Raw genomic sequence first — 204,202 nt, 5'->3', positions numbered from 1 at the left:
TCAGGCTGTCGAGAAAATCTCGACAGCTTTATTTTTTCCCTTAAATTTTCCACTACCTCATTTTATAATAGAGAAAAGCATACTAAAGGAAGGTGTTTTTCTCATGTTCCACACTAGAAATTCTTCTCAGCACGAAGCTGAATTTGTATTGCTAGATCAACTGGTCGAAGAGGATCACCTGCTTCGTAAAATTGATCAGTACATTGATTTTTCATTTATCGTAGATAAAGTAAGACCGTATTATAGCGAGAATAAAGGTCGTCCTTCTCTTGATCCACTTATTTTGTTCAAAATGATGTTTATCGGATACCTGTACGGTATCCGTTCTGAAAGACAACTTGAAAAAGAAATTTACTATAACATGGCGTATAGATGGTTTTTAGGTTTGAACATCAATGACCCCGTTCCTCATCACTCGACCATTAGCTGGAATCGTCGTACTCGATTCAAAGATACAACGATTTTTCAAGACATTTTCGACGAGATTGTGCTTCAAGCTATCAATCATGATATGGTAGGAGGCCGCGTTCTTTTTACTGATTCAACTCATCTTAAAGCCAATGCCAATAAACATAAATATATGAGAAAAACGATTGAACAAGATACCCAGAACTATATAAATGAWTTAGAAGAAGCGATCCAAGAAGATCGGGTGGCACACGGAAAAAAGCCCTTAAAGGTAAAAGAGGAGGTGAAAACGGAAAAAGACATTCGTCAAAGTACGACTGATCCTGAAAGNGATCCAAGAAGATCGGGTGGCACACGGAAAAAAGCCCTTAAAGGTAAAAGAGGAGGTGAAAACGGAAAAAGACATTCGTCAAAGTACGACTGATCCTGAAAGTGGCTATCTTTAYCGTGAAAACAAACCRGAAGGCTTTTTCTACCTAGACCACCGTACAACGGATATGAAGTACAATATCATCACGGATGCCCACATCACGCCCGGTAATGTCCATGATTCTGTTCCGTATCTTGATCGGTTGGATCACCAAATCGCACGATTTGGTTTTCAAGTAGAAGCTGTTGCCCTTGATTCTGGTTATTTGACGACCCCAATCTGTAAAGGTTTATCAGATCGCCGTATTTTTGGTGTCATCGCACATAGACGCTTTCATCCAACAAGAGGTTTATTTGAGAAGTGGAAATTCAAGTATGACTCTGAACATGATCATTACATATGCCCAAATGGTGAGAAGCTATTATATACAACAACTGATCGAAAAGGTTATAGGTTCTACAAATCAGATCCTAAAAAATGTACATCGTGTCCTTTCCTTGAAAGATGCACAAGGTCGAAAAATCATCAAAAAGTCATCTCAAGACACATATGGGAAGAACATAAAGAAAAGATCAGACAAAATCGTCTATCTGTCTCTGGAAAAGAGCTATATAAAAAAAGAAAAGAAAAAATAGAGCGAAGCTTTGCAGATTCAAAACAACTGCACGGGCTTCGCTACTGCCGGTTGAGGGGAAAACAAAATGTGAGTGAGCAAGTTCTTCTCACAGCTGCCTGTCAGAACATGAAGAAGATTGCCACACATCTAGCGAAGCTAGGTTAGGTGTGTGGGAGGCCTTTTTCATTCAATCTCATCCACCATCATTACGATGAAAATAAAAAAGATTGTAGAAAAACATGAGTTTCTCTACAATCTGANTTAGGTGTGTGGGAGGCCTTTTTCATTCAATCTCATCCACCATCATTACGATGAAAATAAAAAAGATTGTAGAAAAACATGAGTTTCTCTACAATCTGAAAACCCTATTATAAGGGTTTTTCTTTTTTGGAATCGTAGTCTTTAATAATATCAATTGGATCAATCGCATCATCATCTTGTGTATATTCCTCTACATAAGGAGTAATTAATTTCTCAAACTGCTTTTCATCATCCACTAGAGCAATACAAGTTTCATACCCTTCAAAATCAGATGGGTATAAATTTGCAACAGCACTACCAGTTTTTAAAGCCTGATCTATCGCATTTTTTAATTCCAATAGACCCTTCCTGTTTCCTAAAATCAATGCTTCTCTGTGATGAGTTTCTTGAGCATATATATTACACATCTCTAAAACATCATCATCATCCACTTGAATAGACATTCAAAAGCACCTCTGAAGTTAAATTTTAGTTCATTATATAATTCTTAATGTCAACATGCCAAAGAGCCATGACCTCAAACGTCTGATCCCAATAGTGATTGCGGACACCGCAAACAAAAATAGCTCAAACTACTTAACGGTACTTTGCTCCTTTTTATATTTCATTACTTTTATAATTCTATAAACTATCACTGCAACATAGCATGTAACTAATGTAATCAGATATTCAAAAGGAAAATCTCTTTGTACACCTTGATAAAGAAAAATTGCCAAAAGGCCTGTAAACAAAACTATTTGAAAAACTTCTTTTTTTATCATCCAAATCCCCCGATATACATTCACTTACGTTTTATACTTTTAATTACAATCCAGAGAAAGTTATGTTACCGTGAAATTATAAAACAATCAGTCTTAACATTCTACAGTCAGTGCCATATTTAAGATTTAAGTAACAAAATTGAAAGTATGTTCTATATTTATTTTTATCTCAAATTGTTTTCTTCTCTTTCTTCATAAAAACATCCTGAAATTCTTCATAAATTTTTTTTCGTTTTTTCAGAATCCCATGCTTTATACACCTCTCGCATAAATATATACAGTGAGATTGGGTAATACCCAGAGTTCCTCTAACTGACACTGAAAGTTTCCTCTTCAAAAAGCTTAATACATTCATTTGTTTTTTTAGTATCTCTATACGCTGCCATCAAAGCAAATGGAGCACCTAATATTTTCATATAAAAAAGACTCCTTTATGGCATATTCTTTTATACCATAAGGAGACTGACACTTTAATCCACTTTATCGTTTTTTAACCAATTATCCTCCACAGTGATGGATTAAAACCCTATCCCTTTTATGATCCTGCACCTCTTGAGGAAAGTAACACTATCTCATTTTTAGCATCTGCCTGAGTTTGTTGTACAACAGGCATTCCAAGAATTGTACCTAATAGCAAAGCAGTAGTAATCATCATCATTATTTTTTTCATGATCATATGACCTCCTTTCCTATAAGCGTACAAGATTTTAAAGCCAATTCCAAGAAATAGTTACTTTCTTCATAAAGATTTAACTTCTTATAAATGGAGGCAACATCAGGAGCTAAAGACTCTATATCAACATATGCTTTTCTTCCTTCCAAAAGACCTAGTTCTTTCTTAATGTCCTCATAGCTTTCCTGTGGTGTTGTATAACATTTCTCAAGGATATTGAATTTTAAAATAAAGTTTGTGTTCTGCTGTTCTTTAGAAAAGGTTTTCCCCTCAGCAACCCAACTTATTGCCTGATCCAACTGATTTGATTTATAGCTTGATCTTGCAAATTCATACGCACATTGTAAGTATGAAACGGGAGCTGACTGTTTTAGATCATCTGCGGAAATTGCTTTGTTGAAATATTCAATTGCTTCTATATGGTGGTCATCCTGAATTTTTAGAAAGCCTAGATCATAATAAGCTAACGCTAACAATCTCTTATCGTTCTTTTCAATCAGTCTCTCAACACAATCCAAAAGCATTTTTTCAGCTTTGTCTAGTCTACCATCATCAATCAAATTCAGTGCCAACAACATATTACAGTTTATGGTCTGTATGCTGTAGCCTTCATGACCCTTGTAGATGTCCTTTGCTGTTTGTAGATGATGGTGAGAAAGGAGCGTGACCTTATTGAAATAGTAGAGTGTACCAATTTTATAATGGAACTCAGCCTTTTCAATTTCATCATGTACCTTGTCCAGTTGTCTCTCAGCTACTCTGAATAGGACTAGAGCTTCTGAATAGTTATTCTTTGCACTCTCATACATACCTTTAAAAAGATAAAAGTAAAACCTTAGCATGTCATCTGTTTTGACTCTTTCACTTTCTGTTATGGTTGGTTGCCCAACTAAATCTTCCATAAGCACCTTAAACCTGTAATCAAGAATATTGAAATAGAGTAAAACATCTTGATTTTCTTCCATTTCGCCTAACATATCTTGAATCTCATCCCTCAACTCTACTGCTTGTGAAACTTCCCTCTTTTTAATATGTAAATACCATTTGTTGAGAGTGTTTGCTACATCGACAGAAGAAATCAAATTCGACATTCCATTACCCCCTTGCTATCATTTCCTTTGTATAATTTTAACATGATATTTACAACATATGTAAAGACAAGATGTTTATTATAAAAGTTTTCGGTATCCCGCAAAATACAATAGTGTGTATTTATAAAAGGTATGTTTTGTGTAGAACGCATTAAAATAGGAATGACATGGCAGTATAGGTATACTGTAACACAAGAAGTAACAAGTGTTTTCTAAGGTAGATTTATTACATAGAAGAAGCGTTTCCTCTACAAAACATGATTGCTTAGAAGTGATATTGAATTTAGTGGTGTAGAAACAACTATAAAACATTTTCTATAGGAACACTTATTCTCTTTTTTAAAACACTGAAGCAAATGGCTTCAAGGGCTTTTTTTATTAATACTGAGACATATACTGATCGCGTTCCCATGGGTGTATGGGTGCGGATTATAACCTATTCTATTATAAACCTTGATTTATAGAGATTTTCCTCTTAAAAAAATAATACAAATCATAAAATGAAATTACGGGTGATTCGTAGGTGTTTTGTGGGTATTAAAGGAGCATGAAATGAACATACTCTCAAAGCTATGCTTTAAGCACGAGTCAGCAACCTCTACTCTGTCAAGGTGAATGACATCTACCGAAGAGAACAAAATTACTTTGGAAAAGACTCATTTAATAAGGTTCTATGATGAGCCTTTCTGATAAAAAAGGTGAATTTCTGAAGAAAAAACTGAAAGAGTTCGTCCCCAATCCGTCCCCATAAAGAACAGACCATGTAGGGTCTGTTTTAATTTTGCGCTTTGAGATATTGTTTAAGGAAAAAGCTTTGCTATAGAGGTAATGTCCAAAGCTTTTCGATTAATTTCCGCTCAACTATTGGCTTTTCAGCTCACACTTTGATAGCCTTTTGTTTAGTTCCCACAAAGCTGTTTTGTTACTATCCCATTTTAAAAGAGTTACCGCTTCCTCAAAACACACCCATTTATAATCAACGTGTTCTTTAGATAATTTAATATTTTTTGTAGAAACTTTAACGCCAAAAGAAAATTCTTTTATCACATAAACATCTTTTCCCCAAAGAAATTCACCAACTACATCCTCTACGGGTAGTGAAGACACAGAATCGAGTTTTATATATGGACATTCTCTTATAATACCAGCCTCTTCAAACGCTTCCCGTTTTGCTGCTTCAATAGGAGTCTCACTATCTTCTCCACCACCAGCAATTCCTTGCCAATAACCATAATCTCTTCGATGAAAAATAGCATATTGAATGGAATTTTCAGTTTCTATATAAGGAAATATCAATACTTGATACGGTGCTCTCATTGCTTAACCTCTTTTTTAAAAAATTCACCTTAAATAATACTCTCAACCTCAATAAGAATAAGTTCGCCTACATTTACTACAAGTGGATCTTCATTACTTTGTAAGAAATTAGATATTTGTTGCATCAGTTCTTTAATATTATTATTGATTGGCATATTTGGATTCAATAAGAGAATGTTAATAATCGTATCAGCTACTTCATAAAGATCATCTTCATCTTTTGTTTTTTCAATGTGATATTGCATCTTTTTAAAAAACCATTCAATTTCGTTTAAATCAACCATCGGATAATATTGAATTTTATACAGATTATCTTCATCAAGGACGTCCAATTCAAATATGGCTTTAAGTTCTTCTTTACTTAAATGCTCTTCAGGAAGCTCATATTCACCCTCTGCTGCTTCCTCATCAACACTGTACTTAGCTGTATAAAGCCCCTCAATGAATTCATCAAAGGAATCTGCTAACTTAAAGTCTTCTTCCATCTCAACATCAAAATAATGAATTGCAGGATTCTCTTTCGTTTTTCGATAATCCATCGCTACCCAAGTATGGCCATCCCCGTTGATCAAAACAAGCCCTTCTGGCAGCTCCCACTCTTTTATCAAATAGGCACTATCCATAATTCCTTCATCTTCAGCAATTCCCAGCAGGTGATTAAATTGAATATGATCCTCAGCCCATGAATTAGAGTGAGTGGTTGGAAAAGCATTATGAATGGTATAACCACCATTCTGTTCTAATATGAGCTTTTTATATGTATCTGGCAAAGTGATTCCAAGTTTCTTTTCAGCTTTAGCTATTTCTGCTTCGTTGATCTTTTTTAACGTATAGTAACCTTCCTCGTCTATTTCCCAAAATAATTTCAAGGTGATGCCTCCTAGTAAAATATGCACATAAGTATACCATCTTGATGAGTATATTTGACAATTTAGTCAAAATAAAAGAAGAATATTTGTTACTTAGTCATTCGCAATGTCTATTTTTGTCGAAACGATAGTAAAAAGAAGGTACTTCATGTAAAATTTCCTTTGCACCTAAAAATCAGGAGGATCCAATATGAAGAAATTATCTATATTCATTTTTATTTGTTTAATGATGCTAACAGCTTGCAGTAGCGCAGCATCAAATGAAAAACAGCTCACGACAGCCAATATTATTGAAGCTTTTAAAAGTGCTGGGCTTGAAGCAGAAAAACCATCTGATCTTAAACAAAAAGAGTTTGGAAATATAAGAGAAGAAGGAAAAAGAATTCTTATTCCTTCCTTAGGTGAAAATGCTGGTGGAAGGATTTTTAAATTCGGAAATGAAACTGATTTACAGCAGGCGAAATCTTATTATGATGAGTTAGGCAATGCTGGATCTATGTTCTTCTCTCACACCTATTCAAAAGGAAACTTTTTATTACAAATGAACGGTGAAATGAAAGATTCTGAATTTGAAAAGTATAAGAAAGTAATGGATGAGGAAATAAAATAATTTCATATATTTTTAAAAGAAGGAAGGTCAATAAATGTCATCATTTTGGCTGCTAACAGTTATCCTTACGATTGTTATATTGGGTGTTTCTTTGATCTTTAAAAGAAAGAATGCACCTTTACAGTATGGAATACCATCGATTCTCATCATCATAAGTATTATCTTATTATTAATAAGTTTTTTCGTAGGAAGTTGGGAAGGTTTAGGACTAGGTGCAATCAGTATATCTTTACTGATTGCATCTGTGATCACCTTAATTATTCATAGTACCTTGAGTTATTTTAGTCATAAATAACATATAGCCACTTCTGCATAAGAAGTGGCTCTTTCGATTATAAAAATATACTAATTAAAATAAAAACCCCCTGAAGCCAATGGCTCCAAGGGGTTTTCTTTATTAATACTGAGACATATACTGATCGCGTTCCCATGGGTGTACTTGGGTTCTAAACATATCCCATTCGATTTCTTTTGATTCGATGAAGTGCTCGAATAAGTGATCGCCTAATGCGTTGATCATGACTTCGTTTGACTTTAGCAGCTCAAGTGCTTCTGCAAGTGTTGCAGGTAAGTCAGCGATGCCGTTTTCAAGGCGCTCTTCTTTGTCCATGACATAGATGTTTCTGTCGATTGGCGCTGGTGCGTCTAGTTTGTTTTTGATTCCGTCTAGACCTGCTGCAAGTAATACACTTAGTGCAAGGTATGGGTTTGCAGATGGGTCTACACTGCGTACTTCTACACGTGTGCTAATGCCGCGTGATGCTGGAATACGAATCAATGGGCTGCGGTTTTGTGCACTCCATGCTACGTAGCAAGGTGCTTCATAGCCAGGAACAAGACGTTTGTAAGAGTTCACTGTTGGGTTTGTGACCGCTGTGAAGCTTGTTGCGTGCTTCACAATACCCGCGATAAAGTGTCTAGCCGTCTCGCTTAATTGTAAATCTGCTTTCTCATCAAAGAATGCGTTTTTACCATTTTTAAATAATGATAGGTTACAGTGCATACCAGATCCGTTTACACCGAACAATGGTTTTGGCATGAATGTCGCATGAAGTCCGTGCTTTCTAGCGATTGTTTTCACAACAAGCTTGAACGTTTGAATGTCATCACAAGAACGGATGGCGCCTGCATATTTGAAATCAATTTCATGCTGACCAGGTGCTACTTCGTGGTGAGAAGCTTCAATTTCAAAGCCCATTTCTTCAAGCTCAAGCACGATGTCACGGCGGCAGTTTTCACCTAAATCTGTTGGTGCAAGGTCAAAGTATCCACCTTTATCGTTTAGTTCGAGCGTTGGCTCGCCTTTTTCGTCTAATTTAAATAAGAAGAATTCTGGCTCAGGTCCAAGGTTGAAATCACTAAATCCTAGTTCTTCCATTTCCTTCAAGATACGCTTTAAGTTGTTACGAGGGTCTCCATCAAATGGTGTTCCGTCTGGCTTATAAATGTCACAAATAAAGCGTGCAACTTTACCTTTTTCTGCTGTCCAAGGGAAAATAACAAACGTGTTTAGATCTGGATATAGGTACATATCTGATTCTTCAATACGTACAAACCCTTCAATAGATGAACCATCAAACATACATTTGTTATCGAGAGCTTTTTCTAACTGGCTCACAGGAATCTCAACATTTTTAATTGTTCCGAGAATGTCTGTAAATTGCAGACGGATGTACTTTACGTTTTCCTCATTTACTAATTTTACGATATCTTCTCTTGTGTACTTTGCCATTTCGTAAAACTCCTCCCCTACAAAAGGTAAAATGTGTATAGCAATGCTTTTGCTAATTGGTTAACGGAAGAACCTTGACATATCCCCCTGCCTAAAGGTCGTTCCTTGTTGGAAACGTCCAGCCTGAATGAGTTCCTTCTTCAGTAGCTTCCTGAGTTCATCATCTGTCAAGTTGTGCTTCGCTGTGGTTTTCTCCTCTGTCTTTGTTTCAGACGATGGATTTTCTGCCTCAGCTTTGGCAAAAAGTTTTTTGATTCCTGCCATGTTTACACCTTGTTCGATGAGGTTTTTGATTTCTAGTAATTTATCAACATCATGGAAAGAAAATAATCGGCGATTCCCATCACTTCTCGCTGGAAATACTAAACCATTTTCCTCATAATAGCGAATTTGTCTTGCAGATAATTCTGTTAGCTGCATGACAATCCCAATTGGGAATAAAGGCATTGAGCGGCGAATGTTATCACTCATCTCAACTGTCTCCTCCTCTTTGCTTAAATTTATTATATGTCATGTTATATTATGTGTCAACGAAATGTTAGGAATATTAACATGGATTTTTTTATCGAGCAGGCACTTCAATAAAACCTTGCTCTAGTAAGGCATCTACAGCACTGCAAATGGCATTTTTCACATGGGCATACGTGAGACCGCCCTGAACATAGGCTGTGTAAGGCGGTCTAATCGGACCATCAGCTGATAATTCAATGCTGGCTCCTTGGACAAATGTGCCCGCTGCCATAATCACATCGTCCTCGTATCCCGGCATATAGCTTGCATGCGGTGTGACATGACTGTTAATCGGTGATGCATATTGAATCGCCTGACAAAATGCAATCATTTTTTTAGGGTCTCCAAATTCTACAGATTGAATCAAGTCGGTTCTTTTCGCATTCCACGACGGGTTTGTTTGGAACCCGAGTTTTTCAAGAAAACGCGCTGTAAACACGGCACCTTTTAAACTTTGTGCAACAACATGCGGTGCTAAGAAAAATCCTTGATACATTTCCTGGAGCGCATACAGCGATGCACCCGCTTCACTGCCGATGCCCGGAGATGTCATTCGATAAGAGCAAGCTTCTACCCATTTTTCTTTTCCAACGATGTAACCGCCTGTTTTGGCAAGCCCGCCGCCTGGGTTTTTAATAAGGGAACCCGCCATAAGATCCGCTCCCACATGACATGGCTCTTGTAATTCAGTAAATTCACCATAACAGTTGTCCACAAACACAATAATTTCTTCATTGATCTCTTTTACAAATGAAATCATTTGCTCAATTTCTTCTATTGTAAAAGAAGGTCTTGACGCATAACCTTTAGAACGCTGAATTCCGATGACTTTTGTTTTTGGGGAAATAGATTCTTTGACTTTGTCGAAATCGACAGATCCATCTTGACGCAAATCAATGGCTTTGTAATCGATCTGAAAATCTTTTAATGAGCCTGTCCCTTCTTTGCCGCGAATCCCGACAATCTCTTCTAGGGTATCGTAAGGTTTCCCCGTCATGTAGATCAATTCATCACCAGGTCTTAGCACACCAAATAAGGCGATGGAAATGGCATGTGTTCCAGAAATGATCTGCGGGCGTACAAGACCGCTTTCCCCTCCAAATACATCCGCATAGATCTTTTCTAACGTGTCTCTTCCCATATCATCGTAGCCATAACCAGTTGTCGGGTTAAAATGAGAGTCGCTGACTTTATGTTTCCGGTAGCTTTCAAGAACCCGCCACTCATTTTGTTCGCTCTTTCGATCAATTTGCTGATGTATTTGTGAAATGTCTTGTTCTGCTTCTGCTGCTATTTTTTCTAAAATGGTGCCATGTTTTAAAGTGTGAAACATCGTGATTTAATTCCTTTCCTACGACATATACTTCTTGATTTGTCCTAATATGGTTTGCTCCTCACCACTAAATCCAGTGATGTCATAAAGCTCTGCTTCCTTTTGAAATTCCAGTGATTCCACCAAGGTTTCTGACTTTAAGGCAGATATGAGTTTCCCTTCATATGCCGGAATCCTTACATGATATGGCTTTAAAAAATCTTTTTTCAGTTCAGCCATGATATCCGCTTTTAACCGCTTCACATCTTCCTCGCGCCTAGCACTGATTAAAATGTGGCGCTGCTTTGAGGAAGGGATAAAATCCGGCCGGATTTGGTCTTTTTTGTTATAGACAGTCAGCATCGGAATACGGTCAGCTTCTAATTCTTCTAAAAGCTTATGAACCGTTCGTTCATGCCCTTCATAATCCTCATTCGAAGAATCGATCACATGAAGCAAATAGTCTGCTTCTTTTACTTCTTCAAGAGTGGAACGAAATGCTGCAATCAGTGTGGTTGGAAGGTCTTGAATAAAACCAACTGTATCGGAAATCAGTACACTGTAGCCAGATTCAAGTGTCATTTTACGCGTCATTGGGTCAAGTGTGGCAAACAGCAAATCTTCTTCATGGCTATCCGCTTCTGTTAACTGGTTAAACAATGTAGATTTCCCGGCATTTGTGTACCCGACAATAGCGATTTGGAATACGCCATTTTTCTTCCGTCGTTCCCGGTATCTCGAGCGGTGTTCTTTGACTGCAGACAGTTGTCCGTGAATTTCGTGTATGCGGTTTCGAATATGACGTCTGTCTGTTTCAAGTTTTGTTTCACCTGGACCTCTTGCGCCAATTCCGCCGCCTTGTCTTGAAAGGCTGATCCCTTGTCCACTCAGTCTCGGCAAGGCATACTGAAGCTGGGCAAGCTCTATTTGCAGCTTCCCCTCTCTTGTACGGGCTCTTTTGGCAAAGATGTCTAGAATCAATTGCGTACGGTCAATAATTTTCACATCTAAGGCAGTCGCCAAAGCTTTTAACTGGCTAGGCGAAAGCTCGTCGTTAAAAATAATAACGTCACAGTCTAACTCGTCGCAAAGCACTTCAAGCTCTTCCACTTTCCCTTTCCCGATGTAAGTCGCGCTGTCTTGTCTATTTCTTTTTTGCGTCATGATGCTGACAGCTTCACCGCCAGCTGTTTTGGTTAAGGAAGCTAATTCTTCCATAGAATATTGAAAGCGTTCATCCGTTATATGCGGCAGTTGACAGCCGACAAGGATCGCTTTTTCGATCATTTCATGTTCATTCAACGTCAGTTGTTTCCTTTCTGTACTTAAGTTTCAGTAGTACCATCATACCAAACACACCACACGTATACCACCATTCGGAAGGTTTAATTTCTTGTCTCTTTACAAAAAGGATACGCCATTTTAAGAAGGCGTATCCTCTTTCATTTGCAGATCATGGCTTTTAATCGTAAGTAAATCTTTTTTATCATAATGATCCACAAGAAGCAGCCTCATCGCCTGAGTTCGAATCGCTTTTTCAATGGTGTTTCGCACAAAACGGCCGTTGCTGAATTTAGCAGGACTCGTTGTGCTCTTGATGTGCATTAAATAGTCTCGCAGTTTCCATTCTGCCTCTTGGGTAAAGACATATTCCCGATCGGCCATCATTCGTTTTGCAATATCCATCAGCTGATCGACCGTATAATCAGGGAAGTTGATATTGATCGGAAATCTCGATTGCAGACCAGGATTTAGAGAAAGAAAATGATCCATTTCCTTGGAGTATCCAGCTAAGATGAGGATGAATTCATGCTGCTTATCCTCCATATGTTTTACAAGGGTATCAATCGCTTCTTTCCCGAAATCCTTCTCTCCTCCGCGGGCAAGAGAATAGGCTTCATCGATGAACAAAATGCCGCCTAGTGATTTTTTAATCAAATCTCTTGTTTTTTGAGCTGTATGTCCAATGTACTCTCCAACCAGATCTCCTCGTTCTGCTTCAATTAAGTGCCCCTTTGAAAGAACATTCATTTCAAAGAAAAGCTTCCCGACAAGCCGTGCAACCGTTGTCTTCCCTGTGCCAGGATTTCCTTTAAACATCATATGAAGCGCTTGTTTTCCTACTTTTAATCCTTGTTCTTGTCTTTTTTGATTGACAAAAATCCAAGCATAAATTTCTTTTATGTTTCGTTTCATTTCATCCATCCCGACAAGGCTGTTCATTTCTCGTTCTATTTCTCGTAAGATGCTGTGTTTGGCCTCATTTTTTTGCAAGGCCTCTAGGTATTCTGCCTCTGAATCTGCATCAACCAATACTTGCTTCTGTCCATTAAGTATAATGTTGATTTGGCCGTTATTTTTATATGTGACAGCTCGCTCCAACGTATTCACCTCTCGCTCTTCTCTCTTTAATCTATTCGGGTGGAGCTGTAATCGTGACAATCGCCCGCACTAGCATCGGTTTACTGTCAAAATGACCCGAGATACCGGTTATTGTAGGGGATTGTGCGGTTTCCCAGGAAATGATGTGCTATTTCCATTGTATTCATCCATTTCGGGCGGACAAACCAACAATTTGTTTTTTCTTAGAAAAATGGCGCTTTTTCATCACAAATTGTGCAGAAAAGAGTCTCGATGATTTCCGCATTTTGTACAGGCAATTTTTCTATTTCCTCATAAAATAAAGACGAGGTGATGAATAGATGGTGAAAATTTTTATTGATCCTGGCCACGGAGGAACAGATTCTGGAGCTGCTGCTAATGGACTTTTGGAGAAAAATATCACACTGCAAATTGCGCTTTTTCTGAGAGATATGTTGATTAGTGAATATGATGGGGTTTCCGTCCGCTTAAGTCGTTCAATTGACCAATCCGTCACGTTATCCCAGCGTACGAATGCGGCAAACAGCTGGGGAGCTGACTATTTCGTGTCTATTCATATTAATGCTGGCGGAGGCACAGGTTTTGAAAGTTATGTGTACCCTGGCGTTTCAGCACCAACCACCACGTATCGCAATGCCCTTCATGATGAGATTGTCCGCTCCGTTGATTTTGCCGACCGCGGCAAGAAAACGGCGAACTTCCACGTTCTGCGGGAAACTTCTATGTCTGCCATTTTAACTGAAAACGGTTTTATTGATACGGTAGCTGATGCAAATAAGCTCCGTAACGCTACTTTCCTTCAAGGGATCGCTCGTGCTCATGCCACTGGATTAGAAAAAGCCCTTCAATTGAAAAAAAAAGCAAGTAACCTATATAAAGTGCAGGCCGGGGCTTTCAAGGTCAAAGCCAATGCGGATGAACTAGCAGCTACACTCAGATCCAAAGGATTTGAAGCGCTGGTCGTACTGGATAGCGGCATGTACCGAGTCCAAGCTGGCGCTTTCCGTTCAAAGCAAAATGCAGATGACCTCGTCTCTCGATTAAAGCAGGCCGGTCACGACGCATTCGTTTTTCAATAATCTAAAAAACAAACCGGCTCAAGTCATCTTTAGAGCCGGTTTGTTGTCTATCCAATTATGCTAAAATGTTCACGACAAATTGAGACCATGTTTCAAGACGATCGAAGTACTCAGGATTTTTCAAATCTGTTACTTTCATCCATTTGCCTGAGATTTGATCTGTTTCTTTTACTTCTACATGAGCACCCGGCGATAATTCAAGGGCTGATAACAGTCCGATGTGCACACGGCCGACACTGTTGTCATCATCATTAATGAGTCCAAGGGTTTTCATCTCAAGTTTGTCTTCTTCTTGAATCGAAAGTTCCTCGTCCAGTTCACGATCGGTATTTTCTTTTAGAATCTCAGCAAAATTTTTTCCTTCAATGAAATTCATATGACCCCCAAAGCCAAGAGATAACTTATGATGTAAGCGCGTCTCTCCCCCGCCTTGAAGTCTTTCATATACATACACTTCGTCCTCACGCTTAATCACGACATAAGGTATCGGCTGTTTGAAGCCAGGATTTTCTTCTGCATCGCCTCTTCGCATCTGCTCGAAGTGCTCTTCGATTTCTTTCATAATGGTGCTGATTGTTTTCTCTTCACTATTCACACCATTAAACGCAAGTGTTTCGTTTTGGAACACGCGTGCGCGCGGTGCAACTAAAATCATTTCGTCCATTTTTCCCATGTTCGGTAACCTCCAGTATGTAACACATTGTTAGAAATGGCAAAAAGCCAAAACGAGTGATGCGTTTTGACTTTTGCGTTTTAATTATGATTCATCCCCAAAGAAGAAATCGTCATCTTTTAACGGCTCAACTGTTGCCTTTTTGTAGCCGTTCCCTTTCATTGAGAAGAAGTCATGTGACTTTGTTTTTGTATTGAGTCCGTTCAATACAATTGGGTTGATCTCTTCTTCTTCAAAGTAAGGGGCAAATCCAAGGTTCATTAACGCTTTATTGGCATTGTAACGAATGAACTTTTTCACATCATGCGATAAATTGACTTGGTCATAAATATCCTCAGTGTAATGAAGTTCATTTTCATAAAGCTCATTAAGCAGATCGATAGAGAAATCATAAAGCTCTTTTTGCACGTCAGGTGTTTGTTTGTTGTAAATTTCTTGTGCTAATAATCCAACATACACACCGTGAATCGCTTCATCGCGCAAAATCAAGTTAATGATTTCACCACTTTGCATGAGCTTTCCTTGACCGTAGAAATATAGCGGGTAGTAAAAGCCGCTATAGAATAGGAAGCTTTCTAAATACACTGAAGCAACCATTGCTTTAAATAAGGAAATCGGGTCATCCTTTTGAATGGAACGGTACAGACCTACAATCATATCTGCTTTCTTTTGCAAGAATTTATTTTTCTTGACCCATTCAAATACTTCACTAATCGTTTCAGTCGGTGCTAGCGTCATGAAGATATTTGAGTATGATTTTGCATGCACTGCATTTTCCATCATGGCCATAAAGTTTAACACGGCTTTACGCTGATGACCGTCCACATGTTCAGCCACTATCGGCATTCCTGTATTTCCTTGTTCTGTATCAAGTAACGTCAGTCCAGCCAGTACCTTCATGTACGTATCTTGCTCTTTTTCACCTAAATATTTCCACGTTAAGAGATCCCCGTTTAAGGAAATCTCCTCTGGAAGCCAGAATTGCTTGACGTTTTGGTTGTAAAACATTTGTGTAAAATCGTCTTCGTGTTTTGACCAGTTGGCTGCATCATAAATTTTTGTCACGTTAAACTCTCCTTTAATCAAACAACACAAGAAAGACAGCCTTCCTGCCCTGTATCCTTCGTTCTTGCATAATAAAGTGTCTTAATGCCTTTATGGTGTGCATAAAGATCGATGCGATTTAAGTCACGCGTTGTCATCGTATCTTTTAGGAATAATGTAAAGCTGATTCCTTGATCGACGTGCTGCTGAATGGTTGCGATCATATCGACCACTTTAAACATGTCCATATCGTATGCTTCTTTATAGAAGAACCAGTTTTGTGCTGAAAGTCCTGGCATTGGATAATACGTTTTGCTGTTTCCGTATGTTCTTTCTTCGATACGTTCCATAATTGGCATCACAGACGCTGTTGCCGATTGAACATACGAAATAGAACCTGTTGGCGCAATACATAATCGATAGCTATGATACATGCCATTTTCCGCTACAAAATCTTTAAGTGCTGCCCAATCTTCTTTTGTTGGAATGTGCATCCCTTCAAATAGCGCAGCTGCTTTTTCTGTTTTTGGAGTGAAATCATTTTCTACGTATTTATTGAAGTACTCTCCTGTTGCATAACCAGAGCCCTCATAACGGTGGAATGTTTCCCCTTTTTCTTTTGCAAGCTCACTTGAACGCTTAATGGAGTAATAGTTCACCATCATAAAGAACGTATTAGCGAAATCTCTTGCTTCTTCACTTTCATAAGCGATTTGGTTTTGAGCTAAATACCCGTGAAGGTTCATCGCACCAAGTCCAATCGACTTCATCGCTTTGTTCGCTTTTCTAACAGCTGGTGCATTGCGGATATCTGTTGTTTCAGACACAAGTGTAAGTGAGTCCGTTGCAAGCTTGACTGTTTTTTCAATGGATTTGTTTTTCATCACGTTCATGATATTTAAAGAACCAAGGTTACAAGAAATATCAAGTCCGATCTCATCATCTTGATCATAGTCCGTGTAAGAAGAGACTTCTGAAGCTTGAAGTACTTCTGAGCAAAGGTTTGAGAATTTCACACGTGAAATATGGTTCAGAGCGTGCTCTCTATTCACATTATCTTGGAACATGATATATGGATAGCCTGATTCTGAGCGCAGAACAGCTAATTTTTCAAGAAGTTTTCTCGGATTGACTTTTTCTTTTTTGACTTTCGGGTTTTCTACAAGCTCGTCATACATTTCTTCCATATCCATCTCATCAAGATGCTGTCCATAAGCTTTATAAACTGTATGAGGATAGAATGTGTAAGCTGTTTTATCTTCTCTAGCAAGCTCGATAAATTTATCTGGGATGACGACACCGATCGAAAGTGTTTTCACACGAACATCTTCATCCGCAGAGATTTTTTTCGTATCTAAGAAATCATTAATATCTCTGTGGAAAATATTCAGGTAGGCACTGCCTGAACCTTGTCTTTGTCCCATTTGATCTGCATATCGGAATGCATTATCAAGAAGTTTCATGACGCCTACGACACCTTTGGTCGCATTTTCAACATCTTTGATCGCTTCACCTTTCGCACGAAGCTTTGAAAGGTTCAAGCTGACGCCGCCGCCTAATTTAGACAGCTGCATGGAAATATCAATGGCTCTTGAGATATCGTTTAATGAGTCATTCACTTCAAGCAAGAAGCAGCTCACCAGCTCACCACGTCTTTTACGGCCTGCGTTTAAGAATGTTGGTGTACTTGGCTGATACTCTTGGTTGATCATCAGTTCCACAAACTCAAGTGCTTTCTTTTTGTCTCCGCCCGCAAAGAAAAGAGCCACAACTGAAATGCGGTCTTCATAGCGTTCAAGGATTTTCTTTTTGTCATTTGTTTTCAGTGCATAGTCATTGTAAAACTTAAACGCACTCATAAATGATGGGAATCTAAATTTCTTGGCATATGCAGCTTCAAATACTTCTTTAATATCTGACATGCTGTATTGTCTTAAAAATTCTTCCTCATAGTAGTCGTTTTCTATTAAGTAATCAATCTTCTCTTCTAGATTATGAAAGAAGACCGTGTTTTGATTAATATAATCTACGAAATAACTATGTACAGCTTCTTTGTCCTTGTCGAACTGAAACTTTCCTTCTTTTTGAATCATAATCTCGTTATTTAATTGTATCCACTTTGGAACCTGATTTTGTGACAATTCTTTCTACCTCCTGTGTAAACAATTCAACATCCCTTTTTGTTCCGCTTAGTTCAAAGGTGTGCAAAATAGGAACTTGATATTGTTTAGAAATCGTATCGGCGCTTTTGGCAAAGTTATCTCCCCACACTTTGTTCCCACTCACCGCTACACCTAGTAAAAGGTGCGCATTTTTCTCTAAAAATGACTGAGTGGTACCAGGGACTTGTCCAAATCCTGTCGTAAAGGTGACGAGAATAAACGGCGTATCCAAAAACTCTTCTCCAGTCAATTTTCGTTTGTCTGTAAAAGGGGTCTTGTCCAAAAAGCGTTGAACATTTCCTGTTTTTGAATCAAATACGATTTGAATCAATTCCATCACGACCTAGTTTTTAGTATTGTTGATCATTCCGTTATTCACTATATATAGTATACTATGTTTTTTCAAAACACAACATATAGATACTCGAAACGAAAAAAATCAACCAACCCGGCCGAACATTCATAGCCGAACTCGTACGTTCAAATAAATAGAGCAGAGCAGGTTCTAAAAATAGACTGCCCTACTCCCTATTCAACTGAAACCGAAATCTATCATAACACGAAAAAAAATCGCTTAGTAGACTAGACTTTTTGTTTTATTTTTTGTAGGCATCGCACTGTAAATCTTCTGACACTTCTGTTATTTCCACTTCAACACCTAATTCTTTGAGCACCGCTTCAAGCGCAGAGACGATCGAGGCTTCTCTTACTAACTCTTTCCCGTTTACAGAAACGCTTGTTCCATATTCGAAACAGGAGTCATCTTCACAAGTTTGTTCCCAATGATTAATTTTAATTTTGTGTGTCATGAACTCATCCTTTTCTGTCTAGATGTCTGATGCATGTTTATAGTGTAGCGACTTCACATTCATTTGTAAATTTACGTGCTTACTCTTCATCAAAGTCTTCACTATCACCATCATCTTCATCCCATTCATCTATGTACTTTGTCGTAATGAGCGTCAGCTCTCCTTCTTTTTCATCAAACCGGTATACATGTACTTCATCATCTTTTACAACAGCAATGTGATTATTTTTTAGCGCAACAGATGATGGTAAAAGACCATCAACATGGCTCCCATCATGCTCACCAGAATGGTTATGCCAACTTTCTTGTCTCGTTTCGATGTTCGAGATGGCGCATGATCCAAATAAGACAACAATTCCAATCAAAAGAAGGATCACTCGAATCCTTCTCAATTCAAGCTCTGCATTTTCCATATAAATCCCCTCACCTTTTAAATGTCCAATAAGGATTTATACGCAACTTGGACAGAAAAGTTTCATGGCATACAAAATAGCCCCTCTGCACTGACAAAAAACGTAGCGGGTTTCGGCCGGTTTATTCGCAGCTGCATGGGGCTATTGGTGAAAACGGGTGTTTATTCTAATTCAAGATTTACATTTTTTTGAGGTGCAAATGTTGAAATCGCATGTTTATAAATAAGCTGCTGCTTCCCTTCTGTCTCAAGCAGCACCGTGAAATTGTCAAATCCCTTTACTTGACCGCGAAGCTGAAAGCCATTCAGTAAAAATACTGTGACAAATGTATTGTCTTTGCGGATCTGATTCAAAAATTGGTCCTGAATATTAATCGGTTTCATGTTTCGTCCTCCTTGATTCTGATAACTACAGTTTCGCTTTAAGTCCAAGCTTTCCTGCTATATATGCGAAAATTTCCTCTTTTTTGTCCGAAAAGTGGCAAGGTGGTGTCATATCAAACCAGGTGACATCCATTTTATTACGGAACCACGTAAACTGACGCTTCGCATATCTGCGGGAATTTTGTTTTAATTGCTGGATGGCTTCATCAAGTGAGCAATCGCCTTGAAAATAGGCATACAACTCTTTATAACCAATCGCTTGAACAGACTGACAATCTTTCAAACCAGATTGATAAAGTGCGCTCACTTCTTCAATTAAGCCTTCATCTAACATCATATCAATTCTTTGATGAATGCGCTCGTACAAAAGCTCTCGGTCCATTTTCAGCCCAATGAAGGCAGTGTCATAAAGAGGAACTTCTTGATGCCCGTTTTGCATATCAGACATTTTCTGACCTGTTGTATGGATGATTTCAAGCGCCCTTATCACGCGGCGGACGTTATTCGGATGAATCGCTTTTGCAGCGTCAGGATCGGCTTCTTTTAGCTTTTCATACAGCTTGATCGGTCCATGCTGCTGCTTAAACAGCGTCATCTCTTCTCTAAAAGCAGGATCACTTTTCTCATCAGTAAACGTGTAATCATATAAAACAGACTGAATATATAGCCCAGTTCCACCAACAATCATGGGCGTTTTCCCTCTCGCAGCAATCTCTTTGATTTTTAAGCGGACAAGCTGCTGAAATTCAGCTGTAGAAAACGATTCATCCGGTTGTTTAATATCGATTAAATGGTGCGGTACGCCATTCATTTCTTCAGGGGTGATTTTCGCTGTGCCAATATTCATCCCTTTATAGATCTGCATGGAATCCCCGCTGATAATTTCTCCATTAAATGCTTTCGCTATATCAATGCTCAGCTTTGTTTTTCCGACAGCCGTCGGACCTACTAATACAATCACTGGTTGTTTTTTCATAACATCACTCTCTTTTACAAACTGCCTACAGTATAGCATAACTTCTCTTTCTCTCCTATATCCTCCCGTCACCAGCCAAGTGGTTCATTCCCGACCACTTCATATGTCTTTCCTTTTAAACGGTGCTTATGCGTTGGCCTTTCTTCATCTGGACTGTAAACGACTCCCCCATATGGAATCGGGACAGAGTCGGTATAGGCAGAAAACGTGACTTCCTCAATTTCATGGTAGTGCGTCCCGTCCACTCTTGGGATAGCAGGTCCAGTGACGCCATAATATCTATGGAAATGCCCTCTTTCAAATGATGTGATCCCCCGGTAATAATGAGTATGACTGTCGGTACTGCTTCCATTCACAGGCTGAGAAATACCTTCTATTAAATGATAATGTTCTTCTGTTACATCCGTTCGCGCTTTATAAGCATGTGCATGAGGTGGGCATTTAGCCCAATCAGACGGATACAGGCCCATTTTTTACATTCCTCCTTATTTTAGGCATTCACCCAAACACAAGTGGGCCACTCGAATACACTGATGTCAGTTACAGTGATTTTATGTGAAAGGAGTCTTTTTTTATGAATTATTTTGACGCACCGTTTGTTCAAGATGAGATGAGAAGACCTTTTGGATTTGGACGCCCTGGATTTGGTTTTGGAAGACCTGGGTTTGGGTTTGGGCGCCCTGGTTTTGGCTATGGGAGACCTGGATTTTTTGGACCGCCATTTTTAGGTGGTTTTGCTGGAGGGCTTTTAGCTGGGTCGCTTCTTGCTCCAGGATATGGCTATGGTTATCCTTATCCACCGCCATACCCGCCATATGGACCATACCCTTATTATTAAATATGACGATTTAGTGAAAACATCCTCTTATAAAATGAATCGATTGACACATTTGTTTTTCATAGGTTAACATTTACTTTACCGACCGTTCAGTAAAGTAGGTGTTTTTTTTATGTCTAAAACGAAAAAAGAACAAATTTTTGAGGCAGCAGCTCACACCATTCTAAAAGAAGGATTGAGTCAGCTCACCCTTCAGCAGGTGGCAGAACATGCAAATATGACCAAAGCCGGGCTACTGTATCATTTTTCGAGCAAGGAAGACCTGATCCAGCAAATGAATGAGCATGCGGTTGCCTCTTTTCGTCAGCAGCTTGACACGTATCAGGAAACATACAAAAACGAAAAGGCACCTTATGTACGTGCCTATATATTGGCCACATTAAATGACCTTGATAGACAAAACACCACACAGCTATGTACAAGCATGCTGGCTACCATGTCATTTGATGAAGCATTATTAAATCCTTGGCGTCATTTTTATGCGGAATTTAAAGAAAAAGCAACCGAGGAAATCAATGACCCTGCACTTAGCCAACTGATCCGTCTTGCCTGTGATGGTATATGGTTTTCAGAAATGTTTCAGCTTGAACCATTGAATCGAGAGGAAAAAACCCTTTTACTTCATCGGATTTTACACATTTTAGAGGAGGGATGATGATGATCCTCGGATATCTTTTTTTGGCTATCGCCATTTTTTCAGAAGCAATCGGGGCAGCGATGCTGAAACTATCAAATGGTTTCACACGCTTTAAACCTAGCGCTGTCGTTGTCGCTGGCTACACACTTGCTTTTTACATGTTGTCATTGACCCTTAATATCATTCCACTTAGCATGTCTTACGCCACTTGGTCTGGTGTCGGTACCGTCCTCACGGCTTTTTTTGGCGTGCTCTTTTTCAAAGAAACCTTGAACCGTCAAGCACTTATTGGAATGGCGATGCTTGTTTCAGGGGTCGTACTATTAAATATGTCTTAAAGGATGTGAAGTGATATGAAAGGAATGCTTTATTTAACAGGAGCCATTTTGACAGAGGTTTTTGGCAGTACGATGCTGAAGCTTTCGCAAGGTTTTACACAGGCGCTGCCGAGTATGGGGGTGCTGATCGGATTTGGGTGTGCCTTTACCTTTCTCAGTTTGGCACTCAAAACAATTGAGCTGTCATCTGCATATGCCACTTGGTCTGGTGTCGGTACAGCACTTACTGCTCTTGTGGGCCTCGTGCTATTTAACGAAACCATTCATATGAAAGGATTTATTGGTCTTGCACTTGTCATATGCGGCGTCATTGTCTTAAATCAATCCAAAAAACAAAAGGAAGAAAAGAAAGAACCATTCGATCAAACCGAATGGACGTCATAAAAAAAGTCATTTTCTCCATTAATCAAGAGAAAATGACTTTTTTGTCTTAATGACCAGCTTTGATGGTTTCTTCTAAGGAAATATGGACATTCCCTTGCACAGCTCTAGAGATCATACATGAGCTTTCAGCTTTATGTGCAAGCTTACGAGCTCGTTCTATGTCCTGTGCTGTAGCCGACTCTTTGAGAATGATGACAGGACGATGAATGATTTTCTCATATGTAAACACACCGTTTGTCACATCGACAACTGCCTCAGAGCTCATCGATAAATCCTCTTTCTCTAATTGACTCCGCTCCATCATGGCTGCAAGTGTAATGATATAACATGTGGCCGCTGCACCTAGGAGCATCTCATCTGGATTTGTTCCAATACCCGGTCCATCCATTTCTTTTGGAATGGAAATCTCCGTCTTTAACTGTTCACATTCGATTGTCCCCACATCGTTACGCAGACCAGGCCAGCTTGCCTGAAGATGAAAATGATGACGCGCCATATCTGTCTCTCCTTTTGTTATCACTTTTTATAGTGTAACAAGAATTCATCTTGCTGTCTTAAGATGTGCACCATCCTTACGTATATTCTTCATCCAGCACCGTTCGAATCGCCCTGACATACCGGTAAAACGTCTCGTTTTTTGTACTCGACCGCTGCCGAAAATCGAAACTGTCAAATAACGCTTCCCGTTGACTTCTACTAATCTCAAGCTGTACACTTTGCCCTGTTTTTGTAAGATTATTAATATTATGATTGCTCGTTCCGCTTAGGGTTGCGTGTGCAACTGCAAGTTCAGCAGAAAAACCGTTGCGCTCTAATGAGTTCACAATTTTCTCAGCACGATCATAGTCTGTTCCGCCAACAAGGGTGTGGTCAATTCCCGGCTCCCCTTTATAACCATGAACAGCTAAGACATAATCATGTGCTTTTGCCTGTGCGACTCCGATTGGTTCATCGAAGTTTGTACTTGTAATATGAAGTTCTGATGCATTTTCTCTCAAACCTTCAAATAAGTACGTAGAAAAATCGTTATCAAAAAAATGGACAATCTCACTAACGCCGCCTTCGATTCTCCCGCCATGAGGCGACATCACTAGAAGACGGCTGCCGGGCACTGGATTGGATGTAATTTGATAATGATCTGTTGATTCATTCTCTTCCAGTTCTTTAAAATTGCGATACATATCATTTGAACCGCTTTCGTCTTCTCCACCTGATGACACTGGCTCATCATGTTCCTGTGCTTGCATGGTATAATAGACGCCCCATCCGATGACAAGCAGGAGAAGCAAAGCAAAAAACTTCTTCATTCCCGTTCTCCTTTAACAGATTTCTAAGCCGTTTCTATGATTAATATTGAATCATCATTTCTTTTCATTTTTTCCACATTTTCTCTTCAAATTTGATCATAACACTCTAGATCATGAGATTCCTCAAAAATAAGATAATTGCATTTATATACACAGAAACGCCTCTCCTGATTGAAAACAGAGTTAGAATAGTATGACAAACAAATGAAGTTATGTTTAAAATGACCTAGTCCTACCCAGTCTGTTTTCTTTAATTCGTCTTTTTTTTATGCGAATTTGATTTTTTTCATCTGGAATGAATCACATTTGTATGAGCATTGACCCTGTCTAGAACCCCCTTTTTTCTGCAGAATCCTCTGTTTTACTGGTTCTCTAAGAAGAACTCTCCCACCTATCATCGGCAGTTTTGATATGATTTCCACCTTTTTCTATTATTTTACAAAATGTAAGCGCTTTTCTTTTTAAGGGGAATGAGTCAGCCGCCAATATGAACAAAAGAAGGGACAAGAATCCGAACAAAGATGCTGTCATGTTCATAACGTAAGAGTGTACGAGAATGGATAGCTAGAATGGAGGGCATCACATGTTTGGATTTTCCATGGTACAAATGGTCAGAACACATGCTAGTAAATTGGATCAGCCTTTAAGAGAAACCGTCCTTCACCTCTATAAGCCTTTTAAGTGGACGCCTTGTTTTCTTCATCGTTTTTTTGAAGGAAGGTTAAAGAAGAGCAAGAAGCTTCGGGTCATCATTGAATTTAAAGAAGATGCAGTTGAAGCAGGTATTCAAAGCACAAAGCAGCTAATGAAAAAAAGCAGAAAAACAAACATCAAAAAACATTTTTCACATATTAACTGCTGCGCTGCTGATCTTACCCCTGCTGCTTTAGAGGAACTCTTAGCAAATGGGGAGCATATTCGCAAAATATATTTAGACAGACAGGTACATGCACTGCTGGATGTGGCGACACAATCAAGTCATGCGGATGAAGTCGTCCGAAATGGCACGACCTTAACCGGTGAAGGCATTACGGTTGCGGTCGTTGACACAGGCGTATACCCACATGAGGACTTAGATGGAAGAATTCGCGACTTTGTAGATTTAGTCAAACAAAAAACGAAACCTTATGATGATAACGGTCATGGAACGCATTGCGCTGGGGATGTGGCTGGAGACGGAGCTGCCTCAGACGGCTTATACAAAGGACCCGCTCCAAAAGCCAATATCATTGGGGTAAAAGTGTTAAATAAACAAGGCGCTGGATCACTTTCTACTATTATAGAAGGTGTTGAGTGGTGCATACAGTTCAACGAAGACCATCCTGATGACCCAATTCACATCATCAGTATGTCACTAGGCGGCGATGCACAGCGTTATGATGACGAACAAGACGATCCGATGGTGCGCGCTGTTAATGCAGCTTGGGATCAAGGGATTGTCGTATGCGTTGCTGCCGGGAACTCCGGTCCTAACAGTCAAACGATCGCAAGCCCTGCCGTGAGTCAAAAAGTCATTACAGTCGGAGCCTATGACGATCGAAATACGCCAGAATCAAGTGACGATGTCGTGGCACCATTTTCGAGCAGAGGTCCAACGGTCTACGGTGAAACAAAGCCCGACCTCCTCGCACCAGGAGTCAATATCGTCTCTCTTAGATCACCAAGATCATTCCTAGATAAACTAGATAAATCAAGTAGAGTCGATGATGATTATACGACGTTATCTGGCACTTCGATGGCGACACCCATTTGTGCCGGTATCTGCGCACTATTATTAGAGCATTCACCAGATTTAACACCTGATGAAGTCAAAGCCTTATTAAAAGAAAATACAAGCAAGTGGTCTGGAGAGGACCCAATGATTTACGGAGCAGGTGCCATCGACGCAGAAAAAGCAATCCAAGAATAAATAAAAAAGCCCTTTACGTTTTTCGTAAAGGGTGTTGTTTTGTCTGTTTTTATGTGTGAAGTCTTTCTTCTACTTGAGCAGCTGACATGTTATGCTTCGTTCTCATACATCTCATCTCCTTTTTGAATGTGCGTACGCGCTTCGATCACAATTTCAAAAAAAGTGGAAGATTCCTTGTACATGTCGCGTTCCTTATAATAATTAGCCGCATCAAGTGCCAATTCCTCTAAATCAGCAAACATTTTTTTGTTTCGTAGTCCCAAAAGGGCTGATCTCAATTGTTCAGAGCTGTCTGTTTCTATATAGAGTGCCTGTAAAAATTGGAATTTCAATTGATAAATTTCATCTCCCAATATAGAGGCCTGATTCATGCCTTCCTTTATAGCCTCACTCGCTCGCTCCATATCTTCGAGTTTAAAACAAGTAAGAGCCAGTGAAAACAATGATTTGATCATCGTTGCAGCTTGATCTTTTTGATAAAGTGAAATGGCTTGTTCAAAGAAGACAGTGGCTGTATGATAGGTTCCCATACTATAATGACAAGTTCCTAAGTTATTGAGGGCCATCGCCTTAAAATAAGATGTGCATTCTTTTCTTTCCATTGCTTCACACACTTTTAAAGCTTTTTCTAAATACGGGAGCGCTTTTTGATGCTGATTTACATCAATCCAATTACCTGCCATCACAAAATCGCATTGAATGCTTCTTTTTCCATAAAGCTGATGTTTCTTATAGATGTCTCTCGCTTTTTTCGCATAATGCATAGAAAAATAGGTTTGTTTCATATGATAGTATACTTCAGCAATTTTATAATAAAATTCCGCTTTTTCGATCTCATCTGTCACTAAGATCAGCTGATGTTCCGCATGCTTATAATAAGAAATGGCTTCGATATACCGGTGCTGGGTAAATGCATACATTCCATGGAAAAAATGAAAGTAATAGCCCAATAAACCCGTCATCTCATCTTCTGCCTCTTCAATTTCTTTTGGAAAAGAGACCGCTTGAAGCGATTCATTCCCTGCATGGACTGGCGTTAAGTGCTGAAGCATCATTTGATGGCGAAAATCCATGAGAGAATAATAGAGTAATAAATCTTGATCTTCTTCCATCTCATGAATGTCTTCTTCAACAAGGCGCTTCATATCGTTTGCCTGATCAACTTCAAATTTGCAAATATGTGTGTACCATTGATTGATTTTTACACCTACTTCGGAAGATGGTATTTTGTGTGCCATCCACTTCAGCCCCATTCTATCATATCAAACTGATAACTATTATTTTACATAATTTATGATTTTAAGGCAAATTGTCATTTATTTCATATTTTATGTTGATTTTGCACATTTCTATCTTTTTTACCAAGTTTAAAGAGAGTACTTTTGCCCATCAAAACCTTTTTTCTACGAAGAAGGGTCGAATTCTCTAAGCACTTCTTTTAAACCACTGACATAGCGACTAAATGCTTTTTTCTTTCCTTTTCTCGTATCAAAGTTGTCAAAAAAGGCTTTTCTCTGCGCCGTACTAATTTCTAACTGGACACTTTCTCCACTTGCATTTTGATTATTAATGTTGTTTGGATCCGTTCCAGAGAGGCGCTCGCCTTTTTGCACGAGCTCTGCGGAGAAGCCCCGGTCTTTTAGTTCTCGCACAACCGCTTCTTGCATTTTTTCGTTTGTCCCGCCCACAAGTGTATGTCTTCTATCACTTTTATAGCCGTGAATGGATATAGAAAAGGGATATGTTTTAATCATTTGAACCAAAATCGGTTCATCGAATTTTGTACTAGTGATATGCAAGTCACGATTGTTGTCTTGTTTTGTCCCTTCAAATAAATACGTAGAGTACTTCTTTTCAAATGCTTCTACAATTTCACTTGTTCCTGGTTCAATTTCGCCGCCATGAGGAGAAAAGACAAGTAAGTCACTTCCCCCTTTTTCATGAAACTCTATCTCATATCCGTCTCTTTCATGCCGTATAAGCTGTTTAAAACTTTCATATTGATCCCCTTTTTTTCGCTCTTTCTTATACTTTTCTACTTCTTCATGATGTTGTTTTTGCTCTTTATTTTCTTGGATAGAATGGCTGCATTTCACCATTAAAAGAGCACACAGGATGAGAAAGATGAATCCACATATGAGTAGTCTTTTCATTTCACCGCTCCTTTTCATTCTCTTCGATGTCATCTTATCGCATTATTTTACTATCAATCGCTAAAAGAATTCAAAGAATGTCCGGCTCCTTTTCATGAATCAGGAGAACTTACCTGTTTTTTTATGTTGCCCTAGGTATTTTCGGCTTCTTTAAAACGGTTCATGTGCAAGTAAAAACTAAATCCTATGACCTCATTTTAGTTTTAGTCAAAAACACCTACAAAATTGGGAATTTTCATCTTTTTTCAAATAAAAAAGCTGTAAACAAAAGGAATATCTCCTTCTGTTTACAGCCAGTCTCTGTATATCCAGCATTAAACTCTTAATTCATTCTCTAATGCTGTCAGCACTTCATCTTGCGACATGCCTTGTGCCAGTGAAATTTCGCTCACTAACATGCCCCGTGCATCTTCAAGCATCTTCTTTTCACTAGAATTTAAGGCTTTTTTCTGATTACGTCTCATCAGATCTTTGACAACGTCTGCGCCATCTTCAATCGAACCTGTTTTTAGCTTTTTCAGATTTTCATCATATCTTTGCTTCCAAGTAAGCGTGTCGTCGTTTGTTTCTTCTGCAAAATTGTTCATCACAACTTTCAGCGTAGCTTGATCAGCTACCGGACGTATACCTAGTTGATTGATTCTGCCTTTTGGGACCATCATCTGCATATTCGGCATTTGAATCAGAAAATATTCCTGCGTCTTACCTAAAATCTCTTTTTCTTCCATTCCTTCAATCACACCGGCTCCATGCATTGGATAAACAATTTTATCACCTATTTGAAACAAATCCGCCACCTCCGAAAGTATTCACAATATCATTATAACACATTTCAGCAGAGGATAAAAATTTATATTTTATCATGTTAATTTAGCACTAGTCAATTCTTTTTATTTGAGTTTTTAAAGAATTAGCCTTTTTTTACAAAAGGAGCGCCACCATCCAGTCCTCGTACACCTTTCTTGCATATACTAGCATTGAGTCACATTTAGGAGGGATGACAATGTGCAAATGCAAGAGCAAACATTCCCACTCAAAATGCTATAAAAAGCATGACGATCATCACCATATGGATCCGTGTGAAAAAAAGAAGTTTTATCATAAAAAAGATGATTGGTTTGAGAGCGATTTTTGGGATACTTCAAGAAGCTACGATCCCCATTATTTTCCTAAAAGTGTCTGCAGCAGATGTAAGAAGCGTCGCAGAAAAAGACATAGCTTCTCATTTTAGTGTTTGACGCTACACCTGCTTTTTGTTTTCCCGGCTGAAAAGCCGGTTTTTTTGTTACATGTCGTTCTTTTCTTTCATATGGATAGGCTCATGAAACAGGTGCAGCTCATAAGATATGGCAACCTGAAAAAAAGGATGAGATACAAAATGAATAATATGAATAACCAAACCAACCATTACCATCAAGGAAATCCCTATCACACGTTTGAAAATGTGTATACAGCCAATCATGAGCATATGATTGCACCAAACATGCATGACCATATGAATATGCCAAATCATTATCATACCGGTAAAAAAGATGCTTATAGCGGACACCACCCGCATCATCATTCAGCCTATTCTCCTTTTACGAAGCAGTATGATCCCTATTCAAATGTACAGATGAACGATCACCATCACTTCGGTCACTACGGCGGTTATGGTATGGCTCCCCACCAGCCATACGGCTATCATGATATGCAAATAATGATACCGGCAAATCATCATTTGACAGGAAATGCTTACGGAATGAACCAACCAAATGCATTCCTACCCCGTTATTACTAAAAAACAAGCAAAATAAGGGTATAAAATACCATTTAATGACATATAGGAATATGGTAACCTTATAGGTAAATAATGGATGTAATCATCTATTATTTACCTATAATCAACCAAGGGGGAAGGAAGAAATGAAGAAAACATGGACAATGATTATGATGGGGATGCTGACATTGGTCATGGCACTCTCAGTACCGCTAGCCGCATCAGCTGAAGGGGCTAAAACAGAGGAAGGCAAAGCTTCAACAAATGCACGACCAGCTGCACTTTATGCAAAAATCACAGGAGCAAGTAAACAGGAATGGTCTTTTTCTGACATTGACCTGACTTACCGTCCAAATTCTGTTCTTAGTATTGGTGCAGTTGAATTTACTTTACCAGCAGGTTTTCAAGCCACAACAAAGGATATTATCAACGGAAAAGCTTTAAAAGACAGTTACATTTTGAACAATGGAAAAACTGTTCGCATTCCAGCTCGTTTCGATTTATTCGGAAGTTCCCAATATACATTACAACTTTCTCATAAAGTACTTCCTGCTGCAGGTACATATACGTTCCGCGCAGAAAATCGTGCGATCAGCATTGGTTCCACATTTTATGCAGAGGATACGATTGATATTAATAAACGGCCAGTTGTCGTCACACCGCCAAATCCTTGCGGATGCTAAACAAAAAGCGCTCTTAGAGCGCTTTTTCTCATTTATCACAACTATTGCCGCTGTGCTTACTGCACTTTATATAATTGTTACACCATATCTCATGATGGACTGTCATCATTTAGTTGGCCAACCCATATATGGCGTTTTTTATTGTTATTTTTGCTCTTTTAGTTTTTTAAAAATCACAAATTGATATACGCCAAATAGTAAGGTTAGGATCATCATTGCGGTAAATAGTTGATCGACTGGAAGCAAAAAATATACGACAAAAAAAGATAAAAGCAAAACAAAGTAACCTATATTGAACGCTTTTTTGAATGTCATCATATTCCCTCCTTTTTACAATCATATCACGCTTCACCTAATCGTATAACCAAATAACAAAAACCCCTATCCATTTGAGGAAAGGGGTTATCCTTACAACATGACAGCGGATGTTTATCTTCACATCACAACAACACGAAACAGACTATCGGATTGAAAAATTAATTGGTGGGCAAACCGATTCACCCACCAGCTAAAATCCTGCTACATCACCCGTTTAAACATTTTTTCCATTTCGTATGTAGAATGATGAATCATAATCGGCCGGCCATGCGGACATGTAAATGGGTCTTGTGTTTGCCGGAGTTCATCTAATAAGGCTTTGATTTCATCGTGACGCAAATGACGATTTGCTTTAATTGAGCCTTTACAGCTCATCATAATCGCCGCTTCTTCTCTCAGTTTCTTGATATCCACACGCTTTTCATCAAGTACTTGCTGAATGATTTCTTCGATGAGTTCAGCCTCTTCCCCTTTAGGAAACCACTGCGGATGTGATCGAACGATATAGCTACCTGATCCAAATGGCTCTAAGAAGACCCCTACTTTTGCTAAAATATCGATATGCTCTTCAATAATCAACATATCATTTTTTGAGTAGTGAAAGGTTAATGGAACAAGCATTTCTTGCACTTCCTGTTCAATGTCTCCTACCTTTTCACGAAAGTACTCATACTTGATTCGCTCTTGGGCAGCGTGCTGATCGATGATATAAAGACCGCGTTCATTTTGGGCCAAAATATATGTTCCATGCATTTGTCCAATCGGATACATCACAGGGACACGTTCACTTTCAGCCTGATGCTGGGCTGCACTCTCTTCCAGTATCACTTCGTCATGTTGTTCATGCGAAGCTGCAGATTCCTCTACATATACATGGTCAAACGTTTCTTCAGACGATGCTGGTAAAGGCGCTTCCGTACTTTCCGGTTCACGCACCCCGTATGTGTCGTTCTGACTAGTCTCGTATACAGCCGATGCGAGTGAGTCCGGCTCATAGGAAACAGGTGTTTCCATTCGGCTTTTCATTGTTTGTTTAGAATCAAAAGATAAGGACTGTTGCTCATTTTTCACTGCTGGCATTGGTGCTTTTTTTGACACTGAAGCACTTGGAATGAGCTGTTGCTTTTGAAAGACGTCCTTAATCCCTTGTTTGATCAACTCATGAAGTTCTTGCTCTTTACTTAGTCTGACTTCAAGTTTAGAAGGATGTACGTTCACATCGACTAAAATGGGGTCCATCTTCATCTCAATAAATGTAATCGGATGGCGTCCGATCGGGAGCAGTGTATGGTATCCTTCGTGAATGGCTTTCACCAGCGGGAAATGCTTGACATATCTGCCGTTGACAACAGAAGACATATAATTACGTGATGCCCTTGTCACTTCTGGTAAGGAAATATAGCCTTTCACTTCAAAATCAAGTGATTGTACATGTAGTGGCAGCATTTTTTTGGCCACTGCCGTTCCATAAATGGCCGCAAGCACATGCCGCACATCCCCGTTTCCATTTGTTTGAAGCAGCACTTTTCCTTGATGTCGCAAACGAATCGACACTTCTGGATGAGCAAGTGCAATTCGGTTCACAACATCAGAAATGTTGCCAAGCTCCGTATGAACAGTTTTCATGTATTTTAGACGGGCTGGCGTATTATAAAATAAATTGGTGACCACAATTTCGGTGCCGCGACGGCCAGAGGTTTTTTTCTCCGAAATGATCTTCCCGCCTTGGAGAGCTAAGTGTGTTCCAGCACCTTCACCGGTACTTGTCTTCATTTCTAAGTGAGAGACTGAGGCAATACTTGGCAGCGCCTCCCCCCTGAAACCGAGCGTCCTGACACGAAACAGATCATTTTCATCTTTGATTTTACTCGTCGCATGACGCTGAAAGGCGAGCTTACAATCTTCAGCATCGATTCCCATCCCATTATCAATAATTCTAATAGAAGAAAGTCCTGCTTCTTCTACATCGATTTCAATGACAGTACTACTAGCATCGATCGCATTTTCCACGAGCTCCTTCACGACTGAAGCCGGGCGTTCGACCACTTCACCAGCTGCAATTTTATTTGATAGGTCATCGGATAACTGAATAATCTTTGCCATTTCTTGCTCACCTCACCTTACATTATAATTTCTTTTGCAATTCATATAGCTTTGTCATCGCTTCAAGCGGTGTCATATCCATTAAATTAAATGACTTCAATTCTTCGATCACTGCTTGATCTTTGTTTTTCAGCACAGGTTTTGTTTGCGGTTTTTCTTCCACTTCAAAGAAAGAAAGCTGCTGTTTTTCCTCAGCCATTTCTTTTTTCGGGGCTTTAGAGACGCGCGGAATCACTTCATGTGATCCGCTCTCAAGCTCCGTTAAGATGGTCTGGGCTCGATCAATGATCGCATCAGGCAGTTCAGCAAGCTGCGCTACATGGATGCCATAGCTTTTATCCGCTGCTCCTTCTTTGATTTGATGTAAAAAAACAACTGTCCCTTCATGTTCTTCAGCTCGTACGTGGACATTTTTCAGTTCGCTTAATTGGGATTCAAGTACCGTCAGTTCATGATAATGAGTGGAGAAAAGGGTTTTGGCACCAATATGATCATGCACAAATTCAATGATTGCCTGTGCAAGAGCCATTCCATCATAAGTGCTTGTCCCGCGTCCAATTTCATCAAATAAAATCAAGCTATTCTTTGTCGCATGTACCATCGCATTTTTTGCTTCGAGCATCTCTACCATAAAAGTACTTTGACCAGAAATCAAATCATCTGCCGCCCCAATACGTGTAAAGATTTGATCAAAAATCGGAAGGGTTGCCTTTGATGCTGGCACAAAACAGCCAATTTGCGCAAGAATCGAGATCAATGCCATTTGTCTCATATATGTGCTTTTCCCTGACATATTCGGACCAGTAATGAGCAAGGTTTGTCTCCCTTTGCCCATTTGGCAGTCATTCGGCACATACTCTTGATGATCCATCACTTTTTCAACAACAGGATGACGACCATCAATGACTTCCACTTCATCTGATGAAAATTCAGGGCGGACATAACGCCGCTTTTCACTCACAGTCGCAAAGCATTGCAGCGCATCAAGCTCACTCATTTGTTTTGCGAGCAACTGTAATCTAGGAATATAGGCTTTTACTTGTTCCCGAAGCGCAGAAAATAGTTCATATTCCAATTCACTAATATTTGATTCCGCCTCAAGAATAAGGGCTTCTTTTTCTTTCAATTCAGGTGTAATATACCGCTCTGCATTGGCAAGGGTTTGTTTTCTTTCGTAACGGCCTTCTTCTAATAAATGCGTATTTGCACGGGTCACTTCGATATAGTAGCCAAACACTTTATTAAAGCCGACTTTCAACGATCGAATGCCTGTATATTCTCTTTCTTGCTGTTCAAGACGAGCGATCCAATCTTTCCCGTTTCGGCTCGCATCACGATATTCATCTAATTTTGCATTGTAGCCGTCTTTAATCAAATTGCCTTCTTTTAACGTCATCGGCGGATTCTCATAAAGAGCATCTTCTAATAAATCAAGTAAATCAACGCATGGATCAATGTCATTTGCTCTAGATTTCGCCATACCCTCCGGGAGAGAATGGACAAGCTCTTTAATAGCCGGCACTTGTTTGAGAGATTCTTTCAATTGAATAAGATCACGGGCATTCACATTTCCAAATGCCACACGGCCTGCTAGACGTTCAAGATCATACACTTGCTTTAAACGTTCTCGCAGATCCTCTCGCTCAAAGAAATGTTCCATCAGAATTTGCACCATTTCCTGGCGTTCTTTGATTTGTGAAAGGCGGATGAGCGGACGATCGATCCATTGCTTCAGCAATCTTCCGCCCATTGCCGTTTTTGTTTCATCTAAGAGCCATAATAAAGAACCCTTCTTGCTTTTTGAACGGATGGTTTCTGTTAATTCAAGGTTTCTTTTTGAGTAAAGATCAATTTTCATCGTTTGTTCAAGCTCAAATACTTGAACTTGCTGAAGATGATCAAGACTCCTTTTTTGCGTTCTTCTTAAGTATGCATAGAGTGTGAAAAATGCTATTTTCAGATGCTCGTCAAGATGAGAAACGAGTCGTTCAGCTTCATCTATTAATTCATCGCTATCTTCGTATGAGATGGTCGCTTGGCAGCGTTCCTTCAGGGTTTTCACCGTTTCTTCATCGAGCTGCTTTGATACCACAATCTCTTTTGCACCAACAGAATAAATTTCAGACACAACTTCATCTAACCGTTCAATGAAAGCCGCCATGTTTTCACCTGTTGATAAATCGGAAAGCGCAAGACCGTAGCCATTTTGAAAGCTGGAAACAGACGCGATAAAGTTATTTTCGTTTTCATTCAGTCCTTTGCCATCCATGACCGTACCTGGTGTAATCAGTTGAACGACCTCTCTTTTGACCACACCTTTTGCCGTTTTAGGGTCTTCCACCTGCTCACAAATGGCGACTTTATAGCCTTTTTCTATCAGTTGTTCTATGTATGCAGACGCAGAATGATATGGAACTCCACACATTGGAATCGTGCCGCCATCCCTGCTTGTTAACGTAATTTCTAATTCTTGTGCTGCTTCTTTTGCATCATCAAAAAACATTTCATAAAAATCGCCTAAGCGAAAAAATAAAAAGGCATCTTGGTAATCTGCCTTGATCTTTAAATATTGCTGTATCATGGGCGTATAACTTGCCATATTTCTAATCCCTCACTATATTACTTTCGAATTCATACCATCTTTCATTATAGCATAAAAATTCACCTTTTTTCCCTAGATCAAGGCACAAAAAAACTAGGGGGATATGCGCCCTAGTCATCAATTACTCTTCTGGATCACCCGCGAGGAATTCTGGATGAATATCTTCTAATTCCTCATCCACTTCTTCTTCCCATTCGTGATCATCTTTTTCTTTCCAGCTTGAATTGACTTCTACAACAATTTTGGTTTCCCCTACTACTTCAGCAATGAATTCACGCTCTGCTTGAACGACAATTTTATTGCCATTTGGAGAAATGGTGACTTCTAAGCAATTGGGTTGCTGTAAGACTTTCGCAATCACTTCGTGCTCATCATCAAGGAAGTTTTTATCTTTATATCTCAGTTTGATGATATCTACATATTTTACACGTTCTGTGACCACTTCGGTTTTCGTGTTGTCTGCGTAAGAATACCACACGTTAATATCAAATGTACCTTCAATCTCAACTGTTTTACCGACCTTTTCAGCATCATACTTATGATTAATGATCCAACCGCCTAGGATGCTGGTTGGTTTTTGCGATGGAGAAATGGTGTGTGTGCTTTGGGTAAATTTCCTCCCTTTTGCAACCACCGCTTTTGTAATAATTTCTCTGTATTCAGACATTCCGGCATGCCTCCTTGTTCTTGATCGTTTTATCTTATGCTGGGCATTCGTCTAGTGTGTCACGATTTTGAGTCTCATGTTCAATTAAATTCATTTCTGTTTCAGTGTATGCATGGTCGCCCATAAACTTGCCTTGAAAATTGGAAAAGTTGGAGAGTGAGAGATTGGGGTTGATGGAAGCTGAAGGAGAAAGAAGGTATGCAATTCTTACATCAGAAAACAAAAAACCCCGCATCTGCGGGGTTTTCTCATTTAATGGAGCAACTTGGGGATGAGTTTTTCACTTTTGAACCGGTTTCTCCTAATAAGAGGTCACCGCCGGTTGAAAGAATGATTTCATCCGTTACTTGATTAGAAATTGTGTGCGCTACAAGCTGAAGCAGGGAATTAACCTCTGTTTGTGATTCTTTGAATTCTTGAATCACTGGGATCTCATCCAGTTCTTCTTGCAGGGCATCAATTTTTTCTTCCACTTGTTTTAAGGCTTCATGTTTGCCATAATGCTTTAAATTCACAGCTTGCTTTTGAAGCGCCTTAATTTGATTAATGATCGCTGCAATTTTTGTATTTTCATTGATTTGCGCTTCTGCTTTTTTGAAGAAATCAACTTCTTCTGTTTCAGAAATCATTTTCGCGAGCTCTCTTGCGCGCTCGACAATCTCTTTCTTTGAATAAAGCGTCATTTTAATTCACCTCGATAGCTTCTCCAACCATTTCTCCGTCAAGAGACCAAGTTTTGGCTTGTGTGATTTTCACTTTGACGATGTTGCCAATCGCTTCTTTTGGTGCTTTAAAATTCACAAGCTTGCTTTTACTTGTATATCCGGCTAGGATCTCAGGGTTGTTTTTACTTTCACCCTCTACTAATACTTCGACAGTCTGCCCTTCATATTCCTTCATTTTTTTCGCAGAAATTTCATTTACGAGTGCATTCAGGCGCTGCAGACGTTCTTTTTTTACACGCATTGGCACGTTGTCTTTCATATTGGCTGCTGGTGTTCCTTCTCTTGGAGAGTAAATGAACGTATAAGCCGCATCAAACTCAACCTCACGATAGAGGGAAAGCGTCTCTTCAAACTGCTCATCTGTTTCATTTGGGAACCCAACGATAATGTCCGTTGTTAATGAAGCATTTGGCATTGCCTCTTTGATTTTGCGCACTAGGTCAAGGTAACGTTCACGGTCGTATTTTCTTGCCATGAGTTTCAGCACAGAAGAACTTCCTGATTGAACCGGCAAATGAATATGGTCGAGAAGGTTACCGCCTTTGGCAAGCACTTCAATTAAGTGATCATCAAAGTCACGCGGGTGGCTTGTTGTAAAACGGATACGTGGAATATCGATTTTACGCAGCTCATCCATTAGGTGACCAAGACCATATTCCATGTCTTCAAAATCTTTTCCATACGCATTCACGTTTTGACCAAGAAGGGTAATTTCTTTATATCCTTCTGCTGCTAAGCGTCTGACCTCTTGAATAATTTCATCCGGACGGCGGCTTCTTTCCTTACCGCGCGTGTAAGGGACGATACAGTATGTACAGAATTTATCACAGCCGTACATAATATTCACCCACCCCTTAATTTTTCCTTGGCGGGCTCTCGGAAGATTTTCAATCACATCGCCTTCTTTAGACCAAACCTCAATGACCATTTCTTTTGAAAGGTAGCATTCAGATAATAGCTCTGGCAGGCGGTGAATGTTGTGGGTACCGAAAATCAAGTCAACAAATGGGTGTTTCTTTAAAATACGGTTAACGACAGATTCTTCTTGTGACATGCATCCGCAGACGCCTAAGATTAAATCTGGCTTTTCACGCTTTAATGCTTTTAAATGACCAAGCTCTCCAAACACTTTGTTTTCTGCATTCTCACGAATGGCACAAGTGTTTAATAAGATGACATTCGCATCTTCAGTCGAATTTGTTGGTTCATAACCAAGCGCCATAAAAATACCAGCCATCACTTCTGTGTCATGCTCATTCATTTGACAGCCATATGTGCGAATATAAAACTTGCGGCCGTTCCCTAACCCTTGAAACCGCTCGTCAATTTGAAATTGATTGTATTCGACTTCTTCTTTACCCCGTTTTTTTGCATCTTTTAAGGAAGGCGGAATGTACACAGCTTCAAAATATTGGCTGTAGTCCTTCTCGGATTTTTTGTCCGATGAACTTACTTGTCCGCTCGCTTTTCTCTGCTCTTCATTCATGAATTTGTACTCCTTTCAAACCAAGCTCCACCCTACAGTATAGACTATTTTGTCGTGAATTGAAAATAAATTCATATGTGTCCACACTTTTCAATCAACACGAATTTTACATGAATATTGAGTAGGCTTCAGATGGAGATCGTCTTTTCCTAAAGGATTTTGTATTTCTTTGACAATCTTCATCTGCTGTGTACCGACACTCTCAACTAAAGTAATTACATATGATTCTTTTTCTTCTTCTGCTACCATTCTTTCTTGTTCAGATAAGAAGAATGGAAAGTCATGGTGAGTCAGTTTAGATCCTTTTACTTCTATAAGCTTCTCTTTTCCATCGGGGTAATAAGATTTGATATCAAATCCGTGACCATCTTCTGTTTCAGCTACCCAAACGACAGCTTCCGCTAATTGTTCACTTCCCACTGCTTTTAATTGCTCTACTTCCTTATGATAAACAAATTGCTCTGCTATTCTACCCGTCTCTTCGTTTTGCTTTGATCTTTCTTCTCTTAATTGTTTATAAACATCTCTATGAATGATTCTTTTTCTTTTAAATTTATTCTGATGTTCCACTTTTGGAATAAGGTCCTGATCCAAATATACTTCGTAAACAAAATCATAAAAAAACTCATTTAAAGAATTGATATCTTGTATTAATTGGTGATGGTCAAAATGATCAATATTATACTTTTTAAAAACCAATGAGCTTGCTACATATTTTTTAGGTCTTAATGATTTACCTAAATGAAAATCACCTATATGAAAGCCATCTAGTCTTTTATGATGCTTTAATTCAGGCTGTAGCCTTTCCCTCCAAATGGCTGTCTCTTCCTTAATTTCAGATAGAGATAAATTTTCAGTTCCAGTTTCAATTGTTAAATAAAAATCTTCCCCGTTCTCAGCGAATAAAATAACAATAAATATTCCTTTTTGTGTCGTTGTTTTTTGGTAATTAGGATTTGTGGTTAATCTCTTGTCTAAAAGTGCAATCCAAAAACATTCTGCAACTTTTCCATTTCCTGTAGATGCTTTAATATCGATCCTATCCAAATTCCTCATATGGCGTTTTTCTAATTCATAACGAATGTTGTTTGGGATATCTTTATTAAACATGTTGTGAAAAGGGTGATTTTTATCTGTTCTCCCTTTGTTCTTATAATCTAAAAATTGTTCATGAAAATCTTCTTTATTAAATAACATTTGTCTCACCACTTACCTCAATAGATCTTTTTACATACATTATACATAACAAACGGTAGATTTGATGAAATATGGAAAGATTAGCGCAAAAGAAAAGAGAGCCTCAGCTCTCTCAATCAAGTATATTCAGTTTTTTTGCTTCTTCTTCGATGATTGTCAGTGCACGGTCAAGCTCTTCTTTTGTGTGCTCTGCTGTGATGATGGCTCTAATTCTCGCTTTTCCTTTCGCTACAGTTGGAAAAGCAATGCCTTGAGCGAAAACGCCACGCTCGATTAATGCTTTTGAAAAACGGAAAGTAAGTGCCTCGTCTCCAATCATCATTGGAATAATAGGCGTTTCTGTTGGTGCCACCTCAAATCCAAGACCGATGACTTTTTCTTTAAAATAGGCCGCGTTCTCCCAAAGTGTTTCAATGCGTTCCGGTTCGTCTAACAGCACTTCAATGGCTTCTTCACAGGCTCTTGTGACAGCCGGCGGATGTGAGGTGCTGAATAAAAACGGTCTTGCTTTATGCTTTAAGTAATCGATTAAAACGGCAGAACCAGCGACGTAACCGCCTAACACACCAACTGCCTTACTAAGTGTGCCAACCTGAATATGCACTCTGCCGTCAAGTTGAAAATGATTCACTGTTCCGCGCCCATTTTCACCAAGTACTCCAGACGCATGGGCATCGTCTACCATCACAAAGGCATCATATGTTTCTGCAAGTCTTACAATCTCAGGAAGCGGTGCAATATCTCCATCCATTGAGAACACACCATCTGTCACGATAAGACGGACGCGGTAATTCATCGATTTCTTTAAAATTTTCTCAAGCTCTTCCATATTAGAATGAGCATATACTTTTTTATCTGCCTTTGTTAAGCGAATCCCATCGATGATTGAGGCATGGTTCAGCTCATCTGAAATGACAATATCATCTTTTGTGAGAATACTGGATAAGACCCCTTGGTTGGTCGTAAAGCCTGATTGGAATACAAGGGCTGCCTCTGTCTTTTTAAAAGCTGCGAGCTTTTTTTCAAGCCGTTCATGCATTGTCATCGTTCCAGCAATGGTTCGTACAGATCCTGTTCCAGCACCGAATTCATCAATCGCCTCTTTTGCCGCTTTCATCAGCCTTGGATGTGAGGTGAGCCCTAAGTAGTTATTTGAAGAGAGTTGTATGACGGATTGTTCATTTAATGTCACCGTGGAAGATTGTTTGGAATCGATTTCTTTCAGTGTTTGATGGGTGCCTTGTTGCTTCATTGTGTCTAATTCATCTTGTAAATACGTAAATTCTTTCATCATTTCGTCCCCCTTTGATATGATGGCATGATCAGTACGACCTTCCCGCACGTACCATTTCTCATGAGTTCAAATCCCTTTTCAAAATCTTCAAATGGCAGCGTATGGGTGATAACCGGCTTTACATCAATGGTATTCGTTCTTAAAAGTTCAGATACTTGACGCCACGTCTCAAACATTTTTCTCCCCGTGATCCCTTGCACGGTTAATCCCCTAAAAACAATTTGATTCGTAATGTCAATGGTTACCGGCCGCTCTGGCAAACTTAGTATATTCACTTTCCCTCCATTTGCACAAGCTTCGAGTGCTTGATTAATCGCAACGGGATGTCCTGACATCTCACACATCACGTCTGCCCCTTCCATCCGCGTGAGCTGCTTGATCATGGCAACAGGATCATCTTTTCCGATATCCACGATATGATCTGCACCCATTTTACGGGCAAGATCCAGTCTGTATTCATTTTTATCAACAGCGAACACTTGGACAGCCCCGGAGGCTTTTGCAACCGCAATCGCCATTAAACCAATGGGCCCGCAGCCAAAAATCGACACTGACTTTCCTGAAACAGGTGTATGCAGAACTGTATGAACAGCATTTCCAAGCGGTTCTTGAATAGATGCAAGTTCCACTGGCATTTGAGCTGGATTATGCCACACATTTTGTTCTGGTACTTTGACATATTCAGCAAAACAGCCATCAATGTCGACCCCTAAAATTTTCGTTTCGCTGCACAAATGCTGCTGACCCGTTAAACACATATAACACTGATTACAGACAATATGCGTCTCAGCCGATACAAAGTCCCCTACTTTTGCTCGTGAGACTTGGTTCCCCGTTTTGACAACTTCCCCTGTGAATTCATGACCAAAAATGTACGGTGCTTTGACTCTCCCCTTCGCCCAATCATCCCAATTATAAATATGCACATCCGTTCCACATATTGATGTAGCCTTTACTTGGATAAGCACTTCATGATTCCTTATTTCTGGAATCGGCATTTCCATCATCGCCGCTCCGTAAGCGCTTTCTTTTTTAACAATCGCTTTCATCGTTCCACACATGACGTACAACCCCTTTGTTAAAAAACTTCTCCCAATCCGATCTTATCATGTCTTATTTTAGACGTAAATACCGATGTCTTTCAGGAGAAGACAAATGAACACTCCACATATTTTTTTAGATATTTTTCTAAAAAAAAAAAGCAAATCTCCTTTTATTCGGAGATTTGCTTTTAAGTTGTCAGTGTTTTTTTGAAACGGCCACATACAAAGCCGGCACAATCAGTAGTGTCAGAATCGTTGAGAAAAAGACACCTGATACGATGCAGATCGCCAGCGGTTTAAAGAGCGGATCATTACTTAAAGCAACGGGCATAAGAGCGACAAGTGCTGTAAATGCTGTCAGCAAAATAGGTCTAATCCTTGCTCTCCCCGCTTCAATCACAGCTGCCTGTTGATCGAGACCTTGCTTGCGCCTCTGTTCAATAAATTCAAACAAAACGACCGCATTTCGGACAACAATACCTGCCAATGAGACAATCCCCATTGTGGCCATAAAGCTAAACGGCGTTTGAGTGACAAATAGTCCAATAATGGCGCCGGATATCGCTAAGTAAACCGTTCCAAGAACTAAAAGCGGAAGCATGAGTGAATTGAACTGGAAAGCGATGGTCACATAAATGAGCAGCAAAACTACCCCAAATAAGAGACTAATTTCAATAAAGAATTGGGTTTGATCTTCATTTTCTCCGCCCTGAGAAATGGTCAAATTCTTCGCTACATCGCTTTTCCCAACTTCATTTATGACTTCTGTCATATCGTCTTTAAACGTATCTGATGTACCAGGATATGCCTTTAACGTGATCGTCGGCATCCCGTTTTCATGAGGAATGCTTTCATACTGCTCTGTTTCTTTTTCCTTTACATATCGGCTAAGCGGCTCCAATTGAGGAATACCACCTTCATTTGCACTCACAGGCACCTTGATGTCTTTTAGCTTCAGTCCGTTTTGATGTGTGCTCATGTCTTGTTTCACTACGAGGTCGATGTCATCTGTTCCTTGTTTAAAGGTGCCTAATGGAATTCCTTCTGTGACAAGACCAAGCTGTCTGCTGACAAACTGAGCAGTGAGCCCATCCTCTGCCATTCGGTCACGATTCAATTCAAATGAGATGGTTTTCACCGGTTGATTGACATCGTCTGTGATCAGACTTGCTCCGCTTTCTTTCATTTCTTTTGTGAGCTTCTCTTTCACATCCACGAGCTTTGAAAATTGTTCTCCTGCAATGGTTACGGTCACAGGCGCCCCCGTTGGCGGTCCTTGAACAATGGTTTTCATAAAGATATCAGCATCTTTAAATTTCTTTCGCAATGGCTCTGTCATACGATTGATCAATGCTTTGCTTGTCATCTGCTCATTGTCTACTCTGACAACAACCTGACCCGTATGATCACTTGCGTTTGAGATACTTTCATTAAACAAGTTCGGCACACCGCCGCCTGCAAAAATGGCCGTCTCTTCAATGCCTTTTTGCTGTTTGATCTCTTGTTCTATTTTCTCTAATGTGTCATTCGTTTTATCTAAGGTTGTTTCACTTGGCAGTGTCACAGTGACAACAACCTCTTTCTTATTCGCCGCAGGGAAAAACTCAAATGGTGTGGCGAAAATAAGCAAAAAGGCAAGTGTGGCAACGAGCAAACCACTTAATCCAATGAGAAGTGGCCGCTTCACGATGTTTGTCAGTACTCGATCTGCATAAAAATCGGCTAACCTTTTTAATGGTTTGCCTAAAAAGCCCGGTTCTTTTTGAATCTTCTTGTTCTTTCTTTTTCGGTTTGCTGTATATTGATACACTGGCACAAGTGTCAATGAAATGACCATTGACGCAAGTACAGTTGTGACTAGAACAGACGGTAACGCTCGAATAAATGAACCGTTCGCACCAGAAAGGAAAACAAGCGGCAAGAAAGCAAAGACAACAGCCAACGTTGACGTCAAAATGGATCCAGCCACTTCTTTTACACCTGCAATAGTTCCTTTAAGCGGACTTTCGTATTTTTTCATCTGCCTCAAAATATTATCGTTGACGACAATGGCGTCATCTACAAGTATCCCTAGCGCAATGATAAAGCCAATAATTGAAATTTGATTAAGGTCCACTTGTAAAAACGGCAGCGGGATGGTTCCGATCGTTATGGATAGCGGAATCGCAAGTGAGACGATAAACGCACCACCAATGGTTAGACCAAGTGTGGTGACGACAATGACGGCGATGACGGCCACGATCGCTTCTTTGATTAAATCGTTAAAAATGGCATCTACTTCACTTTTTTGTGAATAGTAGTCTATCCAATCCACACCATTTGGCAGCTCTTTCTCTTTTTCAATGACCGCACTGACTTTGTCATACATTTTAGGAATATCCAGTCCTGGCTTAATATTGACTGTAAATGAATAGGCTGGCTTTCCGTTATATGAAACGATATCACTTTTCTCTTTTTCTACTTCTTTTAAACGACCAAGCTCACCGATTGTAACAGGCTCTCGGCTCGTTTTTGAGAAAATCTCAATCTTTTTCATTTGATCTAAACGATCATAGGCATCAATGGACAGCTTGACCTTTTCTCCATCTGCCTGGACGTCACCTAGAGGGGATGTGTCAAATTCTTGATTGATGGCATTTGTGACATCGGTCACGTTTAACCCGTTATCCTCCAGTTTACTTGAATCCAAGTTCAATATGGCTTGTTTGTCATTGAACCCTTTGATGACGACACCATCAACACCTTTGATGTCCTCCACTTTTTCTTTTAATGCACGCAGCGATTCCTGACTTTTTGCTAAATCAGATGAGTTACTTGCTACAATCATATAAGAACCAACTGGCACATTGCCAAACTCATCCTTTACATCTGGCTCCATCACACCATCTGGAAAAGAAGAGGCGGCATTTGTGGTTTCACTCTTGATTTGACTTGCCACTTTTTGAAAATCGGCTTGATCATCAATTTCAAGCACAATATTTGAGAAACCAATAGCAGAAACAGAGCTTGTCTTCTCTACACCATTGATATCAGAAATGGCCGACTCGAGCTTATTGGTGACATCACTTTCTACCTGTTTTGCATCAGCACCAGGGAAAACAGTCGAAATGGTTACAATATTTGCTTGAAACTCTGGCAGTTCTCGTTTAGGAAGCTGTGTAAACAAATAACCTCCAGCAATGAGAACGATAAAAAATAAAATAAAAACAAGCTTTCCTCTTTTTAAAAAAGCTTCGATCATTATTTCACCTACTTAAATATTTATTTTTGATGAAGTATTTTCAACTTAATCTTAATTTATCATCATGGTGAAAAAATGCAAGCTCTAATATGTCATTTTCTATCTATTTTGTGAAAGAAATATGTTATATGAGAAATGTATAGCGGTAAACAAAAACAACCTGCTTACATGATGTAAGCAGGTTGAAAATAATAAAATTAGAATTATCGTGGTTCAACAATCAGTTTGATTGCTGTTCTTTCTTCTCCATCGATAAGAATGTCAGTAAAGGCTGGAATGCATATCAAATCCACTCCGCTAGGCGCAACAAATCCCCTTGCAATGGCGACAGCCTTGACCGCCTGATTCAGTGCTCCAGCGCCGATAGCCTGTATTTCCGCTGCACCGCGTTCACGTAAAACGCCGGCTAATGCTCCTGCTACTGAATTTGGATTTGACTTTGCTGAAACTTTTAAAATTTCCATTTTTGCTCCCCCTTAAATTTACAATGGATAAGTGAGTGTTCATTAGAACAATCTTTGTTAGATGTTGCTATTTTTTTGAAAATCCATCCCCAAAATGTTTTTCAAAAATAGCAGGCTACCTACCATTTTTACTATATTCACGATAGAGGGCGCATATTCCTTCTTTCTGATTAATATTTTTCTGAAATAAATATGTGAATATTTATTCAAAGAAAATATGGTCATCATTTATCAAAATTCGATCAATTTTGACAGCTTTTTTCGACGGTTCGTCAATTTCTACGATCACTGCACTTAATGTCGTGCGGCCTTCTGCAATTTCAAAACGGACAGGGAGGCTCGTTTTAAATCGTTTAATAATCGTTTCCCGATCAACACCTAAAATACCGTCATAAGGACCAGTCATGCCAACATCCGAAATATAAGCAGTTCCTTTTGGCAAGACACGGTTATCTGCTGTTTGAACATGTGTATGCGTTCCAACGACACATGATGCACGGCCATCTGTATACCAACCCATTGCTTGCTTTTCACTTGTGGCTTCACCATGAAAATCAATAAAAATAAACGGTGTACGTTTTGAAGCTTCTGCTATGAGCTCATCTACTTTTTGAAATGGGCAGTCAATCGGAGGTAAAAATGTGCGGCCTTGCAAGTTGATGACAGCTAGTTCTTTACCTTGTTTTTTAATAAAAGTGAGCCCTTTACCTGGTGTACCTTGCGGGAAGTTTGCCGGACGAACAATATGGGGTGCATCATCGATGAAATCGAAAATGTCTCTTTTATCCCATGTATGGTTCCCCATCGTGAGCACATCAGCCCCAGCTTGAAGCAGCTCGTGATAGATTTTTTCAGTAAGACCTTTCCCATGAGCCGCATTTTCTCCATTGACAATCGTAAAGTGTGGCTGGTATTTTTTCTTTAGCTTTGGCAAGTATTCTTTCAGTGTATCTCTGCCAGGTGAACCAACGATATCTCCAACAAATAATATTTTCATACGTTTTGAACCCTTTCTCTTATAAAATGATCTTCTTATCAGTGTTGCATATTTACACAAAAAAATAAAGCGGCGCTAAGCGCACCGCTCTATTTTGCATACTCTACTGCGCGAGTTTCTCGAATAACTGTCACTTTAATGTGACCAGGGTAATCGAGCTCGTCCTCAATCCGCTTACGAATATCCCTTGCTAGACGGTGAGCTTCAAGATCATTAATTGAATCTGGCTTCACCATAATACGCACTTCACGTCCAGCTTGTATCGCAAACGATTTTTCAACACCTTCATAAGATTCAGAGATGTCTTCTAATTTCTCAAGTCTCCGAATGTAATTTTCAAGCGTCTCACTTCTTGCACCAGGGCGTGCTGCAGATAATGCATCGGCTGCCGCAACAAGAACAGCGATAATAGATGTCGGTTCTTGGTCACCATGGTGAGATGCAATACTGTTGATGACAACAGGATGCTCTTTATATTTCGTCGCAAGCTCAACGCCAATTTCCACGTGGCTTCCTTCTACTTCATGATCAATGGCTTTTCCAATGTCATGCAGAAGACCTGCTCGTTTTGCAAGCTTTGCATCTTCTCCAAGCTCTGAAGCCATGAGACCTGCAAGATGTGCAACCTCAATTGAATGCTTCAGGACATTTTGTCCATAACTTGTACGGAATTTTAAGCGACCGAGAATTTTGATGAGATCCGGATGCAAACCGTGAACTCCGACTTCAAATGTCGTTTGCTCACCCATCTCGCGGATATAATCATCGACTTCACGGCGTGATTTTTCCACCATTTCTTCAATTCGTGCAGGATGAATACGTCCATCCTGGACTAGCTTGTCCAGAGCTATCCTCGCTGTTTCACGTCTTATCGGATCAAAGCCCGATAAGATAACAGCTTCAGGTGTATCATCAATGATCAGGTCAATACCTGTTAACGTTTCTAACGTACGGATATTTCGTCCCTCACGTCCGATAATACGACCTTTCATCTCATCATTTGGAAGATTGACTACAGATACTGTTGTTTCAGCTACATGATCAGCTGCACAACGCTGTAACGCAAGTGAAAGAATGTTTTTCGCTTTTTTATCAGCCTCTTCTTTCGCCCGGTTTTCAGATTCTTTCGTCATGACTGCAATGTCGTGGGAAAGCTCATTTTCAACTTGATCCAGAATGATTTGTTTCGCTTCATCTCGAGTTAGACTAGAAATACGCTCCAACTCAGCTTTCTGCAAACGAATCATATCATCCACTTTGCTTTCCATCTCTTCAATATGTTGTTGTCGTTCATTCAGAGAATGATCTCTCTTCTCCAACAGGGACTCCCGTTTATCTAAAGATTCGTCCTTGCGATCAAGGTTTTCCTCTTTTTGAAGTAAACGGTTTTCTTGTCTTTGAAGCTCATTACGTCTTTCACGAACTTCTTGCTCCGCCTCTACACGAAACGAATGAATTTCATCTTTCGCTTCTAAGAGCGCTTCTTTCTTCAATGCTTCCGCATCACGCTTTGCATCCTCAACAATTTGTTCGGCCATGTTTCTTGCGCCGGATATTTTTGCTTCTGCAATGGTTTTACGAACAAAGTAGCCAACAACTAAACAGATTAGGCTCAGCAAAATGGAGATGATCGTAAACATCGTAGGCGACATATTTTCACCTCCTCTTGCTATGAACTTGGTTTTACAAATAAAGTGTCGGCATGTACATTGTTTTGTGTCTCAACATACAGGGCCTTCACAGGGAATGAGATCCTCACTGCCCTTGTCAAGTTTAAATTAGTTATCAATCATGTTAAGAAAAACAAGTGATACATTCCCATTGTAATTGTGTCGGAAATACTTGTCAAGCTAGTCAGACTAAGGCGTAAGTCGTTATTTCAAGCAAAGACAGAACTTTTGACCCGCTAGCTGTTATGTAATTGTAAAAAAAAGACGCTTTTCAGCGTCTTTTTAGTCATTCAATTCCAATTCTTCTTGTCCTTCTTCGTCAGTTGATTTCACTCCGTTTGTATCCAAACCATAGTGCTCCCTGATCTGCTCCTGAATCATAAGAAGAATGTCTTTATTCTCTTTTAGGAATTGCTTCGCATTTTCACGTCCTTGTCCAAGACGTTCCTCTTGATAAGAATACCAAGCCCCGCTCTTTTGTACGATATCTAGTTCGCTTCCAAGGTCGATGATTTCTCCCTCTTTCGAGATACCTTCACCGTACATAATGTCTACTTCGGCAATACGGAATGGCGGTGCCACTTTGTTTTTCACAACTTTAATTCTCGTTTTGTTCCCCATGATGTCGTTCCCTTGTTTCAACTGTTCAGCACGGCGTACTTCTAAACGAACAGATGAATAGAACTTAAGTGCACGTCCACCAGGCGTTGTTTCAGGATTACCAAACATAACCCCTACTTTTTCACGAATTTGGTTAATAAAGATCGCAATTGTTTTTGATTTGTTGATAGCACCAGATAGTTTACGAAGTGCTTGAGACATCAAACGTGCTTGAAGACCAACGTGTGAATCTCCCATGTCTCCTTCGATCTCTGCTTTTGGTACAAGAGCAGCTACTGAGTCAATGACAACAATATCAACTGCACCACTACGAACAAGTGCTTCTGCAATTTCAAGTGCTTGTTCTCCTGTATCCGGCTGAGAAAGTAACAACTCATCAATATTGACACCTAATTTTTGAGCGTAAACTGGATCTAGCGCATGCTCCGCATCGATAAATGCAGCTTGTCCTCCCTGCTGCTGAACCTCAGCAATCGCATGAAGTGCTACTGTCGTTTTACCAGAACTCTCTGGACCATATACTTCAATAATACGGCCGCGAGGGTATCCACCTATTCCAAGCGCAGTATCAAGTGCTAACGAACCACTAGGTACTGTTGAAATACGTGTATCTGTTTGCTCTCCTAGTTTCATAATAGAGCCTTTACCAAACTGTTTTTCTATTTGTTTAAGAGCCATATCTAAGGCTGCTTGACGATCACTCATTCTATTGTTTCCTCCTTTATCAATTCCACTATCTATACTATACCTTGTTTTACGTCATTTGCCAAGAAAAAAACGAACACATATTCGATTTTTTCTTGGCAGATTATTTAAGAAAAGAGCTGTTTCTATTAGAAAAACGCTCTTTTATAAAGGAGCAAACCTCATAAAAAACAAAATTAACTTTCTTTTAATAATTTGAGAAGGTGGTGCAAACCATATTTCACAGCACGCTTGCGAATGCCTGATCGACTGCCAGTAAACATCCATTCAAACACGTCTGTCTGGTCTTTTGTCGATAGCCCGATAAATACTTTTCCAACCGGCTGTCCTTCGTGTGGTTCAGGACCTGCCACACCTGTAAAGCTAATACCGATATCGCTTCCCGTCAGTTTTCTAACGCCTTCGGCGATCTCTAACGCACACTCTTTGCTGACAGCACCATGAGAAGACAATGTTTCTTCACGGCAGCCCAGCACTTGCTGCTTGACTTGATTTGTGTAACAAACCACACTGCCGTTTAAAATGGATGATGCCCCTTCGAGATCTGTCAGCCACTCTGAAAACATACCACCAGTCAGGCTTTCAGCCGCTGCTACTGTTTTCCCGTGTTCATGCAAGGCCTTTGAAGCTTCAAAGGCAAGAGATGTATTACCATATCCGTAGAAGTACTCGCCGACCCGTTCTAAAATTTGTGCTTCTGTTTCTTTTAACAGACGCTCTGTTTCTTTTTCATCCTCATGCTTGGCTGTCAGCCTTAGCGTCACTTCCCCGTCAGCTGCAAGCGGTGCAATCGTTGGATTGGTCTGTGCATCAATTAAATCTTCAAGATCTGTTTCCAGCTGAGATTCACCGATGCCAAAGAAACGCAAGACAACAGACACGATTTTTTCCTTTAGGCCGAGTTTTTCAGAAATAAGCGGCTTCGCTTCGTTTTCAAACATCGGGTGCAATTCACTTGGCGGTCCAGGGAGCAGAATGTAAAACGTATCTCCCTCTTGTATAAACATACCAGGTGCCATTCCGAAACGGTTTACGAGCACATCAGATCCCTCTAGAACGAGCGCCTGTTTACGGTTGTTCGGCGACATATCGCGTCCGGTTTTACGGAAGTATTCTTGAATAGACTCAAATGCTTCTTCATTTAGCACAAGCTCTTTACCGAGCGTACTCGCAATGGTTTCTTTTGTTAAATCGTCTTTCGTTGGTCCAAGACCACCTGAGAAGATAATAAAATTCGATCTTTCCTGTGCCACTTGAATGGCCCTTTTTAAACGCTCTGGATTGTCACCAACTGCTGTGTGGTAATAAACATTCACACCAATTTCAGCTAGTTGTTTGCTGATGAATTGTGCATTCGTATTCGTAATTTGCCCTAGCAAAAGTTCGGAACCGACTGCAATAATTTCTGCTTTTCTCTCTGACTTCAAAGCGTACACGTCCTTTTTAGTTAGAATTCTTTAAGGCTTCCCAGTTTTTCGCAAAGTAATCCCATCCTGAGACAACAGTGAAGAACACCGCTACCCACATGGCAAGATCACCAAAAGGGAATGATACAAGTTCAAACGGCAGGTTATGCAAAAGAAGTGCCGAAATCGCAATGATTTGCGCCCACGTCTTCACTTTTCCAAGTATATTGGCTGCGACCACTTCACCGCCTCCAGCTAAGACAAGCCTTAGGCCCGTTACAGCAAATTCACGGCTAATGATCACAATTGCCATCCATGCCGGTGTGAGATTGTATTGAACAAGTATAATTAAAGCCGCTGAAACAAGCAATTTATCTGCAAGCGGATCTAAAAATTTACCAAAGTTTGTGACTAAATTGAGCTTACGTGCATAGTAACCATCAATCCAGTCGGTTGTCGAAGCGACAATAAACAAGATCGCTCCAACAAGGTGAGTGACTTCGATGCTGACGTCACCAAAGCGCGCGACACCCCAATCTAATGGAGCAAGCATAATCAACATAAACACAGGAATCAAGGCGATCCTAGAAAGAGTAATTTTATTCGGTAAGTTAAACATGAATTCCAATCCTCCAATAAAGCATTTTTTTATGTATATAATAGTAGGAACAAAAGAAAAGTCATCTACTTGCTTAAGATGACTTTTCCTTTCCTTTATTCACAATCACAATGTTTTGTGTCATGGTGTTTTTAGGGTCTAATTCGTACTTCAGCGTTTCGTCATTGACTTTGATATCGATTCCCGTTGCATTTCCTAAGCGGATATCGACTTGGGAAAGATCAGTTAAGTCTGTTTTAAACGATTCGCCATCTTTCAATTCACCCATCTTCAGCACTTTTCCAGATTCGTCTCTCACACGAAGCCATGAAGCTTGTGAGGCAGAAATGGTTAGCTCCATCTCTTCTGCACCTGATACTTCATACGTTGTCGTAGAACCCTCTGTATTCGTCGCCTTCAAAGAAACATCTTCATCGTCTTTAGATGAATCCTTTGAGGAATCGTCTTTTTCAGATGATTTTTCTTGATCATCTGACGAAGCTTTATCCTTTTTCTTTTGATCCTTTGCAAGCGATGAATCCTCAGACACTTCGTATTTTGATTCTGATTGCTGAGGAGCCGCCTGATTATTTTTTTGTCCGCTATCATGATTAACCGCTTGAACGATCACATAAATGATAGCGATCACCACAAGGATCCCTCCAATGATTAAAATCGTCGGAAGCAGCTCTAGTACCTTTGAGGCAGGCTTTGGCAGCTCTCGTTGCGGTTTAATATTTGATAATTTATCAGACACTTCATCGTTATACGTACTTGGTACATCTTTACGAAACTCTTCGAACAATTGTTCAGGATTCAGTCCAACGGCTTCGGCATATTGTTTAATAAACGCTCTGACGTAAAATTTACCTGGAATGATATCATAATTTCCTTGTTCTATTGCTAGCAAATAGCGCTTTTGGATTTTGGTAGCCGCCATCAGATCCTCCAGCGACATCCCTTTTTCCTCTCTGGCCTCAACGAGCCGTTTTCCCAATTCAGTCAAAACAAACACCTACCATTACCATATTAAAAATCGAAGCCAGAAAAACCAGAATGATCAAACACTTGTGGTTCTTCAGCGTGCTCGTATGTAATTTCTTCGTCTGCACTATTACGCAATTCAATGATGTAGTCGAAATCATCCATTGTATATTCTGAATTTTGAATAAAGATATCTGGATGCTCTACAACCTTTGTAGCAGGCAGTCTCATAATTTCTCTTAAAAGCTGCAAGTGCTTCTCAGAACCTCTTCTTGTCGACACAATCCCATCAATAATAAAGACGTTATCCGGGCTGTATTCATCTGCAATCAGCTGACTGCGAATGGTCTGTTTCAAAAGAGTCGACGATACAAACAGCCATCTCTTACTTGCACATACACTTGAAGCAACAATTGATTCTGTTTTTCCAACCCGCGGCATTCCGCGAATTCCAATCAATTTATGTCCTTCTTTTTTAAATAATTCAGCCATAAAATCAACAAGTAGACCAAGCTCGTCCCTTTCAAAACGGAACGTCTTTTTGTCATCCGCATCACGCTGAATGTATCTTCCATGACGAACAGCTAAACGGTCACGAAGTTTTGGCTGTCTTAGTTTCGTTACTTTTATCGTTTCCATTGTATTTAAAATTGATTCAAGGCGCTTAATTTGTTCTGTGTGGTCACAGCGAAGAAGCATGCCGCGTCTTGATACATCAACACCATTAATTGTCACAATATTAATTGAAAGCATCCCCATTAAAGAAGAAATGTCTCCTAAAAGTCCGGGACGGTTCACCTGTATCTCATATTCAAAATACCATTCGAGCTTTGCCAAATGATATTACCCCCTTCATTGTGGCAAATTTTTACCTTCCTTTATCATAAAGCATTTTCACATTTTTAGAAAGCACAATGTTGTGAAACAGTTAAAATAAAAAGAGAGGCACAAACGACCCCTCTTTTTGTTTAGTGCGAGCTATTATTTTCAACCAGTTTGACCATCATATTGGCAATTGCGCGCTGCTCATCTTCTGATGCGACGCTCCAAAGGTCAGCAAGTACTCTTTCTTGCTCATTCTTTGCTTCAACTTCATTAGCCAGGTATCCGCCAATTTCATACGCAAGGTTATTGATAGTATCATCTTTTAAGCCTTTATCCTGCGCATGATTTAAACGGTCTCCTAAAAAGTTTTTCCAATGGTCCCAGTTCTCAAGTACTGACATGTCGATTCCTCCATTCGAAAAGATGAATTACAGCCATAGCTTTTGTCATGGAGTGACGAATTATACACGTTTTTAACAGTACCAGCCACCATTAACGGATAAAATTTGACCTGTCATATAACTTGACTGCTTTGAGGCGAGAAACCAAATGACATCGGCTATCTCTTCAGGTGCGGCAAGACGGCCGAGTGGAATCTCCTCTTCCATCATCGCAAGGTCTTCTTGTGTGAAGCTTTTCATCATATCAGTTTGAACCGCACCTGGTGAGACTGCATTTGCTCTAATTCCACTTGGGGCAAGCTCTTTGGCAAGCCCTTTAATGAAAGCATTTTGAGCACCCTTGACCATACTATACAGTACTTCACACGAGGCACCCGTTTCCCCCCATATCGAGCTAACTGCAATAATATGACCTGACTTTTTTTGGATCATGGCAGGCAAAATAGATTGGGTAAGCTCATATGGACTTGTCACATGAAGCTGCACCATGCTGGCTAGATCTTCTTTTTCAGTATCTGTCACTAAACCAACATGACTCTTTCCGCTATTTAAAACAAGAATATCTGGATCAAGCGGCAGGCGGCTGACAAGCTCTGCTGCTCCGCCTGTTTTCGCTAAATCAGCTTGAACGACGTGCGTTTCTACTTGATATGTTTCTTTGAGATCAGCGGAAAGACGACTAGCCGCTTGTTCATTTTGATGATAATGGAGCATCAGATGGCAGCCTTCTTGGGCAAGCTTTTTGGCTGTCGCCTGCCCAATTCCGCCACTGGCACCAGTAATCAGTGCCCAACGACTCATACTTTGTTCCTACTTTCTTTATGGAATCCTTATTCTTTTCGTTTAAATGGGAACCAATTCGCTGATCCGAACAATTTGACCATCACAGGTACGAACAATGGTAGCACAACGAGTGCATACAATAAAAGCCCTGTGAGAACAAGTGTTGCAATCTGTAAGAGTGACAATACACCTGATGGCAGCATCGCTGCAAATGTTCCTGCCAAAATGACGGCAGCAGACATAATAACAGATCCCATATTTTTCATTGATTCAGTCATGGCAAACTGAATGTCTTTCGTTTTGTATTCATTGAACCGTTCCATTAAGAAAATCGAATAATCGACTCCAAGCGCCATTAAGATGACAAAGCCAAAGAATGGAACAGCCCAGTTGATACCCGGATATCCGAAGAAATGGGTGAAAATAAATTCTGTTACACCAATAGCGGTAAAGTACGTTAAAATCAGCGATCCAACTAAGTAAAGCGGCATCACGAGAGAACGGAAGAGAATCACTAGTATTAAGAAAATACCGATCATCATGTAAAAAACCGTCTTATTGAAGTCTTGGTCTGACAGCTGTTTTAAATCAGCGTTCATACTTGAAACACCAGATACGCCAAATGAAACATCTTTTAGGTTTGTTTCAGGAAGTGCACGTTTGACGGAAGCCTCTACTTGTTTAATTGTTTTCATGGCGTCGTTTCCATATGGATTGTCTTCTAAAATGACGTCAATCTTTGTCATTTTGCGGTCATCCGACATATAGGAATCGAACACTTGCTTGAAAGCTTTATTTTTTAGGACATCTTTTGGAATAAACCAACCGGCCATGTCTTGATCTGGTGCGTTTTTCAGTTCATCTAAGTAGTCTCCTGCACCCATTAAACCGTTTGAAATTTTCTCAAGTCCGTCGACACTTTTGTTTAGACCATCTGTCAGCTTGGTCAGATCGTCACCAAAGCCGCCAATTTTTTCTTTCATTTGTTTTTGACCATGAATGATGTCGCCGGCTCCATTTGCAAGTTTAGGCATACTATCAGCTAACTGCCCTTGGCCTTTAGACGTTTGATCTAGCCCGTTTTCAATGGCTTCTAAGCCAGCAATCAGCTCATCAATTTGATTTGTAAACACTTTTTGCTGCTCTGAAGCTTTTGCGATAAAAGCATCTGCTGCTTCAAGCTGTTTTTTTGCTTCTTTTGCTTGTTTTGCATAGCTGTCAGCCTGTTTGGCTCCTTCTTGCAAGGTAGTAGAAAGTTCCTTATATGAAGCTTTGATGGCTTGATATGATTGGTTTTCTTTTACTTGCGGAATTTGCTGCTCAAGTGTACTGAACTGTTTATTCGCTTGACTGATCAAAGCTTTCACATCCGCTGCGGCAGAGGATGACGTATCGACTTGTGCCAATGCTGCCTTTAATTCTTTGGAAATGCTTTTATACAGTGCCACTTGCTGATTCACTTGTGCGACTTGATCTGTTAATTCTTTTTTCGCACCCTTTATTCTTTCTTTAATTTCAGAAACACCTTTTTTGTTTTGATCGATATAGGTTTGCAGTTCTCTCATCGATTTTTCGACGTTTTGAATACCTGATTTTACGGATTCGGTTCCAGAAATCAATTTGTTAATGCCTTTTCCAGATGATTTAATTTGTGGTGTTTGATCCTCGATTGATTTACTCATGGTTGTAAGAGCATCTTGGATCTTTTTCAACCCTTCGTTACTTTTATCAAGCCCGTTATTTAGCTCTTTGGCTTGAGATTTCACGTACAGATCATTCAGTCCTTTTCCAACAGGGCGTGTCGCACTTCTTACTTTACTCACGCCATCTGTTTGTTCAATGGCGCGGCTTAGTTTTTCAACAGCAATCAGACCTTCGTTATTGTCTAAAAGATCGGATGATTTCACGACAACGGTTGCTGGAAGGGCTTCACCTGGTCCAAATTTGTCAGAGATCGTATTAAATGCATTGACGGATTCGTATTTATTGCCGATTTCGTCTAGGTTGTTATATGAAAGTGTTCCTTTATACATAAGAATCGCTGGAAGGGTAATAATTGCAACGATTAGCAAGCTGAAAAGTGGTTTCTTAAATGAGAAACGACCGGCTGTTTCCCACATTTTCGATTGCGGGTGGGCAATATCGCCTTTGATCGGCCAAAATAACACTTTTCCTAAAACCGCCATAAAGAATGGAACGACAGTGAGCAGTGCCACAATTAACACGGCGACACCAACCGCCACGGCGACAGCTGATTTATACAGTTGGAATTGGGCTAAACCGATACACGTAAAACCAATGAGGACAGCAATTCCGCTGAATAAAACGGTTTTACCTGCCGTCTTATATGTTGTAATAATCGCCTCAATCTTATCTTTTCCGTGAGATAGTTCTTCTTTAAACCGGCTTAGCAACAGGATGCAGTAGTCGGTTCCAATCCCAAACATGATGGCGACCATAAAAATTTGGGTAAAGGTCGAGAGCGGAAAATCAACATACTTTACTAGGTAAGCCACAATGGATTGGCTGACCAAATAGGAAAGCGCCACGGCCACTAAAGGAACGAACGGTGCCACTGCGGATCTAAAGACAAGCACAAGAACAATTAAAATAAACCCAATTGTAATGAATTCCGTTTTTTTCAGACCTTCTTGTGAGCTTGTGATGACATCATCGTCGATTAGCGGCTGCCCTGTCATTTCAAATTTCAGGTTCAGTCTCTTAAGCTTTTCATTGACTCTTTCTTTAAAATCGGATGCTTTGATTTTGTTCGAGTCGTATGTAACTGGAACAAGAAGTGTTGTTTGATCTTTAGAGAGCATCTGTTTTTTGATATCTTTGTTTGCATCAAAATAAGAAGTGATGTCTTCAACATGGAGATCTTGATCCTTTTCTAAAATCTCCATCGCTTTCTTTAAAGAGGCTTCTCTTTCTTTGACGATATCCTTTCCTTGAAAGACAATGACGATCGATTTTTCCGTATCCCCATTTTCAGACATGTTCTTTAATAATTGATCGGCGTAGGAAGAGGGATAACCATCTGGAACAGAAATCTGCCCTTTTTCTTTTGTTAATTGCGCCATATTAGGGGCGGTGATTAATAATACAGCCGCTAGTACGACCCAAAGGATCGTGATCAGCCATCTACCCTTTATGATTGCTCTCATTACTATGTTGTGCCTCCTCTTCGATGATAATTTGATAAATCTTTTCATATGTTTGAATAAATGATTCGATTTCTTTTTCATCAAATTTTTCTAAATATGACCGAACAAGATCCTGAAGCTGCTTTTCCATTCGGCTGACCACTTCTTTTCCTTCGGGTGTCACATAAAGATGAACGTTTCTTCGATCAGCTTGATCATGCTCTCGATAAATATAATCTTTATTAAAAAGACGATTGGTCATGGATGTCACAGCACTTTTGTTGACATTACATTCGATGGCAAGGTCTGTTGATGTACATCCTGGGTGTAAATTGATGTATCGAAGCGAGTAATATTGATCAAGTGTCAGTTCTTTATCGAGCTTTTCCGTGATCATACTCGATACTTTTTTTTCCATCATGAGATAGACGTCCGCATATCTCTGGATGAGCTGGGCAATTTTATTTTGTACCATATGCTGCTCCTTTAGTTTGATTGTTTAACTATTAAAGAGTTTAACTAATTACCGAAACAATTGTCAATCGATATCTTCGCATATAAAGCGCTTTCTTTAGCTGGACACAAAAAAGACAAACTCTTATAAGTTGAGTTTGTCTTTTTTTCATTTATTTTGTTTTCGGTACGACTTTAAAAACTGACATTCTTTCTTCATCAATTTCTTCGTCTAAGATTTGCTGAATATCTGTTAATTGGATTTGCTCCAGTACTGGCACGACATCAAATAAGCTCATTTCTAAGAATGCGTATCGAGTGAATTGATTGGCGATGTACTCTGGGGAGTTCATCGCTTTTAAAAAGCTGCCAATTTTTTTCTTGCGCGCAAGTTCAATCTTTTCTTCTGTGATCAGGCTTTTTGCTTGAAGAAGCGTTTCTTTTAATTCATCTGCGAGTTGATCAGGGTCATTTGTGTCTCCGCCAACTGAAGTGAAGCCAAAACCGCCTTCTTCCGTATAATCGTAGCTGAAGGTCTCATCAATTAAGCCTTTTTCATACATCTGTTCATATTGTAAGGAGCTTTTACCAAACAGCGTCTCTAAAATGAGATTCATTCCGAGCTCATGTTTTAACAGTTCATTGCCTTTTTTATGAGGATTCTTTGTTTTTAATCCAAACATACATTTTGAACCTTGTACGTTCATTGGAAGTTCGTATTCTTTTCGGTACACACCTTCAGGCTCATTGATGTCTTTTCGTTTGATCTCTGGCTGGTCTGTAAATGGCTTTTTCGCCTGATTCGCTCGAACTTGATCTAATATTTGCTTCGGATCAACGGGACCGACAACAAATAGAAGCATATTGCTTGGGTGATAGAACGTTTCATAGCATTCATACAAATGATCTTTTGTAATCGGAGCGATGCTTTCTACTGTTCCAGCTATATCAATTCTCACAGGATGCTCTTGATATAGATTTTCAATCAAACCGAAGAATAAACGCCAGTCGGGATTGTCATCATACATGTTAATCTCTTGACCAATGATGCCCTTTTCTTTTTCGACTGTTTTTTCAGTAAAATAAGGTTCTTGCACAAAATCAATGAGTGTCTCAAGGTTTTGTTCGACATTTGAGGTGCTTGAGAATAAGTAAGCTGTTCTCGTAAATGTCGTAAAAGCATTTGCGGATGCTCCTTGTTTACTAAATGTATGAAACACATCTCCATCTTCTTTTTCAAACAGCTTGTGCTCTAAGAAATGGGCAATTCCATCAGGCACTCGGATCATGTCTTCTTTGCCAAGCGGCACAAATTCATTGTCGACAGAACCGTATTTTGTTGTGAAGGTTGCATAGGTTTTGTTAAACCCTTGCTTTGGCAGTACATAGACGTCAAGTCCGCTATCCATTTTTTCGTGATAGACCGTTTCTTGCAGCTGGTCGAATTGAATTGTTTTCACTGTCATGAAGCACCCTCCGTTCCTTTAAGAAAATAGGTCGTATCCCATTCGATTTTTTGACCCACTTTGATGATGTCCTCTTTTGTCACTCTGTCTAACGCTTCTAAAAAGGAATCGAGGCTCTCCCCTGTTGGCACGACGGCATGCTGATATAAGTATTCCGCTGTTCCATAAGACGTATCAATGGTTTCGAGTAGCTGATTTTTGACGACAGCCTTTGTCTGTTCAATTGCTTCATCAGAAAAATCGCCTTTTTGCATGGCATCAAATTGTTCTTTGATGATGTCTACTGCCTGCTGATAGTTGCCGACTTCAATTCCTGACATGACCATCATCAAACCTTTAAAGCTCTCAAGTCTAGAGACTGCATAGTACGCAAGACTTGCTTTTTCCCGCACATTGATAAATAGCTTTGAATGAGAGAAGCCGCCGAATATGCCATTAAACAAATGCAGCGCCGGATAATCTTCATCTGCTATCGTTGTATGTGTGCGAAAGCCAATGTTCAGCTTTCCTTGTTTTACGTCCTCTTCATCAATGACTTCTTTTGGCTCTATTTGTGATCTTGATGATTCGGTATTTTGTTTGACTGGCTCTCTTTCACTTGTTTTAAAGTATTGCGAGACCATTCGATTGATGTCTTGTTCATCAACGTCTCCCACAACATAGAGATCCAGCTGGTTGGACTTAAGTGCATGTTCGTATGCTTTAAAGAGCGCTTCTGCCGTAATCGCTTCGACGTCTTCCATTTCACCATTGACGTGCAGTGCATATGGCTCACCTTTACACATTTCCTGTACAAGTCTTAAGTTTGAATAGCGCATTTTGTCATCATAAACGGCTTGAATGCGCTGTTTCAATGTTCGTTTTTCTTGCTCAACGTACAATTCATGAAATACCCCGTTTTCCACATACGGGTGGAATAATAGTTCAGAAAGTAAGGCAATCCCTTTTTCTAGTAAAGGGGTTTGATCCTTTAAATATTTTTCATTCGCCATTTCTAGACGGAAGGTAATGATGTGATTTTCACCTTTTTTCGCCATGTCTGCGGAAACGGTCGCCCCATAGAGCTCGTCGAAATATGCACGAAGCTCTCCCGTTTTCGGCATTTTTTCTGTTCCTCTTAAAAGCACATGCGGGAAAAGGGAACGCATGGTGACGTCATCTTTGGATAAAGGCGCAAGCATTTTAAAAAGGATCGTCACGGTTTTAAATTTTTCTGTTTTGACAATATGAGTATGAAGACCAGGTGTATCAAATGTCTTCTCTTGTAAGTACGTCATGAGAAACCTCCTTTGTTCATCCTATTTATTATGTATTAGAACATAGCTGATATATACGTGAAACAGCCATTTAATAGTCATTATATCAATCAGAGGAAAGGATAGGAAATAAAAACGCCTCTGCTAAAAGCAGAGACGCAGGTTGTTATTTCATTCTAAACGGCCACCAATTCCATTTTCCAAAGATGCGAACCATGACCGGGATAAAGAGTGGTAGAACAACAAAAGCATATAATAAAAGTCCAATGAGTACGACCGTTGCAATTTCAACTAATGACAATACACCCGAGGGCAGCATCGCAGCAAAAGTACCCGCTAAAATAGCAACTGCTGAAATAATGACGGACCCCATATTTCTCATCGCTGATATCATGGATGCTTGAACATGCTCTCCCTTCCATTCATTAAAGCGATCCATCAGGAAGATCGAATAATCAATGCCGAGGGTCACAAGGATCACAAAGCTGAAAAATGGAACAGCCCAGCTGACACCATCGTAGCCAAAGAATGTTTTGAAAATCCATTCTGTTAAGCCAATGGATGTAAAATACGTTAATATGAGTGAAAGTGTTAAGTATATCGGCATGACGATTGACCTTAGTAATAAAACTAAAATAATAAAGATACCAATTAACATGAAAATAACCGTTCTGATAAAGTCACCGTCTGACGTTTCTTTTAAGTCAACATTTAAACTGGAGATACCAGATACACCGTAATTGGCATTTTTCAAACCACTTACAGGTAAATATTGATCAAGGGTTTCTTCGATTTTTGCTACACCTTTCATTGCTTCATTGCTGTATGGATTTACGTTTAATATCACTTCAAAGGTTGTTAATTTACGATCTGGGGACATATACGTATTAAATATTTTCTTAAACTCATGGCGTTTCAGTACTTCTTCTGGTATAAACCAGCCCGTTACTTCTTCATCTGGTGCTTCCTGAAGCTGTTTTAAGTAGCTGTCCGCCTCGGTAAAGCCGCTTTTTACTTGCTCAAGTCCGGAAATACTTTCATCTAATCCATCTGTTAATAGTGATAGTTTAGATGATAGCTGGTTAAACCCTTTTTTCACGGCTTTTTGGCCATCTGTCAGCTGATCTGCGCCATCTTCAATTTTAGGCATTTCTTTGATGAGCTGTTTTTGGCCTTTGTTCGTTTCATCAAGACCATCATAAATTTGATCTAGACCTGTCATCAGCGCCTTTACTTGTTGTTTGATTTCTTTTTGCTTGCTTGCGAACGTTTGAATGACTTGATCTGCTTTCTTGATCTTTTGTTTAAAGGCAGATGCTTCCTCTTCATAGACGCTCATTTGCTCTCCAGCTTGATCGAGCATTCCTTTTGTGTCTTTGAATACTTTTTTGATTTCTTTATATTCATTCATATCTTTGATTTCTGGAAGCCGGTTTTCAAGCCCTTCAAATGATACGTTTTCATAGGATTGTTTCACTTTTTTAATCGTTGTCATCAGCTGCTCATTTGATGTTGCGTGACCTTCCAGTGTGCTTACGACTCGTTCAAGATCTTGAATCATGGTTTCACTTCTGCGGTATTCTTGCTCTAATTCTTTTTTCGCTTGTTTGATTTCAGTGCGAATGGTTCCTACGCCCTCTTTACTGCGCCTCACACCATCCTCTAAAGAAATGAGTGATTTCCTCACTTCTCCGATACCGCCTTTGATGGCTTTTGTCCCATCAATCAATTGATCAATCCCTTTAGCGGATTCTTCAATTTTTGGTTTTTGTTTGAGAAGTGCGAAGTTTGTTTCGGTCAAGCCATCTGTAATTTTCCCGATGCCCTCGTGACCTTTCCCAAGCTCTCCTCCTAGTTCTTTCGCTTGAGAGGTAACGTAGAGCTGACTTAACCCATCTCCAACTGGGCGAGTGACACTGCGAACCGCTTTCACTTCCTCAATGTCATTTAACTTACGGGTCAGTTTTTCAATCATGACAATCTTTTCTTGATTATCGAGCTCATTGTCACTTTCGACAAGCACATTCAGCGGCAGCGCTTCACCAAAGCCAAATTGCTCAGATATCGTATTAAATGCAGACACTGACTCATACTTTGTCCCAATCTCATTTAAACTATTATAAGAAAGAGTGCCGTCATACATCAGAATCGGAGGAACAGTGATGAGTGCAACTACACCTAAGCTGATGAGCGGTCTTTTAAATGAAAAGCGCCCAGCCCATTCCCAAATCTTACTTTGTGGATGACGAATGTTTTCTCTTTTAGACGGCCAAAAAAGGGATTTTCCGAAAACCGACATAAAAAAAGGAACGATTGTGACAAGTGCAATGAGCAGGATGCCAACGCCTACGGCAACGCTGACGGCTGATTGGTACAATTGGAATTTTGCGAAACCAATACTTGAGAAGCCGACTAACACAGCTAAGCCGCTGAAAAAGACTGTTTTCCCTGCACATTGATACGTGATGATAATCGATTCTTTGACATCACGCCCCTGACCAATCTCCTCTTTAAAACGGCTTAAAAGTAATATACAATAATCCGTTCCTATACCGAACATAATAGCTACCATAAAAATCTGAGTGAAATTAGACAGAGGAAATGGTGTATATTCTACGAGAAAAGCCACAATACACCGGCTGACAGCATAAGAAATGCCAATCGTAATAAGCGGAACAACAGGTGCCAGTATCGATCTGAATACAATTATTAAAATAAAGAAAATAAAAATCATCGTGATAAGTTCAGTTTTCTTCAGACCTTGTTGAGAGCTTTTAATGACATCTGAGTCCACAAATTTTTGACCTGTCATTTCATATGAGACGTTGTAGGGCTTTAAAACTTCCTCAATTCGTTCTTTAACCTTCACAGCTTTTGTTTCGTAGTGGTCGAATTTGAATGGAACAAGAAGTGTACTTTTATCCTTTGATAAAAGTTGTTTTTGAATGTCACGATCTACATGAAAATACGAAGTAATTCCGTCAATGTGGAGTTCTGGGGCATGTGTCATGAGTGCAGCTAAAGCCTTTTTTAATTCCTGCTCTTTGGCAGGGAACAAATGTTGTTCGGAGAATACAATCACACCAGTATCTTTTTTCCCATTATGATCTGAAAGCTTATCCAATAAGTGAAGTGCCTCAGCTGTTGGTGTCCCCTCTGGAACCTTTAACTGCCCTTTTTCTCTTGTTAATTCCTCTAAATTGGGCGCAGTAATAAACAGAATCACAGCTGTTATCATCCACACCATTAATACAATCCATCTTGCTTTAATTATTTGCAACATAGCTGCTTCAAGCTCCTTCTAGTTCATCAATCAATTTGCTGTTTTTGAGCGTGTCTGAAGTGCTGACTTCGTCTCCTTCAACGTGCTAATGGCAGGATGACCTATTCAATTGTCCTTTCGTGTTGAAGAAACGCATATCCATCATCAGCCACGAGCTCAATTTCTGCCTTAAAACAAAGGCAGAAAATGAATGTTTTTGAACACCTCCTATTTGGGATAATTTAAAAGATATTACTATACATTAGTTTAACTATCAAAATTTTACATGTCAATTTATAAAAAAGAAAAAAGATGGCAAAATACCGTCTTTTTTCTATGTTTAAACCGTTTTCAATTGTTCACTTTCATCCTTTTCATCTGGCTGGATGAAAAAGAGGACCAAAAATAATGATATGAGACTACATATGGTCGATAGAATAAAAACGATGGCGTCTCCTTTATCCATAAGAAATGCGTAAATTGGAGGTCCTAAAGCAACACCGATAAACCGCATACTGCTATAAAATGACGTAATGGTTCCGCACTGCTCTTTTTCAATACCTTCTGTTATCAATGCATCAAGTGCTGGAAGCACAATGCCAATCCCTACGCCGCCAATACTTAAGCAGACAAACAACACGTAAAAACTGTGATTCCACCATAAAAATATATACGAAAGTGATAAAAGAGCCATACCAACGATGAGAAATATCCTCATTTTCCCCTTTTCTTTTCCGATTGTTCTCCCCGCAATGTATGAGCTGATTGATAAGAAAAGGAGCGGGATGCTTAGCAGCAAGCCTTTTTTGACACCCGTTATTTGATACGCTGCCTCTAGGTTATCTGACAAATAAAAGAGCACGCCAAAAAGAAGAAACATAATAAAACCGCCAATAGCAAAAATGGCATAAAGCCAGCGTCCTTCATGCTTAAAAATTGTCTTTGTTGATTTTAAAAACTCTTTAAATGTAGGCGGATCTTCCTCTTTCTTTGCGGATTCAACCATAAACAGTACCATCACAAAGCTGATGATTGAAAAGAATGGAATGAACCAAAACGGTACAAACCAAAACCAAGAAGCGAGAAGTGCCCCAATAATAGGACTTAGTACCTTTCCAGCTGTATTAGAAGTTTCAATTGCTCCAAGTCCTGCACTTACCTCTTCATCATCGTGAAACAAATCGCCAATAAACGGCATAACGACAGGTGCTGCCCCGGCTGAGCCAACTCCTTGAAGGACTCTGCCAAATAAAATCCACATATAGGGTTCTTTCATGATGGTTGAGGCAACAGCTGCCACAGCTCCTCCAAGTCCTGCGATTAAAAGACACGGCAAAAGTACCTTTTTCCGCCCAATTCGGTCAGATAAATAACCAGCAATCGGAATACACAAAATCGCCACAACGGAGTATACCGTAATAATGAGTGACACTTGAAAGGAAGTGATTGAGAGTTTCTTTTCTATCTCTGGTAATACGGGTATTAGCATCGAGTTCCCAAGTGTCATGATTAGAGGCACTGATGATAATGCAATAATATTCTTTTTACTGACCGTTTTCTCGCCCAACATCATTCACCCAATTCTATATACTGTTACGTATTAGTGTGGCATGTTTCACGAGTTTTATGTATAGACAAACAAAAAGCAACCGCCTATGGAAGCGACTGCTTTGTTAAAATCGTTTACGTATGACATGGAAGCTGAATTTATCCGCTCGAAAATAATTGAGCGAGTATAAGACCGGCTGATCATCTTGATCATAGTGCATTTGTTTCAGTAAGAGTAACGCTGTTTCTGGGTCACATTCTAATATCGGTGAAACCTGATCGTGATAACCAATCGGTTCGATGTCTGCCACTGCATATTTAATTCCACTGTGCGGTTCTCTGCCAAACAGCTCAAAAAGCGATTCTTCCTCATGAGTAAAAGAAGCGGGGAGATGTTTGACCGGAATTTTATCTAAACAATAGACGACTGGCTGTCCATCTGCTGTTCGAACGCGTTCCATTGAAAAAACCTTCTCGGATTCGTCACACTGAAAACGAATGACATCATTCTCTGTCGGCTCCCCTTCTTGTGAGGACAAAAAGATGGTACCTGGCGTCATATTGACCTGTTCAATCATTTTTGTAACACTTGTCAGCTGTTCAATGCCAGTAGAAAAAAGCGGTCTTGAGTTGACGAAAGTCCCCACACCATGCCTTCTTATTAAATATTTCTCTTCTTCTAATATACGAAGGGCTTCACGAAGTGTCGCTCTGCTCACGCCTAAAAGCTTTGAGAGCTCAAATTCAGAAGGCAGCTTTTCTTTTTCGGCATATACGCCTGTTTGAATATCTTCTTTAATACGGTCAATCACTTTCAAATATAAATGGCGATTGTCTGTTTTGGTCGACATGTTTTCCCTCCGTCTAATCAATGCAAATGATAAGATGAGAAATCTCTATTCCGAGATAAGATGAACATAACTATATCATGTTTTTGCAAATAAATAAATAGTCTGACATCCAGTTAACATAATCTTTATATCGTTAACTTTATGATGGGAAAGCTCTCTTCGAATTATGAAGAGAGCTCGTCATGTTGTTCTTTTGAAAGGAGGACTTCTCTCGGTTTACTTCCTTCATATGGTCCGACAACCCCGCGCTCTTCCATTGCGTCAATAAGACGTGCAGCACGAGTATAACCAATGCGGAACCTCCTTTGCAGCATAGAAACAGAGGCCGTCTGCATGCCAATGATCAGTTCAACTGCTTCATCATATAAGTCGTCGTCCACAGCCCCAAGCTGATCTTGCGTTTCTTCACTTGGGATCATTTCTTCTTGATATTGTGCTTTTTGCTGTGTGATGACATGATCAACGACATGTTCCACTTCTTCATCTGATAAAAAGGCGCCTTGTACACGAACTGGTTTGTTCGCACCGACCGGTAAGAACAACATATCCCCTCTGCCCAGCAATTTTTCTGCGCCTCCCATATCAAGAATGGTCCTTGAATCGGTTTGTGACGATACGCTAAATGCAATACGGGATGGAATATTGGCTTTAATGACACCAGTAATGACATCAACCGAAGGTCTCTGTGTGGCGATAATTAAATGAATCCCTGCAGCACGTGCCATTTGAGAAAGCCTTGTAATGGAATCTTCCACATCAGAGGAAGCAACCATCATTAAATCAGCAAGCTCGTCTACAATGACGACAATATAAGGGAGTTCTGGCTGCTTCGCCTCTTCTGATTGATTCATTCGTTTAATGTAATCATTGTACCCTTCAATATTTCTTGTGCCCGTATGCGAAAACAATTCGTAACGGCGCTCCATTTCACTCACCACTTTTTTAAGTGCCTGTGAGGCTTTTTTAGGATCGGTTACAACTGGAGCCAACAGATGCGGGATGCCGTTATAAACATTTAATTCGACCATTTTCGGGTCAATCATCATCATCTTCACTTCATGAGGTTTTGCTCTCATGAGAATACTTGTGATAATGCCATTGATACATACGCTTTTTCCGCTTCCTGTCGAGCCAGCCACAAGTAAATGCGGCATTTTGTTCATTTCAGCCAGCACAGCTTCACCAGAAATATTTCGGCCCAGTCCGATGAGTAGCTTGGCATTTGGGCGGTCATTTTGTTTCGATTCTAAAACCTCTTTTAAAGAAACCATCGCAATTTCTGCATTGGGAACTTCAATTCCGATGGCGGATTTGCCAGGAATCGGCGCCTCAATTCGAATGTCTTTTGCTGCTAATGCAAGGGCTAGATCATCACTCAAGTTGACGATCTTACTTACCTTCACGCCGACATCAGGGTATACTTCATATTTTGTGACGGCCGGCCCTAAATGAACTTGTGTCACTTTTGCTTTTACACCGAAGCTTTGGAAGGTCTTTTCAAGCTTTCTTGCATTTTCATAAATATTCTTCTTATCTGTTTGCTGACCTGAATGCTGCGGCTCAGCTAAAATATCAAGCGATGGCAGCTCATAATCCTTATTTTCAAGCTCCGTAAACGTCATAGGCGGAGCTTCTTTCGGTTCGTCCCCTGTATCATGAGACGGAGTGCCTTGTACAGTTTCTTGAAGAGGATCTGGCTCATTGACCGGCTGATCTTTTTGAAGTTGCGGTGTGAGCATGTCATCTCGATCAGCAAAACTTGAGATAATCGGCTGACGATTGTCAGAAGCTTGCTCTTCTTCCTCGATCAAGATATGATCATGATCTTCTTCGGCCTCTTCTTGTATGCGTGAACGTTTTTTCTTTTCACTTGTTTTCTGCGCAGGTGCATTCTTTTTCGCCCGCCTTATGCCTTTCATATCTTCAATAAATGCCTTCCACTGCTTCACCAAAAATTGTGATACAGGCAGCGTCACTTTTTTGACCATTTCTTGCAGTGACCGGTTAGTGATCAGAACAATGCCGATCAGCATTAGCACAATGGCCATGATTTGCGATCCTGCTTGTGCAAACAAGAAATAGGAGGCCGCAAATAATACAGCACCGATCATACCGCCTCCTAAATCGGGCGAGCCTGTCTCACCTTTCATATCCATTAAGAATAACTCAAACGTATTTCTGATTACACTTTGAGAGCCTATCACGCCTGCAGCTGAAAGATGCTGAAAAAGCTTCACATGTGACAAAAGCAAGATACTCGCAATGATGCAGTATAAACCTGCTTTTCTTCTTGTCAGTAAATCAGGAATTTGTTTTTTCCAAAAGATCGTCACACCAAAAAGAAATAATCCGATAAGGCAGAGAATAAACCATTCACCTGCAAAGAATCGGAATAGATGTACAAAGGTTTGTCCAACTACACCTAGCTGTAAAATGGCAATGATCGCTATGGCAATACAGACTAACCCATTTAGTTCATATTTCAGTTTTAGCTGTTTATTTTGTTTTTTTCTTGTTTTACGTTTTCTCTTTTTCGCCATACTCATCACCTTACTACAAAAGAAAATATAACCTACGAAAAGATCAGAAAGAAAGCAGCCTGGTTTTGGCTGCATCTTGTTGTAAGTTTTCCCTTTATTATAGCATAGAATCATTCATATGAGTCGGTTTGATTGGTGCCTAAATGTAACTTCAATCGCTTACCTGGTGCAAGCTCCTGATTCAAAAAGTCCATTGGATTCGTACTCATTACTTGAACGATTTCCGCTTCATCTTCTTTCATTTCAACCATCACTGGCACGCCCTGAATGTTTACCTGTTGGAGTTTGCGTTCTCCTTGTTCCTCAGCGTAAATGGCTTCATAAGGCATAGGTGTATATAAAATCATTGGATCAGCCCCTCGTTTTGTGCAGCCCGTTCTCCAATAAGCTCGTTCAGCTTTTTAATCGCTTGTCCAACGCCGCCGACTTCATGCATCAGCCCGTATTCCGCCGCCTCATGGCCAACGACATTTGTCCCGATGTCTCTTGTTAGATTGCCTTTAGAGAACATAAGCTCTTTAAATTTCTCTTCTGTAATGTTTGAGTGACTCGTGACAAAGTTAATGACTCTTTCCTGCATTTTATCTAAGTATTCAAAGGTTTGCGGAACACCGATGACTAGACCGGTTAAGCGTACAGGGTGAATGGTCATCGTTGCTGTTTCGGCAATGTATGAATAATCACACGATACGGCGATTGGGACCCCAATAGAGTGGCCGCCGCCAAGCACAATGGATACAGTCGGTTTGGATAAAGAAGCGAGCATTTCCGCAATGGCTAGTCCTGCTTCTACATCGCCGCCCACTGTATTTAAAATGATTAGAAGCCCTTCAATTTTTGGGTTTTGTTCAACTGCTACGATTTGTGGAATGACATGTTCGTATTTGGTTGTTTTATTTTGTGGCGGCAGCTGCATGTGCCCTTCAATTTGTCCAATAATAGTCAGGCAATGTATGTTTGTATCTTGTGACAACTGCGGGACGGCTGTTTCACCAAGCTGTTGTATTTTGCTCATAATGCTATCTTTTTCTTCTGGTTTTCGCTCAGGCTGCTGTTCATTCTGTTCGTCCATTTGTCTCCATCCTTTCCTAAAAACTCTCCTCCTATTATGAACAAGATCGTCACATTCCATCCGCATTCATCATGTCACATCAAAAAAGCCCAAAGAGCTTGTGCTCTTTGGACTTTTCTCATCACACTTCCATAATAATTGGAATGATCATTGGCTTACGTTTTGTTTTTTCATATAGGAATTGATTTAGTACATCGCGCATGGATTGTTTCAGTGTTGACCATTCAACAATTGAGTTTTCCGTTTGCTCTTTCACAATCCCTTTGACCATTTCTGTTGCTTTCACAATCAGCTCTTCGGATTCTCTTACATAAACAAATCCTCTTGTGATGATCTCAGGTCCAGAAATTAATTGTTTCTTTTGTTTATCGAGCGTAATGACCACAATTAAGATGCCATCTTGAGACAATAGGCGTCTATCACGTAAGACAATATTCCCAATATCACCAACACCAAGACCGTCGATCAAAATGTTCCCTTGATGTACTTTTTCACCGATTTTGACGTTTTGACCTCTAAATTCCACAACATCCCCTTTATCAATTAAGAAAATGTCGCTTCGTTTCATGCCCACTTCTTCAGCAATACGAGAATGTGCTTTTTGCATGCGATATTCGCCGTTTACTGGAATTAAATACTTTGGCTTCAGTAAGTTCAGCATGAGCTTTAACTCTTCTTGACAGCCATGTCCAGATACATGCACACGTTTTTGAGCAAAAATCACTTGTGCTCCGCTTCTTGTAAGGAAATCCACCGTTTTTGAATAGGTGAGTTCTTGTCCTGGAAGAGGTGTAGACGCAATCACAACCGTGTCATCTTTTTCAATATGAAGCTGTTTGTGATTTTGTTTCGCCATTTTTGTTAAAGCAGCGAGAGGCTCACCGTGGCTTCCTGCTGTGAGAATGACCACACTGTTTTTCGCCATTTTTTTCACTTCTTGGACTGGAACAAATAATTCTTCGTCTGCTGTCACATAACCAAGTTTGATCGCAAGCTGAAGCGTTGTCATCATATTTTTCCCTGCTACTGCAAGCTTACGGCCATTTTGGTTTGTGGCATTAATGATTTGCTGTACACGATTAATATTTGATGAAGATACAGCGACAATCACACGATTTTCAGCATTGTACATCGCATTTGAGATTTCGTCTTGGACGAGCGCCTCAGAAGGTGTATAGCCTGGTTTTTCAGCATTTGCACTGTCTGAAAGAAGTGCTAAAACGCCATTGTTTCCAATTTTCGCAATCTCTCCGATGTCACAGGCTTGGTTAAGCGCTGGGGTTTGATCAAATTTAAAATCACCTGTGCATACGATTGAACCAAGAGATGTTTTGAAGCTGATTCCGACTGAATCAGGAATACTGTGATTCGTTCTAAAGAATGATACCTTTGTTGTTTCAAATGTAATGACTGACTTTGCATGAACCTCTCGCAAATCAGCTTTTTGATTGAAGCCGTATTGCTTTAACTTTTCTCGAAGTAACGCAAGGGTCAGCTTCGTGCCGTAAACTGGTACAGACAATTTGCTTAAGCAATGGAATACGCCTCCGATTGCTTCATCATGTCCGTGGGTAAGAAAAATTGCTTTCACCCGATCAGCTCGTTCTGTTAAATAAGAGATATCAGGAATGACCACGTCAATGCCTAGCATTTCGTTTTCTGGATGCATGAGTCCTGCATCTACAACATATATGTCGGAATCAATCTCAATGACATATAAGTTTTTCCCGATTTCTCCAACGCCTCCCAGTGCAATAATTCTTACGTTCTCTGTATTTTTCTTTTTCAAAATTCTTATCCTCCTAGTCTCAAGCCCGTCCATCATCGCTTAATGCTATTATAACTGAATCTAATTTTAGAAAACAAGATGAAGTCACATTTTAAGAAAGTGTTTATGTATAAAAAACGGTCATACTCAGGGACATCTGAGAATGACCGCTTACGAATTTTTTTGTTTTGATCAGCTGTTTAATACGCTGCTTAAATTCAGTCTCTCTTCTTCTGATAAAGGTAAAAGCGGGAGTCGAACAGATCCGACATCTAATCCTTTCAGCTGAAGAGCTGTTTTGACAGGCGTTGGATTTGGCGCTGAGAACAGCTGGTTCATGATCGGCACCAGCTTTTGATGAATCAATGCCGCATTCGCTGTTTGTCCTGAAGCGTAGCTTTTTAGCATTTGCTGCATATCAAGGCCTACGATATGAGAAGCCACAGAGACGACTCCTCTTGCACCAATCGCAACCGCAGGAAGCGTTAGGCTGTCGTCACCAGAGTAAACGTCAAAATCTTCTGGTGTCTCTGCAATGATTTTTGTCATGGCATCTAGATCACCGCTTGCTTCTTTGATTGCGACAATGTTCGGTATTTGCGCAAGCTTAATCGTTGTTTCTGGTGCTAATGAAGCAACCGTTCTTCCTGGTACATTGTAAAGCATGACAGGAAGAGATGTAGACTCGGCAATTGCTTTAAAGTGTGCATACATGCCTTCCTGTGATGGCTTGTTGTAGTAAGGTACGACAAGCATCACTGCATCAACGCCCGCTTCTTCTGCTTTTTTCGTTAGTTTAATAGACGCATTTGTGTTATTACTGCCTGTTCCTGCAATGATTTTACAACGACCATTTGCTAATTTCACCGATTGCTGAAAAAGAGCGACTTTTTCTTCAGTCGATAAAGTTGGCGATTCGCCTGTTGTCCCTGCAACGACTAAAGAGTCACTGCCGTTTTTTAACAAGTAATCAATGAGAATTGATAGCTTTTGGAAATCAATGTTGCCCTTTTTATCAAAAGGTGTAATCATAGCTGTTGCGATATTTCCGAAATTCATTTTTTTCACCTCATCATGATTCAATCACATTTATCTTGAAAGTTCAAACACTTCATGAAGGGCATTGACAGCCTCTCTCATGTTTTCTTCGTTCACTAACACCCAAATCGTCGTATGACTGTCAGCGGACTGTAAGATCGGAATATTTTGCTCAGATAGTGCAGATACAATTTTAGATGTGACACCTGGTACACCCATAATGCCTGCTCCAACAGCTGATACCTTTGCACAGTTTGTCGTGACAATCGGCGTATAGCCCAGATCTTTTAGGATCGCCGTTGCTTTTTCAGTCATTGCACCTGTCACCGTATAGACGATTTCGCTCGGTGTAATGTTGAAGAAATCGACACTGATTTGGGCATTTGCCATTGCTTTAAAGACTTCTGTTTGTACGCTGTACTGTCCCTCTTTAGCTGGGACTTTGATTTGTGTGACATCATTGACATGTGCAATACCCGTAATCAGGCGGTCGTACACATCATGACTCATTTTATCTGAGTAGTGTGATGTCACGAGTGTACCCTCATCATCAGAGTATGTTGAACGGACCCTCATTGGTACTTTTGCTTGCATGGCAATTTCAACAGCTCTAGGGTGAATGACTTTTGCCCCTTGGTATGCGAGGTTACAAATTTCTGTGTATGTCACGACTCTCAGTGGTTTTGCATTTTCTACGATACGGGGATCTGCTGTCATGACCCCTTCTACATCTGTAAAAATATCGATGAAATCTGCCTGCAATGCAGCGCCTAACGCAGCAGCTGAAGTATCACTGCCGCCTCGTCCGATTGTTGTCACGTCTCCATTTTTCGCAGCGCCTTGGAATCCAGCAACGACAACCACATCATGCTCTGAAAGTGCCGCCTCAAGACGTTCACACTTCATGTCAATAATTTTCGCATTTGTATGTTCTTTATCTGTCACAAAGCCTGCCTGTGATCCAGTCATCGCTACAGCCTTTAGCCCGTTTTCATTCAGCATACTTGAAAAAACAACAGCTGAAATATTTTCTCCGCAAGACACGAGTAAATCTTTTTCTCGGTTTGTCATATGCTGCGCACTGCCGTAAAGCAGACCAAGCAGTGTATCTGTCGCATAAGGATCGCCTTTTCGTCCCATCGCAGACACGACAACGACCGATTTATAGCCTTTCTCTTTTGCAGATAAGATATGTGCAAGTGCCCTTTTTCTCCCTTGATCATCTTTGACAGATGTACCGCCAAATTTTTGGACAATTATTTTCACTGTTTTCACTCCAAGTTCATTCTGACGTAACAGAAGAGAGCAGGCGAAAGATGCCTAACTCTCTTCTATTCGTCCTCATCATCCATTGAATGTTAAACTAATTTTAATGCTCGTAAGCTTTCTGCAATTTGAACGGAGTTCCATGCAGCGCCTTTTAGCAGGTTATCAGATACAATCCACATATGGAAGCCATTTGGACGATCCAAATCCTTCCGAATGCGGCCGACAAATACGTCGTTTTTACCAACAGCATCTGCAGGCATTGGATAAATTTGCTGAGACGGATCATCTTGTAATGTGATACCTGGTGCATCTTTTAGGATGGACTTGATGTCATCAACCGTTGCGTCATTTGATTCAAGTTCAACGTAAACTGATTCTGAATGACCCGTTTCAATTGGTAGTCTCACACATGTTGCTGCTACTTCCAGCTCTGGCAAATGCATGATTTTTTTCGTTTCATTGATCATTTTCATTTCTTCAAATGTATAGCCATTATCTTGGAATTTATCAATTTGCGGAATCGCATTAAAGGCAATTTGATAAGGCATGACTTCTGGTTTCACATCTTCTTTATTTAAAATGGCTTGCGACTGGCTGTACAGTTCGTCAATGGCTTCATGTCCTGCACCTGATACTGCTTGGTAAGTAGACACAATGACTTTTTTCATGCCATACGCTTGACGAAGCGGTTCTAGCGCCGCCACCATTTGAATCGTTGAACAGTTAGGGTTTGCAATGATCCCTTGATGGTCATGCAAATCTTTTTCGTTTACCTCTGGTACGACAAGAGGGGTATTTTCGTCCATACGAAAAGCACTTGTATTATCGACAACAATTGCACCTCGTTTGACCGCTTCAGGAGCTAGCGCTTTGGAAACATTTCCTCCCGCACTGAATAGTGCAATATTGACCCCTTCAAAGCTTTCAGGTGTTGCTTCTTGAACGGTATACTCTTGACCTCTGAATGTCACTTTTGTTCCAGCAGAACGTTTTGAGGATAGTAGAGTAAGTGTATCCATTTCAAAATCTCTGTCAGCTAGTGTTTTTAACATTTGTTGACCGACAGCTCCAGTCGCTCCAACTACAGCTACATGCAATCCTCTTCCCATCAGTAAAACTCCTTCCGACCCATCCATGATTCTTTTCTTTCGGATGGCCATCCTATGACTTTTTACATTTTATTTTACCATAGAAAAGCAAGGCTTGAAGTACCTTTTTTGAATCTTTCATGATTTTCTAGTGAATCTATTATTCGTTTGCTCCAATTAAAATGGGCTGAATTTGTCTATGCTCGAGCGCCTCTTCTACCGTTTTCGTCAGTAGATCCATATGCGCTACCATGGAAGTCGGTTTTTTGAATGGATCATCTTGGCCGAATGGAATAAAGAAAATGTTCTTTGTCGACATGAGTCTCATGAGATTTGTACCATTTAAACCTAATGCATCATTGGTGGAAATGCCTAAAACGACAGGGCGGTGATTACGAATGGTCGCCTTAGCAGCCATTAAGACTGGACTGTCTGTCAGTGCATTTGCAAATTTCGCCATTGAATTGCCTGTTAAAGGTGCAATGACCATACAATCAAGTGGAAGTTTTGGTCCGAGTGGCTCTGCTTTGACGATTGAGTCAATCGCTTGAAATCCTGTCAGCTTCTCAATCCGCTCAATCCAGTCCGCTCCTTCTCCGAATCTCGTATTTGTATTTTGCACCGTATACGACACGACAGGACGCACTTCTGCCCCTTCTTTCACGAGTGATTCGATTTGCGGAAAAACGGCTTCGTACGTGCAGTGAGAACCTGTTAAACCAAAGCCGATTCTTTTCCCTTTTAGTGTAGTCATGATTTCATCCCCCTTTTTTCCTCCGCAAGTTCACATAAGAGCCCAGAAAGCACTTTTGCAATGATCTGCCCGGCTGTCTTTGGTGCCACAATCCCTGGAAGTCCTGGTGCAAGAAGTGCCTTCACTCCATGCTTTTGTGCAAAGTCAAAGTCTGTTCCACCTGGGCGGGAGGCGATATCCAAAATGAGTGTCTTTGGTGTCATGCTGACGATGACAGATGAATCTAATACTAAGCTTGGAATCGTATTGATGATGATGTCGACATCCGTTACTTCATCTTTTAAACGGTCCATTGAAAATGGATCAAGTCCCATCTCAAAGGCTCGCGCTAAATGGGCTGTATCCGCAGCACCAACTTTCACTTCCGCACCTAGCGCCCGAAATGTGCGGGCAATGGTGAGCCCTGTTCGACCAAGTCCGAGAACAGCGACATGTGACCCATGAATCGTATAGTCCGTTTGCTGAATAGCCATCATGATAATCCCTTCAACTGTTGGAATAGAGTTATATATGGCAATATCATCTCGCTCAAACAGCTTCACAAGCTTCCGGTTCACCTGCTTTGCCATATTGTCTAAGTACATATTAGAAATACCTGAGTACAAGGTACAATGTGCAGGGGTTCTTTCTAAATATTTAGCTTCTAGCACGACCTTCTCATTTGAAAAAACGGTGGCAACGACCCCTTCGTCTGTAGCACCTGATACCGGAAGGATCATACTGTCTACCTGCTCAAATGGAAGCTCTGACATTTTCAGCTTTTCAGCACCAATAAATCCATGATCCAGCTGATCAAAACCGACCAAAAACACTTTGGCATGCTGCTGTGACAGCTTGCGAATGATTTCAAGCTGCCTAGCATCTCCCCCGATCACCGCAACCGTTAAACCGCTCAACATACTGACCGTTCACCTTCTTTATTTAAAAAAGTCTGTAATATTTTCCGAATCTCCCTTTCAGCATATGAGGAGAGGATTCAGCCTGTGAACAAATCGGGAAGAGAAAAGAAAAAGAGCACCCTTTTATGATGGGTGCTCTTTTTCTCCGTGCGGCTGAAGTTCTTCAGGCACATCGAGAATGATCATATCTGATCCTATTTTTTGAATGTGATTCCACGGAACGCGGATGTCATTTCCTTGTTTTCGAAAGCCAAACCATTTGACGGAAGGTATGATGAGTGCTGTAATTTGACCGTCCTGTTCATTTATTTCAAGGTCGGTTTGTCCAAGCACGCCAAGCCGCTCCGCTCTTTTAATATCGACGATCTCTTTTCCTGACAGCTCACTCAGCCTCAAAATCGCATCACTCCCCTTCCATATCATATATGCAGCACAGAGGGTGAATAGACCGTCCCGTTCTACACGCACGAATCAAGCCAATCTGTATACCAAACTGGCGTCAGTTGAGTAAAACGCTTATGGTCTGTCAGCATTCTCTCCACTCGATTCACCATGTCTTTTACATGCCCCGGGTCATAGGATAACGTCCAAACAATAGAAGAAAAACAGCTCATGGCTGTATAGATGGAAAAAAGAAGCCAAAAATCATGTGTTGTCTGCGTACTTATATAGGCATCCAATTGCCCGGCTGAAAATGGAATGCTTCTTTCTCGACTAAATAAAGACAGTTTATAAAAGTCATGAATCGGATCGCCCCAGTCGGATTGATCAAAGTCGATCGCCCCAGCATATTGATGACGCTGTATAATGATATTCCCTAAATGAAAATCATCATGCTGGAACTGGTTTGGCCTCCCTTTTACCGCATCAGCATGTGACTGAATAAAATCTAATACGAACTGATCATGGGAAAAGGTCACTCCGCTTGATTGATAGGCATGTACATACCGTTCATGTTTCGCTAATACCTTCTTATCCCAGGGGGCTGCATAAAAAGGGGCATCGCATGTATGCATGATACTCAAGTCTCTGCCTGCCCGCCTTCCGATTTCATACTGCTCTTCTTCTGTGAGCAGATGAATGGATGCTCTAGCAATCTCTCCTTCGATAAATGGAAAAATACGAAAGGTACAGTTTTGTTCAGCACTCACTCCGACCTCCATCACTTCAGAACAAATAACGCCTCGATTTTTTAACTTCTGCTGAATGGACGCTTTCTTTTTCAAACTGGAATATTTCTGAATGTCTGATAGCTTGAGTACTAGCTTTTCACTAGGCGTTATGACCAAAAAGGTGCGGTCTCCCGAAAATCCAGATGTCATCGGCTGGAAAGAGATGGCTTGTTTAAGAAGCGGAGATAGCTGTTTCAGTTTTTCGTGTTTCATGAACGCAGGGCCCCTTTCTTCTTGGTATACAATAAACGGCAGACCTCTTGAGAAGTCTGCCGTGTTGTTTACATTATGATGGCTGATCACCCGTTGGACTAATAAGCGAGAGGGCATAATCTTCTGTAAAGATTCTTTTCGATAAATTGTTCACGCCGTCTAATGAGACGCGATTGATTTCATCAATAATTTCATCAAGCGTACGATGTTTGCCAAGGAGTAATTCATTTTTACCATTTCGGCTCATCTTGCTGTTTGTGCTTTCAAGACTGAGCATGAGGTTGCCTTTCATTTGCTCCTTAGAGTTTTCAAGTTCTTTCTGCGTAATTCCCTCACGTTTTAAGACGTCTAATGTTTGTAAGATGGTTTCAGATAGCAGGTTCAGCTGCTTCGCTCCAGTTCCACCATAGATCGTCAGCATTCCGTTATCTGCAAATGAACTATGATAGCTGAATACAGAATACGCAAGTCCTTTATCTTCTCTTACGTCTTGGAACAACCGGCTGCTCATGCTACCGCCTAGAACATTATTTAAGACGATTAAGTCATAGATGCCCTGATCTCCAGCAGGAAGTCCGTTAAAGCCCATGCAAAGATGCGCCTGTTCTGTTTCCTTTTTGCGTGTCAGTTTGTCATAGTGGAATTGCGGTGCTTCGACAGGCTGCTTTTTCCCCTTTCCTTCGTACGAGCCAAATAATGTTTCGACCTCACGAATGAAGGTGTCATCGACGTTCCCTGCTACAGAGATGACGACGCGATCCGGCGTATAGAATTCGTCCATATATTTTCTAAGGGAATCACCGTTAAAAGTAGAGAGTGTTTCCTCTGTCCCTAAAATCGGATAACCTAATGAATGATCACCGTAAATGGCTTTGCTTAACAAATCATGAACGATGTCATCAGGAGTATCTTCATACATTTTAATTTCTTCATAGACCACATTTTTTTCTTTCTTCAGCTCTTCTTCGTCAAAAGCAGAGTTGAAAAACATGTCACTCAACACATCGAGGGCATACCCAGCATGTGAATCAAGTACCTTTGCATAATAGCAAGTATATTCTTTTGACGTAAAGGCATTCACTTGACCACCAATGCGGTCAAAGGATTCTGCGATATCACGTGCAGATCTCGTCTTTGTTCCTTTAAAGAACATATGCTCTAAAAAGTGTGAGATCCCATTTACTTCTGGTGTCTCATGTCTAGAACCTGTTCCAATCCAGACGCCAATTGCGACAGACCTTACAGTGGGATTGTTTTCAAGTACAATTCTTACTCCGTTTTGGCATGTATACGTTTTGACCAAGTTTTGCTCCTCCTATTCAACAAACAGATCGCATCACGGATGTCTTTTTTCACTTAGGAGGTCAGAAACCGTTCCTAATTCATATCCTCTTTCTTTGATTTGAGTGATAAGTGCGTCAAGACTTCTCGCTGTTGCGTCTGTTGGATGCATTAATATCATCGCCCCATTGTGAATTTTCCCAAGCACTCGTTTTTGTAATACAGCTGGTGATGGTTTTTGCCAGTCGATCGTGTCTACTGTCCACATAATGGTTTCCATTCCTTCTTGTTTCGCAAGCTTTACTGTTTCTTCTTTAAAGCTGCCACTTGGAGGCGCAAACCATATCGGTTTTTTCCCAAGGGATTCTTCAATTTGGCGATTTGTTTTAATCATCTGCTCTAATGCTCGTTCTCTTGTCAGTGTGCGCATATCCGGGTGATTGTATGAATGATTTCCAATTTCATGACCATCTGCCACGATTTTTTTAGCAAGATCTGAACTGTTTTTCACCCATTTGCCCTCTAAGAAAAAGGTTGCCTTCACTTGATGCTTTTCTAGTGTATTCAACATCTTTGTTAAATGCTCGTCGCCCCAAGCTACATTGATCAGGAATGCATTCATCTTTTTATCTGGATGTCCCTTATAGATAGGTTCAGCACCAAGTTCATGCAAATGGACAGATGGTTTTGTTTCTTTAAAAACAAGCAGCTTTTCATCGAAAGAGCCCTGTTTTTTCATTTTTTCGTAAGAAGCATCGATATCGACTGTCTGTCCATTTAAACCAGGCATCTTTTTCCACACTTTATCAATCTTAGCATTTTGCGGCTTCTCTTCATAGTCAGAAGACTTCGATTCGATCTCTTGATACAGAATATCTTTTGAAACAGATGCTACCTCGGCGTGCTCTTTCATTGAATTCATATATGTAACAGCAGCCGGCTGCTTCATCGTTTGATATGACACGAGCAGTAAAAATACAAACACAAAGAATGGTATCGTTTTTTTCAATGGTTGTCCCTCCCCTTTACCACAAATTATGATGGGGAGAAACAAGCTAGAACTATTGTTACGCGCAAGAAAAGAAAGAAGCCTGGCACGGATACCTGGCTTCTAACACATTTTATTTGTTCTCATTAAGACTGCTTTTCTTCTTTTTCTTTTTCTTCACGTAAAACAGCTTTACGAGAAAGGTTCACACGGCCTTGTTTATCGATCTCAGTGACTTTGACGAGTAGTTCGTCACCAATCTTCACGACATCTTCTACTTTGCCAACACGTTCAAGTGCAAGCTCAGAAATATGAACAAGTCCATCTTTGCCGCTGAAGATTTCGAGGAAGGCACCGAATTTTTCAATTCGTTTTACTTTACCTAGGTAAAGTTGACCAACTTCAACTTCTCTGACAAGATCTTCTATGATTTTCTTCGCTTTTTGGTTCATGTCTTCTTCAGTAGAAGAGATAAAGATTGTACCGTCTTGTTCAATATCAATTTTCACACCGGTATCTTCAATGATTTTATTGATTTGTTTACCGCTTGGTCCAATGACATCGCGAATTTTATCTGGATTGATTGTCATCGTTAAGATTTTTGGTGCATAACGCGACAATTCTCCTCTAGAAGCTGGAATCGTTGACAGCATGCTATCTAAAATTTCCATTCTTCCTTTTTTCGCTTGTTGAAGTGCTTCTTCTAAAATGTCTTTTGATAGACCATCGATTTTGATGTCCATTTGAAGCGCTGTTACACCTTTAGATGTACCTGCTACTTTAAAGTCCATATCTCCAAGTGCATCTTCCATTCCTTGAATGTCTGTCAGCACTGTGTAGTATTCACCAGATTTAACAAGTCCCATTGCAATCCCTGCAACTGGTGCTTTAATTGGAACACCTGCATCCATCATCGCAAGTGTGCTCGCACAAATACTTGCTTGTGAAGTAGAACCGTTTGATTCTAACACCTCAGATACAAGGCGAACCGTATAAGGGAAATCTTTTTCAGATGGAATGACTGGCTCTAATGCACGTTCGCCTAGCGCACCATGTCCAATCTCACGACGGCCTGGACCACGCATTGGGCCGGTCTCACCAACACTGAATTGCGGGAAGTTATAATGGTGCATGAATCGCTTAGACTCTTCAACACCAAGACCATCAAGAATCTGTACATCACCAAGTGCACCTAATGTACAAATACTGAGTGCCTGTGTTTGGCCTCTTGTAAACAATCCTGAACCGTGCGTTCTTGGTAGAAGTCCTACTTCTGAAGAAAGTGGACGGATTTGATCGACGCCGCGTCCATCTGGACGTACTTTCTCTTCAGTAATAAGGCGGCGAACTTCGTTTTTCACAAGCTTATTTAAGACATCCTTCGCTTGTTTAATCGTTGCTTCGTCACGCTCTTCTTCTTCAAATTTTTGAACGACAGCTTTTTTCACAGCACTGATGGCATCTTCACGAGCATGCTTCTCATGTACTTGAATCGCTTTCAGTAGATCCGCTTCAGCAAGTTGTTTTACTTCCTCTGCTAATGCTTGATCGACTTCATATAAAGGAATATCGATTTTTTCTTTACCGACAGCTTTCACAATTTCTTCTTGGAATTCGATTAAGCGTTTGATCTCTTGATGTCCGTACATGATGGCTTCAAGCATTGTTTCTTCTGGTACCTCATCAGCACCAGCCTCTACCATGTTGATTGCATCTTTTGTTCCAGCTACAACAAGGTTGATATCGCTTTGTTCAAGCTGCTCAACATTTGGGTTGATGATGAGTTTTCCATCTACTCGTCCTACTGTCACGCCAGCGATTGGTCCCTCAAATGGAATGTCAGACACACATAAAGCTAAAGATGAGCCAAACATTGCAGCCATTTCAGATGAACAATCTTGATCCACACTCATGACAATACTAATGACTTGTACTTCATTTCTAAATCCGTCTGCAAATAGTGGACGGATCGGTCTGTCAATTAAGCGGCTCGCAAGGATTGCTTTTTCACTTGGGCGGCCTTCTCTTTTAATGAAACCACCAGGAATTTTACCAACTGCATATAATCTTTCTTCGTAGTTTACAGTGAGCGGGAAAAAATCAAGTGGTTTTGGTTCTTTAGAAGCTGTTGCTGAGCTAAGCACAGCCGTATCTCCGTAGCGTACGAGAACCGCTCCGTTTGCTTGCTTTGCAAGCTGGCCAGTTTCAACTGTCAGTTGACGTCCAGCCCAGTCTATGGTGAAGACTTGTTTCTCTTGTCCCATTCTGAGATAAACTCCTCTCTCGTCGTAAAGTTTTTAGGTTATTTCTTATTATGAACAAAATGATTTTCACATATCAATGTGAAAGCTGTATGTAGAAGGGTTTTTGCCATTCTTTCAACATTTTAACCATAAAATATTAGTGATTATACGATAAAAAAGCGGGAATCCTCCCGCTTTTTACGATTATCGACGTAAGCCTAGTTTGTTAATTAACTCACGGTAACGAGTTACGTCTTTATTACGTAGATACGTAAGAAGATTACGACGTCTACCTACCATTTTCAAAAGACCGCGACGTGAGTGGTGATCTTTCTTATGAGTACGTAAATGCTCGTTCAAGTTGTTAATTGATTCTGTTAGGACAGCGATCTGAACTTCTGGAGATCCAGTATCAGATTCGTGTGTTTTGAACTCATTAATTAATTGAGTTTTACGCTCTTGAGTAATAGCCATCCTGTTTCACCTCCAAATCATGTTAGCCCCATCTACCTCGCAACCGTCGGTGAAGTCGGCCTGCCAAGTAAGTGGTTTTAAAGCTACAGGAATTATCATACTAAAAATATGCCGATTTTGCAAATGATAGAGCGGTTTTTCTGCGATTTTTTTGTTTAATGAAGATAATTTTGAAAAAACTGAATCGCTTCTTCTTTATCTTGACTAATTTGAGCCGTTAATTCTTGAATACCGTTAAATTTTTGTTCACTGCGAATCCGTTTGTACCACTGTAATTTAATCGGTTCACCATAAATTTCTTCGTTAAAATCAAAAAGGTTCACTTCAATCGCAGGCTGATCAGGACGTTTTTCATAAAATGTTGGTTTGTAGCCAACGTTACAAACACCGTCATACACCTTGCCTTTCACTTCCGCTCTCACTGCATATACGCCTGTTGGCGGGATGATGTATTCAGCAGATAAACCAACATTGGCGGTTGGGAAGCCAATCGTGCGTCCTCGTTTATCTCCATGAATCACAATGCCTCGCAGCTGATACGGTTTGCCTAAAAGCTCACTCACATATTCAACGTCTCCATTTTTCAATGCGGAACGTATCAGGGTCGAGCTGACTTTCCGGTCTTGGTTGGAAAGCTTAGGTACAATGGTCGCAGCAATCCGCCCTTTCCCATATTCATCAAACGTTTCCATTGTGCCTGCGCCAAACCGGCCGAATGTAAAATCGAAACCAGCGACTGCATGCTTCACATTCAGTTCGTCCAAATATTGATCGACAAAGTCTTGAGGAGACAGTGCTGCAAAGCTTTCGCTGAATTGCACAATGTATAAGTAGTCAGCACCTAATTGTTCGATAAAATCAATCTTATCCTCAAGCGGTGTGATTAAGTCTTTTGGTTCACGTGCTTTTTGCAGAACATGTGATGGATGCGGATGAAAAGTCATGACAGCTAGAGCTAAACCCTCTTTTTCCGCAATGTTTTTCGCTGCATCAATCACTTTTTGGTGTCCGAGGTGAACACCGTCAAAATACCCTAAAGCCATCACAGACGGGACTTGATCCTTTTGATTCAATGTATGTGGGTGTGAAATATGTATAGTCTTCACGAGATGGTCACCTTTTCTTTAAGATTGCTTGTCCTGTGATAAAATCTTCGCCGGCTTCATCAGGTTCTGTTTGGTCGGGTGCTTCATATAAATCGCCATACAATGGCCTGAAGGAGCAAAGACAGCGACACGATCTTCCTCTGCAAAATGAGCAAATTCATCAGGCATAGGTAGGACTGCACCGTTTTCCACTTTACTTGCTAATGTATCATTTATCTCCCATTTCGGCAAATGATTGAGCGCACGCTCGATCGGCACAAGATGTTCCTCAACCGTTCCTTTCTCGCTGATCTCCCGCAACTCATCAAGAGTGATACATTCATCTAACGTAAAGTCACCAGATCCTATGCGAATGAGGTGAGACATGTGGGCTGGAAACCCAAGTTTTTTTCCGATATCGACAGCTAACGTTCTCACATATGTGCCTTTTGAACACAGTACGGTGAATCTAAATGATACTTTACCATTTTCAAATGTGACAGGTGTTGTCCGCTCGATGCGATGAATGGTAATTTCACGGCTTGGACGTTCAATTTCAATGCCTTGCCTCGCATATTCATAGAGCTTTTTTCCGCCAATTTTCACAGCAGAAAACATCGGAGGGATCTGTTCAATGGTTCCTTCAAATTGTTTCAACGCAGCATCAATGTCATCTTCTGACATCGGTACCGGCACCTTTTTTTCTTCTACTACTTCACCTGTTTGGTCTTCTGTCGTTGTAGAAAATCCAATGGTGATTTCCGCATCATACGTTTTCGATTTATCTGTTAAGTACTCCACAATTTTTGTCGCTCGTCCAATACAAATAGGCAGAACACCTGAAACCTCTGGATCGAGTGTCCCTGTATGTCCCACTTTTTTTGTGTGTAAAATCTTTCTCACTTTAAACACACAGTCGTGAGAGGTCATGCCTCTTTCTTTATGTAATAAAAGAACACCGTTTTGCACCTGCGTTCTCTCCTTTCATAAACGATGAAAAAGGACAGACGATCATCGCCTATCCTTATTTCAACGTCTTATTCGTGATCTTTTGTGTTTAGTTCAGCAATCAGGCTTTCAATTCGGTTACCGTAGTCTACAGACTCATCGAATTCAAAGTGAAGCTCTGGTGTTTTGCGAAGTCTGATTCGATTGCCAATTTCAGAGCGGATATACCCTTTCGCCTTTGCAAGGCCTTTTAAGGTTTCCTCTCTTTTCTTCTCGTCGCCAAGAACAGAAATGTAGACTTTGGCAATTTGCAAATCACCGGATACTTCAACATCCGTTACAGTCAAAAAGCCGATTCTTGGATCTTTTAGCTTTCTGCCAAGGATGTCGCCTAATTCTTTTTTCATTTGCTCACCCACACGGGTTGCTCTCATACTCATGATCTTATCACCTCTAATTAAAACCACTCAGTTTTCGTGATCGTTCGTTCAATTTCCGGAAAAGAATCAATAAAGCTTAACACACGCTGAAGTTCCTTTTCCACTTGAACCCGGGAGGAGGAAATGACGGCGATTCCGATCGAAGTACGCTGCCATGTATCCTGATAGTCCATTTCAGCAATGGTCACATTGAATTTATGGCGCGTTCTTGTCATGATACGCTGCAGAACCGCACGTTTTTCCTTCAGTGAGGATGCATCATAGATCATACACTCACACTCGGTATAACCGATCATTTTCTTTCGATTTCTTGCATAACGAATGATTCCATGACATCACCTTCACGGATATCATTGTATTTCTTAATGGTAATACCACATTCATAGCCTTGTGAAACTTCTTTCACATCGTCTTTGAATCGTTTTAATACGTCGACTTCACCTTCAAAGATGACGACGCCATCACGAATTAAGCGGATACCACTGTCTCTAGTAATGGTACCTTCAGTGACATAGCCACCAGCAATTGTACCGATTTTTGATACTTTAAACGTTTGACGAACTTCAACTTGACCGATGACTTTTTCTTCATATTCAGGGTCAAGCATCCCTTTCATCGCAGCTTCAATTTCATCGATGACTTTGTAGATGATGCGGTGTAAGCGGATATCTACGTTTTCTGTTTCAGCTGTGCTCTTCGCATTGCCATCAGGACGTACGTTAAATCCGATCACAATCGCATTAGAAGCACTTGCTAAAATGATATCAGATTCTGTAATCGCTCCAACACCCGTATGGATGATTTTCACTTTGACGCCTTCTACTTCAATTTTTTGAAGAGCTGCCGTCAGTGCTTCAGCAGAACCTTGTACGTCTGCTTTTACGATTAAGTTGATATCTTTTACATCACCTTGTTTGATTTGCTCAAATAGGTCATCGAGAGATAATTTCGCTTTGTCTGAACGCTGTTCATCAAGTTGTTTAGATGCACGCGCCTCACCGACTTGACGAGCTGTTTTTTCATCTTTGAATACGAGGAACTGATCCCCTGCATGCGGTACATCATTTAAACCAGTGATTTCAACAGGTGTAGATGGTCCTGCTGTTTTCACGCGGCGTCCGATGTCATTGACCATTGCACGTACACGGCCAAATGTATTTCCGACAACGATTGGGTCACCTACTTGAAGTGTACCAGTTTGAACGAGAAGGGTTGCAACAGAACCTCTTCCTTTATCAAGCTCAGCCTCAATCACAGTTCCTTTTGCCGCACGATTTGGGTTGGCTTTTAGTTCTGCTACTTCGCTGACAAGAAGGATCATTTCGATCAATTCGTCAATGCCTTCACCTGTTTTTGCAGATAAAGGAACGAAAATGGTTTCGCCGCCCCAAGCCTCAGGTACAAGACCATGCTCAGTTAATTCCTGCATCACGCGGTCAGGGTTCGCTGTTGGTTTGTCAATTTTATTGACAGCCACAATGATTGGCACCTCTGCCGCTTTTGCGTGGTTGATCGCTTCAATCGTTTGCGGCATGACACCATCATCTGCTGCAACGACCAAGATCGTCGTATCTGTTACTTCAGCACCGCGTGCTCGCATCGTAGTGAAAGCTGCGTGTCCTGGTGTATCAAGGAACGTGATTTTCTTACCGTTTTCTTCAATTTGGTATGCACCAATATGCTGCGTAATTCCACCCGCTTCGCCTTCAACAACTTTCGTTTTACGAATGCTGTCAAGAAGCGTTGTTTTCCCGTGGTCAACGTGTCCCATGATCGTTACGACTGGAGGGCGTACTTGCATATCTTCTTCTTTATCTTCAACTTCATACTTTTCAAGTTCAGTTTCTTCTAAAATGATGACTTCTTCTACTGGAACACCATATTCAGAAGCAATTAATTCGACTGTATCTTTGTCGAGCTCTTGGTTGATCGTAGCCATGACACCAAGCATCATCAGTTTTTTGATGATTTCAGCAGTTTCTTTGCCAAGCTCGTCAGCAAGCTGGCCGACTGTCATTGAATTTGTAAATTCAATTTTTTCAGGAAGCTCTTTTTTCGGCTTCACAGGTCTTGCTTGCTGATGCTGCGCCTTGTTGTTGCCGCCGCGTTTATTTTTGTTTTTGTTTTGGTTGTTGTTTTTTTTGTTTTTATTAAATTGATTATTCTGCACGTCATTCTTCTTTCTATCATTGTTTTTGTTAGATGATTGTTTTTTTTGTTCTGCGGGTTTCTCGTTAGCTGTCTCTTTTGCTTTGGCTTTTTTATAGATAGCGTCTAGCTTTTTCACAGTGTCGTCTTCAAGCGTCGCCATGTGGTTGTTCACTTCCACGTTCATATCCTTAAGCGCTGCTATAATATCTTTACTTGAAACATCTATGGCTTTTGCGTATTCATATACTCTCACTTTAGCCATTCGTTCACCCCCAAATAAATTAATCGAGCAAGCTTATGAGCTTCTTAGCGAAGCCTTGGTCAGTGACAGCGACAACTACGCGAGCTTCCTTCCCTATAGAACGTCCGAGAACGGAACGGTCTTCAACTTTTCTAACCGGAACATTGTAAAATTTGCATTTGTCAGATACCTTTTTCTCTGTGTTGGATGAGGCATCTGCTGCAAGAAGAACCAGCTTAGCACGCGCATGTCTAATTTCTTTGATCACCAGATCTTCTCCTGACACGACTTTACGAGCTCGATTTGCTAGACCAAGCAAAGGATACCATTCAGATTCAGTCATTAGGTTTTTTCACCTTTTCAGCTAGTTCTAGTAATTCTTCAAAAATGTGTTCGTCAATCTGTGTCTGAAATTGCTGCTGTAAACTACGTTTGTTCTTCGCCGCAAGAATGGTTTCTTTATCGAGAGAAAGGTAAGCGCCGCGCCCGTTCATTTTTCCGGTTGCGTCAACAGACACTTCACCTTCTTTTGAACGAACAACGCGAATCAGTTCTTTCTTTGGTTTCATTTCTCCCGTCACGACGCATTTTCTAAGCGGGATTTTTTTTCGGCTTTTCACCTTTTATATCACCTCTTATTCGTCAGATTCCTCAGCTACTGGTTCAGCCTCTAAGAAAAGAGATTCAGAGTCTTCAGTTCTTGGGAAAATACCGAGTTCTCTTGCATCTGTTTCGCTTTTAATGTCAATCTTCCAGCTCGTTAATTTCGCTGCAAGACGCGCATTTTGACCTCTTTTGCCAATGGCTAATGACAGCTGATAATCAGGGACAATGACAGTTGTCGCCTTATCTTCTTCATTTACAATGACATCAAGAACTTTTGATGGACTTAACGCATTGGCAACAAATTCAACAGGGTCATTAGACCAATGAACAATGTCAATTTTTTCGCCTTTCAGCTCATTGACAATTGCTTGTACACGCTGACCTTTAGGTCCTACACAAGAACCAACTGGATCAACATCAGGATCATCTGTACGAACAGATATTTTAGAACGGTCCCCAGCTTCTCTAGCGACAGATTTAAGCTCTACAGTACCATCATAAATTTCTGGCACTTCGATTTCAAATAAACGCTTTAAAAGACCTGGGTGTGTTCTTGATACATAAATTTGTGGTCCTTTTGTTGTTTTTTCTACTTTCGTAATGAACACTTTAATGCGGTCATGTGGTTTGTAGTCCTCATTTGGCATTTGTTCGTTTACCGGAAGAAGGGCTTCGATTTTGCCAAGTGACACGTAAATGAATTTACTGTCAATTCGCTGAACGATTCCCGTCATGATGTCTTCCTCACGATCGATAAACTCAGTGTAAATCACACCTCGCTCTGCTTCTCTCACTCGCTGCGTCACGACTTGTTTCGCTGTCTGAGCTGCAATGCGTCCGAAATCTTTTGGTGTGACTTCGATTTCAACGACGTCACCAACCATGTAATTCGGGTTGATATTTGCTGCATCATCTACAGAGATTTCAAGGCGAGAATCATACACTTCATCTACAACATCTTTTCTTGCGAATACGCGAATCGTTCCCGTTTCACGGTTTAAATCAACACGCACATTTTGTGCTTGATTAAAATTACGCTTGTATGCAGAAATGAGTGCAGCTTCTATCGCTTCAATAATAATTTCTTTACTAATGCCCTTCTCTTTCTCAAGAACAGTCAGGGCATCTAACAACTCACTACTCATTTTTATGGTTCCCCCTTATATCAATGAAAAGGTTAATTGAACGAAACTGCTAATCTTGCGTTAGCAATTTTTTCGTATGGAATATTGATCTCTTTCTTTCTTGTCTTGATCTTCACTGTCACTGTTGCAATCTCACCATCAAAGCTTGTAAGCTCACCTTCAAATGCCTTTTCACCATCAATTGGTTCGTATGTTTTCATGAAAACATTTTTTCCAAGTGCTTTTTCAAAATCAGCTTTTTTCTTTAATGGGCGCTCCGCTCCAGGAGAGGACACTTCAAGAAAGTAGTTTTGGCTAATTGGATCTGCCTCATCAAGCTTTTCGCTCAAGGCTTCGCTCACTTTGGCACACTCCTCGATATCGACGCCTTTGTCAGAGTCAATAAATACGCGAAGGAACCAGTTTTGACCCTCTTTGACAAATTCAACATCAACGAGTTCAAGCTGTAAGCCATCTAAAATTGGCTGCACCATGTCGCTTACGATATCCACTACTTTTTTGCTCATTCTCTTCCTCCTTGTGCTTTCGATAAACGCTCTTATCAATCATTCTGCATAAAAACCCTGCTTTATTGTGAGCAGGGGGAGCAGAAAACGGATGAATAATGTCGAGACAAAAATTGCCTGTTCAATACAAAAGAGCGGGTTTCCCCACTCTTGTCTCGGTAATCGTTAGCATTTCCATAAAAACTATACCATATCCAATTTTTTTATGCAAATGAAGTTCCTTATAAACAGGCATTCTTCATCAGTTCTTTTCATTCATTCTTTTGGCGTGTTCACGAATAATTTCTGCCTCCCGGCTCTCCTTTAAAACTCGAAAACCGTCATAATCCGGGTAGAGGGAATCATCGTCTTGAATGCTTGTTAAAATCCAAAATTGGCTGCCTGCGCCTCCGAGCTGTTCAATTGTCTTCAGCCAGCTATCATATACATCAGGACGGGCTGTTTGATTTTGATAGCCAAACTCTTCTAATACAACAGGTTTTCCGATTGCGTTTCCTCGGGTGATATGATCTTTGATCCATTTCACTCCCCATGCAGCAGACTGATTCCAGTGATCCGGGTATAAATGATAGGTTCCATAATCAATATGAGGGAGAGCAGTCAAACGATCCCAATCAACACCTTCTCCCCCACTGTAAAACCAATCGTCATGACCTGTCATGCGAAAGAACCCTTCGTCTCCTACTGCAACAAGGTGATTCGAGTCAATTGATTTGATCCATGCACTCATTTCATCTGCCCAGTTTACTAGTATATCTCCCGAAGGGTCTGACTGAGCGCGCGGCTCATTGGCGAGCTCCCATGTCATAATAGCAGGGTCATCTTTATATTGAACACCTGAGTACGTATTGGTTCTCTCTAATACATAGCGCACATAGTTTTTGTAAGCTGTTTTAATCCGAGAATCTGTATAAAAGTGATCATGTGATCCTGCCTGAAACCACTTCACATATTGATTCATCCCGCCAAAGTCATCCCAATTGTTCACGAGCGGTATGACCAGCTTGATTCCTTCCTGCCCTGCTTTATAAATCGCATAGTCTAGTTTTTGAAAACCGGATTCTTCATAAACACCTGGACGAGATTGTAAGACTGAGTTTTCTTGAGGGGTACCATCGTGAAATCCCCAAATACGAATAACCTTTAAATCCATTGCCTTCATATCGTCAAAAACAGCATCTACCATCTTTTTTGATTTGTAATGGAAATAATAATTATTTGTGCCAGCAAAGTAAAATGGGTGGTTGTTCAATACAAAATGTGTACCAGATGTTTGCACATAGGAGGAGGCCTTTACGGTCAGAGTGAACCAACCCGCCCATAAAGTGATCAGCAGCATAAAACAAGCCACCCGTTGAACCCATTTTTTCATTCCATTCTCCTCACAATCTCTTATTCTACTGGTACGATGATATCTAGTTGAAGAGGTGTATGTTTGGTTGAGTCAAGTTCAATCGTCTGCTGCTGCAACATTTTACTTACTTCACCAATTCGAACCTCATACGTCCCGTGAAACGCTGGACATGTCACTTGGCCATTCGCATCTGTTTTTTCCACTCTTTGTGTCGTCCACTCCTGTAGAAGCTTTTCATAACGCCTGCCTGCTTCATTTAACGACCAATCATGATTCACGATGGCAGCGTGCTCTCCTCTCCAATGAGCACCCGCCCAAAATCCCCACATCAGCACACCTTTTACGGCTGGGTGACTAAAGGCTACCCGATATAAAGCTTCTAAGTTATCCGCTCGTCTATTGGCATCCGGATGAACAGAGTCATACTCTGTCACCCATATCGGTAGACCAAGCTCAGCAAGCACATCTAGTCTTTGTTTTACAACGACTGGATCCACTCGATCTTCAAAGTGACCTTGAACTCCAATAGCCTCAACTGGTGCCCCCAACTGACGAAGTTCATTGATATGTGCTTTATATGCGTGATGTTCGCCGTATGAGATTACATTATAATCATTGACAAACAGCAAGGCTTGAGGGTCAATTTTTTTCGTTTCTTCATACATCCATTTCCAAATCTGTTTCCCAAACCGGTCTTTAAAAAATGAACCATGCATCATTTCGTTGTTTACATCCCAATGACGGAATTTTCCTTTAAAATGATTGCCTGCATGCTCAAGCCGCCTTTTCATGGCTTCATATACTTCATGATTCGGTAATGATTTCAGCCAGTTTGGATTGGCATCCTCTACCTCCCAAAATAAGGCGTGCCCCCTCACTGGAATTTGGTGTCTATTGGCAAAATTCAGCATGGCATCTGCTTTTTCGTAGGTTATTTTCCCTCGTTCAGGCTCATTTGCATACCATTTTGCCTCATTTTCAAACACAGCCCAATTAAAATGTTGGACAAAAAAATCAGCATACGTTTGATTGAATAGTACTTGGTCATTCATTGCTGAACCAAATGCAAATTCATGTCTGATTTGTTTTATTTCAACCTCTATTCCGGCTAAGGGCTTTTTTTCTTTATCGATGACATTTATGACAAGCTCTCTTTGTCTATGTTGTAAGATTCGATCATTTGCTTCTTTTCTCCAGCTTTGATTTTCTTGTTCCTGTGATCCGCCATTCGATGAATGATTCATAAATTCTTTCTTTTTAACCATAATGACATCACCTTTGCTTTCACTTCATTTATCTTATGAGAAGACCGCCGACTAAAAAAGCCGGCAGCTGTACTACGTTCTATTCGTTTATGAGACGATGGTATTCTGCATAAGCCGTAGCCATATCAACTTGCGACCAGAAACGGTGATAGGTGAAACTTGGCGCTCCGTTTTCCCATTTGCCTGTTGCTTCATTAAAAGATGCTTGATATTTACTCTCCAGTGCTGACCAAGCTGGGTCTTGCTTGATTTTCGGACGAAGATCTGCAAAGCTCGTATACACTCCGTTACCTCCTCGCTGCGGGTCAGAAGGAATGGTGCTGGAACCAGGGATCTGATTTCCTTGACCAAATGTTCCGTTCCAGCCATTTGGGAAGTACACTTCTTTTTTAAAGAAACGGTGGTAGTCTTCTCTGTCTTCCTCTGTCACAATCCCTACACCATCATTGTAATTCCAAGCAACCTCAAGGAGCTGTGCCGCTGTCTCTTTTGCTCTTATGCCAAGTGCTGTGTAGTTTCCTGTCTCTTTCTGTGTTGCAGCAGCAAAGAATGTGAGTGCTTTGATGAGACTGCCCAGTACACCAGTATCTTGAGTAGGATCTTTTGTAACTGCCGTTAAATTTGGATTACCTGTTGCAGATTGGAATCCGCTCCAAGTGTCAGGCTGACCGCTCCATTCTATATTCCCAGGAATCCAAAACTCTCCAGGTGCACTCGTCGTAGCAACAGCAACATTTGTCCCCCCTAGAATCCTTTGACCCTGACCATCTAAAAAATACCCATCTTGATCCGACACAGGACGAGTGCCAATAAAAATATAATCTAGTGAATAGTTGACCCATTTTGTGATGACAGATTTGGCCATTTGGAAATTTTCAGATGTTTTGTCGCCATCTTTTGCAAAGATATAATAAAGCTCTGCTACACGCTCAATCGGCCATGCTTGCATTCCAAACCAGTTATTGGACGGAGGATCATGGTAAACAGGCGCATCTTCATAAGCCATATCATAAAATGTGCTTCTTCCTGCTGGATAAGCGCTATAGTCTCCATTCCAGCTGTTGGTAGCACCTCCTGCAATCGCTCCCTCTTTTGATTGAAGCCAGACGTAAAATTCAAGCTGTCTCTTTAACGTCTTTTCCCAATCACTTGCACCAGTCGGTGACGATGGCTTTAAGCCTCCCTTATCTGAGGATAAAGCGTAGGCAGCGACTGGGTTTTGATACCCTTGATGACAATGGCTCGCTCCGATACGCCATGACCAATTCGCATATTCTCCAAGTCCCCCGCCCCAAGAGGTGTACCATGCCATTAAGTGATGACATGCACTTTTTCCATTTCCAGGATACGGATTACCTTGTTTGCCGCTTCCAATTGTTTGAAAATATTTATCGTACATTCCGTAACGAAGGAAATCCCCCATCTTTTTCGCTTTATCAAGATAGGCTGACCCATTATAGCCAAGTTCCTTTGCCCAATACATTGCCTGTATCGCACGTGCATCAGCATCCGTCGCATTTGTGTAGCGCCACTGGGCGGCTGGCGCTTGATTTTCTTTTGTGAACAAGCTCATGAAACCTTCATTGGGCTTTCCGGCCGTTTTATCATCTTGTGATGGATGAGGGATGGCCTCCCATACGGATTCTTGCGGACCCCGCTGGAATGTGTTTACATATGCGGCTGTATGTGATGGATTGAGCAAATTCCCATATTCATACCAGTTGTCTACATCAAGAAGCCAGTGCATTAAATACGTTTCATTCGTTCCGTAAGTTGACTTCAGTTCACCATCAATCGGATCTTGACCAGCAGGGCGAGCACCCGTCAACTGGCTCGGATATTGATCTGGATATGGTTTTTCTGAAGCGTATGTGGCTGGGCTAGATGGATTGTAAGAACTCATATGCGGCTGTTCGTCATGTCCATCTTCGTTTACTGGAATGATAAACTTCTCCATATTATCCCAAGCCGCTTCTAGTTTGCTCCAATCGCCTGTGTAGTGACCATACAATGCTTCAAGCCATAACCAATAGCTGTAAGCTTCTGAAGTGGTCATATGCCCGTAATCAGGTGCCTCACAAATGAGTGTCTCAACGGAATGATACGGAATGCCTTCTTTTGAAAAATATCCATTCGCATCGTTTTTCATTTGATGATAAAGCGTTAAAAACCGTTCTTTATTTGTCATGTCCTCACCCTTTATATTTATTTATTCGGAAGCGTACCAAATTCTAAAATACCTTGATCAAAAACAGGAATTCTCGCTGTTTTCTGCATATTGGATGTTAATCCTTGAAAGGAATAATCATTTGAGGCATCCCATATATTCGCACCATTTGGCGCAGATAACCGGAACTGTATTTCCTTCTTATGAAGCGATTCACCTCCTGGAAAAATAGCTACGCCAGTAAAATCGATTTCTGTAAAATAGATATGGGATGATGCGTCATACACCGTTAACGGAGTTAAGGAAGCGCCTTCATTGTAAACAGCTGTCACTTGAATATCTTTATCAGTGAATCCCTTCGCAAATATCTCACTTAGATTGACATAATATCTAAAAGAAAGTGATTGACTACTTCTTGCCGGCCAGCCTGATCGATTGTATAGAATGGCTTTGATCTGAGTAGATGTTGTATCGTTACTCATGACAGCTGCCTCTACAAAAAACTCATCTTCCACTTTTTCTTTAGGCGGAAAATTCGGCAGCTTTGACTGCCCCTGACCAAACAACTGCACCATTTTGGCTACATTTCCAGTAAAGGCGGCATTATAGTCTGTTGCTACCTCGTTTGATACATAGTCAGAGATGTCATCGGTATACTGATCCTGTGCATTAGGCCCCCCAACAAGCGCTCCATAAAGCGTGTGCCGATGAGAAGAAGGAGTTGTCAGCTGATTAGACCATGAGCCATGTGCAGTTCGATGGTGTGGATGCATCGGCGGATTTTTGCCAAACCCAACGACATAGCTTCTATTTTGCGGATTATCCCCTAACATATAGTGTGTTTGCCTGATCGCAAACGTTTGGTATCGATTCTTTTTTTCTTGATCAGAGACCCAATCTGCGTACACAAACGCTAAAAATGCAGCATTTGCTGTATAACGAAGTGAACCCCATTGATCTAACCACGCTAGTCCGCCAGGCGTATAAGTGATTCTTTCTACTTTTCCATTTTGAACAAAACCCGTCGACCAGTAATCGAGATTACGCTCCGTCGATTCGATAAACCTTTTCTCCTTTGTGATTCTCGCAAGTAAAATTTGCGAAGCAAAAAAGGTATTGTCCCACGACATCGTAAACGTATAGTCCCAATCCTTCGGCCATTCTTCTACTGCTTTTAGTGCTTTGTTTAAATAGGTCTGGTCATTTGTCGCCAAGTAGAGCCATATTCCACCCCAAATGAGCTCATCAATATAGCCACTCCAGGAATTATAAAATGGCTGAGCATTGGTGACACAATCTGTATACTCACCGCGATATTGGTCAGCAAATGCATAAAGCTGTTTTGCATGGGTGAGAAGCTTTGCTGCATATGGCGCGTCTGTTTCTTTAAAAATAATTGAACCTGCTGCTAAAGCGGCTGCAGTTTGGGCGGCTACTTCTGTTCCTGGACAATGTTCATCAATTTTAAATGCTGGCCGGTTCATCGGCATCACTTCTGCTGGACCCCACCAGCCATGATCCGCGTTCCCATCGCCTACTTGTGCCCAAAATTCATTTGGACCTGTATGGGCTTTCAAAAAATAATCGGTTGCCCACTTGATTTGATCTAACATATCATCAAGCAGCTCTGCCTCTTCGTAAGCTTCTCGGTACTCATAGACTGTCCATGCAAGCACGGCTGCCGAGTAGGCCATCGTACCAGCCGCCTGTTAAATCATGACCAACATCTTTCCCATCCTCTAGTCCAGAATCCCCTCGCCAGTTAAGACGATTGCTTTCAGGAAGCTTTCCGGAACGCTGGGCTTCGTAAAACAAAATGGATTTTTGAAGCACCTCTACATAGTTGTAATCTGACATGTACCTACTTCTCACCCCTTCTTTTTTCTTAAACGTGAAACATTGAACAAGAAATGACCACCTCCTTGTCATTCCGTTCGTGTTTTGTACAGTGTTGAAAAGAATCAAGCGTGTTTCAAAAATGTGCATAGTAAACAGCCATCAGCTTGACGCTCACCGAGGGTTTTCTCCTGATTCTTCATGTGACTGTACCCAAAATGATCATATGTCGTATGAGAACATTTCAGACGGCTAAATTCTCTTTTTTGCTCTATTTGGGTAGAAAGAATGACATACAATCTCTTCTCTCAAAACACGACGTTAAATCAAGATATATGAACCAACAAGAAAATAATTCCAGTTAAAATATTTAGTTAACATAATAATGTTATTGTATATACAAAAAAGAACGCCCTTTAAGGGCGCTCCAGATTGTTGACAAAGGGCTAAAATGTTTGCAGTCTAGGAAGGACGAGCACCGGAGCAGAGCGAATTTGACATTCGTGAGCACCGGAGCGCAGGACTGACAAAGAATGCGAGGGTTTGTCTACATGCTGAAACGCCCTTTAAGGGCGCTCTTCATTTTTCACATTAGAACAAAGAAAGCTGGTTTTGATCAGGAAGTGCTTCTAAGCAGCCTTGACGATCCAAATACTCAAGGATGGTCTTAGACACTTTTCCTCGTTTTTGTAAATCTTCTTTTGAAAGGAATTCACCATCTTGGCGTGCGCGTACAATATTTAACGCAACGTTTGTTCCGAGTCCAGGGATGGAGTTGAATGGCGGGATTAGCCCGTCTCCATCAATGATAAACTCAGTGGCACTTGATCGGTATAGGTCTACTTTTTTAAAGTGATAGCCTCTTTCACACATTTCAAGTGCAAGCTCTAATACAGTTAATAGGTTCTTCTCTTTCGGTGATGCATCAAGACCTTTTGAGTTAATATCGTCCATGACCGCTCGAATCGCATTCGATCCTTTTGTCATCGTTTCGATATCAAAATCATCAGCACGAACGGTAAAATAAGCCGCATAGTACAGAAGTGCATGGTGCACCTTGAAATAAGCAATCCGAACAGCCATTAATACATAAGCAGCCGCGTGGGCTTTAGGGAACATGTATTTAATCTTTTTACAAGAATCAATGTACCAGTTCGGTACGTTATTATTCTTCATCTCCTCTTCCCATTCAGGAGGAAGTCCCTTCCCTTTACGAACAGATTCCATGATTTTAAAGGCAAGTGACGGCTCTAACCCTTGATAAATCAGATAGACCATAATATCATCACGACAGCCAATCACTTCGCTTAGTTCACACGTTTTATTATGAATCAGCTCTTGGGCGTTGCCGAGCCATACATCTGTACCGTGAGATAGACCAGAGATCTGAACAAGCTCCGAGAAGGTGGTCGGTTTTGTATCTTCAAGCATCTGACGAACAAACCTTGTGCCAAACTCTGGGATCCCAAGTGTTCCCGTTTTACATCCAATTTGTTCTTCTGTGACACCGAGAGGTTCCGTTCCTTGGAAGATTTTCATGACCTCAGGATCATCTGTCGGAATCGTTTTTGGATCAATTCCGCTCAAGTCCTGAAGCATCCGAATGACCGTTGGATCATCGTGTCCAAGAATATCTAGTTTCAGCAAGTTATCATGGATTGAATGGAAATCAAAATGCGTCGTTTTCCAATCAGAACCTGTCGCATCTGCTGGATATTGAATTGGTGAGAAATCGTAAATATCCATATAATCCGGCACTACGATAATACCGCCTGGATGTTGGCCCGTTGTCCGTTTGACCCCCGTACAGCCCTGTACGAGCCGGTCAATTTCAGCACCTCTCATATGAAGGTTATGATCTCCTGCGTAGCCTTTCACATAACCATATGCCGTTTTTTCTGCAACGGTACCGATTGTACCTGCGCGGTATACATACTCTTCACCAAACAGCTCTTTCGTATAGTTATGGGCAATCGGCTGATATTCTCCTGAGAAGTTTAAGTCGATATCGGGCACTTTATCTCCTTTAAAACCTAAGAACGTTTCAAACGGAATATCGTGTCCGTCTTTTTTATACGGCGTCCCGCATTCAGGACAGTCTTTATCAGGAAGGTCAAATCCTGAGCCAACCGATCCATCATTAAAGAACTCAGAGTGCTTGCAACTTGGACATACATAGTGCGGCGCAAGCGGGTTTACTTCTGTAATCTCTGTTAATGTCGCAACGAGAGATGAACCAACTGATCCCCTTGAACCAACTAGATATCCATCATCAAGTGATTTCTTAACAAGCTTATGAGAAATTAAATAAATAACAGCGAAACCGTGACCAATAATACTCTTTAATTCTTTCTCAATCCGGTCTTCTACAATTTTCGGTAAATCGTCACCGTAGATGCTGCGAGCCATGTTATAGCTCATTTCCCGAATTTCTTCATCTGCACCTTCGATTTTTGGTGTATAAAGATCGTCTTTGATTGGTTTGATACTTTCGACCATCTCAGATACTTTTTGCGTATTCGTCACGACAATCTCTTTCGCCTTTTCGTCTCCAAGGAAAGAGAAGGCTTCTAGCATTTCATCAGTTGTTCTAAAATGAACTTTTGGCAGTTCATGACGATTAAGCGGATTCGCCCCGCCTTGTGATGAAATTAAGATTTTGCGATAAATTTTGTCTTCTGGATGCAGGTAGTGCACATTTCCAGTCGCCACGACTGGTTTATTCAGTTTTTCACCAAGTTTTACAATGTTTGTGATGATCTCTTTTAATGCACGTTCATCCCGAACAAGCTCCAGCTGGAGTAAATGCTGATACACTTCTGGCGGATGAACTTCTAAATAGTCGTAAAATGCGGCAATGTCTTCTACCTCATCAGGTGACTTCTGCATCATCCCTTCAAACACTTCACCCTTATCACAAGCAGACCCAACAATTAAACCTTCTCGATATTTCTCAAGCTGTGAGCGAGGGATACGCGGCACGCGGTAGAAATAATGAATATGAGAAAGTGAAACAAGCTTAAATAAATTCTTTAGACCCGTCTCATTTTGTGCTATCACGGTTGCATGGTAAGGACGTGAGCGCTGATACGCATTGGACTGCCCCATGTTTTCATTCAATTGATCGTGGTAGGCAATCTCTTTTTCAGCCGCATCTTTTAGCATCTTCAGCATGAGGTAACCAGTTGCTTCTGCATCATAAATCGCCCGGTGATGCTGCGTGAGTTCAATATCGAACTTTTTACACAGCGTGTTCAGCCGGTGATTTTTAAATTCTGGATAAAGGAATCGGCCGAGTTCTAGTGTATCGATGACAGGGTTTGACGCTTTATCTGTTTTTAACAGTCGCTTATATGCTGCATTTAAAAAGCCCATATCAAAGCTCGCATTGTGAGCAACAAGGATATCTTGTCCAATCCACTCTTTGAAATCCCGAACCACATCGACCACATCTGGTGCATCTCTCACCATGTCGTCCGTGATACCGGTTAGTTCAATGGTTGTTGCTGATAACGGATGATGAGGATTTGCAAATGCCTCAAAGCGGTCAATGATTTCCCCGCCTTTGATTTTCACGGCTGCAAGCTCAATGATCGTATCATACACAGCAGAGAGTCCTGTTGTCTCAACATCAAATACGACAAACGTCGCATCTTCTAACAAGCGGTGCTCTGGATTATACGCAATCGGTACCCCGTCGTCGACTAAATTGATTTCCACCCCGTACATCATTTTGATGCCATGCTTTTTACTTGCTGCATACGCATCTGGAAAGGATTGTACAACGGCGTGATCTGTCAGGGCAATGGCCTCATGCCCCCATTTTTTTGCTTGTTCAACAAGTTTACCGATGCCAGTGACAGCATCCATCTGGCTCATTGGCGAATGCAAATGAAGCTCAACACGCTTTTCTCCCTCTGGTGCAGTATCTTCTTTCAGCTGAGGTTTCATTTCATTGACGTCATTTGCGATCATGACAAGATCTCTCACAAACGTATCGTTTTGAATGCTTCCTCTTGCTTTAACCCACATCCCTTTTTTCAAGGATTTCATGAGCTGAGCATCTTCTTTTTCTCTCGCAAACATTTTGATCAAAATACTATTCGTATAATCGGTAATCTTAAAGATACAAAGGGTTCTGCCGCTTTTTAGTTCGCGCGTTTCTGCATCAAACACGTATCCTTGGACGGTGATTCGTCTTTCTTCGTCCATAATGCTATCAAGCGTACGTATTTCTTCATTGTCTTTGATTTGATAGCCAATCATCAGAGGGCCAGAAGGAGCTTCCTCTTGATCCTCACTTTCCTTCTTCTCCATCTCAACAAGGGCTTGCATGGCTCTTTCTTGATCTTCAGCAAGTTTTTGTTCTCTGAACTTCTGAATCTCTTGATCTGATACAAAAATTTCTGTATCAAATTGAAGTTCTGGAAAACCGACTTGTTTAAATGCAGCCTGAAGCATTGGGCTATATTTCTTCTTGATGGCCAGAGCCTCAGTTTCGCTTTTAGTTTTGATGATGATCTTATGTCCAGACAGCGCTGGTTTTTGCTGTTGAAGCAAGCTGATGATTGGGGGAGAAATTCCTTGAAGCTCTTCCACACAATGGGACCAATACGATTGAACGAGCTCTTCAGATATGTGCGGATCATTGACTTCAATCGTACAAGTGACTTGTGCGATATGAGAAAATGCATTTGTCAGCCTGCTTAAAAACATTGCATATACTTGGTAAGGCAAAAGTGCCTTAAATTTAAAATGGAAATGCCACGTTTTTGCCGCCTTATGCACCGTCAATTTGACGATCTCGCCTTCTTCAAAGTAACGGCTGAGGTCATCATCTGTCATTTGAATCTGATTGAGTAATATATGAAATTGCCGCCGGGTAATCGGTAATTGTTCATCCAAGACAGGACCCTCCTTTTGCAAATCAGAAAGGTACCTCTTTTTTGCAGGAGGTACCTTCATTTTTTTGTTCGTTTTTTATGCTTGGCGTATAAATGAAATCAGTTCATCAACAGATACTTCGTGTGATTCACCTGATTTTCTGAATTTCACTTCGACAATACCTTCTTCTGAACGTTTCCCGCAGCTAATGCGAATTGGCAGTCCAATTAAGTCACTGTCGGCAAATTTGACGCCTGCACGCTCTTGGCGGTCATCGAAAAGGACTTCATAGCCCTCTTCCTGTAAACGCTCATACAGCGTTTCAGCCAGTTCCTTTTGTGCATCGTTTTTCATATTTAAGGCAAGTAGATGAAGATCATATGGCGCAACTGTTTCTGGCCAGATAATCCCCTTGTCATCATGATGTTGTTCAACAATCGCAGAAAGGGTTCTAGAAATTCCGATGCCATAGCAGCCCATGATCATTGGCTGCGCACGTCCATTTTCATCGAGGTATGTTGCATCCATTGCCTCTGAATAACGCGTGCCTAGCTTAAAGACTTGTCCTACTTCAATTCCTTTTGCGAACTGGATAATGCCTTCTCCATCTGGAGAAACGTCCCCTTCTTGAATCAAGCGAAGATCTGTATATTCCTTCACTGACAGATCACGAGCAGGATTAACATTGACATAGTGATAATCCGATTCATTTGCACCTGCAACTGCATTTGTCATTCCTTTTACAGCGTGGTCTGCATAAATCGTTACTTCCGCTTCAAGCTTCACTGGTCCAACAAATCCTGGTTCTGTTCCAATCACGTCTAGTACTTCCTCACGTGAAGCAAGCTCTACAAGCTGTGCTCCAACTAAGTTTTTCACTTTCACATCATTTACTTCATGATCGCCTCTTGTCAGGACAAGTACATACGCATCGTCCGCTTTAAACAAGACAGATTTGATACATGTAGAAGGAGCCACTTCTAAGAATGACGCAACATCTTGTATTGTCTTCACCTGCGGCGTGTGTACTTTCTTGAGTTCTTTGAAGTCCGCAGGGTTTGCTTCTTCTCCGTGATACACAGCCTCAGCCATTTCAATGTTCGCAGCGTAGGAAGATGTGTCAGAGTATGCGATTGTATCTTCTCCTACTTCTGAAAGTGCCATAAACTCATGTGTATCTTTTCCTCCCATTGCCCCAGAATCGGCAATGACGGGTCTAAAGTTAAGACCTACTTTTGAAAAGACATTCGAGTAAGCTGTAAACATCTTGTTGTATGTGTCATCAAGGCTCTCTGGTGAAGAGTGGAATGAATAGGCGTCCTTCATAATAAATTCACGTCCGCGCAATAACCCAAAGCGAGGTCTTTGTTCATCACGGAATTTAGATTGGATTTGATACAGTGTCAAAGGAAGCTTTTTATACGATTTGACTTCACTGCGTACGAGTGATGTGATCACTTCTTCGTGTGTTGGGCCAAGTGCAAACTCGCGGCCGTGGCGATCTTTCATACGCATGAGTTCTGGACCGTATGTATACCATCTTCCTGACTCTTGCCACATTTCTGCTTGCTGCAGCACTGGCATTAACAGCTCAGCTGCTCCCGCCTTTTCCATTTCCTTGCGAACAATGGCTTGAATGTGCTGAATCACTTTATGTGCTAGCGGCAAATAATGATAGATACCGCTCGTGTTTTGTCTAATAAATCCAGCTCTTACTAATAGCTGATGACTTTTTGCCTCAGCATCTGCCGGCACCTCTCGAAGAGTTGGAATGAAAGTCAGGGATTGTCTCATGTCGTTACACCTCATTTAAGAAATAGGACTTCTCACAAAAACTCTTGTTTCCCATAATGAGAAACAAGAGACAATGGTTTTTATAAAAATAATCGCTGGATGTCATTCCATGTCACTACTAGCATTAATAGCATGAGGAACGCAACACCAATGAAGACAACAAGTGCCTCTTTCTCACGATTAATTGGTTTGCCGCGAATGGCTTCAACGAATAGGAAAAGTAATCTTCCTCCGTCTAATGCAGGAATTGGTAATAAATTCACGATCCCTAAGTTGATACTAAGAAACGCAGCAAACTGCATTAATGTTAACACACCTTGTTTCGCTACTTCTCCTGTCATGTCATATATTCCAACAGGACCTGCAAGCATATCTAATGAAAATTGTCCTGTGACAATCTTTTGCAAGTTCGTTAAGATGAGACCTGCTGTAGATATCACTGTAGTGCCTGAGGATGAAATGACTTTGAGAAAGCCATTTTCCGTTGGCGGATAAGAACCAAAACGGCCAATGGTTTTTCCTTCGGCCTTCACAGCTTCCGGTACAACTTGAATGGTGCTTTCTTTGCCATCTCGATCAATGACGACATTCATTTTTTTATCTGGGTTCTTTTGAACCGTTTGAACAACGTCTGTCCAAGAATTCATTTTATCCCCGTTAATTGAAACGATATGATCTCCCTGCATAAGCCCAGCTTGCGCTGCCCGGCCGTCTTTTGTCAGCTTACCAAGTACAGGATCATCCACGGTTACACCTTGAATAAATCCTAAAGCCACTAGAATCACATATGCCAGGATAAAGTTCATAATCGGTCCAGCTGCAATGGCTTTAATACGCTGCCATACTGTTTTTGAACCAAACTGACGGTTGTATGGCGCAATTTGAATTTCTTCACCATCTGCAATATAGAAGCTTGTTTGGCTTACATTGTAACCAGTCAGAATGTCTTCATTTCCAGCCTCATATCCTGAAATTCTCATCGCATGATCTAAATCAATTTGTTCAACTTCAATGACAAGTGCATCAGGATATTTCTCTTTATCATTTAAAATGATTTTTTCTACTTCATTTTGCTCATTGAATAAGAGCCCCACTGTATGACCCGGTTTAATTTCAATGACTTCAGGATCTTCTCCAGCCATTTTAACAAATCCGCCGATTGGCAGAAGTCTGATGGTATAGACGGTTTCTTTTCGTTTAAAGGAGAAAATCTTCGGTCCAAAACCAATTGCGAACTCGCGGCATAAAATGCCTGCGCGCTGCGCCATAATTAAATGGCCAAGCTCGTGGAAAAAAACGAGCGTTCCAAAAATAATAATAAACGCAATCACTGTATTCACGAACATACCACCTTATGCGAGGATTGATTGAACAAAGTCTCGTGTATCTTTGTCCACTTCATGGATATCTTGCAAACTAGGCGTTGAAATCACATGATGTCTGTTCAGTGCCTTTTCAATCAATTCTTCAATTTGCAGGAACGTTACTTTGCCTTTTAGAAATGCATCAACAGCTATTTCATTGGCTGCATTAAGCACAGTAGGCATTGTCCCTCCTATTTTACCTGATTCATAAGCAAAATGTAAGCAGCGATACCTGTCAAAATCCGCTTTTTGGAAATTTAATTGTCCAATCTCCCAAAGGTTTAATGATTTCGCTTCTTTTAATGGCGCTCTATCAGGATAAGTGAGCGCGTATTGAATCGGAACCCTCATGTCAGGTGTACCTAACTGAGCCATGACACTTTTGTCATGGAATTCCACCATGGAATGGATGATGCTCTCTTTATGTAACAGCACATCAATTTGATCGTATGGGATATCAAACAGCCAATGCGCCTCAATCACCTCAAGCCCCTTATTCATCATGGTCGCTGAATCGATCGTGATTTTTGCGCCCATGGACCAGTTCGGATGATTCAGCGCTTCTTCAAGCGTTACACCTTCAAGCTCCGTGCGTTTTTTATCTCGGAAACTGCCGCCTGAAGCTGTGACGATTAAGCGTTCAATGTTTTTAGCTTGTTCACCTTGCAGGGATTGAAAAATAGCGGAGTGTTCACTATCGACAGGAAGTAAAGGCACGTCATACTTTTTGGCGTACTCTTTTACTATATGACCAGCTGTCACAAGTGTTTCCTTATTTGCAAGTGCGATCGTCTTTTTTTGTTCAATGGCTTTTAATGTCGGCACAAGTCCGACACTTCCTACCAGTGCATTGACCACAACATCCACTGCATCATAGGTCGCTGCTTCGATGTTCGCTTCATCACCCGCAGCCATTTTGACATCGTATTGAAATGAATGACCTTTTAACGTGCGATAGGTCGCTTCGTCTACACATCCAACAAATTCAGGCTGAAATTGTTCAATGATAGGGATGGCCTTGTCTATATTTCTGCCAAACGTCATCGCTTTCAACTTGAATTTGTCTGGATGCTGCCTGATCACATCTAATGTTTGTTCTCCAATTGATCCTGTTGCGCCTAATAGCGAAATATATTTCAAATTGCCACTCCTTCTCTCGTTCAATTAGTTTCTATGAGGTTAGCTAGCAAACGTGGCCAGCAATAAATATAAAAACGGCAGAACGAATAAAAAGCTGTCAAACCTGTCCAAAATTCCGCCATGACCCGGGAGTATTGTCCCTGAATCCTTCACATGGTAATGACGCTTTAAAGCAGATTCCACAAGGTCGCCAAGCTGTCCAAAAATACTGAGCAAAAGAGTAATAAACATAACAAGCAGATATGATGGCAAAAATCCTGTAACCGCCTGGAACACAAGTGACAGCACGACCGCTGTGACGATTCCGCCGATAAATCCTTCTACTGTTTTGTTTGGGCTGATCTCTGGCCAAAGCTTTCGTTTCCCCATAGATTTCCCAATAAAATAGGCACCTGAGTCAGTGGACCAAATAATCACCGCTGCGAAGAAGATCGCACTCATGCCATACAAGCCTCTAATTTGAATAAAATAATAGAAACTAACGCCAATATATAATGTGGCTAATATAACAAAAGCAACCTCATCGAATGTGAAAGAGTTTTTGCTCAGAACTGTATAAGTTAAAAGGATTAAGACTGCAAATAAAGCAATCTGCATTTTTGATGCGTCTACGTTCGGGAAGAAGCTATTTTCTCCGCCCATTAAAAGCCAAAGCAATATTAAGCTGACAATGCCAGGAAAGCTGAAAATCGAAATCTTTTTCATTCTAAGAAGCTCAAAGAGAGCGACACTTCCCATTAAATAAATCAGCAGGGTAAATGGCATTTGTCCATAAATCACTGCAAGTAAAAACACTGCAGCTGCCAGAACACCCGTCAAAATTCTTTGTTTCATCTGCACCACCCTCTAAATTCCACCGAACCTCCGGCCGCGGCGCTGGTACTCTCCGATAGCGCCTATGAGATGCTCATCAGAAAAGTCAGGCCAAAGCACATCCGTAAAGACAAACTCGCTGTATGCAATTTGCCAAAGCATAAAGTTGCTTAATCTAATTTCTCCACTCGTACGAATAAGCAAATCCGGATCTTGAAGAGATTCTGTCATTAAATAAGCTGAAAACATCTCTTCTGTGATGTCTTCTGCTCGAAGCTTGCCTTCTTTGACTTTTTCAGAAATTTGTCTGCATGCAGAAATAATTTCTGTCCGTCCTCCATAATTGAGCGCAAAATTTAAAATGAGTCCGTCATTATTCGCCGTACTCTTCACTGCGTTCTCTACCGCTTTTTTCGTATGCTGCGGGAGGCCGTCTGGATCACCTGTTAAACGTACACGGACATTTTCCTCGATGAGTTCAGGCAGATAGATGTTTAGAAACTCTTCAGGAAGCTTCATTAAAAAGTCTACTTCTAGTTTTGGACGTTTCCAATTTTCTGTAGAGAAAGCATACAAAGTCAGCACTTTGACATTCAGCTCATTTGCAAGCTTGGTCATGCGCTTGACAACTTTCATTCCTTCATGATGTCCTGCTACCCGTGGAAGCGCACGTTTCTTCGCCCATCTTCCATTCCCATCCATGATAATGGCGATATGTTCAGGAATTTCTCCATTTAATATGTCTTCTTTTGTCAGGCTTTCTAAGTTGGAAGCTGCTGTTTGCTGATTCTTCCAATTTTTGAGTATATTGAGCATGAGATTCCTCCATCACCCAAAAAGGTTGCGTTCCCGCTAATAATATAGTCCTCAACAGTATTAACAAAAAAACCCCCTGTAAACATGAAGAGGGTCTTTTCACTATTATCTATTGTACATAGTTTTTTCTTAAACTTCCATGATTTCTTTTTCTTTATCTTTTGTCACTTCATCAATTTTAGCGACATATTCATCTGTCAATTTTTGAACATCCTCTGTAGATGATCTTAATTCATCTTCAGTGATCTCCCCATTTTTCTCTAGCTTTTTCAATTCATCGTTTGCATCACGACGAACGTTACGAACAGCTACTTTTGCTTCTTCTGAGTATTTTCTCACAACTTTTACAAGTTCTTTACGTCTTTCTTCTGTTAGTGCTGGGATCGCAATACGGATCACGTTTCCGTCACTTGTTGGTGTGATACCAAGATCAGACTTTTGGATCGCCTTTTCGATATCACCGATCGCTGTTTTATCGTAAGGTGTGATAATCAGCATACGTGCTTCTGGCACTGTAATTGACGCAATTTGGTTTAGTGGTGTTTGCGCACCATAGTAATCCACTGTTACTTTGTCTAAAAGGGAAGCATTAGCTCTGCCCGCACGGACAGTTGCTAGTTCACGTCCGTATGCTTGAACGGCTTTTTCCATTTTTTCTTTTGTTTGGTTCAACACTTCTTTTGACACGTTATTTCCCCCTCACGATCGTTCCGATTGATTCGCCATTGACGGCACGTTTAATATTTCCTTCTTCCATAATAGAGAAGACGATTAATGGAATGTCATTGTCCATACATAATGAGGACGCAGTAGAATCCATTACAGCAAGCCCTTCTTTTAGTACATCAAGATATGAAAGCTTATCATATTTTACTGCATCCGCATCTGTACGAGGATCAGCACTGTAGACACCGTCTACATTGTTTTTCGCCATTAAAATGACATCTGCTTCAATTTCAGCTGCACGAAGTGCTGCTGTTGTATCAGTAGAGAAATAAGGGTTACCAGTACCTGCAGCAAAAATCACGACACGTTTCTTCTCAAGGTGACGGATCGCTTTTCTTCTTATGTATGGCTCTGCAACCTGTCTCATTTCGATAGAGGTTTGTACTCTAGACTGAATACCAAGCGTTTCTAGGCTGTCTTGTAATGCCAATGAATTCATCACTGTTGCAAGCATCCCCATATAGTCTGCTGTTGCCCGGTCCATTCCTAAGTCACTGCCTGTCTTACCACGCCAAAGGTTTCCTCCACCTACAACGACTGCAACTTCAACATCAAGTTCTGCAATTTCTTTTACTTGCTTTGCAATTGATTGAATGACAGTTGGGTTAATTCCATTTCCAGCATCACCAGCTAGTGCTTCTCCACTTAGCTTCAGTACAATGCGATTATATTTCGGTTTGCTCATGATAACCTCCAAGTGTAAACTATACCGTCTCTTATTATGCGTAAGAAACCGCCTTTTGTAAATCAATATCCTCTAAAAAATAGGGAACACAGTGCTTGTGCTCCCTAAAAAAGCCCCAGAGAGCTTTTCAAACATTATTTTTTCACTTGGCTCATAACTTCTTCAGCAAAGTTGTCTTGACGCTTTTCGATACCTTCGCCCACTTCATAGCGAACATAAGTTTGAACAGTTGCGTTTTTCGCACCTACAACTTGTTTCACTTTTTCATCTGGGTTTTTAACGAATGCTTGGTCAAGTAAGCAAATTTCTTCGAAGAATTTGTTTAGACGGCCTTCTACCATTTTAGCAACGATATTTTCAGGCTTTCCTTCTTGAAGCGCTTGTTGTGTTAATACTTCACGCTCACGGTTTGCTTCTTCTTCAGACACTTGGTCACGAGAAATGTATTTAGGGTTTACAGCAGCAACGTGCATTGCGATGTCTCTCGCAAGCTCTTCATCAGTTGTTCCGTTAAGAACCGCTAATACACCGATGCGTCCGCCCATGTGTAAGTAAGAACCGAATGCAGCGTTATCTTCTTTTGTGATGACTGAGAAACGGCGCAGCGTAATTTTTTCTCCGATTTTCGCAATTGCAGAAGTAATATGTTCTTCAACTGTTGAACCATTTTCCATTTTAGAAGCATGTGCTTCTTCAATTGTTGCAGGTTTCGCAGCAAGTAAATGATCAGCAAGTTCGTTAAGAAGATTTTGGAATCCTTCGTTTTTCGCAACGAAATCAGTCTCAGAGTTCACTTCTAGGATAACGCCAGTGTTGCCGTCAGTTTTAATAAGAGTTAATCCTTCTGCCGCAATACGGTCTGCTTTTTTCGCAGCTTTTGCGATCCCTTTTTCTCTTAGAAGATCGATTGCTTTATCGATGTCACCATCAGTTTCTGTTAACGCTTTTTTACAGTCCATCATACCTGCACCAGTTTTTTGACGCAGTTCTTTTACTAATTGAGCAGTAATTGCCATTTTACATTTCCTCCTTCTATGTTAAAACACGGATTACTAGGTGAAAAAAAGGTGATAAAAGGCAGTTCCCTCTTATCACCTTTTGAATAGGTTACGCAGTTGTTGTTTCAGTTTCTGTCGTTTCTTCTACAACAGCTTCTTCTTCGCCTTGTTTAGACTCAAGAATCGCATCTGCCATTTTAGCAGTTAGAAGTTTTACAGCACGGATTGCATCATCGTTTGCAGGGATCACAACATCAATTTCGTCTGGATCACAGTTTGTGTCAACGATACCGATAATTGGGATATTCAATTTACGAGCTTCTGCAACTGCAATACGCTCTTTACGAGGGTCGATAATGAAAAGTGCATCTGGAAGACCCTTCATGTCTTTGATTCCGCCTAGGAATTTTTCAAGACGTTCTAATTCTTTTTTCAGTTGAACGACTTCTTTCTTAGGAAGAACTTCGAACGTACCGTTTTCTTGCATTTTTTCAATATCTTTTAAACGTTTGATACGTTTTTGGATTGTTTCAAAGTTTGTTAACGTTCCACCAAGCCAGCGTTGGTTTACATAGAACATACCAGAACGGATTGCTTCTTCTTTCACTGAATCTTGTGCTTGCTTTTTCGTACCAACGAAAAGGATTTTTCCTCCATCAGCAGCAAGGTTTTTCGTGAAGTTGTAAGCTTCCTCTACTTTTTTCACCGTTTTTTGAAGATCGATGATGTAGATACCGTTACGCTCTGTAAAGATGTAACGCTTCATTTTTGGGTTCCAACGGCGTGTTTGGTGACCGAAGTGAACACCAGCTTCTAGCAATTGTTTCATAGAAATAACTGACATGTTGTTGCCTCCTAATATAATGGTTTTTTTTCCTCCGCTTAAGTCATGTTCACATAAAACTGCGCCACGGCAGCACCTTCATACGAATCATTAAGCGTGTGTATTTAACACCAAGAAATAATATAACACATGATGGACTGACAATCAAGAATCCTTTACAGCTTTCCGCTAAATTTTAATAAAAGTTCGATTTCTGTCTTGCCCGTTTTTAATTCTTTCGCTATTTCTTCTAATGATAGCCCTTGATCATATAAGGCCTTTACTTGTTCCTCGAATGTTTCTTCTATTTCACTTTCAGAAGGCGTAGAAGCTTCTGTTTCGAGACTTGAAACGGGTTCGTTTACCTTCTCTTCCTGCACCTCAACTTCGCTAAGGAGAGTCGACAGGTGCTCTGGAACTGGATCTTCACTTTCTACCGATTGCAGGGATTCAATTGGTGGTTGTGGCTGCTTTGGTGTCTGAAGATCCGATTTCAGCTCTTCAGCAGAAAAATCAGGGGAAGTGGCTGCAGCTTTTGATAGTTTTTCATTCTCTTCTTTGACTTCCATCAAAAATGCAGCCAGGGTATTTTCCGTTTCTTCTAAAAGCTCTCGCTGCTTTTGTTCTGTTGCCTTCAGCGAATTCATTCTCGTGTATAAAATGATCACAAAATAAATAAGTGCAGCATGAAGCATAAAGCTAATCAGCCATAGCATATTTTTTCACTCACTAACTCTTTAAGATTGAATGGCTTTATCAAGCAGATGCTTAAGCTTGAACAATGCCTTTGAATGAATTTGCGAAATGCGGGAGGTCGATAAATTAAGCACTTGACCAATTTCCGTTAACGTCAATTCCTCTTTATAGAAAAGACTTATCACAAGCTTTTCTTTTTCCGAAAGCTCTGTCATTTTTTCGGCAAGCTGTTCAATTAATTCATCTTTCAGCATTTTTTCTTCAGGTGTCACAGTCTTTTCGTCGCGAATCATGACTTGAACGTTTTCTCCGTCTTCTTGATCATGCAGCTTCTCATCAATCGAGAGCAAATTCGCAAAGAACCCTTCATTCATCGTTGTGACCACATCTTGTTCACTCATGCCGAGTTCTTCAGCAACCTCTGTTGGTGTCACATTTCGTAAATATCGCTGTTCAAGCTTTTCAATTGCCGCTTCTACTTTTTTTGTTTTTTCTCTTGATGTACGAGGCAGCCAGTCCTCTTTACGAAGACCGTCGATGATGGCCCCACGAATTCTGAAGGATGCATATGTATCAAACTTCAGATCTCTTCCGGGGTCAAATTTTTCAAGGGCATCATATAAACCGAGCATCCCTAGACTGATCAAGTCTTCTTTGTGCACTGACTTCGGGAGACCGATGGAAATTCTTCCAACATGATATGTGACGAGCGGCATATAGCGGCGCATAAGATCATCTCCAGCAGCTGGGTCCTTCCACTCTTTCCATCTAGCCCATAGCGCCTGATCTTCGTAATTTAAGGATTGCATCTTTCTCCCCCTATACTTCCTTAGTTATATCTTCATAATGCCTTGTTTCACAGTGCGGATCTCAAGTTCTGTTGTAAGCGGATCGAATTCAATCGTGCGTCCATTGTTTCCGCCCGTGTCCTCACTAATGATCGGGATATGATGAAGAGACAGATGTTCTTTCACAGCTGATACATTTCTAGGTCCAATTCTCATCAGATCATTGGTTGACTTAAATTTAAACATTTCTGCGCCGCCAGCAAGCTTCGCTTTTAGCGCATGTTTGCGCGCTCCTTCTTTTAAGAGCAGATCAATTGTATGCTTGACACCTGTATCTGCATACTTAGCCAAGTTCTCTACCGCTCCTTTTGAAAGAGAGGAGTCTGGAAGCATGACATGGACAAGTCCTGCCAGTTTTTTTTCTTGGTCAAAAAGGACAAGTCCTACGCAAGAACCGAGACCGGATGTCCGAATACGGTCCGGTGTTTTCACAAGCTGAACATCCGCTATACCAACCTTTACAACTGCCGGAATCTGCACGTTCATTATAGGTTACCTAATGCTTTGAACAGTTTTTCAAACGATTCAAAGTCTGGTAATAGAAACATATTTCCTTTCAGCTCTTGCTGATTTTGATCATCGAAAATCGATGTATCAATCACAATCGCCTGATCGCCGAGAGGGCTAAACTGCATTAACCCTTCACTAATGACAGCCCCAAACATGTCGAGCGTGACATCTGGAACACTTGGGTGAAGCTGCAGTTTTGTTAAATCGGCAAGTGCTGATAAATAAGAGCCTGCTAAAATATTTCCTAACTCATGAAGCGCTGATGTTCCTAGCATGTGTTCATGAATCGTATCAATATCAAATGCTGGGTCCTGAACAAGCTCTCTTACAAATTGTTCAGCTTGTTCAAACGGCATAATGAAAAAGATTGAACCGGTAAGATCACCCTCCATTCGCAAAAAGATACTGGCAACTGGAAGGTCTGCTCCACCAAAGAAATCCATTAAATCTTCAAACGAGAGAACTTTGACAAAAGGAACAGCCATATCAATTTTGCGATTCAATAGGCTGGCAAGAGCAGACGCTGCATGGCCTGCTCCGATATTCCCAACCTCACTTAATATATCTAGCTGTTCATCTTTAATTTCATTGAAAATGCTCATTTCACATCCCCCTTAATGAACAGGTGCATCTTGCACGCTCTTGTCGAGGACCGCACCAGCATGAATGATATTGAATAGGCGCTGATCATGCTTAATAATACCTGTCACCCATGACAGTCCTTCTTTTTCAGCTGTATCAGTAGAAGATTCTACCTCTTCCTGATGAACAGTAATGACATCATTTGCTTCATCAACAATCCAGCCGACTTCAATGTCACCAACTTGTACAATAATCATTCTTGTTTCGTCTGTAATCTCGTTGTCAGTTGATCCAAGTCTCACTCTAAGGTCAATGACAGGTGTCACGACACCACGTAGATTAATGACACCGCATATATAAGGGGCAACGCCAGGAACTCTTGTCGGCTGCTGCCATTTTTCAATGGACTTTACTTCTGATACTGAAATGGCGTATTCTTTTTTGTTTACGATAAACACAATCATCTTTTCGCCAGTTTTGATATCTGTACTCATTTCAGACCGCTCCTCTATTGTTTTTTACTTAATCAGTGCATTACAGTCAACGATGAGTGCAACCTGACCGTCACCTAAGATTGTTGCGCCTGATATCGCAAATACGTTTGGTAGGTAATCTCCAAGTGATTTCAATACAACCTCTTGCTGACCGATAAACGAATCGACCACAAATGCTGTTAGCTTGTCTCCTTTACGGACAACAATAATGTGCAGTTCTTCTTCTAAATCATTCGCATTTGGTACGTTGAACTGTTTCTTCAAGTACACAACCGGTACGATAAATCCACGGAAATCAATGACTTCACGATCATGCGTTTGAAGGATGTCACTCTTCTTAATGACAGCCGTTTCTATAATAGAAGAAATCGGAATAGCAAATGTTTCTTCCTCTAGTTTCACAAGAAGTACGGAAATGATCGATAATGTGAGTGGAAGCTGAATTGAGAACAGTGAGCCTTGACCTTCTGTTGAGTTAATACTCACAGAACCACCTAATGATTCCAGCTTGTTTTTCACAACGTCAAGACCTACACCTCGGCCCGAGATATCAGAAATCGTATCAGCTGTAGAGAACCCTGCTGCAAAGATCAATGAATCAATTTGGTGATCTTCAAGCGTTTCCGCTTCTCTTTCTGTAATAACTCCGCGCTCTAATGCTTTTTCAAGGACCTTTTTACGGTTAATTCCGCCGCCATCATCTTCGACTTCAATGAAGACATGGTTTCCGCTATGATATGCTTTTAAAAGAACAGTTCCTTTTTCTGGTTTGCCTTTTTTCACACGTTCTTCTGGTGATTCAATCCCGTGATCGAGACTGTTTCTAAGTAAGTGTAAGAGCGGATCGCCAATTTCATCGATCACTGTTCGATCAAGCTCTGTCTCAGCACCTTCAATGATCAGTTCAATTTTCTTATTGAGCTCTTTCGTCAATTGACGAATCATACGTGGGAATCTGTTAAACACCGTTTCTACAGGCACCATTCTCATGTTCAAGATGATCGATTGCAGGTCTCCAGAAATACGGGACATTCTTTCCACTGTATCCGTTAGTTCGTTGTTTTCAAGTTCTTTGGCAATCTGTTCTAAACGTCCTCTATCAATGACAAGCTCTTCAAACAGGTTCATAAGTGAATCTAGACGATCGATGTTGACACGGATCGTTTTCGTTCCGCCGGCAGCTGCACCGTTATTGCCATTTGCTTTTGGCGCATCGTTTGCTGGCGCTTTAGCAGCAGGCGCTGCGACTTCTTCATTTTTCTGCTCAGGTTTCTCTGCTTTTGTTTCAGCAGGAGCCGCTTCTTCAAAGGCAGAGACTTCAGAAATCTCCACTTGTTCAACCTCTGAGATCGCTGTCACGATTTTTTTCACTTCTTCCATCGGCTGTTTCGATAAGTAAGAAATGCTGAATTCAGATTCAAAATCTTCTGATTCTAAAAGTTCTGCATTCGGAACCGTTTTGACAACTTCTCCTGCTTCGTTCAGTCTTTCAAAAATCATATAGACACGAACGGCTTTTAATAAGCATGCGTCACTTAATGTCACGTTCAGCTCATAACATTTAAAGCCTTGTTCTCTCGCTTCATCAAGAACTGTTCGTTCAAATTCGTTATAGTCTAGGTCGCTTGCAGCTGATGATGCTTCAGCAGTCTCAACGGCAGATGCTGTTTCTGCATGGCTTCCTGTCACATCTAGTTTTTTACTAATCTCCGTGACATCACGTTTTCCATCCCCGCCCTCTGCAATCGATTGAACCATTGCTTCAAGGTGATCGAGTGCTTCAAACATCGTATCCATTGATTCAGGAGTGACAATCATTTGTTCGTTTCTGATGGCATCAAACATGTTTTCTAAATGATGTGTTAATTGAGCCATATCATCAAAGCCCATCGTTGCACTCATGCCTTTCAGTGTATGAGCGGCTCTGAATATATCATTCACTAGCTGCAAGTCTGTTGGGTTCTTTTCTAATTCAAGAAGTTTTTCATTACAAGTTTGTAAGTGTTCTCTGCTTTCATCTAAAAAGATATCTAAGTATTGGTTTACATCCAACGTGTTCACGCCCTCTCTTTTTTCATGGAGCTTATAATTGCATGTGCGATGTCATCCACATGCCTTGTTTCATGTGCAAGGCCTGCTTTAATGACTGATTTAGGCATTCCGAAAACAACACATGATTCTTCTTTTTCTGCAATGACTTTTGTATGACCGCTTGCGACCATTTTTTTGACACCTTCTGTGCCATCACTACCCATTCCTGTCATAATGACAGCGATTTTCTCGTAACCTTTTATGTTGCTGATGGATTCAAATAAATAGTTAACAGAAGGTTTGTGACGGCTGTCAGTGTCTTCTGGGGACAGCCTGATCACTAAAGCTGCCCCTTGTTCATGAAGTGACATATTCAATCCACCAGGAGCTATGTAAGCCACTCCATTTTTAGCGATGTCTCCATCTTGAGCTTCTTTGATCGTAATTTGTGATAAATGATCTAATCTAGTAGCCAGCGATGCCGTAAATCCTGCCGGCATATGCTGCACAATCAAAATCGGCGCCTCTATGTCTTTTGGCAGCTTCGTGACGACTCGTTGAAGCGCCCTAGGCCCTCCCGTAGATGTTCCGATTGAAATAATCTTTCGGAGTGATGAGCCGCTTCTTACTTCTTGCAGGCGGGGAGCGGCCGCTGGAATTGGACTTGGCGGCTTCATGAACGGCTTAGGAGAAACTTGTTTCTCAGTACGTTTTCTGGACAGGCCTGCCGCAAGTACCCGCTCTACAATTTGACCTCTTACTTTGTGTAAATCGAGCGAAATACTTCCTGAAGGCTTTGTCACAAAGTCAAAAGCACCGAGTTCTAAGCAATGGATGGTTAATTCCTTCCCTTGCTTCGTCTGGCTTGACACCATAATCACAGCAAGGTCGTGTTCAGCCAGAATTTGTTTTAATGCTTCTGTTCCATTTAGAACAGGCATTTCCACATCAAGTGTGACAACATCCGGATTCAATTCCTTAATCCGCTTTAAGGCATCTTCTCCATTTCGCGCCGTTCCGACGACTTCAATTTCTTGCTCGGCACTTAGGAAATCACTGATGAGTTTTCTCATAAAAGCCGAGTCATCTACTACAAGCACTCTAATCATGAGTCCACCTTCCTCCTTTTAAAAAAAGAGGACAACTTATCTATAAACGTATGCTGCTCTCTCTGTGCCTCTCTTATCTGCTGATGATAAAGTGTTTCAGCCAGCATTTTAATGGTTTTACTTAGCCTTGAATGAGGCTGCTTCATATAAAATGGCATTTGTTCAGTGACCGCTTTAGGAACAGCAGGATCATCAGGTACCGCACCAGCAAATACAAGCTTTCGGTGTAGAAATGACGTCACCACTCCTGCTAATTTCCGGTACGTTTCAGATCCTTCCGAAGGGGTTTTACACCGGTTGACAATGATTTGAACAGACTGTTCAAACTGATGAATGGCTAAGTGCTTAATTGCGCTGTAGGCATCCATGATGGATGTTGGTTCTGGCGTTGTCACAACAACCACTTCTCCTGCCGATAAAACAAAAGGGAGTTGATCTTTTGACAAGCCTGCACCCATATCAAAGAATATACAATCAAAGTCATTCAATATTTTCTCCATCTCTTCTAAAAAGAACGACCATTGATCTTTGTCTAAAGAAAATAGCTGTTCAAGCCCGCTTCCGCCAGAAATGTAATACAGATTGTCCGTTCCTTTTGTCATAGCCGCTTGGAAGGATTTTTTCCTAACAAGCACGTCTAATATAGAGCTGGTCGATGTTTTCCCTAGTAAAATATCAATATTCCCCATGCCAAAGTCGAGGTCGATGATGAGCACTTGCTTGCCCGTACTTGCGATAGACAGTGCCATATTCAGCGTCAAATTCGATTTACCTACTCCGCCTTTACCGCTCATGACAGCAATGGTTTTCGCTTGTCCATTCGCACGAAGAGAGTTCGGTACAATCAGTTGGTTCTGCTGAACAAGCTTTCTTAAACCTTCGGCTTGGTCAGGCTTCATCATTGTAAGACCATCCTTGTCAAATCAAGGGGGGAACTCTCAAGAATATCCTCAGGCACATTTTGGCCATTTGTTAAAAACCCGAGCCCGATTTGAGATTCTGCAATGATTTGAAAGATCGTTCCCATCGTGTCTGTTTCATCAACTTTTGTGAAAATAAATTGATCGATTGGAACGTGTTCAAAACGTTTGACCATGGCTTTCATATCTTGATATTTCGATGTCGCACTCATGACGAGAAAACTTTGAATGCTTTCATCAAATGGAATGATATCTGTCAGCTCTTTGATGTACGCCTCTTCTTTAAAGTTACGGCCTGCTGTATCGATGAAAATATGATCATAGTCTTTAAAGGTCTGCTGTGCTTTCACAAAGTCCTCTCTTGAATAACAAACCTCAAGCGGTGCATTTAGCAGTTCAGCATATGTTTTTAGTTGTTCAATCGCGGCAATCCGGTACGTATCTGTTGTGATAAAAGCAATTTTCTTTTGCTGCTGAATAGCCGTTTTCGCAGCAAGCTTTGCAATCGTTGTCGTTTTACCAGCACCAGTTGAACCAAACAGCACAATGTATTTCGAACGAATCATCGGCTCATCAGAAGTGTGAGCCGGCAGCATCCCTGTGAGTAGTTTTTCAAGTTCTTTTTCAATCTGCTCTTCTTTCACAGCACCTTTTGTTAAAAGACCCTTTAAGCATTCATCTCGAATCTCATCATCAAGACCTTGATCTTTTAGCTTTTGATCAATCTTCATGAGAGAATCCGGCAATATCCCAGCATGTCGCTCGTTTCTTGCATATTCTAAAGGCTGAGAATGAGAAGGCGCTGCTTTAACTGCTTGAGTGGCAGCCGGCAGCTCTTGCGTAAGATGTTGAATCTGCTCCTTTTTCGGTAACACCGGGATAGGCGCAGCTGCTGGTTGTAATCCTTTACCGGCTCTTTCTTCAAAATCTTGATCCAGCACTGCAATCACTTCGACCATTTGCTGTTTCTTTAAACCGAACAGCTTTCGTTTGACAACGGTTTTCGAATTTAATATGACGGCATCCTTCCCAAGCTGCTGCCTGATTTGGATCGTTGCCTCCTGCATAGAATTCGCTGTGATTTTTTTCATTTTCATTAGATATCCACCACTCCGATGCTCTGTACTTCCACATTTGCTTCTAGTTCGTTATAAGATAGTACCGGTAAATCTGGGAAATATCTTTCTAACAACTGTTTGACGTACATTCTTATAGGAGGTGAGCATAATAGAACCGGCGTTTCCTGACGAAGCGAAAGCTGTTCAATTTCTCTCGCCACTGATTGAATCACACTTTCAGAGGATTCTGGATCTAACGATAAGTAGTTCCCATGCTCTGTTTGCTGCACGCTGTCTGCAATCACCTTTTCGACTCGGCCTGAGCATGTCACGACTTTCAGTGATTCATTTTCTCTTGCATACTGCGCAGTAATCTGTCTTGCAAGTGCCTGTCTAACATACTCTGTTAGCAAGTCTGTATCAGTCGTTAATTTTCCGTAGTCTGCAAGGGTCTCAAAAATGGTCACAAGGTTTCGAATGGAGACCTTTTCTTTCAGAAGTTTTGCAAGTACTTTTTGGATATCCCCGACTGCTAGTGGATTCGGCGTTACCTCATCTACTAGAACTGGATAACTTTCTTTCAGATGATCGATTAATTGCTTCGTTTCTTGGCGTCCAAGCAGTTCGTGGGTATTTTGTCTAATCTTCTCTGTGATGTGGGTAGACACAACAGATGCTGGATCGACCACTGTATACCCAAGCATTTCAGCCTGATCTTTTTCTGCTTCTGATATCCATTTTGCCGGCAGACCAAAGGATGGTTCGATTGTTTCAATTCCTTCAATCGGATCATCATCAGGCGTTGGGGACATCGCTAAGTAATGATCAAGCAGCAGCTCTCCTTTTGCCACTTCGTTCCCTTTTATTTTGAGCCTGTATTCATTCGGGTTCAGCGCAATGTTGTCTCGAATACGGACAACTGGAATGACAAGACCTAGTTCAAGAGCAAGCTGCCTTCTGATCATGACAATCCGGTCTAGCAGGTCTCCGCCTTGATTGGCATCTGCAAGTGGAATCAACCCGTAGCCAAATTCAAATTCAATGGCATCCATTTGCAGGAGATGAATGACACTTTCTGGACTTTTCATCTCTTCTACCTCTGCCTGTTCTTCCAGTACTTCTTCAATCTCTTCTTGATCCTGTTTGTTTTTCGACATCATGTACGCACCGAGTGCAAGTAAACCTGCGATCGGCCCTGTCAAAAGTACGCCAATTGGCGTAAACAATCCAAGCAGGAAGATCGTACCTGCTGTGACGTAAAGCATGGCAGGGAAGGCAAAGAGCTGACCCGTAATGTCTGAACCAAGGTTTCCGTTAGAAGCCGCTCTCGTGACAACAATCCCTGTCGCTGTTGAGATGAGAAGTGCAGGGATTTGCGACACAATTCCGTCCCCTACTGTTAAAAGAGTAAAGTGGGAAGCTGATTCTTGAATCGACATTCCTTGCTGAATCATCCCAATAATGATGCCAAAAATAATATTGATAATAACGATGATAATACCTGCGATGGCATCCCCTTTAACGAACTTACTTGCACCATCCATCGCACCATAAAAGTCTGCTTCTCTTGCTACTTTTTCACGGCGGTTTCTAGCTTCACTTTCTGTCAGCATTCCTGCATTCAAATCTGCGTCAATACTCATTTGTTTACCTGGCATCGCGTCGAGTGTAAATCTGGCCGCAACCTCTGATACACGCTCCGCCCCTTTGGTGATGACAATAAACTGAATAATGATCAGAATAAGGAAGACAACCAGACCAACGAGTATATTGCCCCCAACAACAAATGATCCAAACGTTTCTACAACCTTACCAGCATCTCCAGTTGATAAAATAGAACGGGTTGTAGAGATGTTAAGCCCTAAACGAAACAGTGTTAAGAGCAAAAGCAAAGACGGAAAAATGGAAAATTGCAGTGGTTCTTGCATGTTCATTGTGGTGAGAAGCACGATAAGCGCAAGAGAAATATTAATAATGATTAAAATACTTAATAGGATGGGCGGAAACGGTATGACCAGCATCGCCACGATTAAAATAACACTGAATAAAACAGATAAATCTCTTGCTGACATGCCTGTTCTCTCCTTTTAAAACCAAAAATTCATAAAATCTTTTGTTTCGTTTTATATACGTAAGCCAAAATTTCTGCGATCGCCTTAAAATACTCTTCCGGCACCGCTTGGTCGATATCCACTTGATCATAGAGGGCGCGGGCGAGTGGCCGGTTCTCTACAGTCATAACATCATGTTCTTTCGCAATTGTTCTAATTTTCAAAGCCAAAATATCCGTTCCCTTTGCCACAACATAGGGCGCGTCCATCTTTTCTTCGTCATATTTCAAGGCAATTGCATAGTGGGTCGGGTTTGTAATGATGACGTCCGCTTTTGGGACTTCCTGCATCATCCGTCTCATGGCCATTTCCCTTTGCCGCTGTTTAATTTTTGATTTTATGAGCGGGTCACCCTCTGATTTTTTATACTCATCTTTGATGTCTTGTTTAGACATCCGTAAGTTTTTTTCATAATCAAATTTCTGATACATGTAGTCAAGCCCGGCTAAGATCAGAAGAGCACCTGCTGCATATAGACCCATAATCAAGGTCATATTTGCCACGAAATGAAGGGTTTCCTCTGCAGTGAGTAGAGGGAGCCGCAAGATTTCGTCAAAGTGCATCCATAGAGCGATAAATGTCGCAAAACCAACAAAACCAATTTTTAAAATGGATTTTAATAGCTCAACGAGTGCTCGAATACTGTATATTCGTTTAAACCCTTTGATTGGATCAAGCTTTTCTAATTTGGGCTTGATCACTTCAGTTGAAAAGAGAAACCCAACTTGTAAATAGTTACTGATGATCCCTGCCAGCATCCCAACACCAAGAATTGGCATGAGGAGGAGACCTGTCTCTTGAAGCAATTCCAAGAATAACTGGTGAATATTAGATGTGCTAACCTTCATTAGCATCGTTGTTGAATAAAAACGTTCAATGAGCGCAATAATACGCTCTTTCATAAAAGGCCCAATAAAAAAGAATGATAAAAAGATTAGTAGAAATGAGATGGCTGTATTGACGTCGGTACTTTTGGCAACCTGCCCTTTTTTACGTGAATCCCGTCTTTTTTTCGGTGTTGCTTTTTCTGTTTTTTCACCTGCGAAAAATTGCAAGTCGAGTCTAAGTCTTGTCGTCATGACGAACCACCGACCAATGCTAAGAAATTCCTCATGGTGAGCACAATCGTTTCAAATGTATTTTGGACGACCCCGAAGATGACACCCATACAAATGATGATCATAATAAAACTCACGCCCATTTTAATGGGAAGTCCAACGACAAATACGTTCATTTGTGGAACTGTACGTGCCACAATTCCTAATGCCAAATCGACTAAAAACAAACTAGCCACAACAGGTGCTGAGATTTGAAAGGCTATGATGAACATTTGGTTGAAGCTCTTTGCAATAAAGTAAGCAAAGGATTCACTACCGAAGTTCAGCGCATACTGATCAACTTGAATATATTGAAAACTGTAATAGATTCCATCAAGCAGCAAATGATGTGCATTTGTTGCCAGCATCAGTAGCAAGGTCACCGTATAAAAAAACTGCCCCATCAGCGGCGTTTGCGCCCCTGTTTGTGGATCAATAATATTGGCGATTGCAAAACCCATTTGAAAATCGATGAATGAGCCGGCAATTTGAACTGCGGACACCATGATATATGCAATCAGTCCAAGAAGAAGTCCGACCATTGCTTCTTTCACGGCAAGCATCATGTAAAGACCGTCGATATCGAGTGCTGGCGGTTCTTTAATGGTGCTAAAACTAATGACAGCCAAAAACAGTGAAAAACCAACTCTGTGAACTGCTGGTATCGTTCGATGCGCTAATAGCGGCACTGTCACGAAAAAAGCGGTGATCCGAATGAAAACGAGAAGAAAGGCAGGAAATAATTCTATGATTGACATCTCTGATTAACCTGCAAATCGATCTAAATTCGAGAACAGCTCTGTTGTAAATGACACAATTGTTGAAAGCATCCACGGACCAAACACAACAAGTCCAATGAGCACTGCAACAATTTTTGGAATGAACGCAAGCGTCTGTTCTTGGATTTGGGTTGTCGCCTGAAACACACTGACAATTAGTCCCACGATTAGTGCGAGCGCTAGAAGCGGCCCGCTGACAAGTAATACAACATACACTGATCTTTCAGCCATCGTAATGACAAATTCTGAACTCATGTTTTAAGCACCTACTCTAAAAGCTTTGCAGCAAAGATTTAACAATCAAATACCATCCATCAACTAATACAAATAACAATATTTTGAAAGGGAGCGATATCATAACCGGCGGAAGCATCATCATCCCCATCGACATCAGGACACTTGCGACCACCATGTCAATAATTAAAAATGGAATAAAGATCATGAAACCAATTTGAAATGCCGTCTTTAATTCTGAAATTGCAAACGCTGGTACCATCGCCGTTAAGGGAATATCTTTAATCGATTCAGGGGTATCCATTTTTGCGTAACTAAGAAATAAAGCCAAATCTTTCTGTCTCGTATGTTTGCTCATAAACTCTTTAATTGGCACTTCGGCTTTTTCATAGGCCTGATTTAACGTAATATCATCATTTAAAAGCGGCGTGAGTGCCTCTTTATTAATCTCTGAGAACGTGGGTGCCATAATAAAAAATGTGAGAAACAAAGCAAGTCCTACAAGCACTTGGTTTGGCGGCATTGAGTTGGTTGCAAGTGAAGTTCTAACGAACGAAAGAACAATCACAATCCGTGTAAAACAGGTCATTAAAATAAGAATGCCTGGTGCAACTGAAAATACAGTTAACAATAAAAGAAGACGGACAGATGTGCTAATATTCCCTGCGCCACTGGAATTAAATAAATCGATAAACTCATTCATTTTGTTTCGGGCCTTTCTTTCTGACTTCTGATTGGGTCTTTTTCAATTCGGCTAGCTGCGCCTTTAAATTGGCTGAAAAAGAAGAAGTGGTCGGCTGATCGTGTTTCTTCACTTGCGATGTTAATTTTTGCATCATTTTCGGTAAGTCAGTCTTACTTTCCATCGCTTCTTCGTATTGTTTCACAATCGCTTCGCATTCTTGTTCATCATCGATTTCTTTTAGCAACTGGATTGAGTCTGCTACGCCGACAACTAATACTCGTTTGCCCACTTTGATCAGCTGAACTGAACGATTTTGACCAACCGTCGTTCCGCCAATATTTTCAACATAGCGAAATGGCTTGAGTAAGCGGTTTTGCTTTCCAACAAATCTCACCAATCCGTAAATGAGCAGGATGACAAAAAGTAAGGCACCAATCATTTTGACAAAATCCATAATGGAGACAGAAGAAGAGGGAACTTCTTCTGCCGGATTCGTTTGATTGTCAGTGGTTTTCTTTTCTGTATCCTTTTTGCTTTCTTTCTCATCTTTGAGCCAGTCATTCACTGTGCCATTTTCAGGATCTTTTGTTTCAGCAAACAGTGAGGCTGGCTGCGCTGTCAAGAAAAGCATAAAACTGATCATTGCTATACATATCAAACGTTTTTTCAACAAGTCTTACACCCTTTTTTAGCCTAACGTTTTATTAATTGCTTCAAGTACACGGTCTGCCTGGAATGGCTTCACGATAAAGTCTTTTGCACCTGCTTGAATGGCATCAATAACCATTGATTGTTGTCCCATCGCTGAGCACATAATGATTTTTGCAGAAGCATCGATTTGTTTAATTTCTTTTAATGCTGTGATCCCGTCCATTTCTGGCATTGTGATATCCATTGTGACTAGATCAGGAGATGTTTCTTTAAATTTTTCAACAGCTTGTGCGCCGTTTTCTGCTTCTCCTACTACATCAAATCCGTTTTTTACAAGAATATCCTTAATCATCATTCTCATGAATGCTGCATCATCTACGATTAATACCTTAGTAGCCATTTACTTATTCTCTCCCTATATGTTTGTTTATTTTAAATTAGAAAGTCTTTCAGACTGACTTAAAATGTCAGTCACACGTACACCAAAGTTCTCATCAATGACAACAACTTCTCCTTTGGCGACGATTCGTTTGTTGACCAGAATGTCGACTGGCTCACCTGCAAGTTTGTCCAGTTCAATGATACTTCCAGCGGAAAGTTCAAGTACTTCTTTCACACTGCGCTGCGTTCTTCCAAGCTCCACTGTAATGGAAAGTGGAATATCCATCAGCATATCAAGATTACCGAGCTGACTTGTTGTATGCTGAGGCTCACTAAATGCCTCAAATTCAACTGGCGCCACATTGACAGGTTCTGCCGGCTTTGGCTTCGCCTGTCTTTTCGGCGGTGCCGATTGCTGCATAGGAGCAGATTGTGCTTGCGGAGCAGCCTGCTGTGGTTCAGGTGCACTCTGAGGTGCTTCTTGAACCGGCTCTTCTTCCGCTGGGTCTGTTAATTCTGCAATCAAATCTTTCGCAAACGTAATAGGGTAAAGCTGCATAATATTTGAATCTATGAGTTCACCTATCGTTAATCTAAAGGACACTTTGACAAGCATCTCTTCAGCTGGAATGCGGTCTGTGCCTTCTCCTTCTTTCACATCAAGCAACTCAACGCGAGGCGGAGAAATATCAATCTTTTTATTAAAGACTGTTGACATGGACGTCGCTGCTGAACCCATCATTTGGTTCATCGCTTCTTGTACTGCACTTAAGTGAATTTCACTTAACGACGGGTCAGCATTTGTTCCATCTCCGCCCATCATTAAATCCGCAATGACTGCCGCATCGGTTTGCTGGATGACAAGCAGGTTACTAGCGCTGAAGCCTTCCGTATAATTCACTTCAATGGCGACATACGGATGAGGAAATTCCTCATTCAGCTTGCTTTTTTGAATCACTGTGACAGTTGGAGTTGTAATCTCCACTTTTTGACTTAATAGGGTTGAAAGTGCTGTTGCAGAGCTTCCAAATGATATATTTCCGATTTCCCCAATGGCATCTTGTTCCATTGCAGAAAGGAGTGTATCAGGCTCTATATCGTCATTGCTGCCTCCTTTAAGGAGCGCATCGATTTCATCTTGTGATAATTTACTTCCGTTATTCTCCATCTTCTTCACCTCTTATGTCGTGATCTAGAATTTGAATCGCCTGTTTCCGATTCACGCGGCCGGCCTGTCCCAAGAATTTCGGTTTATTTCCGACCATAACAGTAAGAGGCGCATTTACTGGTTTGTCCAAGGCAATACAATCACCAATTTCCAAATTCAAAAACTCTTCCACCGTCATTTCCGATTGTCCAAGCTCTGCGACTACCGGTATTTTCGCCGTCATAATCCGTTTTTCAATGGCCTTTGTTTCTTCTTTTTTCGGTTCATTTCGTTCCGATTGCATCCAGTAGTGTACAGACAGCTTCGGAATAATAGGCTCTAATACTACGTGAGGAATACAGAGATTAATAACCCCGCTTACCTCACCAATTTGTGTATTAAGAGAAATGACGACAACTGTTTCGTTTGGTGACACCATTTGAACAAACTGGGGATTTACCTCGAAATCTGCCATTTCTGGCTCGATGTCGGTTATGGACTGCCACGCTTCTCTGTAGTTTTCCAAAGCTCCCTCAAACATGTTTGAGATAATCTTTGTTTCGATTTCTGTCAGTGATTCTGTCTTATTATGACTAATGCCAATCCCACCCATCAGCCTATCCATCATGGCATAGCCAATCGTTGGGTTCACTTCAAGCATGATTCTTCCTTCAAGCGGACTGACGTAAAATAAGTTTAATAATGTCATATTAGGAATCGAACGAATAAATTCTTCATATGGCACTTGGTCAACCGAGCTGACAGAAATTTGAATATATGATCTTAGCTGCGCTGAAAAGTGTGTGGTAAGCAGTCTAGCGAAGTTATCATGAATTCTTGTTAAACTTCGAATCTGGTCTTTTGAAAAGCGCAGTGCACGTTTAAAGTCATACACTTTCACTTTTTTCGTCGTTTCTTCTTTTTTCAGCTCTTCTGCATCCATTTCGCCTGTTGATATGGCGGATAATAATGCGTCGATCTCATTCTGGGAAAGCACTTCTCCTGACATTTCTTCACCTCCATCGTGTCAATTAATCGCCTCTATTGCAGATTAAAGGAGGTTATATAAACTTCTTTCACCTTGCCATCTTGCAAATAGTTATTCACTTTGTTTTTGACCTGTGTTTTAAAATGTTCTCTGCCTTTTTTGCCATCAAGTTCATCTGCATTCGTGTCTGATAAAATATCGATCACAGCATCTTTCACTTGGAAGCTTCTTTTTTCAAGCTCTTCTTTGGCTTTTTCTGAATCTGTTTCAATATTTAGTACAAGTTTAACCGCATTTCCTTCAGATTTTAAATTGGTCACAATCTCAGGAATTTCAACAGAAGCTTTTACGACTTCATCTGCTGTTGGCTCTTTTTCTGCTTTTGCTTCGTCTGACCCATTCACCAGAAAGACAATACCTGCTCCAATTCCGACGATAGCAATAATCATGATTAGCATTACTACGACTAATTTCTTCTTCATTCAAACTCCTCTATTCCTTGATTCAATGAAATGACTTGGATTTTTCTATAGAAAGAAATGATTTTCTCCTGAAGCTGCTCTTCATCTTCTTTCACAACGAATTTCTTTCCATTGGCGAGTGTAATGGTCGTGTCTGGAAAGCTTTCGATTTGCTCGATATGGAGAGCGTTGAGCATAAATCCTTTGCCATTTAATCTTGTCACTTCAATCATATTAAGCAGAGAAGCGATAAACCGCTCCCCCTACCTCCTATCGTTTCAGATTCACAAGTTCTTGCAGAATTTCATCAGATGTTGTGATCGTCTTTGCATTCGATTGGAATCCACGCTGTGCGATAATCATTTCTGTAAACTCGTCTGTTAAATCAACGTTTGACATTTCAAGTTTACCTGTTTGAAGTTCACCTGTTCCTTGAGTTCCAGGAGCCATGGCATTACTTGGTGCACCGGAACTGAGTGTTTGGCGATATAAGTTATCCCCAACTTTATCTAGTCCTCCTGCATTACTGAAAGACACAAGTGATACTTGTCCAACAGTACGAGAAACGTTGTTCTCAACTACAGAAACGGTCCCATCTGGCCCAACACTAACACTTGACACATTGTCTCGTGGAATGTTGATTCTTTGCCCATCCATCCCAAGAAGATAGTTTCCATCAGATGTTATCAGATCCCCATTTGAATCAGGTTTGAAGTTCCCTGTTCTTGTAAATAGGATTTCACCTTGCTTTTCAATACGGAAAAATCCATCTCCATTAATATAGAAATCATATGGTTCGTCTGTATTTTGAGAAGAACCTGATGTCATGATTTTATCAATAGAAGATAAAGCTGATCCTAATCCAACTTGTTTTGAGTTGATTGAACCAGAGTTATTCGTCGGTCCACCAGAACTTGCAATGGTTTGACTGACCATATCTTTAAACGTGATACGGCTTTTTTTGTATCCGTGTGTATTGACGTTGGCTACGTTATTGGCTACAACATCTAATTTTGTTTGGAAGTTTTTCATTCCGCTAATTCCTGAGTAAAGTGAGCGTAACATTTATTTTCCTCCTCGATTTGCTTACGATTTTTCTCCAACAGTTGTAACGTCCCAAGGGCTGATTTTCGTTCCATCTTCTAAATATAGGAAGTATTCATTGTTTATGTTTTTCACAGACTTCACAATGCCAGATATGTCTTTATCATCTTGTTTACCCTCTACTTCTTTACCAATCCAGCCTACATATGTCGTAAATGGATCTTGGTGTGCAACGAATGTAGACATGATCTGATTCATTTGAGTGATAGATTCGTTCATATTCATTTGCTGTTCTAAAGAAGAAAATGTTGCAAGCTGTGTGACAAACTCACGGTCATCAATCGGGTTTGTCGGATCTTGGTTTTGAAGCTGCGTAAGCAAGATTTTCAAGAACTGATCTCGGCCAAGTGTATCTGTTTTCTTTGCTGCGTTTGAAGAAGTGTCCGCTTGTGCGGCTGTTCTATTCGTCGCATCAACAGTTGCCATTAGATCTCCTCCTCTTCTTCTTCTGATCCAACAAGCGCATCCAGTACATCTTGGAATTCAGCTTCCTGTTCATCAGGCTGCTGGAAACTTTGTCCTTTTGATGGCTGCTGCTTGCCTTCCTCATTAAATTGTCCAAAAGACGGCTGATCATTTGACTGAAGCGGTATATGGAAACGGTCAACTTGAACCGACATATTCGGTAGCGCCTGCTTGAGCTGCGGCAGATGATGCTCGAGCAGCTCTTTTGCTGCTTGCGTTGAAGCTGTAATTTTACTCGCATACATTCCGTTTTGTTTCGTTAGCTGGATGGTAATAAACCCTAGATTTTCTGGATTTAATCGTACGGTAAACCGTCCGCTTGAATTGCCAAATGGTGTGAACTTCATTTGTTTCCACGTATTTAAAATCTGCTGATCAACCGTGCCTGGCTTTTCGTCAGTTGTTTGCGTCTGCTGCACAGGAGCAGCTGATTGCAGTTGGAAGAACTGTTTATGCCCTGGAAGCAGCGTATGGGTGATTGTTTTTTCAGAAGCAGGTGCCGTAGTGCCTTGACCTTTGGTGACTTCTTTTTTCATAAGCCATTCAAGTGAGGCAGCACCTTTTGCTGGAGATGAGAAGGAAGATTCTTGCCTCGGAGCAACCATTTCTTTTAACTCTCCTAAGGAAATTTTCCACTCTTTATCTGACCCTTTCGCATTCGCCATCATATGATCGATTAACTGATTAAAGTGTTTCAGCTCGCTTTGCGACATATTATTCAGCTTAGGTGCCGATCCTTGCGAGAAGAACTGCTCTTTTACTTGTTGAATGAGCTTTTCATCTGCTCCGTTTTTCGTTAGAAACTTGATGAAATCTTCACCTTTTGCTTGAATATCCTGTACAAGTTTTGCATCAAAGCTCACCGGCTGCTGATTCAGTATTTGATATAAGAAAAAGTGGACTTGTATGAGCTGTTCACTATGTTCAGCAACTGGCTTCTCATCCTGATCGCCATAGATAACCGATTCCATCTTTTGAAATAGCTCTTCAAGTGACTTTAAGTCAGCCCCTTCAAGCTTTTGACCTTGCAGCGCCTGAAGTGCCGCAAGAAGATCTCCATCTATTCCTTCTTCAGGTGATTGCATCCATTTTTCAATGATTTGCATCGCATCATTCATGGATAGATTGGTTTCCGCCGGCTGAGAAATAGCTGGACCACTTTGAATACCTGCGCCATTTAACAATTGTTTAAACAGGCCGCGAGCAGATACTGCCCCCTCTCCCTTTAGTCCCGAGAGACCTTGGGAAGATTGCTGTAAAGCTCCAATGTCCAATAGCTTCACTTATTGTCCACCTCCATTTTCACTTTCTTCTTTTTTGGCAAGCTCCTTCGTGAACGTTGCTGCCTTCTGAGGTGTCAGTTTTGCTAATATGTCCGTCAGCTTATTTTTACTCAGCTCTTCAAGGATCTTCAAAGCTTCTTTATCACTTAGCTCTGATAGAATTTTGGCAGATTTCCCTGCATCCATGCTTTCATAAATGCTGGCGACCTTTCCTTTTGATTGCTGATTAGAAGATGCTGACGAATCAGAGGAAGATCCTGATGCGTTATTACTTGATGATGTACTGTTTGATGAACTGTCACTTGCTGACGTGTTCTCTTTATCAGATGTTTTTTCAAGTGAATTGATTTTTTGATTCAATCGTTTAATCTCTTCATCACTTGTCTTCAAGTCTTTTTGAGCAATTTCAAGTTCATTCTCTTGTTCTTTAATCGTCTTTTTCAACGCTTTCAACTCTGTATCACGTTGATCGTTATTTGAAGATGACGTTTTTGATGTGTCATCTGATCCAACCAAGCTGCTAATCCCCGGAATGTTTTGGAGCGGTTTCTTTAGATCATAACCTGCCATATAAAGGATTGTGCCCGTTACAATCACAAGCACAACCAATGGGATAATGACAATAAACAAGATCCATTGAAATTTACCGCCGCCGCTTGATTCCTTTGTTTTTTCCTTCTTAGGCATTCATCTCGACTCCTAATGTCCTTGAAACATGAATTGGCTGATAGAGATATCATCCATTTCTTTCATTTCAATTGCCTTATGTTCAAGGGAGAACTTTTCAAATTGCTTTTCTTTCATTTTTTCAAACTTTTTAAACTCAATATTTTTTTCAGTTAAATCAGATTGCTTTTCATTCATTTGATGGCGTTTCATGATCACAAGCTGCTGATAATGATGAATGGTGTTATCTAAGTTCGTCACAAATTGTTGGTAATGACGCATTTCTTGAACACTCATCCCACTTCTCAGCTTTTCTTCTTTGCTCTTTTCCATTAGCTCTTTTTTACTCATATTTTCATAGAGTTTTTCAGCGGCTTGCTCAAATGCCGAAACGGATTGTTGATACGCTGCGAGTGATTTGTCTTTTTCACTTTCTTTCAATTCTAAGAGCTTTTGAAATTTGTATTGATATCTCACTGTTTTTGTCAATCCTCTCTATTCATCAAACTGAGCAATATCCTCACGCTGTCTTCAATCGATACAGCCTCTTCAACGTCCTGCTTCAAAAATGAAATCAGTTGTGGGTAAGCTTGCATGGCCTCATCAATATCTTTAGAGGAGCCTTTTTTATATGCTCCAATGTTAATGAGGTCTTCAGCGTTTTGATATGTGGATAAAAGCTGGCGGAACCGGTTAGCCGCTTCCTTGTGATCATGACTTGCGATATTACTCATGACACGACTGATACTTTTCAGAATATTGACAGCTGGAAACTGTCCTTTGTTGGCCAGTGCACGATCAAGTACTATGTGGCCATCTAAAATCCCCCGCACTGTATCAGCGATCGGCTCATTCATATCGTCACCATCAACAAGCACTGTGTAAAACGCTGTGATGGAACCAAGTTGATTTGTACCAGTTCGTTCTAACAATTTTGGCAGTATAGCGAACACTGAAGGCGTATATCCTTTTGTTGTTGGCGGTTCGCCTGTTGCAAGTCCTATTTCTCGCTGTGCCATGGCGACCCTTGTGACAGAATCCATCATAAACATGACATTTTTGCCTCTGTCTCTGAAATATTCAGCAATGGCCGTTGCAGTATAGGCTGCTTTTAATCTTGTCAGTGCGGGCTGATCTGAAGTTGCGACAACAACAATCGAACGCTTCAGTCCTTCAGCTCCTAAATCTTTTTCGATAAACTCGCGAACTTCACGTCCACGCTCTCCAACAAGTGCAATGACATTGAGATCCGCTTCTGTCTGCTTGGCAATCATCCCCATCAAGGTACTTTTACCAACACCGCTTCCCGCGAATATGCCAATTCTTTGACCAGTGCCGACTGTGAGCAAGCTGTCAATCACTCTGACACCAACGCCCATTTTTTCACGAATAGGCGGTCTGTCCATCGGGTTTGGAGGAGATTGTTCTGTTGAGACAGGTGCAAGTCCTTTAGGAAGCATGCTGCCGTCCAGTGGATCACCGAAGGCATCAACAACCTGCCCGATTAAACCAGTTCCTACTTTGACCTTTAACGACTCACCTGTTGCTTCAACAAGACTGCCTGGTGAGATGTTAGAGGCTTCTACGTAGGGCATGAGCAAAATGTTTTCATCTTTAAAGCCAACGACTTCTGCTTTGATCGGATGATTCTTGCTCCCTTTTTTGTGAATCAGACATACATCACCGATTGAGCTTTCTGGCCCCTTGGACTCGATCATCAGTCCAACAACTCGATTGACTTTACCAAAACGTTTATAAGGATCGGCAGTTTCAATCGTTTCTTTTAGCACATCTATGTTCATTTGTGATCACCTGAATCAATGACTTCTAATAACTTTTCTTTTAACTGATTCATTTGGGTATCAACACTCGCTTCCACTTTTCCAAAGCTTGTTTCGACGTAACAAGTACCTTTTGGTGCTTTTTCATCCGAGTAAATGGCAAGATGTGTATTCTTTTGAAGGATTCTATTTAATTCATCTTTATATTCCATCACATGCTCGTAATGTGCAGGGTCGACATAGATGGAAATATCGTCATATTCTTTCACTTCTGAAATGACCTGCTTCACTAGCGTTAAAAATTGTTCTTTTGTGTCCTCAACTGCATTCCATACTCGTTTAGCGAGCTCAAACGCAAGTTCGACAATTTCTTCAGCAGAGCTTTCGATTTTTGCTTCATAGTCCTGCTTTGCAAGGCTGACAATGTCATTCGCTTGATCAAGAATCGATTGATACTGTAAATTCGCATCTGCTTCGCCCTTTTGAAAACCATCTTGATATCCTGTTTGTTTTGCTTCTTCAATGAGCTGTACTCTTTCTGCTTCAAAATCAGCTCGCCGCTGATTGATTTCAGCCATTGTTTGTTCCAGCTCACGATTTGCTTTTTCTAAAATACGGCTTGCTTCATCTTGTGCATCACTTAATACAAGCTGAGATGCTTCTGTCTCGTTGACAAGCTCTTCTTCGTGATGTTCTCTTTTGAATTCCACTTGCTGTAAGGGAATGGTTTGACGGCCTTGTTCAGGAATAACAGATGTTTCATGTTTGATAATCCTAGACAATGATATCGTCTCCTCCACCTCGAGCTATGACGATTTCTCCAGCCTCTTCAAGTCGTCTTACGATACTGACAATACGAGTCTGTGCTTCCTCGACATCTCTAAGCCGGACAGGTCCCATAAACTCCATTTCTTCTTTGAACGTTTCGACCATACGTTGCGACATGTTGCGGAAGACAATTTCTTTGACTTCTTCGCTTGCCACTTTGAGTGAAAGCAGTAAATCGTCATTTTCAACATCTCGAATCACGCGCTGAATGGCTCTGCTATCAAGAGTGACAATGTCTTCAAAGACAAACATACGTTTCTTAATTTCATCAGCAAGCTCAGGATCTTGAATTTCCAGTGTATCTAAAATGGTTTTCTCCGTTGCACGGTCTACACCATTCAGGACTTCGACTACCGCTTCGACTCCGCCCGTTTGGGTATAATCTTGCGTAAAGGTTGAAGACAGCTTTTGTTCAAGAATACGTTCCACCTCATTGATGATCTCTGGAGATGTGCGGTCCATTAAAGCAATTCTTCTTGCAACCTCGGTTTGTACTTCCTCGCCTAACTCAGATAAAATCTGTCCAGCCTGTACCGGATCTAGGTAGGAAAGAATGAGCGCAATGGTTTGTGGATGCTCATGCTGGATAAAGTTTAAAATTTGCTCTGGGTCAGCCTTTCTAGCAAAATCAAATGGTTTCACTTGAAGTGAGGATGTTAAGCGATTTAAGATGCTGTCCGCTTTGTCCTCACCAAGCGCTTTTTCAAGCACTTGTCTTGCGTACATCAGACCGCCTTGTGATATGTAGTCCTGCGCGATGGCAATGCTGTGAAATTCTTCGATGATCTCATCTTTTTTAGCAGTATCTACACTTCTTACATTGGAAATTTCTAATGTTAATTTTTCTATTTCGTCTTCAGACAGATGTTTGTATACAGATGCTGACACGTCTAGCCCTAAGGAAATCATTAGGATTGCTGCTTTTTGTCTGCCTGTTAGTCGATTTGGATCTTTTCTCGACATGTGTATTCCTCCTAATCCTCGGACAGCCAGCTGCGTAGCAATTTAGCAAAGTCTTCTGGTTTATCTTTTGCCATTTTTTCAAGCTGATTTTTTCTCACCATTTCTTCTGTTTCTGGCTCAGTATCGATATCAGGAACATGAATTGGTGTACGTTCATCAAACTCAAACTCTTCTTCCTCATCTTTTCTTCGCTTACGTACGAGAAGGATAATGAGAGCGATAATGGCAAGTAGTAGCACACCGCCAACAATATAAACCCAAATCGGAATATTGTTTGAAGGGTTTTCTGCTGCCGTTTGCTGTTTACCGTCTAATTTTGATACAGATAAAACGATTTTGTTATCTAAGTCTGCTTGAGTGAGCGCTTGACCGTTTGTGTATTCTTTATCAATCGATGTACTGATGATGGTTGAAAGAATTTTTTTGATATCATCCTGCCTTTCAGCAGTTAATGAGGTCGGATCGTTTGCAGTAGGTGGTTCAACCAGTGCCTGAATGCCAACGTCTCTGATTTTATAAGGACTTTCTTTGATATCTTTATGAATGCGGTTGACTTCATAATTGATACGATCTTCGCTCTTTTCGTAATCTCCGCTTCCATTCGTTCCATCGGCACCTTGATAATTTGTGACATCATCGTCACCTGTTCCAGCGGTGCCTCCAGCTGCTGCGCCATTACCTGAATAAGTTTCAGCAATCTTTTCAGCGCTGACAGCAATTCCTTGCATGTTTTCTTGATCAACTGGTTCGACAAGATCTTCTTTTCTTTTTTCTTCAGTAAAATCAATGTCTGTAGTGACCGATACGGCAACTTTCTCTTGACCCATCATCGTTCCAAGCAGCTGTTGAATTTTTCGTTGAAGATTCTTTTCAATCTCCTCTTTTTTCTGCTGCTGTGCATCCATTCCACTTGCATAGGAATCTGAGCTGCTGTTTAAGTCATAGTAGTTGGAATCTTGGTCCATAATGACAATGTTTTCTGTTTTTAAATTCGGCACACTTTTTGAAATAAGATGATAAAGGCCTTTTACTTGTTGCTGAGTAAGCGTGTAGCCTGGTTGAACTTGCAGCACAATTGATGCTGATGCATTACTTTGCTCTTCTCCAACAAAAACGGAATCTTTTGGCAGGTTAATCATAACCTTTGAATCTTTAATCCCATCAATCGTGTTGATCAGATTGGATAGTTCTGTCTGAGTTGCGTCTACTTTCAGAACATCAAATTCATTATCTGTTAAACCGAAGCCGGAATTGTTCGCAAAGAAGGAGTAGTCAATATTCCCCGTTTTAGGAAGTCCTTCTGATGCGAGTGTGACTTTTAAAGTGTCTGCTTGCTTTTCTGGAACTAAAATCGTCGTTCCGTTATTTGCAAGTTCCGATTTAACGTTTTTGCCATCCAGTTCCTGTTTGATTTGTCCTGCTTCTGCCTCAGACAAATCTCTAAACAACGGAACCATTTTTTCAGAAGAAGCAAAGATGCTAACAACCGTAATAATGATTGCTAGGGCAGCTACGCCGCCAATCATGAGTATTTTTTGTAATTTTGATCGATTTCGCCAAAACTCAACTGTTTTTGTTCTTAATTGCATTAAAGTACGATTCATCTTAACCCCCGGTCATTCCATTCAGTCTATTTTTTGTCCACCAGCACCTCCTACATCTGCATTCTCATAATCTCTTGGTACGCTTCGACTGCTTTATTCCGAAACTCGGTTGCAGCTGTGAGTGTCACACTCGCTTTTTGTGAAGCAATCATGACTTCATCGAGATTGACATCTTTCCCTTGTGCGAGAGCATTCGTATACTGGTCTGATTTCAGCTGTGATTGATTTAATGCCTCAATGGAATTCTTCAGCACATCAGAGAAATTCGTTTGACTTTTAGGTGCAGCCGCCTGCACAGACGATGCATTCGTCAATTCACTTGCTTGCTGAGCGGTTTGAAGCTGGAAAGGAGATATTGCGTTAACCAATTCTTTTCACCTTACTTTCCTATTTCTAAAGCTTTCATCAGCATGCTTTTATTCGCATTCAGCGCAGTCACGTTTGCTTCATATGATCTTGAGCTGCTGATGAGATCAACCATTTCCTTTAATGGATCAACGTTTGGTGTTTGAACATATCCATTTTCATTGGCATCGGGATTTGTAGGATCATATTGAAGGTTGAATGGAGTTTCGTCTTCAGTAATTTTCGTTACTTTGACGCCGTTTCCTAATTTGCCGCTCGAATTCATGCTTGAGTTCAATATAGATGAAAATGATTCACCTGACGGCTGTAATGTGACGAGCTTGCGTCTATAAGGCTCCCACTCGCCATCAACCTGTTTAGCTCTTGTTGTATCCATATTCGCAAGGTTCGAGGATACAACGTCCATTCTGAGCCTCTGTGCTGTTAATGCTGAGGCCGAAGCGTTAACGCCTGAAAAAATTGACATCACTTACCTCCTGTCAAAACTGTTTTAAGAGAATTGAACTTTCCGCTCATTCTTTCAACCAACGCATTATACTGAATTTGGTTTTTAGCGAGTTCACTCATCTCTTGATCAATATCGACATTATTTCCGTTTTCTTGATAAGAAGTACGGTTACTCGAAACAACTGAATAATTAGACCCTGTTTTAGAAAAATCAATGTGGCCTTGGTATGTTTTTTTAGCATCTAATTTGATTGACGCATCATTTAGCATGTCGTGGAATGCAACTTTTTTAGACTTGTAGTTCGGTGTGTCTATATTCGCGATATTATTGCTTATGACTTTTTGCTTAACATTCGCTCTGCCCAAGGCATTCTCAAGGTTGCTTATCGTTCCAGAAAATATATCCAAAACCATATACCTCCAATCATATGTATTTCATTCCATTTAATCATGTCGAGATTTGTAAAACCATATGTTCATTGTAAGAAATAATAGGATTAAAGTCTATGATGTAATTGTAAAAAAAACTCGTAATATATATCTATTTTACGAATAGGTATAAAGACCTAGATTCAAAGCACTACAGAATTGTAAGGGGTTTCTTGGAAAAAAGAGTGTCATTTTTCGGACAAATCCTCTTTTTTTATACAAAAAAACCCTTTTCAGCGTTTATTTCGGCCGAAAAGGGTTTTTTGATTAGTGAGATTTTAAATTTTCAAGTTCAATTAAAAATTTGTTGTTTAATACTTTGATGTATGTTCCCTTCATTCCAAGAGAACGAGATTCAATAACGCCTGCACTTTCTAATTTACGAAGTGCGTTTACGATCACTGAACGAGTGATTCCTACACGGTCAGCAATCTTGCTTGCCACAAGCAGCCCTTCGTTTCCATCAAGTTCTTCAAAGATATGCTCAATCGCTTCAAGCTCACTATATGAAAGAGAGCTGATCGCCATTTGAACAACCGCTTTACTTCTTGCTTCTTCTTCAATTTCTTCCGCTTTCTCGCGAAGAATCTCCATTCCAACAACTGTTGCGCCGTATTCAGCAAGAATTAAATCATCATCTGTGAATGTATCTTGCAAACGAGAAAGGATTAACGTCCCTAAGCGGTCTCCGCCTCCGATGATTGGCACAATCGTTGTCAAACCTGATTGGAATAAATCACGGTTCTCAATCGGGAAAGCTGTGTACTCACTGTTGATGTCAAGGTTTGAAGATGTTTCAGGGACATTGAATAAGCTTTTTGTATATTCTTCAGGGAACTGACGATCTTCCAGCATTTTTTTCATACGTGCATTTTCAATCTGCTGGTTAATGGAGTAGCCAAGAAGCTTCCCTCTTCTGCTTAATACGAAAATGTTTGAATCAATGACATCTCTCAGTGTTTCTGCCATTTCTTTAAAATTAACCGGTTTCCCCGCTGCATCTTGCAGCATCGAGTTAATAATCCTTGTTTTTTGTAGTAACGCCATAATAATGATCCTCCTAGATTACTTTATTCATTTGTTAAAGTATAAATTGACTTAAGTCTTTGTTATTTGCAATCTTTCCTAGCTTCTCTTCTACATACTGAGGGGTAATGGTCACTGTTTCCATTGTAATATCAGGCGCCTCAAATGAGAGCTCTTCTAGCAGCTTCTCAAGTATGGTGTGAAGCCTTCTTGCACCGATGTTATCCGTCTCCTGATTGACGTGATAAGCCACTTCGGCAATCTTATGAATAGCATCGTCAGAAAATTCAAGAGATATACCTTCTGTTTCAAGTAAAGCCTTATATTGCTTTAATAACGCGTTATCTGGTTCCGTTAAGATTTTCACAAAGTCTTCTATACTTAATTTATCTAATTCTACACGGATTGGGAAGCGCCCTTGAAGCTCTGGAATCAAATCCGAGGGTTTCGCCATATGAAAAGCGCCTGCTGCTACAAATAGAACATGATCTGTTTTCACAGCCCCATACTTCGTCATCACAGTGGAACCTTCTACAATCGGTAAAATATCACGTTGAACCCCTTCACGAGAAACATCTGCAGACGATGCACCACCGCTTTTGGCAATTTTATCGATTTCATCGATAAAGATGATTCCTTGCTGCTCTGCTTTTTGCACGGCTTCCTGACCGACTTCATCCATATCAATCAGTTTTGAAGCTTCCTCAGCAGTTAACGCTTTTCTCGCTTCTCTGACGGTCAGCTTTCTGCGTTTTTTCTTTTTAGGCATGAGATTGCTAAGCGCATCCTGCATGTTCATACCCATTTGCTCCATACCCGAGCCTTGAAGCATATCAAACATGGAAGGCTGCTGCTCTTCAACTTCAATCGTGACGTAATGGTCTTCAAGTTCACCCATCGCCAGCTGGTGCGCAATGCGTTTTCTCGTCGACTCAAGCTCTACTTCTTCACTTGAGTGATCTCGATCACTTTCATCAGCATCAGAACCACCAAACAGCATCTCAAAAGGATTTTTCACAGACTGACTTTTTTTCTTTCCAGGAACAAGTAGATGAACAAGCCGTTTGTTTGCTTGTTTTTCCGCTTCTTCTTGAACATCCTTCATTTTTTCTTCTTTGACTAGTCTGATTGCTGTTTCCACTAAATCTCTGACCATTGATTCTACGTCACGTCCGACATATCCAACTTCAGTAAACTTCGTCGCTTCCACTTTAATGAAAGGTGCACCAGAAATCCTTGCAATTCTGCGGGCAATTTCTGTTTTCCCCACACCTGTCGGACCAATCATTAAGATGTTTTTAGGAACGACTTCATCCTTTAGCTTATCATGTAAAAGACTTCTTCTGTAACGGTTTCTTAAAGCCACCGCCACTGCTTTTTTCGCATCAAGCTGACCAATAATGTACTGATCGAGCTTTTCAACTATCTCTCTTGGGGTGAACGGCTTTTTCTCCATACGTCTCATGTCCTTTCTATTCAAGCTCTTCTAAAGTGATTTGATCGTTCGTGTAGACACAGATTTCTCCGGCCGTTTCAAGAGCCGCCTTTGCAATCTCTCGAGCTGAGAGATGGTCACCTGCATGTTTTTTGAGTGCTCTCCCGGCGCTAAGCGCGTAGTTACCGCCTGACCCGATAGCCAAAATGCCATCGTCTGGCTCGATGACCTCTCCTGTTCCAGATACGAGCAGGATGCTTTCTTTATTCATGACGATCAGCATGGCCTCAAGCTGTCTGAGCATCTTGTCACTTCGCCATTCTTTCGCCAGTTCTACAGCTGCTCGTTTTAGGTTACCACCGTATTCTTCAAGCTTCGTTTCAAACTTCTCAAAGAGTGTAAATGCATCTGCAACTGAACCAGCAAAACCTGCGAGTACTTTGCCTCCGAAAAGACGGCGCACTTTTTTTGCTGTGTGTTTCATGACGACAGCCTGCCCAAAAGTGACTTGACCGTCCCCAGCCATCGCACTTTTCCCTTTATGTTGAACGGCAAAGATTGTGGTTGCATGAAATGATGACATGAAAAAACCTCCTTTTAGGATCGTTTAAAAGCCCTTGGGTGATGAGACATGTACGTTTTTCTTAAAGAATCTTTTGATACATGCGTGTACACCTGTGTTGATGATAAATTTGAGTGACCGAGAAGTTCTTGAACACTTCTTAAATCCGCTCCCTCGTTTAAAAGATGCGTAGCAAAGGTGTGCCTTAACATGTGAGGATGGATATGTAATGTGCCAGATGCCTTTTTCATTAATTCAGTGAGAATGAATCGAACGCCTCTGTCTGTAAGAGGAGCTCCGCGCTGATTCAAAAACACATGTGAATCAGCACGATCCTTTCCCTTCACTTTCAGCTTCTGCCTTCCATCCTCTAAATATGTGGAGAGCGCTTCATGTGCATAAGAGCCGAAAGGTACATACCGCTGTTTGCTGCCTTTCCCATGAACAAGCACTGTATCCATCGATAAATCAAGATCAGATTCTTTTAATGAACATAACTCACTAACCCTCATACCTGTTGCATAAAGAAGTTCTAAAATGGCTTGATTTCTTTGACCAAGCGGTGTATTTACATCAGAAACTGTAAATAGCTCTTTTAGTTCCTCTTCATACAAAAATGAAGGAATTCGCTTATCCTGCTTTGGTAAGCTAACGAGTAAAAAAGGATTTTCTTTCACAAGCTGTTCTCTTAATAAAAATTTATAAAAGCTGCGAAGTGCAGAGACTTTCTTACTAATCGTTCTTCTTGTAAGGCCTTTTTCATAAGCTTCTGTTAAATAAATTCTCGTATCTTGATAGGATACCTCTTCAAAACCGTCTATTCCTTGAATGTTCATAAATCTGACAAACTCTTCAATCGCCTCAGTATAACCTGAGATCGTTAAAGCTGAATAGTTCTTTTCAATCTGCAAATATTCAATGAATAAGTGGACAAGACGCTGTTTATCTGTCATTTTTACACCTCTTTAAGGCTTTTAAATGGTATCACATATCTTGCTTCCCGTGCAATGTTTTACTACAGAGATTTCGAAATAGTTTGAATAGTTTCGATTGCGCGTTTAGCGTACTCTGCATAGCGCTCTTGTTTGTTTTTAATTCGAACGCCAAGATCTTTCAGCAAGCCAAAGTTTGCATTCATCGGCTGGAAGCTTTTCTTGTTTGTTGATGTGATGTAGTAAGCCATACTGCCAATCGCTGTTTCTTCTGGAAGTGTCACAAGCTCTTCTCCTTTAACAAAACGAGCTGCGTTGATTCCAGCCACTAGTCCTGAAGCCGCGGACTCAACATATCCTTCAACACCAGTCATTTGTCCGGCAAAGAATAAGTCGTCTCTATTTTTAAATTGATACGTCGGTTTTAGAAGGCTTGGCGAGTTAATAAATGTATTACGGTGCATCACACCATAACGAACAATCTCTGCCTCTTCAAGACCTGGGATCAAACGAAATACTTCCTTTTGATCGCCCCACTTCAGATGTGTTTGGAAACCAACAATATTATATAAAGTACCTGCTGCATCATCCTGTCTTAATTGAACAACAGCGTAAGGTCTTTTTCCTGTTTTCGGATCTTCAAGTCCAACTGGTTTCATCGGTCCAAAGAGCATGGTTTTTTTCCCTCTTTTGGCCATGACTTCAATGGGCATACAGCCTTCGAAGAAGATTTCTTTTTCAAACTCTTTTAACGGCACAGTTTCAGCCGAAATGAGCGCCTCATAAAAACGATCGAATTCTTCTTCTGTCATCGGACAGTTTAAATAAGCCGCTTCCCCTTTATCATAACGTGATTTCAAGTACACTTTATCCATATCGATGCTGTCTTTCTCGAGGATCGGCGCTGCTGCATCGTAGAAATATAAATACTCTTCACCTGTTAAAGATTTCAATTCTTTTGAAAGTGCTTCTGATGTAAGAGGACCCGTTGCGATAATCGTCGGACCTTCTGGAATGCTTTGCACTTCTTCTTGAAAGACGGTCACATTCGGGTGATTTTTCACACGGTCTGTGACGTTAGCTGCAAATTCATGACGATCTACTGCAAGCGCTCCACCAGCAGGAACCGAGCTTTCATCTGCTGCTGCGATGATTGCTGAATCTAAATGACGCATTTCTTCCTTTAAAACACCGACTGCGTTCGTTAAAGCATTCGCACGCAATGAGTTACTGCATACGAGCTCCGCAAATTTATCAGTGTGGTGAGCTGGTGTTTGTTTGACAGGTCTCATTTCATACAGATGGACTTTAATTCCGCGCTTGGCAATTTGCCATGCCGCTTCACTTCCTGCTAAACCTGCTCCGATCACATTTACAAATTGACTCATTGTACAACTCTCCTATTTCGTAAGTTCTATTTAATGACATAAAAAAGCAGGTGAACAAGGCTGCTCACCGCTATTTTTGTTGTTCCTCTTTATAATCACAGTTCACACATTGAACTTGAATGCCTTTTTTCAGCTTTTTCTCTACAAGCATATTTTCGCATTTTGGACACTTTCTTTCAATTGGTTTGTCCCAAGAGACGAATTCACACTCTGGAAAACGATCGCAACCGTAAAAAATGCGGCGCTTCTTAGATTTCCGTTCAACGATATTTCCTTCGTGACAAGTCGGGCATTTGACACCAATATCTTTGACAATTGGTTTTGTGTTACGGCAGTCAGGGAAATTAGAGCATGCCATGAACTTACCGTATCTCCCCATTTTGTACACCATTGGATGACCACACTCTTCGCAATCAACTCCGGCGTATTCAGGCTCGATCTCAACTTCCTGCATCTCTGCTTCTGCTTTTTCTACCCTTTTTGCAAAATCTTGATAGAAACTGTCGATAATGCGTACCCATTCAATCGTACCTTCTTCAACGCTATCAAGTTCTTTTTCCATTTTCGCAGTAAATTCTACGTTAATGATTTCAGGGAAGAATTCAATAATTAAGTTGAGCACAATCTCTCCAAGCTCTGTTGGAATAAACCGTTTGTTATCAAGTGCCACGTAGCCGCGCTTTTGAATGGTATCTAATGTTGGTGCATACGTCGATGGGCGGCCGATACCTAGCTCTTCAAGGGTTTTGACAAGTCTTGCCTCAGTGTAACGTGGAGGCGGCTGCGTGAAGTGCTGCTCTGGTTCAATATCTTTTGAAAGAACGGTATCCCCCTCTTTCAGATCAGGAAGCATTTTGTCCTTTTCTTCTAACTGGTCGTCCTTCCCTTCAACATATACTTTCATAAATCCAGGGAATTTCACCTTACTTCCATTTGCACGGAAAGTAAGCCCGTTATTTTCAAGATCCACACTCATTGTATCAAGAACAGCTGGTGCCATTTGGCTTGCCACAAAACGTTCCCAAATCAATTTATAAAGACGAAGCTGATCTCTACTTAGCACGTGTTTGACATCTGCTGGTTTTCTTAGCGTAGAAGTCGGACGGATGGCTTCGTGAGCATCCTGTGCATTTTCGTTCTTTTTGGCAGTACGTTTTGTTGTATTCAAGAAATTCTTGCCGTACGTTTGATCAATGAAAGCAGATACTTCTTCAATTGCCGTATTGGAAATACGTGTTGAGTCCGTTCTCATATATGTAATGAGACCTACTGTACCTTCTTTACCAAGATCAATTCCTTCATATAATTGCTGTGCAATCATCATCGTTTTCTTCGCACGGAAGTTTAGTTTTCTCGCTGCCTCTTGTTGTAAGGTAGATGTTGTAAACGGAACAGCTGGGTTGCGTTTACGTTCTTTTTTCGTCACTTTTTCAACAGAAAACTTGCTTCCTTTTAATTTCGCAAGGATTTCTTTTACATCTTCTTTTGTTTTTAGCGGATGTTTTTTGCCATTTACGCCAAAGAAACTCGCTTCAAAACTTTCTTTCCCTTTTAGGAAGGTGCCATCAATTGTCCAGTATTCTTCTGGTTTGAATTCATTAATTTCATTCTCGCGGTCAATAATCAGGCGGAGTGCAACTGATTGAACACGACCGGCGCTTAAACCCTTTTTGACTTTCTTCCATAAAATCGGGCTGATTTTATATCCAACGAGACGATCTAAAATCCGTCTTGCCTGCTGCGCATCAACCAAGTCCATATCGATCATACGTGGATGTTTAAAGGAATCTTTAATTGCATCTTTTGTAATCTCGTTAAAGACAACGCGGCAATCTGAAGAGAGGTCAAGGTCAAGGCTGTGGGCTAAATGCCAAGCAATCGCTTCTCCCTCTCTGTCGGGGTCAGCTGCGAGATATACTTTTTTTGCTTTCTTCGCTGCTGTTTTTAATTCTTTTAAGACTGGACCTTTTCCTCGAATCGTAATATATCTCGGTTCGAAGTCATGCTCAGTGTCAACACCAAGCTGACTTTTCGGTAAATCCCTTACATGCCCCATTGAAGCCTTTACTTTATACTTTTTTCCTAAATAACGCTCAATCGTTTTCGCCTTTGCTGGCGACTCAACGATGACTAAATAATCAGCCATACTCAAAATCCCCCTTAAGAGGTGTTCTCTCTTTATCCATTTCACAAATTTATATTTATGTTAATTGCACCTATCTAACAGGCAATCGTTAAAAATTCTTTATGATGAACATCATTATAAACACGAAAAACAAAGTGTAAACTTAAATCCTCACTATTATTAAATATTCCGATGTCTTTTGTCAAACGATATTTTTATGTGAGTTCAGTATATTGAACACCGCTCAAGGAGAATTCCTCTAAAATATCCTTCGTTGAATGAACAAGCTTGGCACCTTGCTGAATCAATCTAGCTGGACCTATAGAATTAGAATCAAAGATCGATCCTGCAACAGCAAACACTTCTTTTCCTTGCTCTAATGCCTGGTAGGCTGTAATAAGCGAACCGCTCTTTTCTTTGCACTGGACCACGATGGTTCCTCTTGTCAGGGCACTAATTAATCGGTTTCTCATTGGAAAATGCCATTTTTCTGGTTTGATATAAGGCGGGTGCTCTGACAACAGTAAATGATGTTCTCCCATATATTGAGCCATTTGCACATGTTCTTTTGGATATACATGTTGAAAGCCGCCAGCTACAACACCAATCGTTTTTCCTTTTTTTCTTATGCACTCTTTGTGTGCAAGTCCATCAATTCCTTTTGCTAAACCGCTCACAATCATCCAATCTTCCTCTACAAGTTCTCCAACAATTTTCTTCACGCACGCTTCTCCATAAGAGGATGGCACTCGTGTACCTACTACACCTAAACTTTTTTCTTCATTTAAATAGGTAACGTTTCCTTTTAGGAATAATACTGGGGGAGGATCATAAATGTGTTTTAGTGAGCTGGGATATAAAGGTGATGTGATGGGAATCATGTGAATATTTTGCTTTAAATAGGCTTGAACGATGTGTTGAAAAATGGGGAATTCATTTTCTTCAGCTTGTTGTAAGCGGGTAAAGTCGATCTTTTGTAATGATCGATCCTGTTTGAAATGATGTGTTTCTTCATTTATATATAGCTCAGGATCGACTTTCCACCATTTTGTTAACAAAGAGGGTGAGATGAGGCCTTTTAAGCGGTGAAAAATCATTCTTTCGGACACGTTGTACATACCATTCCTCCAGTTTAAGATAGAAAGAAGAAGACTTGTCAAAGAACAAGTCTTCTTGTGTCATTAATGCGTTTTACAAGCTTCGAAGAGATTCTTCTCTTTTAACACTTTAATTAAGGTTTCTCCCATGACAGATGGTGTCTCTGCCACTTCAATTCCACATTCACGCATTGTTTTTACTTTTTCATCAGCAGTTCCTTTACCACCAGAAATAATGGCACCAGCATGTCCCATACGTTTTCCTGGAGGCGCTGTTTTACCGCCAATAAAGCCAACAACCGGCTTGGTCATATTTGCTTTTACCCATTCAGCTGCTTCTTCTTCAGCAGTACCGCCGATTTCACCAATCATGATCACAGCATGCGTTTCAGGATCTTCATTGAAGGCTTTTAATACATCAATAAAGTTCGTACCATTGACAGGGTCGCCGCCAATTCCTACAGCTGTTGATTGACCAACACCAGCCTCTGAAAGCTGATGTACCGCTTCATATGTAAGCGTTCCAGAACGAGACACAACACCAACATGACCTTTTTTATGAATGTAGCCAGGCATGATGCCAATTTTACATTCTTCAGGTGTAATCACACCAGGACAGTTCGGTCCAACAAGTCTTGTCTTCTTACCTTCCATATAGCGTTTCACTTTAACCATATCCAGAACTGGAATGTGTTCTGTGATACAAATCACTAGATCCACTTCTGCATCAACAGCCTCTAAAATGGCGTCTGCTGCAAATGGTGCTGGTACATAGATAACAGAAGCATTTGCTCCAGTTGTCTGTACTGCTTCAGATACAGTATTAAATACAGGAACTCCCTCTACTTCAGTTCCACCTTTTCCAGGTGTGACACCGCCAACGATATTTGTTCCATACTCAATCATTTGTTTTGTATGGAATAATGCGGTTGAACCGGTAATCCCCTGAACAATTACTCTCGTATTTTTATTAATAAATACACTCATTTAGGTTCCCTGCCTTTCTGCTCTACTTGACTAAAGATACAATCTTTTCTGCCCCGTCAGCCATAGACTCAGCAGAAGTGATATTTAAGCCTGAATCACTCAGGATTTTCTTCCCTAATTCAACGTTTGTTCCTTCAAGACGTACAACGAGTGGTAATGTTAAGCCGACTTGTTTCGTCGCTTCAACAACACCTTCTGCAATGACATCACATTTCATGATGCCGCCAAAAATGTTCACGAAAATCCCTTTGACATTTTGATCAGATAAGATGATTTTAAATGCTTCCGTTACTTTTTCAGCAGTTGCACCGCCGCCAACATCAAGGAAGTTTGCAGGGTCCCCGCCGTAATGCTTGATGATATCCATTGTAGACATCGCAAGGCCTGCTCCATTCACCATACAGCCAATATTCCCATCTAGTGAAATGTAGCTTAGGTCATATTTAGATGCTTCAATCTCCTTTGGATCTTCTTCATCAAGGTCACGGTATTCTAATATATCTTTTTGTCTATATAAGGCATTGCTATCAAAGTTTAATTTTGCATCAAGTGCCATGACTTTTCCATCACCTGTTACAACAAGAGGATTTATCTCGGCAATTGAACAATCCTTTTCAATAAACGCATTGTAAAGGCTTGTCATAAACTTAACAGCTTGACCAACTAATTTTGTTGGAATATTAATTTTAAACGCAACTTCTCTCGCCTGATAGGCTTGGAGACCAATCGCTGGGTCGATGACCACTTTCACGATTTTTTCTGGCGTTTTTTCTGCTACTTCTTCAATTTCAGTACCGCCTTCTTCAGAAGCCATCAAAACAATTCTTGATGTCGCTCTATCCAAAACGAGTCCTACATAGTACTCTTTTTGAATATCGCAGCCTTCTTCAATAAGTAAGCGTTTTATTTCGCGCCCTTCAGGCCCTGTTTGATGTGTGACAAGTGTCTTGCCGAGCAATTCCTCTGCAAACCCTTTCACTTCATCTTTTGTTTTTGCAATTTTTACCCCACCTGCTTTACCACGGCCGCCTGCATGAATCTGTGCTTTTACGACATATACAGAGCTTCCAAGCTCTTCTGATGCTTTCACTGCTTCATCAGGTGTAAATGCTACTTTACCATTTGGAACTGAAACCCCATATTTTCTTAGGATTTCTTTTCCTTGGTACTCATGGATATTCATTTCCCATCCTCCCAACATATGTAGAAACAAAAATTATAAAATAGACTGCGCTTTCATTTTAAAGAATAAAAAAGAGAATGTCTAGGGTTCTATGTAAAATCGTAAAATCCTTCTAAACATTCAAACTTTTATTTTATTAAAAATATAAATTTTTCAGTCAAAACACTTATTTTACCTTATTTTTTCATTTTTTGATCCAATCGATAGATAAATGAAAATATTTCTGCTACAGTATCGTATAACGCTTCTGGGATTTCCTCATCGAGCGTTAAGTGGCGCATCAGTTCTACTAAATTACGGTCTTCTTGAATAGGGACTCCAGCTTTTTGAGCTTCTTCAATAATATGATCAGCCACATAGCCACTGCCTGTTGCAACGACTTTTGGCGCTTTTTGTTTTTCTTCATCATAGTGTAGAGCGATCGCTCTTCTAAGCGGTTTTGAATCTTTCATACTCGTAAGTCCAGCCCTTTCTCGCTGATTTTATGAAAGTGTTCATCTAGAAAGTCAGACGGATCAATTGGCTCTTCTCTCTTTTTCGCTGTAATCCCCGTCAAACTATACCCTAGGGCATTTAAATTCTCTCGAACAGCTGGAATCATTGGATTAATGGTCCCTTGCAGTTCGTGAGCCGTCTCGACTGTAATTGACATCACTTTTTGCTGAATCGTACAGTCTATTAACGTTTCTTCTAAGTTTTCCATGTTTAAATAAAACATTAAACGGCACTGAGAAATATCAATAGAGCCATCTTTTTTCTTATGCCCTTTTAGAATAAAGGTTAAATCTTGAACACTATGTTTTGAGAAAAGCGGGTAAGAAACCATCATTTGACTAACTGTTTGGTTTTCCTGATGCACTAGTAACTGCCCATTTAATCTATGGAATAATTGATCCACTTCTTTTTTTACGGGCTCGGGAACATCAGCTTGCCTTGCATCATTTAAAACCATCTTTAATTGGTGAAGCTCTTGGCTTTTGACATCTTGGCTGCCCTTTTCCAGTAATTTCAGCATCCCAATTTCATCTCGTACACCTATCGCTTTTTTCATCGTCATCAGTAAATTGAGTACATCGGTTTTATTGCCTAATGCTGGTTCAGTCTGCTGAATGACCTTTACCAATGCGTTCGCCTCTGTTTTTGAAAGAAACGGAAATTCCCTTTGAAGCACGGCTGCCTTTGCGTCAGCCTGTGGCCCTGCCTGCTGGACTGCTTGAACCAGTGATGTGAGTTGTTTTACATCAAGCTGCTGCTGTCCGTCTGTACCTTGCTTTGTGATGCTCGTCAGAATGCGTTCTATTTGCTGAAGCGGGAGCTGTTTTGGACTTAATAATTGCTGCACGCTGTTCTGATTCACTGTATCCGCCTGTCGCCCTTGTTGTATAGCGGTGGGCTGGCTCTGCTTTGTTTGCTGAGCCGGATTGACATGAGGCTGCACTTGCTGCAAGCTTTCTCCTTGCTTCGTTTGACCTTCTTTTGCTCCTAGAAGCACCGATAAGAGCTTTTCTGCATGAACGGTTGTCTCAGCATTTACAACCGTACGAACGGCCTGTGTAAGAGCCTGTGTGGCTTCTGATTGCTTCGGAAGCTGTGTTAATCGATCTAGCAGTGCTGTCACATCCTGATGAAGTGCAGAGGGGGATTTCATCGCTAATATTGATTGGAGCACTCCTTGTTGAATCGGCAAATCTTTCTTTAAAGCAAAAAGAAGTGCTTGCAGACCTTTTTTGATATCCGCACCTTGAAGTTGTTCAATCCATTTTACTGCCGTTTTTAACTCTGCTTCGTTGATGACCGGTTTTTCTTTTAAAAAAGCTGTAGCTGTTAACATTTGTTCAAGTCCATTTTTAAGCGACAGACCTTCTAGTAGTTTAGCTGCGGCATCCTTTAATGTTTTAGGATCTTGGTCAAATTGCTGAACAGGTCTTAATTTACTCAGACTGCCTCCACCTTCTTGTTCTAATTGGAACCAGTAGAAAGAATCGGCTTTGAGCTGAGCCGCTAGCTGCGCTTTGATTTTGGTCGAACCTATTTGAACAAGTGCTGTATCATCCCCGAGCATTTTCAGTACTTTGCCGAGAATGAGCCGGTGAATATTTTCCTTTCCTTCCGTGTTAAGCGGAACAGATTCTGCCGTATTCAGCCGACTATTCAGTGCAGTATGTATATCTTCAACTCTTGTCATCACAGGCAGCCTCCTTGTGTCAAAATATTTATGAAATAACAGATTTCACTGGTGCAAATGATAACCGGTGGATAGGTGTGGCGCCATGTGTTTGAATGGCAGCAAGGTGCTCTTTCGTTCCATACCCTTTATGTTTTTCAAATTGATACTCAGGGTACTGGCGTCCATACTCTTCCATCATTTGGTCCCTTGTCACTTTGGCAATACATGCACCAGCTGCGATGGATGCGCTTTTAGCATCTCCTTTGATGATATTCTCCTGTTGAGTAGGAAGCGGGAGCGTCATCGCATCTATGAGTAGATAATCAGGTGTGTGAGTGAGCTGCTTTACAGCCCTCACCATCGCCAGTCTTGATGCTTCGTATATATTGATTTCGTCAATCGTTGCCGCATCAACAATGCCGATGCCGATGTCGAGCGCTTCCTTTTGAATGAGCTCATAATAGGTCATTCTTTTTTTCTCAGATAGCTGTTTTGAATCATTTAAACCGAGTAGGACGGTATCTTCTTTTAATATCACAGCTGCCGCAACCACTGGGCCAGCGAGTGGTCCTCTTCCTGCTTCATCTATGCCTGCAATATAAGTGTATCCTTGCGCTTTTGCTTTGGTTTCAAATTGCAGCATTTGCTTCCATGCTGCATGTAGTTCTTGCTGCTTTTCTCTCTCTTTGTTCCATTTGTCCATCAGCTTCTGGACACTTTTTCTTGTATCGTCTTTCAATAGTTCACGAATGTATGACTCGTCGTCAGCATGTTGTTCTATTAATGCTTTTATTTGTTTGACCGTGTACATTGGCTTTTCCGCAGCCTCCTTCTTTATATCGGCAGTTTTTCGCAAAAAATAAAGACCCGCATGAGCTGCGTGTCTTTTAGCTTTCAGGCTTCTCAAAAGTGAGGGGACCAAATTTTTCCGTTCGAATATCCCGAATGATGATTTCGGTCGTTTTGTCGTAATTAATGAATCCTCCACTCATCAGACAGCCGCGTTTTGTGCCAATGGCATCAAACAGCTCAACTGTATCTTCAGGTATTTCTGCTAGATCATAGCGTTTTTTTAATCGCTCTGGATAGTGCTCTTCTAAAAAGCGTAGCGCATAAACGGCGACATCCTGCAAGTTGATGATTGAGTCTTTAATCGCTCCGGTGACGGCCAGCCTAAGACCTACTTGTTCATCTTCAAATTTCGGCCAGAGAATTCCGGGGGTATCGAGCAGTTCAAGTTCTTTTCCTACCTTCACCCATTGCTGTGACGTCGTAATACCAGGTCGATCTCCTGTTTTCGCAATATTTTTCTTTGCCAACCGATTGATCAGCGTTGATTTGCCGACATTGGGAATTCCGATAATCAAAGCTCGAATGGCACGCGGCTTAACACCTTTTGCTTTCATTCGATCGAACTTTTCTTTTAATATTTCTTTTGATGTCGTAATGATTTGATTTAACCCTTGTCCATCGACAGAATTAATGGCAAGCGACCGTACACCTTGCGCTTCAAAGTGTGCCTGCCACTCTTTTGTCATACGAGGATCTGCTTTATCTGCTTTGTTCAAAAGCATAATTTTCGGTTTGTTTTGGAGGATTTCTTCAATCATTGGGTTTCTAGAGGACATCGGAATCCTTGCATCGGTTAATTCAAATACGATGTCGATGAGCTTTAATTTTTCTGTGACTTCCCGTCTTGCTTTTGCCATATGGCCTGGAAACCATTGAATTGTCATATGTGCACCTTCTCTCTTCTAACGGTTGTCTCTATACATTGTACAAAAAAAGAGCCTGTTACAGGTAACAAGCTCTTTCCTTTGATATCATTATCGTCTGATTTCTTTGATACGAGCCGCTTTACCGCGAAGTTCACGTAGGTAGTAAAGTTTCGCACGACGTACCTTACCGTGACGTACAACTTCGATCTTAGCGATTTTTGGTGTGTGTACAGGGAATGTACGCTCAACGCCTACACCGTAAGAGATCTTACGAACTGTGAAAGTTTCGCTGATTCCACCACCACGACGCTTAATTACAACACCTTCAAAGATCTGGATACGCTCACGAGTACCCTCGACAACTTTCACGTGTACACGTAAAGTGTCACCAGGACGGAACGCAGGAAGATCAGTGCGTAATTGTTCTTTTGTGATTTCTTCAATCAATTGTTGCATCGTTTTCAACTCCTTCCAACAGATGCTCATGTCCTCTTTCTTCATTGCAGCGGAACATCGTTTTCAAACTTGAATCGGCAAGCCGTCCAAGTCACAAGTAGTATCATACCACACCTGTATACCTTGTGCAATACAATCTAGTCATTATGAAGCTGCCAAAGCCATCTTTTTTCTTCATCCGTTAATGTTTTGCAAGAATCGATCAAATCTGGCCGTCTTGTATAGGTTCGCTTCAACGATTCTTTACGCCGCCACTCTTCAATTTTGGCATGATTTCCAGAGAGAAGCACATCTGGTACTTTCAATCCTTTATAATCAGCTGGTCTTGTATAGTGCGGATGCTCAAGCAGACCTGTACTAAATGAATCTTCGATATGAGACGCTTCTTTTCCAAGCACATGAGGCAAAAGCCTGACCACACTGTCTGCAATCATCATCGCCGGCAGCTCTCCGCCTGTGAGAACGAAATCTCCGATTGAGATTTCATCTGTGACAAGATGCTCCCTGATGCGCTCATCGTAGCCTTCATAGTGGCCGCAAATGAACATAAGATGCTCTTCTTTTGCAAGCTCTTCTGCTTTCTTTTGTGTATATCTTTCTCCTTGAGGACAGACAAGAATAATGCGGGGCTTCTTGTTTGCTTTTTTCGTTAAATCTTCTACCGCATCAAATACTGGCTGTGCTTTCAGAACCATGCCAGCACCGCCGCCATACGGATAGTCATCCACTGTTTTATGTTTATGATCGGAATACTCCCTAAAATTCACGACATCAAATGAGACCGCATCTTTTTCCTGAGCTTTTTTTAAGATCGATGAGTGAAGCACCCCTTCAAACATTTCAGGAAACAGTGTTAAAAAGTCAATTTTCATTCGTCAATGAGTCCTTCCATCACTTCAATGTGTACTTTCTTGGATGAAATATCAACTGTTTTGACGACAGATGGAATATAAGGGATGAGGGCATCTTTTTTGCCTTTTCTTCCAACCACCCATACATCATTTGCCCCTGGTGTTAAAACTTCTTTGATTTGACCAATCAGTTTGTCCTCTTCATCATATACTTCACAGCCGATGATTTCGTGGAAATAGAATTCCCCTTCATCTAATGAACCAAGATGTTCTTTTTCTACTTTTAAAATCGACTCTTTTAATTGCTCAGCTTCATTTAACGAGCCGACTTCTTCAAATGTCAGTAAATCAAATTGTTTGTGCTGTCTATGTGATGCGACAGTCACTTTTAGCGGTTCTTTTTGATTTTGTTTGAAAATATAAAGGACGCTGCCTTTTTTGTAGCGTTCTTCTGGGAAATCAGTCTTTGACACAACACGTACTTCTCCGCGCACTCCATGTGTATTGACGATCTTTCCGACATTCAACCATTCTAGCTCCATGTTCTCAATCACCCCTGACGTATTTCCACAATGGTGCCGTCTTTCACGACGATGACATTGTCTTGCATTTTGTCATCCCATTTATCACCTATTTTTACTTCAATCAGCGCATCCACTTCTGTTTCTTTCATTTCACTGCCAAGAGGCAAGATATGCAGCTGCTCGACTTGAAAATCAATTTGCCTCATTTTCTCTTGTCTTTTTTCAATGGCTTTTTGAAATTGAGGGATGGCTTCTTGCTGATGTGGTTCTTTTTCATGCTTTTTTAGTTGAAAATATAGTTGATTGCATTCACGTTCTAGTCTTTCTTTTTTCTCCAAAAAAGTCGTTAACAGTTTGTCCTTACTGCTTTCAGTTAATACTTGCATGACGGTGACATGTTGAATGATCTGCATCTTCCTTTTTGTCCCCCTATCCGAAGGCATTTGTCCTCTACAGTATAACGAAAAATAGATTTAAACGTGTAAAAAAAGGGGAGGTCCTAAGCCCTCTCCCTTTTTAGTCAGCAATCTCAAGTTGAACTTTCTTAGAAGACTCTGCACTTGCTGCAAACATGACTGTTCGTATCGCTTTAGCTGTACGCCCCTGCTTTCCGATCACTTTTCCGGTATCTTCAGCATTGACAGACAGTGTGTAAATGACCTGCTCATCTTTTTCTAATGAAGATACGTGAATATCTTCAGGGAAATCAACAAGTGGCTCGACGATGGACACAATCAATTCTTCCAAGGACAGCTCATTCATTATTTGCTGTTTTTCGCATTATGAAATTTTTCAAGAATTCCTTGGCTTGAGAAAAGGTTACGAACTGTATCAGATGGTTTCGCACCATTTTGAAGCCATTTAAGCGCTAATTCTTCGTTGATTTTCACCTCAGCTGGTGATACCACTGGGTTGTAAGTTCCAACTGTTTCGATGAAACGACCGTCACGTGGTGAACGAGAATCTGCTACAACAATACGATAGAAAGGAGATTTTTTTGCTCCCATACGTTTTAAACGAATTTTTACTGCCATTTTACTAGCACCTCCGAAAATATTTCAACAAGATAGTATATTAACAATGATAAAAGGGTTTGTAAAGTGTTTTTTCTTAACAACGGTTTTATCATGTATAACCAATTACATAAATGGTAATTTAAAGCCGCCTTTTTTCTTTCCTTTGGACATGTTGGTCATTTGCTTCATCATCTTTTTCATTTCGTCAAATTGTTTTAAAAGGCGATTGACTTCCTGTACAGATGTTCCGCTTCCTTTTGCAATCCGTTTTCTGCGGCTTGCATTGATGACCTCTGGCTGTTCTTTTTCTTCGGTCGTCATTGATTTAATAATCGCTTCGATGTGATTGAGCTGCTTTTCGTCTACTTGGACGTTTTTGAGCCCTTTCATTTTACCGGCTCCCGGCATCATTTGAATCAGTTCATCAAGTGGACCCATGTTGCGAACCTGCCCAAGCTGCTCGAGGAAATCATCGAGCGTGAAGCTCATTGTCCGCATTTTTTGTTCAAGCTCTTTCGCTTTATCTTGGTCAACGTTTGCTTGTGCTTTTTCAATAAGCGTGAGCACATCTCCCATGCCAAGAATTCTCGATGCCATCCGCTCCGGGTGGAATGGTTCAATTGCATCAAGCTTTTCACCTAGTGCGGCGAATTTAATCGGCGTATTTGTGACTGCACGAATTGAAAGTGCTGCCCCGCCTCGCGTATCACCGTCTAGTTTTGTCAGAACGACACCTGTTAAACCAAGCTGTTCATTAAAGCTTTTTGCGACATTGACAGCATCTTGACCAGTCATCGAGTCAACAACGAGGAAAATCTCTTCTGGATTTGCGACTTCTTTTACTTTCTGAAGTTCATCCATTAAGTCTTCATCAATATGAAGACGTCCTGCTGTATCTAAAATGACATAATCATGATGTTCTTCTTTCGCTTTTTCAATTGCCTGTTTGGCAATTTCGACAGGACTAACTTGATCACCTAATGAGAATACGGGCATATCAAGCTGTTTCCCAAGCGTTTGAAGCTGCTGGATCGCTGCTGGTCTGTAAATATCAGCAGCCACCATCATCGGCTTGCGATTATGTTTTTTGCGAAGTAAGTTGGCAAGCTTTCCAGTTGTGGTCGTTTTACCTGCCCCTTGAAGACCAACCATCATAATGACAGTTGGAGATTTTTTCGCTACAGCGATTTTACTCTCTTCCCCGCCCATTAATTCAGTGAGTTCTTCTTTTACAACTTTAATGACCTGTTGTCCTGGGGTAAGACTTTGCATGACCTCTTGTCCAACTGCCCGCTCGCTTACTTTTTTCACAAAGTCTTTGACTACTTTAAAATTGACGTCAGCTTCAAGAAGGGCAAGGCGTACCTCGCGCATCATTTCTTTTACATCTTGCTCTGACACTTTTCCTTTGCCGCGGATTTTTGAAATCGTCTGCTGCAGTCGGTCGGCTAATCCTTCAAATGCCATACTGTGCCGCCTCCTAATCTAATTTCTCAAGCGATTCAATTAAAGCTTCTGCTTCTTCCTTTTGCGCGGAATCTGCTACAAGCTCTCTCATTTTTGTGAGAAGTTCTTTACGCTCTTTAAATTTCTTAAACAAGAGCAGCTTTTCTTCATATTGTTCAAGCATCGCTTCAGTCCGTTTAATATTATCATAAACAGCCTGTCTTGATACTTCATATTCATCCGCAATTTCACCGAGGGAAAAATCGTCTAGGTAGTAAAGCGACATGTAGCTCTTTTGTTTTGCGGTCAACAACGATTGATAGAAATCAAACAAGTAGTTCATTCTCGTTGTCTTTTCAAGCGTCATGGGCTCTCTCCCCTTTGTTAAGTTCATTCCCTTTACAACAACTAAGTTTACACGGTTCTGATCTATGTGTCAAGTTTTTATCTTGTCACTTCCTGCGGCGACATATAAATAAAAATGCCGGCAATTTTGCCGGCATCTTGATTAGTCTTCTTGATCAATCATGTCTGAGAATAATCCGTACACATACGATTCAGCATCGAACTCTTGCAGATCGTCTACTTTTTCACCTAGTCCGACAAGTTTTACAGGGATGTTGAGCTCATTGCGAATGGCAAGAACAATCCCGCCTTTTGCAGTACCGTCAAGCTTTGTTAAAGCAATACCTGTCACGTTTGTTGCTTTAGAAAATTCCTTCGCTTGCGCCATCGCATTTTGACCCGTTGTCGCATCAAGGGCAAGCAGTACTTCGTGCGGTGCATCGGGCACTTCGCGTTCAATGACTCTCTTGACCTTCTCTAGCTCTTTCATCAAGTTGACTTTGTTTTGCAGTCTGCCTGCTGTATCACAGATCAAGACATCTGCTTTTTTGGCTTTAGCTGATTGAACGGCATCATAGATGACCGCTGCCGGGTCAGAGCCTGCTGTTTGTTTAACGACAGGAACACCAGAGCGCTCGCCCCATACTTCAAGCTGCTCAATCGCCCCCGCACGGAACGTATCACCTGCTGCTAAAATGACGGATTTCCCTTCATTTTTTAGCTTGTTTGCCAGCTTACCAATGGTTGTGGTTTTACCGACACCGTTCACGCCTACGAATAAAATAATATTTAAACGGCCGTCTTCAATGTTCAGTTCAGAAATTTGTTCCTCACCGCTATTGTAAATCTCCACGAGTTTTTCAGAGATGACTGCTTGTACTTCACTTGGGTCTTGAATGTTTCTTAATTTCACTTCTTTTTTCAGCTCATCAATCAGTTCCATCACAGTCGTGAAACCAACATCCGCACCGATTAACACTTCTTCTAGTTCTTCAAAAAAGTCTTCATCCACTTTACGATAGCGAGAAATGAGTTCATTTACTTTTCCCTGAAACGAATTTCTCGTTTTTTCAAGTCCATCTTTAAACTTTTCTGATACTGAATCGGTTTGCTGCGTAAATTTTTCTTTTAATTTCTTAAAAAAGCTCATGGGTTCAAAAACCTCCTTTAATTACTGGACAAGCTCTTTCGTTTCCTCTAGTTTGACAGATACCAGTTTTGAGACACCTGACTCCTGCATCGTGACACCGTACAGAACATCTGCTTCTTCCATGGTTCCTTTTCGGTGTGTAATCACAATGAACTGTGTTTCTTGGCTGTATTTCTTTAAATACTGGGCAAAGCGGAACACATTCGCTTCATCAAGTGCCGCTTCTACCTCATCTAGCACACAGAATGGAACAGGTCTCACTTTTAAGATCGAGAATAATAAAGCGATGGCTGTTAATGCTCTTTCTCCGCCTGAAAGCAGGCTTAGATTTTGCAGCTTTTTCCCCGGCGGCTGCGCCACAATATCGACGCCTGAGTTTAGTAAATCGTTTGGATCTGTGAGCTTAAGGTCTGCTCTTCCTCCGCCAAATAATGCTTGGAAAACAGATTCAAAATGCCCGCGGATTTGAGAGAATGTCTCAGAGAAACGTTTCGTCATCTCCTGATCCATTTCTTCAATGACTTGGAATAACGTATTTTTCGCTTCTGTCAGATCATTGCGCTGTTCAGTTAAGAAGAGATAACGTTCATTCACACGTTCATACTCGTCAATGCTGCCTAAGTTCACTGTTCCAAGCTCTTCAATGGCTAGTTTGATCAATTTTACGCGTTTTCTTGCTTCATCCGGCGATAGCGTCAGATGATACATTTCTTTTGCTCCTTCAAACGAAAGGGCATACTCTTCGTTTAAGTAGGCGATGAGGTTATCAAGTTCAACTTCCATGCGGCCAAGCTTGATTTCTTCATCTTTTAAGCTTGTCGTGAGCTGTTTATACAGGCGTTTTTGCTCTTTTAGTTCACGTTCTGCGAATTCTAATGTTTCAGAAAGAGCCAGGCGCTGTTTCCGTCGCTCTGAGATAAGCGCTGTCGTTTTATTTTTATGTTCCAGTTTCTCTTTTGCCGCTTCTTCCAGTTGTTCGGCGCCGCTTGAGCTGGATGACATTTCACTTGTTAAGAGAGACAAATCTTCTTTTGTTTCCGTCAGCGTCTTTTCAGCCTCTTCTAATTCAGCCGTTAAGCTCGACAGTTTTTCTTGTTCATTTGCTAAAGACTGCTCTTTTTTGGCAAGCGAGATTTTCAGCTCTGTTAATTCGGAAGAAATGGTTTCTTTCGTTGAGCTTTGGGTCTGCTTCCGTTTTGTTAACGTGTTGATCTCTTCGTCAAGAGAGGTCAGTTTCTCACCTATAGATGTTTCAAGGGCTGCCTGCTCTTTGTCCTTGCTCGCAAGTTCGCTAGAGCGCTGCTGCAACTCTGCTTTTTCTTGATCATAGAGCTCTAGATGAGCGTTAATATTTTTTTCAGCTACTTGCAGTTCATATAATGTCCCTTTTAACTCTTGCTGCTTTTCTCGAAGCATTTCGCCGCGCTGACGCAATTCATTTAATTGGACTTCGCTTTCGGCAATCGATTGCTTCGTTTCTTTTGTTTCTTTTTCAAGGATCGTTGTTTTTTCTTCCATTTCAACGAGCTGCTTTGTTAATGTTTCAATCTCTCGGTTTCTGGACAGGAGGGAATTGTTCTTTTTCTTTACGCCTCCCCCAGTCATTGAACCGCCTGGGTTCACCACGTCCCCATCAAGGGTCACGATACGATAACGATGTCCAAGCATTTTCGCTAGCTCATTGGCACCTTTTAAGTCTTTCACGATTAGGACTGTTCCAAGCAAATTCCGAATGACTTTTTCATACTTTTCATCAAAGGAAACGAGCTGACTCGCTACGCCGATAAATGCGTCATGCTGCTCAGCTGTTTGAATATCTCTGAACTGAATGGTTCGTTCTTTGATGACGTTCATCGGCAGGAAGGTCGCACGCCCAAAGGAATGCTGCTTTAAGTATCCAATGGCCTGTCTGGCAGCCGCTTCATTTTCAGTAACGACATGCTGCGTGGCTGCGCCAAGTGCAATTTCAATCGCTGTTTCATGTTGCTGCTCTGTTTGAATCAGCTCTGCAATCGCCCCGTGAATACCGCCTAACCGATCCTTTGCCTTTAAAACCTCTTTCACTCCTTGGAAAAATCCTGAGAAGTCTTCCTGCATGGATTCAAGCATTTCTTTTTTAGATTTTGCCTGCTGTACATATTGATAGGCTTGGTAAAGAGCCGTTTCTTTTTTCTCGTATTGACGTTTCATCTGCTCTAGCTTTTGTTCCGCTTCTCTAAAGCGTTTCACCTGAGCCAAAATGTCTTCTTCTCGTTCTGAAAGTTGCTTCTCGGCTTCTGTTTTCTTTTCCTTCACAGACACCCGTTCTTCGATATGTTTCTGATTATTTTGCGTTAACCGCTCTAGCTGCAAGGCTGCTTGGCGCTGCTGTTCTTCTAGTAATGTACGTTCGTTTCGGATAGAAGCTTGCTCGTTTAATAGGTCAAAATAATCGCTTTTCAGCTGTTCAATTTGCCCTTCCACATCTTCACTATGAAGGGTCAGCTGATGCTGTTTTGTTTTCACTTCATCTTTTAGCTGCTGCACTTCTGTTTGCAGGCTGTCACGTGTGACTTTCTGCTGTTCAATCTTTTCCGTTAATAACGACTGTTTTTCGGTTAAACGCACGAGCGTGTCTTCTAGCTGCCCTTGGTTAGCGGCCGCATTTTTTTTCCGTTCTTTTAGAACTTCTTTTTTCCCTTCAAGCTTTTCTAGTTCTTCACTTGTGAAAAGGAGGACTTCTTGGAGGTCATGAATCGAATCGTCAAGTGCCTGAATACGGTCTCTCGATTCTTCGATTTTGGCTTCCTTCGCTTGAATGTCTGTAGACTGCTTCATTTCATCTTGTTTGAACCGCTCGACAGCTTCACCAAGTGTTGTCCATTTTTTGTGTAGTGCTTCAATATCATGGACGGTGAGAGCAATTTCTACATTTTCAAGTTCTTCTTTCTTTTGCAGATAGTCTTTTGCAATAGATGCCTGCATTCTTAGTGGTTCTACTTGATCTTCTAGTTCATGCAGAATATCTTCCACCCGGTTTAAGTTGTCCTGCGTTTCAAACAGTTTATTCTCGGCTTTTTTCTTTCTTGTTTTATATTTCAGGACACCCGCTGCTTCTTCAAAGATGCTACGTCTTTCTTCAGCTTTACTCGATAGAATCTCTTCTACCTTACCTTGGCTGATGATCGAAAAAGCTTCTTTTCCAAGACCTGAATCCATGAAAAGATCAATAATATCCTTTAAGCGGACAGATTGATTGTTAATGAGAAATTCACTTTCTCCAGAACGATAGACTCTTCTTGTCACACTGACTTCGTGAAAATCGATCGGCAAAAAGTGATCTTCGTTATCGAGCGTTAATGTCACTTCTGCTAAGTTGACTCGTTTTCTTGAGTCACTTCCTGCAAAAATGATGTCTTCCATTTTTCCTCCGCGGAGGCTTTTTGCTGATTGCTCTCCAAGTACCCAGCGGATCGCATCAGTAATATTACTTTTGCCGCTTCCGTTTGGTCCAACAACAGCTGTAACCCCTTTGACAAAGTCTACAGTCACCCGCTGTGCGAAAGATTTGAATCCTATCACGTCTAAACGTTTGAGGAACATGAGAGTGATCCTCCTTATGTATTTAAAGTACTATTATCTTACCATATGAACTGAAAAAAGATGATGGAAAACAGAGTGAAATCCCCCTGAATCACGAGGGGGATTTTATTGGTTCATATGATGTTTCTGTAATTTAGCAAGTGCTTCCTGTGCAGCATGCTGTTCCGCTTCTTTTTTTGAACGGCCATTTCCAATTCCGAGCACTTCTCCTCTAAGGGATACATTGGCTTCAAATTCCCGGTTATGTGCTGGACCTTTTTCATGCAGGATTCGGTATTCAAGTACACCTTTTCCATCTCGCTGAACAAATTCTTGAAGCTGGCTTTTAAAGTCCATGACATGTGAGAATGCCCCGTCATTAATTTTCGGGTATACATAGGCTTCTAGGAATCGTTCAACAGGCTCAAGTCCTTGATCTAAATAAAGCGCTCCGATAAACGCCTCAAATACGTCTGCTAAGAGTGCTGGGCGTTTTCTGCCGCCTGTCATTTCTTCCCCTTTTCCTAAAAGAACAAGGTCTCCAAAGGACAGCTCATGTGCTAATGACACAAGTGATGGCTCACATACGATCGCCGCTCTCAGTTTTGTTAAATCTCCCTCGCTCATGGCTGGGTACTTTGCAAATAAGAACTGTGAGATCGTCAATTCTAAAACAGCGTCCCCTAAAAATTCAAGTCTTTCATTATCCTCATAAGGTTTTTTCCTATGCTCATTCACATAAGAGGAATGTGTAAAGGCTTGATAGAGTAGTTTCTCATTTTTAAAGTGTACAGAAATGCGCTGCTGAAATTCTCTGAATTGCTCTAGTTTTTTGCTCTGTTTCTGTTTGTCTTTATATTGTTTTGGCATAGCAACCTCCAGGTAGGCGTCATCGCCTTTAAGGATACTGATTATATGGAGTCTCTCTTTCTACATGCAAGGAAACCGTGCTCCTTAGCATCTGAAAAAGGCTGACAATTGATCAGCTGAATATGTTGAAACTAACATAAATTTTCAAAGTCCCGCCATGAAAATAGACGGGACTTTGTTACGCTTATTGCTGGTTATTTATGTAGTTCACAGCGTCACCGACTGTTGCAATTTTTTCAGCATCTTCGTCAGAAATTTCCATATCGAACTCATCTTCAAGTTCCATAACTAGCTCAACTACATCAAGGGAATCAGCGCCTAAATCTTCTTTAAATGAAGCTTCCATTTTCACGTCAGCCTCATCAACGCCAAGGCGGTCTACAATAATTTTTGATACACGCTCTAATACGTCTGCCATTGCCTTTCACCTCCCCTCAAAGTATTATAGTTGATTCGTTTTTAAAAAACTAGAGAAAACGTAACGAAATTTTGATATTTCTTAGGACATAACCATTCCGCCATCCACTTGGATGGTTTGGCCTGTAATATAACCTGCTCCTTCTGAAGCTAAAAAGACAACAACGTTGCTTATATCTTCAGGCGCACCAAAGCGTGCGAGCGGGATTTGCTTAAGCATTTCTGTTTGAACATTCTCATCAAGCTTGTCAGTCATATCAGTAGAAATAAAGCCTGGTGCTACGGCATTGACTGTAATATGACGGCTTGCCAGCTCTTTCGCTGTTGTTTTCGTTAAACCGATCACACCAGCTTTTGCTGCAACGTAGTTTGCTTGTCCAGGGTTTCCGCAAACGCCGACAACAGATGCTACATTGATGATTCTTCCGCTGCGCTGTTTCATCATTTGACGTGTCACAGCTTTTGTACAGTTGAAGACACCTTTTAAGTTTATGTTAATGACATCATCCCATTCATTTTCTTTCATTCTCATGAGCAGGTTGTCCTTTGTAATTCCAGCATTATTCACAAGAATGTCGATTGAACCAAATGTATCAACGGCTTGTTTCATTAATGCCTGTACTTCTTCTGCATTTGACACATCCGCTTTGACAGCAAAAGCTTGCTGGCCAAGTGCTTTGATCTCATCGACGACTTCATTTGCTTTTGCTTCGTTGCCTGAATAGTTCACCACAACATTGGCACCTTTTTTCGCCAAATCGATCGCAATCGAACGGCCAATACCGCGTGATGCACCTGTGACAACGGCTGTTTTATTTGTAAGCATCAAGAATCCCCCTTGAGTGTTTGAATAGCTGCTTCAATTGTTGCTTGATCTGATACGGAAATGGTCGTCAGGCGGCGATTGACTTTTTTCACAAGACCTGAGAGCACTTTACCAGGACCAATTTCAATAAATGTTGTCACGCCTAAGTCAATCAGGCGTTCTACACTTTCTTCAAATCGAACAGGAGAATACAATTGTTCAATCAGCTTCGTTTCAATTTCATTACGTGATGTCACGATGTCTGCTGTTACGTTTGAAATCACTGGCGTAGCGGCATCAGAAATGTCTAATTTAGATAATACATCTGTGAATTTTTCAGCTGCTGGTTTCATTAATGCAGAATGGAAAGGTCCACTCACTTCAAGTGGAATTGCACGTTTTGCGCCCTTTTCTTTCGCTTTCTCTGATGCAAGTTCCACACCTTTTGCTGTACCAGAGATGACGATTTGGCCCGGACAGTTTAAGTTCGCGAGTTCTACAAGATGACCGCTTTCTGTCACTTCTTTTGTCACTTCTACAAGCGCTGCTTGGTCTAAGCCAAGAATCGCCGCCATTGCGCCTTCTCCTGCTGGAACGGCTTCATTCATTAATTCGCCGCGCTTTCTCACTGCGAAAACGGCATCATTAAACGAAAGAGCTCCCGCTGCAACAAGGGCTGTATATTCACCCAGACTGTGCCCTGCTGCATAATCTGCTTTGATTCCGCTCTCTTCAAATTTCTTTAAGATCGCGATGCTTGTCGTTAAAAGAGCTGGCTGTGCATTATATGTCAGCGTCAGTTCTTCTGCATCTCCTTCAAAAATCATTGAAGATAAATCAAAACCAAGGGTCTGATCTGCTTCTTCAAACACAGCTTTAGATGCTGCTTCTTGGTCAAATAAATCTTTTCCCATGCCAATTTTTTGAGAGCCTTGGCCTGGGAATAAAAAAGCAATTTTACTCATGCTGCTCTACCTCCATTACGACTCATTCGTGTCTTCTTTTTGAACTTCTTGATGAATGATAGCTGAAACGTCTTTTTTAACGATGTCGCGCGCCTGACGAATGGCATGAAAAATCGCATTTTCATCAGAGGATCCATGCGCTTTAATAACGGGCGCTTTTAAACCAAATAATGCGGCACCACCATATTCGGAGTAATCCATTTTAGATTTCATCTGCATTAATTTTGGCTTCATCATACCTGCTGCTATTTTAGCTGTGAAGCTGGATGTTAAGGTTTCTTTCAGCATTTTAAAAACAGAAAGAGCTGTGCCTTCGATCGTTTTAAGGGCGATATTCCCCGTGAAACCATCTGTGACAACGACATCAGCTACACCCTCTAATAAGTCACGCGATTCTACATTTCCTACGAAATTCAAATCTGATGCTTTTAATAATTCAAAGGTTTTTTTCGTTAAATCGTTGCCTTTTTTATCTTCTGTCCCGACATTTAAAAGTCCAACGCGTGGATTGCTCTTCGGGAAGACATGCTCTGCGTAAATAGATCCCATCATGGCATATTGCACAAGATGCTCTGGCTTTGCATCAACGTTTGCGCCGACATCCAATAATAAGAACCCGCTGCCATCAAGTGTTGGCAACGTCGGAGCAAGTGCTGGTCTGTCAATGCCATCAATTCTGCCTACGATAAACAGGCCTGCTGTCATGAGTGCCCCAGTATTTCCAGCTGAAATACATGCATCTGCTCTTCCTTCTGAAACTTCCTGCGCCATTTTCACCATAGAAGAATCCTTTTTACGTCTCACTGCACGCACTGGCTCATCCGTTGGTTCAATGACTTCTTTTGCATCTAAGATCGTGATGCGTTCATGATTTGTTATGTATGATTTGATCTTGCTTTCATCGCCGACTAGTGTAATCTCGATATCTGAAAATGCTTCTAAGCTTTTTTGCACACCGTCAATAATGGCTTTAGGGGCATGATCTCCCCCCATTGCATCGACTGCAATTCTCATGTTATGTGCCACCTTTTACTTTTGTTTTGAGCGATACATGACGAAATCGCCTGAGAAGACAACTTCCTCACCTACATAGCTGTTTACTTCAACTACGGTTCTGCCTTTTTCTTTATCATGTGAGGCAACTTTGGCTTTTGAGACGACTCTTTCGCCTTGTTTGACCTGCCTTGTAAACTTAATATTTGCTTTTGCTGTCAAAGCCAGTTCATCGTCGATGACGGCTACTGCCAGCGAATTTGCCTGGGCAAAAAGATGATGTCCCCTGGCAATTTGGTTACGGCTGAATACATGCTCTTTTCTCACTTCAAAAATGGAAATCGCTTGATCATCAAGCTCTACATCAATCATTTCTCCAATGACTTCATCCAGCGGAAGAGACTTCACTTCATCCTCTAATGTCTTTTCGGCCACGTGCTTAATTCGTTCGCGTAATTCAGGGATTGATAGCTCCAAACGGTCAAGACGAACCGTTTGAATGCTTACACCGAATTTACTTGCCAATTCTTCATCAGTAATGAACGGAGTCGAGCTGATCGTTTGCTGGAGAAGCTTTTGTCGTTCTTTTTTATTTAGTTTCATATGCAGACACCATCCGTACATTTATGACTAGGTACTAATAGTAGTATATAATCTCATAGATGATAAATCAATCCTTGTTTCAAAAAGACAAGAAAATTCCTCCAGCACTTGATCAGCTCAATTTATCTCCGCCAAGCACACCGCTGTCTACGAGTGTTTGCCTAAGTTCTTTGTATTCAGGGTCTGTCCAAAAGGCTTCAGACTGCACGAGCTCTGCCGCATCTTTTCTAGCGGTTTCAAGCGCTCTATAGTCATGAACCATATCTGCCACTTTAAATTCAGGCATTCCGCTTTGTTTCTTGCCAAAGAAGTCGCCAGGGCCTCTTAGTTCTAAGTCCTTTTCAGACAGTTCAAAGCCATCCGTTGTTTCAGACATGATCCGCATGCGTTCTTTACCGGTCTCTGATTTAGGGTCCGCCATTAAAATACAAAAAGATTGATGCTCTCCGCGTCCGACCCTGCCTCTTAACTGATGAAGCTGTGACAGTCCAAAGCGGTCCGCATCATAAATGACCATGATGGTCGCATTCGGCACGTTGACACCAACTTCAACAACTGTCGTTGACACAAGGATTTGCACTTCATTGGAAGTGAAATCTCTCATCACTTGATCTTTTTCATCACTGGCGAGTTTCCCGTGCATTAAGCCGATCGACCATTTTCCGCGATACGCCTCTGTCAGCATGCTGTGAACATCAATCGCATTTTGGACATCCAGTTTGTCTGATTCTTCTATAAGTGGACAAATAATATACGCTTGTCTGCCTTTTCTCAGCTCTTTATCAACAAAAGCAAGAATCCGTTCAAGCATGTCATGCTTCACCCAATACGTTTCAATCTGCTTTCGGCCGGCTGGCAGCTCATCAATGACTGAGACGTCCATTTCTCCAAATACTGTGATGGCAAGCGTTCTTGGAATCGGCGTTGCGGTCATAAACAAAACATCTGGGTCCTGCCCTTTGCTTCGCAGTTTTTTCCGCTGTTCCACGCCGAACCTGTGCTGTTCATCTGTAATAACAAGACCAAGCTGCTGAAATTCCACTTCGTCCTGGATAAGGGCATGCGTGCCGACTAAAATATCAATATCTCCCTCTTTCAGACGTTCAAGCAGTTCTCTGCGGCGCTTTCCTTTCACTGAACTCGTCAAAAGAGCAATATTTAGCCCCCATTTTTCAAATAGCTGATACAGTGAATCGGCATGCTGTTCAGCCAAAATTTCAGTTGGCACCATCAGCGCACCTTGAAAGCCGGATAAATGAGCGGCATAAAGGGCAATTGCCGCTACAGCTGTTTTCCCCGATCCAACATCTCCTTGAAGAAGCCGGTTCATTCGGTACGGGGATGCCATATCTGCCATAATTTCATCCAGCACTCTTGATTGTGCTTTTGTCAGTGGGAACGGCAGGCTATGAACAAACTCAAAGACCGCCTCTTTTGCGAACGGATGCTGGATGCCTGATGTTTTTTCTCGTTCTTTTTTTCTGATCGCTTGCATCTTCAGTTGAAAGATGAGAAATTCCTCGTACACGAAGCGTCGTCTTGCATGCTTGAGCGAGTCTCTCGTTTCAGGGAGATGAATGGTTTTTAGTGCTTCTTGATAAGACATGAGTTTATAAGCAGCTACAAGCTGCTTTGGCAGTGGATCTTCAGCATGGTCTACATAGAGTGACAACGCTTGTTTTACAAATCGTCTCATCATCTTCACGGTTACATTTTCTTTGACTGAATAAACAGGTTCTATACTGCCATCTTGTTCGTGTGTTCCTTTTTTAAATTCCTGCACCATAATGGATTGCCGGTTTTTATCCCACTTCCCTGTGACGGATACCGTATCGCCTAAAACAAGACTTCGTTTTAAATAAGGGCGATTGAAGCATATGGCTGTAATCAAAAAACGACCGACAAGCAGCCTGAATGTCAGCCTGCTTCGTTTTTTTCCATAATAGGTGAGAACGGGCTCACTGTGCACTTTTCCTTCAACTGTGACACGTTCGTCATGTCTGACTTCTTCTAAGTTGCGAAGCTCATAGTCGTCATATCGATAAGGAAAGTAGCCGAGTAAATCGGCTACTGTGTAGATTCCAAGTTCATTTAGTGTTTTTTCTGTTTCTTCTCCAATCCCTTTGAGGGCAGAGATCTTATCTTGCAATTTCTGTATCACGAGATGAGGTCACACCTCCGAAAATCTTCTTTTCAAGCTCCCTTGCTGTCGGTGTTGCAGCAAGTCCGCCTTGTGCAGTCTCACGAAGAGCTGTTGGCATCGTTTGACCAATTTTGTACATCGCATCAATGACTTCATCACAAGGGATGCGGCTTGTAATGCCGGCAAGTGCCATATCTGCTGCAATCATCGCATTAGAAGCCCCCATTGCGTTTCGTTTCACACATGGCACTTCCACAAGTCCTGCGACTGGATCGCAAACAAGACCCAGCATATTTTTTAAGGTGATGGCCATGGCTTCAGCGGATTGCTGCGGCGTACCGCCTGCCATTTCTACAATGGCTGCTGCTGCCATACCTGATGCAGATCCTACTTCTGCCTGACAGCCGCCTGCTGCACCAGAGATACTTGCGTTATTGGCGACAACAAAACCAAATGCACCAGATGTAAATAGGAATCTGACCATTTGTTCCTTTGTTGGCTTTAATGTTTCTTTCACCGCAAAGAGCGTTCCTGGCACAACACCTGCTGAGCCAGCTGTAGGCGTTGCACAGATCGTTCCCATTGCTGCATTCACTTCATTTGTTGCCACTGCCTTACTCACGGCATCTAAAATGGTATGACCAGACAATGTTTTGCCTGATGCGATATATGCTTGAAGTTTCACAGCATCCCCGCCTGTTAAACCAGATAATGATTTCACACCTTTCAGTCCGTTTTCAACGGCCTGTTCCATCACTTCTAGGTTGCGGTACATCTGCGAGAAAATGTCTTCACGTGACTTCCCTGTCACTTCCATTTCTTGAGTAATCATAATTTCTGAAATGGAGGTATTCCGTTCTTCTGTTAGCTGCACGAGTTCTTTGACGTTTTTAAACATCATACATAACCTCCTTGTTGTTACTCTGCAATTTGTGTGACTTGAATAATGTTTGGCAGCGTCTCAAGCTCTGTTAAAACCGCTGGATCAATATTCTGATCCACTTCAATCGTCATGAGTGCTTCTTGCCCGACCTCTTTACGTGCCACTTCCATATGACCAATGTTGATGGCGAATTTCGCTAACACATTGGCAACTGCTGCAATCGTCCCGTAGCGGTCGTTATGAACCACAAGAATGGCCGGATGATTCCCTGAGAGTCTCAGTTCAAAGCCATTTAATTCTGTGATTTCAATTTTACCTCCGCCAATGGAAATGCCGATTAATTCAAGGCTTCCATTCGCATCTGAAATTTCTACTTTTGCTGTATTTGGATGCGCTGGCACCGCATCTTCTTCTTTAAACTCAATATCGATTTCTTTGCTTTTTGCAATATCAATCGCTGTTTTAATTCGTTCATCAAATGTATCAAAGTCAAGAACACCGCCGATAATGGCTACATCTGTCCCGTGTCCTTTATACGTATCTTTAAAAGAACCATAAAACGATACAGTAATTCGTTTCGGTTCTCTTCCGAACAAGCTGCGAGCCACTCTTCCAATACGAGCCGCACCCGCCGTGTGCGAACTTGATGGACCAATCATGACGGGTCCAATAATATCAAACACACTTCTAAATTTCATAGGTCTTCCCCTCTCATCACCAATCACAGATTGGTTTGTTACTCCCTTTAGACTAATGGATTCATTCGATTCCCGCAACTCATTTCACGAATGAACACATAGTAAAAAAATGCAAAAGAAGAAGAAGGGCTTCATGTGCCCTTCTTTCTTTATTCAACAGCCAAAATATATGAATAAAGCGGCTGTTTTCCATCGTGGACTTCAACTTCTACATCTTCAAATGTGTCTTCAATATATGCTTCTAAAGCTTCCATCTCATCAGATGATGCATCTTCCCCTTTGATGATTGTGACAATCTCATCATCTTCTGTCACCATTTGGGTCAAAAGCTCTTTTGCTGCATCTAGTTGATTTTTAGCTGTTAAGGTGATTTTTCCATTGTATAGGCCCATATAGTCGCCTTTGGCAATGTCGATCCCATCAATTTGGGTATCTCTCACTGCAAAGGTAATTTGGCCGCTTTTCACATGATCAATCGCTTCTAACATCGCTGCTTCATTGTCTTCATTTGAAGCTGCTTCATTGAGAGAAAGAAGTGCCGACATTCCTTGAGGAACGGTCTTTGTCGGAATAACAACGACCTCACGACTTGAGACAGTTGCCGCCTGTTTAGCTGCCATGACAATATTAGAATTATTAGGTAAGATAAAGACGGTTTCGGCATGAATGCTATCAATTGCTTTGACAATGTCTTCTGTGCTCGGATTCATTGTCTGTCCGCCTTCAATGACGACGGATGCTCCGATACTTTTAAACAAGTCAGCAATCCCTTCTCCCATTGCGACACTCACTACTCCAAAACGCTGTTTTTCAGCAGCTGTTGCTTTTGGTGTAGCAGGCGAGTGATCTTTTTCTTCATTGACGATCGAGCTATGCTGCTCTCTCATGTTTTCAATTTTCATATTAATCAAGCTGCCGTAGCGCTGTGCATATGATAAGACATCTCCTGGCTGCTCTGCATGAATATGAACTTTTGCAAGCGTATCATCAGATACCACAAGAAGTGAATCTCCGAATTCGCTTAATTCTTCTCTGAAGGCATTTTCGTCAAAGGACTGTTTGTCTTCTTCGAATTTCACCATAAATTCTGTACAATAGCCAAATTCAATATCTTCTGTGTTCATATGGCTTTGTGCACTTTTATGATGCTCTGCACTCACTAATTCTTTTAATGTTGGCAAAGAGGCCGTTTTAGGAGGAAGCTCTTCTCCTCTTAATGAAGCAAGGAAACCTTCATATACACAAAGAAGTCCTTTACCGCCGCTATCTACAACGCCGACTTCTTTTAAAACAGGAAGGAGATCTGGTGTGCGGTCTAGTGATGCTCTTGCTTCCTCAATCGTTAATTCAAGCACACGATCGATTTGGTCTTCTGTTGCTGAAACAGCAACCGCTTTCTTTGCTGCGTCTTTTGCAACCGTTAAGATGGTTCCTTCAATCGGTTTCATGACGGCTTTATATGCTGTATCAACACCGGCCTGCAAGGCAAGCGCAAATTCTTTTGCATCAATTGTTTCTTTTTGTTCTATATTTTTGCTGAAACCTCTGAAGAGCTGAGACAGGATCACACCTGAGTTTCCTCTTGCCCCCATTAACAGCCCTTTTGACAGAGCCACCCCGACCTTACCAATGTGATCGGTATTTGTTTCTTCAACTGCTTTTGCCCCTGAAGTCATTGACAAATTCATATTTGTCCCCGTGTCTCCGTCTGGCACTGGAAAAACATTTAACGCATCAACAATTTGTGCGTTTTGAGAAAGATGGTGAGCACCTGCAAGAATCATTTTTGCAAATGAGCGGCCACCCAGATTTCTAATAGACAATATATTTCCTCCTTACTACGGGTTCGTAACTTTTACTCCTTGTACATAAATGTTGACTGAGTCAACTGAAAGTCCAATCGTGTGATGAATCGTATATTTGACTTTCGTTTGAACATTATGTGCGACTTCTGATATTTTTGTACCGTAGCTGACGATGATGTACATATCAATATGAATGCGATCTTCTTTTTGACGCACAAGAACACCCCGGCTGAAGTTCTCTTTGCGGAGAATATCCGTCAAGCCGTCCTTTATTTGATTTTTGGACGCCATGCCAACAATACCATAGCAATCGATCGCAGCGCCTCCTGCCACCATTGCAATGACTTCATTTGATATATCAATTTGTCCGTATTTCGTTCTAAGTTCAATGGACACATTGGTTCCCCCTTTTTGAGAAATTGCCCTGAGTTATCACTATTTTACTATAAGACCCTTCTTTTTAAAAGAAATCATTCAATCCGACCCAATCCTACTTATACTATAGCCTTGATTTTTTATCAAGATGTCAAGGTATTTTTCTTGAAAGAGGAGTAAACAATCCTTGCAAACCCCTTGAAGCTGTGGTAAATTATTAAAGTATCTTGAGGCATCTCTAAGTACGTATATGAAGAATATGATGATGTTTTCGCAGTTAGGAGGGAAACAAATGGCACGTAAATGCGTTATTACAGGCAGAAAAACAAAAGCTGGGAACAACCGTTCTCACGCAATGAACTCTACAAAACGTACATGGGGCGCGAACCTTCAAAAAGTTCGTATTCTAGTGGACGGTAAGCCTAAAAGAGTATATGTATCAGCTCGAGCTTTGAAATCTGGTAAAGTTGAGCGTGTATAAGCAAGAGTAAACGCCTGCTACATTTAACTGTAGCAGGCGTTTTTATGTGGAAATAAAGGAGAATACTCATTAATCTTTCTTAAATGAACCAAGCATCGCACGGACAATGCCGCCAAGAAATCTAGGCAGTTTGATTGTATAAAATTTCATTTTGTCCCCCTCCTAAAAGTACCGCTTGCAGCACAATTGAGCTTAATCAGCCATCCACATTGATAGGTTGGTCAATCTTTGCTTCTTACCATTATTAATATGCCTTCATGAAAAGAAAAAGTACCATTTGAGTGGATGAGTTCGTTACTAATACATAGTGTGGAACCAGGCTCAATATGACAATTTTTCAGAGGATATTTGAAACCTTTTAATGTCAGCTTTTCAACCGATGTACCGAAGGGCAAAAACGACACATATTTTTTATCCGGGTCTTGTTTGATTTCGTATGTACCAGGTCCAAACATTTGAATGATATTTTGTTTGTCTACAAGGGTCATGCTCTGTTTGTGCTGAATGCCTTTATAAAGGAGATGGATATTCCCAAGAAAATGATCTGCTCTTCCGCCTGTGATACCGTAAATTTGAATATGTGCTGGATTCTGACGCAAAGACCAGTTCAGCGCAAGTTCTAAATCCGTTTCATCTTTCTCTGCCTGAAATAGATTGAGTGCAGGCAATTTCTTTTTCAGTTCATGAAGCTCCTCTTCTGTCACACTATCAAAATCACCAAATGCTCTGTCAGGTACAATGCCATGCTCTAGTAAGAAAAGGGTTCCCCGATCTACGCCGACCCAGAGAATGTCCTCCTCAGATGCTTCATGATCAAGCGGCGGGATGTACGCAAAAGGACCGCCGGCTACGATATGTATGTGCATGATTACGCTCCTCTCCATTGAAAAAGAACCAAAGATCACAATGACTTTGGTTCTTTTTCTTATGCTTCTCGAATGGCCTGAATGGCCGCCGCGCGGTCGTCTTTCCCATATACCGCTGAGCCGGCAACCAGTAGATTAGCGCCTGCTTCTTTGCAGCTCTTTGCTGTCTCTACATTGACACCGCCATCTATTTCAATGAGTAAATCGGTTAAGCCCTTTTGTTCACTAAGTGTCTTTACTTCTTTTACCTTTGAGAGAACAGAAGGAATAAACGCCTGTCCGCCAAAACCAGGGTTCACCGTCATGAATAAGACTAGGTCAACATCCTCTAATACATGCGCGATTTGAGAAACGGGTGTGTGCGGGTTCAAAACGACCCCTGCTTTGACACCTTGTTCTTTTATATGCTGAATCGTGCGATGTAAGTGTGGACACGCCTCGACATGAACAGAAATAATATCAGCGCCCGCTTTTGCAAATGCAGGGATATACTGGTCTGGCTGCTCAATCATTAAGTGAACATCGAGCGGCAGCTTTGTATGCGGCCTGATCGCCTCCACTACATTTGGTCCAAATGTCATATTCGGTACAAAATGACCGTCCATCACATCAATATGAATATAATCCGCACCACCTTGTTCCACATCACGGATATCTTTCTCCAGATTGGCAAAATCGGCTGATAAAATGGATGGGGCAATATAAACCATGATTTAGTACCTCGGCTTTCTGTCTTTAATTTCAGTTAAAAACTCTAAATAATGCTGATAGCGATACTCTCTGATGCGATCGTGTTCTACTGCCTCTTTTACCGCACATCCAGGTTCTTTTACGTGCAAACAGCCTCTAAATTTACATTCTGCACTCTTCTCTCTGATTTCTAAGAAATAGAGCCCTAAATCTTCCGCTTCGATGCCTGTAAATTCAAGTGAGCTGAATCCTGGTGTATCAGCAATGAGCCCTTCAGCCGTTCGAATGAGTTCCACATGTCTTGTTGTATGTTTCCCCCTGCCAAGATGGGAGGAAATATCATTTGTTTTCAGTGCTAAATCAGGACTCATCGCATTTAAGAGAGAAGACTTCCCTACACCTGATTGACCTGCAAATACAGTAATCTTGTGATGGAAATGCGGGGTCAGTTTTTCAATTCCATCCCCTTCGATCGTCGATGTTAAATGAACGTCGTATCCAATTTGGCGATAGTCTTCTGCATAGGCTTGAATCGTTTCTCGCTCTTGGTCTGTTTTCAGCAAGTCCATTTTTGTGATGCAGATAATCGGTTCAATCTGGCTCTCTTCAACAAGCACTAGGAATCTGTCTAAAAGCGATGTACTAAAGGTCGGCTCTGCTGCTGAGAAAACGAGCACAGCTTGATCAACGTTGCTAATAGGCGGCCGAATCAGCTCATTTGTCCGCTCTTTTACTTCCAGCAAATAGCCTTCCTTATCGTTATCTGCTTGATAGACGACATAATCTCCAACAAGAGGGGTTATTTTGTTTTTACGAAAAATCCCTCTCGCTCTACACTGAATTACTTTGCCACTTTCTAGAGACTCATCTAGCACATAATAAAATCCGCTTAATGCTTTAATAATTTTGCCCTCAGGCATAAAGTCCCTCCTTTATTCATCATCAGGGTATTCAATCGTTTTGGAGCTCACTACTTTATCATCCACTGTCACCTGATAGTATCCTTTTTGACCAGGTTCTATCTTAAATTTAATCGTTCGCTCAGTGGGCGCAGTGATTTTAAAGGTTTCATATAAATCAGAAATGCTATGTTCTGCGTCATCAATAGATATTTGAACATTCATTTCTTGTCCTTCTGTTTCTGGTTCATACGGGATCGCAATCTTTTCAGTCACCGTTTTGGCCGGTTTCTCTTTTGGTCCAAGAGAGAACGTAATTTTAACCGTATCACCAGGTTTAACAGCTGTCCCCGCTCCCGGTTCCTGCTTCATGACCTCACCTTTCGGCACATCGTCAGAATATGCTTCTTTTTCATCTAGCTTTAGTCCATTATCCTCTAGATAATTTGATGCGGCCTGTTTACTATACGTCGTTAAATCCCGTAAGGTAATATCGGCAGGGCCTATACTGACGGTCAATGTGACTTCTTCATCTGCTGCGACAAGTTCTGTATTCGCGGAAGGTTTCTGTTCCATGACAATGCCTGATTCTATGTCATTATCATTCACTTCCTCTACAACAACCTGTTTAAACCCTTTTTTCTCTAATAGTTCTTTTGCTTTCTCGACCTTTTCACCTGTTACATCAGGTAATTCGGTTTTTTCTTTACCTGTACTTTGATAAAGCTGAATTTCTGTCCCTTCTTTTACCTTAGTTCCGATTTTCGGGTCTGTTTTGACAACCAGCCCTTTTTCAATCTTCTCGTCGGCAATATCAATGGGTTCAGAAGCGACGGTAAATCCGGCTTTCTTCAAGGTGTCTTCCGCTTTTTCAACCGTCATGCCAGAAACATCGGTCACCTCTACATCCTTTGGAAAGAGTAATCCTGGGAATACCGTGATCGCTAAAATGGTCGCAGCCGTCAAAACAAATAAGATCGACGCTACAATCCACGGCCATTTTTTCCGTTTTTTCTTCGGCTTTTGTTTCTCTTTTTTCTTTGGTTTTTGAACCGGGTGGACGGCTGTTTTTTCATTGTCTTGATCGACTTGATGATCTTTTATAATAGGAATGGCTTTTGTTGCTTCATGATCTTCTTCAATGACAAAGCGCTTTTCTTTTAGTCTTGCAGGGTCAAAAGCCGTTTTTAAGTCTTTTTGCATTTCAGATGCATCTTCGTATCGATAGAATGGATCTTTGGCCATCGCTTTTAAAATGATGTTCTCCACGCTTTGTGGTACAGAAGGATTCCACCTTCTCACAGATGGCGGCTCTGATTGCAAATGCTTCAGTGCGACACTGACAGCGGATTCTCCTTCAAATGGCATGCGTCCTGAAATCAGCTCATAAAGAACAATACCAAGTGAATAAATATCTGACTTTTTCGTTGCAAGACCGCCGCGCGCTTGCTCTGGGGACAAATAATGCACGGAGCCAAGAACAGAATTCGTATGGGTAATCGTCGCTGAGCTAAGTGCCATGGCAATGCCAAAATCAGTGACTTTGATATTCCCCAAGTTGTCTATTAATATATTGTGAGGCTTAATGTCTCGATGGACGAGCTGTTTCGCATGGGCTTCTTCCATCGCCGCAACGACTTGCTCCATAATGCGAACGGCTTCTTTTGGATGAAGCGGTCCATTGGCGTGTATGTATTCTTTCAGCGTCATCCCTTCGACATATTCCATGACAATATAATAAATGTCATCTTCTTCTCCTACATCGTAGATACTGACAATATTCGGATGATCTAAGCTGGCTGCTGATTGCGCTTCTCTCCGGAACCGTCTAATAAAATCATCATCGCTTGCAAAGTCAAACCGTAAAATTTTAATCGCCACTTCGCGATCTAAAATCATATCCTCCGCCAAATAAACGTTGGCCATTCCGCCTCCGCCTATGGCGCGAAGAATTTGATAACGGCCGCTGATCCTTTTTCCGATCAACACTTGCTGTCACCCTCCTCTGTTTGGGAGGAGATTTCTAACAGTACTGCTGTAATGTTATCTTCACCGCCGTTGTCATTCGCTGTTTGAACTAACTCTGTTACTTTTTCATCTGGTGCGGTTGTTTGCGATAAAATCTGAATCAAATGCTCTTCTTCTACTTTATTCGATAATCCGTCTGAGCAAAGCAAAATTTGATCTCCTGGGTCCACTTCAAAAGTTCGTGCATCAATTTGAACGTGTTTATCCGTTCCTAACGCTTTGGTCAGCACATTTTTTCTTGGATGATATTCTGCATCCGCTTTTGAAATCTCTCCTGTTTTCACTAACTCATTCACTAGTGAGTGATCATCTGTTAATTGGGTCAGCGCGCCTTCTCTTAGCAAATAGCAGCGGCTGTCACCAATATGGGCTATTGTGACCGTTTGCAAATGAACAAGCGCACAAACGATGGTCGTCCCCATTCCTTGGCACTCCTCATTGTTTTTCGCATGTTCGTATACTTGGTCATTAATATCGCTAATTTTTGAGATTAACCAATTTTCTTGATCGGCTGGTTTATTTGGAATTGAAGATGTTTGCTGCCAGTATTCTTTTAAAGAAGAAACTGCCATCTTGCTGGCTACATCACCAGCAAGATGACCTCCCATTCCATCTGCTACAACAGCTAGAAGTGTGTCTTCTTTTGCTTCAAAAATACCTGCATCATCTTCATTATGCTGACGGACTTTTCCTGTATCGGTTTGAAAGGCTGCCCTTATCAACATTCGTCACCTCGTCTCTTCCTGACGCTCCTTCGCTCTTAGCTGACCGCAAGCAGCATCAATATCATGGCCTTGCTCTCGTCTAATCGTTACGTTTACGCCTCGTTCTTTCAGCGTTTTTTCAAATAGGAAGATTTGTTCTCTTGGTGTTCTCACGTAATCCCTTTCTGGTACATAGTTCACCGGGATGAGGTTTACATGGCATTTGATTCCTTTTAATAAATCAGCAAGTTCTTCTGCATGATGGACTTGATCATTGACTCCGCCAAACAGACCGTATTCAAAGCTCACGCGTCTGCCTGTTTTTTGAATGTAATATTCAATAGCTTCCATTAATTTTGGCAGCTTGTATGCCTTATTGATTGGCATGAGGCGGCTTCGAATGTCAGTATTTGGTGCGTGCAGGGAGACAGCAAAGTTGATTTGCATTTGCTCATCCGCAAATTGATAAATCTTTGGAATGATCCCGCTCGTCGAAACGGTAATATGACGTGCACCAATATTTAAACCGTTGTCATGGTTAATGATTTTAAGGAATGCAAGCATTTCATCAAAGTTATCAAACGGTTCGCCAATACCCATGATGACAACTGAGCTGACGCGTTCATCTGTTTCATCAAGCGCCTGTTGTACTTTCAATACTTGGGCCACAATTTCTCCTGCTTCAAGGTTTCGTTTTAACCCGCCAAGTGTAGATGCACAGAATGTACAACCAATCCGGCAGCCAACCTGTGTTGTGACGCAGACAGAGTTGCCGTATTCGTGGCGCATTAGCACGGTTTCAATGGTATAGCCATCGTGTAATTCAAATAAGAACTTGATCGTTCCATCTTGAGAAGTTTGTTTGATCACTGTTTTTAAAGTCGTGATGGCGAATTGATCTTTTAATTTTTCTCTTAATTCCTTTGAAAGGTTAGACATTTCATCAAAGGACGTGACGCGTTTTTCATAAAGCCACTCAAAAATTTGTGTTGCACGGAAAGGCTTTTCGCCTTGTTCCTTTAACCAGTCTTTGATTTCATTTAGCTCAAACGAGTAGATCGACGGCATGTCTGTTTTCAGTTCTTTTCTTACTTTTTGTTTTTGTTCTGTCATTTTTTATCCCTTCTTTCTCATGCTGCAAATAAAGAAACCATCTGTTCCGAAATAATGAGGAAGTATTTGTACACTTCCGTTTTGAACAAACGGAGCAACCTGCTCAGGCAGCCGTTCATTAAGAGATAGATCGGGTTCGAAGTCTTGGTGTTCTTGTAAAAACGCATGAATCACTTGTTGATTTTCTGTTGGATCCATTGTACATGTACTGTATACAAGGGTACCGCCTGGCTTTAGCAGCTGGGCTGTTTCATGCAAGATCGATTGCTGAATTGTCGCAAGTCTTGCTGAGTCTTCCGAGGACTTTGTATATTTCATATCTGGTTTTCGTCTGATGACGCCAAAACCTGAACATGGTGCATCAATAAGAATACGGTCAAACGAAGCATCATCATAATGGTCGGATGCTTTTCTTGCATCAAGCGCTTTTGCCTCAATATGCGTTAAGTTCAGACGCTTTGCTGCCTGTTTAATCAGTTTTACTTTGTGCTCATGTAAATCAAGAGACACAATGTTCCCCTCATCGTTCATTCGCTCTGCGATATGTGTTGATTTACCACCAGGAGCGGCACAGGCATCAAGCACCATTTCTCCCGGCTGAGGGTCCAGCGCTCTTGCGACAAGCATGGAGCTTTCATCTTGGATCGTGACAAAGCCCTCTTGAAAGAAAGGAGTGGATACGATAGATCCTTTCATGAGCTTGAGTGCATCCTCAGATAAGTCGCCGAGCTCTGTTTCAATTCCTGCATCCATGAGTTCTTGCTGCAGTGCAGTGCGGTCTTTTTTCATTCGATTGACACGCAATGTCTGCTTTGGCGGGACTAAATGAATACGGCACATGCTTTCTGCTGCTTCAAAACCGTACGCCTCCACCCATTCTTGTACGAGCCACAATGGATGGCTTGTCTCTATTGAAAGCCTTTTTACCGGATCTTTAATCGCATCAAATGCTGGCACGCCTTCTCTTTGCACGGAACGCAAAACGCCGTTGACTAGTGAAGAAATGCCTTTATGTCCGCGCTTTTTCGTTAGTTCCACTGCTTCATGGATGGCTGCACGATCTGGAATTTTTTCAAGATAAACCATCTGATAAAGAGACATCCGCAAAAGCTGCATGACCCATGGAGCCACCTTTTGCGGTTTTTTCACAAAGGGTGTGAGCATATAATCAAGTGCTAGCTTGTTTTGCAGTATACCGTATACAAGTTCTGTTAATAGCGGTTTGTCTTGATCGGAGAGTTCTTTCTCTTTCATCACTGACTGCAAAAGCAAGTTACTGTAGGCTTGATTTTGTTCGAGTTTGATTAAAGCGTCCAGCGCTACTTCTCTCACATTACTTTTCTTCATTGATTAACCCTAATTTCTGTCCAATTTCGATATTTGCGCCTCTTAAGAAGTCTTCACCGCTCATTTTTTTCTTTCCAGCGGGCTGTACACTCGTTAATAAAAGGCCTTGCTGATTTCCTGTTCCAACGACTGGTCCTTCTTTTTGAAGCTCAATCACTTTCCCAGGTTCTTCTGGTGCTTGAAGCGGAACTTTTTTCGCTTCCCATACTTTTAAGTTAGCACCGTTCCATTCAGTATAGGCAACTGGCCATGGATTTAAGCCGCGAACTTGGTTGTAAAGCTCTTCTCCTGGCTTGGTCCAGTCTAATCTTTCCTGCTCCCGCTTAATATTTGGTGCATACGTTGCTGCCTCTTCATTTTGCGGAATTGGCGAGATAGACCTGCTTAACACATTTGGAACTGTGTCTTTTAATAAGGCCGCACCAGCCACACTTAATTTATCATGCAGTGTTCCGACGTTGTCTAATTCATCAATTTCTACTTCTACTTTGCTAATCATGTCACCTGCATCAAGCTTTTCTACCATATACATGATCGTCACGCCTGTTTTCTTTTTGCCTTGCAGGATCGCATAATGGATCGGTGCACCGCCTCTTAGTTCTGGCAGCAGTGAGGCATGAACGTTGATACAGCCAAATTCAGGTTCATCAAGTAATCTTTTTGGCAAGATTTGTCCGAATGCTGCTGTTACGATTAAATCTGGCTTTAACGCAAGCACTTTATCAATTTCTTCATCAAGACGTACCTTTTCAGGCTGTAAAACTGGAATGCCGTGTTTTAAGGCTTCTACTTTTACAGGAGGCGGTGTCAGCACTCGTTTTCTGCCTTTCGGGCGATCTGGCTGTGTGACGACCCCTACCACTTCGTATCCTTCTGTTATAAGTGTTTGCAGCACAGGTACTGAGAAATCAGGGGTTCCCATAAATACGATACGTGCCATTTTCTTCACCCTTCCATTTCCGCAAGTTCTTTTTCTGTATAGGTTTGAATGATCTTCGACGTGAATAATACGCCGTCTAAGTGATCAATTTCATGCAATAAAGCTCTTGCTAAAAATCCTTCTGCTTCTATTGTAAATGGTTTGCCTTTCTTATCAAAGGCTTTCACCTTCACATAATTTGGTCTTTCAACCGTTCCGTATAAAGATGGAAAGCTCAGGCAGCCTTCAATGTCTGTCTGGCTCCCTTCCACTTCAAGAATCTCAGGATTTACCAAGTCAATCCTCCCAGAATCTTCTCCGATATCGACCACGGCGATTCTTTTTGAGATGCCGATTTGTGGTGCGGCTAGGCCGACTCCATCTAGTTCAAGCATTGTATCATACATATCATCCAGCAGTTTTTTCAGTTTTTTATCGAATGTATCAACAAGCTCTGTTTGTTGTTCAAGCACGTCTGCAGGATGTAAGACTATCGGTTTGATTGCCACGAAAAGACCTCCGTTTTACATCATCATATATGGATTCATATCGATTGATATCATCAACTGTTTTTGTTCCATTTCTTTTTGATAATGATCTTGTATTTTCCGTAATAAACTTGCCAGTTCATTTTCCCTTTTGTATTTTATCACGCATTGATATCGATATCTATCTTTGATCTTAGCGATCGGAGAAGCAGCAGGACCGAGAATCCTTGTATTCGGTGCACAATTCATTTTCAGGAACTGAACAATTTTGTCTGTGACATGCGCTGCCTTTGTCACTTCTTCATGTGATACAGTCACCATCGCCAAAAAATAAAATGGCGGATAGGACTGATGACGACGGTGCAACATCTCCTGCTCATAAAAGGCTTCATAATCATGCTGTTTGGTTAATTCAATACTATAATGCGAAGGTGTATATGATTGAATAATGACTGACCCCGCTTTTTCATGACGTCCCGCACGTCCGCTTACTTGCGTGAGAAGCTGAAACGTTTTTTCACTTGAACGAAAATCAGGGATGTGAAGAGACGTATCCGCACTAAGGACACCGACAAGTGTAACATCTGGGAAGTCTAAGCCTTTTGCAATCATTTGCGTCCCAAGCAGTATATCCGCTTCTTTGTTGCCAAAGGACGTGAGAAGCTTTTCGTGCGCGCCTTTCCGAGAGGTTGTATCTACATCCATTCGGATGACCCTTGCTTCTGGCAATACCTTCGTCAGCTCTTCTTCCACACGCTGCGTGCCTGTACCAAAATAGCGAATATGCTCACTATGGCATTCTGGGCATTCTGCAGGTACAGGAGCTTCGTGACCGCAGTAATGGCACTTCAGCCGTTTTTGAAAGCGGTGATAAGTGAGAGAAATCTCACAATGTGGACATTGTTCCACATATCCGCAATCACGGCACATCACAAAGGATGAATAGCCTCTTTTATTGAGAAATAAAACCGCCTGCTCTTTCCTTTCAAGTACTTCTTTTAACCTGAGCATTAATTCTTCTGAGAACATGGAGCGGTTGCCGTTTCTTAATTCTTCTCTCATATCAATTAACGAAACGTGCGGCAGCTGCTGCTGATTGACGCGCCGTTTGAGCGTCAGCAGTGTATACACACCCTTTTTCGCACGCGCATATGACTCAAGTGAAGGCGTTGCACTGCCCAATACAACCGGACATTGGTGCCGCCCTGCTCGTTCAATGGCCACATCTTTCGCATGATACCGAGGCATTTCTTCTTGTTTATATGACGATTCGTGTTCTTCATCTATAATGATCATTCCTAGATTTTCAAACGGGGCGAAAACAGCCGATCTTGCGCCAACGACAAGCTTGACTTCCTTGCGGTGGATTTTCCGCCATTCATCGTATTTTTCCCCAGTCGATAAGCCGCTATGAAGAACAGCCACATTGGACCCGAAGCGCTCTTTAAAACGCTGGACCATTTGAGGCGTTAATGAAATTTCAGGAACTAGGACGATCGCTTCTTTTCCCTTTTGGAGGACATGATCAATCGTCTGTAAATAAATTTCGGTTTTACCGCTTCCTGTGACTCCGTGCAGTAAAAACGTTTCATGTTTGTCATCGCTCACTGCTTGATGAATGGGTTTTGCCGCTTCTGCTTGCTCTGCTGTGAGATCAAGAGGAGTAGACGGTGTAAACTCCCTATCCCGATAAGGATCTCGATAAATCTCTTCATAGCTTTCTGTTAACAGACCTTCTTGAATCAAGGCTTTTATCGTTTGAGAACTAGCACCTGTTTGTTGCTGCAAATCTTTTGCTAAAAACGTCGTTTCATTCGCTTGAAATAAAAAGGTAAGCAGCGCCTTCTGTTTCACCGCATTTTTCTTTAACTGCTTCTGTTTTTCTTCAAGTTTTTCTTTCGTAACTGCTATCTGAAGTGTCCGCACCTTTTTCTTTCCGGATTTTTGTGAGACGTGATATCTGACTTCTAGATGGCCTTTTTGGACATGCTTTTGAATAGGCTTCAGCTGTTCAGGCGGAATGTCAGCGTAAAGGATGCTCTCTTGCTGACCGAAAAGCTCTTTCAATGACTGCGGAAGTTCCTCAGCTGATAACACCTGAATTTCTTTTTCATATTTGGCTTTCATCGCTGCTGGGAGCATCGATTGAAGCGCCGTAATATGATAGGACAATGTTTTTTCCGTCAGCCAGTGGGAAAGCTCCAATAGCTCATCTGTCAGAACAGGAGATAAATCAAATAAATCGACAATGTCCTTGATGTTTCCTGACTGTACGTCTGTTTCTTCTTTGATTTTTGTCACAAACCCTTGAATCTTCCTTGGGCCAAAAGGAACCACTACCCTCATACCAGCCTTGACAAGGCCTTTAAAGCGGTCTGGCACACGATAGTCAAATGGCCTGTCAATGGCTTTCGTTGTGACATCGACGATCACTTCAGCAATCATGCTCGATCACGCTCTTTTGGCAGCAGCTGCTTTGCCTCCTGTAAGATTTCAAAGGCAAGGTCTTTTTTGCTCATCATTGGCAGCTCTTTTTTTGTTCCGTCTGCTTTGATCAATGCTGCGACATTTGTATCTGTGCCAAAGCCTGCGCCCTCTGCTGCAACATTGTTCGCGACAATCATATCTAAATGCTTGGATTCGATTTTCTTTTTCGCATAATATTCTACATCCTGCGTCTCAGCTGCAAAGCCGACTAGCACCTGATGTTCTTTTCTTTTCCCAAGCTCTTTTAAAATATCTTTCGTCCGCTTAAATTCAACCGCTAGTTCACCGTCTTGTTTTTTCATTTTATGAGAATACGTCGTGACAGGCGTATAATCGGCAACGGCTGCTGATTTAATCACTATATCTGCTTTCTCGTACACCTCTAACGCTGCTTGATACATCTCCTCAGCCGATTCCACTTGCACCACATCCACATGCTCAGGCGCAGTTAACGAAACAGGTCCTGAAATGAGCGTGACATCAGCCCCCATTTGCTCGGCAGCTTCTGCAATGGCATAGCCCATTTTCCCAGAAGATCGATTTGAAAGGAAACGAACAGGGTCGATCACTTCTCGTGTAGGGCCAGCTGTGACCACGACTTTTTTACCTGAAAGCGGCAAACTGGCTGGCTCATCAAAAAACGCACGGATGTGTTCAACAATTTTTTCAGGCTCCTCTAAGCGTCCTTTTCCAATGTAGCCACATGCTAAATAGCCTTCACTTGGCTCTATAAACCGGTAGCCGTCTTCATATAAAGTGCGGATGTTCCGTTTGACAGCTGGATGGTCATACATGTGCACATTCATAGCCGGTGCAACCCATACAGGAGCTGTTGAAGCAAGCAAGGTGGTTGTGAGCATATCATCAGCAAGTCCTGCGGCCATTTTACCAATGGTATGTGCTGTTGCAGGGGCAACAAGAATGAGATCGGCCCAGTCAGCTACATCAATATGCGCAATGACTTTTGGATTATTTTCTTTAAATGTATCCACATACACCTCATGCCGAGATAGGGCTTGGAAGGTGAGCGGAGACACAAACTCACGGGCAGATTCTGTCATAATCACTCTTACGTTTGCGCCTGCCTGTACGAGTTTACTAGTGAGTGCAGCTGCTTTATATACGGCGATTCCTCCGCTGACGCCGAGTAAAATATTTTTCGACTGTAACATTTGTTTGTCCCCCTTAACGGCCTTTTTCACAAATTCGTCTACAATTCAAAAAAGTCAAAACCAATCATAGTTTTGACTTTTTTGAACGTATCGTATCTGCATAGCAGAAGCGATGTTATTCTTGCTCTTCTTTTTCAAATGTCAAAAGACCAGCATCGATTTCTTCAAGAGCTTTCCCTACAAATTTATAGGATTTTGTGTTTTCGATTTGTTGATCTTGATGGATTTGCATTTCACGTGCACGGCGTGCAGACACTGTGACAAGTGTATATTTTGAGTCAAGTTTGTTCATCAATGAGTCAATTGAAGGATCTAACATGGTTTATTCTACCCCCAGCATTTTTTTATATCTTGGTGCGACTCTGTCTCTTCGCAGGTGCTCTGCAAGGACGATCGCTTTAATTCTTTCACATGCAAGCTCGACATCGTCGTTTTCAACGACATAGTCATAAGCATCCATCATTTCAATTTCTTCTTTTGCAGCAGCCATTCGGTTACGGATGAGATCCTCAGATTCTGTCCCGCGTGTAATAATGCGGTTTTGAAGTTCTGAAAGACTTGGCGGTGCAAGGAAAATAAAGAGACCTTCCGGGAATGCTTCTCTTACTTGAAGTGCACCTTGCACTTCGATTTCAAGGAAAACATCTTTTCCTTCGCTCAATGTTTGTTCTACATAGTCAACAGGCGTGCCGTAGTAATTCCCGACATACTCTGCCCATTCTAACAGCTTTTTGTTTTCAATCATATGTTCAAATTCTTCCCTGGTTTTAAAGAAATAATCAACACCATTTCTTTCACCTTCACGCGGTTTGCGGGTTGTCACAGAAATAGAGTATTCAAATTTCGTATCTTCCTGGGAGAAAATGGCTTGTCTGACCGTTCCTTTTCCAACTCCCGAAGGTCCAGAGAGAACGATTAAAAGTCCTCTTTCTTTCATAATGGCGTATTACCCCTGCCCTTCATCTATGATTTCTTCTTTTACAGAAAGTCTTTGCGCGACAGTCTCAGGCTGAACGGCAGATAAGATGACATGGTCACTGTCCATAATGACAACAGCACGGGTTCTTCTTCCGTATGTCGCATCAATGAGCATGCCTCGATCTCTTGCGTCTTGTATCATTCGTTTAATCGGTGCTGATTCCGGACTGACGATTGAAATCATCCGATTCGCTGAAATGATGTTTCCAAATCCGATATTGATCAACTTTATGGTCATCTTCTTTCGTCCCCCTGTAATATAAACGTCTCTAGTCTCGCCGAAAGAGACGCACTGTAAACAGCATACACAATGACTATTCTATATTTTGCACTTGTTCTTTTATTTTTTCAATAGCGCTTTTCATTTCAACCACCAGCTTTGTTAAATGGTGATGGTTTGCTTTTGATCCAATCGTGTTCACTTCACGGTTGAGCTCCTGTACAAGAAAGTCAAGCTTTCGTCCGGCAGCGCCACCTTGCGTCAAAATTTGCTGGAACTGCTGAAAATGACTTTTCAGCCTGGTAATCTCTTCTGTAATGTCACAGCGATCCGCAAAGATGGCCGCCTCTGTGATCAGCCTGCTCTCTTCAAGCGCCTCTCCGATCCATTCTTGCAATCTTTGATTCAATCGTTCTTTGTACTGACTCACAACCTCTGGTGCAAACACTTTGATTTCTTCTGTAAATGCCTCGAGTTCAGACAGCCTGAGTTCACAGTCTTTTTGAAGTGATGTTCCCTCCTGCTCTCTCATAAAGCAAAGCTCCTTGACAGCTTCTTCACAAGTGTCTATCAGCAAATGCTCCAGCTGCTCATTACGGCTGACTGACTCTTCCACCTGAACAGCCTGTTCCAGCTTCAGTAAGTCATGTGCATGCTGAATACCTGAAATATGATAGCGGTCCTCAAGGTCTTTTGCGGCTTTCATATATTCATCAAGCAGCGGCCAGTCAATTTGTAAAGACCGGCTTGCAAGTTTACCGCCTTCAATCGTAACAAACAGCTCAATTCGACCGCGCTGCACGTGACGAAGAATGATTTTTTTTAATGTATCTTCGAAATATAAAAGCGGCCTCGGCAAACGGGCATGAACCTCTTTAAAACGGTGATTGACCGATTTTAGCTCAACTGACACTGTCAGTTCACCATCCGTTTTACTCGCTTGGCCGAATCCCGTCATACTGCGTATCATGTGAAAACACCCAATTCTTTCATATTAATAAAATGAAAAAGGTAATAGCAGACACTATTACCTCAAAATTATACCATAACCAATTATTTTTTTCTTGTCAAAAGTGACCCCGCCAGTAAAAAAGTTGGCAATGCAGACATACCGATGATCAGAAGCCAATCAACTGGTGCGACTGCCACCGTTTTGAAAATCGGCTGAAGCGGCGGATAATAAATGACCACAAGCATCAGCAGAAGGGAAGACACAACGGCGCCGATCAAGTACATATTCCCGAATGGATTGCGTTCAAAAATAGACCGTTCACTGCGGCAGTCAAACACATGAATGAGCTGCGCCAAAACGAGTGTGCTGAATGCAACCGTCTGCGCATATTGAAGATTGTTCGGATCACGGTGATACACAAACATAAAGGCTAACAAAGTGGCAATCCCGATCAGAAACCCTCTTGATATGACCTTCCAGCCAAGCCCTCTTGCAAAAATCCCCTCTTTCATGTTGCGCGGCTTTCTCTTCATGACATCGCCTTCTGGTTTATCCATTCCAAGTGCCATAGCCGGCAAGCCGTCTGTGACAAGGTTTACCCACAAAATTTGAATTGGAACGAGAGGCAATGGAAGCGCAAGAAGCATCGCAAACAGCATGACCAAAATCTCTCCCACATTCGATGCCAGCAAATAGCGGACAAATTTGCGAATGTTTTCATAAATATTCCGGCCCTCTTTAATAGCGGATTTAATGGTCGCAAAGTTGTCATCAAGCAAAATAAGAGAAGAAGCTTCTTTGGCAACGTCTGTTCCGGTAATCCCCATGGATATACCGATATCCGCCTGTTTAATCGCTGGCGCATCATTCACCCCATCACCTGTCATCGCGACAATATGGCCATTTTTTTGATAGGCCTTCACAATTCTCAGTTTATGCTCAGGTGATACACGGGCAAAGACGTACACATCTTCTGCTGTTTGCTCCAGCTCTTTGTCGCTTAGCTGATCCAGAGCTTTTCCATCAAGCACCTTTCCTTGCTTCGGTAAGAGACTTAAATCTTTAGCGATCGCTTTAGCCGTTTCTACGTGATCGCCTGTAATCATCACTGTTTTAATGCCAGCATCCCGGCATTCTTTAATCGCTCGTCTCACTTCAGGACGAGGTGGATCAATCATGCCCTCTAGACCGATAAATGTGAGGCCAGTTTCTGCCTGCTGAACAGAGGTAATTTTTTCTGTCAGGCTTACTTTTTTATATGCAATCGCAATGGTTCTAAGCGCTTGTCTTGCTAAACCTTGAATGGCAGCTTCTGTTTCTTGCCGGTGGGCCTTTGAAAATGAGGCGGTGCGTCCGCCGTGCATCATATGACTTGAACGGTTCATCAGCACATCTGGCGCCCCTTTGGCAATGACATACCGCTCCTTCTGATTCGTTTCCACGACGACTGACATCATTTTTCTTTCAGAGTCAAAAGGGAATTCCTCCACCACACGAAATCCCGCTTCGATGAATTGCTCTGTAAAACCCGCTTTACGCGCAGCGGTTAGAAGTGCTCCTTCTGTCGGATCGCCATCAAGTCTCATCTCACCGTCTTTTTCAACAATGGTCGATGTATTACAAAGTGCTCCGTATAATAGCACCTTTTGCAGGCTTGGATGTTTGTCTACATGGACAAGTTCTCCATTTAAGGTAAAATCACCTGACGGCTCGTACCCAGTGCCAGAAATATTCCACGTTTTCCCCTCTGCCCATACATGTGTCACTGTCATTTTATTTTGTGTCATTGTGCCTGTTTTATCTGAGCAAATAATCGAGGCGCAGCCAAGTGTTTCCACAGCCGGCAGCTTTCTGACAATGGATTTTTGTTTAATCATCCGCTGCACACCTAGGGAAAGTGCGACAGTGACGATCGCCGGCAGCCCTTCTGGAATCGCAGCAACAGCGAGAGATACACCCGCTAAGAACATATGATACAAATCATGACCTTGCACCACACCAAGAACAACCACAAGCACAGTTAAAAATAATGCAGCCACAATTAAAATTTTTCCCAGCTGCTCAAGGCGTCTTTGCAGCGGTGTTTCCATATTACCTGCTGAATCCAGCATACCGGCAATTTGTCCCATCGCCGTATTCATCCCTGTACCAATGACAACCCCTACACCGCTTCCTCTTGTGACAAGCGTCCCCATAAAGGCCATGTTCGTCAAATCTCCAAGTGAGACATGATCTCGCGAGAGCGGACTCGCATGTTTGACCGCTGGGATGGACTCTCCAGTGAGGGCAGATTCTTCGATTTCCAAACTCTTTGTTTCTAGTAATCTGATATCTGCCCCAATTCGATCCCCACTTGAAAACTTCACAATATCTCCCGGCACGAGGTGCTTCGACGGGATCTTGACCCATTCATTGTTTCTCCTTGCATAGACATGCGGCGTTGATAATTCCTTTAGTGCTTGGAGGGACTTTTCCGCACGGCGTTCCTGATAAAAACCAAGCACACCATTTATCAGCACAATCGCCACAATCGCCACAGCATCAATGTATTCACCTAAAAAGGCAGAAATAATCGTTGCCGCAAGCAGGATTAACACCATAAAGTCTTTAAATTGCGCTAAAAAAATAACGAATGCCGACGCCTTTTTCCCTTCCTGCAATTCATTTGGCCCATGCTTTTCAAGCCGCTTTTGCACATCTTTTTCTGACAGTCCGTCACCTATCGATGTATTCATTGTTTTTAATAAATCGGTTTGGTTCAGTTCATGCCAATTCATTTGACCTCGTCCACTCCTCTTTTGTTCTCTCTCTTATGCAGTGTTCTATAAGCCAGTTTATTCAGACTCGTCCTAAATCATGCTATAATAATAAGACTGCCTAAAGAACGAGAAAACGTAAGGTTCTTTCAGTAGATTTGTGTGAAAGAAGAGGGTGTATCCAACATGTCATTTGACGGCATTTTTACATACGGTATGACTAATGAATTGCAAGAAACATTAACTGGCGGAAGAATTTCGAAAATACATCAGCCATACAAGCATGAGCTGATTTTTCATATCCGGTCAAAGGGGAAGAATCATAAGCTGCTTTTATCCGCTCACCCGAGCTATGCAAGAGTACAGCTCACTGAGCACCATGATGATAATCCGAGCGAACCGCCAATGTTTTGTATGCTTCTCAGAAAACATCTTGAGGGTGGGTTCATTGAACGTTTTGAACAAATTGGGTTAGATCGGGTGATCGTGCTGCACGTGCGAAGCCGAAATGAAATTGGCGATGAACAAACCCGTAAGCTGTATATTGAAATTATGGGCAGGCACAGCAACTTAATTCTCGTGGAGGACGAAACGGAGCAGATCATTGACGGACTGAAACATCTTTCTCCATCTGTGAACAGCTATCGAACGGTGCTGCCCGGACATCAATATCTTCTGCCGCCGGCACAGCAAAAGCTGAATCCTTTTGACGTGACAAAGGAAGATATTTTAAAGCATTTACGTTTTCAAGAAGGGAAAATCGCCAATCAAATTGTCGATACATTCTCCGGGGTTTCTCCGCTGTTTGCTAAGGAAGCTGTCCACAGGGCCGGTCTTGCCAATCAGGAAACGATTCCAAGTACATTGCTCGAGATGTTCCAGCTCATTCAGGCGCATTCTTTTACCCCTCAGCTCACGAGAAAAGATGGGAAAGAGTATTTTTATTTATTAGAACTTCAGCACGTCGATGGTGACATGAAGACGTTTGATTCTCTTAGTGAGCTACTTGACCGCTTTTATTTCGGAAAAGCTGAAAGAGACAGAGTCAAACAGCAGGCGGCTGACCTTGAACGTTTTGTTGCGAATGAAAAAAAGAAAAATGAAAACAAGCTGAAAAAACTAACAAGAACACTTGAAGAATCTCAAAATGCGCACAAGTACCAGCTTTATGGTGAATTGCTTACTGCCAATATATATGCGATTAAAAAAGGGGATAAAGAAGCGACAGTTATCAATTATTATGATGAAGATGGCGGAGAGATCACGATCCCGCTCAAAACAAACAAAACCCCTTCTGAAAATGCGCAAGCGTATTTTACAAAATACCAAAAGGCAAAAAATGCAGTAGAGGCCGTAAATGAACAAATCAAGCGAACGCATGAAGAAATTGTTTATTTTGACGAGCTGATCCAGCAGCTGTCCTCTGCCTCACCAAAAGATTTAGAGGAAATAAGAGAAGAACTGGTGGAAGGAAAATATTTGCGTCCCAAACAAAAACGCAATGCCAAAAAGAAAAAACCATCGGCCATTCAGCTTGAAGCATATGAATCCTCTCAAGGTGTTCCGATTCTCATTGGAAAAAACAACAAGCAAAACGAATATTTGACCACAAAGGCGGCAGCTCGTGATGACATTTGGCTACACACAAAGGATATTCCTGGATCACATGTCGTCATTCGTCACAAAGCGCCTGATGAACAAACCTTACTTGAAGCGGCACAAATTGCTGCCTACTTCTCGAAGGCAAAAGAATCAAGCTCCGTCCCTGTCGATTATACGAAAATCCGGCATGTGAAAAAACCAAACGGAGCAAAACCGGGCTTTGTCACGTATGATCAGCAGCAAACATTATTTGTAACGCCTGATGAGGATGTTGTCCTAAAGCTGAGAAAATAAAAAAGAGCCGATTAAATCTTTAGATGAGATTTTATCGGCTTTTTCTTTGTCGTTTTTTTCTTTCTATATAGAGCTCATCGAGTGCATCTACATCCTCTTGTTCAAGCAAGGTCTCAATGGCCTCAGTCAGCTGTTTAGTGCGGGCTGGGCTTGCACCACTCGTAGATACAGAGATTGTCACTTTTCCTGCCCTCACAACCTTTGGCACAATCACATTGCCAAGCTCTGACTGGCTCACACAGTTGACGAGCTGATGAGGAAGCGCTGATTGCGTCATCCACTCGTTTACTGAAGGATCGTCTGTAGCAGCGACAATCAAAAATGCATCCTTTACATCTTCCGCATCCACTTTCTTTTTCTTCCAAGTCAGCTGATATGTCTCAATGAGATTCGCCATTTCAGCACAAATGTCAGGGCTCACAATGGTTATGCTGCATGGCTCCATGCATAGCGCACTCGTCCTTCTAGCCGCAACCCTTCCACCGCCGGCAATCAGCACGTGTTTATTGGTTAGATCAAGATGAACTGGAAGCATGGCTTTCTCCTTGAAAACGAAACGCATCCTCTTTGTTTAAGATGGTTTCCTGCACACGTTCAATATAAGCTGCTTTTACATGGGGATGAAACCCAATATATCGGCAGACACGGACATCTCGCAACCGCTCTCTCGCCTGATTCGCTTCACTCTCAATCTCTTTCATTAAAATGCCGGTAAATAAAAGATAAGGCACGAGATAGACAGGCGTATCGTCATCTACTGTTAACTGTGCTAAGACGTCACGATAATTCGGTTCACACGCTGTAATAAAACACGGAAAAACTTCTGCACAAGGCAACAAACTTCGGACATCATCTGCAATGCCAAACACATCCCGTTTTACATCTGGATCAGAGCTTCCACGGCCAATTAAGAGAATTTTTGCGTGCTCTCCCTTGTATCCTGCTTCTTCAATCCTTGCGATAACCGCTTTCGTGACTTCTTGGTTCACGCCTATAGGTCTTCCATATGTCACCTTCACTTGTGGGAAACGTTTTTGTACTTTCACAATCTCATCTGGAATATCTGATTTGGCATGCATGGCAGTTAAAAGGAGGAGCGGGACGATCGCAATGTGGGTTGCTCCTTTTTGTACACAAGTCTCAAACCCTTCTTCGATTGAAGGGTCCGTCAACTCTAAAAAACAAATTTCTTGGATATCTGCTTCCACTAACGGCATACAGCTTTTCATAAAAGAAATGGCTTTATCCTGTGCTTCTTTTACCCTGCTTCCATGCCCAACATAAAGGACAGCTTGTTTCATTTGACTCCTCCTTGCGACCTTAGTTTTATTCAGACGAAAAGACACGATGTCCACACGTGTCTTTTCACCTTTGTTCTCATTTCTCAATCAGTGCTGGTTCAAACCAGTTCAACTTTTGATGAAAGTGAACGACATCTCCTACCACGATTAAACTTGGGTGCTCGATCCCTTCTTTTTCAACCGTTTCAGATAGTGTCGCCACCGTGCAGCAAGTCGTCTTTTGCCTTGTGGTCGTTCCCCAGTGAATAAACGCAGCTGGGGTTTCAGGATTCCGCCCATTTTTCAAAAGCAGCCGCTGAACTCTTTCCACGTTTTTGACGCCCATGTAAATGACAAGGGTATCAATCCCCGTCGCCAGCGCTTCCCACTTTTCTTCAAAATGTTCATCCTTTTGATAATGCCCTGTCACAAACGCAATATTTGAGCTGAATTCTCGGTGCGTGACTGGAATGCCTGCATAAGCAGCGGCTGCAATGCCAGAAGTAATCCCCGGGACAACTTCATACGGAATACCATGCTCAGCTAAGCATTCGATTTCTTCACCGCCACGGCCAAATACAAAGGGATCACCGCCTTTTAGACGAACGACTATGTTCCCTTCCTTCGCATAAGCAACAAGCGCTTCATTAATCGCTTCCTGTCTCATCGTATGATGATTTGGCAGTTTGCCGCAATAGATCAACTCCGCCTCCGGTTTGGCATGGGCAAGAATCTCTTGATTGACAAGACGATCATATAAAATGACATCTGCCTGCTGTATTGCCTTATGGGCCTTTAGCGTAATTAAGTCTGGGTCACCCGGTCCGGCACCAACAATGTATACTTTCCCCATCTTGCTTTCTCCCCCTGCCATCAGGCGATTATTTCGTTTTATCCTTTACATAATCAACAAGGCGCTGTTTTGACTCCTCGCGTGATAATTCACCTGTATCTAGGACGAGCTCAGGCGCAGCTGGCTCTTCGTATGGTGAATCGATTCCCGTGAAAAATGGAATTTCGCCGTTTCTTGCTTTTTTATATAATCCCTTTGGATCACGCTCTTCACACACGTTCAGATCACATTTCACAAACACTTCGTGAAATTCTCCGTCTTCGACTAACTGTCTTACGATTTGGCGGTCTTCTTGAAATGGTGAAATAAAAGCAGTAATGACAATCGTTCCTTGCTCAACAAATAATTTCGCCACTTCACCGATGCGCCGAATGTTCTCTTTTCTGTCGTCATCTGAAAAGCCTAAGTCTTTATTGAGTCCATGACGTACGTTATCGCCGTCAAGGACTGTCACTTGGTACCCCTGTTCAAACAGCTCTCGAGCCGCTGCGTTGGCGATCGTCGATTTACCTGAACCGCTTAGACCTGTCAGCCAAATGATCCCGCTTGTATGGTTGTTTTTCTGTTGATATTCTTTTTTAGTAATAGATGAATCATGCCACACGATATGTTCGTTGCTCATGTCATATCCTCCTTTAAGATACCGTCGTTTTTAATCCTTCGATTAATGTTTCAATGACTTCTTTTCGGCTGAACGTGCTCGGTGGTAATTCACCATTTCTTAGCATCGTTCTGACCTTTGTACCTGAAAGAATGACATGTTCGCTTTTATCATGTGGGCATGTTTTTGGTGTTGCCATGGCTTCACATGTATTGCAGTAAAAGCTGTGCTCAAATTTTAATGGTGTGATCCCAATTTCTTCGCTTGTAAATTGTTCAAATAGCTCCTGCGCTTCGTATGTGCCGTAATAATCACCAACACCTGCATGATCTCTGCCGACAATAAAATGTGTACAGCCATAATTTTTACGCACAAGCGCATGAAAAATCGCTTCCTTTGGTCCAGCATAACGCATGGCAGCAGGAAAAACACCTAAAAAGACGCGGTCTTTCGGGTAATAACCGTTCAGTAACACTTGATAGCTTTTCATTCTGACATCTGCTGGAATATCATCAGATTTTGTTTCACCAACAAGTGGATTTAAAAATAGACCATCCACTGTTTCCAGTGCTGTCTTTTGAATGTATTCATGCGCTCGATGGACTGGGTTTCTTGTTTGGAAACCGACAATGGTTTTCCAGCCGTTTTCTTTAAAATGTTTTCTTGTTTCTTCTGGCTCATACGTAAATTGCGGGAAAGGTTTTTCACTGCGTTTTGTCAGTGTAATTTTACCACCAATATACGTGTCACCGCGTTCAAATAATTTTTTCACGCCTGGGTGATTGCGGTCATCTGTTTTATACACATTCACTGCTTCTTTTTCCTTATCAGGTGTGTATTGATCTTCCACCTCAATGACCCCGTATACTGTTCCATTATACGATAGACGAACAATGTCACCTTGATTGATCTCCGCTGCTTTTTCCTTTGTGACAGGCAAAGTAATCGGAAGAGACCAAACGACACCACTCGCTAGTCGCATACTGCTGACAACTGCTTCATAATCAGCTTTCGTTAAAAACCCTTCAATTGGACTATACCCGCCAATTGCGATGAGTTCAAGGTCTGCAAAAGAGATGGCATCCAGCTCAATTTCTTTCGCAGCTGTGCTTAGATCAAATTCTTCATTTACTCGATTAATTAATACGCCACCATGTGGTGTTAAACTCATTTGTTCATCTTCCTCTCAATGTTCATATTTATTAGATGTTAATAGTCGGATTTATATTTAAATCCCGCCGCCCTGTTCATGAATCGAGCTGCTCTCATTTTTAACTGCCTTCATAAGACTCAGTGCACCTAGTGAAGCAAGCAGTACACTCATCATGATAAAGATAGAGTAATAGTCTCCTTTTAAGAAAAGGCTTACCAACAAATAAGATAGACTAAGTGATAAGAAAGGTGACACAACCCATACCTTCAGCATTTTTTTCACAACATGTTTATGAAAAATGTTCGGTCCACCCTTTGCCATACCTAGCCCAATAATGGACGAGGAGGTAATTTGAGTAAGGGGAACAGGGAGTCCGAATATAGAGCTGACGATGACAAGTCCTGCACCGGTGCTCGATAATAGAATGCCTTCACCCGTTTGATAGCGTGTAATTTTCTTTCCGTTTGTTTCTAGTACCCTTCTTCCTAGAAGCAGCGCCCCAATGGCCACAAAGATTCCGCCGTAAAGGGTTCCTTGCCCGACTGATAAAACACCTGACGCGACAAGCGGGCCGACCGCATTGGCGACATTGTTCATGCCGGCTGAAAATGCTTCTAAAAACCCACTGATAATCAAAACAACAGATAAGATCAATGTACCTTTTTTGGATAATGTTCGTTTAGGGAACAATCTGATGATTTTGACAACAGCAAAGGTAAAAACAAAGGCAACAATCGGAATAATCACCCAAAAAGAGACAATGACTAAGATCGATTTCACATACAGCACTTTATATGCGGCTGCCACACCGACCACAGCTCCTACTGTGACCTCACTTGTGGATAAAGGAATGGCCAAGAGATTCGCTATGAAAAGTGATAATGCGGCCGAGCCAATGATGATACACACAATTTCAAGTGTGATGACAGATTCCGGCATAATCCCGGAGCTGATCGTTTTGACGACCTCACCGCCGCCAATCACTGAACCTGCTAATATTCCAACCGCACAAACGCTGAGCGCGTATATTGGCTTTTTGATCGCACCTGAACCATATGCGATGCCCATCGAAGCGGCTGCTCCGCTTGCGCCAATATTTAAAGCAAAGAATAAGCTAAATAAAATTGCGGCGATTTCCATACATTATACTCCCTTACTCATGTAATCCGCACTCAGTCTTTGCTGTCCCTGACCATCTTCCAGAACGCAAATCATCAGCAGTAAATGCCGGCTGTGTACAAGGTGCACACCCGATGCTTGGATATCCTTGGTCATGCAGCGGATTATAAGTAAGATCCTCTCTAGACGCATATCTCCATATGTCCTTCCACGTCCAGTGGATGAGCGGACATACTTTGACTGATTGGAATTTTTCATCCTTATTTAAGAAGTTCGTACCTGCTCGTTTAGGCGACTGCTCTCTTCTTAAACCAGACAGCCATGCCGGATAGCCAGATAGTGCCTCTTGCAACGGAATGACCTTTCTCATATGGCAGCAGCTTTGAGGATTCGTTTCCCATAATTTATCACCATGCTGCTCATTCTGCTCTTCCACCGTCAGCTCAGGTGTTTTCAGCACGATGTCTAACCCGGGATATCTTTCCCTAACTGCATCAATGGTGTCGTATGTTTCCTTGAAATGCAGACCTGTATCTAAAAAGACAATTCTTGCATCTTTTTTTACTTTCGCAATAAGATCGATCAGGACAATGCCCTCAATGCCAAAACTGCATGCATAAACGAGCTGATCACCATAGTGGCCGTACGCCCATTTCAGCACAGATAGGGCCCCTTTATACAAATCGTCCTCTTGAAATGTAATGGACGGCTCTTGCCAATTTTCATAAGTTAACATTGTTTCTCCCCTTCCGGAGTACTGCTTCTATTGCTATTCTCCGCACTACTTTAATCTGATTTTTTCATTTTTTTCCACTTGAATCACTTGACCGTCCTGAACGATCAACGTAATTGAACCGAATTTCATATCCCCAATCAGCTCTTGCATATGCTTCACTAAGTCCTCATCCTGGTTTTGTTTCAGTTCCATCTCCTCTTCCTCCTCACCGTTAAAATAAAAAAACTTTCTTTCAGTCCGAAAGAAAGATGAGGAAGCTCACGATTTCCTTATCTTTCAAAATAGAATCATTTTGCAGGAAGTAGCACCTTGCAAATCGCAGGTTGCCGGGCTTCATCGGGCCAGTCCCTCCACCTCTCTGGATAAGAGTTTTAATTTGTATTAAATATTAACACAATTCAAACAAAAGTCAACCCGACTTTATTGATAGGATTAGTTTTTATTTAAATTTGAGTCTATTTTACTATTTTTAACCAAATAAAAAACTGTGCAGCGCAGCACAGCTTTTTTAAAAAAGGACAAGCTTTTTAGACCGTTTCTTCCATCCAAGATTCAGACGAAGGATCCTGTCTCCAGCGTTTTAGTTTATTCATAGCAGAGGGCTCAATTGCTTTTAGCTCAAGTGCCACTTCTGTCAGTGTGTCATAGTCTGTCAGCGTGACATAGGGAATGTTTTTCTCTTGAAAAGCCGCAGTTGCTTTTGGCAGTCCATAAGTGAAGATCGCAACAACTCCGAGTACGTCACAGCCTTCTTCTTCTAGAGCAGCCACAACTTCAAGAACGCTGCCTCCAGTTGAGATGAGGTCTTCTACGACAACCACCTTTTGTCCAGGTGATACGGCTCCTTCAATTTGATTTCCTTTTCCGTGTGCTTTTGGTTTACTTCTTACATAACACATCGGTACGTTCAGACGATCAGCTGCTAATGCCGCATGAGGAATGCCAGCTGTAGCTGTACCTGCGACAACTTCCGCTCCTTCAAAATGAGTGAGAATCAAGTCTTTTAAACCTTCCGCAATGTCTCCTCTGACCTCAGGATAAGACAAGGTGAGGCGATTGTCACAGTAAATCGGTGATTTGATACCGCTCGCCCATGTAAATGGTTCGTCTGGTTTTAAAGAGACAGCTTTGATTTGTAATAAATGCTTCGCGATTTTCGTTTTCATCCGGCAGTCACTCCCACTCTTTCAAAATTTGTTGATAAGCTTCCACTGGGTTTGTGGCTTTTGTGATCGATCTTCCCACAACAATCTGTGAAACACCCTGCTCTTTGGCAAAGGCAGGTGTCGCCACACGCTTTTGGTCATCCGTTTGATCATTTGGTAAGCGAATTCCTGGCGTCACAGTGAGAAAGGAAGGAGAGATTTGTTCATGAAGCTGTTTTGATTCATGAACAGAGCACACCACACCATCAAGTCCACTTTCATATGCCAATTGTCCATAATGAAGCACAGCCTCTTGCAACGGGCGGTTAATTAGTAATTCTTTTTTCATCATATCTTCTGACGTGCTTGTCAGCTGGGTCACTGCAATAATACCCGGGCGATTTTGGCCGGCAGGGGTTCCGCTTTCAAGCCCCTCTAAAGCCGCCTGCATCATCCTTTTCCCGCCGGCTGCATGCACATTCACCAAATCAACACCAAGTGCAGCAAGCCTGTTCATCGCTTTTTGCACAGTTGTTGGAATGTCATGAAGCTTCAGATCAAGGAAAATACGGCAATTTTTTTCTTTCAGTGCGTCAATAATGGCAGGACCTTCTTGGTAAAACAGCTCCATGCCGACCTTTACGAATAATGGAGTGCCTTCAAAACGATCTATAAAGGCGTGCGCCTCCTGTCCTGATGGAAAATCAAGCGCGATGATGGGCAAGTGCTTCATGTTTCCAGCTCCTTCCGATGCATTCCTCTACAGATGAATACCCATAAGCCGCTAACACATTCGGCAGTTCATCAATGATTTCCGGGCAAATAAATGGGTTCACAAAATTGGCTGTCCCAACAGCTACCGCACTTGCGCCAGCTAGTAAAAATTCAAGTACATCTTCAGCGCTTTGCACGCCGCCCATCCCAATAATCGGAATAGAAACGGCCTGACTGACCTCATGCACCATTCGGATGGCAACAGGTTTTACAGCAGGACCTGATAATCCACCTGTTTTATTGGCAAGAATGGGTTTGCCTGTTTTTAAATCTAAACGCATCCCAATCAAGGTATTGATCATGGTGAGTCCATCCGCTCCAGCCGATTCAATCGCTTTAGCAATCTCAACGATATTGGCTACATTAGGTGACAGTTTCACATAAACAGGAACGGAGGAAACTTCCTTAACGGCTTTTGTCAATGTAGCCGCCATTTCTGGATCGGTCCCAAAGGCAATTCCGCCTGTTTTCACATTCGGACACGAGATATTCAGTTCAAGGGCATGAACATTGCTTGCTTGACTAATTTGCTTTGCTACTTCAACATAATCATCAACTTGTGATCCAGCAACATTGGCAATAATAGGGGTATCGAACTGCTCAAGCCAAGGTAATTCATGTTCAAGCACGCCTTTTAGACCTGGATTTTGGAGACCAATCGCATTCAGCATACCGGCTCCTGTCTCAGCTACCCTAGGTGTCGGGTTGCCGAATCTCGGTTCAAGGGTCGTGGCTTTAATCATGATGCCGCCCAGCAAGGAAAGGTCATATAATGATGCGAATTCTTTTCCAAATCCAAAACAGCCTGATGCAGGAATGATTGGATTTTTTAAAGATAAGCCGGGTAATTCGATGTTTAGCATGATAGCGCCACCTCCTCCGCTTTAAAAACAGGTCCATCCAGACAAACTTTAACGTACGGTTTCTCGTGCTGATCGGTATGACAGACACAAGCAAAGCATGCACCGATTCCGCAGCCCATTCGTTCTTCCATTGAAATATAGACAGGCTTATCGGGATAAGAGTCTTTTAGTGCTTTTAACATAGGTGTCGGTCCACAGGAAAGCAAGACATCAAAGTCCAGCTCATTCTCTTCAATGACATTTGTCACGAAACCTTTCGAACCATATGTCCCATCAACGGTTGCGATAAACGTATCTCCGAGTGCTTGAAACTTCTCCTCATAAAATACATCCTTTTTCGATTGAAAACCGAGAACATGTTTTACGATGACGCCTTTTTTCGTTAACCGCTTAGACAGTTCATATAACGGAGGCACACCGATTCCTCCACCGACTAATAATGCAGTCTGTCCGGCCTGAACGACTGAAGGGTCATAGCCGTTTCCAAGCGGTCCTAACACATCGACTGACTCTCCCGCCCGCTTTTGGGAAAGGAGCTTTGTGCCCTCTCCCTCTGCGCGGTAAATGATGGTTGCTTCTTGCTTTTCGGCATGAATGTTGGCAATACTGATCGGTCTTCTCAGCAGCGGTGTCATGGATTCACTGACCTTTATATGAAGAAACTGTCCAGCTGTTTGAAAGGATTCAACAAGATCACCCTTTAATGTCATTTCGTAAATATGATCAGCGATCTCTCGGTTTGAGACGACCGTCAAGTATGCTTTTTTCATATCGTTACTGTCACCTCAGCATTCGTTTTCACTTCTGGCATTTCATCTGCTCTAAATGTCATGCTCTCTAGCACTCTTAAAATCGCTTCTGCTGTATCTAGTGACGTTAAGCAAGCGACACCATTTTCAACAGATTCACGTCTAATTCTAAAGCCGTCTCTTGCCGGCTGTTTTCCTTTTGTTAAGGTGTTGATGACAAATTGGGCTTCACCATTTCGAATGACATCCAGCAGATTCTTTCCTTCTTCTCCTATTTTGCCGACAACACTTGATGGAATGGAAGCTTGTTTTAAGTAATTCGCTGTTCCTTCTGTTGCTAAAATATGATAGCCGATGGAATGGAATCTTCTTGCAATCTCAAGTCCTTCTTCTTTATCTTTATCAGCCACTGTCAGGAGAACCGTTCCGTCTTTTGGAATTTGAATGCCTGATGCAATCAATCCTTTGTAGAGGGCTTTTTCGATTGTGACATCTTTCCCCATGACTTCACCTGTTGATTTCATTTCAGGCCCTAGTGTAATATCTACTCTTCTTAGTTTTGCAAAAGAGAAGACTGGAACTTTCACATATACGCCTTCTTGCTCAACATGAAGCCCTTCTTGGTAGCCATAGTTTTTCAGTTTTTCTCCTAAAATAACCTTTGTAGCTAAGTTCGCCATTGGAATGCCTGTAATTTTACTTAAGAATGGGACAGTCCGGCTTGAACGCGGATTCACTTCAAGTACATACACTTCACCTTTTGATAGCACAAATTGAATGTTCAAAAGTCCAATGATGTTAAGGCCTTTTGCGAGTTTAATCGTGTATTCTGCGATTTTCGCTTTGATGTCCTCAGACAAAGTTTGCGGCGGGTAGACCGCAATCGAGTCTCCAGAGTGAACGCCGGCTCTTTCAATGTGTTCCATAATGCCTGGTATGACAACCGTTTCTCCGTCAGACACAGCATCTACTTCAATTTCTTTTCCTGTCAAATACTTGTCAATGAGCACTGGGTGCTGCGGATTGACTTTCACCGCATTCTCCATGTAGTGAAGGAGCTCAGCTTCTTGATACACAATTTCCATTGCACGGCCGCCTAATACATAGGAAGGACGGACAAGCACGGGGTAACCGATTTGATTCGCAATCGCTACTGCCTCTGGCACAGACGTTGCTGTCTTACCTTTTGGCTGCGGCACGCCGAGAGTTTCTAATGTTTGTTCAAACTTGTCACGGTTTTCCGCACGGTCAAGGTCTTCAAGCGATGTTCCAAGTATCTGAACCCCTCTATTTGATAATTCATCTGCTAAGTTAATCGCTGTTTGTCCGCCAAACTGAACGACGACACCTTCTGGTTGTTCAAGGTCGATGATGTGCATCACATCTTCTACAGTGAGTGGTTCAAAGTAGAGCTTATCTGAAATACTAAAGTCTGTTGAGACGGTTTCAGGGTTGTTGTTAATAATAATGGCTTCATAGCCTGCTTGTTTGATTGCCCACACTGAATGAACGGTCGCATAATCGAATTCAACCCCTTGTCCGATTCTGATTGGACCTGAGCCTAGCACGATGACACTTTTCTTATCTGTTCGTTCGGATTCATTTTCATCTTCATATGTGCTGTAGAAGTACGGTGTTTCTGATTCAAATTCTGCCGCACATGTGTCCACCATCTTATACACAGGAACGATGCCTGCTTCTGTTCTTAGGTTGTAGACATCTGCCTCATTCATATTCCATTCGCGGCTAATATAAATATCTGAGAAACCTTTTTCTTTCGCTTCTTTTAAAACGTCTACATTGCCTTTGTTTTCTTTTAGTGTCTTTTCAAAAGCGATGATGCCTTCCAGTTTATGAAGGAAGAAGTAATCAATTTTCGAGAATTCATGAATCTGTTCGACGGTATAGCCTCTTCTTAGTGCCTCAGCGATATAAAACAGACGCTCATCTCCTGCTTTGATAATCCGCTTTTCAAGCACTTCGTTTGTAATGTCCGCTTCGTCTTTTAATTCAATGTGATGCACATCCGCTTCAAGTGAACGAACAGCCTTTAAAAGAGACTCTTCTAATGTGCGGCCAATTGCCATGACTTCACCCGTTGCTTTCATTTGTGTTCCAAGTCGTCTGTTGGCAGATTCAAACTTATCAAACGGCCAGCGCGGGATTTTTGAAACAATATAGTCGAGTGCTGGCTCGAACGCTGCATATGTTTTACCTGTGACTGGGTTCATCATTTCATCAAGTGTTAGGCCAACTGCGATTTTCGCTGCAAGTTTTGCAATTGGATATCCAGTTGCTTTAGACGCAAGAGCAGAAGAACGGCTCACGCGCGGGTTTACTTCGATAATATAGTATTGGAAGCTGTCTGGATCAATCGCCAGCTGTACGTTACATCCGCCTTCAATGCCAAGTGCACGAATCAGCTTGAGTGACACATTACGAAGCAGCTGATATTCACGATCACTTAGCGTTTGACTTGGTGCCACAACGATACTGTCACCTGTGTGGATGCCGACAGGATCAAAGTTTTCCA

At 41.3% G+C, this 204,202-nt stretch carries 197 protein-coding genes, 2 pseudogenes and 1 riboswitch (1 of these 200 only partly in view); of the genes and pseudogenes, 14 read left to right on the top strand and 185 right to left on the bottom strand.

Going from position 1 to position 204,202, the window contains the following annotated elements:
• Window positions 1-103: 103 nt before the first annotated feature.
• Together ASG46_RS13110 and ASG46_RS13105 are read left to right on the top strand one after the other, a co-directional pair.
• Window positions 104-738 (top strand): annotated as a pseudogene (locus tag ASG46_RS13110) (transposase); the annotation flags it as partial.
• A gap of 1 nt (window position 739) precedes the next feature.
• Window positions 740-1,559, top strand: an 820-nt coding sequence (locus ASG46_RS13105) for an IS1182 family transposase (protein ID WP_156376671.1), incomplete at its 5' end; no start/stop codon positions are given.
• Between the two features lie 203 nt (window positions 1,560-1,762).
• On the opposite strand, the gene ASG46_RS13100 is transcribed toward ASG46_RS13105, so the two are convergent.
• The 5 genes from ASG46_RS13100 to ASG46_RS13075 all read right to left on the bottom strand — a co-directional run bounded on the left by ASG46_RS13100 (window position 1,763) and on the right by ASG46_RS13075 (window position 6,366).
• Complete coding sequence (locus ASG46_RS13100; protein ID WP_056704783.1) at window positions 1,763-2,098, bottom strand: hypothetical protein; 336 nt, start codon at window positions 2,096-2,098, stop codon at window positions 1,763-1,765.
• 853 nt (window positions 2,099-2,951) lie between these two features.
• The gene (locus ASG46_RS21465) at window positions 2,952-3,086 is read right to left on the bottom strand and encodes a hypothetical protein (protein ID WP_255817035.1); all 135 of its coding nucleotides are present in this window, start codon (window positions 3,084-3,086) and stop codon (window positions 2,952-2,954) included.
• 2 nt (window positions 3,087-3,088) lie between these two features.
• Complete coding sequence (locus tag ASG46_RS13085) at window positions 3,089-4,180, bottom strand: Rap family tetratricopeptide repeat protein (RefSeq protein ID WP_041507240.1); 1,092 nt, start codon at window positions 4,178-4,180, stop codon at window positions 3,089-3,091.
• Window positions 4,181-5,041: 861 nt separating this feature from the next.
• Entirely contained in the window at window positions 5,042-5,497 is a 456-nt protein-coding gene (locus tag ASG46_RS13080; protein WP_047946255.1) for an NUDIX hydrolase, read from the bottom strand.
• A 29-nt stretch (window positions 5,498-5,526) separates the two neighbouring features.
• Window positions 5,527-6,366 carry an SMI1/KNR4 family protein gene (locus ASG46_RS13075; RefSeq protein ID WP_047946257.1) on the bottom strand — a complete coding sequence of 280 codons (840 nt, stop codon included), beginning with the start codon at window positions 6,364-6,366 and terminating at the stop codon, window positions 5,527-5,529.
• A 190-nt stretch (window positions 6,367-6,556) separates the two neighbouring features.
• On the opposite strand from ASG46_RS13075, the gene ASG46_RS13070 reads away from it, so the two are divergent.
• Window positions 6,557-6,976 (top strand): hypothetical protein, encoded by a 420-nt coding sequence (locus ASG46_RS13070; protein WP_056704781.1) that lies wholly within the window; start codon window positions 6,557-6,559, stop codon window positions 6,974-6,976.
• A gap of 34 nt (window positions 6,977-7,010) precedes the next feature.
• Complete coding sequence (locus ASG46_RS13065) at window positions 7,011-7,271, top strand: YesK family protein (protein ID WP_056704779.1); 261 nt, start codon at window positions 7,011-7,013, stop codon at window positions 7,269-7,271.
• Between the two features lie 102 nt (window positions 7,272-7,373).
• Here ASG46_RS13065 and glnA read toward each other — a convergent pair whose 3' ends face one another.
• The 5 genes from glnA to spoVK form a co-directional block, all read right to left on the bottom strand.
• The gene (gene glnA / locus ASG46_RS13060) at window positions 7,374-8,708 is read right to left on the bottom strand and encodes a type I glutamate--ammonia ligase (RefSeq protein WP_007499421.1); all 1,335 of its coding nucleotides are present in this window, start codon (window positions 8,706-8,708) and stop codon (window positions 7,374-7,376) included.
• Between the two features lie 60 nt (window positions 8,709-8,768).
• Window positions 8,769-9,179 (bottom strand): MerR family transcriptional regulator, encoded by a 411-nt coding sequence (locus ASG46_RS13055; protein ID WP_007499423.1) that lies wholly within the window; start codon window positions 9,177-9,179, stop codon window positions 8,769-8,771.
• Between the two features lie 91 nt (window positions 9,180-9,270).
• The gene (locus ASG46_RS13050) at window positions 9,271-10,551 is read right to left on the bottom strand and encodes a methionine gamma-lyase family protein (protein ID WP_045035117.1); all 1,281 of its coding nucleotides are present in this window, start codon (window positions 10,549-10,551) and stop codon (window positions 9,271-9,273) included.
• Window positions 10,552-10,569: 18 nt separating this feature from the next.
• Window positions 10,570-11,832 carry a GTPase HflX gene (gene hflX, locus ASG46_RS13045; RefSeq protein ID WP_056704777.1) on the bottom strand — a complete coding sequence of 421 codons (1,263 nt, stop codon included), beginning with the start codon at window positions 11,830-11,832 and terminating at the stop codon, window positions 10,570-10,572.
• Window positions 11,833-11,952: 120 nt separating this feature from the next.
• Window positions 11,953-12,912 carry a stage V sporulation protein K gene (gene spoVK, locus ASG46_RS13040; protein ID WP_008344008.1) on the bottom strand — a complete coding sequence of 320 codons (960 nt, stop codon included), beginning with the start codon at window positions 12,910-12,912 and terminating at the stop codon, window positions 11,953-11,955.
• 320 nt (window positions 12,913-13,232) lie between these two features.
• Between spoVK and ASG46_RS13035 the strand changes: the two genes are divergently transcribed.
• Window positions 13,233-13,991 (top strand): N-acetylmuramoyl-L-alanine amidase, encoded by a 759-nt coding sequence (locus ASG46_RS13035; RefSeq protein WP_007499430.1) that lies wholly within the window; start codon window positions 13,233-13,235, stop codon window positions 13,989-13,991.
• Window positions 13,992-14,046: 55 nt separating this feature from the next.
• Here ASG46_RS13035 and ASG46_RS13030 read toward each other — a convergent pair whose 3' ends face one another.
• From ASG46_RS13030 to ASG46_RS12990, 9 genes are all read right to left on the bottom strand, one after another.
• Window positions 14,047-14,664, bottom strand: a complete 618-nt coding sequence (locus ASG46_RS13030) for a hypothetical protein (RefSeq protein ID WP_056704775.1) — start codon at window positions 14,662-14,664, stop codon at window positions 14,047-14,049.
• Window positions 14,665-14,748: 84 nt separating this feature from the next.
• Window positions 14,749-15,729: a class 1b ribonucleoside-diphosphate reductase subunit beta gene (nrdF, locus tag ASG46_RS13025; protein ID WP_024720404.1), complete on the bottom strand. Its 981-nt coding sequence runs from the start codon at window positions 15,727-15,729 to the stop codon at window positions 14,749-14,751.
• Window positions 15,730-15,746: 17 nt separating this feature from the next.
• Window positions 15,747-17,849 (bottom strand): class 1b ribonucleoside-diphosphate reductase subunit alpha, encoded by a 2,103-nt coding sequence (gene nrdE / locus ASG46_RS13020; RefSeq protein ID WP_017359033.1) that lies wholly within the window; start codon window positions 17,847-17,849, stop codon window positions 15,747-15,749.
• Entirely contained in the window at window positions 17,809-18,201 is a 393-nt protein-coding gene (nrdI, locus tag ASG46_RS13015; RefSeq protein WP_017359034.1) for a class Ib ribonucleoside-diphosphate reductase assembly flavoprotein NrdI, read from the bottom strand. The genes nrdE and nrdI overlap by 41 nt, the downstream gene beginning before the upstream one ends.
• Window positions 18,202-18,466: 265 nt before the next feature.
• Window positions 18,467-18,679, bottom strand: a complete 213-nt coding sequence (locus ASG46_RS13010) for a hypothetical protein (RefSeq protein ID WP_003212415.1) — start codon at window positions 18,677-18,679, stop codon at window positions 18,467-18,469.
• Between the two features lie 79 nt (window positions 18,680-18,758).
• Window positions 18,759-19,091: a YmzC family protein gene (locus ASG46_RS13005; protein WP_025207367.1), complete on the bottom strand. Its 333-nt coding sequence runs from the start codon at window positions 19,089-19,091 to the stop codon at window positions 18,759-18,761.
• Window positions 19,092-19,252: 161 nt separating this feature from the next.
• Window positions 19,253-19,474, bottom strand: coding sequence for an RNA chaperone Hfq (gene hfq, locus ASG46_RS13000; RefSeq protein WP_003211269.1), 222 nt, complete (start codon window positions 19,472-19,474; stop codon window positions 19,253-19,255).
• Between the two features lie 25 nt (window positions 19,475-19,499).
• Window positions 19,500-20,450 (bottom strand): tRNA (adenosine(37)-N6)-dimethylallyltransferase MiaA, encoded by a 951-nt coding sequence (gene miaA / locus ASG46_RS12995; RefSeq protein ID WP_056704774.1) that lies wholly within the window; start codon window positions 20,448-20,450, stop codon window positions 19,500-19,502.
• A gap of 68 nt (window positions 20,451-20,518) precedes the next feature.
• Window positions 20,519-20,920 (bottom strand): YmaF family protein, encoded by a 402-nt coding sequence (locus tag ASG46_RS12990; protein ID WP_046526675.1) that lies wholly within the window; start codon window positions 20,918-20,920, stop codon window positions 20,519-20,521.
• 104 nt (window positions 20,921-21,024) lie between these two features.
• Between ASG46_RS12990 and ASG46_RS12985 the strand changes: the two genes are divergently transcribed.
• From ASG46_RS12985 to erbB, 4 genes are all read left to right on the top strand, one after another.
• A complete protein-coding gene (locus tag ASG46_RS12985; protein ID WP_017359036.1) occupies window positions 21,025-21,288 on the top strand; it encodes a hypothetical protein in 264 nt (87 codons plus the stop codon).
• Window positions 21,289-21,400: 112 nt separating this feature from the next.
• On the top strand, window positions 21,401-21,943 hold the full coding sequence (locus tag ASG46_RS12980; RefSeq protein WP_041507251.1) for a TetR/AcrR family transcriptional regulator: 543 nt from the start codon (window positions 21,401-21,403) through the stop codon (window positions 21,941-21,943).
• 2 nt (window positions 21,944-21,945) lie between these two features.
• The gene (gene erbA, locus ASG46_RS12975) at window positions 21,946-22,263 is read left to right on the top strand and encodes an SMR family multidrug efflux transporter EbrA (protein ID WP_017367286.1); all 318 of its coding nucleotides are present in this window, start codon (window positions 21,946-21,948) and stop codon (window positions 22,261-22,263) included.
• Window positions 22,264-22,278: 15 nt separating this feature from the next.
• Window positions 22,279-22,647: an SMR family multidrug efflux transporter EbrB gene (erbB, locus tag ASG46_RS12970; RefSeq protein ID WP_056704771.1), complete on the top strand. Its 369-nt coding sequence runs from the start codon at window positions 22,279-22,281 to the stop codon at window positions 22,645-22,647.
• Window positions 22,648-22,693: 46 nt separating this feature from the next.
• Here the strand turns inward: erbB and ASG46_RS12965 are convergent, their stop codons facing one another.
• Window positions 22,694-23,143 (bottom strand): OsmC family protein, encoded by a 450-nt coding sequence (locus ASG46_RS12965; protein WP_047945891.1) that lies wholly within the window; start codon window positions 23,141-23,143, stop codon window positions 22,694-22,696.
• 76 nt (window positions 23,144-23,219) lie between these two features.
• Window positions 23,220-23,954: a poly-gamma-glutamate hydrolase family protein gene (locus ASG46_RS12960; RefSeq protein ID WP_056704769.1), complete on the bottom strand. Its 735-nt coding sequence runs from the start codon at window positions 23,952-23,954 to the stop codon at window positions 23,220-23,222.
• Window positions 23,955-24,537: 583 nt separating this feature from the next.
• On the opposite strand from ASG46_RS12960, the gene ASG46_RS12955 reads away from it, so the two are divergent.
• A complete protein-coding gene (locus ASG46_RS12955; protein ID WP_056704767.1) occupies window positions 24,538-25,863 on the top strand; it encodes a S8 family peptidase in 1,326 nt (441 codons plus the stop codon).
• 89 nt (window positions 25,864-25,952) lie between these two features.
• Here the strand turns inward: ASG46_RS12955 and ASG46_RS12950 are convergent, their stop codons facing one another.
• From ASG46_RS12950 to ASG46_RS12940, 3 genes are all read right to left on the bottom strand, one after another.
• Window positions 25,953-27,101, bottom strand: a complete 1,149-nt coding sequence (locus ASG46_RS12950) for a Rap family tetratricopeptide repeat protein (protein WP_056704766.1) — start codon at window positions 27,099-27,101, stop codon at window positions 25,953-25,955.
• Window positions 27,102-27,266: 165 nt separating this feature from the next.
• A complete protein-coding gene (locus tag ASG46_RS12945; RefSeq protein WP_056704764.1) occupies window positions 27,267-28,016 on the bottom strand; it encodes a poly-gamma-glutamate hydrolase family protein in 750 nt (249 codons plus the stop codon).
• Between the two features lie 314 nt (window positions 28,017-28,330).
• The gene (locus tag ASG46_RS12940) at window positions 28,331-28,804 is read right to left on the bottom strand and encodes a CarD family transcriptional regulator (RefSeq protein ID WP_007499456.1); all 474 of its coding nucleotides are present in this window, start codon (window positions 28,802-28,804) and stop codon (window positions 28,331-28,333) included.
• 590 nt (window positions 28,805-29,394) lie between these two features.
• On the opposite strand from ASG46_RS12940, the gene ASG46_RS12930 reads away from it, so the two are divergent.
• Together ASG46_RS12930 and bslA are read left to right on the top strand one after the other, a co-directional pair.
• Complete coding sequence (locus ASG46_RS12930) at window positions 29,395-29,796, top strand: hypothetical protein (RefSeq protein ID WP_200939621.1); 402 nt, start codon at window positions 29,395-29,397, stop codon at window positions 29,794-29,796.
• 125 nt (window positions 29,797-29,921) lie between these two features.
• Window positions 29,922-30,458: a biofilm surface layer hydrophobin BslA gene (gene bslA / locus ASG46_RS12925; protein WP_007499460.1), complete on the top strand. Its 537-nt coding sequence runs from the start codon at window positions 29,922-29,924 to the stop codon at window positions 30,456-30,458.
• A gap of 144 nt (window positions 30,459-30,602) precedes the next feature.
• Here the strand turns inward: bslA and ASG46_RS21125 are convergent, their stop codons facing one another.
• The 131 genes and pseudogenes from ASG46_RS21125 to ASG46_RS12275 all read right to left on the bottom strand — a co-directional run bounded on the left by ASG46_RS21125 (window position 30,603) and on the right by ASG46_RS12275 (window position 172,421).
• Complete coding sequence (locus ASG46_RS21125) at window positions 30,603-30,773, bottom strand: hypothetical protein (RefSeq protein WP_017359046.1); 171 nt, start codon at window positions 30,771-30,773, stop codon at window positions 30,603-30,605.
• A gap of 204 nt (window positions 30,774-30,977) precedes the next feature.
• The gene (gene mutL / locus ASG46_RS12920) at window positions 30,978-32,879 is read right to left on the bottom strand and encodes a DNA mismatch repair endonuclease MutL (RefSeq protein WP_056704760.1); all 1,902 of its coding nucleotides are present in this window, start codon (window positions 32,877-32,879) and stop codon (window positions 30,978-30,980) included.
• Window positions 32,880-32,901: 22 nt separating this feature from the next.
• Complete coding sequence (mutS, locus tag ASG46_RS12915; RefSeq protein ID WP_056704757.1) at window positions 32,902-35,478, bottom strand: DNA mismatch repair protein MutS; 2,577 nt, start codon at window positions 35,476-35,478, stop codon at window positions 32,902-32,904.
• Between the two features lie 124 nt (window positions 35,479-35,602).
• Window positions 35,603-36,148, bottom strand: a complete 546-nt coding sequence (cotE, locus tag ASG46_RS12910; protein ID WP_007499466.1) for an outer spore coat protein CotE — start codon at window positions 36,146-36,148, stop codon at window positions 35,603-35,605.
• Window positions 36,149-36,396: 248 nt separating this feature from the next.
• Window positions 36,397-36,831, bottom strand: coding sequence for a RicAFT regulatory complex protein RicA family protein (locus tag ASG46_RS12905; RefSeq protein WP_008344661.1), 435 nt, complete (start codon window positions 36,829-36,831; stop codon window positions 36,397-36,399).
• A 1-nt stretch (window position 36,832) separates the two neighbouring features.
• On the bottom strand, window positions 36,833-38,359 hold the full coding sequence (gene miaB / locus ASG46_RS12900; RefSeq protein WP_007499471.1) for a tRNA (N6-isopentenyl adenosine(37)-C2)-methylthiotransferase MiaB: 1,527 nt from the start codon (window positions 38,357-38,359) through the stop codon (window positions 36,833-36,835).
• Between the two features lie 90 nt (window positions 38,360-38,449).
• Window positions 38,450-39,556 carry an MrcB family domain-containing protein gene (locus tag ASG46_RS12895; RefSeq protein ID WP_056704755.1) on the bottom strand — a complete coding sequence of 369 codons (1,107 nt, stop codon included), beginning with the start codon at window positions 39,554-39,556 and terminating at the stop codon, window positions 38,450-38,452.
• Between the two features lie 112 nt (window positions 39,557-39,668).
• Entirely contained in the window at window positions 39,669-40,850 is a 1,182-nt protein-coding gene (locus tag ASG46_RS12890; RefSeq protein ID WP_123766738.1) for a glycine C-acetyltransferase, read from the bottom strand.
• A complete protein-coding gene (gene tdh / locus ASG46_RS12885; protein ID WP_056704753.1) occupies window positions 40,847-41,911 on the bottom strand; it encodes an L-threonine 3-dehydrogenase in 1,065 nt (354 codons plus the stop codon). Before tdh ends, ASG46_RS12890 begins: the two co-directional genes overlap by 4 nt.
• A 178-nt stretch (window positions 41,912-42,089) precedes the next feature.
• Window positions 42,090-45,134 (bottom strand): efflux RND transporter permease subunit, encoded by a 3,045-nt coding sequence (locus ASG46_RS12880; RefSeq protein ID WP_056704751.1) that lies wholly within the window; start codon window positions 45,132-45,134, stop codon window positions 42,090-42,092.
• 203 nt (window positions 45,135-45,337) lie between these two features.
• The gene (gene spoVS / locus ASG46_RS12875) at window positions 45,338-45,598 is read right to left on the bottom strand and encodes a stage V sporulation protein SpoVS (protein ID WP_003211281.1); all 261 of its coding nucleotides are present in this window, start codon (window positions 45,596-45,598) and stop codon (window positions 45,338-45,340) included.
• 202 nt (window positions 45,599-45,800) lie between these two features.
• Window positions 45,801-46,595, bottom strand: a complete 795-nt coding sequence (locus tag ASG46_RS12870) for a TIGR00282 family metallophosphoesterase (protein WP_019744184.1) — start codon at window positions 46,593-46,595, stop codon at window positions 45,801-45,803.
• A gap of 89 nt (window positions 46,596-46,684) precedes the next feature.
• On the bottom strand, window positions 46,685-48,247 hold the full coding sequence (gene rny, locus ASG46_RS12865) for a ribonuclease Y (RefSeq protein WP_003211958.1): 1,563 nt from the start codon (window positions 48,245-48,247) through the stop codon (window positions 46,685-46,687).
• Window positions 48,248-48,547: 300 nt separating this feature from the next.
• Window positions 48,548-49,591: a recombinase RecA gene (gene recA, locus ASG46_RS12860; protein ID WP_007499478.1), complete on the bottom strand. Its 1,044-nt coding sequence runs from the start codon at window positions 49,589-49,591 to the stop codon at window positions 48,548-48,550.
• Between the two features lie 176 nt (window positions 49,592-49,767).
• Window positions 49,768-51,018, bottom strand: coding sequence for a competence/damage-inducible protein A (locus ASG46_RS12855; RefSeq protein WP_056704749.1), 1,251 nt, complete (start codon window positions 51,016-51,018; stop codon window positions 49,768-49,770).
• 16 nt (window positions 51,019-51,034) lie between these two features.
• Window positions 51,035-51,616: a CDP-diacylglycerol--glycerol-3-phosphate 3-phosphatidyltransferase gene (gene pgsA, locus ASG46_RS12850; protein ID WP_056704746.1), complete on the bottom strand. Its 582-nt coding sequence runs from the start codon at window positions 51,614-51,616 to the stop codon at window positions 51,035-51,037.
• 73 nt (window positions 51,617-51,689) lie between these two features.
• Complete coding sequence (locus ASG46_RS12845) at window positions 51,690-52,601, bottom strand: helix-turn-helix domain-containing protein (protein WP_041507265.1); 912 nt, start codon at window positions 52,599-52,601, stop codon at window positions 51,690-51,692.
• A 23-nt stretch (window positions 52,602-52,624) separates the two neighbouring features.
• Window positions 52,625-53,416 carry a DUF3388 domain-containing protein gene (locus ASG46_RS12840; protein ID WP_039166619.1) on the bottom strand — a complete coding sequence of 264 codons (792 nt, stop codon included), beginning with the start codon at window positions 53,414-53,416 and terminating at the stop codon, window positions 52,625-52,627.
• Between the two features lie 131 nt (window positions 53,417-53,547).
• On the bottom strand, window positions 53,548-53,805 hold the full coding sequence (locus ASG46_RS12835) for a DUF3243 domain-containing protein (protein WP_003211590.1): 258 nt from the start codon (window positions 53,803-53,805) through the stop codon (window positions 53,548-53,550).
• Between the two features lie 72 nt (window positions 53,806-53,877).
• The gene (gene ymfI, locus ASG46_RS12830) at window positions 53,878-54,606 is read right to left on the bottom strand and encodes an elongation factor P 5-aminopentanone reductase (RefSeq protein WP_024720382.1); all 729 of its coding nucleotides are present in this window, start codon (window positions 54,604-54,606) and stop codon (window positions 53,878-53,880) included.
• A gap of 29 nt (window positions 54,607-54,635) precedes the next feature.
• Window positions 54,636-57,755, bottom strand: coding sequence for an MMPL family transporter (locus tag ASG46_RS12825; protein ID WP_056704745.1), 3,120 nt, complete (start codon window positions 57,753-57,755; stop codon window positions 54,636-54,638).
• On the bottom strand, window positions 57,733-58,209 hold the full coding sequence (locus ASG46_RS12820; protein WP_024720380.1) for a MarR family winged helix-turn-helix transcriptional regulator: 477 nt from the start codon (window positions 58,207-58,209) through the stop codon (window positions 57,733-57,735). The genes ASG46_RS12825 and ASG46_RS12820 overlap by 23 nt, the downstream gene beginning before the upstream one ends.
• A gap of 151 nt (window positions 58,210-58,360) precedes the next feature.
• Window positions 58,361-59,653, bottom strand: coding sequence for an EF-P 5-aminopentanol modification-associated protein YfmH (yfmH, locus tag ASG46_RS12815; RefSeq protein WP_041507268.1), 1,293 nt, complete (start codon window positions 59,651-59,653; stop codon window positions 58,361-58,363).
• Window positions 59,650-60,930: an EF-P 5-aminopentanol modification-associated protein YfmF gene (gene yfmF, locus ASG46_RS12810; RefSeq protein WP_056704743.1), complete on the bottom strand. Its 1,281-nt coding sequence runs from the start codon at window positions 60,928-60,930 to the stop codon at window positions 59,650-59,652. The genes yfmH and yfmF overlap by 4 nt, the downstream gene beginning before the upstream one ends.
• 145 nt (window positions 60,931-61,075) lie before the next feature.
• Window positions 61,076-64,192 carry an MMPL family transporter gene (locus ASG46_RS12805; RefSeq protein WP_056704742.1) on the bottom strand — a complete coding sequence of 1,039 codons (3,117 nt, stop codon included), beginning with the start codon at window positions 64,190-64,192 and terminating at the stop codon, window positions 61,076-61,078.
• Between the two features lie 319 nt (window positions 64,193-64,511).
• Entirely contained in the window at window positions 64,512-65,741 is a 1,230-nt protein-coding gene (locus ASG46_RS12800; RefSeq protein WP_228003935.1) for an MFS transporter, read from the bottom strand.
• A gap of 103 nt (window positions 65,742-65,844) precedes the next feature.
• Window positions 65,845-66,570, bottom strand: a complete 726-nt coding sequence (locus ASG46_RS12795) for a GntR family transcriptional regulator (protein WP_008344706.1) — start codon at window positions 66,568-66,570, stop codon at window positions 65,845-65,847.
• Window positions 66,571-66,734: 164 nt separating this feature from the next.
• Complete coding sequence (locus tag ASG46_RS12790) at window positions 66,735-69,110, bottom strand: FtsK/SpoIIIE family DNA translocase (protein ID WP_056704740.1); 2,376 nt, start codon at window positions 69,108-69,110, stop codon at window positions 66,735-66,737.
• 110 nt (window positions 69,111-69,220) lie between these two features.
• The gene (locus tag ASG46_RS12785) at window positions 69,221-69,457 is read right to left on the bottom strand and encodes a YlzJ-like family protein (RefSeq protein ID WP_008344712.1); all 237 of its coding nucleotides are present in this window, start codon (window positions 69,455-69,457) and stop codon (window positions 69,221-69,223) included.
• Window positions 69,454-70,182 carry a ClpP family protease gene (locus ASG46_RS12780; RefSeq protein ID WP_008344713.1) on the bottom strand — a complete coding sequence of 243 codons (729 nt, stop codon included), beginning with the start codon at window positions 70,180-70,182 and terminating at the stop codon, window positions 69,454-69,456. Before ASG46_RS12780 ends, ASG46_RS12785 begins: the two co-directional genes overlap by 4 nt.
• Before the next feature lie 121 nt (window positions 70,183-70,303).
• The gene (gene rnjB, locus ASG46_RS12775; protein WP_008344715.1) at window positions 70,304-71,971 is read right to left on the bottom strand and encodes a ribonuclease J2; all 1,668 of its coding nucleotides are present in this window, start codon (window positions 71,969-71,971) and stop codon (window positions 70,304-70,306) included.
• 171 nt (window positions 71,972-72,142) lie between these two features.
• Window positions 72,143-73,009, bottom strand: coding sequence for a 4-hydroxy-tetrahydrodipicolinate synthase (gene dapA / locus ASG46_RS12770; protein WP_019744174.1), 867 nt, complete (start codon window positions 73,007-73,009; stop codon window positions 72,143-72,145).
• 30 nt (window positions 73,010-73,039) lie between these two features.
• A complete protein-coding gene (gene dapG / locus ASG46_RS12765; RefSeq protein WP_056704738.1) occupies window positions 73,040-74,254 on the bottom strand; it encodes an aspartate kinase in 1,215 nt (404 codons plus the stop codon).
• A 92-nt stretch (window positions 74,255-74,346) separates the two neighbouring features.
• Window positions 74,347-75,366: an aspartate-semialdehyde dehydrogenase gene (asd, locus tag ASG46_RS12760; protein ID WP_041090413.1), complete on the bottom strand. Its 1,020-nt coding sequence runs from the start codon at window positions 75,364-75,366 to the stop codon at window positions 74,347-74,349.
• A 139-nt stretch (window positions 75,367-75,505) separates the two neighbouring features.
• Window positions 75,506-76,099, bottom strand: coding sequence for a dipicolinate synthase subunit B (dpaB, locus tag ASG46_RS12755; protein ID WP_008344723.1), 594 nt, complete (start codon window positions 76,097-76,099; stop codon window positions 75,506-75,508).
• Window positions 76,096-76,998 carry a dipicolinic acid synthetase subunit A gene (gene dpaA / locus ASG46_RS12750; RefSeq protein WP_007499517.1) on the bottom strand — a complete coding sequence of 301 codons (903 nt, stop codon included), beginning with the start codon at window positions 76,996-76,998 and terminating at the stop codon, window positions 76,096-76,098. The genes dpaB and dpaA overlap by 4 nt, the downstream gene beginning before the upstream one ends.
• Window positions 76,999-77,121: 123 nt before the next feature.
• Window positions 77,122-77,394 (bottom strand): YlmC/YmxH family sporulation protein, encoded by a 273-nt coding sequence (locus ASG46_RS12745; protein WP_008344726.1) that lies wholly within the window; start codon window positions 77,392-77,394, stop codon window positions 77,122-77,124.
• Window positions 77,395-77,456: 62 nt separating this feature from the next.
• On the bottom strand, window positions 77,457-78,383 hold the full coding sequence (locus tag ASG46_RS12740; RefSeq protein ID WP_056704736.1) for an aminoglycoside phosphotransferase family protein: 927 nt from the start codon (window positions 78,381-78,383) through the stop codon (window positions 77,457-77,459).
• A 73-nt stretch (window positions 78,384-78,456) separates the two neighbouring features.
• Window positions 78,457-79,686 (bottom strand): M16 family metallopeptidase, encoded by a 1,230-nt coding sequence (locus ASG46_RS12735; RefSeq protein ID WP_007499520.1) that lies wholly within the window; start codon window positions 79,684-79,686, stop codon window positions 78,457-78,459.
• A gap of 33 nt (window positions 79,687-79,719) precedes the next feature.
• Window positions 79,720-80,673 carry a polysaccharide deacetylase family protein gene (locus ASG46_RS12730; protein WP_056704734.1) on the bottom strand — a complete coding sequence of 318 codons (954 nt, stop codon included), beginning with the start codon at window positions 80,671-80,673 and terminating at the stop codon, window positions 79,720-79,722.
• A 125-nt stretch (window positions 80,674-80,798) separates the two neighbouring features.
• Window positions 80,799-82,916, bottom strand: coding sequence for a polyribonucleotide nucleotidyltransferase (pnp, locus tag ASG46_RS12725; RefSeq protein WP_007499522.1), 2,118 nt, complete (start codon window positions 82,914-82,916; stop codon window positions 80,799-80,801).
• A gap of 183 nt (window positions 82,917-83,099) precedes the next feature.
• Window positions 83,100-83,369, bottom strand: coding sequence for a 30S ribosomal protein S15 (gene rpsO / locus ASG46_RS12720; protein ID WP_008354438.1), 270 nt, complete (start codon window positions 83,367-83,369; stop codon window positions 83,100-83,102).
• A gap of 155 nt (window positions 83,370-83,524) precedes the next feature.
• A complete protein-coding gene (gene ribF / locus ASG46_RS12715; protein WP_035392042.1) occupies window positions 83,525-84,475 on the bottom strand; it encodes a bifunctional riboflavin kinase/FAD synthetase in 951 nt (316 codons plus the stop codon).
• An 18-nt stretch (window positions 84,476-84,493) separates the two neighbouring features.
• Complete coding sequence (gene truB / locus ASG46_RS12710; protein ID WP_025207343.1) at window positions 84,494-85,423, bottom strand: tRNA pseudouridine(55) synthase TruB; 930 nt, start codon at window positions 85,421-85,423, stop codon at window positions 84,494-84,496.
• 68 nt (window positions 85,424-85,491) lie between these two features.
• Complete coding sequence (gene rbfA, locus ASG46_RS12705; RefSeq protein WP_007499525.1) at window positions 85,492-85,842, bottom strand: 30S ribosome-binding factor RbfA; 351 nt, start codon at window positions 85,840-85,842, stop codon at window positions 85,492-85,494.
• 17 nt (window positions 85,843-85,859) lie between these two features.
• The gene (locus ASG46_RS12700) at window positions 85,860-86,138 is read right to left on the bottom strand and encodes a DUF503 domain-containing protein (RefSeq protein ID WP_017359071.1); all 279 of its coding nucleotides are present in this window, start codon (window positions 86,136-86,138) and stop codon (window positions 85,860-85,862) included.
• Window positions 86,135-88,255: a translation initiation factor IF-2 gene (infB, locus tag ASG46_RS12695; RefSeq protein WP_007499526.1), complete on the bottom strand. Its 2,121-nt coding sequence runs from the start codon at window positions 88,253-88,255 to the stop codon at window positions 86,135-86,137. The genes ASG46_RS12700 and infB overlap by 4 nt, the downstream gene beginning before the upstream one ends.
• 19 nt (window positions 88,256-88,274) lie before the next feature.
• Window positions 88,275-88,577 (bottom strand): YlxQ family RNA-binding protein, encoded by a 303-nt coding sequence (locus ASG46_RS12690; protein ID WP_007499528.1) that lies wholly within the window; start codon window positions 88,575-88,577, stop codon window positions 88,275-88,277.
• A complete protein-coding gene (rnpM, locus tag ASG46_RS12685) occupies window positions 88,570-88,854 on the bottom strand; it encodes an RNase P modulator RnpM (RefSeq protein WP_008344742.1) in 285 nt (94 codons plus the stop codon). Before rnpM ends, ASG46_RS12690 begins: the two co-directional genes overlap by 8 nt.
• Window positions 88,855-88,869: 15 nt before the next feature.
• Window positions 88,870-89,985: a transcription termination factor NusA gene (nusA, locus tag ASG46_RS12680; protein ID WP_007499530.1), complete on the bottom strand. Its 1,116-nt coding sequence runs from the start codon at window positions 89,983-89,985 to the stop codon at window positions 88,870-88,872.
• Window positions 89,986-90,017: 32 nt separating this feature from the next.
• Window positions 90,018-90,491, bottom strand: coding sequence for a ribosome maturation factor RimP (rimP, locus tag ASG46_RS12675; protein WP_008344744.1), 474 nt, complete (start codon window positions 90,489-90,491; stop codon window positions 90,018-90,020).
• 241 nt (window positions 90,492-90,732) lie between these two features.
• Entirely contained in the window at window positions 90,733-91,863 is a 1,131-nt protein-coding gene (locus tag ASG46_RS12670; protein WP_025207341.1) for a glycoside hydrolase 5 family protein, read from the bottom strand.
• 20 nt (window positions 91,864-91,883) lie between these two features.
• The gene (locus ASG46_RS12665) at window positions 91,884-93,110 is read right to left on the bottom strand and encodes an endo-1,4-beta-xylanase (RefSeq protein WP_017359073.1); all 1,227 of its coding nucleotides are present in this window, start codon (window positions 93,108-93,110) and stop codon (window positions 91,884-91,886) included.
• A gap of 79 nt (window positions 93,111-93,189) precedes the next feature.
• Window positions 93,190-95,298 carry a glycoside hydrolase family 48 protein gene (locus ASG46_RS12660; RefSeq protein ID WP_017359074.1) on the bottom strand — a complete coding sequence of 703 codons (2,109 nt, stop codon included), beginning with the start codon at window positions 95,296-95,298 and terminating at the stop codon, window positions 93,190-93,192.
• Between the two features lie 17 nt (window positions 95,299-95,315).
• Window positions 95,316-97,134: pseudogene (locus ASG46_RS12655) on the bottom strand (glycoside hydrolase family 9 protein).
• A gap of 570 nt (window positions 97,135-97,704) precedes the next feature.
• Entirely contained in the window at window positions 97,705-102,018 is a 4,314-nt protein-coding gene (locus ASG46_RS12650; protein ID WP_017367257.1) for a PolC-type DNA polymerase III, read from the bottom strand.
• A gap of 75 nt (window positions 102,019-102,093) precedes the next feature.
• Window positions 102,094-103,791, bottom strand: a complete 1,698-nt coding sequence (locus ASG46_RS12645) for a proline--tRNA ligase (RefSeq protein ID WP_056704729.1) — start codon at window positions 103,789-103,791, stop codon at window positions 102,094-102,096.
• Window positions 103,792-103,871: 80 nt separating this feature from the next.
• Window positions 103,872-105,137 carry an RIP metalloprotease RseP gene (gene rseP, locus ASG46_RS12640; RefSeq protein ID WP_007499546.1) on the bottom strand — a complete coding sequence of 422 codons (1,266 nt, stop codon included), beginning with the start codon at window positions 105,135-105,137 and terminating at the stop codon, window positions 103,872-103,874.
• Between the two features lie 6 nt (window positions 105,138-105,143).
• Window positions 105,144-106,295 carry a 1-deoxy-D-xylulose-5-phosphate reductoisomerase gene (dxr, locus tag ASG46_RS12635; RefSeq protein WP_056704727.1) on the bottom strand — a complete coding sequence of 384 codons (1,152 nt, stop codon included), beginning with the start codon at window positions 106,293-106,295 and terminating at the stop codon, window positions 105,144-105,146.
• Between the two features lie 39 nt (window positions 106,296-106,334).
• Complete coding sequence (locus tag ASG46_RS12630) at window positions 106,335-107,129, bottom strand: phosphatidate cytidylyltransferase (protein WP_007499550.1); 795 nt, start codon at window positions 107,127-107,129, stop codon at window positions 106,335-106,337.
• Between the two features lie 12 nt (window positions 107,130-107,141).
• Complete coding sequence (locus ASG46_RS12625) at window positions 107,142-107,924, bottom strand: isoprenyl transferase (RefSeq protein WP_007499552.1); 783 nt, start codon at window positions 107,922-107,924, stop codon at window positions 107,142-107,144.
• A 129-nt stretch (window positions 107,925-108,053) separates the two neighbouring features.
• Entirely contained in the window at window positions 108,054-108,611 is a 558-nt protein-coding gene (gene frr, locus ASG46_RS12620) for a ribosome recycling factor (RefSeq protein WP_008344764.1), read from the bottom strand.
• 1 nt (window position 108,612) lies between these two features.
• Complete coding sequence (gene pyrH / locus ASG46_RS12615) at window positions 108,613-109,335, bottom strand: UMP kinase (protein ID WP_008344767.1); 723 nt, start codon at window positions 109,333-109,335, stop codon at window positions 108,613-108,615.
• Between the two features lie 134 nt (window positions 109,336-109,469).
• Complete coding sequence (gene tsf, locus ASG46_RS12610; protein WP_007499558.1) at window positions 109,470-110,351, bottom strand: translation elongation factor Ts; 882 nt, start codon at window positions 110,349-110,351, stop codon at window positions 109,470-109,472.
• 91 nt (window positions 110,352-110,442) lie between these two features.
• Window positions 110,443-111,177: a 30S ribosomal protein S2 gene (rpsB, locus tag ASG46_RS12605; protein WP_007499561.1), complete on the bottom strand. Its 735-nt coding sequence runs from the start codon at window positions 111,175-111,177 to the stop codon at window positions 110,443-110,445.
• 155 nt (window positions 111,178-111,332) lie between these two features.
• Complete coding sequence (locus tag ASG46_RS12600; protein WP_017359079.1) at window positions 111,333-111,872, bottom strand: hypothetical protein; 540 nt, start codon at window positions 111,870-111,872, stop codon at window positions 111,333-111,335.
• Window positions 111,873-111,893: 21 nt separating this feature from the next.
• The gene (locus tag ASG46_RS12595; protein WP_007499565.1) at window positions 111,894-112,661 is read right to left on the bottom strand and encodes a FliA/WhiG family RNA polymerase sigma factor; all 768 of its coding nucleotides are present in this window, start codon (window positions 112,659-112,661) and stop codon (window positions 111,894-111,896) included.
• Between the two features lie 24 nt (window positions 112,662-112,685).
• On the bottom strand, window positions 112,686-113,186 hold the full coding sequence (locus ASG46_RS12590; RefSeq protein WP_007499566.1) for a chemotaxis protein CheD: 501 nt from the start codon (window positions 113,184-113,186) through the stop codon (window positions 112,686-112,688).
• The gene (locus ASG46_RS12585; protein ID WP_007499567.1) at window positions 113,186-113,812 is read right to left on the bottom strand and encodes a chemotaxis protein CheC; all 627 of its coding nucleotides are present in this window, start codon (window positions 113,810-113,812) and stop codon (window positions 113,186-113,188) included. Before ASG46_RS12585 ends, ASG46_RS12590 begins: the two co-directional genes overlap by 1 nt.
• A 12-nt stretch (window positions 113,813-113,824) precedes the next feature.
• The gene (locus tag ASG46_RS12580; RefSeq protein WP_007499568.1) at window positions 113,825-114,286 is read right to left on the bottom strand and encodes a chemotaxis protein CheW; all 462 of its coding nucleotides are present in this window, start codon (window positions 114,284-114,286) and stop codon (window positions 113,825-113,827) included.
• Window positions 114,287-114,310: 24 nt separating this feature from the next.
• Window positions 114,311-116,338, bottom strand: coding sequence for a chemotaxis protein CheA (locus tag ASG46_RS12575; RefSeq protein WP_024720362.1), 2,028 nt, complete (start codon window positions 116,336-116,338; stop codon window positions 114,311-114,313).
• Window positions 116,339-116,343: 5 nt separating this feature from the next.
• On the bottom strand, window positions 116,344-117,426 hold the full coding sequence (locus ASG46_RS12570; protein WP_008344775.1) for a protein-glutamate methylesterase/protein-glutamine glutaminase: 1,083 nt from the start codon (window positions 117,424-117,426) through the stop codon (window positions 116,344-116,346).
• On the bottom strand, window positions 117,423-118,328 hold the full coding sequence (locus ASG46_RS12565) for a MinD/ParA family protein (protein WP_035392057.1): 906 nt from the start codon (window positions 118,326-118,328) through the stop codon (window positions 117,423-117,425). Before ASG46_RS12565 ends, ASG46_RS12570 begins: the two co-directional genes overlap by 4 nt.
• Window positions 118,325-119,443, bottom strand: coding sequence for a flagellar biosynthesis protein FlhF (gene flhF, locus ASG46_RS12560; RefSeq protein ID WP_056704725.1), 1,119 nt, complete (start codon window positions 119,441-119,443; stop codon window positions 118,325-118,327). The genes ASG46_RS12565 and flhF overlap by 4 nt, the downstream gene beginning before the upstream one ends.
• Window positions 119,443-121,476 carry a flagellar biosynthesis protein FlhA gene (gene flhA, locus ASG46_RS12555; protein WP_008344782.1) on the bottom strand — a complete coding sequence of 678 codons (2,034 nt, stop codon included), beginning with the start codon at window positions 121,474-121,476 and terminating at the stop codon, window positions 119,443-119,445. The genes flhF and flhA overlap by 1 nt, the downstream gene beginning before the upstream one ends.
• A 29-nt stretch (window positions 121,477-121,505) precedes the next feature.
• Window positions 121,506-122,594: a flagellar biosynthesis protein FlhB gene (flhB, locus tag ASG46_RS12550; protein ID WP_008344784.1), complete on the bottom strand. Its 1,089-nt coding sequence runs from the start codon at window positions 122,592-122,594 to the stop codon at window positions 121,506-121,508.
• Window positions 122,591-123,370, bottom strand: coding sequence for a flagellar biosynthetic protein FliR (fliR, locus tag ASG46_RS12545; RefSeq protein WP_007499578.1), 780 nt, complete (start codon window positions 123,368-123,370; stop codon window positions 122,591-122,593). Before fliR ends, flhB begins: the two co-directional genes overlap by 4 nt.
• Window positions 123,371-123,376: 6 nt before the next feature.
• On the bottom strand, window positions 123,377-123,646 hold the full coding sequence (gene fliQ, locus ASG46_RS12540; RefSeq protein WP_003211206.1) for a flagellar biosynthesis protein FliQ: 270 nt from the start codon (window positions 123,644-123,646) through the stop codon (window positions 123,377-123,379).
• Between the two features lie 16 nt (window positions 123,647-123,662).
• On the bottom strand, window positions 123,663-124,328 hold the full coding sequence (fliP, locus tag ASG46_RS12535; RefSeq protein ID WP_007499580.1) for a flagellar type III secretion system pore protein FliP: 666 nt from the start codon (window positions 124,326-124,328) through the stop codon (window positions 123,663-123,665).
• Window positions 124,321-124,980 carry a flagella biosynthesis regulatory protein FliZ gene (gene fliZ / locus ASG46_RS12530; RefSeq protein ID WP_024720357.1) on the bottom strand — a complete coding sequence of 220 codons (660 nt, stop codon included), beginning with the start codon at window positions 124,978-124,980 and terminating at the stop codon, window positions 124,321-124,323. Before fliZ ends, fliP begins: the two co-directional genes overlap by 8 nt.
• Window positions 124,981-124,998: 18 nt before the next feature.
• A complete protein-coding gene (locus ASG46_RS12525) occupies window positions 124,999-125,361 on the bottom strand; it encodes a response regulator (RefSeq protein ID WP_003212360.1) in 363 nt (120 codons plus the stop codon).
• Between the two features lie 27 nt (window positions 125,362-125,388).
• On the bottom strand, window positions 125,389-126,510 hold the full coding sequence (fliY, locus tag ASG46_RS12520; protein WP_007499588.1) for a flagellar motor switch phosphatase FliY: 1,122 nt from the start codon (window positions 126,508-126,510) through the stop codon (window positions 125,389-125,391).
• Window positions 126,500-127,498, bottom strand: a complete 999-nt coding sequence (fliM, locus tag ASG46_RS12515) for a flagellar motor switch protein FliM (RefSeq protein WP_007499590.1) — start codon at window positions 127,496-127,498, stop codon at window positions 126,500-126,502. Before fliM ends, fliY begins: the two co-directional genes overlap by 11 nt.
• Window positions 127,499-127,530: 32 nt before the next feature.
• Window positions 127,531-127,959, bottom strand: a complete 429-nt coding sequence (gene fliL, locus ASG46_RS12510) for a flagellar basal body-associated protein FliL (protein WP_007499592.1) — start codon at window positions 127,957-127,959, stop codon at window positions 127,531-127,533.
• Window positions 127,956-128,171: a flagellar FlbD family protein gene (locus ASG46_RS12505; RefSeq protein WP_008344794.1), complete on the bottom strand. Its 216-nt coding sequence runs from the start codon at window positions 128,169-128,171 to the stop codon at window positions 127,956-127,958. Before ASG46_RS12505 ends, fliL begins: the two co-directional genes overlap by 4 nt.
• 37 nt (window positions 128,172-128,208) lie before the next feature.
• Window positions 128,209-129,003 carry a flagellar basal body rod protein FlgG gene (flgG, locus tag ASG46_RS12500; protein ID WP_007499593.1) on the bottom strand — a complete coding sequence of 265 codons (795 nt, stop codon included), beginning with the start codon at window positions 129,001-129,003 and terminating at the stop codon, window positions 128,209-128,211.
• 21 nt (window positions 129,004-129,024) lie between these two features.
• A complete protein-coding gene (gene flgD / locus ASG46_RS12495; protein WP_035392066.1) occupies window positions 129,025-129,468 on the bottom strand; it encodes a flagellar hook assembly protein FlgD in 444 nt (147 codons plus the stop codon).
• Window positions 129,468-130,790 carry a flagellar hook-length control protein FliK gene (gene fliK / locus ASG46_RS12490; protein WP_056704722.1) on the bottom strand — a complete coding sequence of 441 codons (1,323 nt, stop codon included), beginning with the start codon at window positions 130,788-130,790 and terminating at the stop codon, window positions 129,468-129,470. Before fliK ends, flgD begins: the two co-directional genes overlap by 1 nt.
• Entirely contained in the window at window positions 130,791-131,477 is a 687-nt protein-coding gene (locus ASG46_RS12485; RefSeq protein ID WP_017359089.1) for a MotE family protein, read from the bottom strand.
• 12 nt (window positions 131,478-131,489) lie between these two features.
• Complete coding sequence (fliJ, locus tag ASG46_RS12480) at window positions 131,490-131,933, bottom strand: flagellar export protein FliJ (RefSeq protein ID WP_024720352.1); 444 nt, start codon at window positions 131,931-131,933, stop codon at window positions 131,490-131,492.
• Between the two features lie 8 nt (window positions 131,934-131,941).
• Window positions 131,942-133,258: a flagellar protein export ATPase FliI gene (fliI, locus tag ASG46_RS12475; RefSeq protein WP_008344803.1), complete on the bottom strand. Its 1,317-nt coding sequence runs from the start codon at window positions 133,256-133,258 to the stop codon at window positions 131,942-131,944.
• A complete protein-coding gene (fliH, locus tag ASG46_RS12470) occupies window positions 133,255-134,019 on the bottom strand; it encodes a flagellar assembly protein FliH (protein WP_048002828.1) in 765 nt (254 codons plus the stop codon). Before fliH ends, fliI begins: the two co-directional genes overlap by 4 nt.
• A complete protein-coding gene (fliG, locus tag ASG46_RS12465) occupies window positions 134,012-135,028 on the bottom strand; it encodes a flagellar motor switch protein FliG (protein WP_017367244.1) in 1,017 nt (338 codons plus the stop codon). Before fliG ends, fliH begins: the two co-directional genes overlap by 8 nt.
• 11 nt (window positions 135,029-135,039) lie before the next feature.
• Window positions 135,040-136,632 (bottom strand): flagellar basal-body MS-ring/collar protein FliF, encoded by a 1,593-nt coding sequence (fliF, locus tag ASG46_RS12460; RefSeq protein WP_007499608.1) that lies wholly within the window; start codon window positions 136,630-136,632, stop codon window positions 135,040-135,042.
• Window positions 136,633-136,682: 50 nt separating this feature from the next.
• Window positions 136,683-137,000: a flagellar hook-basal body complex protein FliE gene (gene fliE / locus ASG46_RS12455; RefSeq protein WP_007499609.1), complete on the bottom strand. Its 318-nt coding sequence runs from the start codon at window positions 136,998-137,000 to the stop codon at window positions 136,683-136,685.
• 11 nt (window positions 137,001-137,011) lie between these two features.
• Window positions 137,012-137,464 (bottom strand): flagellar basal body rod protein FlgC, encoded by a 453-nt coding sequence (flgC, locus tag ASG46_RS12450; protein WP_008344813.1) that lies wholly within the window; start codon window positions 137,462-137,464, stop codon window positions 137,012-137,014.
• On the bottom strand, window positions 137,464-137,853 hold the full coding sequence (gene flgB, locus ASG46_RS12445) for a flagellar basal body rod protein FlgB (protein ID WP_017359092.1): 390 nt from the start codon (window positions 137,851-137,853) through the stop codon (window positions 137,464-137,466). Before flgB ends, flgC begins: the two co-directional genes overlap by 1 nt.
• A 288-nt stretch (window positions 137,854-138,141) precedes the next feature.
• Entirely contained in the window at window positions 138,142-138,921 is a 780-nt protein-coding gene (gene codY, locus ASG46_RS12440) for a GTP-sensing pleiotropic transcriptional regulator CodY (RefSeq protein ID WP_007499612.1), read from the bottom strand.
• Window positions 138,922-138,955: 34 nt separating this feature from the next.
• Window positions 138,956-140,356 (bottom strand): HslU--HslV peptidase ATPase subunit, encoded by a 1,401-nt coding sequence (gene hslU / locus ASG46_RS12435; RefSeq protein WP_008344818.1) that lies wholly within the window; start codon window positions 140,354-140,356, stop codon window positions 138,956-138,958.
• 16 nt (window positions 140,357-140,372) lie between these two features.
• Entirely contained in the window at window positions 140,373-140,918 is a 546-nt protein-coding gene (gene hslV / locus ASG46_RS12430; RefSeq protein ID WP_007499614.1) for an ATP-dependent protease subunit HslV, read from the bottom strand.
• 14 nt (window positions 140,919-140,932) lie between these two features.
• Window positions 140,933-141,850 carry a tyrosine recombinase XerC gene (gene xerC, locus ASG46_RS12425; RefSeq protein WP_007499616.1) on the bottom strand — a complete coding sequence of 306 codons (918 nt, stop codon included), beginning with the start codon at window positions 141,848-141,850 and terminating at the stop codon, window positions 140,933-140,935.
• 62 nt (window positions 141,851-141,912) lie between these two features.
• Window positions 141,913-143,217 (bottom strand): FADH(2)-oxidizing methylenetetrahydrofolate--tRNA-(uracil(54)-C(5))-methyltransferase TrmFO, encoded by a 1,305-nt coding sequence (gene trmFO / locus ASG46_RS12420; protein ID WP_007499618.1) that lies wholly within the window; start codon window positions 143,215-143,217, stop codon window positions 141,913-141,915.
• Window positions 143,218-143,287: 70 nt separating this feature from the next.
• Window positions 143,288-145,363: a type I DNA topoisomerase gene (topA, locus tag ASG46_RS12415; protein WP_046526653.1), complete on the bottom strand. Its 2,076-nt coding sequence runs from the start codon at window positions 145,361-145,363 to the stop codon at window positions 143,288-143,290.
• 194 nt (window positions 145,364-145,557) lie between these two features.
• Window positions 145,558-146,460: a DNA-processing protein DprA gene (gene dprA, locus ASG46_RS12410; RefSeq protein WP_017367240.1), complete on the bottom strand. Its 903-nt coding sequence runs from the start codon at window positions 146,458-146,460 to the stop codon at window positions 145,558-145,560.
• A 63-nt stretch (window positions 146,461-146,523) separates the two neighbouring features.
• Window positions 146,524-147,426 (bottom strand): succinate--CoA ligase subunit alpha, encoded by a 903-nt coding sequence (gene sucD / locus ASG46_RS12405; RefSeq protein WP_007499624.1) that lies wholly within the window; start codon window positions 147,424-147,426, stop codon window positions 146,524-146,526.
• 22 nt (window positions 147,427-147,448) lie between these two features.
• Entirely contained in the window at window positions 147,449-148,609 is a 1,161-nt protein-coding gene (gene sucC, locus ASG46_RS12400; protein ID WP_008344824.1) for an ADP-forming succinate--CoA ligase subunit beta, read from the bottom strand.
• Between the two features lie 176 nt (window positions 148,610-148,785).
• Complete coding sequence (locus tag ASG46_RS12395) at window positions 148,786-149,061, bottom strand: FlhB-like flagellar biosynthesis protein (RefSeq protein WP_048002829.1); 276 nt, start codon at window positions 149,059-149,061, stop codon at window positions 148,786-148,788.
• Window positions 149,058-150,794 carry a hypothetical protein gene (locus ASG46_RS12390; protein ID WP_050827260.1) on the bottom strand — a complete coding sequence of 579 codons (1,737 nt, stop codon included), beginning with the start codon at window positions 150,792-150,794 and terminating at the stop codon, window positions 149,058-149,060. Before ASG46_RS12390 ends, ASG46_RS12395 begins: the two co-directional genes overlap by 4 nt.
• A 28-nt stretch (window positions 150,795-150,822) precedes the next feature.
• Window positions 150,823-151,587 (bottom strand): ribonuclease HII, encoded by a 765-nt coding sequence (locus tag ASG46_RS12385; RefSeq protein WP_046526651.1) that lies wholly within the window; start codon window positions 151,585-151,587, stop codon window positions 150,823-150,825.
• 76 nt (window positions 151,588-151,663) lie between these two features.
• Complete coding sequence (gene ylqF / locus ASG46_RS12380) at window positions 151,664-152,512, bottom strand: ribosome biogenesis GTPase YlqF (protein ID WP_007499632.1); 849 nt, start codon at window positions 152,510-152,512, stop codon at window positions 151,664-151,666.
• Window positions 152,513-152,602: 90 nt separating this feature from the next.
• The gene (gene rplS / locus ASG46_RS12375) at window positions 152,603-152,950 is read right to left on the bottom strand and encodes a 50S ribosomal protein L19 (protein WP_008344834.1); all 348 of its coding nucleotides are present in this window, start codon (window positions 152,948-152,950) and stop codon (window positions 152,603-152,605) included.
• 137 nt (window positions 152,951-153,087) lie between these two features.
• The gene (gene trmD, locus ASG46_RS12370) at window positions 153,088-153,822 is read right to left on the bottom strand and encodes a tRNA (guanosine(37)-N1)-methyltransferase TrmD (protein ID WP_007499635.1); all 735 of its coding nucleotides are present in this window, start codon (window positions 153,820-153,822) and stop codon (window positions 153,088-153,090) included.
• Window positions 153,819-154,343 carry a ribosome maturation factor RimM gene (gene rimM, locus ASG46_RS12365; protein WP_008344836.1) on the bottom strand — a complete coding sequence of 175 codons (525 nt, stop codon included), beginning with the start codon at window positions 154,341-154,343 and terminating at the stop codon, window positions 153,819-153,821. Before rimM ends, trmD begins: the two co-directional genes overlap by 4 nt.
• Window positions 154,344-154,351: 8 nt before the next feature.
• The gene (locus ASG46_RS12360) at window positions 154,352-154,738 is read right to left on the bottom strand and encodes a YlqD family protein (RefSeq protein WP_008344839.1); all 387 of its coding nucleotides are present in this window, start codon (window positions 154,736-154,738) and stop codon (window positions 154,352-154,354) included.
• A 103-nt stretch (window positions 154,739-154,841) separates the two neighbouring features.
• The gene (locus tag ASG46_RS12355) at window positions 154,842-155,087 is read right to left on the bottom strand and encodes a KH domain-containing protein (protein ID WP_012009937.1); all 246 of its coding nucleotides are present in this window, start codon (window positions 155,085-155,087) and stop codon (window positions 154,842-154,844) included.
• Window positions 155,087-155,359 (bottom strand): 30S ribosomal protein S16, encoded by a 273-nt coding sequence (gene rpsP, locus ASG46_RS12350; protein WP_008344841.1) that lies wholly within the window; start codon window positions 155,357-155,359, stop codon window positions 155,087-155,089. Before rpsP ends, ASG46_RS12355 begins: the two co-directional genes overlap by 1 nt.
• A gap of 105 nt (window positions 155,360-155,464) precedes the next feature.
• Window positions 155,465-156,808 (bottom strand): signal recognition particle protein, encoded by a 1,344-nt coding sequence (gene ffh, locus ASG46_RS12345; protein ID WP_008344842.1) that lies wholly within the window; start codon window positions 156,806-156,808, stop codon window positions 155,465-155,467.
• 13 nt (window positions 156,809-156,821) lie between these two features.
• On the bottom strand, window positions 156,822-157,154 hold the full coding sequence (locus ASG46_RS12340) for a putative DNA-binding protein (RefSeq protein ID WP_008344844.1): 333 nt from the start codon (window positions 157,152-157,154) through the stop codon (window positions 156,822-156,824).
• Between the two features lie 141 nt (window positions 157,155-157,295).
• Window positions 157,296-158,282 (bottom strand): signal recognition particle-docking protein FtsY, encoded by a 987-nt coding sequence (gene ftsY, locus ASG46_RS12335; RefSeq protein WP_017359097.1) that lies wholly within the window; start codon window positions 158,280-158,282, stop codon window positions 157,296-157,298.
• A gap of 21 nt (window positions 158,283-158,303) precedes the next feature.
• Complete coding sequence (smc, locus tag ASG46_RS12330) at window positions 158,304-161,864, bottom strand: chromosome segregation protein SMC (protein WP_056704720.1); 3,561 nt, start codon at window positions 161,862-161,864, stop codon at window positions 158,304-158,306.
• A gap of 105 nt (window positions 161,865-161,969) precedes the next feature.
• Window positions 161,970-162,713 carry a ribonuclease III gene (rnc, locus tag ASG46_RS12325; protein ID WP_008344850.1) on the bottom strand — a complete coding sequence of 248 codons (744 nt, stop codon included), beginning with the start codon at window positions 162,711-162,713 and terminating at the stop codon, window positions 161,970-161,972.
• 184 nt (window positions 162,714-162,897) lie between these two features.
• Window positions 162,898-163,131, bottom strand: a complete 234-nt coding sequence (gene acpP / locus ASG46_RS12320) for an acyl carrier protein (RefSeq protein ID WP_008344853.1) — start codon at window positions 163,129-163,131, stop codon at window positions 162,898-162,900.
• Between the two features lie 81 nt (window positions 163,132-163,212).
• Window positions 163,213-163,956, bottom strand: a complete 744-nt coding sequence (fabG, locus tag ASG46_RS12315; RefSeq protein ID WP_008344855.1) for a 3-oxoacyl-[acyl-carrier-protein] reductase — start codon at window positions 163,954-163,956, stop codon at window positions 163,213-163,215.
• Window positions 163,956-164,900 carry an ACP S-malonyltransferase gene (fabD, locus tag ASG46_RS12310; RefSeq protein ID WP_041090537.1) on the bottom strand — a complete coding sequence of 315 codons (945 nt, stop codon included), beginning with the start codon at window positions 164,898-164,900 and terminating at the stop codon, window positions 163,956-163,958. The genes fabG and fabD overlap by 1 nt, the downstream gene beginning before the upstream one ends.
• A gap of 15 nt (window positions 164,901-164,915) precedes the next feature.
• The gene (plsX, locus tag ASG46_RS12305) at window positions 164,916-165,914 is read right to left on the bottom strand and encodes a phosphate acyltransferase PlsX (RefSeq protein ID WP_017359101.1); all 999 of its coding nucleotides are present in this window, start codon (window positions 165,912-165,914) and stop codon (window positions 164,916-164,918) included.
• A gap of 15 nt (window positions 165,915-165,929) precedes the next feature.
• On the bottom strand, window positions 165,930-166,496 hold the full coding sequence (gene fapR / locus ASG46_RS12300; protein WP_017359102.1) for a transcription factor FapR: 567 nt from the start codon (window positions 166,494-166,496) through the stop codon (window positions 165,930-165,932).
• A gap of 112 nt (window positions 166,497-166,608) precedes the next feature.
• Complete coding sequence (gene recG, locus ASG46_RS12295) at window positions 166,609-168,657, bottom strand: ATP-dependent DNA helicase RecG (RefSeq protein ID WP_035700728.1); 2,049 nt, start codon at window positions 168,655-168,657, stop codon at window positions 166,609-166,611.
• A complete protein-coding gene (sdaAA, locus tag ASG46_RS12290) occupies window positions 168,635-169,537 on the bottom strand; it encodes an L-serine ammonia-lyase, iron-sulfur-dependent, subunit alpha (protein ID WP_024720342.1) in 903 nt (300 codons plus the stop codon). The genes recG and sdaAA overlap by 23 nt, the downstream gene beginning before the upstream one ends.
• A gap of 20 nt (window positions 169,538-169,557) precedes the next feature.
• On the bottom strand, window positions 169,558-170,220 hold the full coding sequence (sdaAB, locus tag ASG46_RS12285) for an L-serine ammonia-lyase, iron-sulfur-dependent subunit beta (RefSeq protein ID WP_017367229.1): 663 nt from the start codon (window positions 170,218-170,220) through the stop codon (window positions 169,558-169,560).
• A 149-nt stretch (window positions 170,221-170,369) separates the two neighbouring features.
• A complete protein-coding gene (locus ASG46_RS12280; RefSeq protein WP_008344868.1) occupies window positions 170,370-172,043 on the bottom strand; it encodes a DAK2 domain-containing protein in 1,674 nt (557 codons plus the stop codon).
• 15 nt (window positions 172,044-172,058) lie between these two features.
• Complete coding sequence (locus tag ASG46_RS12275) at window positions 172,059-172,421, bottom strand: Asp23/Gls24 family envelope stress response protein (RefSeq protein ID WP_008344871.1); 363 nt, start codon at window positions 172,419-172,421, stop codon at window positions 172,059-172,061.
• Window positions 172,422-172,692: 271 nt separating this feature from the next.
• Between ASG46_RS12275 and rpmB the strand changes: the two genes are divergently transcribed.
• A complete protein-coding gene (gene rpmB / locus ASG46_RS12270; protein WP_003212514.1) occupies window positions 172,693-172,881 on the top strand; it encodes a 50S ribosomal protein L28 in 189 nt (62 codons plus the stop codon).
• 69 nt (window positions 172,882-172,950) lie between these two features.
• Here rpmB and spoVM read toward each other — a convergent pair whose 3' ends face one another.
• The 17 genes from spoVM to ASG46_RS12185 form a co-directional block, all read right to left on the bottom strand.
• The gene (spoVM, locus tag ASG46_RS12265) at window positions 172,951-173,031 is read right to left on the bottom strand and encodes a stage V sporulation protein SpoVM (RefSeq protein WP_008354550.1); all 81 of its coding nucleotides are present in this window, start codon (window positions 173,029-173,031) and stop codon (window positions 172,951-172,953) included.
• A gap of 71 nt (window positions 173,032-173,102) precedes the next feature.
• Window positions 173,103-173,747, bottom strand: coding sequence for a thiamine diphosphokinase (locus ASG46_RS12260; protein WP_017367227.1), 645 nt, complete (start codon window positions 173,745-173,747; stop codon window positions 173,103-173,105).
• A gap of 59 nt (window positions 173,748-173,806) precedes the next feature.
• Entirely contained in the window at window positions 173,807-174,457 is a 651-nt protein-coding gene (rpe, locus tag ASG46_RS12255; protein WP_017367226.1) for a ribulose-phosphate 3-epimerase, read from the bottom strand.
• Between the two features lie 3 nt (window positions 174,458-174,460).
• Entirely contained in the window at window positions 174,461-175,357 is an 897-nt protein-coding gene (gene rsgA, locus ASG46_RS12250; RefSeq protein WP_019743292.1) for a ribosome small subunit-dependent GTPase A, read from the bottom strand.
• A 12-nt stretch (window positions 175,358-175,369) separates the two neighbouring features.
• Window positions 175,370-177,325: a Stk1 family PASTA domain-containing Ser/Thr kinase gene (gene pknB, locus ASG46_RS12245; protein ID WP_056704719.1), complete on the bottom strand. Its 1,956-nt coding sequence runs from the start codon at window positions 177,323-177,325 to the stop codon at window positions 175,370-175,372.
• Window positions 177,319-178,089: a Stp1/IreP family PP2C-type Ser/Thr phosphatase gene (locus ASG46_RS12240; RefSeq protein ID WP_007499667.1), complete on the bottom strand. Its 771-nt coding sequence runs from the start codon at window positions 178,087-178,089 to the stop codon at window positions 177,319-177,321. Before ASG46_RS12240 ends, pknB begins: the two co-directional genes overlap by 7 nt.
• A 3-nt stretch (window positions 178,090-178,092) precedes the next feature.
• Window positions 178,093-179,181, bottom strand: a complete 1,089-nt coding sequence (rlmN, locus tag ASG46_RS12235) for a 23S rRNA (adenine(2503)-C(2))-methyltransferase RlmN (RefSeq protein ID WP_007499669.1) — start codon at window positions 179,179-179,181, stop codon at window positions 178,093-178,095.
• A gap of 3 nt (window positions 179,182-179,184) precedes the next feature.
• Window positions 179,185-180,528, bottom strand: coding sequence for a 16S rRNA (cytosine(967)-C(5))-methyltransferase RsmB (rsmB, locus tag ASG46_RS12230; protein WP_056704716.1), 1,344 nt, complete (start codon window positions 180,526-180,528; stop codon window positions 179,185-179,187).
• Window positions 180,515-181,468 (bottom strand): methionyl-tRNA formyltransferase, encoded by a 954-nt coding sequence (gene fmt, locus ASG46_RS12225; RefSeq protein WP_017359336.1) that lies wholly within the window; start codon window positions 181,466-181,468, stop codon window positions 180,515-180,517. Before fmt ends, rsmB begins: the two co-directional genes overlap by 14 nt.
• Window positions 181,469-181,473: 5 nt before the next feature.
• Window positions 181,474-181,956, bottom strand: coding sequence for a peptide deformylase (gene def, locus ASG46_RS12220; protein ID WP_017359337.1), 483 nt, complete (start codon window positions 181,954-181,956; stop codon window positions 181,474-181,476).
• Between the two features lie 15 nt (window positions 181,957-181,971).
• Window positions 181,972-184,380, bottom strand: a complete 2,409-nt coding sequence (gene priA / locus ASG46_RS12215) for a primosomal protein N' (RefSeq protein WP_008344893.1) — start codon at window positions 184,378-184,380, stop codon at window positions 181,972-181,974.
• Entirely contained in the window at window positions 184,377-185,594 is a 1,218-nt protein-coding gene (coaBC, locus tag ASG46_RS12210; RefSeq protein ID WP_008344895.1) for a bifunctional phosphopantothenoylcysteine decarboxylase/phosphopantothenate--cysteine ligase CoaBC, read from the bottom strand. The genes priA and coaBC overlap by 4 nt, the downstream gene beginning before the upstream one ends.
• Before the next feature lie 115 nt (window positions 185,595-185,709).
• Window positions 185,710-185,913, bottom strand: a complete 204-nt coding sequence (gene rpoZ, locus ASG46_RS12205) for a DNA-directed RNA polymerase subunit omega (RefSeq protein WP_008344896.1) — start codon at window positions 185,911-185,913, stop codon at window positions 185,710-185,712.
• A gap of 3 nt (window positions 185,914-185,916) precedes the next feature.
• Window positions 185,917-186,531, bottom strand: coding sequence for a guanylate kinase (gene gmk, locus ASG46_RS12200; protein ID WP_007499680.1), 615 nt, complete (start codon window positions 186,529-186,531; stop codon window positions 185,917-185,919).
• Window positions 186,532-186,540: 9 nt separating this feature from the next.
• Window positions 186,541-186,810 (bottom strand): extracellular matrix/biofilm regulator RemA, encoded by a 270-nt coding sequence (remA, locus tag ASG46_RS12195; RefSeq protein WP_008344898.1) that lies wholly within the window; start codon window positions 186,808-186,810, stop codon window positions 186,541-186,543.
• Between the two features lie 76 nt (window positions 186,811-186,886).
• Entirely contained in the window at window positions 186,887-187,762 is an 876-nt protein-coding gene (locus ASG46_RS12190) for a YicC/YloC family endoribonuclease (protein WP_017359340.1), read from the bottom strand.
• Between the two features lie 83 nt (window positions 187,763-187,845).
• A complete protein-coding gene (locus ASG46_RS12185) occupies window positions 187,846-190,521 on the bottom strand; it encodes a calcium-translocating P-type ATPase, SERCA-type (protein ID WP_007499684.1) in 2,676 nt (891 codons plus the stop codon).
• A 165-nt stretch (window positions 190,522-190,686) separates the two neighbouring features.
• On the opposite strand from ASG46_RS12185, the gene ASG46_RS12180 reads away from it, so the two are divergent.
• Window positions 190,687-192,396 carry an Rqc2 family fibronectin-binding protein gene (locus tag ASG46_RS12180; RefSeq protein ID WP_056704713.1) on the top strand — a complete coding sequence of 570 codons (1,710 nt, stop codon included), beginning with the start codon at window positions 190,687-190,689 and terminating at the stop codon, window positions 192,394-192,396.
• Between the two features lie 31 nt (window positions 192,397-192,427).
• Here ASG46_RS12180 and ASG46_RS12175 read toward each other — a convergent pair whose 3' ends face one another.
• The 13 genes from ASG46_RS12175 to carB all read right to left on the bottom strand — a co-directional run.
• Window positions 192,428-192,931, bottom strand: a complete 504-nt coding sequence (locus ASG46_RS12175) for a precorrin-2 dehydrogenase/sirohydrochlorin ferrochelatase family protein (RefSeq protein WP_017359343.1) — start codon at window positions 192,929-192,931, stop codon at window positions 192,428-192,430.
• On the bottom strand, window positions 192,912-193,697 hold the full coding sequence (locus tag ASG46_RS12170) for a sirohydrochlorin chelatase (protein ID WP_017359344.1): 786 nt from the start codon (window positions 193,695-193,697) through the stop codon (window positions 192,912-192,914). Before ASG46_RS12170 ends, ASG46_RS12175 begins: the two co-directional genes overlap by 20 nt.
• A gap of 76 nt (window positions 193,698-193,773) precedes the next feature.
• The gene (gene cobA / locus ASG46_RS12165) at window positions 193,774-194,529 is read right to left on the bottom strand and encodes a uroporphyrinogen-III C-methyltransferase (protein WP_056704711.1); all 756 of its coding nucleotides are present in this window, start codon (window positions 194,527-194,529) and stop codon (window positions 193,774-193,776) included.
• Between the two features lie 28 nt (window positions 194,530-194,557).
• Entirely contained in the window at window positions 194,558-195,151 is a 594-nt protein-coding gene (gene cysC, locus ASG46_RS12160; protein WP_008344911.1) for an adenylyl-sulfate kinase, read from the bottom strand.
• A gap of 13 nt (window positions 195,152-195,164) precedes the next feature.
• On the bottom strand, window positions 195,165-196,301 hold the full coding sequence (sat, locus tag ASG46_RS12155; protein WP_008344912.1) for a sulfate adenylyltransferase: 1,137 nt from the start codon (window positions 196,299-196,301) through the stop codon (window positions 195,165-195,167).
• A gap of 57 nt (window positions 196,302-196,358) precedes the next feature.
• Window positions 196,359-197,423 (bottom strand): inorganic phosphate transporter, encoded by a 1,065-nt coding sequence (locus ASG46_RS12150; protein ID WP_008344915.1) that lies wholly within the window; start codon window positions 197,421-197,423, stop codon window positions 196,359-196,361.
• 13 nt (window positions 197,424-197,436) lie between these two features.
• Entirely contained in the window at window positions 197,437-198,138 is a 702-nt protein-coding gene (locus ASG46_RS12145) for a phosphoadenylyl-sulfate reductase (RefSeq protein ID WP_007499702.1), read from the bottom strand.
• Between the two features lie 45 nt (window positions 198,139-198,183).
• Entirely contained in the window at window positions 198,184-198,330 is a 147-nt protein-coding gene (locus tag ASG46_RS20605; RefSeq protein ID WP_008344920.1) for a YezD family protein, read from the bottom strand.
• A gap of 74 nt (window positions 198,331-198,404) precedes the next feature.
• A riboswitch (SAM riboswitch) is annotated at window positions 198,405-198,507 on the bottom strand.
• Between the two features lie 158 nt (window positions 198,508-198,665).
• Window positions 198,666-199,304, bottom strand: coding sequence for an orotate phosphoribosyltransferase (gene pyrE, locus ASG46_RS12140; protein ID WP_035700698.1), 639 nt, complete (start codon window positions 199,302-199,304; stop codon window positions 198,666-198,668).
• A gap of 7 nt (window positions 199,305-199,311) precedes the next feature.
• Entirely contained in the window at window positions 199,312-200,016 is a 705-nt protein-coding gene (gene pyrF, locus ASG46_RS12135; RefSeq protein WP_007499705.1) for an orotidine-5'-phosphate decarboxylase, read from the bottom strand.
• On the bottom strand, window positions 199,988-200,920 hold the full coding sequence (locus tag ASG46_RS12130; RefSeq protein WP_017359348.1) for a dihydroorotate dehydrogenase: 933 nt from the start codon (window positions 200,918-200,920) through the stop codon (window positions 199,988-199,990). The genes pyrF and ASG46_RS12130 overlap by 29 nt, the downstream gene beginning before the upstream one ends.
• Complete coding sequence (locus tag ASG46_RS12125) at window positions 200,914-201,690, bottom strand: dihydroorotate dehydrogenase electron transfer subunit (RefSeq protein WP_007499709.1); 777 nt, start codon at window positions 201,688-201,690, stop codon at window positions 200,914-200,916. Before ASG46_RS12125 ends, ASG46_RS12130 begins: the two co-directional genes overlap by 7 nt.
• Window positions 201,687-204,202, bottom strand: the 3' portion of a protein-coding gene (carB, locus tag ASG46_RS12120) for a carbamoyl-phosphate synthase (glutamine-hydrolyzing) large subunit (RefSeq protein ID WP_035700695.1). 700 nt of this gene lie beyond the right edge of the window; only the last 2,516 of its 3,216 coding nucleotides appear in the window; its start codon lies off the right edge, out of view; it ends in the stop codon at window positions 201,687-201,689. The genes ASG46_RS12125 and carB overlap by 4 nt, the downstream gene beginning before the upstream one ends.

Origin of the sequence: Bacillus sp. Leaf49, from assembly GCF_001426125.1 — a bacterium.
GTDB classification, from domain to species: Bacteria; Bacillota; Bacilli; order Bacillales; family Bacillaceae; genus Bacillus; species Bacillus altitudinis.
This window is presented reverse-complemented; position numbering and strand designations above follow the sequence as displayed.

Excerpts from the sequence above, each read along its gene's own strand:
- ASG46_RS21465 (WP_255817035.1), bottom strand. The coding sequence starts at position 3,086 with ATGAAAAAAATAATGATGATGATTACTACTGCTTTGCTATTAGGTACA.
- ASG46_RS12145 (WP_007499702.1), bottom strand. The coding sequence starts at position 198,138 with ATGTTAACTTATGAAAATTGGCAAGAGCCGTCCATTACATTTCAAGAG.
- mutL (WP_056704760.1), bottom strand. The coding sequence starts at position 32,879 with ATGGCAAAGATTATTCAGTTATCCGATGACCTATCAAATAAAATTGCA.
- codY (WP_007499612.1), bottom strand. The coding sequence starts at position 138,921 with ATGGCGTTACTACAAAAAACAAGGATTATTAACTCGATGCTGCAAGAT.
- sucD (WP_007499624.1), bottom strand. The coding sequence starts at position 147,426 with ATGAGTGTATTTATTAATAAAAATACGAGAGTAATTGTTCAGGGGATT.
- asd (WP_041090413.1), bottom strand. The coding sequence starts at position 75,366 with ATGGGAAGAGGATTGCATGTAGCTGTAGTTGGAGCGACTGGAGCTGTC.
- fabG (WP_008344855.1), bottom strand. The coding sequence starts at position 163,956 with ATGCTTACAAATAAAACAGCCGTTGTCACAGGTGCATCACGCGGTATT.
- ASG46_RS12965 (WP_047945891.1), bottom strand. The coding sequence starts at position 23,143 with ATGGCGCGTCATCATTTTCATCTTCAGGCAAGCTGGCCTGGTCTGCGT.
- ASG46_RS12790 (WP_056704740.1), bottom strand. The coding sequence starts at position 69,110 with ATGGCGAAAAAGAGAAAACGTAAAACAAGAAAAAAACAAAATAAACAG.
- rpoZ (WP_008344896.1), bottom strand. The coding sequence starts at position 185,913 with ATGTTAGATCCTTCAATTGACTCATTGATGAACAAACTTGACTCAAAA.
- ASG46_RS12930 (WP_200939621.1), top strand. The coding sequence starts at position 29,395 with ATGAATAATATGAATAACCAAACCAACCATTACCATCAAGGAAATCCC.
- sat (WP_008344912.1), bottom strand. The coding sequence starts at position 196,301 with ATGAGTTTAACACCACATGGTGGCGTATTAATTAATCGAGTAAATGAA.
- glnA (WP_007499421.1), bottom strand. The coding sequence starts at position 8,708 with ATGGCAAAGTACACAAGAGAAGATATCGTAAAATTAGTAAATGAGGAA.
- fapR (WP_017359102.1), bottom strand. The coding sequence starts at position 166,496 with ATGAAACTAAATAAAAAAGAACGACAAAAGCTTCTCCAGCAAACGATC.
- fliF (WP_007499608.1), bottom strand. The coding sequence starts at position 136,632 with ATGAATCGTACTTTAATGCAATTAAGAACAAAAACAGTTGAGTTTTGG.
- ASG46_RS12835 (WP_003211590.1), bottom strand. The coding sequence starts at position 53,805 with ATGTCAGTACTTGAGAACTGGGACCATTGGAAAAACTTTTTAGGAGAC.
- ASG46_RS12945 (WP_056704764.1), bottom strand. The coding sequence starts at position 28,016 with ATGAAAAGACTACTCATATGTGGATTCATCTTTCTCATCCTGTGTGCT.
- hslU (WP_008344818.1), bottom strand. The coding sequence starts at position 140,356 with ATGGAGAAAAAGCCGTTCACCCCAAGAGAGATAGTTGAAAAGCTCGAT.
- fliM (WP_007499590.1), bottom strand. The coding sequence starts at position 127,498 with ATGTCAGGAGAAGTGCTTTCCCAGAATGAGATCGACGCATTATTATCC.
- ASG46_RS12625 (WP_007499552.1), bottom strand. The coding sequence starts at position 107,924 with ATGCTCAATATACTCAAAAATTGGAAGAATCAGCAAACAGCAGCTTCC.
- flhF (WP_056704725.1), bottom strand. The coding sequence starts at position 119,443 with ATGAAAATGAAAAAAATCACAGCGAATTCTATGCAGGAGGCAACGATC.
- ASG46_RS12150 (WP_008344915.1), bottom strand. The coding sequence starts at position 197,423 with ATGGAAATCGCCGCAATTTTATTTAGCTTATTCTTTGCTTTAAATATT.
- rnc (WP_008344850.1), bottom strand. The coding sequence starts at position 162,713 with ATGCCAAAACAATATAAAGACAAACAGAAACAGAGCAAAAAACTAGAG.
- topA (WP_046526653.1), bottom strand. The coding sequence starts at position 145,363 with ATGGCTGATTATTTAGTCATCGTTGAGTCGCCAGCAAAGGCGAAAACG.
- ASG46_RS13010 (WP_003212415.1), bottom strand. The coding sequence starts at position 18,679 with ATGACACACAAAATTAAAATTAATCATTGGGAACAAACTTGTGAAGAT.
- ASG46_RS12340 (WP_008344844.1), bottom strand. The coding sequence starts at position 157,154 with ATGACGCTTGAAAAGACAACGAGAATGAACTACTTGTTTGATTTCTAT.
- ASG46_RS12645 (WP_056704729.1), bottom strand. The coding sequence starts at position 103,791 with ATGAGACAATCCCTGACTTTCATTCCAACTCTTCGAGAGGTGCCGGCA.
- ASG46_RS12950 (WP_056704766.1), bottom strand. The coding sequence starts at position 27,101 with ATGGCACACAAAATACCATCTTCCGAAGTAGGTGTAAAAATCAATCAA.
- rny (WP_003211958.1), bottom strand. The coding sequence starts at position 48,247 with ATGTCGCCTACGATGTTTACGATCATCTCCATTTTGCTGAGCCTAATC.
- ASG46_RS12170 (WP_017359344.1), bottom strand. The coding sequence starts at position 193,697 with ATGAAACAAGCTGTCCTTTATGTTGGGCATGGAAGCAGGGTAAAAGAA.
- ASG46_RS12740 (WP_056704736.1), bottom strand. The coding sequence starts at position 78,383 with ATGAAACACGAAAAACTGAAACAGCTATCTCCGCTTCTTAAACAAGCC.
- acpP (WP_008344853.1), bottom strand. The coding sequence starts at position 163,131 with ATGGCAGACGTATTAGAGCGTGTATCAAAAATTATTGTAGACCGCCTT.
- ASG46_RS12700 (WP_017359071.1), bottom strand. The coding sequence starts at position 86,138 with ATGATCGGTTATACCGAGTGTGAGTGTATGATCTATGATGCATCCTCA.
- pgsA (WP_056704746.1), bottom strand. The coding sequence starts at position 51,616 with ATGTTTAACTTACCGAATAAAATTACTCTTTCTAGGATCGCCTTGATT.
- erbB (WP_056704771.1), top strand. The coding sequence starts at position 22,279 with ATGAAAGGAATGCTTTATTTAACAGGAGCCATTTTGACAGAGGTTTTT.
- infB (WP_007499526.1), bottom strand. The coding sequence starts at position 88,255 with ATGGCTAAAGTGAGAGTATATGAATACGCAAAAGCCATAGATGTTTCA.
- hfq (WP_003211269.1), bottom strand. The coding sequence starts at position 19,474 with ATGAAACCGATTAATATTCAGGACCAATTTTTGAATCAGATCCGCAAA.
- ASG46_RS12485 (WP_017359089.1), bottom strand. The coding sequence starts at position 131,477 with ATGCCTAAGAAGGAAAAAACAAAGGAATCAAGCGGCGGCGGTAAATTT.
- hslV (WP_007499614.1), bottom strand. The coding sequence starts at position 140,918 with ATGTCATCATTTCATGCAACCACAATCTTTGCCGTTCAACATAAAGGG.
- dprA (WP_017367240.1), bottom strand. The coding sequence starts at position 146,460 with ATGTACAACGTGTCCGAAAGAATGATTTTTCACCGCTTAAAAGGCCTC.
- ASG46_RS12130 (WP_017359348.1), bottom strand. The coding sequence starts at position 200,920 with ATGCTAAACATCGAATTACCCGGCTTATCTTTAAAAAATCCAATCATT.
- nusA (WP_007499530.1), bottom strand. The coding sequence starts at position 89,985 with ATGAGTAGTGAGTTGTTAGATGCCCTGACTGTTCTTGAGAAAGAGAAG.
- rpsO (WP_008354438.1), bottom strand. The coding sequence starts at position 83,369 with ATGGCTATTACTCAAGAGCGTAAAACTCAATTAATTAATGAGTTCAAA.
- priA (WP_008344893.1), bottom strand. The coding sequence starts at position 184,380 with ATGATTGCTGAAGTGATCGTCGATGTCACAACGAAAGCCATTGACAGG.
- pyrH (WP_008344767.1), bottom strand. The coding sequence starts at position 109,335 with ATGAGCAAACCGAAATATAATCGCATTGTACTGAAGCTAAGTGGAGAA.
- ASG46_RS12960 (WP_056704769.1), bottom strand. The coding sequence starts at position 23,954 with ATGAAGAAGTTTTTTGCTTTGCTTCTCCTGCTTGTCATCGGATGGGGC.
- ASG46_RS12805 (WP_056704742.1), bottom strand. The coding sequence starts at position 64,192 with ATGTTGCAAATAATTAAAGCAAGATGGATTGTATTAATGGTGTGGATG.
- flgD (WP_035392066.1), bottom strand. The coding sequence starts at position 129,468 with ATGGCAACTGTTGATGCGACGAATAGAACAGCCGCACAAGCGGACACT.
- ASG46_RS12190 (WP_017359340.1), bottom strand. The coding sequence starts at position 187,762 with ATGATACGCAGTATGACGGGATTCGGCCAAGCGAGTAAAACGGATGGT.
- sdaAB (WP_017367229.1), bottom strand. The coding sequence starts at position 170,220 with ATGAAATTTAGAAGTGTGTTTGATATTATTGGACCCGTCATGATTGGT.
- remA (WP_008344898.1), bottom strand. The coding sequence starts at position 186,810 with ATGACCATAAAGTTGATCAATATCGGATTTGGAAACATCATTTCAGCG.
- ASG46_RS12565 (WP_035392057.1), bottom strand. The coding sequence starts at position 118,328 with ATGATGAAGCCTGACCAAGCCGAAGGTTTAAGAAAGCTTGTTCAGCAG.
- fabD (WP_041090537.1), bottom strand. The coding sequence starts at position 164,900 with ATGAGTAAAATTGCTTTTTTATTCCCAGGCCAAGGCTCTCAAAAAATT.
- mutS (WP_056704757.1), bottom strand. The coding sequence starts at position 35,478 with ATGGCAAGTTATACGCCCATGATACAGCAATATTTAAAGATCAAGGCA.
- cobA (WP_056704711.1), bottom strand. The coding sequence starts at position 194,529 with ATGGGGAAAGTATACATTGTTGGTGCCGGACCGGGTGACCCAGACTTA.
- trmD (WP_007499635.1), bottom strand. The coding sequence starts at position 153,822 with ATGAAAATTGACTTTTTAACACTGTTTCCTGAAATGTTTGAAGGGGTG.
- ASG46_RS12905 (WP_008344661.1), bottom strand. The coding sequence starts at position 36,831 with ATGACGCTTTATTCAAAGAAAGAGATTGTCGAGCGCGCAAGAGAGCTC.
- sdaAA (WP_024720342.1), bottom strand. The coding sequence starts at position 169,537 with ATGTTTAAAAACGTCAAAGAACTCGTGCAGCTAACAGAAGAACGGAAT.
- ymfI (WP_024720382.1), bottom strand. The coding sequence starts at position 54,606 with ATGAGTCGTTGGGCACTGATTACTGGTGCCAGTGGCGGAATTGGGCAG.
- flhA (WP_008344782.1), bottom strand. The coding sequence starts at position 121,476 with ATGTCAGCAAGAGATTTATCTGTTTTATTCAGTGTTATTTTAATCGTG.
- ASG46_RS12125 (WP_007499709.1), bottom strand. The coding sequence starts at position 201,690 with ATGAAAAAAGCATACTTGACGGTCGTCTCAAACCGAGAGATCGCTGAT.
- ASG46_RS12505 (WP_008344794.1), bottom strand. The coding sequence starts at position 128,171 with ATGATTGAAGTGACAAGATTAAATGGCAAAGGATTTATGCTCAACGCT.
- ASG46_RS13035 (WP_007499430.1), top strand. The coding sequence starts at position 13,233 with ATGGTGAAAATTTTTATTGATCCTGGCCACGGAGGAACAGATTCTGGA.
- bslA (WP_007499460.1), top strand. The coding sequence starts at position 29,922 with ATGAAGAAAACATGGACAATGATTATGATGGGGATGCTGACATTGGTC.
- pyrE (WP_035700698.1), bottom strand. The coding sequence starts at position 199,304 with ATGAAAACGAAAATCGCGAAGCATTTATTACAAATCAAAGCTGTCTCT.
- ASG46_RS13030 (WP_056704775.1), bottom strand. The coding sequence starts at position 14,664 with ATGGGAAAAATGGACGAAATGATTTTAGTTGCACCGCGCGCACGCGTG.
- ASG46_RS12880 (WP_056704751.1), bottom strand. The coding sequence starts at position 45,134 with ATGATCGAAGCTTTTTTAAAAAGAGGAAAGCTTGTTTTTATTTTATTT.
- pnp (WP_007499522.1), bottom strand. The coding sequence starts at position 82,916 with ATGGGACAAGAGAAACAAGTCTTCACCATAGACTGGGCTGGACGTCAA.
- ASG46_RS12390 (WP_050827260.1), bottom strand. The coding sequence starts at position 150,794 with ATGACAAGAGTTGAAGATATACATACTGCACTGAATAGTCGGCTGAAT.
- pyrF (WP_007499705.1), bottom strand. The coding sequence starts at position 200,016 with ATGAAGCACTTGCCCATCATCGCGCTTGATTTTCCATCAGGACAGGAG.
- ASG46_RS12690 (WP_007499528.1), bottom strand. The coding sequence starts at position 88,577 with ATGACTGAATCTGAATGGTATCCTTTGCTTGGTCTAGCAAATCGAGCT.
- yfmF (WP_056704743.1), bottom strand. The coding sequence starts at position 60,930 with ATGACGTACTTACAAGAGAAGACATTTGATACACCTGGTCTTCATACT.
- rsgA (WP_019743292.1), bottom strand. The coding sequence starts at position 175,357 with ATGCCTGAGGGCAAAATTATTAAAGCATTAAGCGGATTTTATTATGTG.
- flgG (WP_007499593.1), bottom strand. The coding sequence starts at position 129,003 with ATGTTACGCTCACTTTACTCAGGAATTAGCGGAATGAAAAACTTCCAA.
- spoVS (WP_003211281.1), bottom strand. The coding sequence starts at position 45,598 with ATGGAAATTTTAAAAGTTTCAGCAAAGTCAAATCCAAATTCAGTAGCA.
- cysC (WP_008344911.1), bottom strand. The coding sequence starts at position 195,151 with ATGAGCAACGAACATATCGTGTGGCATGATTCATCTATTACTAAAAAA.
- ASG46_RS13070 (WP_056704781.1), top strand. The coding sequence starts at position 6,557 with ATGAAGAAATTATCTATATTCATTTTTATTTGTTTAATGATGCTAACA.
- fmt (WP_017359336.1), bottom strand. The coding sequence starts at position 181,468 with ATGGCACGTATCGTATTTATGGGAACCCCTGATTTCTCAGTACCTGTG.
- ftsY (WP_017359097.1), bottom strand. The coding sequence starts at position 158,282 with ATGAGCTTTTTTAAGAAATTAAAAGAAAAATTTACGCAGCAAACCGAT.
- ASG46_RS12980 (WP_041507251.1), top strand. The coding sequence starts at position 21,401 with ATGTCTAAAACGAAAAAAGAACAAATTTTTGAGGCAGCAGCTCACACC.
- ASG46_RS12825 (WP_056704745.1), bottom strand. The coding sequence starts at position 57,755 with ATGAGAGCAATCATAAAGGGTAGATGGCTGATCACGATCCTTTGGGTC.
- dapA (WP_019744174.1), bottom strand. The coding sequence starts at position 73,009 with ATGAATTTCGGAAATATCGCAACAGCTATGATTACACCTTTTGATAAA.
- tdh (WP_056704753.1), bottom strand. The coding sequence starts at position 41,911 with ATGTGTGGAACGATGAAAGCGATTGTTAAAAAAGAAAGCGCTTACGGA.
- ASG46_RS12355 (WP_012009937.1), bottom strand. The coding sequence starts at position 155,087 with ATGAATGAGCTGTCCTTGGAAGAATTGATTGTGTCCATCGTCGAGCCA.
- ASG46_RS12955 (WP_056704767.1), top strand. The coding sequence starts at position 24,538 with ATGTTTGGATTTTCCATGGTACAAATGGTCAGAACACATGCTAGTAAA.
- cotE (WP_007499466.1), bottom strand. The coding sequence starts at position 36,148 with ATGTCTGAATACAGAGAAATTATTACAAAAGCGGTGGTTGCAAAAGGG.
- rseP (WP_007499546.1), bottom strand. The coding sequence starts at position 105,137 with ATGTTCGTGAATACAGTGATTGCGTTTATTATTATTTTTGGAACGCTC.
- yfmH (WP_041507268.1), bottom strand. The coding sequence starts at position 59,653 with ATGACAGTGAAAACAATTCAATTCGACCAGCTGCAAGAAACGGTCTAT.
- rimP (WP_008344744.1), bottom strand. The coding sequence starts at position 90,491 with ATGAGCAAAAAAGTAGTGGATATCGTAAGCGACATGGTGCAGCCAATT.
- fliP (WP_007499580.1), bottom strand. The coding sequence starts at position 124,328 with ATGAATGAGTTTATCGATTTATTTAATTCCAGTGGCGCAGGGAATATT.
- ASG46_RS12585 (WP_007499567.1), bottom strand. The coding sequence starts at position 113,812 with ATGAGCATTTTCAATGAAATTAAAGATGAACAGCTAGATATATTAAGT.
- ASG46_RS12570 (WP_008344775.1), bottom strand. The coding sequence starts at position 117,426 with ATGATTAGAGTGCTTGTAGTAGATGACTCGGCTTTTATGAGAAAACTC.
- fliQ (WP_003211206.1), bottom strand. The coding sequence starts at position 123,646 with ATGAGTTCAGAATTTGTCATTACGATGGCTGAAAGATCAGTGTATGTT.
- flhB (WP_008344784.1), bottom strand. The coding sequence starts at position 122,594 with ATGACGACAAGACTTAGACTCGACTTGCAATTTTTCGCAGGTGAAAAA.
- rpmB (WP_003212514.1), top strand. The coding sequence starts at position 172,693 with ATGGCACGTAAATGCGTTATTACAGGCAGAAAAACAAAAGCTGGGAAC.
- fliI (WP_008344803.1), bottom strand. The coding sequence starts at position 133,258 with ATGAACATAGATGTGCTAAAAGAAACGATTGAAACTGCCGATCCTTAT.
- miaB (WP_007499471.1), bottom strand. The coding sequence starts at position 38,359 with ATGAATGAAGAGCAGAGAAAAGCGAGCGGACAAGTAAGTTCATCGGAC.
- trmFO (WP_007499618.1), bottom strand. The coding sequence starts at position 143,217 with ATGAGTCAATTTGTAAATGTGATCGGAGCAGGTTTAGCAGGAAGTGAA.
- ASG46_RS12360 (WP_008344839.1), bottom strand. The coding sequence starts at position 154,738 with ATGCAGATCATTCAACATGTCACCGTCATGCAAGTATTAACTGAAAGC.
- miaA (WP_056704774.1), bottom strand. The coding sequence starts at position 20,450 with ATGAAAAAACAACCAGTGATTGTATTAGTAGGTCCGACGGCTGTCGGA.
- ASG46_RS13050 (WP_045035117.1), bottom strand. The coding sequence starts at position 10,551 with ATGTTTCACACTTTAAAACATGGCACCATTTTAGAAAAAATAGCAGCA.
- coaBC (WP_008344895.1), bottom strand. The coding sequence starts at position 185,594 with ATGTTACAGTCGAAAAATATTTTACTCGGCGTCAGCGGAGGAATCGCC.
- ASG46_RS12665 (WP_017359073.1), bottom strand. The coding sequence starts at position 93,110 with ATGGTTAAAAAGAAAGAATTTATGAATCATTCATCGAATGGCGGATCA.
- ASG46_RS12780 (WP_008344713.1), bottom strand. The coding sequence starts at position 70,182 with ATGGACGAACAGAATGAACAGCAGCCTGAGCGAAAACCAGAAGAAAAA.
- ASG46_RS12670 (WP_025207341.1), bottom strand. The coding sequence starts at position 91,863 with ATGAAAAAATGGGTTCAACGGGTGGCTTGTTTTATGCTGCTGATCACT.
- gmk (WP_007499680.1), bottom strand. The coding sequence starts at position 186,531 with ATGAAAGAAAGAGGACTTTTAATCGTTCTCTCTGGACCTTCGGGAGTT.
- ASG46_RS12590 (WP_007499566.1), bottom strand. The coding sequence starts at position 113,186 with ATGAACGTGCAGATTCCGGCAGTTGTAAAGGTTGGTATAGCGGATGTT.
- rpsP (WP_008344841.1), bottom strand. The coding sequence starts at position 155,359 with ATGGCAGTAAAAATTCGTTTAAAACGTATGGGAGCAAAAAAATCTCCT.
- fliL (WP_007499592.1), bottom strand. The coding sequence starts at position 127,959 with ATGAAGAAGAAATTAGTCGTAGTAATGCTAATCATGATTATTGCTATC.
- ASG46_RS13085 (WP_041507240.1), bottom strand. The coding sequence starts at position 4,180 with ATGTCGAATTTGATTTCTTCTGTCGATGTAGCAAACACTCTCAACAAA.
- smc (WP_056704720.1), bottom strand. The coding sequence starts at position 161,864 with ATGTTCCTCAAACGTTTAGACGTGATAGGATTCAAATCTTTCGCACAG.
- ASG46_RS12240 (WP_007499667.1), bottom strand. The coding sequence starts at position 178,089 with ATGTTGATAAGGGCAGCCTTTCAAACCGATACAGGAAAAGTCCGTCAG.
- ASG46_RS12990 (WP_046526675.1), bottom strand. The coding sequence starts at position 20,920 with ATGGGCCTGTATCCGTCTGATTGGGCTAAATGCCCACCTCATGCACAT.
- ASG46_RS13080 (WP_047946255.1), bottom strand. The coding sequence starts at position 5,497 with ATGAGAGCACCGTATCAAGTATTGATATTTCCTTATATAGAAACTGAA.
- rimM (WP_008344836.1), bottom strand. The coding sequence starts at position 154,343 with ATGGAGCTAGAATGGTTGAATGTCGGAAAGATCGTCAATACACATGGA.
- ASG46_RS13005 (WP_025207367.1), bottom strand. The coding sequence starts at position 19,091 with ATGGAAAATGCAGAGCTTGAATTGAGAAGGATTCGAGTGATCCTTCTT.
- xerC (WP_007499616.1), bottom strand. The coding sequence starts at position 141,850 with ATGACAGATAAACAGCGTCTTGTCCACTTATTCATTGAATATTTGCAG.
- ASG46_RS13065 (WP_056704779.1), top strand. The coding sequence starts at position 7,011 with ATGTCATCATTTTGGCTGCTAACAGTTATCCTTACGATTGTTATATTG.
- fliR (WP_007499578.1), bottom strand. The coding sequence starts at position 123,370 with ATGTCAATCATAGAATTATTTCCTGCCTTTCTTCTCGTTTTCATTCGG.
- ASG46_RS12795 (WP_008344706.1), bottom strand. The coding sequence starts at position 66,570 with ATGTCGACCAAAACAGACAATCGCCATTTATATTTGAAAGTGATTGAC.
- ASG46_RS12595 (WP_007499565.1), bottom strand. The coding sequence starts at position 112,661 with ATGCAATCCTTAAATTACGAAGATCAGGCGCTATGGGCTAGATGGAAA.
- ylqF (WP_007499632.1), bottom strand. The coding sequence starts at position 152,512 with ATGACAATTCAATGGTTTCCAGGCCATATGGCAAAAGCAAGACGGGAA.
- ASG46_RS12395 (WP_048002829.1), bottom strand. The coding sequence starts at position 149,061 with ATGAAAGATTCAAAACCGCTTAGAAGAGCGATCGCTCTACACTATGAT.
- ASG46_RS12895 (WP_056704755.1), bottom strand. The coding sequence starts at position 39,556 with ATGTTATTTAATAAAGAAGATTTTCATGAACAATTTTTAGATTATAAG.
- ASG46_RS12820 (WP_024720380.1), bottom strand. The coding sequence starts at position 58,209 with ATGGTACAAAATAAAATTGCCCAGCTCATCCAGAGATATGCGGACGTC.
- rsmB (WP_056704716.1), bottom strand. The coding sequence starts at position 180,528 with ATGAAGAAAAGTAATGTGAGAGAAGTAGCGCTGGACGCTTTAATCAAA.
- flgC (WP_008344813.1), bottom strand. The coding sequence starts at position 137,464 with ATGTCAATTTTTTCAGGCGTTAACGCTTCGGCCTCAGCATTAACAGCA.
- spoVM (WP_008354550.1), bottom strand. The coding sequence starts at position 173,031 with ATGAAATTTTATACAATCAAACTGCCTAGATTTCTTGGCGGCATTGTC.
- ASG46_RS12185 (WP_007499684.1), bottom strand. The coding sequence starts at position 190,521 with ATGAATTGGCATGAACTGAACCAAACCGATTTATTAAAAACAATGAAT.
- rpsB (WP_007499561.1), bottom strand. The coding sequence starts at position 111,177 with ATGTCAGTTATTTCTATGAAACAATTGCTAGAAGCTGGTGTTCACTTC.
- rpe (WP_017367226.1), bottom strand. The coding sequence starts at position 174,457 with ATGGTTTATATTGCCCCATCCATTTTATCAGCCGATTTTGCCAATCTG.
- ASG46_RS21125 (WP_017359046.1), bottom strand. The coding sequence starts at position 30,773 with ATGACATTCAAAAAAGCGTTCAATATAGGTTACTTTGTTTTGCTTTTA.
- ASG46_RS12785 (WP_008344712.1), bottom strand. The coding sequence starts at position 69,457 with ATGATTTTATATACACCTATGCCTTATGAAGCCATTTACGCTGAGGAA.
- ASG46_RS12175 (WP_017359343.1), bottom strand. The coding sequence starts at position 192,931 with ATGCTTCCAGTTCATCTTGATCTAACCAATAAACACGTGCTGATTGCC.
- ASG46_RS12890 (WP_123766738.1), bottom strand. The coding sequence starts at position 40,850 with ATGATGAAAGAATTTACGTATTTACAAGATGAATTAGACACAATGAAG.
- sucC (WP_008344824.1), bottom strand. The coding sequence starts at position 148,609 with ATGAATATCCATGAGTACCAAGGAAAAGAAATCCTAAGAAAATATGGG.
- erbA (WP_017367286.1), top strand. The coding sequence starts at position 21,946 with ATGATCCTCGGATATCTTTTTTTGGCTATCGCCATTTTTTCAGAAGCA.
- ASG46_RS13100 (WP_056704783.1), bottom strand. The coding sequence starts at position 2,098 with ATGTCTATTCAAGTGGATGATGATGATGTTTTAGAGATGTGTAATATA.
- ASG46_RS12985 (WP_017359036.1), top strand. The coding sequence starts at position 21,025 with ATGAATTATTTTGACGCACCGTTTGTTCAAGATGAGATGAGAAGACCT.
- dpaA (WP_007499517.1), bottom strand. The coding sequence starts at position 76,998 with ATGTTGAGCGGTTTAACGGTTGCGGTGATCGGGGGAGATGCTAGGCAG.
- dpaB (WP_008344723.1), bottom strand. The coding sequence starts at position 76,099 with ATGACTACACTAAAAGGGAAAAGAATCGGCTTTGGTTTAACAGGTTCT.
- recA (WP_007499478.1), bottom strand. The coding sequence starts at position 49,591 with ATGAGTGATCGTCAAGCAGCCTTAGATATGGCTCTTAAACAAATAGAA.
- rbfA (WP_007499525.1), bottom strand. The coding sequence starts at position 85,842 with ATGAGTATGAGAGCAACCCGTGTGGGTGAGCAAATGAAAAAAGAATTA.
- tsf (WP_007499558.1), bottom strand. The coding sequence starts at position 110,351 with ATGGCAATTACTGCTCAATTAGTAAAAGAACTGCGTCAAAAAACTGGT.
- ASG46_RS12525 (WP_003212360.1), bottom strand. The coding sequence starts at position 125,361 with ATGGCTACTAAGGTATTAATCGTAGATGATGCAGCATTCATGAGAATG.
- rplS (WP_008344834.1), bottom strand. The coding sequence starts at position 152,950 with ATGCAACAATTGATTGAAGAAATCACAAAAGAACAATTACGCACTGAT.
- plsX (WP_017359101.1), bottom strand. The coding sequence starts at position 165,914 with ATGAGAATTGCAGTCGATGCAATGGGGGGAGATCATGCCCCTAAAGCC.
- ASG46_RS20605 (WP_008344920.1), bottom strand. The coding sequence starts at position 198,330 with ATGGAACTGAAACAAAACCAGGATGAGGACTTAGTGAAGCATATGCAA.
- ASG46_RS12870 (WP_019744184.1), bottom strand. The coding sequence starts at position 46,595 with ATGAAAATATTATTTGTTGGAGATATCGTTGGTTCACCTGGCAGAGAT.
- rlmN (WP_007499669.1), bottom strand. The coding sequence starts at position 179,181 with ATGACAGAACAAAAACAAAAAGTAAGAAAAGAACTGAAAACAGACATG.
- ASG46_RS12180 (WP_056704713.1), top strand. The coding sequence starts at position 190,687 with ATGTCATTTGACGGCATTTTTACATACGGTATGACTAATGAATTGCAA.
- ASG46_RS12580 (WP_007499568.1), bottom strand. The coding sequence starts at position 114,286 with ATGAGTACAGATATCAAAACTGGCGAAAAGATGATTGTGTTTATCGTA.
- ASG46_RS12660 (WP_017359074.1), bottom strand. The coding sequence starts at position 95,298 with ATGACAAATAAAGAACGGTTTTTAACGCTTTATCATCAAATGAAAAAC.
- fliY (WP_007499588.1), bottom strand. The coding sequence starts at position 126,510 with ATGGAGAATAACGGAAGTAAATTATCACAAGATGAAATCGATGCGCTC.
- ASG46_RS12260 (WP_017367227.1), bottom strand. The coding sequence starts at position 173,747 with ATGCACATACATATCGTAGCCGGCGGTCCTTTTGCGTACATCCCGCCG.
- ASG46_RS12800 (WP_228003935.1), bottom strand. The coding sequence starts at position 65,741 with ATGTTGGGCGAGAAAACGGTCAGTAAAAAGAATATTATTGCATTATCA.
- fliG (WP_017367244.1), bottom strand. The coding sequence starts at position 135,028 with ATGTCGAGAAAAGATCCAAATCGACTAACAGGCAGACAAAAAGCAGCA.
- ASG46_RS12600 (WP_017359079.1), bottom strand. The coding sequence starts at position 111,872 with ATGCTATGGCTGATTAGCTTTATGCTTCATGCTGCACTTATTTATTTT.
- ffh (WP_008344842.1), bottom strand. The coding sequence starts at position 156,808 with ATGGCATTTGAAGGATTAGCCGACCGACTGCAGCAGACGATTTCAAAA.
- ASG46_RS12385 (WP_046526651.1), bottom strand. The coding sequence starts at position 151,587 with ATGTACACGGTCAAACAAATAAAAGCATTAATAGAACAACATGCTGAC.
- ASG46_RS12630 (WP_007499550.1), bottom strand. The coding sequence starts at position 107,129 with ATGAAACAAAGAATTTTGACGGGTGTTCTGGCAGCTGCAGTGTTTTTA.
- ASG46_RS13055 (WP_007499423.1), bottom strand. The coding sequence starts at position 9,179 with ATGAGTGATAACATTCGCCGCTCAATGCCTTTATTCCCAATTGGGATT.